The sequence below is a fragment of the Amycolatopsis sp. NPDC026612 genome (genome assembly GCF_040638285.1).
In the GTDB taxonomy this organism is placed as follows: Bacteria; Actinomycetota; Actinomycetes; order Mycobacteriales; family Pseudonocardiaceae; genus Amycolatopsis.
Genome location: NZ_JBEZYB010000004.1, coordinates 112,350 through 307,844 on the forward strand (window position 1 = coordinate 112,350; position 195,495 = coordinate 307,844).

Here is a 195,495-nt window from a genome sequence, read left to right on the forward strand (position 1 = left end):
GCTGCAACGCGCTCCCGCCGCGACGCCGGGTCAGCCCGACGGCCGTGCGCGAGCTGTCGACACCCAGCGCGACGACCCCGCGCCCGGCCAGTGCCGCGGTGAGCCTGCCCGGGCCGCACCCGAGGTCGACGGTCGGACCGGAACAGGCGTCGAGCAGGACGTCGTCGCCCTCGGACGGCTCGGTCCAGCGTTCCACCGGCAGTTCGATCCGCTCGCCGTTCGCCAGTTCGAGCCAGCACCGGTGGCCCAGCAGCCCGCGGTCGAACTCGTGACCGGTGACCACCGGGGCCGTCATCACGCGACCACCCGTCCGCCGACCGCCGCGACGGCGCGGGCGAACCGGCCATCGGGACACGCCGCCGCCACCGAACGTGCGTCCGCCATGGTGTCCACATCGGACAGCCGGCCGGCCGGCCGTGGCCGTAGCCCGCACGCGGTGAGCGCGCGCAGGGTGCGCTCGCCGGTGTCGTCGCGGGACATCGGGACGCCCGCGAGGACCTGCGCGTGCCGCGGCTCGGCGAGCCCCAGCGCCCACCAGCCGCCGTCCACGGCCGGTCCGAGCACCGCGTCGTGGCCGTGCCGGACCGGGGCGGCCGCCGCGGCGAGCAACTCCGGCGTGACCTGCGGGGTGTCCATGCCGATCTGGAGGATCGGCAGGCCGGCGTGCACCTCGGCCGCGTCCGCGTGGGCGTTCGCCAGCCGGGCACCGAAGTCGTAGCCACGCTGCGGGATCGTGGTGACGTGGCGCAGCGCCATGCTGATTTCGACGGGCCGGGCGGCGGCGCCGAGGTCGCCGGTCATGGCGACGACGGGCTCGGCGCCGGGCACCGCGCAGACGGCGTCGAGCGTGTCGAGCAGCGCGGCCGCGGCGATCTCCGCCGCTTCGGCCGGCGTCGCGGGCGGGCAGAGGCGGGTCTTGGCCAGCCCCGGGACGGGCGCCTTGGCCACGACCAGCAGGATGAACGGACGCGTCATCGGGCCAGCACCCGCCCGAAGTCGCGGACCGCGCGCAGCGTGCCCCGCACCGACCCGGACACCTTCGACTTCGTGCCCTTGGCACGCTCGCCGTAGCGGACGTCGAACTCGTGCACCCGCCACCCGGCACGCTGGGCCTTGATCAGCAGCTCCAGGGGGTAGCCGAACGCCCGGTCGGCCACGCCGAGGCGGAGCAGCGCCCGCCGGTCCGCGGCGCGCAGGGGCGCGATGTCCCGCACCGGCAGCCCGCGGCTGCGCAACAGCAGCGCCAGCACGACGTTGCCGGCTCGAGCGTGCCACGGCCACACTCCGGGACCGGTCGGCACCCGGCGGCCGACGGCCAGGTCCGCGCCGCGCTCGACCGCCGTCACCAGCTGCGGCAGGTCGGCGAGGTCCAGGGACCCGTCAGCGTCGGCGAAGCACACGATGTCCGCGGTGGCGGCTTCCAGCCCCGCGTGCACGGCCGCGCCGTAGCCGCGGCGCGGTTCGTGGAGGACCTTCGCGCCGAGCGAGGCCGCCACTTCGGGCGATCCGTCGGTCGAACCGTTGTCGACCACGATCGCGCGGTAGCCCGGAGGCAGGCAGGCCAGCACGCCGGGGAGAGCCCCCGCTTCGTCGAGGCAAGGGAGGACGACGTCCACTTCCAAGTCAGTCACGGAGCTGACCGTAAGGCCGTCCGAAACGTCACAGAACCCTTGCGGGGCTTACCGAATCATGACATCGGGCGAGTTCTTACCGCGTCGTTACGGCTGCCGTTCCGGGCGCGCGGATCACTCTCCCCGGCCCTAGGGTGGGCAGCGATGAGCGAGCCGAACCAGGCAGCCCGGCTCGCCGAGCCGCCTGCCCGCGAACCCGAAGCCCCGGTCTCCGGCCGCCGCGCCGACCTGCTTGCCGTCGCGGCAGCCGTGGTGCTCGTCGCCGCGGCCACGGCTGTCGGCCTGTACTACAACCGGCCGGACTCCGGCGTGGTCATCTTCGTGTCCGCGCCGCCGTTGTTCGCCGACTGGCTGCCGCACGTCGGCCCCGGCTCGGTGTTCGCCGTGCTCGTCGCCGTCGCGGTGGTGCTCCACGGCCCGGTACTGGCCGCCCGCCTGCCGTTGCGTCGCGCGCTCGCCGCAGGCTACTTCGCCTCACTCGCCTGGATCTTTTCGCTGGCGATGGTCGACGGCTGGTCCCGCGGGTTCGCCGGGCACCTCACCATTCCCCAGGAGTACCTCCACGAGGTACCGGGGATCACCGACATCCCGCGGATGCTGCGGGAGTTCTCCTCGCGCATCCTCGACTTCCAACCGCACTCGTGGACGACGCACGTGTCCGGCCACCCGCCGGGCGCAACGCTCGTCTTCGTCTGGCTGGACCGGATCGGTCTGCACGGCGGCGCGTGGGCGGCCACAGCCGTCGTCCTCGTCGGCAGCCTCGTCGCGGTGGCCGTGCCGGCCACGGTCGCCCTGCTCGGCCGGCCCGAGGCGGCCCGCGCGGTGCTGCCGTTCGCCGTCCTCACTCCCGGCGCGGTGTGGATCGGCGTGTCCGCGGACGGCCTGTTCGCCGGCGTGACCGCCACTGGACTGGCTTTGCTCGCGTTGTCCGCGAAGGGGTTCGCCGGCGGTGGCCGGTACGCCGTGCCGGCCGGGCTGGGCGCCGGAGTGCTGCTCGGCTTCGGGATCTTCCTGTCGTACGGCCTGGTGTTGCTCGGGCTGCTCGCGGTGGCCGTCGCCGTCCTCGGCCGGCAGTGGCGGGCGGCGGCACTGGCGATCGTCGCGGCGCTGGCCGTCGTCGGCACCTTCGCCTGGGCGGGTTTCTGGTGGCTCGACGGCTACCACCTGGTCGTCGAGCGCTACTACCAGGGCGTGGCGCTGGTCCGGCCCTACTCGTACTGGGGGTGGGCGGATCTGGCGGCGGTGGCCGTCGCCCTCGGCCCCGCGGTGGTGGCCGCCGTCCGGCGAGGTCTCGCCTCCTCGCGCCGGCCCCGGCTCACCGAGCCGGTGCTCCTGCTGGGCCTCGCCGCCCTGGTCGCCATCCTCTTCGCCGACGTCTCGGGCCTGTCGAAAGCCGAGACCGAACGGATCTGGCTACCGTTCGGGGTGTGGTTGCTGCCGATGACGGCGTTGCTGCCGCGGCCCGGACGCCGGTGGTGGCTGGCCGCGCAGGCGACGACGGCGCTGGTGGTCAACCACCTGCTGCTGACGGGCTGGTGAGGGAGACGTGATGAACGATCAGGCCGGACGTGTCCTCGTGGTCGACGACGACGAGACGGTCCGCGACGTCGTCCGCCGCTACCTGGAGGTGGCCGGGTTCACCGTCGACATGGCCGGCGACGGCGCCGAAGGGTTGGCGAAGTTCGCCGCCCACGAGCCCGACCTGGTCGTCCTCGACGTCATGATGCCGGGGATCAACGGACTCGAGGTGTGCAAGCGGCTGCGCCAGGTCAGCCAGGTGCCGATCGTCATGCTCACCGCCCTCGGCGAAGAGGAGAACCGCATCGCCGGGCTCCAGCTCGGCGCCGACGATTACGTGACGAAACCGTTCAGCCCCAAGGAACTCGCCCTCCGCGTGGTTTCGGTCCTGCGCCGCGCGCGGATGCCCCGCCCCGAGCCGGCGGCCGCCGAACTCGTGGACGGTGACCTGCGCCTGCAGATGAAAGCGCGCACCGCGACCCGCGGCGGCCGTGAACTGCCGCTGACCACCCGGGAGTTCGACCTGCTGGCGTTCTTCCTCGCCCACCCCGGCGTCGCCTATTCGCGGGCGGACCTGCTCGAGAAGGTGTGGAGCTGGGACTTCGGCGACCAATCCACGGTGACCGTCCACGTGCGACGGCTGCGCGAGAAGATCGAGCGCGACCCGGCCAAGCCGACCCGGGTGGCGACCGTGTGGGGCGTCGGCTACCGCTACGACCGGGAGCAGCCGTGATCGGCTCGGGCGAACCCTTGCCGGAGATGCTGACGCACCTTTGGCACATCCTGCCGTTCGCGCTGCTGTTTTCGTTGCCGGTCGCGGCACTGGGCGGCGTGGCGTTGTACGTCCTGCGCCGCGGCTCCCTGGCCACCACCCTCACGGTGCTGGTGCTGATCCCGGTGCTCGCCACGCTGGTCGGCGTCCTGGGCATCAGCGGGTTCATGTTCACCCCGGCGCTGACCACGATGCTGCTGGTCTGCCTGCTCGTCGCGCTGGTCACCGTGCCCGCGGCGATCATCCTCGGCCGGGCCATCGCGCGCCGCAGCGTGTGGGAACGCGAGGCACGCGAGCGGGAACGCGCGGCCGAGGCGTCCCGGCGCGAGCTGGTCGCGTGGATCAGCCACGACCTGCGCAGCCCACTGGCCGGCATCCAGGCGATGGCCGAAGCGCTGGCCGACGGCGTGGTGGCCGAACGCCACGAGGTCGCCGACTACGCCCAGCGGATCAGCGGCGAGACCAGGCGGCTGTCCGCGATGGTCGGCGACCTGTTCGAGCTTTCGCGGATCACCGCGGGCGCTCTGGAGCTCACGATGTCCGCGGTGCCGCTGCGGGACGTCGTGAGTGACGCCGTCGCGGCCCAGGCGCCGGTCGCCCAGCGGAAACGCGTTCAGGTGCTCGCCAACGCGTCGACCTGGCCGGTGGTGACCGGCAGCGACCCGGAACTGGCCCGGATCGTGCGGAACCTGGTGTCCAACGCGATCCGGCACACCCCGCCCGACGGGACGGTGGCGGTGCAGATCGGCGTCGACGGTGACGAGGCCCTGCTCGCCGTCGACGACTCCTGCGGCGGCATCCCGGACGACGAAATCAGCCGGGTCTTCGACGTCGCCTTCCGCGGGACGCAGGCCCGGACGCCCGAGCGCGGCGGGACGACCAGCGGTGGGGGCCTCGGCCTGGCCATCGCCAAGGGGCTGGTCGAGGCACACCGTGGGCGGATCGGCGTCCACAACCACGGGCCGGGGTGCCGGTTCGAGGTACGCCTGCCGCTGGCGGTGTCCTGAGCTACTTTCCGTAGTGGTAGCGACAGGCCGCTATCCGGATCTCGTCGCCGGCGAGCTTGTAGACGAGCCGGTGTTCGTCAGTGATTCGACGCGACCAGTAACCCTGGAAGCCGTGCTTCAACGGTTCTGGCTTGCCGAGACCTTCATTGCCGTTACGCCGGACATTCTTGAGCAGTTCGTTGATGCGCTTGAGAACCTTTCGGTCTTCGGTCTGCCACCAGAGGTAGTCGTCCCGCGCGTACTCGTCCCAGATCAGCTTCATTCAACGAGTTCTTGCTGTGTTCCGCCGCCCGACTCCAGTCGCTCGATGGCGGTGATCAGCCGTCGAGCGTTCTCCGGGCTGCGGAGCAGATAGGCGGTTTCCTTCAGCGACTGGTAGTCGTCGAGGGAAACGATCACGACCGGCTCGTGCCCGGCACGCGTGGTCAACGACCTCTTCGCGGTCGTTGACCACGGAGTCGAGCGTCTCGGCGTACGCGTCTTCTCACTGATCTGTACGGGTGGCGACGGGGGCACGCAGCTCCGCTGTGGCGAAGTCCGCGATGCCCTTCTCGAAGCCGATTTCCGCGGTGAACCCGAGCAGCTCGCGGGCGCGGGCCGGATCGGCGACGACGTGCCGGACGTCGGCCGGGCGGGCGCCCCCGATCACCTCCGGTGCCGGGCCTGCGCAGGCCCGGGCCAGTTCCTCGGCCAGCTCGCCCACCGTGTGCGGGGTGCCGGAGCAGATGTTCAGGGGGGTGATCTCGGCCGCCGGGCCTTCCGTGTGCAGCGCCAGGACGTTGGCCCTCGCCACGTCGTGGACGTGGACGAAATCGCGCTGCTGGCGGCCGTCCTCCAGGACCCGCGGGGCCTCGCCGCGCACCAGAGCCGAGCGGAAGAGCGACGCGACCCCGGCGTACGGCGTGTTCTGGGGCATGCGCGGGCCGTAGACGTTGTGGTAGCGCATCGCCCACACGCTGCCGCCCGTCTGCCGGGCCCAGGCCCCGGCCAGGTGTTCCTGCGCCAGCTTCGTCGCCGCGTACGTGCTGCGGGGGTTCAGCGGCGCGTCTTCGGGCACGAGTTGCCAGGCCAGCTCCGCGTCGCAGGCCGGGCACCGCGGCTCGAACCGGCCGGCGTCCACATCGGACGAGCGCCGCGGCGACGGCGCCACCACGCCGTGGTCCGGGCACGCGTACCGGCCTTCGCCGTAGACGACCATCGACGACGCCAGTACCAGCTTGCGGACGCCGGCCGCGTGCATCCCGGCCAGCAGCACCGCCGTGCCATAGTTGTTGTGCAGGGCGTACGACGGCGCGTCCGACGGGTCGATCCCGTGCCCGACCACCGCCGCCTGGTGGCAGACCGCGTCGACGCTGTCCAGCAGCTCCGCCACCATCTCGGTGTCGGTGACGTCGCCGCGCAGGAACCGGTGCCTGCCGGTGTACGGCGGCGGCGTCCGGGAGCCGTGGGCCGTGGGCAGGAGGTTGTCCAGCACCACGACCTCGGCGCCGCCGTCGGCGAGGAGGTCGGCGATGTGTGACCCGATGAACCCGGCTCCGCCGGTGACCAGTACGCGCACACCGGCCACGCTAGGGGCGTTCGCCCGGCACCGCGGCAGCCCGCGACGTCACGTCACCGAATCGTCAGAACTCACCCGGCACCTCCCGGCGCCGGGCCGCCGGAACCGGCTACGGTGGGCGCCATGGAACGGAGTGCACAACGGCTGGGCCGGGCCCTCGTGGTCATCGTGGACGATCGCGTGGCGCACGGCGAGCACGAGGACACCACTGGCGCACTGGTCACGGAGCTGCTCGAAGAAGCGGGCTTCATCGTCGACGGTGTCGTGGTCGTCGAGGCCGAGACCGCGGGTATCCGCAACGCGCTCAACACCGCCGTGATCGGCGGCGCCGACCTGGTGATCACCGTCGGCGGCACCGGGGTGCTGCCGCGCGACCGCACCCCGGACGCCACCGCCGGTGTGCTCGACCGCCCGATCCCGGGCATCAGCGAGGCCATCCGCGCGTCCGGCCTGGCCGCCGGCGCGGTCGACGCCGGGATCTCCCGGGGACTGGCCGGGGTCTCGGGCAGCACGCTCGTCGTCAACCTCGCCGGCTCGCGCTCCGCGGTCCGCGACGGGATGGCGACGCTGACCTCCCTCGTGCCGCACGTGATCGACGAGCTTTCGGGCCTCGAAGAGGTCTGATCCGGCGTTGCGGATCGCGGGGGTGGCGGAGACTTCGCCACCCCCGGCTTCGCTCTGGAGTTGTCAAAGAACGCGTCGTGGCACACTGGGGGGATGCCGGGCGAACAGCGGAAACCCCCCACCAGCGAGCAGCGCCGCCGGGTCGATGAGATCTTCGGGGACGTCCTGCCCGAGACGACCTCCGATGAGCGCGATCCCGATCGGCGCACCGGCCTCCCGGACGACTGGTACCGGGAGAACCGGCCACCGCACCACGACCGCTGACCGCGTCAGTCGCGGCCGTTGCCGCCCTGCGACTGGGCCCGTAGCAGGTCGCGGATCTCGATCAGCAGTTCCACGTCCGTCGGCTCCGACGGCCCCGGCTCCTGGCCGCGCTTGCGCCGCTCCTGCAGCTTCTTGACCGGCATCACGATCACGAAGTAGACGACCGCCGCGACCAGCACGAAGTTGATCGCCGCGTTGATCACGCCGCCGAAGTCCAGGAACGTGCCCTTGTTGTTGGCGAAGATCTGGTACCCCAGGCCGTTCGCGGCGTCCGTGCCGCCGATGGCGTTGATCAGCGGCTTGATGAGGCCGTTGGTGAACGCCGTGACGATGGTCGTGAACGCCGAGCCGATGACCACCGCGACGGCGAGGTCGACGACGTTGCCGCGCATCAGGAAGTCTTTGAAGCCTTTGAACACTGGTACTCCTCACGAACCGGGACGGGGACGCCTCAGCCCGTCTCGGCGGGCGCGGGCTAGCGGAGAGTAACCGTTACCGGACGCTCCAGTGAAATCGCCGCCAGCCTCGTCGCGATCGCTTCCGGGAGCCGGAGCAGCACCAGCGGTCCCTTGTCGGTCCGGCCGATCGCGGGTGGAGCCGGGTCCTGATGTCCGGCTGTCACGACCGTCGCGCCGCCGGCCAGCACGGACGCGGGCGCTCCCGGCTCCGATGCCGCGACGACGTCCACGCGCTGCCCCGGCCGCAGCAGCTCGGCAACGGCGGCGTCGGCCAGCCTGATCGGCACCGTCGCCGTACCGGGCTCACCCGGGGCGGCGGCCGTGGCCAGCCGGACGTCGGTCAGCGGTTCGCCGGCACGGACGGCGCCCGCCAGCAGACGCCCGTCCACGGCGTCGAGAGAGGTCAGCGCGCCCTCGGGCCGTGCTTCGTCGGGGAGTTCGGCCAGCTGGACGTCGGCGGCGCGCAGGCTCGCGCCGGAAGGAAGGTCGTGCGCCGCCACGACGGCCGGAGCCGTCGGCGCGCCCCGCGCGGAGCCGGGGTGGACGAGCAGCAGGGCACCGGTCAGCACCAGAGCGGCAGCGAGCCAGCGGCGGAGCAGCCGCGCCCGCCGGCTCTGCAGCCGGGTGAGATCGGGTGGGTGGAGCTTCGACAGGATGTCCACAGGGCCCCCTCGGCCGGATCGAGTGCGGCGGTGTGCCGCACGAGATCGACGTTAGGGAAGCCGGACGGGCCGCCGGAAGGGCCACGTCCGGCATCTGTGGACAACCGGGGTGTTGTGGATAACTCGCCGGGTCAGGACGCCGCGGCGGCCGTTTTCGTCGTACCCGTCGAGGACGATGTCGAGCTCGTGTCCGGCTTCGACTCCGTCTTGGTCTCGGTCTTCGCCGGCGTCGCCGTGGTGGCCGCCTTGCTCGCGTCGCGCGAGTCCGTGCGGTAGAAACCGCTGCCCTTGAAGACGACTCCGACCGAGCTGAAGACCTTGCGCAGCACCCCGGAGCACTGCGGGCAGACGGTCAGGCTGGGGTCCGAGAACGACTGCACGGCTTCGAACCGGTGGTCGCATTCTTTGCAGGCGTACTGGTACGTAGGCACTGACGGCTCCTTTGCTGGCACTCATCCGACCAGAGTGCCAACCCAATTGTGCTTGAAAGCATTCCCCGAAAGCAATTCCTCGTTGCTCACATCGCCAGCTCGACCACGCCCCGACCCGGCGTCAAGGCCCCGGTCATGCGCACGTCGTGCGCCTCACCGGGCAGTCGTTCGACCAGCTCTTCGTCGCGGACGACGGCCAGCAGCGGGACGCCGGCCGCGGCGAAGACCAGCGAGCGATCGTAGTGGCCGGCGCCGCGCCCGAGGCGGATGCCCCGGCGGTCCACGGCCAGCGCGGGCACCAGGACCAGCTCCGCCGCCCCCACGGCGTCGGTACCCAGCCGTTTCCCGCCCGGCTCGCGGATGCCGCGGAACCGGCTGGGCACGAGATCGGCCTCGCCCGTGTACTCGGCCCAGTCGAGCGGACCCGGCTCCGGCCGGATGACGGGTAGCAGGACGCGCGCACCACCGGCTGCCAGCGCGTCGACGAGGGTCGTCGTGCCCGGCTCGGTGCCGAACGGCAGGTACGCGCACACCGTGCCCGCTGTGACCTTCGACACCGCACTGACCAGCGCCGAAGCCTCCCGGGCGTGCGATTCGGCTGCCTGCTCCGCTCGTGCGCGCGTCACCCGGTCACGCCACTCCGCCTTGCTCAGGTGCTCATTGCCCAGCGCGTGCATGACCTCACGTTAGGCTCTGCGCCCATGACGGGCGCCGCAACCACCCAGACGTTCAGAACCGCCATCGTGCCTGCCGCCGGCCTCGGGACACGGTTCCTCCCGGCGACGAAGGCCGTGCCCAAGGAACTCCTGCCGGTGGTCGACACCCCGGGGATCGAGCTGGTCGCGGCCGAGGCCGCCGCCGCCGGTGCGCAACGCCTGGTCATCGTGACTTCGCCGGGCAAGGAAGCTGTCGTCAAGTATTTCGAGGCCCAGCCGGAGCTGGAGGAGAACCTCGAGGCCAAGGGCAAGACCGAGCTGCTCGCCAAAGTCCGCCGCGGTCCCGCGCTGCTCGCGGTGGAGACCGCCATCCAGGAGCAGGCGCTCGGTCTCGGCCACGCCGTCGCGCAGGCCGAGTCAAACCTGACACCCGACGACGAGGCCGTCGCCGTGCTGCTCCCGGACGACCTGGTGCTGCCCACCGGCGTGCTCGAGCGGATGAGCGCGGTCCGTGCCCAGTACGGCGGCAGCGTGCTCTGCGCGTTCGACATCCCGAAGGCCGAGATCTCCCCGTACGGCGTTTTCGACGTCACCGACACCGACGACGAAGACGTCAAGCGCGTGCACGGGATGGTCGAGAAGCCGAAGCCGGAAGACGCGCCGTCGACCTACGCCGCGGCCGGGCGGTACCTGCTCGACCGGGCGATCTTCGACGCGCTCAAGCGGATCACCCCGGGCAGCGGTGGGGAGCTGCAGCTGACCGACGCGGTCGCGCTGCTGATCACCGAAGGACACCCCGTGCACGTCGTCGTTCACCGCGGCGGACGCCACGACCTGGGGAATCCGGGTGGTTTCCTGCGCGCCGCGGTCGATTTCGCGCTTGAAACGCCCGAGTACGGTCCATCTTTACGGGCGTGGCTGACGGAACGGATCGGGACAGAGCGCCCATGACGGAATCCCTCGACGCGGCGCGGCCCGAGGTGGCCGGGGACGAGGCCGAGCTGCGCTCGGTCGACGCGCAGATCTCGATGACCTTGGACGCTGCCGTCCGGCCTCAGCCGGTGCGCGTGGCGATCTCCGAGGCCCAGGGGCTGCTCTGCGCCGAGGAGGTGGTCGCCGAGCACGCGCTGCCCGGGTTCGACCAGGCCGCGATCGACGGGTACGCGGTGCGCAGCGTCGACGTCCGCGCCGCCGGGCAGGAGCCGGTGCAGCTGCCGGTCGTCGGCGAGATCGCGGCGGGCTCGCGCCAGCCGCGGCGGCTCCAGCCCGGTCAAGCCGTCCGGGTCGACACCGGCGCGCCGCTGCCGACGCTGGCCGACGCGGTCGTGCCGCTCGCCTACACCGACGGGCACCAGGCCAAGGTCACGGTGCACCGCTCGGTGCCGTCGGCGGGGTACGTGCGGCGCGCGGGCGAGGACGTCCAGATCGGAGACGTCGCGGTGCGCCGCGGCGACACGATCGGCTCGGCGCAGGTGGGCCTGCTGGCCGCGGTCGGCCGGGCGAAGGTCCTCGTCTACCCGCGACCGCGGGTGTCGATCGTGTCCGTTGGCGACGAGCTGGTCGACGTCGACCGGACGCCGTCGGTGGGACAGGTCTACGACGTCAACTCCTACGCGCTGTCCGCGGCCGCCCGGGACGCGGGTGCCGAGGTCAGCCGGGTCGGCATCGTGCCGAGTGAGCCGAAGCGGCTGCGGGAGGTCGTCGAGGGCCGGCTGCTGATGTCGGAGATCGTCGTGGTCGCGGGGGGCGCCGGGGGAGCCACCGGGGACGAGGTCCACGCCGCGCTGTCCGACCTCGGCCGGATCGACATGACGCGGGTCGCGATGCACCCCGGCTCGGTGCAGGGGTTCGGCAGGCTCGGCCCCGACTCGGTGCCGACGTTCCTCATCCCGGGCAACCCGATGAGCGCGCTGGTGGTGTTCGAGGTGCTGGTGCGGCCGCTGATCCGGGCGGCGCGCGGGACCCGCAACCCGCACCGGCGGATCGTCGGCGCGCGGCTGCTGTCGCCGATCACCTCGACCGAGGGCAGGCGCGGCTTCCTCCGCGGCCAGCTGCTACGCGACGAGGCCAACGGCGAGTACCTGGTCCAGCCGCTCGGCCAGTCCGGGGCGCACCTGCTCGCGTCGCTGGCCGAAGCGAACTGCCTGATCAACGTGCCGGAGGAACTGACCGAGGTGCCCGCGGGCGACCAGGTCCAGGTCACCTTCCTGGCGCAACGGGCCTGAGGAACTCCGTGTCGGGCGTGTCCTATCCGGTCGAAAGCCGGCACCCGGGCTGGCCGGCCCGGCTCGGTCCGCTGCGAGTGCCCGCGGGTGAGGTCGCGATCCGGCCGGTCCGGCTGCGCGACGCCGGCGAGTGGAGCCGGATCCGGCTCCGGGACCGCGCGCACCTCGAAATGTGGGAACCCACCGGTGTCGGACCGTGGCCCGAACGCAACGCCTTCTGGTCGTGGCCATCGCAGTGGGCGGCGTTGCGTTCGCTCGCTCGCCGTGGTCAGTGCCTGCCGTTCACCATCACCCTGGACGGTCATCTCGCGGGGCAGATCACTGTGGGTAACGTCATCCGGGCGTCGCTGCGGTCGGCCTGGATCGGCTACTGGGTGTCGTCCGAGGTGGTCCGCGGCGGGGTGGCGACGGCCGCCGTCGCGCTCGTCACCGACCACGCCTTCGGCCCGGCCGGGCTGCACCGGCTGGAGGCCACCGTGCGCCCGGAAAACACCGCCAGCCTGCGAGTTCTCACCAAGGCCGGCTACCGGCAAGAGGGACTGTTCCAGCGCTACCTCGACGTCGCGGGCGCTTGGCGGGACCACTACTGCTACGCCGTCACGCGTGAGGAAACCGGGGCCGGGCTGGTGTCGCGGCTCGTCGCGGCGGGCCGCGCCGAGTACGCCTGAACGTGATTACCCACCCGGGTCAGTAGCTGCGTTACCACATGCTGTGAGTTTCACCTAATCCGGTGAGCCTTTTCCGTGATCGAACCCGGCGAGTCTCCGCCCGATCTGTTACTCCTGTGACTAACGTGATTCGTGGTGGAAGGATCGGGGGAGGTGACGGGAGATGCCCAGCTCCGTGATCATCGTCGCGCTCGCCGCGGCATGGCTCGTCGTACTCGTGCCCATGGTCGCGCGACGGCGGCAGCAGGTCGCGAGAACGACCGACTCGGCGCTCGCGGCCAGGGTCGTGCGCAGTGGACGCAACGAAGACCGGGAGGAATTCGCCATGTCCGACGACACAGGGAAGTCCCGGCCCTCGGTGGAGGACGACCTCGCTGAGCTGGAGGCCGAACTCGACGAGGACCTCGACGAGGACCTCGACGAGCCGGACTCCGAGCCGGAGCCGCTCCCGCAGCCGGAACGCGGCTCGCGGGCCGAACGCGGCTCGCGGGCGGAACGCGACCGAGCGGGCTACCGGCCCGGCCGGGGCGGGTTCGACCCCGAAGCCGCCGAGATGGCGGCTCGCGCGAAGTACGGCTTCCGGCAGCGCATCGTCCTCATCCTGCTCGTGATCGCGGTCGGCACCGCGGCCGTCGCCGGATTCCTCTTCCCGCTGGCCTGGTGGGGCCACGGCGCGATCGATGTCGTGCTCGTCGGGTACCTCGTGTACCTGCGCCGCCAGGTGCGCATCGAGGAGGAGATCCGGCAGCGCCGGCTCGCCCGCTTCAACAGCACCCGCGCGCCCCGCCGCCAGTCTTCTCCCGCGCCGTCGGAGTCGGCTTCCGTGCCGGCTTCGGTGTCGATCGACGAGGACCGCGAGGACGTCGAGGTCGTCGAGCCGGTCCACCGCGAGGTGGTCGAGCGGCGCCCGTCCCCGACATCCCGCGTCCGCCGCAGTGCGGTCGTCGTCGACCTCGACGACGAAGACCCGGCGTTCGAAGAGCTCGACGAGCCCGGGACCGGCCCTTATCGGCGCGCGGTCGGGGAGTGACCCCCCTGCGCGTTGTGCTCGTAGGGCGCTGCTAAGCTCTACGAGCACAACCAAGGGGCTGTAGCGCAGTTGGTAGCGCGTCTCGTTCGCATCGAGAAGGTCAGGGGTTCGATTCCCCTCAGCTCCACAGCATGTCAAAGGCCGTCCACAGTAGAGTGGGCGGCCTTTTTCGTCGCCGTGATAGCAGCGGCAGACCTCGGTCCGGTACGGGCCACGCGCCCAAACTCGGTTGCCCCACCCGTGGGTGCCCGCCATCCTGGCTGGATGGCGCACGGCACCGTGAAGTTCTTCAAAGCCGACAAGGGCTGGGGGGCGATTGCCTCGCCCGAGCTGCCGGAGGGCTTGGACGCGTGGGTTCACTTCAGCGTGATCGACATGGACGGCTTCAAAGCCCTGGAAGCCGGTGACGAGGTCGAGTTCACCTACGAAGAGGTTCGGCAGGACAGCTTCCGCTTCCGTGCCACACGCGTTCGCAAAATCGGACACTCGGTTCAAGATCCAAGGTGACGAGTGCCTTTGGCGGGGCCGATGAGCACGCCGGAATACTTGCCGCCGAGGGCCGAGGACATAGTCTGTGAAGTGCCGCAGGCTCGGCTGGCGGGGGATAGCCGGCCGGCGGCGTGACGAAGCCGGGTGCCCTGCCGACGACGAGCTGCTGTCCGCGTTGTGGCTTGGGGAATCCACTGCGCGTCCGCCCGCCATGGCGTTGGGGAACGAGCAGTGGGCGGGGGCTTCACGGCGGTCTTGGCCGAGTCGTAGTTGCCGTGGAAGGGGTTGCCGAAGACGCAGACTATTACTGACCGGTAACTTATCCTCGGCGTATCGAAAAGCGCATACGTGCCGGCAACGCCGTGCGGCCTTGACTGGGCGGCATGGCGGTGGGGATGACGATCTACGGGTGCGAGCCCGACGAGGCTGTGCTGTTCCGGGATCTGGCGCCTCGCTTCGGCGTGACGCCGATCATCACGGACGCGGCCGTCTCCGAGGCCAACGCCGAACTGGCAGCAGGAAATCGGTGCGTCAGCGTCGGCCACAAGACTCCGGTGCCGAATTCCGCGCTTTTCGCGCTCAGTCGCGTCGGCGTGGCGTATGTCTCCACGCGGAGCGTCGGATACGACCACATCGACATCGAATACGCGCGGGCTACCGGTATTTCCGTCGGGAACGTCGCCTATTCGCCGGACAGCGTGGCCGACTACACGCTGATGCTGATGTTGATGGTGGTACGAGACGCCAAATCCGTCCTCCGCCGGGCTGATGAGCACGACTACCGGCTGAACGAGGTGCGGGGGAAGGAACTGCGCGACCTCACCGTCGGCGTGCTCGGAACGGGACGCATCGGCGCCGCCGTCATCGAGAGGCTGCGCGGCTTCGGCTCCCGCGTGGTGGCTTACGACAGCCGTCCCCGCCTCGATGTCGACTACGTTTCGCTTGACGAACTGCTGCGGCTGAGCGACATCGTCACGCTCCACACGCCACTCGACGCCGACACCCACCATCTCCTGGACCGTCGTCGCATCGAGCGGATGAAGCCCGGAGCGTTCGTCGTCAACACCGGACGCGGCCCCCTGCTCGACACCGATGCGCTCGTCTCGGCGCTGGAAAGCGGTGCGTTGGGCGGGGCCGCGTTGGACGTCCTCGAAGGGGAGGAGGGCGTGTTCTACGCCGATTGCCGGGACAAACCCCTCGAAAACGACCTGTTGCCGCGGCTGCAGAAGCTTCCGAACGTGCTCATCAGCCCGCACACCGCCTACTACACGGACCACGCGCTGAGCGACACCGTCGAAAACTCCATCGTCAACTGCCTGAAATTCGAAAACGGGGAGCGTCATGAATAGGGTCAAGGTCGGAATCGTCTTCGGGGGTTGTTCCGAAGAGCACCCCGTCTCCGTGAAGTCCGCGCAAGAGGTCGCGGCGCACCTCGATGCCGGGAAGTACGAACCGTTCTGGCTCGGGATCACGAAGGACGGCGCCTGGAAGCTCTGTGACGGCCCCGGCGCGGGCTGGGAAGACGATGGCCGTCCGGCCGTGCTGTCGCCGGACAGAGGACTCCCCGGCTTGCTGGTCCTGGACGACGGGAAGTACGAAACGATCGGCCTGGACGTGGTGCTGCCCGTGCTGCACGGCAGGTTCGGCGAAGACGGGGCGCTGCAGGGCTTGCTGGAGCTCTCCGGGATCCCCTACGCGGGCTGCGACATCCCCGGTTCCGCTCTGTGCATGGACAAGTCGCTCGCCTACGTCGTTGCCGGAAGCGCGGGCATCGCCACGCCGGGCTTCCGGACCGTGCTGGTGAACGAGGCCGTCGACCCGGACTCGGTCACCTATCCCGTCTTCGTGAAGCCGGCCCGTTCGGGTTCGTCCTTCGGCGTCAGCAAGGTGTCCGGCCGGGACGAACTGGCGGGTGCGGTCGAAGCCGCGGCGCGGTACGACTCGAAGGTGCTGATCGAAGCGGCCGTCGACGGCCGCGAGGTCGGGTGCGCGATCCTCGGCAACGAGCTGGAGCTGTTCGCCGGCGAGGTGGACCGGATCGCGCTGTCGCACGGCTTCTTCCGGATCCACCAGGAGGACGCCCCCGAAAGCGGTTCCGAGAACTCGACGCCCATCGTCCCCGCCGACCTTTCCGCGGACACCCGCGTGCGCGTCCAGGAGACGGCGAAGGCCATCTACCGCGCTCTGGGGTGCCGGGGACTGGCCAGGGTGGACATGTTCCTCAAGGAGGACGGCACCGTGGTCCTCAACGAGGTCAACACCTTGCCCGGCCTGACCTCCTACAGCCGCTACCCCAGGATGATGGCCGCCGCGGGGGTGCCGCTCACCGAGCTGATCGACCGGGTCGTGTCACTGGCCCTGACCGGAAGCGCCCGATGAACGACGACTTCGCCTTCGTGGACGAGCTGGTGCCGGGGATCCGCTGGGACGCCAAGTACGCCACCTGGGACAACTTCACCGGCAAACCGGTGGACGGCTACCTCGTCAATCGGATCGCCGGCACCAGGACCTTGTGCGCCGCCCTGGCGGAAGTGCAGGAGAAAGCCGCGTCCCGCGGCTTCGGCTTGCTCCTGTGGGACGGCTACCGCCCCCAGCGCGCCGTCGACTGCTTCCTGCGCTGGGTGGACCAGCCGGAGGACGGCCGGACGAAGCTCTGGCACCACCCGAACATGGACCGGGCCGCAATGTTCGCCCGGGGCTACGTGGCGGCCAGGTCCGGCCACAGCCGGGGCAGCACCGTCGACCTGACCCTGTACCACCTGGACACCGGTGAGCTGGCCGCCATGGGAGGTGGCCACGATCTGATGGATCCGATCTCGCACCACGGTGCACGGGGGATTTCGCGAACCGAAACCGAGAACCGCCGGTCTCTCCGGTCCGTCATGGAGGACTGCGGGTTCGAGGCGTACGAACGCGAGTGGTGGCACTACAGCCTGAAGAACGAGCCGTACCCGGACAGCTACTTTGACTTCCCCGTCGCGTAGCCGCGTGGTCGTCGCCGGTGGTCATTCGGCCGGGCACATCGAGCCCGCGATGAACTTCGCCGACGCGGTGCGCCGGCTGGATCCCACCGCCGAAATCACCGCGCTCGGCACCGTCCACGGCCTGGACACCGCGCTCATCCCGGCCCGCGGCTACCCGCTCGAACTCATCCCGCCGGTGCCGCTGCCCCGCAAGCCGGACGGGGCCCTGCTGCGGACGCCGGGGAAGCTCCGCGAGTCGGTGCTGGCGGCCGGGGCCGTGCTCGACCGCGTCCGGGCCGAGATCGTGGTCGGCTTCGGCGGCTACGTGGCCGCGTCCGCCTACCTCGCCGCCCGCAAGCGGGGCCTGCCGATCGTCGTCCACGAGGCCAATGCCCGGCCGGGAGTGGCCAACCGGGTGGCGGCCCGGATGACCACCCACGTGTTCACCGCCGGACCCGGTGTGCGGCTGGCGCACGCCACTGCCATCGGGATCCCGCTGCGGCCGTCGATCACCGGGCTCGACCGGTCCGGGCTGCGCGACGCCGCCCGGCAGCGGTTCGGGCTCCGCTCCGGCGGACCGGTCCTGCTGGTCACCGGTGGTTCCCAGGGCGCCCGGACGATCAACGTCGCCGTGTCCGGTGCCGCCGCCGCGTTGCGGGCGAACGGCGTGCAGGTGCTGCACATCACCGGGCCGCGGCACGTCGTCGCCGTGCCGGACGGCGATCCGCCCTACGTCGTCACGCCGTACGTCCACGAGATGCGGTACGCCTACGCCGCGGCCGACTTCGTGATCTGCCGGTCCGGGGCGATGACGTGCGCCGAACTGGCCGCCGTCGGGCTGCCTGCCGCGTACGTTCCGCTGCCGCTGCGGGGCGGTGAGCAGCGGCTGAACGCCGAACCCGTCGTCGCGGCCGGTGGGGCGCTGCTCGTCGGCGACGCCGACCTCGGCCCGGCCTGGATCGAGACCGCGCTGGTTCCGGTGCTCACCGATCCGGGGCGGCTGGCGGCGATGTCGGCCCGTGCGGCGGCGGCCGGTGCCCCGGATGCCGGCGTCGTCCTGGCCGGGCACGTGCTCACCGTGATCGAGGGGCGGCGGCCAGCCGGACCGTGACGCGGAGGCCGCCGGCCGGGCGGGGCGTGAGGGTGAGGGTGCCGTCGTGGGCGTGGGTGATGCTCTTGACGATGGCCAGGCCCAGACCGACACCCTCGTGGCCGGTGCGGATGCGCTCGGTGCCGCGCTGAAAGGGTTCGGCGAGCGTGGCGACCAGGGCCTCAGCGAGGTGTTCGCCGGTGTTCTCGACGGTGAGCACCACCGTTCCGGCGTGACCGCCGGTCGTGACCCACACCGCGCCCCGCTCCGGCAGGTTGTGGAGGATCGCGTTGTGCACGAGGTTCGTCGTCAGCTGCAGCAGGAGCGCGGCCGAGCCGGTGGTGGGAGCGGCCTCGCCGGACGTCTCGACGGTGACACCCTGTCTTTCGGCGAGGGGCAGGAGCGTTTCGGCGGCTTCTTCCGCGATCAGGGACAAGTCGACCTGGTCCCGGCTGAAGGACCGTTGTTCGGCGCGGCTGAGCAGCAGCAGGGCTTCGGTGAGTTCGATCGCCCGGGCGTTGACGACGCGGAGGCGTTCGTCGAGCTCGCCGGTCGCGCGCTCCGGATCGCTGCGGGCGACGTCGAGGAGGGTCTGCGTGATCGCCAGCGGGGTGCGCAGTTCGTGGGAGGCGTTGGCGGCGAACCGCCGTTGTTCGCCGACGTGCGCCTCCAGCCGCGCGAGCATGGTGTCGAAGGCGTCGGCGAGTTCGCGGAATTCGTCGGTGCGGCCCGGCAGCCGGATGCGGTGCGAGAGCGACCCGTTGGCGGCGATGCGCGTGGCGTCGGTGATGTGCGTCAGCGGGGCGAGCATCCGGCCGGCCAGGAGCCAGCCGCCCAGTAGCCCGAAGGCGGCCAGGAAGACCAGCACGACGGCGATGAACGGAGCGAAGCCGCGGACGAGGACCGATCGGCTGATCATGAAGTTGCCCTCGGTGCGGATCCAGCCGTCGGGCAGGAAGTACAGGTAGAACACCAGCACGGCCGCCAGCAGCAAGGTTCCCGCCAGCACGACGAAGCCGGCGTAGCTGAGGGTGAGTTTCAGGCGGGCGCTCAACCCGGGTTCCCTATCCACGGCCCGCACCCCCGGTGTCGATGCGGTAGCCGACACCGGGAACGGTGGCGATGATCCCGGGTTCGCCGAGGCGCTTGCGCAGCACCGAAACCGTGATCCGCACGGCGTTGGTGAACGGGTCCGCGTTCTCGTCCCACGCCCGCTCCAGCAGTTCTTCGGCGCTGATCACCCCGCCTTCGGCCGCGACGAGGACTTCGAGCACAGCGAACTGCTTCCTCGTCAGCGCCACGTACCGGCCGTCGCGGTAGACCTCGCGGCGGAACGGATCCAGCCGCAGGCCGGCGATCTCGTGCACCGGTGGCCGGTTGTGGGCGCGCCTGCGGTCGAGGGCCCGGAGCCGGAGCACGAGTTCCCGGAGTTCGAACGGCTTCGTGAGGTAGTCGTCGGCGCCGAGCCCGAACCCGGTGGCCTTGTCGTCGAGCCGGTCGGCCGCGGTGAGCATCAGGATCGGCATGCCGCTGCCGGAGGCGACGATGCGCCGGGCGATCTCGTCACCGGACGGGCCGGGGATGTCGCGGTCGAGGACGGCGATGTCGTAGGTGTTGATGCTCAGCAGTTCCAGCGCGGTGTCCCCGTCGCCCGCCGTGTCCGCCGCGATCGCTTCCAGCCGGAGGCCATCGCGGATGGCGTCGGCCAGATAGGGTTCGTCCTCGACGATCAAGACACGCACCATCCCGATGGTACGAGCCGGCGCATATCGGCCGCATATCGGAAACCACGTACGGGACGGCAACACCACGCTGCCTTGACTGCGGACATGACTTCCAGCCAACGCACGTCCTCGCGCGTCCTCGGCAAGGAACACGGCGCTGTCCCGGACGGCCTGCCGGTCTTCGCCGAAGCTCCGGCCGTCGCCAACCTCGATCCCGATCTGCTCGACGCCCTGCGCCGGGCCGCGGCGGACGCCGCGGCCGACGGGGTGACCTTCGTCGTCAACGGTGGCTGGCGCTCCTGGCAGTACCAGGAACAGCTCCGGCGTCAGGGCATCGCGAAGCACGGCTCGGAAGCGGAAGCCGCCCGCTGGGTGACCACCGCGGACCGGTCCGCCCACGTGCGGGGGCAAGCGGTCGACATCGGACCGGCCGAAGCCCGGGCGTGGCTGTCCGAGCACGGTGCCCGGTACGGGTTGTGCCAGATCTACCGCAACGAACCCTGGCACTACGAACTGCGTCCCGAAGCCGTCGAACACGGTTGCCCGCCCATGTACGCCGATCCGTCGCAGGACCCGGGGACGAGGCCGTGAGAACGCGCACGACGGGACCGGTGGTGCTATAGGGTCTTCAGCCAGTCGGTCACGACCCCGAAGTACAGCGGTGCGTTCGGGGCGTAGTTGATCGCGTGGCCGTAGCCGTTGAGGATGTACGTCCGCAGTGCCGTCGTCCCGAAGAAGGGCGCCTCCGATGCGCGCAGTGCTTCCGGGGACGAGCAGTCGCTGCCCAGTGTGCCGCAGAAGTGCGGGTCGTTGCCCACCACCAGCAGGACCGGGGCCGTGATCTGCTGGGATGCCGGGGTGAGCACCGTGGTCAGGGTCAGGCTGTCGACCGCTTCGGTGGCCGCGAAGACGTCCTTTGTGGACTCGTCGTAGGCGATCGCGCCCGCGTCGAGGGGGCCGGGGGTGTGGAAGGCCGTGTAGCGCGTGCCCGGGTTCGTGGTCAGGTAGCCCGCGTCGAGGCCGCGGGGAGCCAGGGCCGGGTCCAGCGGGGCCGGGATCATGTTGGCCAGCACCGGGACCACCGTCACCAGGTTCATCCGGTGCGTCATGCCGGTGACCAGCACGCCGTCGACGTCGCGGTGGTTGCCCGCCTCGATCATCGCCATCGCTGCGCCGATCGAGTGGCCGCCGACGATCACCTTCGCGAAGCGGGGGCGGATCGACTGGATGACCTGGTGCGCCGCCGTCGCCTGGACCGACGCGCTCAGCAGCGTGCTCAGCGGCTTCGAGCTCGCACCCGTGCCGAGGCGGTCGAGGGCCAGCGTCGCGACCCCCGCCTTGTTCATCGCCAGGCGGAACGACCGGATCTCCGGTGTGTAGCCGATGTCCCAGTAGGACGCGTTGTACGTGCCGCCGGGGATAAGGACCACGACCGTCGACGCCCCGGGCGGCGCGCACAGGCGGCCGTGCATCGTCTGCGGGAGCAGGGCCACCGTGACCGGGACGGACAGGTCCTCGCAAGTTGTCGCGGCACCGGCCGGGGCCGGGGTGAGAAACACGGCCAGCAAAAGAAAAACGGCAGCACAAAGACGAACACGGAACACGGGGGAACGACCTCCAGCTAGCGGGGGACTGCCGTCATCGGCAGGCTGTCGGGGTAGGCGGCCGAGGTGAACTGCACGCGCACCGGCCGGCCCGGTACCGGGACCAGCCGCCACCGCGCGGCCACCGTGGCCACCGTGATGACGATTTCGTTCTGGGCGAAGCGGTTCCCGATGCACTGCCGGGTGCCCGCCCCGAACGGGATGAACGCGCCCTTCGGCACCGCCGCGGCCCGCTCCGGCGCCCAGCGGCCGGGATCGAACCGGTCCGGGTCGTCGAACGACGCGGGATCGTGGTGGAGCGCGTGCGGGCTGACGATCACCTCGGCGCCTTCGGGCAGCCGCACCCCGCCGAGGTCGACGTCGGTCAGGGTCCGGCGCATCAGCATCCACAGCGGGTACAGCCGGAGCACCTCGTCGACCACCTGCCGGACATAGGTCAGCCGGGCCAGGTCGTCGACGGTGACCGGACGGCCGCCCAGCACTTCGTCGACCTCGGCGTGCACGCGCGCCTCGATCTCCGGGTGCCTGCCGAGCTCGTGGAACGTCCAGGCCAGCGCCAGCGCCGTCGTCTCGATGCCGGCGGTGAGCAGCGTGAGCACCTCGTCCCGCGCCTGCTCGTCGGTCATGCCGGCCAGCAGCAACGTCGAAAGCAGATCGCCGCGGTCGGTGCCTTCGCGCCGCCAGTCGCGAATGACTTCGATGACGATCCCCTGCATCCGGGCGATGGCCTGGTCGAACCGGCGGTTTCCGGGCACCGGGAGCTTCTCGACGAACTTCGGTGACAACGCGCGAATCATTCCCTGCTGGATGATCAGGTAAATCGACCGGCGGGCTTCGGCGATCGCCTCTTTTCCCAGTTCGGTGGAAAACAGCGCTTCGCCGACGATCGTCACGGCGAGGCCCTGCAGGTCCTCGTCGATCTTCCGCACTTCACCGGCTCGCCACGTGCCGCTCAGGTCCGCCGCCGCGCGCTGCATGATCTCCGCGTAGGCGGTCAGGCGATCGCGGTGGAACGCCGGCTGCATCAGCCGTCGCTGCTGCAGGTGGAAGTCCCCGTTCGAAAGCACCAAGCCATTTCCGACGAACGGCCGGAACTTGTCGAACATGGCGCCCTTGCGGAACTTCGGACCCTCGTTGACCAGCACTTCGTGCACCAATCGCGGGCTGCCGACGAAGTAGACGGGCGCGGGACCGAGATAGATTTTCACGATCTCGCCGTGCTCGGGCAATGCGTCTGTGAATGCGAAGCGGTGCCGCAGCAGTGCCGGGGTGTGCCCGAGAAAAGGCCACCGGCCCGGTGCCACCGGGACGCTCATGCGGACCCCTCGTTGCGCCATTGTGTGGATTTCCCAAGGAGACGGCCTACGGTAGGCCTGTCCGGGGGAGTGGGACAGTGCCCGATCGGGTGGTGTGCGCTCACGCGGATGGCCCAGTAGCCGAACCGCGGGGAATCGCTAAGCTCTTTCCGTCCGACAGACTGAGAAGGTGTTCTTCGTGACCCGATCACCGGAATGGGTTCCCCCGGGTGTCGATATATCCGTGCCGAGCATCGCTCGCACTTACGACTTCATGCTCGGTGGCGGGCACAACTTCGCCGTCGATCGCGCGGTGGGCGACGAGATCGAACGCGTGATGCCCGGCCTGCGAGAGTCCGCGCGCGTCAGCCGCGCGTTCCTCGGGCGCGCGGTGCGGTACCTGGCCGGCCAGGGGATCCGGCAGTTCCTCGACATCGGTTCCGGCATCCCGACGGTGGGGAACGTCCACGAGGTCGCCCAAGCTCAGCACCCGGACTGCCGGGTGGTGTACGTCGACCACGACCCGGTGGCGGTCGCGCACAGCGAATTGATGCTCGCGAGCAACGATCGCGCGGCCGTCGTGCACGCCGACATGCGGGATCCGGAGAAGATCCTCGATTCGCCGGAGCTCCGCGGATTGCTCGACCTCGACGAGCCGGTGGGCCTGCTGATGCTGCTGATGCTGCACTGGATCCCGGACGAGCACGGGCCGTCCGAGCTCGTCGGCCGTTATCGCGACGCGCTGGCGCCGGGCAGTTTCCTGGCGCTCACCCACGTCACCGGCGACCACCAGGGCGAAAACCTCGCAGAAGCGACCGAAGTGATCAAGGAAAGCCGGAGCCCCGATCAAGTGACCCTGCGAACGCACGCCGAGGTTTCCCGGCTTTTCGCCGGATTCGAAATCGTCGACCCCGGATTGGTCGGCTGCGGCGAATGGCGGCCGTCGGGTCCGGCGGACATCGCCGGTGCCGCCGCCATGAACATGCTCGTTTACGCCGGAATCGGCCGCAAGAACTGATGCGGACACCCGGGATGCCGATGATCGACCACCAGCCGGACCAGCCCGCCGTGCCGGACCCGGAGCGCGGGCGGACCGTGCTCGCCCGGAAGTGGGCCTACCTGCTCGGCGGGGTGACCGTCGTGTCGCTGAGCCGGGAGGAGCTCGACGCGGAGCTCCGCGGCTTGCTCGACGAGCTGTGCGAGTCCCTGCGCTGCACGTCGGCGGACCTGGCCCCGGCCGAGCGGATCGGCGCACGGCTGGTCGCGCTCGGCTACGTCGGCGAGCCCGGGCTGCGGTGCACGCTCGACGTCCTCGGGAAGGGCCTGCCCGCGCTGCCCGAACTCCAGGCGGTGGACCGCGTCGCCGACCGGGTCGTGGCGGCGCTGGGCGCGCTGTCCTGCTGTTTCCTGCTCGCGCACGAGCGCAGTGTCCTCGACCAGCAGGAGATCATGCACCTGTCGCTGCTCAAGGCGGTGCGGGACGCCCAGTGGAACCTCAGGCAGAGCGAAGCGCGCTTCGACGAGGTGGTGACGTCGTCGGCGAGCGGCATCGCGGTCGTCGCCCTCGACGGGCGGATCGTGCGGGCCAACGCGGCGCTGGCCGAGATGCTCGGGCGCCCGTCCGGCGCGCTGACCGGTTCGGTGCTGTACGACGTCGTCCACCCCGAGTCCGTCGAAGTCCTCCGCGAAGCGATGCAGGGACTCCTCGACGACGGCAAGGACCGGATCCGGCAGTCGCAGCGGCTGCTGCGCGAGGACGGCGACGTCGTCCGCAGCTCGCTCACCGCGTCGCTGCTGCGCGACGCCGAAGACCGGCCCGCCCACTTCGTCGTCGTGATCGAGGACGGCACCGAGCTGATGCTGCTGCAGGGCGAGCTGAGCCGCCAGGCGCTGCACGACGTCCTCACCGGGCTGCCGAACCGCCAGTACTTCGGCACGTACCTGGAGACGGCGCTGCGGCGCGCCGACCCGGCGTACGGCGTCACGCTGCTCCACGTCGACCTCGACGCGTTCGGCATGGTCTGCAACAGCCTGGGCCGCCGGGTCGGCGAGCAGCTGCTGGTGCACTTCGCGCAGCGGCTCAAGGCGGTGATGGCCCACGAGAACGCCATGATCGCGCGGTTCCACAGCGACGAGTTCGGCATCCTGGTCGAGAACACGGCGTCGACGCCCGACATCGACGCCATCGTGCACGCGATCAACGACGAGCTCGCCGAACCGTTCTTCGTCGAAGGGCACGGGCTCGCGCTGTCGGCCAGCGCCGGGGTGGTGCACCGGCCGGCGAAGGGGATCGACCCGGCGGAGCTGCTGCGCCAAGCGGACCAGACGCTGCGGCGCGCCAAGGCGCGGCGGCGCGGCCAGTGGAAGATGTTCGACCGGGAGGCCGACGCCCACGACCGGCGGACGCAGGCGCTGGCCGTCGGCATGGCCGGGGCCTGGGAACACGGCGAGATCGGCGTGCGGTACCGGCCGATGGCCCGGCTGACGGACGGCGAACCGGCCGGCATCGAAGCGCGCCTGCACTGGAACCGGCCGGACGACACGGCGCTTTCGCACGAGTGCTGCGTGGAGCTCGCCGAGTCGACCGGGCTGGTGCTGCCGCTCGGGGACTGGCTGCTGCGCGCGGCGGGCCGTCAGGGCGAATGGTGGCGGCAGCGCGCGGGCTTCGGCCTCCCGATGATCGCCGGCCTGACCGGGAACCAGGTGTCGGACGACGCGCTCGGCACGCGCGTGACGCGGCTGCTGGGGGACATCGGCCTGCCGCCCGCTCAGCTGATGCTCGGTGTCCCGGCCGGGGCGCTGTCGGTGCCCGGCGTCATCGAGAACGTCACCGCGCTGGCCGACCTCGGCGTCCGCGTCATGCTCGACGAGTTCGGGCTGGGCCCGGACGATCTGCGGGCGATCGAGGACCTGCCGGTGGACATCGTCCGCGTCGACCGGCGGCTCGCCGAGTGGCAGGCGTGGTCGGACTCGACGTTCCTCGGTGCTCTGGTCCCGCTGGTCCGGCAGGTCGGCGCGACCCTCGTCGTCGACGGGATCCACACCGAGGACCAGGCGAACTGGTGGCGGTCGGCCGGCGCCGAGCTGGCGACGGGCGACTACTTCGGGGTCGCCAGGCCGCCGGCCGAGCTCGCCGGGCAGTTCGCCGGCACCTGAGGCTGCCACCGGGTCAGGGCGACCGCGGCCAGCACGACCACCATGCCACCGACGACCCGCGGGGAAAGCGGTTCGCCGAGGAAGAGCGCGCCGAGTGCGACCGAGACCACCGGCAGCAGGTAGCCGACGGTCGCGGCGGCGGTCGGACCTTCGTCCGTGAGCAGCCGGTAGTTGAGGTAGAACGTGATCCCGGTCCCGAAGACGCCCAGGATGGTCACCGCGACGACGGCGGTCAGGGTCAGGTGCGGTGCCGTGGACGCGACCGGCAGTGCCAGGGCGGTCAGTGCGGTGGCGGTCATCAGCTGCGCCGCCGAGAGCGCGAGCGGAGCACCGTCCGGCGGCAGTTTCCGGGCCATGTAAGCGAACGCGATCGCGTAGCTGAGGCCGGCGCCGAGCAGGGCCAGCGCGCCCGCGCTCAGCAGGCCCGACCGCTGCCACGGCGCGAAGATCACCACGATGCCGGCGAAGCCGAGGACCAGCCCGAGCAGCCGGGCGGGGGTGAGCCGCCGTTCCGTGCCGAGTGCGACGCCGATCAGGAGCGACCACAACGGGGTGGTGGCGTTCATGACGCCGGCGATCCCGGAGTCGACGGTGCTTTCCCCGATGCCGAACAGGGCGAACGGCAGCGCGTTGCAGAAGAACGCGGCGACGATCAGCCGGGCCCAGACCGCGCGGCCCCGCGGGAGCCGCTGCCGGGCCGCGAACGCCATGACCAGCAGCGTCAGCGCGCCGAGGGCGCAGCGGACGAGGGTGAGGTGGACGGGGCTCAGCCCGGTCAGGGCCAGCTTGATCCACAGGAAGCCCGACCCCCACAGCAGGGCCAGAACCACTATGCGCGCCGAGGCGCCCCGTCCACCGTTCATGAGATCAACGGTGCCCAAGAAGATCCGTCAGGACAAGTGAAAAGTACTGGATGGATCTTTAAGGGTTGCTACAGCTTGCGCGGGCCAGAGGCGCTCGCCGGCCAGCGCGAGCGCGGCGGGCAGCAGCACGCCCCGGACGATCGTCGCGTCGAGCAGGATCGCGAACGCCATGCCGAGGCCGAGCATCTTGTACTCGATCGCGGCGAGGCTCAGGAAAATGCTGAACACCCCGGTCATGATCAGCGCGGCGCTCGTCACCACGCCGGAACTGCTCGCGACGCCTTCGACGATCGCCTCCCGGGCCGGCACCCCCGGCCGCCGCCGTTCGCGGATCCGGCTGAGGATGAACACGTGGTAGTCGGTGCTCAACCCGAACAGCAGCACGAAGAGGAACATCGGCAGCCAGCCGAGCACCCCGCCGTAGGGCGTGAAACCCAGGACTGGCGCGAGAAAGCCGTTTTGGAACACGAGGGTGAGCACGCCGTAGGCCGCACCGGCCGACAGCAGGTTGAGCAGGATCGACACCACCGGTACCACGACCGAGCGGAACACCACGAGCAGCAGCGCGAACGCGAGCAGCAGGATGAACCCGAAGGTGTAAGGCGCCCGGGCGAGCACCTGCGTCGTGAAGTCGTGTGCCTCGGCGGTCCGGCCCGCCACCGCGTACCCGACGCCGTCGATCCGCCCGACCGTTTGCGGCAACAGGGTTTCGCGCAACGTCGTGAGCGTGCGGCTCGCCGCTTCGTCGTTGCCGGTGCCGCCGAGCGGGATCCGGACGACGAGCGCCCGGTCCACCGGGACGACGACGGCCGGGTGCGGTACTTCCGCGGTGAGTTCGCCGATGGCCCGCCGCAGCGCGGGCGTGTCGACCGCACCACCACGGGTGTTCCACAGGACGACGTGCGCGGGCATCGTGAGACCGGGAAACGCTTCCTGGACGCGCGCGGCCGCGTCGATCACCGGGATGCTGCGCGGCAGGCTCTCGGTCGGCGCCGGGTCCTGCAGCCGGATCCCCAGCGCGGGCAGGGCGAGCAGCACCAGCAGCGCGGTGGCGAGCCCGCTCCAGAGCGCGGGCCGCCGGGTGACGGTGTTCGCCATGGTGGCCCAGAACTCCGACCGCGTCCGGCGCCGGCCCAGCCACGGGATCCGGCCGCGGTCGACGCGGTGGCCGAGCAGGGAGAGCGTCGCGGGCAGCACCGTCACCGCGGCCAGGACGGCCAAGCCGACGACCAGGATCGTGCCCACGGTCAGGCCGCGCAGGTTGTCGAGCCCGGTGAACAGCAGGCCGGTGACGCACAGCACGACGGTCAGTCCCGACACGACGATCACGTGCCCCGACGTCCGCGCGGCGATCCGGATCGACTCGTCGACGCCGTGGGCGCGTTCCTCCCGGGTGCGGCGCAGGAAGAACAGCGAGTAGTCGACGCCGACCGCCATCCCGATCAGGAGCGTGATCGCGGAAGTCGCGCTGTTGACCGGGATCCAGTTGTCCACAACGGACAGGAAGCCGAACGTCGCGACCACCGCGGTGCCCGCCAGCAGGACCGGGACCGCGGCGGCGACCAGTGAGCCGAACACCACCAGCAGGATCAGCACGGTCAGCGGCAGCGAGCGGGCCTCCGAACGTCCGATGTCGTCCTTGATGCTCTTGTCGACCGCGCCGGACACGCTGAGGTCGCCGGCCTGCGCCAGGCGGACGCTCGCGTGCCGGGCGGCGACCGCGTCGACGGCCACGGTCGCCGTCGCGAGCCGGGACCGGACTTCGGCGCCGGTGCCGGTGAGCCGGAAGGTGACCAGGCCCGACCGGCCGTCGGCGGACACCTGGGCCGGATCGTCGAGCGGGGAGCGGATGTCCGCGGCCGCGCCCGACGTCGTCAAGGTCGCCACCAGGTCGGCCGTGGCCGCTCGGGAGAGGGGCTGAACGAGGACGTTCTCCCAGAAGGGTTCGCGGGTGGCTTGGCGGTCGAGGACGGCTTGGCCGGTCCCGGCGTCGCCGGCCGGGCTCGATCGTGCGTCGGTGCCGGGGGCGAACGTGCCGACGGCCCAGGCCAGCGCGACGAGCGCCAGCCAGCCGAGGATCGCGGCGGCGCGGTGCCGCAGCGACCAGTTCGTGACGCGTTCGACCACCGGCCCCCGCCGGTGAGCCGGGGTGCCTGCAGGCAGCATGAACTAAAGTCCTTCCGTGAAGGAGTGATCCGATGAGAACTCGCCTCCGGGCGAGGTGGTTGCTGCTTCCTCCTGGGTCGCCGAGTTGCCGCTCGGCGACCCAGGGCCTCAACTGCGTTTCGGGGGTTTCCGGGTGGCGGAGCCCCGGTTGATACGGCTCAGTCGACCTCCTTGAGCACGCGTTCGATGGACCGCAGGCGGTCCTGGACGTCCCGCAGCCGCTGTTCGGTTTCTTCCTGCGTCCGGACGGCTTTCTCGGCGAGGGAACGGTATTCGTGTTCCCTCGCCAGCGTGGCTTTCGCGCGCCAGGTCGAAGCCAGCTGCACGATCGCGATCGACAGCACGACGGTGATCAGGACGAAGACCCCGGTCACGCCGATGATCTCCTGCCACTGGTGCCAGTTCATGTCCGTCCTTCCTCGCCGTCCGCGTTTCCGTGAACGGAGTCCGGTGTGGTCAACGTCGGCACGGCGGCCGAGATCGTCTTCGGCGTCAGCACGACGGAGAACGGGGTGAGCTCGTAGAACCGCAGCGTTTTGCCGTCCTCGCCGATCTCGAAGCTGGCGGTGACCAGGCCCGCGGCTTCCAGCTTGCGCAGGTGCACCTGCAGCAGCGCGCGGCTGATCCGCAGTTCGCGGGCCAGCTTGCTGACGTAGGTGCGTTCGGCGAGCAGCGCTGCGACGATCCGCAGCCGGTGCGGGTTGCCGAGCGCGCCCAGCTGCCGCAGGAGCTGGTCCCCGGTCGGCTCCGTCACGGCGTGCTCCACATGCAAAAGAAAGTTAGCAGGTGGTCGGCCGCGGGGCTATCGGGGTGATCCCTGAGATCACCTCGGAGGGTTCAGCGCAGGGCCTTCGTCCGGCGGGTCAGTGCGGACGGGTCGAGGTTCGCCCGGGTGCCGGCGTCATGACCGTCGAGGTAGCCGCTGCCGGACAGCCGGCGGGGCGAAGCGGCGCGCAGGTCGCCGTATTCGGAGTCGAACGCGTGCTGCACCATCTGCGAGCGGTCGCGGACCACCAGCTCCGCCGACCGCTCGCCGGGCACCGCCGTGCGGACGGCTTCCTGCTCGGCGCGGGACAGGCGTTCGTGGACCGCGCGGGCGAAGCCGTGCAGCCACGTGCGCCGGTACGCGGCCAGCGACTCGCCGGGGAAGAAACCACCCGGCCGGACGCGGGTCAGCTGCGTGCTCGCCTGCAGCAGCAGGCTGGTGAACAGCAGTTCCACCCGGCCGAGGTCGGACCGGAACCCGAACACCGTGACGCTCTCGACCTTCTGGCCGAGGCGGTGGAGCAAAGTCCGGCAGCGCAGGGGGTACGCGACCGAGGTGAGCAGGCTCGCCTTGTCGCGGCTGTACGGGTCGTTCATCGGGATCTTCAGCGTGCCGATCTCGTCGGCACTCGCCCCGGACGCGGCGAGCATCGCCTGGTCGATGCCGTACCGCGCGACGAGTTCGGCGGCCTTCTCGTTGTACGCCTCGGCTTCCGCCTCGGTGACCGCCGGGTCTTCGGCCTTCGCCAGCAGCTTGCGGATGCGCTCGAGCTGCGGGTCTGACTCGGTCATGCCGGAGAGGGTATTCGACCACGTGTTCGGGCGCCCGTACCGGGTCGGCGTGTCGTGCTCAGCCCAGGTACGCGTCGAGCGTGACGGCCAGCGCCGCCTCCGGGGACGGCACGAAGCTCGCCCCGGCCAGGCCGCCCCACAGCCACAGCTGGGCGAGGCCGTGCAGCGCGGCCCACAGCGACGCGGCGACCAGCCGCGGGTCGGTGCGGTGGCCGCCCACCGCCGCGACCAGCGCCGCGAACTCGTCGAACACCGCGCTGCTGACGGCCGCGAGCGCCGGCTCGTCCGGGTCGATCAGGTCACGGCGGAACATCAGCTCGAACATCGCCGGGTTCCGCAGCGCGAAGTCGACGTAGCTGTGGCACGCCGCGCTGAGCCGTTCCCGCGGGGTGCCGTCCGGCAGCCGGGTGCGGCGATCGAGCAGCTCCGTGAACCCCTGCGTGGCGACGGCCGAGAGGAGCTCGGCACGGCCCGAGAAGTGCCGCAGGGGCGCGCCGTGCGAAACCCCGGCGGCCTTCGCGATCCCGCGCAGCGTGACCGCGCCGACGCCGTCCTCGGCGAGCAGTTCCGACGCCGTCGTGATCAGGCGTTGCCGGGTGCCCACGCCTCGTCCAAGGTGACCGGGAGGAGGTCCGGGCGTTTCGGGACGAAGCCGTCGCCGGGCTGGCGGCCGGTCAGCCGGTTGCGCGTGCGGGTCACCGCGACCGGCAGGACCTCCCGGAGCAGCCAGTGCAGGTCGGCGCGCCGGCTGCCGGGAGCCGCGGTGCCGGGCAGCGGCGCGAGCCAGGCGGGATCGGGGTCGAGGCCGAGCCGCGCGAGGACGTAGGCGGCGAGCCGGCGGTGGCCGTGGGCGGACAGGTGGAGCCGGTCGGCGCCGAAGTAGCGCGGATCGGTGACGGCCTGGTCCGGCCACAGGTCGATGAGCAACGCGCCGTAGCTGACGGCGGCTTCGCGGATGGCCTCGTTGAGGGCGATGATCCGGGGCCGCATCCGGCTGCCGAGCGGCATCCGGTGCGAGATGTCGCTGAGCGTGAAAGTGACGGCCACGGGCGCGATTCCGGTGCAGGCCCGGACGGCGGCGTCGACCCGGCGGGCGACGGTGCGCGCGTCCCAGCCGCGGCTCATGACGTCGTTGCCGCCGCCGAAGAGGGCGACCAGATCGGGTTCGAGGCGGGCCGCGACCGGTACCTGCTCGGGGACGATCTGGTCGAGCCGCCGTCCGCGGACGGCGAGGTTGGCGTAGCGAAAGCCCGGTTCGTCCGCCGCCAGCCGCGCGGCGACGAAGTCGGCCCAGCCGCGGAAGTGGCGCTGATCGGGATAGGGGTCGTCGAGGCCTTCGGCGCAGCTGTCGCCGAGGACGACGAAACGGTGGTAGCTCATCCCGATCTCCGTAACCCGTGGTTCACCTTGAGGACACTGTCTATCAAACTGATGTAGACACTGTCTACTTCGGGTTCACCCGAGCCAGGGAAGCCCTGACGGCCCGGGCGCCGAACCGGAAAAATAGACGAACGGTCGTGCTACCTTCGGCTCATGAACGTCGAGGGTGTCTACGTGGGAGAGCCGAGCGTGCTGGGCTACCGGCGCGAGCGGGCGGTGCTGAGCGCGATCACGAAAGCGCTGGTCGCCGCGCCGGAGCTGAACCTGACCGAGCTGAACCTCGACGGTGACCGGCAGGCCGATCTCACCGTGCACGGCGGCGTCGACAAGGCGATCTACGTCTACCCCGCCGAGCACTACCCGGCCTGGGCGGCCGACGGCGTCGAGGCTCGGCCGGGCGGCTTCGGCGAGAACGTCTCGCTGACCGGCGTCACCGAGGACGACGTCCGGATCGGGGACGTCTGGGCCTGGGGTGACGCCTTGGTGCAGGTTTCCCAGCCCCGGCAGCCGTGCTTCAAGCTGGCCATGAAGACCGGCCGCAAGGACATCACGCCGCTGATGATCGACAGCGGGCGCAGCGGCTGGTACCTGCGTGTGCTGCGGCCCGGCACGGTGCCGACTTCCGGGCCGCTCGAGCTGGCCGAGCGCGCGGACGGCCCGACGATCACCGAGGTGTACCTCGTCTCCTTCGCCAACTACGGGCAGCTGCCGGAGGACAAGGTCGAGGCGGCGCTGGACCTCGCGGACCGCGTGCTGGCCGCGCCCGCGCTTTCGGCGTCCTACCGGGACGGCGTCCAGTCCACTGTGGACCGATGGCGGGCGCGGCGTGCCGGTTGACGGCCGGATCGCCCGCGGCGACGCCACCCGGCGCCTGGTGCTGCGCCGGGCGGTGGACGTCGCTTCGGTCGACGGCCTGGCCGGGTTGTCCCTCGGCAGGCTGGCCACCGAGCTCGAGCTGAGCAAGAGCGGGGTGTTCGCGCTGTTCGGCTCCAAGGAGGAGCTGCAGCTCGCGACGATCGAAGCGGCGTTGGCGATCTTCGGTTCGCACGTCGTGACGCCGTCGCGGGCGGTGGCACCCGGGCTGCCGCGGCTGCGCGCGGCCTGCGAGAGCTGGCTGGACTACTCGGAACGGCGGATCTTCCCGGGCGGCTGCTTCTTCTTCAACGTCGGCGCGGAGTTCGACGCGCGCCCGGGCCGGGTGCACGACGCGGTGGCGGCGGCGAGCGGCGCCTTCGCCGCCTTCCTCCGCGAGACCGCGGAGGAGGCGGTCGCGCTCGGCCACCTCGACGCGGACGCCGAGGTGCTGGCGTTCGAGCTGCACGCGCTGGGCCGGGCGGCCAACGCGGACGCCGTGCTGAACGGCGGAACCCGGGCGTACGCACTGGCCAGGCGGGCGATCCGCGCCCGCCTGGCCGGTTGACGTCACTTCCAGTCGACCTGCGGGGACCGGTAGAAGTCGATGCCCTGCGCGACCCAGCGCGGGGCCTGCTTCGCCAGCCGAGCCCGGTACGCGTCCCAGTTGTGCGACGCCTTGGGCGACCAGCCGATCTCCGCGATCCCCGGCAGCCGCGGGAACGCCATGTACTCGATGTCGTCGCTGGTCCGGATCGTCTCGGTCCACAGCGGTGCCTCGACGCCCGCGACCTGGTGCTCGCCGACGCCCTTGACCAGCGACGCGGGATCCCAGCCGTAACCGTCCTTCACCTCGATCAACGCGGCCCAGTCCTGGCCCAGCGGTGTCTGCGGGGTGTACTTCATGTCGAGGTACGCGTAGTTCGCCGGCGACATCAGGATCTTGCTGCCGCGCGCCGCGGCGGCCGCGACGCTCGGGTTGTCGCCGCCGAAGTCCCAGTACTGCGGCACCGCCGACGCGGGCGGGTCCGACTTGGCGATCTCGTGCCAGCCGGTGACCTTCTTGCCGTACTTCGCGACGATCGGCTGGACCTTCTTCTCGAACGCGACGTAGTCCGCGGGCGGCGTCGAGTGCGCCTCGTCGCCGCCGATGTGCAGGTACGGGCCGGGCGTGAGGGCCGCGAGCTCGCGCACGACGTCTTCGACGAACTTGTAGGTGATCGGCGAGGAGATGCACAGGGAGCTGTACCCGACCTCGGTGTCGGTGCGCACCGGGACGGCCTTCCCGTCGCAGTTCAGCTCCGCGTACGTCGACTGCGCCGCGTTCGTGTGGCCCGGCATGTCGATCTCCGGGATCACCGTGATGTGCCGCGAAGCCGCGTACGCGACGATGTCCTGGTACTCCGCCTGGGTGTAGTAGCCGCCCGGGTCGCCGTCGACCGCGGTCTTGCCGCCGACCGTGGCCAGCTTCGGCCAGCTCTTGATCTCGATCCGCCAGCCCTGGTCGTCGGCCAGGTGCAGGTGCAGCGTGTTGACCTTGTACTGGGCGATCTGGTCGAGGTACAGCTTCACCTGGTCGGTGCGGAAGAAGTGCCGGGCGACGTCGAGCATCGCGCCGCGTTCGGCGAAGCGCGGGTAGTCGAGGATCGTGCCGCCGGCGACGGTCCACGTCCGGTGCTGCACACCCTTCGCCTCGATCGCCGACGGCAGCAGCTGCCGCAGCGACTGCACGCCTTCGAAGAGCCCGTCGGCGGTGTTCGCGCGCAGGGTGACGCCGTCGCGCGCGACCTTCAGTTCGTAACCCTCGGTGCCGACGCGGGCATCGTGGCCCAGCTTCAGCGAGATCGCGGGCCGGGCGGGCGCGTTCGGCACGACGGGCAGCGGGTAGCCGGTGGCCGGGCGGAGCAGGCCGCGCAGGTAGTCGGCGACCTGGCCGGCGCCGCGGTCGGCGCTGATCACGGTGGACGGCGTCAGCTTGAAGTCACCGCGCGGGTCGGCCTTCGCCGAGACCGGCACCGGGACGACGTCGGTCACGCTCCGTTCGGGCGCGGCCGGGGCCGCCGCCGCGGAGGCGGGCAGGCCGGCCGCCGTCAGACTCACGACAGCCGCGGTCAAGACGGCTCTGGACAAGCGCATCGGGCACCTCCGGTCGGGGGACTCCCTCAAAGGTATAGACCAGCCGGCGCATTCGGCACAATACTTAACGAAGGGCCGTCCGGATCGCTTCCAGCACGCTCGGGTCCTCGATCGTGGAGGGCGCCGCCTCGTCGCGGCCGTCGGCGATCGCGCGCATCGTCTTGCGGAGGATCTTGCCGGACCGCGTCTTCGGCAGGGCGTCCACAATGGACACGTGGCGGAACGCGGCGACCGGCCCGATGTCCCGGCGCACGAGCGCCACCAGCTCGTCGCGCAGCTGGTCCACGGCGATGTCCGCGCCCGCCTTCAGGACCACGAACCCGCGTGGCAGCTGGCCCTTGAGCTCGTCGGCGACGCCGATCACGGCGCACTCCGCGACCGCCGGGTGCGAGGCCAGCACGGCCTCCATCGACCCGGTGGACAGCCGGTGCCCGGCGACGTTGATGACGTCGTCGGTCCGGCCCATGACGAACAGGTAGCCGTCTTCGTCGAAGTAACCGGAGTCGCCGGTCAGGTAGTGGCCCTCGTAGCGCGAGAGGTAGGCCTCGCGGTAGCGCTCGTCGTCGCCCCACAGCGTCGGCAGCGATCCGGGCGGCAGGGGCAGTTTCACCGTGATGGCCCCTTCGCGTCCGGCCGGCAGCTCCTCGCCCGCCTGGCCGAGAATCCGGACGTCCCAGCCGGGCACCGGCTTGGTCGCGGACCCGGCCTTGACGTCCATCGGCTCCAGGCCGCGCGGGTTCGCCGCGATCGGCCAGCCGGTTTCGGTCTGCCACCAGTGGTCGACCACCGGCACGCCGAGCTTCTCGTGTGCCCAGCGGTAGGTCTCCGGATCGAGCCGCTCACCCGCCATGAACAGCGTCTTGAACGTCTTCAGGTCGTACTTCTCCAGCTCGCGGGCGTCCGGGTCGACCTTCTTGACGGCTCGCAGCGCGGTCGGCGCGGTGAACAGCGCCTGGACCCCGTGCTCGGCGACGACCCGCCAGAACGCGCCCGCGTCGGGCGTGCCGACGGGCTTGCCTTCGTACACGACCGTCGTCGCGCCGACGAGCAGCGGCGCGTACACGATGTAGGAGTGCCCGACGACCCAGCCGACGTCGGACGCGGTCCACCAGACGTCGCCGGCGTGGATGTCGTAGACGGCGTCCATCGAATAGGCGAGCGCGACGGCGTGGCCGCCGGTGTCGCGGACGACGCCCTTGGGCTTCCCCGTCGTCCCGGACGTGTAGAGGATGTACAGCGGATCGGTGGCCGCCACCGGCACCGGGTCGGCCGGCCCGGCGCCCGCCGCCAGCTCGCGCCAGTCGAGGTCGCGCCCGGTCAGCACGGCCGGCGCCTGCTCGCGCTGCAGCACGACGACGTGGTCCGGCTGGTGCTCGGTCATCCCGAGCGCGGCTTCGATGATCGGCTGGTACTCGACCACCCGCGTCGGCTCGATGCCGCAGGACGCCGCGAGGATCACCTTGGGCTTCGCGTCCTCGATCCGGGCGGCCAGCTCCTTCGGCGCGAACCCGCCGAAGACCACCGAGTGCACGGCGCCGATCCGCGCGCACGCCAGCATCGCGATCGCGGCCTCGGGCACCATCGGCAGGTAGACGATCACCCGGTCACCCTTCGTGACCCCCAGCGAGCGCAGCGCGCCGGCGAACCGCGCGACCGTGTCCCGCAGCTCCGCGTAGGAGTACGTGCGTTTCCGTCCGGTCACGGGAGAGTCCCAGATCAGCGCGGCCTGGCTGCCACGGCCGGCTTCGACGTGCCGGTCGAGGGCGTTGTAGGACGTGTTCAGCTCGGCATCCGGGAACCAGCGGTAGAGCGGTGGGTTCGAGTCGTCGAGGGCTCGTTCCGGCGGCTTCGTCCAGCTGATCGACTCGGCCGCGGCCAGCCAGAACGCGTCCGGCTCGGCCAGGCTGCGCCGGTAGGCTTCGGAGTACGCGCCCATGCCCCCTCCTTCGCGTCGGACGTTCCGCCGATCCCCATCATGGCGCGGGAGCGGCGACCGTGCCGGATTCTCCGGACGGAAAGACCCGGCAACCTCACGGCGTCCGGGAGCGTCCTAAGCTGGACCGCGGGGAAACGCCGCGTGACGGCTACGAAGTGAACACCGACAGTGAGGGAGCCCGGCGGTGAACGGACTCGCGAGCGCGTTGCTCTCGCTAGCCCATTCCTTGTTCGGCCCGGGCTTCTGCCCCGGCGACTGGGTCTGGGCCACGAGTGCGGCCGGCGCACTCGTCGCGCTGCTCCCGCCGATCGGCGCGCTGGCCGTGTCGATCATCCGCAAGGGCACCGGCAACCGCTACGACGCCACGACCTTGTCGGTGTTCGGCGCGATCGGCCTGTTCAGCACGCTGGTGCTGCCGTGGCTGCTGGCCATCGGCGTTTCGGGTGTCTTCCAGGCGGCGTTCGGCAAGCAGAAGACCGGCCTTTCCCTGGCCGAGCTCAACTCGCTGAACAGCTCCGGGGGCTGCTGGGTGGACAACCAGCGGGAGTACCTGGGCGGCGGCCAGACCGTCTACGACGTGCTGGTGTCCCAGAACGGCAGGGACATTCCGTTCTTCGTCTACCTGCTGGCGTTCATCGTCCTGGGCGCGGGCTCGCTGTTCTTCGTGATGCTGCAGGGCCGCACGGCCTTCCGCCGCGGCCCGAAGTGGCCGTCGCGGTTCTTCTGGATCCCGTTCGCCGCGATGCTCGTCTTCAGCGTCGGCATGGAGGCGAACACCGCGCTGCACTTCTGGCTCGGCTTCCTGCCGTTCAGCGTGCTGGGCCTGATCCCGGTCGCGATGGTCGGGCCGCCGCCGTGGTCGGTGATCAACCGGTCGGACCGGTCGGACGAGCCGCCGCCCCGCCGGCCGGAGCCGCAGGGGCCCCCGTCGCAGGTCCAGCCGCGCCCGACCCCGCCGCCCCCGCCACCGCCGCCGGTCAACCGGCCGTACCCGAAGACCGCGCTGGCGTCCGCGCCCCAGCCGCCGTCCCCGCCGGCCGGTGCGCTGGCCGCGGCTCCCGGCCCGATCCCGCCGCCGCCCGGCTCGCGCAGCGCCGGCGGCAGCCGCTACCGCCGGGTCAAGCAGCTCGGCGCGGGTGGGTTCGGCACGGTCTGGCAGGCCGTCGACACCCAGCTGAACCGCACGGTAGCGCTGAAGATCGCGCACGCGCCGGACCGGGACACGGCCGAGCGCATGCAGCGCGAAGCTCGCGCGCTCGCCGTGGTCAGCCACCCGAACTGCGTCAAGGTGTACGACCTCGCCGAGGAGCCGGACGGCCTCGCGCTGGTGATGGAGTACCTCGAAGGCCGTCCGCTGGCCGAGCTCGTCGACGGGCAGGGCCCGCTCGACGACGTCGCCGCGGGCCGGCTCTGGGCGACGATGGCGGGCGCGCTCGCCGCGGCGCACGAGAAAGGCGTCCTGCACCGCGACATCAAGCCGTCGAACATCGTCCTCGACCCGAGCGGCCTGGCCCACCTGATCGACTTCGGCATCGCCCGCAGCCAGGGCGACTCCAAGATGACGGCCACCGGGATGATGATCGGCACGCCCGACTTCGTCGCCCCGGAGCAGGCGATGGGGGCGACGGCCTCGCCGGCGTCGGACGCGTGGCAGCTGGCCGCGACCATCAGCTACGCGCTGTCGGGTCAGCCGCCGCGCGGCACCCGCGAGACGCCGATGGCCGCCCTGATGGCCGCGGCGCGCGCCGAACCGGTGTCCCGGCTGCCCCAGCGCAGCGCGCACGCCCGGCTGCTGGCGGCGTCGCTGGACCCCGAGCCGCGCCGCCGTCCGACGCTGACCGCGGTGCGCCGCGAGGTCGAGGGCTGGCTGTCGCGGGCGGGCAAGTCCGCCGACGGCCCGGTGACCCGGGTGGTGCCCCGCCAGCACCACCGCTAGCCGGCGCGCTGGAGGTGGAGTCCGGGCGGTCGTCCCGGGTTGAGGCGGCGACCGCCCACCAGGGGCCGACCGCTACCGCACTGAAGGCTTGCCGGGATGACCGACCGCAGCTGCCGCCCGCACCACAGCCCGAACCGCACGCCGGCCCCGAAGGTGAGGCAGATCTTGCGGTTGCGGTGGCGCAATCGGCTGGGCCCGATCCGGATCGGCGGCCGGCTCGGCCTGCCGGGATCAACCGTGCACCGGCGAACACCACCGCCGCTCAGCCCAGCCTGGCCGGCTGCACCACCCGGCTGACCGACCTCGCCGCTAGAGGTCGATGACGACCTTGCCGTGCACGTGCCGGCCGGCCTGGAGCTCGGCCGCGCGGCGGATCTCCTCCACCGGGAAGCTCGCCGCGACAGGCATCCGGAGCCGGCCCGCCGCGACCAGGCGGGCGAGCTCGTCCAGTGCGCCGGGAGCGGCGTTCGCGCCGTTGGCCGCCGGCACGCCGTCGACCTGCGTGGCGATGGTGCAGATGCGGGCGTCCGGGACGCCGAGTTCCCGTGCGGTGTGCACCGTCTCCGTCCCGTGCAGGTCGATGGCGGCGGTGACACCGCTGGGAGCGAGGGCCCGGACCCGGCCGGCCAGGCCGTCACCGTAGGCGACCGGCTCGGCGCCGAGATCGCGCAGGAAACCGGCCGATGCCGCCGATCCCGTCCCGAGCACGCGCGCTCCCGCGATCCGGGCCAGCTGGACGGCGAACACCCCCACCCCGCCCGCGGCGCCGCCGATCAGGACGGTGTCGTCCGGGCCGGGGCCCACCACGGCGAGGGCGGCGGATGCCGTGCGGCCGGCGATCGCGAGGGTGGCGGCGGTGCGGTCGTCGACGCCGTCGGGGGTGTGGTGGGCCTCGTTCGCCGCGATCTCCCCGGCCGCGTCGACCACCACGAAGTCGGCGACCGCGCGGGACAGGGCGCTCCCGAACACCCGGTCACCCGGCGCGAAGCCGGTCACCCCGGCACCGACCTGGTCGACCACTCCCGCGTAGTCGGTCCCGAACCCGGCCGGCAGGCTCAAGCCGAACCGGGCGGCGGTGTCCGCGTCGGCGGTCATGATCCAGTCCATCGGGTTGAGCCCGGCCGCGGTGACCCGCACCTGGAGCTGCCCCGCACCGGCCTGCGGAGCGGGAATCTCCCGGATCTCCAGGACTTCGGGACCGCCGAACGAATCGAGCCGGACCGCCCTGCTCCCGGCCGTCGACGAGTGCTCGTGCTGTTCCTGCATGGACGTCTGTCTCCTCGGACGGATCGAAACGGACTATGCTCCGTTTACCTGTTGACCTTAACACAACCGGAGCGTGATCCGTTTTGTCTGAGCCGGAGAGACGCGTGCCGCGGGCGGACGCGGCCCGCAACCGCGACCAGCTGCTCGCGGTGGCGACCCGGGTGTTCGTCTCGGCTGACGCCGAGCCGTCGATGCGGGCGATCGCCCGCGAGGCCGGGGTCGGCATCGCCACGCTCTACCGGCACTTCCCGACCCGCGAATCGCTGGTCGACGCGGTCTACCGGGACCAGGTCGGCCGGCTGACGACCGGCGCCCGCGAGCTGCTCGGCGTGCTGCCCCCGGCGGCGGCGATGCGGCGTTGGATGGACTTGTTCGGGGACTGGATCGCGACCAAGAACGGCATGCTCGACACGCTGCTCGCGATGATCGAGTCGGGCGAGATCGCCCATGCGCAAACCCGGACCGAGCTGCTGACGGCGATCACCACGATCCTCGACGCCGGCCGCGCGGCGGGCGACCTCCGTTCCGACGTCACCGCCGAAGACATCGCCGCCGCCCTCATCGGCATCTTCACCGTGGCCCCCCGGCCCGGCCAGGAAGCCAAGGCCGGCCGCCTGCTGAACCTCCTGATGGACGGCCTCCGGGCCGCCGCGCGGCCGGCCTGAGGGTCACCGCCCTAGCCGGGTTTGACGGCCGAGAAGGTCACCAGCTCCTTCGGCCGGAGCTGCACGTCGACCTGCTCGAACCCCGCCTTCCCGAGGCGGTCCGGCAGGGTGGCCGCGTCGACGACGTTCATCGTGTCGCCGATGTGCAGCAGCCGGAACCGGAAGTTGAGCTGGCCGTCGAATCCGCGGTAGGCGCCGCCGGGCCGCAGTACGCGCGCGGCTTCGGCGAAGATCGCGTCCTGGAGCCGCGCGGTGGGCACGTGGTGCAGCATCGTGAAGCAGACGACGGCGGAGAAGCTCCGGTCTTCGAACGGCATCTCCGCGCCGCTGCCCTCGACGACGTCGGCGCGGTCGCCGAACTTCGCCCGCAAGAGCTCGGTCGACGCGTGGTCGATTTCCAGGACGGTCAGCTTCGGCACGAGGTCGAGCAGCACCTTCGTGGTGGCGCCGAAGCCGGGGCCGATCTCGAGGACGTCGTCGCCGAGGTCGTGCCGGGCCAGCCACGGCTTCAGGCGTTCTTCGACGGTGTCCGCCCACTTCGCGGAGCTGCAGATCCTGCGGTGGATGAGGTTCATCGGCATGGTGTCGACGTTAGGGAGCCGCTGCGGTGACCGGTAGCCGATACGCTGCCAACCGATGTCGCCAACCAGTCAATCCGGTGCCATGCTGCTCGGCGCGTTCGACCTGCCCGCCGGCACCTGGTTCCCGTGGCACGCGCACCCGGCGCACCAGCTGGTCTGGTCGGCCCGCGGGGTCGTCGCGGTCAAGGCGGGGGACGCGGGCTGGGTGCTGCCGCCGACGCGGGCCCTCTGGATGCCGGCCGGGATCCGGCACCGCACCGGCGCGCTCGGGCGGGCGGCCCTGCGCGGCATCTACGCCGACCCGGCGCGGTCCCCGGTGTCGTGGGCGCAGCCGCGGGTGGTCGTCGTCCGGCCGCTGCTGCGGGAGCTGCTCGAGTACCTGACCGGCGACGGTGTCGCACAACCGGCGCGGCTGCGCGCCGAAGCCGTGGCCTTCGACCTGCTCGAACCGCTGGACGTCGTGCCGATCGTGGTGCCGTCGCCGACGGACCCGCGCGCCCTCGACGTGGCGGCGGCGGTGCTCGCGAACCCGGCCGATCCCCGGACGCTCGCCGAGTTCGGCCGTGACGTCGGCGCCGCGGAACGCACGCTGGCCCGGCTCTTCGTCCGCGAGTGCCGGATGCCGTTCGGGACGTGGCGCACGCAGGCGCGGCTGCGGGGGGCACTGCCGTTGCTGGCCCAGGGCACGCCGCTGGAGACCGTGGCCCACCGCGTCGGGTACAGCTCGGCGAGCGCGTTCGTCGCCGCGTTCCGGCGGGCCGTCGGGATCACGCCAGGTGCCTACTTCGCCGGCTGACTAGCGCCAGGAGGGCAGCCAGCGCTCGGCCTCCCACTGGCCGTTCGTGATCGCGATGCCGTTCAGGATCGGCCACAGCCAGGCGAAGTTCGCCACCACCAGCCCGACGTACAGCGACACCACCAGCAGCCCCGTGCCGCGTCTCTCGAAGCCGCGGCGGGCGCTGCCGAGGATCTGGCCCAGGCACAACGTCAGCCCCAGTACCAGGAACGCCGCCAGCGGGGTCGCGTAGAAGAAGTACATCTGGCGGTCGATGTTGGTGAACCAGAAGACGTACCCGCCGAGGTAGCCGACCAGCACGGCCGCGTAGCGCCAGTCCGCGCGGAAGATCGAGCGCCACGCCGCCCAGCCGAGCATCGGGATCGCCAGCCACCACATCGCCGGCGTGCCGATCAGCATCGTCGCGCTGATGCAGCGGGCCTCGCCGCAGCCGGTGACCTCGCCGTTGTAGCTGTAGAGCATCGGGCGCAGCCCCATCGGCCAGGTCCACGGCTTCGACTCCCACGGGTGCGGGTTGTCCTTGGGCGTGACCAGTGTTTCGTGGAAGTGCAGGACGTTGCCCGTGTAGTCGCCGAGCGAGCGCAGCGCCGGCGGCACCCACCCCCAGGCGCCCGGCGCGATGTCCTTGATCTCTGTGTAGTGCCGGTCGGTGGCGGTTTCGCTGGCGAACCAGGCCCAGTACGCGGCGAAGTACATCAGGAACGGGACGAGCAGGATCGCCCACAGCGCGGGCAGCACGTCCCGGCGGATCGTGCCCAGCCAGGGCCGTTCGACGCCGGCCGCGCGCCGCGCCGCGACGTCGAAGCCGACGCAGAGCAGCCCGAACGCGACGATGTAGTACAGCGCCGACCACTTGACGCCGAAGGTCAGCCCGATCATCAGCCCGGTCGCGAACCGCCACCAGCGGAACCCGAGCTTGGGGCCCCAGACGGACTCGTTGACCCAGCCTTCGCGGACCGCCGTCGCGAGCCGTTCGCGCACCTGGTCACGGTCCACGAGCAGGCAGGCGAACGCGGCGAGCACGAACAGCGCGATGAAGATGTCGAGCATGCCCATGCGGGACTGCAGGTGCAGCACGCCGTCGCTGATCACCAGGATGCCGGCGATGCCGCCGAGCAGCGTCGAGCGGGTCAGGCGGCGGGCGATGCGGATGGTCAGCAGCACGATCAGCGTGCCGGCCAGCGCGGGCATGATCCGCCAGCCCCAGCCGTTGTAGCCGAACAGCCATTCGCCGATCGCGATCAGCTGCTTCGCCAGCGGTGGGTGGACGACCAGCTCGTAGCCGTAGTTGTCCTCATAGCCGCCGTTGCGCAGCACCTGCCAGGCCTGCGGCACGTAGTGCTTCTCGTCGAAGACCGGACTGCCCTTGTCGGTCGGCACGCCGAGGTTCTGCAGGCGGACGATGCCGCCGATCACGGTCAGCACGAGGGTGACGACCCAGCCGCGCAATCGGTCCGTGGGCATGCCTCGGCCGAGCAGGGTCAGCTCGCGGTCGGTGGGCGGCCGGAGCGCCTCGACCGGGTCCGGCCGGACGCTTTCGTCGTCGGGACGGGTCAGCACGGCGGTCACGGGGGCGATCCTACGGGCGGGACAGGGCGTGCGTCGTCCGGATCCGCTGATCAGCCTAGGCTGGCCGGGTGAGCTCACCGGTGACAACGGGCCGACTGGTCCTGGCCGCTACTCCGCTCGGCGACGTCCGCGACGCTTCGCCGCGCCTGGCGGAAGCGCTGGCCGAAGCCGATGTCGTCGCGGCCGAGGACACGCGCCGGTTCAGATCGCTGGCGACGGCGCTGGGCGTGACCCCCCGCGGCCGGGTGGTGAGCTTCTACGAAGACGTCGAGTCGGCGCGCCTGCCCAAGCTGCTCGAAGCGTTGCACGCGGGCGAAACGGTGGTCCTGGTGACGGACGCCGGGATGCCGAGCGTGTCCGACCCGGGCTTCCGGCTGGTGGCGGCGTGCGTCGCGGAAGAGGTGCCGGTGACGTGCCTGCCCGGCCCGTCCGCGGTGACGACGGCGCTGGCTTTGTCCGGTTTGCCCTGTGACCGGTTCTGTTTCGAGGGCTTCGCGCCGCGCAAGCCCGGAGAGCGGTCGAAGTGGCTCACGTCGTTGCGCAACGAGCCCCGGACGGTCGTGTTCTTCGAGTCCCCGCACCGGCTGGCCTCCCTGTTGGCCGATGCGGCCGCGGTGCTGGGTCCGGATCGGCCCGCCGCGGTGTGCCGGGAGCTGACCAAGACGTACGAAGAGGTGAAGCGGGGTCCGCTTTCGGAGCTGGCTTCGTGGGCTTCCGACGGGGTGCGCGGGGAGATCACGGTGGTGCTGTCCGGTGCGCCGCCGAGGGCGGTTTCGGTGGCTGACCTGGTCGAAGAGGTCGCGGCCCGGGTGGCCGCCGGCGAGCGCCTGAAGTCCGCGGCGGCCGAGGTCGCCGAGGCGACCGGGGTGTCCAAAAAGGAGCTTTACGACGCCGTGCTGGCGGCGCGGAAGCCGGGAAGCGGTGGGCACACGGGATGAACGTTCCGGTGTTGTCTTTCCAAGCGAAGGTTGACCACGGGTGCCTGATCGTGCGGGACGTCGGCGCCGAGGACGACCTGACGGGCTGGGAGCCGGCCGACGCCAACTGGTACCGGTCGGGGAACAGCATCATCTTCGGGGTCATGCCCGGTGCCGAGGGGTCCGTGGAATGCGCGGTCTTCGACGAACAGCCGGAACCGGCGCTGCCGGTCGTCTTGGCCCGGCAGGAGATTTCGGCACCCTCCCGGCGTCTCGTGGTGCACGATCCGAACGAAACCGTCCGGTTCGAGTTCCGCGTGCGAGCTGAGGTCGTCGCACTGCTGCTGCTGGTGGACGACGGTGACTTCGCTTCCCGGGTGCAGATCGTCAGCACCTCGGCGGGCTGACCGAAGCGGGTATCAGGTCAGCAAGGCGGTCACCGCGGCGTGGGCCTTCGCGGCGTCCGGGGCGTCTCCGGTGATCACGTCCGTGTAGACGAACGACTCGCCGATCCGGACCAGCAGGTAGGCCAGGTCCGGCACCGGCAACGGCGGTACCAGCCGTCCGGCCGCCACCTCCCCGTCCAGCAACGCGACCAGCTTTTCCGTCGTCCGCTGCTGGCAAACGCTTGCGCGGGTGGTCAGCAGGCGCAACGCGCGCTCCGGCTCGCGGCGGAGGAAGTCGCGGAACGGGGGTGCGTCGTTCGCGATGCGGACGTACCCGCTCACGAAGTCCGCGATCCCCGCCGCGCCCCCGCCCGCGCAGACAGGCCACAGCCGGGCGATCGAGACCTCCGAAAGCGACCACAGGATCTCGCCGAGGAGGCGGTCGCGGCTGCCCACCCGGCGGTGCAGCGTCGCCCGGCTGATCGACAGCGCTTGGGCCAGTTCGCCCATGTCGACCCGGCGGCCGGCGAGGAACCACTCACGGGCGAGCTCGAACTCCTGAGACATATGTCAGAATGTCTCACAATCACGACGGAGAGGGAACGCGACATGCGCGCAGTGCAGGTGACCGAGTTCGGCGGACCCGAGGTGCTCACCCCCGTCGAGCTGCCCGACCCGGTGGCGGCGCCCGGTGAGGTCCTCATCGACGTCGAGCGCATCGGCGTCAACTACGCCGACACCCACCAGGCCGAGAACTCCTACCTCGCGCCGTCCCAGTTGCCGCTCGTTCCCGGTGGCGAGGTCGTCGGGCGCACGCCGGACGGCAAGCGGGTCGTCGCGCTGCTCAACGGCGGTGGCGGGTACGCCGAGAAGGCGGTCGCCCCGGCGGCCACGACCTTCGCCGTCCCCGACGGCATCGACGACCTCACCGCGCTGTCCATGCTGGTCCAGGGCGCGACCGCCTGGGTGCTGCTGCGCAAGAACGCCCACCTGGCCGAAGGCGAGTCGGTCGTCGTGCACGCCGCCGCCGGCGGGGTCGGGACGGTCGCCGTGCAGCTCGCCAAGGCATGGGGGGCCGGCCGCGTCATCGCCACCGCGAGCAGCGACGAGAAGCGCGCGCTGGCCCTCGAGCTCGGCGCCGACGTCGCCATCGACTCCCGCGCCGAGGACATGACCGAGGCCCTCCTCGACGCCAACGGCCGCCGCGTCGACATCGTGCTCGACATGGTCGGCGGGACGACGACCGACCAGAGCATCGCCGCGCTGGCCCCGTTCGGGCGGCTGGCGTTCTACGGCATGGCGGGGCGCGAGAACCCGAAGCCGGTCGAGCTGCGCAACATCCTCGGCCACAGCACCACCATCAGCGGCATGTGGCTGCCGCACGTGTTCCGCCTGCCGGGCAACGTCTTCGGGACGGCCCTGACCGAGCTGTTCGACCTGGTGCTGGCGGGCAAGCTCAAGGCGATCCCGGGCGGCGAGTACGCCCTGTCGGACGCGCGGGGCGCGCACGAGGCCCTGCGGTCCCGCAAGACGGTCGGCAAGCTGCTGCTGGACCCCCGCAAGTAACCGTCGTGAGTGGTAATCAGGGTTCTAACCCGACTTACCACTCACGACGGGGTGGCGAGGAGGTGCTCCAGGGGTGCCGCCTTGTGGAGGCATTCCTGCCACTCCGCCTCCGGGTCCGAATCCGCCGTGATCCCGCCTCCGACGCCCAGCGCGATCGACCCGGCGGCGATCTCGAACGTCCGGATCGCGACGTTCAGCTCCAGGCCCGCCACCGGCGACAACAGCCCGATCGCGCCCGTGTACACCCCGCGGCCGCTGCTCTCCAGCGAAGCGATCAGGTCCAGCGCACGGATCTTCGGCGCACCCGTCACCGAGCCGGGTGGGAACGTCGCCGCGAGCAGGTCCGCGTCCGAAACCTCGGGCCGCAGCACCCCGGTCACCGTGGAATCCAGGTGCCAGACGCCCGGCGCCGGCCGCACCTCCAGCAGCGACGGCACCGTCACGGAGCCCACCTCGCAGACGCGGCCGAGGTCGTTGCGCACCAGGTCGGTGATCATCACGTTTTCCGCGACGTCCTTGGCGGACCGCCGCAGGAGCACGGCGTTGCCGTCGTCGGCCGGGCCGCGGCGGGGGAGCGTCCCCTTGATCGGCGTCGACCGCACCGCACGCCCGTGGCGCGCGAGGAAGAGTTCCGGCGAGAACGAAACCACCGACCCCCACGAGCCGGCCAGGAACGCCGCGCGCCGCGGCGCCAGCCGGGACACGCCCGCCGCGAACAGGGCAGCGGGAGACCCCGAGAACGACCCGGTGAACCGGCCGCAGATGTTCGCCTGGAACAGCTCGCCCGCCTCGATCGCGTGCACGCACGCCTTCACCGCGTCCCGGTGTTCCGACGGCAGGGGACGCCGCAGCGGTCCCGCCGTCCACGAAAGCGGTGGCGGCGCGGAAGCCAGCAGCGATTCCATTGTGGACACCGAGGGGCCGCCGCCGTCGAGGGACTCGAGGTGGCAGGTGCCCGTGGCGTCCCAGCGCAGCACGTGATCCGCCCAGCCCCACGCCGTCGCGGGCAGGGAGCCGGTCCGGCGCGAGGGATCGGCCAGGTCGTAGGACAGGTACCCGAACCAGCCGCCGCCGATCACGCCGGGCCCGGCGTCGGCGTCCGGTGGGGGCGAAGGCATCGCGGCCGGGGAGATCGCCGGCGATGGCGCGATCACCGCCCGGGCGCCGAACCAGTCGCCGGACAGCATCGCGGGCGGCGGGAGGCCTCGGGACGCGGCGTGGTGAGCGAGCACCGAAAAAGCGCGCGACGACGTCACTTCCGTCCGGAGTGGCCTGCTCGTCACGCGCATGGCGACATACCACCACACGTCAGAGCAGCAGGTCGCCCAATGTGAACGGGTACACGACGGCGTTCTGCTCCACCGGCCCGGCGATGCCGGGGACGTCCGGGGCGCACGCGTGCTGGTGCACCCCGAGCCGCGAGTGGAACCAGCCCGCCCGCCCCGGGATGCCGTTGTGCCGGATCAGCCACAGCACGACCTCGCTGTCGGCCCAGCGGTCCGGGTGCAGCCGGTGCTGCCAGCAGTCGTAGTCGGCGTAGACCAGCACCCGCTCGATGCGCGCTGCGTGCCGGACGTGCTTGATCCACGCCTTGACGAACCGGTCGTCGACGCTCGGCGCCGCCACCTCCAGCGCGGGCGCCAGCGAGCCGGGCGCGAACGCGCCGAGCCTGCTCGCCGTCCGCACGAAGAACTCCGCCTGGTCGTGCACGGCGCCGGGCCGGGCGTAGTGGCGGCCACCGGCGTGCAGCCCGGCTTCCTGCGCGCCGGCCAGGTTGTGCTCCGCGGCGGAACTGCTCCAGTTGACGTTCTCGCTGATCGTCACCGACACGAACCGGGTCTGTGCGGCGCGCACGGCCTGCCAGTCGGTCACGTGCTCGCGGTGCGACAGCGAAATGCCGAGTTCACTCTCCGGCTCTGTCACAGTCCGCCCCCGGCGCGTCGGTGGAGAGCACACCATACGTCGCCGGGAGCGGACCCGCAGTGACAAACGCGCGTTGATCAGGCGTTTTCCTTCTGGAAGGTCCGTGTTCCCCACCACACGGACACCACCGCCATCACGAGCACCACGACACTCCCCGTGAACAGGGCGTCCATCGTGAAGTCGCCGCGGAAGGTGTTCCGCTCGACGTCGACGACGTGCCGGAACGGGTTGATCTGGGAGATCCGGTACAGCCACTCCGGCGCGGCCCCGGAAGTGATCGGCAGCAGGATCCCGGAGAGCAGCAGCAGCGGGATGAGCACCGCGTTGAGCAGGGCGGGGAACGTCTCCTCGCTCTTCAGCGTCAACGCCAGCGCGTACGAGCACGACGCCAGCGACACCGCCAGCAGGAACACGATCACCAGGCTCAGCAGCACGCCGCCGACCGGCGCGTCCAGGTCGAACGCCAGGTACGCCAGCGCGATGATCAACACGGCCTGGACCACGGCCTGCAGCGCGTTGGCCAGCACCTTGCCCAGCAGCAGCGCCACCCGGCTGACCGGCGTCACCCGGAACCGCTCGACGACGCCGGAGCGGTATTCGGCCAGCAGCCCGAACCCGACGAACGAGCTGCCGAACAGCGCCAGCTGGGCGATCAGCGCCGGGGTGAGCAGCATCCAGCCGTCCACTTCGGACAGGCCCTGGGCCTGCACGGCCCGGACCATCAGCGGGCCGAAGAGGAACAAGTACAGCAGCGGCTGCATGATCCCGATCATGACCCAGGTCGGGTTGCGCAGCGCCGCCTTCATGTCGCGGCGGAAGATCAGCCAGGTGTCACGCAGCACGGGTGCCCTCCTCCGCTTCGCGCAGCGAACGCCCGGTCAGCGTCAGGAAGACGTCGTCGAGCGTCGGCCGGTGCACCTGGACCGAGAGCATCGCGATGCCCTTGGCGTCCAGCGCGCGCAGCAGTTCGGGCAGCGCGACGTCGCCGCGCGGCACCCGGAACCGGACTTCCCCGCCGTCGACGGAGAGTTCCTGCGCGCCCGCGAGCCGTCCCGCGATCTCGGCGGCGTCCGTGGCCTGCCCGGGTTCGACGCCCACCTCGACGCGGTCGCCGTTGACCCGCGCCTTCAACGCGTCCGGCGTGCCCTCGGCGACGATCCGGCCGTCGTCGATGACGATCAGCCGGTCCGACAGCGCGTCGGCTTCGTCGAGGTAGTGGGTCGTGAGGAAGACCGTGACACCCTGTTCGGCGCGCAGCCGGCGGATGTGGTCCCACAGGTTGGCGCGGCTCTGCGGGTCGAGGCCGGTCGACGGCTCGTCGAGGAACACCAACCCCGGCGAGTGGATCAGCCCGAGCGCGATGTCGAGCCGCCGCCGCTGCCCGCCGGAGAGCGTCTTGGTCAGCCGCTGGTCGAGCCCGGTCAGGTCGAGCTGCTCGGCGAGCTCGGCGCCGCGGGCGATCGCGTCGGCCTTGCTCATCCGGTAGAGCCGTCCCTGCAGTTCCAGCTCGTCGGCGACCTTGCTTTCGGGCGCGCTGCCGCCGCCTTGGGCGACGTAGCCGATGCGCTCCCGCACCCCCAGCGGGTCGGTCAGCAGGTCGCGCCCGCCGACGGTCGCGGTGCCCGCGGTCGGCTTCAGCAGGGTGGTCAGCATGCGCAGCGTGGTCGTCTTCCCGGCGCCGTTGGGCCCGAGGAAGCCGACCAGCTCGCCCGCTTCGACGTCGAGGTCGACGCCTTTGACCGCGTGTACTTCGCCCCCCGTGCGGCCCTTGCGGCGGAACCGCCGCTCGAGGCCGCGTGCCGTGATCATGAGATCCCCTCTCGCAGTAGTCAAGCTTGACTAGCCCGGTCGCACACTGTGTCCGAGAAGGATGCACTAGTCAAACTTGATTACCGAACCGGAGGCTCGCCGAACGCGTCGGCGGACTCGCCGGCCATCACGTAGTCGCCGGCTTCGAGCCGCTCGATCAGGCGCTGCAACCAGGCCAGGCTCGCGTCGGTGATCCCGCCCCACAGCCGGTACAGCTCGCCGACGTGCTCGGGCGTGCCCAGCCCCATGTTCACCTTCAGCTCTTCGAGCATCAGTCCCGCCTGCTGCTGCTCGGCTTCCAGGTGCACCAGCCGGTGCCGGAGCAAGTTGATCACGCGCGCCCGGGGCAGCGTGGTCATCAGCGAGATCGCGGCCGAGAGGTCCGGGTGGTTGAGCTGGGGATCGGACAACGCCTTCGAGAGCAAGACCTGGTACTCCTGCTCGCCCTCGCCGGTGAGCCGGTAGGCGACCCGGTCCGGGCCGCCCTCGCCCGGCTCGACGTCGACCTGCTCCAGTAGATCTTCGGCGGTCATCTTCTTCAGGGCGTGGTAGATCGATCCCGGCTGGACGTTGGCCCACTTGTCCGCCGACCAGGTCAGCAGCTCGCGGCGCACCTGGTAGCCGTGCGCGTGGCCGTACATGCGCACCACCCCGAGCACGAGCAACCGTGTCGCCGACAAACCGGGCCTCCCTCTCGACAAAGCGCATGACGCCCTCCGTAGGCTAATAAGGTATGAGCACTTCTGTGTTGACCGCGGTGGCCTGGCCCTACGCCAACGGCCCCCGCCACATCGGCCACGTGTCCGGATTCGGCGTCCCGTCCGACGTCTTCTCCCGCTACCAGCGAATGGCCGGCAACCGCGTGCTCATGGTCTCCGGGACCGACGAACACGGCACCCCGATCACCGTCCAGGCGGACAACGAGAACTCCACCCCGCAGGAGACGGCGGACAAGTACACCCGCCAGATCGGCAACGACCTGCAGGGCCTCGGCCTGTCCTACGACCTGTTCACCCGCACCTCGACCGGCAACCACGCCGAGGTGACGCAGCAGATCTTCCTGGCGCTGCACCGCAACGGCTACGTCGTGCCCAAGACCACGCGCGGCGCGATCAGCCCGTCCACCGGCCGCACGCTGCCCGACCGCTACGTCGAGGGCACCTGCCCGATCTGCGGCTACGACGGCGCGCGCGGCGACCAGTGCGACAACTGCGGCAACCAGCTCGACGCCGCGGAGCTGATCAACCCGAAGTCGCGGATCAACGGCGAGACGCCGAAGTTCGTCGAGACCGAGCACTACTTCCTCGACCTGCCGGCCTTCACCAAGACCCTCGGCGACTGGCTGTCGACCAAGAACGACTGGCGCCCGAACGTCCTCAACTTCACCAAGAACCTGATCGACGACATGCGGCCGCGGCCGATCACCCGCGACCTCGACTGGGGCGTCAAGATCCCGCTCGACGGCTGGAGCGACCAGCCGATGAAGCGGTTCTACGTCTGGTTCGACGCGGTGATCGGGTACTTCTCGGCCAGCGTCGAGTGGGCGCGGCGCTCCGGGAACCCGGACGCGTGGCAGGAGTGGTGGAACAACGCCGACGCGCGCTCCTACTACTTCATGGGCAAGGACAACATCACCTTCCACGCCCAGATCTGGCCCGCCCTGCTGTTCGGCCACAACGGCGAAGGCGACAAGGGTGGCGAGCCCGGCAAGTACGGCAAGCTGCACCTGCCGGACGAGATCGTCTCCAGCGAGTTCCTCACCATGAGCGGCTCGAAGTTCTCGACCTCGCGCGGGCGCGTGATCTACGTCGAGGACTTCCTGCGCGACTTCGGCCCGGACACGCTGCGGTACTTCATCTCGGTGGCCGGCCCGGAGACCCAGGACACGGACTTCACCTGGGACGAGTTCGTCCGCCGGACCAACTTCGAGCTGGCCAACGAGTGGGGCAACCTGGTCAACCGGTCCATCTCGATGGCGCACAAGAACGTCGGCGCCATCCCGCGCCCGGAGGCCCCGACGGCGGCCGACGAAGACCTGAAAGCCCTGTCCCGCAAGGCTTTCGACACCGCGGGCGCGCACCTGGCCCGGTCCCGGTTCAAGCTGGCGGCGGCCGAGGCGATGAAGGTCGTCACCGCGGCGAACAAGTACATCTCCGACCAGGAGCCGTGGAAGCTCAAGGACGACCCCACCCGGCGCGACACCGTGCTGCACACCGCGCTGCAGGTCGTCAGCGACGCCAACACGCTGCTGACGCCGTTCCTGCCGCACTCGGCGCAGAAGGTCCACGAGGCCCTCGGCGGCACCGGCGTCTGGGCCGCCCAGCCGGAGCTCAAGGAGGTCGACGACCTCGACATCGCCGGCCGGGTCAACCCGATCCTCACCGGCGACTACGCGGCCGAGCAGGCGAAGTGGGAGTCGAAGCCGATCGAGGTCGGCACGCCCCTGCAGAAGCCGTCGCCGCTGTTCACCAAGCTCGACCCGGCGCTCGGCGAGACCGGCCCGGAGTGGGCGCCGATCACCAAGGAGTAAGAGGACATGCATGGGTGACGTCAAGCGCGAGCTGCCGCCGGTCCCGGACCGGCTCCCGGTGGCGGTGGTGGACGCGCACACCCATCTCGACGCGTGCGGCGCGGTCACCGCGGCCGATGTCACGGCCATGGTCGACCGCGCCGAGCGCGCCGGCGTCGCCCGGGTGGTCACGGTCGCGGACGACCTCGCCTCGGCCCGCTGGGCCGCCGAGGCCGCGGGCTGGGACCCGCGCGTCTTCGCCGCCGTCGCGATCCACCCGACGCGGACCAAGGAGTTCGGCGAGGCCGAGAAGGCCGAGGTGGCGCGTCTGGCGGCGGGGGACCGCGTGGTCGCCGTCGGCGAGACCGGTCTCGACTACTACTGGGACTACTCGCCGCACGACGCCCAGCAGGAGGCCTTCCGCTGGCACATCGACCTCGCGAAGCGGCTGGACAAGCCGCTGATGATCCACGACCGCGAGGCCCACGACGACGTGCTGCGCATTCTGGCCGAAGAGGGTGCGCCGAATGCCGTAATTTTCCATTGTTTTTCCGGGGACGCGGAAATGGCCCGGAAGTGCGTCGACGCGGGGTATGTCCTTTCCTTCGCGGGCACCGTCACGTTCAAGAACGCGAAAGGCCTCCACGAGGCGGCCCGGCTCTGCCCGGCCGGGCAGTACCTCGTCGAGACCGACGCGCCGTTTCTGACCCCCCACCCGTTCCGTGGGCGGCCGAACGAGCCGTTCGGCGCCGCCTACACCGTGCGTCACCTCGCGGCGCTCAGGGGCGAAGCTGTCCACGAAGTCGCCACCGCGGTCCGGACCACCGCCGAGCGGATCTACCGACTCCCCAGCGTCACACCGGGGTGAACGCATTGCGACATCAGGGTTCGCGGATCATCCACCTGATGGAGTGACCCGGATCACGACACTCCGGGGGGTGTTTGCGCAACCCGGCGGGACCCGTTACTGTCCCGTGATCGTGCCGGTCGGTACTGCGGACTGCAGTTGCCGACTGTTACGCCCACAGTCACGTCAGTGCACGTCGGGGAAGCAGAACCAGGAGCGGTACGGCCTGGAACTGTGACGATGGCGCCGGCTGCGGGCCCAGACGTAAAGACGTCGCCCCGAACGATGTCTTGGGAAAGGGAACGACCCGGTGACAGGTAGCAGACAGGCTGGAGCGCGCTCCGCGGCCGTACTCGAACGCGAATTCGAGGACACTGCGTACGGCCAGCTGGACTTCTCCGACGACCCGAACATCACGCAGCAGGACATCCTCGCCGCGCTCGGCCCCGACGCCGACGTGATGATGGCGGAGATGGACGTCGACGTGGACGAGCTGATCCGGCTCATCAACGCCGAGACGACGTACCTGCCGCCGATCGTCATCCCGGACGGGTTCGACGCGGATCGCACCGCGTCGCCGCAGGAAAAGCGGGCCGCGCTGGACGAGGGGCTGCGTCAGACCACCAAGGTCTGGAAGCGCCGGTTCCTCAAGGGTGCCGTCCTCAGCGTCATGATCAGCGTCGCCGGTGGCGGCGCGGCCGCGCTGGCGATGAACAAGAGCATCACCGTCGACGTCGACGGCCAGCAGCAGACCGTGCACTCCTTCGGCGGCACCGTCGGCGAGGTGCTCGAGGACGCGGGCCTGTCGGTCGGCGAGCACGACTCGCTGTCCCCCTCTCCGCAGGCCGAGGTCGGCGACGGCGGGGTCATCAAGCTCGAGCGCGGCCGCCAGCTGAAGCTGGTCGTGGACGGCGCCGAGCGCACCTCTTGGGTCCGCGCCACCCACCTCGGCGACGCGCTCAGCCAGCTCGGCATGACCGAAGCCGAGAAGGCCGGCACGTGGATGTCGATGCCGAAGACCGGCGAGCTGCCGCTCCAGGGTGCCACCGTCGAGATCAAGACGCTCAAGAACGTCACCCTGTACGACGGCGCCAACGCGCCGAAGCAGGTGAAGACGACGGCCGTCACCACGAAGGAGTTCCTGGGCGAGTACAAGCTCACCCTGGGCCCGGACGACGCCGCCGAGGGCGGCCTGGACGTCAAGCTGACCGACGGCGCCGAGGTGCACATCAGCCGCACCGGCGTCTCGACGGTCGTCCAGAAGGAGAGCATCGACCCGCCCGAGCAGCGCGTCGACGACCCGGACCTGGACAAGGGCAAGACCCAGGTCGAGGACCCCGGCACGCCCGGCGAGAAGATGGTGACCTACAAGGTCACGCAGAAGAACGGCAAGGAGATCGCTCGGGAGAGCGTCTCCGAGCAGGTCATCACCCAGGCGAAGCCGAAGATCATCCACGTCGGCTCCAAGAAGGCCCCGGCCCCGGTCATCGGCGACGGTTCCTCGTGGGACCGCATCGCGCAGTGCGAGTCCGGCGGCAACTGGGCCACCAACACCGGCAACGGCTACTACGGCGGCCTCCAGTTCGACAAGCAGACCTGGAACGCCTACGGCGGCTCGCAGTACGCGGCCCTGCCGAGCCAGGCTTCCCGCGAGCAGCAGATCGCGATCGCGGAGAAGGTCCGCGACGCCCGCGGCGGCTACGGCGCCTGGCCGGTCTGCGGCAAGAAGGCCTGACGCTCCTTTCCGAAACGGCCCCCGCCTCCCGCGGGGGCCGTTTTGCGTGCCCTGTGTCGTCCGCCTGGGCACGCGTGTCGTCCCTCCGGGTACGGGCCCCGAGCCCCTCGGTAGGCTCACCCGGTGGTTGAACTGCTGGGACCTGCCGAGATCCGCGGGCTGGCGGCCGAGCTCGACGTGCGGCCGACCAAGAAGCTCGGGCAGAACTTCGTGCACGATCCCAACACCGTCCGCCGGATCGTCGAGCTCGCCAAGATCGGGCCGGACGACGTCGTGCTCGAGGTCGGGCCCGGCCTCGGGTCGCTGACCCTCGGGCTGCTGGCCACCGGCGCGCGGGTCGTCGCCGTCGAGATCGATCCGAAGCTCGCCGCGCGGCTGCCCGAGACGGTCGCCGAGCGGGGGCCCGAGGCCGCCGAGCGCCTCACCGTCCTCGGTGCCGACGCGCTGCGCGTCACGGCCGACCAGCTGTCCGCTCCGACCGCCCTCGTCGCCAACCTGCCCTACAACGTCGCCGTGCCCGTCGTGCTGCACCTGCTGGCCGAGGTGCCCTCGCTGAAGACCGGTCTGGTCATGGTGCAGACCGAGGTCGCCGAGCGGATGGCCGCCGGCCCCGGCAGCCGGATCTACGGCGTGCCGAGCGTCAAGCTCGCCTGGTACGGCACCGCACGCAAGGTCGCCGCCGTGCCACGCTCGGTGTTCTGGCCCGTGCCGAACGTCGATTCCGCGCTCGTCGCGTTCGAACGCGGGGACGCGACGGCGTCCGAAGACCGGGATTTGCTGTTCGGCCTGGTGGACGCCGCTTTCTCACAACGCAGGAAGACCCTCCGTGCCGCGCTCGCCGGCTGGGCGGGTTCGGCCGAGCGGGCCGGTCAGCTGCTGACGGCCGCCGGGATCGACCCCAGGACCCGCGGCGAGCAGCTCGACGTGCACGACTTCGTCCGGATCGCCGCCGCGCGTTAGCCGCCGCGGCGGCTCCGGCACCGGCTCCACTGTGGAGGCGGTGAAATTCGCCCTCTCCGCCCTCGATCCCGCGATTCGGACACCGCCAGTCGTGTGATCTGGGCTGATGGGCTTGCTTTCGCTCCTCGGGATCGGTTTTACTCAGTACGTCCATCCCGAGCGACTGAGAGACCTGGCTCGCCGAAGTCGCAGCAACCACCCTCCACAGGGCAGGTGCTACCGCCAGGACCGATGGAGGCCGTTCGATGAAGAGGGTTGCTCGCCCCCTGCTCCTGACCAAGCGTCGCGTAGTCGACGAAGGCCGCCGCTCCGTGACCGCATGTCGACGCTCCAACTGAGCTTGTCGTAGCCGGTCCACCTCTTCTTCATGCACCGTCCACAACGGACGGATTTCGCTTGCGGCCGGGTGTCGCGCCTCTGCGCGCACCCCGTTTTCTGGAGCCTTCGTGATCACCGTCGAAAACCTGTCCAAAACCTTTGCCATCAACGGAAATTCGGTCGTCGCCCTGCGGGACGTGAGCGTCGACGTCCAAGCGGGCTCGCTGTTCGGCGTGGTCGGTCCGGCCGGGTCCGGCAAGTCCGTCCTCGCCCGCTGCATCGCGCTGCAGGAGCGCCCCGACCGCGGTGTCGTCCGCCTCGACGGCCTCAACACCGGCACCCTCGACGGCCGCAGGCTCCGCGAGATCCGCCGTCAGCTCGGTGTGGTCTCGACGAAGCCCGAGCTGATCGCCGAACGCACCATCGCCGGCAACATCGCTTCCCCGCTCGAGCAGCTCGGCATCGACGGCCCGCAGCGCCGCAGCCGGGTCGGCTCGCTGCTCGACCTCGTCGGCCTGACCCCGCGCGCCGCACAGCGCCCCGGCGAGCTGTCCGCCGGTCAGCTCCGTCGCGTCGCGGTCGCGAAGGCACTGGCGGCGGCTCCCGCCGTGCTGCTCGCCGACGACCCGACCGCCGGCATCGACCCGGAAGAAGCCGGCGCCGTCCTCGCCGTCCTCGACCGGGCCCGCTCCGAGCTGGGTGTCACCGTCGTCCTCACGACTCCGGACGCCGGTGTGGTCCGCCGGGTCTGCGACGACGTCGCCGTGCTGGAGGACGGCACGGTCGTCGAGCGCGGCACGGTGCTCGACCTGATCTCCGACCCGGCCAGCCGCACCGCGCAGGCGCTGCTGCCCGCCATCGAAACCACCCGCTCGCAGGTGGCGCGCTACGACCGCTCGGCCGACGTCGTGCTGGTCGGCTTCGCGTCGGTGGGCGCGCTGCTGCCCGAGGCCGCCGGCCGCTTCGACGTCGAGTTCGCCACCATCGGCGGCGGCCTGACCCGCATCGGCGACACCCCGGTCGGCCGCTTCCGCCTCGGCGTCCGCGGCGAGCGGGCCGACGCGGCGCTGGCGTGGGTCGCCGAGCGCGGTGGCCACGTCAGCTACCACGCCCGTGGCCCGCAGGGGGTCGCGGCCGCCTGAACCGCGGAGCCCCGGCCCGGGGCGGAGCCCCGGCTGTCGCTCCGGGCTTTGCGGGGGTCCGGGTGGCGGAGCCCCGGCTGTCAACGCCCCGATGCGCACTTCGCATCGGGGCGTTTTCGCGGGCACGTAGGCTGGTCGGGTGCTCGCCGTAGTTCCGCCCCCAGTCACCGTCCGGGTTCCGGCCAAGGTCAACCTGCACCTCTCGGTCGACGACCTGCGCGAAGACGGTTACCACGAGCTGGTGACCGTGTTCCAGGCGCTGTCGCTGACCGACGAGGTGACCGTCGCGGTCACCGAAGAGCCCGGCATCGAGGTCTACGGCGAGGGCGAGGGCCTGGTCCCGACCGGCCCCGAAAACCTGGCCTGGCGGGCCGTCGAAGCGCTGGCCGCCCACGTCGGCCGCACCGGCGAGCCGAAGGTCCGGGTGGTGCTGCGCAAGGGCATCCCGGTCGCCGGCGGCATGGCGGGCGGCAGCGCCGACGCGGCGGCGACGCTGGTCGGGCTCGCGAGCCTGTGGAACCTCGACGTCACCCGCGACGAGCTGGCCGGGATCGCCGCCGGGCTGGGCAGCGACGTCCCGTTCGCGCTCTACGGCGGCACCGCGCTGGGCACCGGGCGGGGTGAGCAGCTCGTCCCGGTGCTGTCGCGGCACACGTTCCACTGGGTACTGGCCTTCGACGCCGAAGGGCTGTCGACGCCGAAGGTGTTCAACGAGCTGGACCGGCTGCGCGCGGCGGGCAACCCGCCGCGGATCGGCTCGCACACCCCGGTCGTCGAGGCACTGGCTTCGGGTGACCCGCGTCAGCTGGCGCTGCTGCTGGGCAACGATCTCCAGGCGGCGGCGGTCTCGCTGCGGCCCGACCTGCGCCGCACGCTCCGGGCGGGCGTCAACGCGGGCGCGCTCGCGGGCACGGTGTCCGGCTCCGGCCCGACGTGCGCGTTCCTCTGCGAAGACGCGCAGTCGGCCGTGGCGGTCGCGGCCGAGCTGTCCGGCGCCGGCGTGTGCCGGACGGTCCGCGTGGCCCACGGCCCGGTCCCCGGCGCCCGGCTGGTCGGCGGGGACGACGCGCCGCGCCCGGCGTCGCCGCGGGTGCACGCGTGAAGCACGCCGAGTTCGCGTTCCCCGGCCCGCTGCGCGACAAGCTGGTCGCGGCGATCCTGCGCGGGGACAAGACTTCGACCACCGGTCTGGTCGCCGAATACGAGAAGTACGGCGAAGAGCTGCCCGTCGTCGGCGAGCGCGAGCTGATGATCGACTCGGCGGGCGAAGGGGTTGCGGTGCCCGAGACCACCGAGGTCCACGTCCTGCCATTGTCCGAAGTGGACTTGCAGCACGCGCTCGACGAGGGCGAGGGCGAGGGCGACACGAGCGTCGCCGAATGGCGCGCCGGTCACACGGAGTACTGGCAGAGCGCCGAAATGCGGGCGGCGCTGGAAGATCCGGAATTCACCGTGGATGACACGACGCTGGTCGTGGCGACGCGGTTCGTCATCGTGGAAGTGTCTCCCAAAGAGAGGATCGGCTGAACGGATGGCCAACCTGGTCAATCTCGAGTCGGTGAGCAAGTCCTACGGGGTGAAGCCACTGCTGGACGGCGTGTCGCTGGGTGTCGCGGCCGGACAGCGCATCGGCGTCGTCGGCCTCAACGGTGGCGGCAAGACCACCCTGCTGGAAGTCCTATCCGGACTCGCCGAGCCGGATTCCGGGCGGGTCAGCCACGTCGGCGGCCTGCGGATGGCCGTGGTCACCCAGCGGACCGTGCTCCCGGACGGCAGCACGGTGGGCGAAGTGGTGCTCGAACGCTACGGCGCCGAGCACGAATGGGCCGCCGACGCGCGCGTGCGGTCTATTGTGGACGGACTGGGCATCACCGCGATCGGGCTCGAAACGCCCACCGCGAACCTCTCCGGCGGTGAGCGGCGCCGGGTGTCACTGGCCGCCGCGCTGACCGGCGAGCTCGACCTCGTCGTCCTCGACGAGCCGACCAACCACCTGGACGTCGAAGGTGTCCAGTGGCTTGCCGACCACCTGCTGACCCGGCGGATCGCGGTCGTGGTCGTCACGCACGACCGGTGGTTCCTCGACACCGTCGCGTCCCTGACGTGGGAGGTCGCGAACGGCCGCGTCGAGCAGTACGAAGGCGGTTACGCCGACTGGATCTTCGCGCGCGCCGAGCGGGCGCGGCTGTCCGCGACGGCCGAGGAGAAGCGGCAGAACCTGGCCCGCAAGGAGCTGGCGTGGCTGCGCCGCGGCCCGCAGGCGCGCTCGTCGAAGCCGCGCTACCGCATCGAGGCGGCCGAAGCGCTGATCGCGGACGTCCCGCCACTGCGCGATTCCGTGGAACTGCAGGCGTTCGCGAAGCGGCGGCTCGGGAAGACCGTGCTGGAGCTGGAAGACACGACGTACACGGTGGGCGAGCGGACGCTGCTCGACCACGTCACCTGGCGGATCGGCCCGGGCGACCGGATCGGCCTGGTCGGGATCAACGGCTCGGGCAAGACGTCGCTGCTCAAGCTGCTCGGCGGTGACGTCGAGGGCTCGACGGGCCGCCGGATCGAGGGCAAGACGGTCGCGCTCGCGCACCTGCGCCAGGAGCTCGACGACCTGCCCGGCGACCTGCGTGTGCTGCAGGCGATCGAGCAGGTGGCCGGCCGCGTGGTGTTCGGCAAGCAGGAAATGACCGCGTCCCAGCTGGGCGAGAAGCTCGGCTTCCCGCAGGCGCGCCAGTGGACGCCGGTCGCCGACCTCTCCGGCGGCGAGCGGCGCCGGCTGCAGCTGTGCCGGCTGCTGATGGCCGAGCCGAACGTGCTGCTGCTCGACGAGCCGACGAACGACCTGGACATCGACACCCTGCAGCAGCTGGAGGACCTCCTCGACGGCTGGCCGGGCACGATGGTCGTCGTCTCGCACGACCGCTACCTGGTGGAACGCGTCTGCGACACGATCGTCGCCCTCTTCGGCGACGGCCGGATCACCCACCTCCCCGGCGGCATCGAGGAGTACCTGAACCGCCGTGTTCTCGCCAAGGAGCCGGCGGCCGCGGCGACCCCGGCGGCGGCGAAGGCCGAGGCGAAGAAGTCGGCGGCGGATCTGCGTGCGGCGCAGAAGGACCTGGGCAGGCTGGAGCGCAAGCTGGACCAGCTGCACGCGAAGGAGGAGAAGCTCCACGCGGCGTTGCTGGAGGCGGCGACCGAACCGGCGAAGCTGATGGAGCTCAACGCCGAGCTGAAGGGCGTCCAGGGCGAGATCGAGGACGTCGAGGGTCGCTGGCTGGAGACGTCCGAACTGCTGGAGTGACACGGCTGCCAGTAATGTCTGCCGCATGAGCAGGTTCGTGGACACGCTCGTCGCCACCGCGACGAAGCGGGGGCAGCAGCGCGGCATGGTCACCGGCGAGCCGAAGGAGCCGGTCCGGCGGACGTGGGCCGAGGTGCACGCCGAAGCCCGGCGGATCGCCGGCGGCCTGGTCGCCGGCGGGTTCGAGCGCGGGGGTGCCGTCGCGGTGCTGGCCGCGGCGCCGGCGCTGATCGCCCCGACCGTGCAGGCCGTGTGGCTGGCCGGCGGCAGCGTCACCATGCTGCACCAGCCGACCCAGCGCACCGATCTCGCCGAATGGGCCGAGGACACCGTGCGGGTGCTCGGGATGATCGGCTCCGACCTGGTGCTGCTGGGCGAGCCGTTCGACCAGCTGGCTCCGGTGCTGTCCGAAAAAGGCATCGGGTTCAAGCTGATCACCGACTTGGCCGCCGCCGAGCCGCTCGCCGACGTCGTCGCGACGGACGAGGGCGACACCGCGCTGCTGCAGCTGACGAGTGGCTCGACGGCCGACCCGAAGGCCGTGCGGATCACCTACGGGAACCTGTACTCCAACGTCAAGGCCATGGTCGAGCGCGCGGAGTTCGACTTCGACGTCGACGTGATGGTCTCCTGGCTGCCGACGTTCCACGACATGGGGATGGTCGGCTTCCTGACCGTGCCGATGACCTTCGGCGTCGAGCTGGTCAAGATCACCCCGGTCGAGTTCCTCTCGGGCCCGTTGATCTGGCCGGAGCTGATCACGAAGTACCACGGCACCACGACGGCGGCGCCGAACTTCGCGTACGCGATCGTCGGGCGCCGGATGGCCCGCGTCGACGACGACACCGCGTACGACCTCTCGAAGCTGCGCATCGCGCTGAACGGCGCCGAGCCCGTCGACGAGACCGCCGTCCAGACCTTTGTGGACGCCGGGGCCCGGTTCAAGATGCCGGCGGAGTGCGTCTTCCCGGCCTACGGCATGGCGGAGGCGACGCTGGCGGTGTCGTTCGCGCCGCTGTTCACCGGCCTCACGCTCGATGTCGTCGAGGCCGACGCGCTGGAGGCGGAAAACCGCGCGGTGCCGGTCCCCGAGGGTGACCCGCGGCGCGGCACCGACGGCGTCCGGGCGTTCGCGCTGCTCGGCCGTCCCCTGGACGGACTGGAAGCGGAGATCGTCAACGAGGCGGGCGAGCGGGCCGGCGACCGCGAGGTCGGCGAGATCCGGCTGCGCGGCGAAGCCGTGACGCCCGGCTACCTGACGATGGACGGGCCGCTCGACACCCAGGATGCCGACGGGTGGCTCAACACCGGCGACCTCGGGTACCTGGTGGACGGCCAGATCGTCATCTGCGGCCGCCGCAAGGACGTCATCATCATGGGCGGCCGCAACCTGTACCCGACGGACATCGAGCGCGCGGCGACGTCGGTCGAAGGGGTGCGTGCGGGCAACGCGGTGGCGGTCCGGCTGGACGCGGGCAGCCGCCGCGAGCGGTTCGCGGTGGTCGTGGAGTCGAAGCTGGCGGGTGACGCCGAGGCCGAGAAGAGCCTGATGAAGCAGGTGGCGGCCCGGGTCCGCGACGCCGTCGACATGCGGCCGTACGCGGTCGTGGTGCTGCCGGCGGGCAGCCTCCCGAAGACGCCGTCGGGCAAGGTCAAGCGGGCGGCGACGGCGCAGCAGTTCGCGGACCGGATCAAGAAGAACGCCGACGCCTGACCGTAGCTTTCACGTGAAAGCTACGACCTGGGACCGTAGCTTTCACGTGAAAGTGCCGGGTCAGCGTTGCTGGACGCGCACCGCCCGGGGCGTCGGCGGGACGGCGCGCTCGGCCGTGGCCTCCTGCGAGGTGCGGGCGCCGGGGAGGTCCGGGGCGTGGCCGGAGCGGGCGGCGAGCTGGTCTTCCACCGCGTCGAGGAACTGGTCGACTTCGCGCTCGTCGTAGCCGCGCTTGCCGATCAGCGGCTTCGAGAACACCACGTGGTGCACTTCGGCGGCGGTCAGGTCGTCCTCCTCGGCGAACGTCTTGGCGATCCGCCGGACGAACTCGTCGACCTCGTGCTTCGCGTAACCGCGGCGGCCGATCGGGGCGTGACCGAAGGTGACCTCGGCGAGGTCTTCGGCGGTGAACGACATGGAACTCTCCGATTCCGGGGTTGGGCGGGTGCGAACTCCCGTACACCGTCCTAACCCGCGGACACGCTCCCCCGAAAGGGGTAGCCCCCAAGCTCACCCCCACGGGCGGCCTCGCGCCGCCTTCGGGTGAGCCGGCGCTACCGAGCGCTGTGTGGCCGGCTTCACACCGTCAGCCGCGGCCGAACCACTTCCGCGGGCCCTGGGGCGGCTTCTCCGCCTCGGCCACCGGCTGCGGGTTCCGCAGCGCCACCAGCGCCGCCTCGGCCTCGTCGAGGAACAGGTCGACCTGGGCCTGGTCGTAGCTGCGCATGCCGACCGGCATGATCGTGAACTCGACGTAGTGGATGTCGTCCGGCGTGAGGATGTTCCGGCCGGCCAGTGCCTCCGCGATGAGGTCGAGGAACGCGTCCACCTCGTCCTCGTTGTACCCGCGACGGCCGAACCGGGGCTTGCCGAAAGCAATCGACCGGGCGTACTCCGGGGTCATGGCTTCACCTCGCCCACCCATGTCAGCCCGCGTGGAAGGCGTTCTGCGCGGCCGCGAGGCCGGTGCTGATCAGCGCTTCGGTCGCGTCCGCGCACCGATCCACCTCCAGCGGGAGTTCCTTGCGTTCGACCGTGGAAAAGTCCTTCAGCACGAAGTCCGCCGGGTCCTGACGGCCGGGCGGCCTGCCGATGCCGAACCGCACCCGGTAGTACTCGCGGGTGCCCAGCGACTTCGTGATCGAGCGGAGCCCGTTGTGGCCGTTGTCGCCGCCGCCGAGCTTCAGCTTCAGCGCGCCGAAATCGACGTCGAGCTCGTCGTGCACCACGACGATGCCGGACGGCTCGACCTTGTAGAACCGCGCCGCGCCGACCACCGGGCCGCCGGAAAGGTTCATGTACGAACGCGGTTTCACCAGCACCACGCGGCGGCCGGCCAGCCGGCCCTCGAGCACTTCGCCGCCGCTCTTGTGCGTCTTGAACTTGCCGCCGACGCGGGCGGCGAGCTCGTCCAGCACCATGAACCCGACATTGTGCCGGTTTCCGGCGTACTGGGGTCCGGGATTGCCAAGGCCGGCGAGCAGGATCAGCTCGCCGGCCCCGGGCAGGTCTTCGGTCACGCCTGAAAATGTAACAGTGGAGCGGAGCTCCTCCGTTGAGGGTCGTGGCGGAGCTATTCGGCGGCTTCGGCCGACTCGGTGCCCGACTCGGCGTCGTCGTCGGCCTCTTCACGCTGCGGCTCGTTGACGGCCACGACCAGCGACTCCGGGTCGGTGACCAGGGTCGCGCCCTCGGGCAGCTGCACCTGGCTGGCGAGGACCTGGGAACCGATCTCGAGGCCCTCGATCGAAACCTCGAACTGCTCCGGGATGTGCAGCGCCTCGACCTCGACCTGCAGGGTGTCCACGTCCTGGTTGACCAGGCCGCCGGGGCCGGGGTTGCCGGTGACGACGACGGGGACGTCGACGATGATCTTCTCGCCGCGCTTCACGACCAGCAGGTCGACGTGCTCGATGTAGTTCTTCAGCGGGTGGACCACGATGGTCTTGGTCAGGGCCAGCTCGATCGAGCCCTCCAGGTCCAGCGTGATGACGGCGTTCGAGCCGTTCTCGCGGACGACGCGGGCGAACTCGATCGCGGGCAGCGCGAAGTGCCGCGGGTCCGACCCGTGGCCGTAGAGGACGGCGGGGATCTTGCCGGCGCGACGCGTGCGGCGCGCGGCGCCCTTGCCGAACTCGGTGCGCGGCTCGACGGACAGACGTACCTCGGACACGGTGTGGCACTCCTTCAAATCACGACAGCATGCTGCGGCGGGGGAAACCGGTGTTTTCAGGAAGTTTCGGCGGCGAGTTTCCGGGCGTGCACGACGACGGGGGCTACTCGAGCCGCCGCGTCGATCACGCCGGGCACCCTAGATGGGCCCCGCCTCGCCGAGACAACCTCAAGAGTGTAAACCAACCTCATCACGGTGGGTTGCGGCGGGTGCCCGGCCCAGGCTAGAACCCTCCTGGAACCCGGTGCGTGACGACACAAATCCGGTGGCGGGACCACGCCGGCCGAGGTGTGCTCGGTAGCGGGAGAAGCAGGGGGCGAAAATGCGGGGTCGACGGAGCAGGGTGGCAGCGGTGCTGCTGCTGGGCGGGTTGCTGGCCGGCTGCCAGGTGGCGGTCGCCGGCACCGCCGGCGTCTCCGCGGCCGACAAGGCGACGGCGGACCGGCGCGCCGAGCAGCGCGCCGCGGTCGACGCGGCCCTCACCGGGCTGGGCCAGGCCCCCGCGGTGGCGCTGAAGTCCACGGTCAAGGGCGCCGAGCAGCAGTTCCGGGTCACCCGCGGCGGCAACGCCGTCGGCGGGCTGCCGCTCGACGGCCGCGTCGTCCAGGTGACGGCCGCCGCCGGTCAGTTCTACCTGCAGGCCGACGCCGACTACTGGAAGGCGCACGCCATCGACGAGGGCACGCAGTTCGGCACGAGCTGGGTGCGCTCGCTCGGCTCCGAACTGCCCTTCGACCCGGCGGCCCGGTTCGCGCCGCAGACGCTCGCCGAAGGGCTGCGCAAGGCGCTGACCGGTCTCGACCGGCTGACCGAGCCGATCAAGGCGAAGCTGCCGGACGGCACCGAGGTCTACCAGCTCGGCACCGCCCCGAGCGTCCTGCGGGTCACGACGGCCAAGCCGAACCGCGTCGTCAGCTTCGCTCCGGCGCTGCTCGACCCGCAGGCCGGGCCGAAGTACGGCGCCGAGTTCCTGCTCGCCCCGATCACCGGGGACGCGCTGAAGACGTTCCACACCGACCTCGACAACACCGTCGGCGGCCTGGGTCAGCCGTTCGAGGGGCTGGTGCAGGCCAGCGCCGTCGTGACCAACGACAACCTCGACTGCAAGGACTTCGTCGGCTCGTGCACGACGACGGTCGACGTCTCCAACAGCGTGGTCGGCACGGCGGCGTCGGGGGAGAAGAGCGTCGTGCACATCACCCTTTCGGTCGAGGTCAGCGCCGACTCGCTCGGCGCGCAGACCTGCACGGCGGCCGGGGACGCGGAGCCGTACGCGACGATCAAGCTGTCCTGCTCGGTGAAGTTCAAGCTGCCCAACCGCACGGCCAGCTACCAGGTGCTGTCCAAGCCGAACGCGACGGCGGAGGTCCGCGCGGGCCTCGACGTCAACGCCGTCAAGCAGACGGTCGCGGCGGAGTTCGCGCGCCTCGGCGGCTGACCTGGGCACCTACCCCCAGGTGTGTTGCTTCCGTTGAAGTAGGTGCTCCTCCGTTCCTAGCATCGGCCGTGAAGGCCGACGACGAACGAGGAGATCCCATGGCCAAACTGGTGGTTTTCGGAGCGACGGGGTACGCCGGGGGCAAGATCGGCGCCGAGGCGCTGCGCCGCGGGCACGAGGTGACCGGGGTCGCGCGCAACGCGGGTGCGGTCCCCGAGGGCGTCGAGGAGCGGCAGGGTTCGCTGCACGACGAGGAGTTCGTCGCCCAGGTCGCGAAGGACGCGGACGTCATCGTGGTCGCCACCCCGGCCCGCGCGATCGACGGCAAGAAGCTGATCGACGCCGTACCCGTGCTGGTCCGCGTCGCGCGCGAGAACGGCGTCCGGCTGTCGTTCGTCGGCGGCGCGGCGAGCCTGCACGTGGCCGAGGGCGGCCCGCGCCTGTTCGACACCCCCGAGTTCCCGGCCGAGTACAAGGAAGAGGCCGGCAGCCACGCCGAGGTGCTGGGCCTGCTGCGTGAGCAGCCCGAGGACCTCGACTGGTTCTACGTCAGCCCCGCCGCCGAGTTCGGCGCGTGGGTGCCAGGTGAGCGCACGGAGAAGTTCCGCATCGGCGGCGACGTCCTGCTGACCGACGAAAACGGCAGGTCGTTCATCGGCGGCGACGACTACGCGATCGCCTACGTCGACGAGATCGAGCAGCCGAAGCACTCCCGCGCGCGCTTCACCGTCGCCTACTGAAGTCTGCCGGGGCCGGTCGTGAGTGGTAAGTCGGGTGCTAACCCGACTTACCACTCACGACGGGTCAGGCGTTGCCGTCGAACAGCGACGTCACCGAGCCGTCTTCGAAGACCTGCTGGATGGCCTCGGCCAGCATCGGCGCGATCGACAGGACCGTCAGGCCCGGGAACCGCTTCTCCTCCGGGATCGGCAGCGAGTTCGTCACGATGACTTCGCGCGCCTTGCACTCCGAGAGCCGCTGGGTGGCCGGGTCGGACAGGATCCCGTGCGTGGTCGCGATGACGACGTCGGCCGCGCCCTCGTCGATCAGCGCCTCCGTCGCCTTCACGATCGTGCCGCCGGTGTCGATCATGTCGTCGATCAGCACGCAGAGCTTGCCCTCGACCTTGCCGACCACGCGGTTGGCCACGGCCTGGTTGGGCTTGTCCGGGTCACGCGTCTTGTGGATGAACGCGATCGGCCGGTCGCCCAGCGTCTGCGCCCACTTCTCGGCCAGCCGCACCCGGCCCGAGTCCGGCGAGACGACCGTGATGTCGGCGTCGCCGTAGGTCTTCTTGATGTGCTCGGCCAGCACGGTCTGCGCCATCAGGTGGTCGACCGGGCCGTCGAAGAAACCCTGGATCTGTGCGGTGTGCAGGTCGACGGTCATGATCCGGTCGGCGCCCGCGGTCTTGAACAGGTCCGCGATCAGCCGCGCCGAGATCGGCTCGCGGCCCTTGTGCTTCTTGTCCTGGCGCGCGTACGGGTAGAACGGCATCACCACGGTGATCCGCTTCGCGCTCGCCCGCTTGAGCGCGTCCACCATGATCAGCTGCTCCATCACGTACTCGTTGATGGGCGTGGTGTGCGCCTGGATGACGAAGGCGTCGGTACCGCGGACGGACTCCTCGAACCGGACGAACAGCTCGCCGTTGGCGAACGTGTGGGCCGTCTGCGGGGTGATCGTCACGTTGAGGTGCTCGGCCACCTCTTCGGCGAGTTCCCGGTGGGCTCGTCCGGAGAAGAGCATCAGGTTCTTCTTCGGCGTGCCTTGCTTCGGACTCATGCTGGCGACTCCCCGTCGGTTCCTGCTGCTGACTCGGCGTCGAGGGCGGCCTGGGCCGCCTCCGCCGCGGGTGTACCCGGCCGGCGCCGGATCGCCCAGCCTTCGATGTTGCGCTGCGGCGGGGCCGACACCGCGAGTGTGCCCGGCGGGACGTCTTCGCGGATCACGGCACCCGCACCACTGTAAGCGCCGTCACCGATGCGCACCGGGGCGACGAAGGTGTTGTCCGCACCCAACCGGACATACGACCCGATAACGGTCCGGTGCTTGTTCACCCCGTCGTAGTTCACGAACACACTGGAGCAGCCGATGTTGCTGTGCTCGCCGATCGTGGCGTCGCCCACGTAGGTCAGGTGCGGCACCTTCGTGCCCGCGCCGATGTCGGCGGCCTTCGTCTCGACGAACGCACCCAGCTTCGCCTTGACCCCCAGCTTCGTGCCCGGCCGCAGGTAGGTGAACGGGCCGACGTTGACGCCGTCGCCGAGTTCCGAGTCCGAGCCGTGCACGCGGACCACCGAAGCGCCCGCGCCGATCGTGACGTTCGTCAGCGTGCTGTCCGGCCCGACCGTGCTGCCCTCGCCGACCGAAGTCGTGCCCTTGAGCTGCACGCCGGGCTGGACGACGACGTCACGGGCGAGGGTCACGCCGGCGTCGATCCACGTCGTGGCCGGGTCGACGACGGTGACGCCGTCGCGCTGCCAGCGCTGCACGATCCGGCGGTTGAGCTCGGCGCCGAGCACCGAAAGCTGGACGCGGTCGTTGACGCCCTCGGTCAGCCACGGGTCGGCGACGACCAGGGCACCGACGTGGAGACCGTCGCCGTTCGCGATGCCCAGCACGTCGGTGAGGTACAGCTCGCCCTGCGCGTTGTCGGTCGAGAGGCGCGAAAGGCCGTCACGCAGCACGGCGGCGTCGAAGGCGTAGACGCCCGAGTTGATCTCGGCGATCTCCGCCTGCTCCGGGGTGGCGTCCTTGTGCTCGACGATCCCGGTGACCTTGCCCGCCGCGTCGCGCACGATCCGGCCGTAGCCCGCCGGGTCGGCGACCACCGAGGTGAGCACGGTGACCGCGTTCTTCGCCTCGGTGTGCTCGTCGAGCAGCGCGCCCAGGGTCGCGGTGTCGAGCAGCGGGACGTCGCCGTAGCTGACGAGCACGGTGCCGGTGAGGTCGGCGGGCAGGGTCGCGAGCGCGCAGGACACGGCGTGGCCGGTGCCCTTCTGCTGGTCCTGCACCGCGGTGCCGACGGTGCGCCCGAGTGCCTCCCCGACCGCGGCCAGGTGTTCGCCGACCGCCTCGCGGCCGTGCCCGACGACCACCACGAGGTGTTCGGGGCTCAAGCCGGCGGCGGCCCGGACGGCGTGCTCGACCAGGGGCCGCCCGGCGATCGGGTGCAGCACCTTCGGCGTCGAGGAACGCATGCGGGTGCCTTCACCCGCGGCCAGGATCAACGTGCTCAGCGGGCCGGTCAACGGCGCTCCCAACGGTTACCGATAAGTGGCTTCTGTCGGGCACCGATCCTAACTGTGCCGCTGACTGCGCTCTTCGGTGTCCCACGCGGGGTCGGTGGGAGGGGCCTCGCCCGCCCACGCGGCGGCCGGGTCGGCGGCCATCGAGTTCGCCGACGCCACCTGGTTGCCGCCCCCGCGTTTCGCCTGGTACATGGCCGCGTCCGCCCGCGCGAGCACCTGCTCGCCGCGTTCCTGCGGCCGCAGCGAGACGAGCCCGATCGACAGCGTGACGCCGTGCGAGAGGTGGTGCGGCAGGTTCGCGACGGACTTCACCGCGCGGCCGAGCGCCATCTTCGCCGCGGACGCCGGCGTGCCCGGGAGCAGGACGATGAACTCGTCGCCGCCGTAGCGGGCCACCAGGTCGTCGCCGCGCAGGGCGTCACGAAGGGTGCTCGCGACGACACGCAGCACGTTGTCGCCCTCGGCGTGCGACTGCTTGTCGTTGACGCCCTTGAAGCCGTCGAGGTCGACCAGCGCGACGGCGAGGGGCTGCGCGTCGGCCGACGACGCGAGCTGGCGCAGCTTTTCGTCCAGTGCGCGCCGGTTCGGCAGGCCGGTTAGTGGGTCCTGCAGTGCCTGCTGGGTGATGGCGCCGTGCTCGGCGGAGAGCCGTTCGTGCTCGCGGCGGGCGTTCAGCGTGGCGATCTGCGACTCGCGCAGGCTCCACATCTCCGACTCCAGGCGCCGCGCGTAGTCGATCAGCGATTCGCTGGCGCCGGAGGCGTAGTCCGGGCTCGTGTCGAGCCGGGCCAGCTCGCGGGCGATGTTCAGCCGCATCGACGGCTGCGAGGTGTCGTCCGAGATGGACTGGCGGGTCTCGCGCAGGACCGAAAGGGCGTCTTCGCGGCGGCCTTCCTTGTCCAGGCAGCGCGCCAGCGCGATCGCGACGATCTCCCGGTCGTGCCCGAACGCGCGCTCGGTGTAGAGCCGCTGCAGCCGCTCGATGTGTTCGGCGCCCGGCTGGTTCAGCGCCGGCGCCGCCGCCAGGACGCCGACCTGGTCGATCGCCGAGACGTTCGCCTTCCGCGGGAACAGCGACTCGGCGAACGGGCCTTCGGCGGCGGTCCCCATCGACGCCGCGGTGCGGAACTTCTCGGCGCTCTCGTCGTACTCGTCGATGCGTTCCAGCCGCAGGCCCCAGCCGAGCAGCATCTTGATGCGGTTGATCAGCTGCAGGGCGATGTCGTGCGGGCTCGCGCTCTCCCGGATCGCCACGGCGGCCCGGCCGATCACCTCCTCGGCCGCTTCGTAGACGCCGAGCTGGTTGAGCACCAGCCAGCAGTCGATCAGCGTCGCGCACAGCAGGCGGTTCCAGACGCGCAGGCCGACCTGCCGGTCGGGGATGGTCGAATCGTCCAGGATGGCCAGGGCCCTGGCGATCTCGGTGAGCGCGGCGTCTTCCTGCGCGGCGATCACGAGCCGGCGCCCGCGCAGCGCGTGCGCGTCGGCCCGCAGCAGGGCGATGCCGTGCCGCCGGGTGTGCGCGAGCATCTCGTCGAGCCGGGGTTCGGCCTCCGCGGCCAGGCCCTTGGTGGCCAGCCTGGCGAGGGCGGACGAGCGCAGCAGCTGGGCCACGAGCAGGGGCTCACCGCGCCGCTGGGTCTCGTCGAGCAGTTCGTCCATCATCGCGACGATCTCGAGCTGCTGGGGGTAGTCGTGCCGCTGCACCGCGGCGTTCAGCTCGCGCGCGCGCCCGACGAGCCACGCGTCGGACATCTCGGCCAGCGCGGGCCGTCTGGTCACCGGGTCGGTCGCCTCGTCGGTCAGCGCCAACCTCCCGGTGTCGTGGGTTTCCGGTTACTTCGCAGCTCCGCCGCCAGGATTCGAACCTGAACTGTCAGAACCAAAATCTGAAGTGCTGCCGATTACACTACGGCGGATCGATCCTGGTCAGGATAGCGACGATCGGGTGTCGTCCGCGCGGGGGATGCGTTAGGTGCCCGGTGGCGGGGTACTCCGCCACCGGAGACAGATGTGTGGGTTCAGGACTCCCCAGCCGCCCGAACCTCCTGTACCGTAACCTACGGCATCGTAGGTTAGGTCACCCTTTGTACAAAGGGCGTCCGCGTAGGGAGAAGTGAAGCGTATGACGGCCACGCTCGACCGCACTCAGCCAGCCGGGGAGCCGCCGGCTTCCAAGGGGCCCAAACCTGTCACCGAAGGCACGCGCGGCATCGGCGTGCAGCTGTCGGTCTACTTCGGCGTGATCGCGCCACTGGTGGCCTTGCTGGTCGCCGTGCCGTTCGCCTGGGGCTGGGGACTGAGCTGGGTCGACGTCGGCATCTTCGTGCTGTTCTACGCGATCAGCGGGCTCGGCATCACGGTGTCCTACCACCGCTACTTCACCCACGGCTCGTTCAAGGCCAAGCAGTGGCTGCGCGTGGTCATGGCCATCGCGGGCAGCATCGCCCTGCAGGGCCCGGTGATCACCTGGGTCGCCGACCACCGCCGCCACCACGCGTTCTCCGACCGCGACGGCGACCCGCACTCGCCGTGGGCGTTCGGCACCTCGCCGTGGGCCATCGCCAAGGGCTTCTGGCACGCGCACATGGGCTGGCTGTTCGAGCGCGACCAGACCAACGCCGAGCGCTTCGCGCCGGACCTGGTGAAGGACCCGGCGATCAAGAAGGTCGACGACCTGTTCTGGCTGTGGGCGCTGGTCAGCCTGCTGCTGCCGGCGCTCATCGGCGGCCTCGCGTCCTGGTCGCTCTGGGGTGCCGTCACGGCGTTCTTCTGGGCCGGGCTGGTGCGCATCTGCGTGCTGCACCACGTGACGTGGTCGGTCAACTCGATCTGCCACATGATCGGCGAGCGGCCGTTCGCCGCCCGCGACAAGTCGGCGAACTTCTGGCCGCTGGCGATCTTCTCCTTCGGCGAGTCGTGGCACAACCTGCACCACGCCGACCCGACGTCCGCGCGCCACGGCGTCAAGCGCGGGCAGATCGACATCTCCGCGCGGCTGATCTGGATCTTCGAGAAGTTCGGCTGGGTGCACGACGTGCGCTGGCCGACGCCGCAGCGATTGGCCCGAATCGCCACCGAAAAGGGCTAGTCAACTAGGCTGCCCCGATGGCGGGGAGACGACGTTCGAAGCGTGAGCAGCTCACCGGGGCGCGTCCGGCCGCCCCGGTGAGCCGCGTCCGGATGACCGGAACCGAGCGGCGCCAGCAGCTGCTGAACGTGGCGCGAGCGCTGTTCGCCGAAAAGGGTTTCGACGGCACGTCGGTCGAGGAGATCGCGCACCGCGCCAACGTGTCGAAACCCGTGGTGTACGAGCACTTCGGCGGCAAAGAGGGCATTTACGCGGTGGTCGTCGACCGCGAAACGCAGCTGCTGCTCGACCGGATGGTTTCGACGCTGCACGGCGGCCACCCGCGGGTGATGCTGGAGCAGGCGGCGACGGCGCTGCTGTCGTACGTCGAGGACTCCCACGACGGCTTCCGGATCCTCGTCCGCGATTCGCCGGTGGCCAGCTCGACGGGGACGTTTTCCACCGTGCTGAACGACATCGCGAGCCAGGTCGAGCACATCCTGGCCCAGCAGTTCGGCGCACTCGGCTACGACGAGAAGCTGGCGGCGCTCTACGCACAGGCGCTGGTGGGCATGGTGGCGCTGACCGGCCAGTGGTGGCTGGACGCGCGCAAGCCGAAGCGCGACGAGGTGGTGGCGCACCTGGTCAACCTGGCGTGGAACGGGCTGTCCCACCTGGAGCACAAGCCGAAGCTGCGGTTGGGTTAGTGGTCACCGTCGGAAACGACTCGACGGAGTGGCCTCGTGCTGCCACAGTCGGTGTCATGGCCGAGCTTCTGACCGCCGCGGACGTGTGCGGCTCATGCAGCGCCTGGCCCAGCGCGTCACCGCCGTCCGCCCGGAGCTGGTGAACAGCGACGCGTCGTTCGGCGAGCCGGCCTGGAACTGGGGCAAGGGCCATGCCGCCGACGGGGCCGGCCGGCGGCACCGGTTGTGGTTCTCCGGCGGAGATCTCGTGGCCTGGGGCTGGGCCCAGCTCCCGCACCGGGTGCGGCGGAGCGACGGGTCGGTCAAGGACGTCACCGGCGCCTACCTGGCCCGGGGAGACGGGCGCCACGCACGCGACGGTCGCCTGCACGGGGACGCCGACGCAGGCGCGGGACTTGTACTACAGCGTCGGGTTCCGCGCGTTGTCGCGGGACGCGCCGCTGATCAAGACAGCGTGAGCTGCCCGGTTTCGCGGAGGTGGTCGAAGATGATCCGGTCCACCGCGGAAACCCGGCCGCGGTCGGCGTAGCCGAGCCACTCGACCTCTTCGATCTCGCTGCTCGCCTTCGGCGTGCCGCGGTATTCGGCGGTGTAGCAGGTCATCCGCACCAGCGTGCCCGCGGCGTGGCCGTGCGCCTGTGCTTCGAACGTCCCGGCCGGGGTGACCGACTCCGGCGTGATCGCCACGTCGAGTTCCTCGCGGATCTCGCGGATCAGCGTCTCGGTGTCCGTTTCCCCGGGCTCGCGTTTGCCGCCGGGGAGGTAGTAGACGTCCTTGCCGCGCGAGCGGGTGCTGAGGATCCGGCCGTCCACCACGTGGATCCAGGCGATCTTGTCGATCACGCGGGCGGCAGGCTCGAGCTTGCTCATCCCCCGATCCTAGGCACTAGGGTCGGGACGCATGCCGAACAACAAGGAAATCGTGGTGACGGGCGGCGGTACCGGCATCGGGTACGCCGTGGCGGCGGCGTTCGCCCGGGCCGGCGAGCGCGTCACGATCACCGGGCGCCGGGAGCAGGTGCTCGCCGAAGCCGCGACGCTCGCCGGGGCGCGGCCCGTCGTGTTCGACGCCGCCGATCCCGCGGCCGTCGAAGCCGCACTGGTGGAGCTGCCGGACCGGGTCGACGTGCTCGTCAACAACGCCGGTGGCAACACGGATTTCCTCGACGGCGGCGACGGCGAAGAGGGGCTGGCCGGCTTCGCGGCCGCGTTCGAGCGGAACCTGCGGTCCAATGTGGTCAGTGCCGCGCTGGTGACCCACGCGCTGCGCGACCGGCTCGCCGACGGGGCGCGGATCATCACCGTCGGCTCGATCGCCGCGCACACCGGCGCCGGGTCCTACGGTGCCGCGAAGGCCGCGGTCGAAGCGTGGAACCGGAGCGTGGCCCGGGACTTCGGGCCGCGCGGGATCACCGCGAACGTCGTCGCGCCCGGGCTGATCGAGGACACCGAGTTCTTCCACGGGCAGCTGAGCGACCGCCGCCGCGAATGGCTGATCGGTACCACGATGACCAAGCGTGCGGGCACACCGGACGACGTCGTCGCCGTCGTGACGTTCCTGGCGAGCCCCGCCGCCGGGCACGTCACCGGGCAGGTGGTGCACGTCAACGGTGGAGCTCACCTGGGGAAATAGGCCCTCTTACTCGCCAGTTCTCCACCGGATGGCCAAAACAGACCGGCTGATCGGCCGATACCCGCAGCCCTCCTCCGCCCTAGCTTCGGATCGATCACCGATCCGGCGGAGGTGGACTGTTGATCGAGCAGCTGAACAACATGAAGGTACGCGTGGCCATCGCGGTGGCCATCGTGCTCGGAGGCCTCCTCGTGGCGATCGTCCTCAACAGTGACTCCGGCAGCGACCGCTGGCGTGCCGAGTGCGGCTCGACGCCCGCCGATCCCGCGGACAAGCAGGCCGGCAGCGTCGCCGAAGCCCGAAGGGCGCTGCTCAGCACCGGGAAAGACCCGCGCCTCGGCATCGAGATCGTCGACCTCGGCACCTGCGCTGTCGAACGGAGCTGGAAAGCCGACCAGCCGCAACCCACCGCGTCCGTGGTCAAACTGCTCATCGCGCTCGACCTGATCGACCGCTCCGGAGTGCCCTCCGACAGCGAAGCGACGGCCGTCCACGCCATGCTCTCGGCCAGCGACGATCGTGTCGCCAGCCGTCTGTGGCAGCAGAACGGCGGACCGGAGATCGTCCGGCGGCAGGTCGCGAAGCTGGGGCTCAGGCACACCACGCCGCCCGCCGACCCCGGGCAGTGGGGTTCCACCCGGATGTCACCCGTCGACGTCGTCGCGGTCTACCGGTACCTCACGGCAAGCTCGTCCGAGGAAGAACGCGAGTTCCTCACCGGAGCGCTGGCGAGCGCCCCGCGCACCGCAGCCGACGGTTTCGACCAGCACTTCGGGATCCCGCGCGCGTTCCCGGGCGCGGAGTGGGCGGTGAAGCAGGGCTGGGGCAGCTCCGAGGCCCGGCGGGTGCTCAACACCACCGGCCTGGTCCGGACCGCGTCCCGCACCTACGCCGTCGCGGTGCTGGCGTCCTGGAGCGAAACCATCGACTGGCCCACCGCGACCACGGCGCTGACCGCCGCCATGACCGCGCTGAAGGGTTCGCTCGAGGGCGGCAAGGTCTGAACCGTCCGGTTGGATGCCGGTCCCCGGGTCGCCAGGTCGGCGATGGCGCCCGGGGACCGGCGCGGTGCTGCCGCGGGAACGCACTCTTCTGACCGCGTCCAACACACGTCGGGGGCGGGCGAAACTCTTGGTACACATCATGTTCCGCGATCCGCCACCCCGGCGGAAGTGCCCCACGGCACGCACCGGCCGTGCTTTTCGCATGATCAGGCGGGCGTGACCTTGAGCAGCTTGTCGTTCGTCCCGTCCGACGTCGTCACGTACAGGGCGCCGTCCGGGCCGCTGCGGACCGCGCGCAGGCGGCCGAACTTGTCGTCGAACTCCGGCGGCAGCGTGACGTCGAGGACCTTGCCCGCCGCGTCCAAGTGGTACAGCAGCAGCTTCTGGCCCTTGAGCGCCACCACGACGAGTGCGCCGTCGTTCCGCCCCCACTGGGCGCCGGTCAGGAAGGCGTCGCCGCTGATCGCCTCGGTGATCTTCCCGGACGTCCACAGTGGACTGACGGCGTCCGGGAACCGCTTGAGGTCGGTCATCGGCACGCTCTCGTCGTAGCTCGTGCCGGTGCCGCCCTTCGACGGGTCCCAGCCGTAGTTCGCGCCGGGCTTCAGCAGGTTGACCTCGTCGTCGAACGTCGGTCCGTGCTCGGCGGTGATCACCTGGCCGCTGCCCGGCCGGATCGCCACGCCCTGGACGTTGCGGTGGCCGTAGGTGTAGATCAGCCGTTCGTGCGGGTCCGCCGACGTGCTGAACGGGTTGTCCGGCAACGGGTTCCCGGTCTTGGCGTCCAACCGCAGCACCTTGCCGCCGAGGGAGTGGCGGTCCTGGGAGATCGACGCGCGGGCCGTGTCGCCGGTGCCGACGAGCAGGGCGCCGTCCGGGGCGAACGTCGGGCGGCAGCCGGAGTGCCGTCCGCTGGGGTTCACCGGCAGCCCGGTGAGCAGATTCTTGACGCGCGTCGCGCTGGCCCCGTCTTCGGCCAGCCGCCACGTGACCAGCCGGATGTCGACGGCCTTGCCGCCCTCCTGGTGGTCCTGGCAGGTGATGAACTCGCGGCTGGTCGAGAAGTCCGGGCTGACGACCATACCCAGCAGCCCGCCTTCGCCCTGCACGAGGACGTCGGAGAAGTCGGCGCGGACCTGGTGCATCGAGTCGTCGCGGACCAGCGCGAGCTTGCCGGGCCGCTGCGGCACGAGGATGCCGCCGTCGGGCAGGAAGCCGACGTCCCAGCCGTGTTCCAGCCCGGCCGTCACCGTCTCGACCTTGAACTTCCCGGTCGCGGCGGCCGGGGTGGCCGCGGGCGGGACGCTCTGCACGGGCTCGCTCGCCGCCCCCGAACAGCCCGCGACCAGCAGGGAGACCACACCGATGAGACCCAGCGCACGCCGCATGGGGCACATCCTGCCATCAAGCGGTGAAATCGCCGTTCGCCGCTGTGCGCGTGAGGAACGCCAGGTCCGCCTCGCCGGGGATGTAGTGGCCGGTGCCGGGAACCAGGTCCACCACGGCGCCCGCCGCTTCGAGACGCCGTTTCGTCGTCGCGGAGTCGACCATGGCGTCCTCCGCCCCGGCGACGGCGTACACCGGCATGGTCAGCCGGCCCAGGGCCGATTCGTCGAAGAGGGGGAACGGCCCGGTCCGGTAGCGGTAGTTCGCGGACACCAGTAGCTGGTGGTCCACGATCGGCGACGTCTCCGGCTCGCCCAGCACGCCGGCCACGGACTTCCGCCGTCCCTTCTCGCCGAACAGCGCCAGCAGGACGGCTTTGACGACGAACCCCTTCTTCATCGGGCCGAGGCCGATCGGGCACCGCAGCGCCAGCGCGGTGACGCGCCCGGGCCGCCGGGTCGCGAAGTCGAGCGCGAGCCAGCCGCCGAAGGACGACGTCAGGAAGGCGGCCCTGGCGACGCCGAAGTGGTCCAGCACCGCGTCCAGCCACCGCGCGTACCGGTCGCCGGTGAGCGGCGGCCGCGTCTCGGCGCTCATCCCCGGCTCGCCGATGACGTCGACGGCGTACACCCGGAACCGCCCGGCCAGCGACGGAAGCCGGGCCGTCCACTCGCCGGAGTTGCTGCCGGAGCCGTGCAGCAGCACCAGCGGCGGGGCTTCGGCAGGCCCCGAGACCAGGACGAACGTCTCCCCTTCGGGCGTGGGCACGCGTACTTCCTCGTGCGGTACGGGCCAGGCCCGCAGGGTTTCGAGGTACCGCTCGCGCAGGAGCTGAGCTCCGGCTTCGGACTTGTATATCGTCATGCAAACTACTCTATCGCTCCCCATCAAGTGGATTGATAGGGAGTGATCAGGAGCCGGGGCGCACCAGGCCGGATTCGTAGGCGAAGACGACCGCGTGCACCCGGTCACGCAGCCGCAGCTTGCCGAGGACCCGCCCGACGTGCGTCTTCACCGTCGTCTCGCCGATGTACAGCTTCGCGGCGATCTCGCTGTTCGACAGCCCGCGCGCGATGAGGCCCAGCACGTCCTTCTCACGGTCCGTCAGCACGCCGAGCTTCGCGACGTCCACGGCATCGCGGTCGTGGGCGAGGTACCGGTCGAGCAGCCGCCGCGTGACCGACGGCGAAACCATCGAGTCGCCCCGCAGCACGCCGCGGATCGCGACGAGCATCTCCTCCGACGGCGCGTCCTTCACCAGGAACCCGCTGGCCCCGCCGCGCAACGCGGCATACGCGTACTCGTCGAGGTCGAAGGTGGTGATGATCAGGACCCGCACGTCGGGCAGCTCGGCGCAGATCCGCGCGGTCGCGGTGACGCCGTCGAGCACCGGCATCCGGACGTCCATCAGCACCAGGTCGGGCCGCAGCTCCCGGGCCACGGCGACGGCTTCCTCGCCGTTGGCGGCCTCGCCCACGACGACGAGGTCGTCCTGGCTTTCGACGATCATCCGCAGGCCGACACGCACGAGCTGCTGGTCGTCGCAGAGCAGGATCCGGGTGGTCACGGCCGGACCACCAGGGTCGCGCAGACGCGGTACCCGCCGTCGGGGAGCGGCCCGGTGCTCAGCTCGCCGTGGTACATCTCGACGCGCTGGCGCATCCCGGTCAGCCCGCGCCCGGACGACGGCAGCGCCGGGGCCGGCGGCGCGTGGCCGCCGGTGTTCGTCACCTCGATCCGGACCTCCGGTGGTTCGAAGGCGACGCCGACGCGGCCGGTCGCGTCGGCGGGAGCGTGCTTGATCATGTTGGTCAGCGCCTCCTGGACGATCCGGTACGCCTGCAGCGCGGCGCTCGCGGGCAGGGGACCCGGGTCGCCGCTGACGTCGAGCGTGACGTCGCGCCCGGACTGGTCGACGAGCTCGCGCAGTTCGGCGAGCGTCGGCTGGGGACTGCGCGCCGCCTGGCCGGCGTGCAGGACTTCGAGGAGCCGCCGCAGCTCGGCCAGCGCGTCCCGGCCGGTGCGGACGATCGTGTCGAGCGTGCGGTCGACCGCTTCGGGTTCGCGGTGCCGGGCGAGCTTCGCCCCCTCGGCGTTCAGCACGATCACGCTGATGCTGTGCGCCAGGACGTCGTGCAGCTCGCGGGCGATCCGGGTGCGCTCTTCCGCGACCGCCGCGCGGGTCTGGGCGTCGTCGCGCTTCTCCTCTTCCGCGGTGAGCTGTTCCCTCGCGCGGAAGAACTCCGCGAGGGCCCACGCCGCGATGTGCAGCGGCAGGATGCCGAGCATCGTGAACGTCGGGTTCTCCGCCTCCGGCGCGTAGAGGGAAACCCACTGGACGTCGAGGACGACGATCGCCGCGGCGATCGTCGCGGCGAACCACCGGTGCCGCAGCTTCACGAGGTTGAACAGCACGACCGCCATGGCCAGGTCGGTGCGGCCGCGGTCGTACGCCCAGATGTCGTTGAAGTACACCGCCGCCGCTCCGGCGATGATCACCACTGCCACCGTGCGCGGGAACCGGCGGCGCAGCAGCAGCGGGAGCAGGAGCAGCATCGGGATCGCGCGGGTGGGCCACGGCTCGTCGCCGAACCAGTTGGGCGCGAGGAAGAGGAATACGGCGTACAGCGGCAGGTCCACCGTCCACCGGTGCCGGAGCACCCACTTCACGAGTCGTTCCACGCAGCGAACGTAACGTGCGGGCCGCGCTGGTGGCGTCATCCCGCCGGTCGGTCCTCGTCCTCCCGCGGGAGGACGAGACCGGTCGAGCCGGCGGATTCGCGGCCACCTCCGCCGTTCCTAGCGTCGGGACCATGTCGATCACCAGGGAATTCCTCCGCCACCCGATGCTGACGGGCGCGATCGCCCCGAGTTCGCCGCGGCTGGCCGAAGAGATGACGGCGGGCCTCGGCCTGGAACGCGCGTCGTGCGTCGCCGAGCTCGGTCCGGGCACCGGCGTGTTCACCGAAGCGGTCCTCGCGCTGCTTCGCCCCGAAGCGCGGTTGACGGCGGTGGAGATCAACCCGCACTTCGCGTCCGCGCTGCGCACCCGCTTTCCCCAGGTCGACGTCGTCACCGGCTCGGCGGAGCACCTGGCGCTCGACGGCGTCGACGTCGTCGTCTCCGGTCTGCCGTGGACGGCCATGACGGCGGCCCGGCAGCACCGCATCCTCGACGCGGTCACCGCGACGCTGGCTCCGAACGGCCGGTTCACCACGTTCGCCTACGCCCACGCGGCCTGGACACCTCCCGCACGCCGCTTCGCCGCGTCGCTGCGAAGCCGCTTCGCCGTCGTGGAGCGGACTCCGGTCGTCTGGGGCAACCTGCCGCCCGCGTTCGTCTACCGCGCGGCGCTGCCGGTGGCGGTGGGGAGGATCCGGCGTGGACAGCCTGCTGCAGCCTCTGCTTGACGCGCCCCCGGTGGTCGTCTACCTGGTCTGCGCGCTGGTGATCACGGCGGAAACCGCGCTGCTGCCGGGCATCGTGCTGCCGACGTTGTCGACGCTGCTGCTCATGGGGTTCCTCGCCGAGCGGGGCACCCTCGACCTCCGGCTCGCCTGGGTGGTGGCCGTCGCCGCGGCCGTCCTCGGCGACCAGCTCGCCTACCTCGAGGGGCGCCACTGGGGACCGCGCCTGGCGCGTCGCGTCGGCCGCGGCCGCTGGGAGCGCGCGGAAACGGCGGTCGCGCGCTACGGCGTCCCGGCGGTGATCGCGGGCCGTTGCCTGGCCGGCGTCCGGACCGTGGTGCCGCGCGTCGCGGGCTCGGCGGCGATGCCGTACCGCCGGTTCGCCGCGGGCAGCCTGGCGGCGGCGGTGCTGTGGGCGAGCGCGGAACTGCTGGTGGGTCACACGACGGGGCTGGTGGTGTGAAGGCGTTCCGCGGTCTCGGCGTCGGCGGGCAGGAACGTCTCCAGCTTCAGTTCCGACACCGTGACGTCCGCAGCCGTCGCGAACGTCGTGATCGCGGTGATCAGCCGCAGTTCGCCGATCGAGCTGGCCAGCCGGACCGGTACCGCGAAGCCGAGGTGCTCCGGGCCGGGCGCGGACGCGGGCGGCAGGTACCCCTCGAGCTCGGCGAGCTGCCTGGCCAGCCGTTCGTCCGGGGTGCGGGCCAGGTCGTTGCGGAGGCGTTCGAGGATGTGGCGCGCCCAGTCGTCGAGGTTGCGCACGCGCGGCGCCATCCCCTCCGGGTGCAACGCCAGCCGCAGCGTGTCGACCGGTTCGCGCAGCAGCTCCGGCGCGACCCCCTCGGTGAGCAACCGGAACCCGTCGTTCGCCGCGACCAGCACGCCGTAGCGGTCGACGACGATCGCGGGGTAGGGCCGGTGGCCGTCGAGCAGCCGCCGCAGCCCGTCGAGCACCGGCCGGATCGCCGGGTCGTCGAGCCGCGTTTCGGGGTACGACGGGGCGAAACCGGCGGCGAAGAGCAGGCCGTTCCGTTCGCGCAGGGGGAGTTCGAGGGACTCGGCGACGCGCAGCACCATGCCGCGGCCGGGGAGCGAGCGCCCACTCTCCATGAAGCTCACGTGCCGCTGCGTCGTCCCGGCCCGCAACGCCAGGTCGAGCTGGCTGAGGTGCCGCCGCGTGCGCCAGTCCTTCAGCGCGGTTCCGAAGTTCACGGTCCCATCCTGCTCGCCCGGCCCATTCCCCGCGGGGAATTGAGCGCATTCCCCGCGGTGGCGAAGCTCCTCCCATGACGAACTACGGCCTGGTCATCCCGACCTACCAGCCCATCCTCGACGCCGGGCGGACCGCGCCCGAGCTGGTCGACACCGCCGTCTTCGCGGAGGAGCTCGGCCTCGACTCGGTCTGGGTCGGCGACACCCTCGCGCGGGCGCCGCTGGACGCGCTCACCGTTCTGGCCGCCTTCGCCGCCCGGACTTCGCGGGTGACGCTGGGGACGTCGGCGCTGCTCCCGGCGTTGCGAAACCCGCTGCTGACGGCGAACCAGCTGCTTTCGCTCGATCTGCTGAGTGCCGGCCGCCTCACGGTCGCGGTCGGCGCCGGGTTCGCCGGGCGCAGCGAGCCGGAATTCGCGTTCGCCGGCGTGCCGTGGGCGCGCCGGCGGGCCCGCCTGGACGACATCGTGGGCTTGTGGCGAGCGGCTTGGCGCGGTGAGCCGTCCTTCCACGGCGAGGTGCTGCACCACGACTCGCTGCCGTCCTTTCCCGCACCCGCGCGGCCCGGCGGCCCGCCGGTGTGGCTGGCCGCGTACACCCCGGGCGCGCTGGAGCGCGTCGGACGGCTGTACGACGGCTGGCTGCCCTACCCGCCGGACCCGGCGGACTACGGGTCGGGCCTGGCCCGGATTCGTGCTACGGCGTCCCGTCCGGTGACACCGGCGCTGTTCGCGACGGTCCTGGTGGAGGACGACCCGGTGCGGGGCGGCGAGCTGCTGGAGGAGTACTGCGAGCGCAACTACGGCCGGCCGGCGGCGTTCGTGCACGGGATCCAGATGCAGGTGACCGGCAGCGCCGCGGAGGTGGCTTCGCGGCTGCGGAAGTACGAAGGGGTGAAGCACTTCCTGCTGCGCATCGCGAGCACGGACCCGAAGGTGTTCGACGAGCAGCTGCCCCGCGTGGCGGAGGTGGTGGACCTGCTGCGCCCGTGACGGCCGGGACCAGCGGTGACCGGAAACCTGTCGGGGGTGGCACGTAGGCTGGGACCGTGACCGACGCTCCACTGTCCGGACTCCTCGCCGCCATCCTCCCCGACCCGGCCCTGCGCGGCGTGGTCGAGCGCGCCGGCGCGCCGCTGCTCGAGCTCCAGGGCCCGATCGCCGTCCGGCAGCTCGTCGCCGCCGTGCTCGCGGCCGATGACGGCGCCGGCAAGCCCGTGCTCGCCGTCACCGCCACCGGCCGCGAGGCCGACGAGCTGACCGCGTCGCTGGGTGCCCTGCTCGGCACCGGCAAAGTGGCCGACTTCCCGTCCTGGGAGACCCTCCCGCACGAGCGCCTCTCCCCGCGCGCGGACACCGTCGGCCGCCGCCTCGAGGTGCTGCACCGGCTGAAGACCGGCGACGACGGCCTCCGTGTCGTCGTCGCCACCGTCCGCAGCCTGATCCAGCCCATGGCGCCCGGCCTCGGCTCGCTCGAGCCGATCGACCTCGTCGTCGGCGAGGAGCAGCCGTTCGAGGAACTGCTCGAGCGGCTGGTCGAGCTGGCCTACACCCGCGTCGACATGGTCGAGAAGCGTGGCGAGTTCGCCGTCCGCGGCGGCATCCTCGACCTGTTCGGCCCCACCGCGCAGCACCCCGTCCGGGTGGAGTTCTGGGGCGACGAGGTCAGCGAGATCCGCGCGTTCGCCGTCTCCGACCAGCGGTCGCTGCCCGGCGAGATCCCGCGCGTCACCGCGCCACCGTGCCGCGAACTGCTGCTCACGCAGCCGGTCAAGGAAAAGGCGGCGGAGCTGGCGAAGACGTACGAAGCCGACGCGCACCTGGCCGAGATGCTCACCAAGCTCGCCGACGGCATCCCCGTCGAGGGCATGGAGGCGCTCATCCCGGTGCTCTGCGAAGACGAGCTGGAACTGCTCACCGACGCGATGCCGGTGGGCACCCACGTCCTGCTCACCGACCCGGAGAAGATCCGCGCCCGCGCCGCCGACCTCGTCCGCACCGGCCAGGAGTTCCTCGAAGCGTCCTGGACGACGGCCGCCGCGGGCGGTCAGGCCCCCATCGACCTCGGTGCATCGGCCTACCGCGGGCTCGACGAGATCGCGTCCCACGCGCAGGACACCAAGCGCGCCTGGTGGACGCTGACCCAGCTGACCAGCGAAGACCCCGACGTCTACCGCGTCTCGATCGAGGCCGCGCCCGCCTACCGCGGCGAGCTCGAGCGCGCCATGACGGACCTTCGCGCGCACACCGCGGCAGGCGGTACGGCGGTGCTCGTCGTCGCCGGCCAGGGCACCGCGGCGCGCGCGGTCGAGCAGCTCTCGGGCGCCGACGTCGCGGCGACCCAGGCCGGTGACGGCCTCACCGGAGTGCCGGCCCCGGGCATGGTCACGGTCACCTGCGGTGGCCTCACCGATGGTTTCGTCTCGCCGGAGCGCGCCCTCGTCGTGCTGTCGGAGGCGGACCTCACCGGCCGCGGCGCCGGCGCCGGAACGTCCACAAAGGACCTGACCACGAAGATGCCGTCCCGGCGGCGCAACGCGGTCGACCCGCTGGCGCTGAAGGCCGGCGACTACGTCGTGCACGAGCAGCACGGCATCGGCCGGTTCGTCGAGATGGTGCAGCGCACCGTCGCCGGCGCGACCCGCGAGTACCTGCTGCTCGAGTACGGCTCGTCCAAGCGCGGGCACCCGGGTGACCGCCTGTTCGTGCCGACCGACCAGCTCGACGAGGTGTCCAAGTACGTCGGCGGCGAGCTGCCCACGCTGAACAAGCTCGGCGGCTCCGACTGGAAGAACACCAAGGCCAGGGCCAAGAAGGCGGTCAAGGAGATCGCCGCCGAGCTGGTGCAGCTCTACGCCGCGCGCCAGTCCGCGCCCGGGCACGCGTTCGGGCCGGACACGCCGTGGCAGGGTGAGCTGGAAGACGCCTTCCCGTTCACGGAGACGAACGACCAGCTCGCCGCCATCGACGAGGTCAAGGCCGACATGGAACGCGGCGTCCCGATGGACCGCGTCATCTGCGGCGACGTCGGCTACGGCAAGACCGAAATCGCCGTCCGCGCCGCGTTCAAGGCGGTGCAGGACGGCAAGCAGGTCGCCGTCCTCGTGCCGACGACGCTGCTGGCCCAGCAGCACTTGAACACCTTCACCGAACGCATGCACTCGTTCCCGGTGAAGATCCGGGGCCTGTCGCGGTTCTCCGCCAAGAGCGAGACCGACGAGACCCTGGAGCAGCTGGCCAGTGGCGAGATCGACATCGTGATCGGCACGCACCGCCTGCTGCAGACCGGCGTCCGCTGGAAGGACCTGGGTCTCGTGATCGTCGACGAGGAGCAGCGCTTCGGCGTCGAGCACAAGGAGCACATCAAGGCGCTGCGCACCCACGTCGACGTGCTCACGATGTCCGCGACGCCGATCCCGCGCACGCTGGAGATGTCGCTGGCGGGCATCCGCGAGATGTCGACGATCCTGACGCCGCCGGAGGACCGCCACCCGATCCTGACCTACGTCGGCTCGTACGACGACAAGCAGGTCGGCGCGGCGATCCGCCGCGAACTGCTGCGCGACGGCCAGGTGTTCTACGTCCACAACCGCGTCTCGTCGATCGAGAAGGCGGCGCGGCACATCCGGGAGCTGGTGCCGGAGGCGCGCGTCGTCACCGCGCACGGGCAGATGAACGAGGACAAGCTCGAGAAGATCATCCAGGGCTTCTGGGAGAACGAGTACGACGTCCTGGTGTGCACCACGATCGTCGAGACCGGGCTGGACATCTCGAACGCCAACACGCTGCTCGTCGAGCGCGGCGACTTGCTGGGCCTGGCCCAGCTGCACCAGCTGCGCGGCCGCGTCGGGCGGGGGCGCGAGCGCGGGTACGCGTACTTCCTGTACCCGCCGGAGGCACCGCTGACGGAGACGGCGCACGACCGGCTCGCGACGATCGCCCAGAACACCGAGCTGGGCGCGGGCATGGCGGTCGCGATGAAGGACCTGGAGATCCGCGGCGCGGGGAACATCCTGGGTGCGGAGCAGTCCGGCCACATCGCGGGCGTCGGCTTCGACCTGTACGTGCGGCTCGTGGGCGAGGCGGTCGACGCCTTCCGCCGCCACGCCGGCGCGGACACGGCGGAGGAAGAGGAACTGGCGGACGTCCGCGTCGACCTCCCGATCGACGCCCACATCCCGCACGACTACGTGCCCGGCGAGCGGTTGCGCCTGGAGGCGTACCGCAAGATCGCGGCGGCGCCGGACGCCGAGGGCCTCGACGCGGTCCGCGAAGAGCTGATCGACCGCTACGGCCAGCCGCCGGCGCCGGTCAACCGGCTGCTGTCGGTGGCGAGGTTCCGGCACACGTGCCGCGAGGCGGGCGTGACGGAGGTGGCGGTCCAGGGCAACACGGTCCGGTTCGCACCGCTGCCGCTCCTGGACTCGCAGATGGTCCGGTTGAAGCGGCTGTACCCGAAGGCGGTGTACAAGGCGGTGACGGACACGGTGTCGGTCCCGAAGCCCACGGAGGGCCCGGCGGGTGGCCGGATGGGTGCCCCCACGCTGCGGGACGAACAGCTGCTGGAGTGGTGCACGAAGTTCCTGCACCAGCTGACGAAGAAGCCGGCGGCTGTTTAGGGACCACTCGGCGAAGGGGCACGGGCGCATCGGGGCTCGACTCAACCGACTCGAACCACGTCGAAGAGCGCGGCCGCCTGTACGCCAGCCGACCCGCCAGCCGACCCGCTAACCGACGTCGCTGAACATCGGCGGCAAAGCCTCGGCCAGCCCCATCCGCACCGACTCGACCGGCACCGGAACCGCGCCGGCCCCCGTCATCGGCATCGGCCGGGGTGTCCGCGGCATCCGGGATCCCGCGCCCCCGCCCCGTCCCGGGTACACCAGCAGCCCCCGCGCCGGATCCGGCACCGCGTCCAGCGCCGCCGTCACGACCGGCAACGTCCGGAACGCGTCCCGCCGCTCCTCGGTCGAAAACTCGATCTCCAGCACCACACCCCACCGGTGCTCGTGCCAAACCCACTGCTCAGCGCCGTTCGTCAGGGCCGCTTCGGTGAGCGCGTCACCGCGGGACAGCCGCCACAGCGAAGCCGAATGCTCCCCGTCGAACACCTCGATGGTCAGCCAATGGTCCATAAGTCGACATTACCGCCGCCACGAGCCCATGGGTGTTGCGTTTGGGAGGCGATGGTGTGAGAGGGTATGGCCTGTGATGCGGATCATGGGGCGCCCTCGCGCGCTGGTGGCAGTCGTTGCCGGTGCTCTTCTGCTCGCCGGGTGCGGTTCGGGCCCCAGCCAGGTCGGTGCGGCCGCGGTCATCGGCGACCGCACCGTCTCCATCGATCAGGTGCAGGAGCTGATCGACAAGGCCGTCCGCGAGCAGCCGTACGCGCAGAAGCTGGCCAAAGAGCACAAGCTCGAAGTGATCGGCCGGGCCGTCGTCGGCCAGCTCGTCGTGCACGAACTGCTCCTCAAGGCCGCCGAAAAGCACGGCATCACGCCCAACTACGCGCAGATCGACGCCCAGCTGGCGAAGGATCCCCTCAACGGCCCGGTCCCCGCGGACGTGACCAACGAGGCTCAGGCGGTCAACCAGGTCGTCGCCCGCACGCGCGACCACCGCGAGGAGCTGATCGACACGCTCCTCGCGCAGGCGCTGGCCGACAAGGCCGTTCCCAACCTGTCGGTCACCTTCGACTTCACCACGATCGGCTCGATGCCGGACCAAACCACCGGCACCGCGCTCCAGGGCCCCGAAGCGAGGAAGGCGGCGCTCGACCTCGCCCGGCAGTTCGCCGCCGACCCGGCGGCCGCTACCCAGCGCATCGGCGCCGACACCCAGTACGAGGCCCAGCTGCGGCAGCAGGCGAAGCAAGCGGGCAAGAACGTCGACAGCATCCCGCCGCTCACCGGCCTCGGTGAAGCGGTGCCCGCCGCGCAGGCCGGCGGCCTCGCCGCCACCCCGGTCTTCGGGTCGCCCGCCGGTACCGTCACGGCCGTCCCCTACCCGAGCCAGGACCTGGCGGGCACCTGGCTCGTCGCGGTGGTCCGGCAGCGCACGGACGACAAGACCGTCGCCACGGAGCAGGCGCCGGAACTCGACGCCACCACGAAGACCGCGATCGGCATGCGGCAGCTGCAGCCGCTGTTCGACGAACTCGGCGTGCGGGTCAACAAGCGGTACGGCGTGTGGGATGTGGTGGCCATGAACGTCGTGCCGACCGCGGACGGCGCCCAGGGCATCGTGCTGCCGCCGGGCGGTTCCGGTCGTACCCAGCAGTGAGCACGGGCGTCGTCGTGGTCGTCCGCGGGACGACGCTGCCCGGCGCGGCACTCAAGATCCTGCGTGAAGCTCCGGCGGTCTACGCGGCCACGGACGTCGATCCCGCCGCGTTCGGGGTGCCGGCTGTCGCCGACGCGCCTTCGCTGAAGGACGTCGTGCTGCTGGCCGGGTCCCGGGACGAGCCCGCGGCGTCGCTGCTCATCGCCACCGGCGCGGACGTCATCGAGACGCCGGTGCCGCCCCTGGTCGAAGCCGCCGACGTGATGGACCGGCTCCGCTCGCCGGGCGGCTGCCCGTGGGACGCGGTGCAGACCCACGATTCGCTGCGGCAGTACCTGGTGGAAGAAACCTACGAGCTGCTGGACGCCATCGAAGAGGGCGACCGTGAAGCGCTGCGCGAAGAGCTCGGCGACGTCCTGCTGCAGGTGCTCTTCCACGCGCGCGTCGCGGCCGAGGACCCCGAGGACCCGTTCGGCATCGACGACGTCGCCGCGGCGCTCGTCGCGAAGCTGGTCGGCCGGCACCCGCACGTCTTCGCCGACGCCGACGAGGTGCACACGGTCGAGCACCAGAACGTCAAGTGGGAAGAGCTGAAGCAGCGCGAGAAGCAGCGTCAATCCATTGTGGACGGTGTGGCGCTCGGTCAGCCCGCGGTCGCGCTGGCCGGCAAGCTGGGGCAGCGCTCCGGGCGCGCGGGCATTCCGCTCGACCTCTTCCCCGAAGGTTCCGGGGTGGCTGCCCAGCTGTTCCGGATCGCCGCCACGGCGCGCCGCGCGGGGGTGGACGCCGAGGGCGAGCTGAGGGCGTTGGCGAAGCAGTTCGCGAAGGACATCCAGGCCGCCGAGCAGGCCGGCCGCGACGCCGGGCTGGAGCCGACGACCCTGGAGGCCGACGGCTGGCGGAAGTTCTGGCCCTCGCGCCCGGTGTGACGCAGCCATCGCGGCGGCCCTGCTCGGCCTGACCGGCCTGACCGGCCTGGCGGCCACGACGGCGGGCGCTCAGTACGGCTGGACAAGCCGGATCCCGCCGCTGCCGTGCTGGGCGCTGCCGCTCCGCCGGACCGCCCCCCGGCTCCGCCGCTCCCACTCCGTCACACGTTGCGGATGTTCGGCGCCAGTTCGAGCGGCTCGTGGTCCCAGTCCTCGACTCCGAAGGCGAGGATCCGCTCCGGGTGGATCCGGATCACAGCGCCGTCGAGGTGGCCGTCCGGGCGGTTGACTCCGGTGAGGGCCTCCGCGTGGCCGCGGATCTCCAGGCACCGCACCCGCCACGGGTTCGTCGACGGCAGGTCGTCGACGACGAAGGCGACCCGGCCGTTCGCCTGTACGTTGCGGAACTTCTTGCTGCCGGTCAGGTTGTACCCGGTGACGTCGATCGTCTTCTCGTCCGGGTTGTACCTGAATCCGACCGGGTTGACCTGGAGGGTTCCGTCCGGCTGCTGGGTGGCCAGCCGGCCCAGCGGCTGGGCCTCGAGGTACTCGAGCTCTGCTTCGGTGAACATGCCCTCAGCCTTCAACTTCAACCGAGGTTGAAGTCAAGCGAACGGGCCGCCGAACGCGAGTTCCGCGAACCGGGCGCCGATGTGGCGGTGGGCCGCCGGGTCCGGGTGCAGGTCGTCCGGCAGTGGGAACTCCGCGTACTCGGCGGGCCCGTACAGCGCGAGCCCGTCCAGGTGGTGCAGATCCGGATCTTGCCGCTGCGCGACGATGCGTGCCAGTTCCTCGCGGATCACCTCGAGGGTGAGTTTCCCGGGGCCCGGCTCGCCGGTGGCCCGGAACCGCACCACCCCCGCCGCCAGCGCCGAGTGGTCGAAGTCGCCGGGGCCGGGCGTTCGCTCGTGGATCGGGCAGTACAGCGGCGAGACGACCAGGAGCGGCGCCGAAGGGTGACCTTCGCGGATCGTGTCGAGGAACCCGTGCACCGCCGGGCCGAACGCGCGCAGGCGCATCAGATCGGCGTTGACGACGTTGATGCCGAGCTTCACGCTGATCAGGTCGGCCGGGGTGTCCCGCAGCGCGCGGGCGGTGAACGGGTCCAGCAGCGCGTTGCCGCTGAAGCCCAGGTTGATCAGCTCGACCCCGGCGGACGCGGCGGCGAGCGCGGGCCACGTCGTCGAGGGGCTCGCCGCGTTGGAGCCGTGGCTGATCGAGCTGCCGTGGTGCAGCCACACCCGGTCCGGCGCGGGCGCCGGCGAGACCGGAGCGTCCGTCCGCAGCGCGACCAACGACGTGATTTCGTTGTGCGGCAACCAGAGCTCGACGTCCTTCAGGTGCTCCGGGAGGCCGTCGAACCGCACGACGCCGGTCGGGCCCGAAGTGTGCGTACCCGCGCCGGTCGCCAGGTCGACCGTCACCGTGTCGCCGCCGGACGTGCTCGCCTGTGCGGCGAGCTTGCCGTCCACCAGCAGGTCGTAGACGCCGTCCGGACGCGGCGGGGCGCCCGGGTACACCACCTTCGTCGGCAGCGTCTCCAGTTCGATGACGCCGGCCGTGGTGCGGAACCGCAGGCGGACCCCGGCCGGCTGCGCCTCGGCCATCGCGAGCCGCGGGTCGGTGTTCTGCGCGCGGGCGCGGGCGGTCAGCCGGTGCGGCACCAGCCCACGCTCCGTGGGTTCGAGTTCGAGGGCGCCGCGCACGAGTTCGGTGGTCAGCGGAGTGGTGATCAAGGTCGTGGCCAATCACGGAGGAGGGAATCGAGGACGTCGAGGAGGCGGGCCCAGCTCTCCGCGGGCGCCGGCGAGCTGTGGTCGAAGCCGCCGTCCGCCTCGAGGGCGACGAACCCCCGGAAGAAGCTGCCGAGCAGCCGGACGGCGTGCGTCTGGTCCGGCCCGGTCAGGTCGTAGGCCCGCAGGATCGCGCGCATCAGCTGCGCGTGCCGCACACCCGCGCTCGCCGCCGCGGTCTCCGGGTCGAGCCTCAGCTGCGCCGCGGCGTAGCGGCCCGGGTGCTCCCTGGCGTAGTCGCGGTAGACGTCGGCGAAGGCGACCAGCGCCTCCCGCCCGGCCCGGCCGGCCAACGCGGCGGCGGCCCGGTCGGCCAGTTCGTCCAGCGCCAGCAGCGCGATCCGCGTTCGCAGGTCGTGCGAGTTCTTGACGTGCGAATACAGGCTGGCGACCTTGACGTCGAACCGCCGCGCCAGCTCCGAAACCGTCACCTGCGCGAACCCGGCTTCGTCGGCCAGTTCGGCGCCCGCGCGGACCAGCCGCTCGGTCGTCACTCCGGCGCGTGCCATCACCACCACCTCCTTTACCTAAAGCTAGGATAGAACTTCCTAAAGGCTTTAGGCAAGGAGGTGGTGCGTTACTGAGCGAAGAGGCCCTCGCCCCAGTAGCCGGTCTGCGAGACGCCCGGCGGGACCGCGAAGTGCGCCGAACCCGTGTGCTGGACGTACTCCATCATCGCGTCCTTGGCCGACAGCGCCTGCTGCATCGGCACGTACTGCTTCCGGGTGTCGCGGTTGAACGCCAGGAAGAACAACCCCGCTTCGAGGTGCCCGACGCCGTCGGAACCGTCGACGAAGTTGTAGCCGCGCCGCAGGATCCGGACGCCGTTGAGCGCTTGGTGGGAGGCCAGCCGGACGTGCGCGTCCTCCGGGATCACCTTTTCGCCGCCCGCGCCGCCGACGTCCAGGTCCAGCTCGTCGAACTCCGCGGTCTGGCCCAGCGGGGCGCCGGTGCCCTTCGTGCGGCCGATGATCTTCTCCTGGCCGTCGAGGGTCTCGCGGTCCCACGTCTCGATGTGCATCCGGATCCGGCGCGCCACCAGGTACGAGCCGCCGGCCATCCACGCCGGCCCGTCGCCCTGCTCGGCCCAGACCTGGTCGCGCAGCACGTCGGGTTCCTCGGCCTTGATGTTGTTCGTGCCGTCCTTGAAGCCGAACAGGTTCCGCGGGGTCTGCTGCTCGCGCGACGTCGACGAGCTGCGGCCGAAGCCGAGCTGCGACCAGCGGACCTCGGTGACGCCGAAGCCGAGCCGCACCAGGTTGCGGACCGCGTGCACCGCCACCTGCGGGTCGTCCGCACAGGCCTGGATGCACAGGTCGCCGCCGCTGCGGGCCGGGTCGAGCTTGTCCTTCGGGAACAGCGGCAGGTCGATCAGCTGCGGCGGGCGCCGGGCCGCCAGGCCGAACCGGCCGTCGAACAGCGACGGCCCGAAACCGATGGTCAGCGTCAGGTTCGACGGCGGCAGGTCGAGCGCCTCGCCGGTGTCGCCGGGCGGGGCGTACGCGCCGTTGCCCACCGCGCCACCGGCCACGACCTCTTGGCCCGCCGTCATCCGGCGGGCCGCGTCGGTCCACGTCTTGAGCAGCTGCCGCAGCTTTTCGCGATCTTTCGTCGTGACATCCAAGGCCGCGAAGTGCAGGTTGGCCTGTGCCGGCGTGACGATCCCGGCCTGGTGCTCGCCGTGGAAGCCGACGGTGTTCGTCGACGCTTCGGCGTTGCCGCTCGTCGCCTTGTCGATCCCGATGCCGGCGGCCGCCCCGGCCCCGGCGAGCGCCACACCCGCGCCCGCCAGGCCGAAGAGCTTCCGTCGCGAGACGCGCGTGCCCTCTGTCTGCGTGCCCTCTGTCGACGTCACTTGGAGACGACCTCCGCAACCTTGCTCAGCGGTTCGCCCAGCGCGTCGACGGCCGAAGCGAACTCCTTGACCTGGTCCTGGGAAAGGTCGGTGTACAGCTTGAAGCCGTCACCGGCACGCTGCTTGTCGAGCAGGCCCTGCACGTTCGCGAACTCCTTGTCCAAAGTGGACACGAGTGCGGGGTCCTTCGCCTGCAGGACCGGCCGCAGCGAGGTGATCGCGCCCTTCGAGCCGTCCACGTTGGCCTGGAAGTCCCAGAGGTCGGTGTGCGAGAAGGCTTCTTCCTCGCCGGTGATCTTGCCGGTCGCGACCTCGTCCAGCAGGCCCTTCGCGCCGTTCGCAAGGTCCAAAGCGGACAGTTCGAGCGTCTTGGACTTGGTGACCAGGTCCTTGACGTCGGTCACCAGCTTGTCGGCGATCTGGCCGCTGTCGGGCTGCAGGCCCGTCTTGAACAGGTCCTTCTCCAGCCGGTGGAACCCGGTGAACTGCTGGTTCGGCTCGAGGTCGGCCTCGCGGACGTCGATCGCCGGGTCGAGGTCGCCGAACTTCTCGGCCACCGGCTCGATCCGCTCGTAGTAGACGCGGGTGCGCGCGTACGCGGCCTTCGCCTCGTCGACCTTGCCCGCCTTGACGAGGTCGGCGAACTTCGCCGTCTCGTCCTGCAGCGCGGCGGTGTTGTTCGCGATGTAGTCGGCGTAGCTCTTGGTGGCCTGCGCCATCTGGGCGTTCTTGTCGTTCTGCTTCGCGACGCCGCCGGTGACGGTGAAGTCGCCGCGGATGCCGTCGCCCGCCATGCCCGGCTTGCACGCGGTCTGGTACTTCCCGGCGTCGGCGACCTCGACGATCAGCCGCCGGTTCAGGCCGGGGGCGATGTTCTCGACCTCGCCCATGATCCGGTCGCCCTCGGCGTACAGGTAGAACTCGGTGACCTTGGTGCCCTTGTTGGTGATCTCGAAGGTGAGGTTGCCCGCACCCGCCGTGGTGGCGGAGACCTCGCACCCGGTGTCGGACGCCGAGACCTTGATCGGGCCGCCCGCGGTGGCGCCCGCACCGGTGTCGCTCTTGCTGTCGCACGCGGCGAGCGCCACCAAGGCGGTGGCGCCGGCCAGCACGGCCAGCGGGGTTCGACGGGTCTTGCGCACGGTCACTCCTTCGAGGCGGCCGCGGCGACGGGTGCCGGCGCGGTCTTCTTGCTGGGCTTGAGGAAGAGGGGCAGCACGACGGCGACGTAGGCGACCCAGGCGACGGCCTGCAGCACGGTCGTCTGCTGCGAGTAGTTGAAGATGCCCTTGAGCAGGGCGCCGTACCAGGACGTCTCGGGCAGCGTGGCCGAAGCGTCGAAGGCGAGGGTGTGGATGCCGGGCAGGAACGCGGCCTCCTGCAGGTCGTGCAGGCCGTAGCCGAGCACGCCCGCGGCGACGAACACCAGCAGCACGCCGGTGACCGTGAAGAACTTGGTGAGGTTGAAGCGCACCGCGCCCTTGTAGAGCAGCCAGGCCAGCACGATCGCGGCCGCGATGCCGATGGCGAAGCCGATCAGCGGCTGCACGGTGTCCGACTGCGCGGCTTGGACGGTCGAGTAGAAGAACACCGCGGTCTCCAGCCCCTCGCGCCCGACCGCGAGGAACGACAGCAGCAGCACGGCCGCGGGGCCGACGTCCAGCGCCTCGTCCATCTTCCCGCGCAGTTCGGCGGCGATGCTCTTGGCCGCCCTGCGCATCCAGAAGATCATCGCGGTGACGAACACGACGGCGACGATCGACAGGCTGCCGCCGAGCAGCTCCTGGTGCTCGAAGGTCAGCTGGGCGGTCGTGAAGGTGAGGACCGCGCCGACGGCGATCGACAGCAGCACCGCGGCGCCGACACCCGGCCACACCCAGCGCAGCGCGTGACGCCGGTCGGTCTTGACCAGGAACGCCACCAGGATGCTCACGACCAGCGCGGCTTCCAGACCTTCGCGCAGCCCGATCAGCGCGCTCGAGAACAACACCGGTCCGCCTCCCTGAGATCTGCTTCCTTGATGTTTTTAGGTAAGGCTCACCTGTAAGTCCAGTGCGCGCACACCCAGGGGAGACGGGTAAAGCGGACAAACGGGACCGTGAGCCAAAGTTAGGTTAGGGTAACCGCAGGTCAGGGCACTGCGCGTCGACTCGATAACGAAATTTGTGATCTCGCTGGCAGGGGGAAGGTTTTTACCCTCCGTTTGCCTGTTCAGACGGTCGGGGGACCCCCTTGAGTGCGTCCGTAACCTGATCGGGTGGCCGATACCGCTCAGCCGACCGTCACGCCTCCGGGAACGCCGCCTTCGGGTGGCCCGCCGCGGCGCTATCTCGGCCGGGCGGCCCTCGCGGTGGGGCTCGTGCTCACCGGCGTGGTCCTGGTCGTCACCATCGGTCTTCGCGACCCGAACGCGCCCGCCGCGCCGCCGCCGGTCCAGCCGGCGCTCGCCATCCCGGAGCAGCGTCCGCAGCCCGGCGCCGAAGCACCGCGAGCCGGGCTCGCCGCGCCGGTCGACCGGCCGCAGGTGTCCGACCGGGCCGAGCTGGACGCGTGGGCGACCCGGGTCGCGGGGAAGACGCACGTCGCCGTGCGCGTGCTGGCGGCGTACGGCCGGGCGGAGATGTGGATGCAGCGCGAGAAGCCGACGTGCCACCTCTCGTGGGCGACGCTCGCGGGTATCGGCCGGGTCGAGACCGAGCGCGGGGAGTTCGACCTCGCGGCGATCGGGGCGGACGGCCGGGTGGCGAAGCCGGTGGTCGGCCCGCCGCTGGACGGCTCCCCGGGCGTCCCGGCGGTGCACGACAGCGACGGCGGCAAACTCGACGGCGACAAGTCGTGGGACCACGCGATCGGCCCGATGCAGTTCCTGCCGTCGACGTGGAAGAAGTACCAGGAGCGCGCGAACGGCGACGGCGGCACCCCGGACCCGCAGAACATCGACGACGCAGCCTTCACGGCCGCCCGCTTCCTGTGTTCCGGCGGCGACGACCTCGGCACCCCGGCCGGCTGGTGGCGGGCGATCCTGTTCTACAACCAGGCGCTGGCGTACGGCCAAAACGTCTTCAGCGCGGCGGACGCCTACGCGGAGGCGAGCGTCGCGCCCTGATCAGAGCTCGCGGTCGGCGACGAACGGCGTGACGGCCATCAGCACCAGCAGCAGCAGTCCGGCGTAGGCGCCCAGCGTGATGAAGATCGACATCGTGGTTCCTCCCTGTTCGGTCTGGAACCAGCTTCGCCGGAAAGGGGGGTGCCGGACATCGGTCGAGGGGCCTGCCTTGGTCGGCCGAACGGCTGAGGTGACCCGGGCCGTTCGGCCCTGGCCGGCTCAGGAATCGCGCAGGGCGATGTGGGCCTTGACCTCGCTGATCGCCTCGAGGTACTCGGGCACCGGGTGCATCGCCGAGGCGATCTTCATCTGGGCCAGCGCCTCGACGAACCGGCCGAGGCGCTGCAGGGTCCGGCCCAGGACGAACCGCGCGTAGTGGTCCGTCGGATCCAGCTCCAGCACCCGGGTGAACGCCTGCTCGGCGCGCCGCAGCTGCGCGGAGTGGAAGTACGCGCGCCCGGCCAGCAGGTGCACCGACGGTTTGTCCGCTTCGGATTCCAGCAGGGGCTGCAACGCTTTCAGCGCGTCGAGCGGGCGACGGCGGCCGACCAGCTCTTCGGCCTGGCGGAAGGCATGGAACCGCGACTCCTCGGGAGGCTGCGAAGCAGCTGCGGCGTCCGTCATGGTCACTCCCACGTTACCCGTGGAGAGGGGGTTGCACACGCCTGCGAACGGGACGTGATGGACTGTGCCGCCATGAGCAGCGGGTACCGGGGCCTGGCGCCCTACCTCTACTACGCCGACGCCACGGCGGCGCTCGCCTGGCTGAGCAGGGTCTTCGGGTTCGCCGAGGAGGTCCGGTTCTGCGACGCGGCCGGCGAAGTCTTCCAGGCGACCCTGCGGGCGGGCGACGTGCGGATCCAGCTCGCCGGCGTCGGGCCGGACTACTGGCAGGCCAAGGGCGTCGACGGCCCGGTCGGCCAGCTCAACATCCTCTACGTCGACGACGTCGACGAGGTCTACCGGCGGGTCGAGGCGGCTCTCGGCGACGAGTGCGAGCTGGAGCCGCCGCAGGACCAGCCCTACGGCGCCCGGGTGTTCACCGTCGCCGACCTCGGCGGCAACAGCTGGACGTTCTGGCAGCAGACGTCGGAGACCGTCGAGCTGCCGCCCGGCTGGCAGGCGATCCGCGCGGAGGACTGAGGCACACCCGCTACCGGCCGTGCCTCCAACGGGTGAACCGCGGTGACGGCTAGGCTGGGCGCGTTACCGCAGGCACGACGCACCGAGGAGCATGGCGTGGCTCTCATCGAGCAGGTAGGCGCGCGCGAGATTCTGGACTCGCGCGGCAACCCGACGGTCGAGGTGGAGGTGGCTCTCGACGACGGCACCCTGGCGCGGGCCGCGGTCCCGTCGGGGGCGTCGACCGGTGAGCACGAGGCGGTCGAGCTGCGGGACGGCGACACCGGCCGCTACAACGGCAAGGGCGTCGAGCGCGCGGTCGCCGCGGTGCTCGACGAGATCGGCCCGGAGATGGTCGGTATCGAGGCCGTCGACCAGCGGATCGTCGACCAGAAGCTGGTCGACCTCGACGGCACGCCGGCGAAGTCCCGCCTCGGCGCGAACGCCATCCTCGGCGTCTCGCTGGCCGTCGCGAAGGCCGCCGCCGAGTCGGCCGACCTGGAGCTGTTCCGCTACCTGGGCGGGCCGAACGCGCACGTGCTGCCCGTGCCGATGCTGAACATCCTCAACGGCGGTTCGCACGCCGACAGCAACGTCGACGTCCAGGAGTTCATGATCGCGCCGATCGGCGCCGAGACCTTCCGCGAGGCCCTGCGCTGGGGCACCGAGGTCTACCACTCGCTGAAGTCGGTGCTGAAGGGCCGCGGTCTCTCGACCGGCCTCGGCGACGAAGGCGGCTTCGCGCCGAACCTCGGCAACAACCGCGAGGCCCTCGACCTGATCCTCCAGGCCATCGAGAAGGCCGGCTACACCCCGGGCCGCGACGTCGCGCTCGCGCTCGACGTCGCCGCGACCGAGTTCTTCGCCGACGGCGCGTACACCTTCGAGGGCACCAAGCGCAGCGCCGAGCAGATGTCCGCCTACTACGGCGAGCTGCTGGCGAACTACCCGCTGGTGTCCATCGAGGACCCGCTGAGCGAGGACGACTGGGACGGCTGGGTCACCATGACCGCCGAGGTCGGCGAGAAGGTCCAGATCGTCGGCGACGACCTGTTCGTCACCAACCCGGACCGCCTGGAAGAGGGCATCACCCGCCGCGCCGCCAACGCGCTGCTGGTGAAGGTCAACCAGATCGGCACCCTGTCCGAGACGCTCGACGCGATCTCGCTGGCCACGTCGTTCGGCTACAAGTCGATGATGAGCCACCGCTCCGGCGAGACCGAGGACACGTTCATCGCGGACCTGGCGGTCGCCACCGGCGTCGGCCAGATCAAGACCGGTGCCCCGGCCCGCGGCGAGCGGATCGCCAAGTACAACCAGCTGCTGCGCATCGAGGAGACCCTCGGTGACGCCGCCCGGTACGCCGGCGAGCTGGCCTTCCCGCGGTTCAGCGCCGAGGCCTGACGCCGATGGCGGACCGGGGGAGGACACGCGGCCGCCGCGGCGGTGGCGGCGGGGCTTCGCGGGCCAACCGGCCCGCGCCGGCCCGCCGTCCCGAAGCCGCGCGGCGCCGCACCGGCGACGCGGAAACCACCAGGGCCCGGCTGCGCCGCGGCCTGGCGGCCAAGCGGGCGTCGGGCGCGGCGAAGGTGCTCGGCATGTCCACCACCCGCCGTGCGGCGGTGGTGGCGATCGTGGTGTGCGCGCTGGCGTTCACCATCGCCGTGCCCCTGCGCACGTACCTCTCCCAGCGGACCGAGGTCCGCGAACAGCAGGCGCAGCAGGCTCAGCTGCAGCAGGAGGTCGCTCAGCTCCAGGGCCGCAAGGCGGAGCTGAGCGACCCCGCGCAGATCGAGGCCGAAGCCCGGCGGCGGCTGCGGTACGTCAAGCCGGGCGAGACGCCGTACATCGTCCAGCTGCCGGAGGACAAGGCACCCGACGCCGCACCGCAGCAAGGCCAGCAGCCGGCCACCGGCAGCTCCTGGTACGAGAACCTCTGGAACCAGGTCTCGAGCGGCTGACCCCGAGCGCCCCAATGTGGCCTTGGTTGCGTTGAACGCACCGAAGGCCACATTGGGTGCGTTGAACGCACCGAAGGCCGCCTTGGGTGCGTTGAACGCACCGAAGGCCGCCTTGGGTGCGTTGAACGCACCGAAGGCCACATTGGGGCGCTCATCCCTTCAGCCCCGACGTCGCCACGCCCTCGACCAGGTACCGCTGGAAGGCGAAGAAGAACAGCCCGATCGGCAGCAGGGCGAGCACCGACATGGCGAACATCGGGCCGAACGCCGACTGGCTCGTCTGGTCGACGAAGATCTGCAGCGCCAGCGGCAGGGTGAACCGGCCGGGGTCGTTGAGGTAGATCAGCTGGGAGAAGAAGTCGTTCCAGGTCCAGATGAACGTGAAGATGGCGGTGGTGATCAGCGCCGGACGCAGCAGCGGCGCGATCACGTACCGGAACGTCCGCACGGGCCCGCAGCCGTCGATCGTCGCGGCCTCGTCGAGTTCCCCGGGGAGGGCGCGGATGAACTGCACCATCAGGAAGACGAAGAAGGCGTCGGTGGCCAGGAACTTCGGCAGGACGAGCGGCCAGAACGTGTCGACCATCCCGAGCTTCTGGAAGATGACGTACTGCGGGATGAGCACGACGTGCTGCGGCAGCATGATGGTGGAGAGCATGAACCCGAACATCGGCCCGCGGCCGCGGAAGTGCAGCCGCGCGAACGCGTAGGCGGCCAGCGAGCAGGAAATGACGTTGCCGACCACCGCGCCGACGGAGATCACCACCGAGTTGGCGAAGTAGTGCCACACGCTGTAGCCGGCCACTCCGCCGAACACCTGCGTGTAGTTGTCCCCGGTCGGGTGCGACGGCAGCAGCGAGAGCCCGGTCAGCACCTCCTCCGCGGGCTTGAACGAGGCCGAAACGAGCCAGCCGACCGGGTACAGCAGCACCACCAGGATGACCACCATCAGCAGGTGCCACGCCCAGGACCGGCGGGTCATCGGCCCTCCCCCGCGTAGAAGACCCACCGGCGCGAGCCGCGGAACAACAGCGCGGTGAGCACGCCGATCACCACCAGCAGGACCCAGGCCATCGCCGAGGCGAAGCCCATCCGGAAGTCGGTGAAACCACGCTGGTACAGGTAGAGGGTGTAGAGCAGGGTCGAGTCGCTGGGGCCGCCGCGGCCGCTGCTGACGACGAACGCGCCGGTGAACGACTGGAACGCGTGGATCGTCTCCAGCACCAGGTTGAACAGCAGCACCGGGGACAGCATCGGCAGCGTCACCGACCGGAACCGGCGGACGGGACCGGCCCCGTCGAGTTCCGCCGCCTCGTACAGCTCCTTCGGGATCTGCTTGAGCCCGGCGAGGAAGATCACCATCGGCGCCCCGAACTGCCAGACGGCCAGTGCGACCACGGTCAGCAGCGCGAACTGCGGCCGGTCGACCCAGCCGCCGGTGCCGAGGCCGAACGCGGCCAGCACCCGGTCCGCGGTGCCGCCGGTCGAGAACATCGCGCGCCACACCAGGGCGAGACTCACGCTCGCGCCGAGCAGCGAAGGCGCGTAGAACGCCGAGCGGTACAGCCCGGCGCCGCGGTGGGCGCGGTTCAGCAGCATCGCGACCGCCAGCGCCAGGCCGAGCTTGAGCGGCACCGACAGGCCGACGTACCGCGCGGTCACGCCGGTGGCGTGCCAGAACCGGTCGTCGCGGGTGAACATCGTGACGTAGTTGTCGAAGCCGACCCAGTGCGGCGCGTCGAACAGGTCGTAGTCGGTGAACGACAGGTACAGCGACGCGATCATCGGGCCGATGGTCAGCACCAGCACGCCGATCAGCCACGGCGACAGGAACAGGTACCCGGTGCCCTGGCCGGCCCGGCGGCGGCGGGGCACGGGCCGGGCGGGTTTCACGGACCCACCCGGCCGGTCCAGCACAGCTTGCGTCATCGTCGGCGGCCTCCCTCAGGACCCGAGTGACTGCTGCGCGGTCTGCACCACGCGCGCGGCCCCGTCGGCGACACTCGTCCGGCCGAAGATCACGTCGTCGTAGACGCGCTGGAAGTCCCGCTTGACCGCGGCGGATCCGGTGGGCCACAGGCCGGTCGCCGGGCCGATCCGGTCGGCGACCGACTTTTCGTAGTCGCAGACCGCCTTCGTGGCGGCCTGGGCGGCGCCGCAGACCTGCTCGCGGATCGCGGTGTTCGGCGGCAGCCCGCGCGCGACTCCCAGCAGCTTGCCGGCTTCGGGGTTGTTGACCAGGAAGCTCAGCAGCTTGGCGGCGGCGTCCTTGTGCGCCGAGCGCTGTGCGACGGCGAAGGTGACCGGCGGCATCGCGGCCATGCCGGACGTCGTGCCGTCGGTGGGCAGCGGCGCCGCCTTGATGCCCGGGCCGTAACTGGACAGGTAGGCGGTGAGGCTGGAGTCGTAGTTGACCTCCGACCCGGCGTGTTTGGTGACCAGGCCCGAGTTCGGCATGGAGCCGTCCATCTTCGTGGTGACCTCGGGGGCGGTGACGGCCTTGGCCGCCCGCAGGTCTCCGGTCAGCGTCCAGAACCGCGTCAGGTCGGCGGCGGTGAACCCGAGCTTGCCGTCGTCGCCGTAGAGCTGCTTGCCCTGCTGGTGCAGCCAGACCTCGAACCAGTCGATGGCCCAGCCGAAGTCGGTCGTCCCGGCCACCCCGGTCGCCGCCACCTTGCGGAGGGCCTCGCCGAACTGCGCCCAGGTCCAGCTCTTCCCCGGCCCGGACGGCGGTTCGACGCCCGCCTTGGTGAAGACGGCGGGGTCGTAGGCGAGCATCTGCGTGGTCTGGCCGCCGGGCACGGCGTACTGCTTGCCCTCGACCTGTCCGCCGGCCAGCAGCGTGGGGGCGATCCCGGTGACGTCGATCGTCTTGCCCACGGACGAGGTCAGGTCCTCGAGCACGTGGCGGTGCTGGTACTCGCCGAGCGTCGCGCGGTCCAGCTGGATCAGGTCCGGCGACGCGCCCCCGGCCACCTGGGTGGAGAGCTTCTGGAAGTACGCGTCGTAAGCGGCGTACTCCGTCTGGACGGTGATGCCCGGATTGTCCTTCATGAACAGATCGACCGCGGCCTTCGTGACCTTGGCGCGGTCTTCGTTGCCCCACCACACGAAGCGGATCGTCGTGCTCCCCGACGCGGCGTCTCCGCCTCCGCATCCCGTGACCAGCCCCGCCAGCGTGACGGCCACCATCGCCACCAGGCCGGCGCGCAGCCCGCCGAACCGTCCGTTCATCGGATTTCCCTTCTCCGATCGCACCCCAGGCGATCTCACCGGAATTCGGCCTTGAATCGGTTCAAGCACGGTAAGTCCGCTCGCTCGCGGCGTCAACCAGCAATGGTGGTCCAGAAAGCGCTGTCTGCTTCGAACGCATCGAATGATTCCGCCGGACGCAGCAGCGTTTGGTCACCCTCCGAGAAAGCGCTTACTCAAGGACTGGACTGATCGGGTCGCCCAGGTTGACAACCACTGAACCGTCTGGTTTGAATCGGTTCATCTCGGCGGTGACGAGCTGATCCGGAGGCCGACGATGTCCCCGCAGTCCCCCCAGTTCCCCCTGTCCAGAAGAGTCTTCCTCGGCGGCGTGTCCGCCCTGGCCGCGACGGCCGCCACGGCCGCCGCGCCACCGGGGGCCGCGGCGGCCCCCGCGCCGGCGGCCACGCCCGCGGCGGCCGGCGGCGAAGTGCGCCTGCACTGGCTGGACGGCAGGCCCGCCGCCTCGGTGGGCTGCGCCTTCGGGGTCCCGTGGGCACGGGGAACGCTGTCCAGGAACGTCCCGCTGGCTCTGCACGCCGCCGACGGCGCACCGGTTCCGGTGCAGTCGTGGCCGCTGGCCTACTGGCCGGACGGCTCGGTCAAGTGGACCGGGCACGCCGTGTCCTCGGCCGCCACCGCGGAGACCTTCGCGCTGGCGGCCGGCACCCCCGCGGCGCCACCGGCACCGGTCACCGTGCGCCGATCGCCCCGCGAAATCGTCGTGGCGAACGGAACGGTCGAGCTGAAGATCGCCACGACCGGTGCCTTCGCCGTGCCGTCGATCGCCAGGGCCGGGCGGGTCGTCGCCCGCGACGGCGAACTCGTGCTGCGGCTGCAGGACCAGCCGGACGACGTCGACGACACCCGGGCGCCCCGCCGCGAGGACTGGACGGGGATCGTCGAACGCGCCGAGGTCGAGCAATCGGGCCCGGTGCGCGCGGTGGTCAAGCTGACCGGCCGCTACCGGCGGGACCGCGGCCGCGGCACCCGCGCGATCCTCCCCTGGACGCTGCGGATCTACCTCGGCGCGGGCGACGACTCCCTGCGCGTGGTGCACAGCTTCCGCTGGGACGCCGACGAAAACCACGACTTCGTCCGCGGGCTCGGCCTGCGGTTCTCGGTTCCGCTGACCGACGAGCCGCACAACCGGCACGTCCGCTTCGGCACGGCGTCCGGCGGGGTGTGGGGCGAGCCCGTCCGGGTGCTCACCGGCCTGCGCCGCGACCCCGGCTCGGCGGTCCGAAAAGCCCAGACGGACGGCACGGCCACGCCACCGGTCGCGCAGTGGGGCCAGCAGGTCCGGGACGGCTACCAGAGTCTCGCGCTGTGGAACGACTTCACGCTGTTCCAGGAGTCCGCCCGCCACTTCGCCGTGTGGAAGCGCACCAGCGCCGCGGGCAGCTGGCTGAAGCACGCGGGCCGCGGCGACCGGGCGTCCGGCTTCGGTTACGTCGGCGGGGTCGGCGGCGGCCTGGGCTTCGGGCTGCGCGACTTCTGGCAGCGCGCCCCGCGCTCGCTGGAGATCCGCGGCGCGGCCACGGACACGGCTTCGGTGACGCTCTGGTCGTACTCCCCGCTGGCGCCCGCGATGGACCTGCGCACGTACGACACCGTCGCCCACGGGCTCGACCTGTCCTACGAAGACGTCCAGGAAGGCTTCGCGACCCCGCAAGGCATGGTGCGGTCCACCGAGCTGCAGCTGTGGGCGCTGGCGGCGACGCCGTCCCGGGACACGATCGCCGCGCTCTCGGCCACGCTGACCGCGCCGCCGCAGCTCGTCGCCGACCCGGCCACCTACCACGCGGCCGGGGTGTTCGGCCGCTGGAGCCTGCCCGACCGCAGCACGCCCGCCCGCGCGGCCCTCGAAGACGGGATCGCCCGGGAAATCGGGTTCTACGCCGACCAGGTCGACGAGCGCGAGTGGTACGGGTTCTGGCACTACGGCGACGTCATGCACACCTACGACGCGGACCGCCACGAATGGCGCTACGACGTCGGCGGGTACGCCTGGGACAACGCCGAACTCGGCACGGATGCCCTGCTCTGGTACGCCTTCCTGCGCTCGGGCGATCCCCGGACGTTCCGGCTGGCGCGCGCCATGACCCAGCACGTGTCCGAAGTGGACACCCACCACAGCGGCCGGTTCGCCGGCCTCGGGTCGCGCCACGGCGTCGTGCACTGGGGCGACGGCGCCAAGGAGGCGCGCGTCGGCGAGTCGTTCACGAAACGGTTCTCCTACTACCTCACCGCCGACGAGCTGCTGGGCGAACTGATCCGGTCGTCGCTGCAGGTGGACGAGACGCTGCGCACGGTGGACCCGCTGCGCGAAGTCCTGCCGCCGCAGACCAAGGCGCCGGCGCGCGTCCGGATCGGCCCCGACTGGTACGCCCTGGTCAGCAACTGGCTGACGGAGTGGGAACGCACCGGCGACGTCCGCTGGCGCGACCGGATCGTCACCGGCATGAAGGACATCGCCACGTTCCCCGCCGGGCTCTTCACCGGGGAGGCGGGCGGTGCGGTCGGCTTCGACCCGGCGACCGGCCACCTGGTCAACCTGGAAAAGGGCGACTTCGAGGGCGGTTACAACCTCTCGATGGCCTTCCTCGGCGAGCAGATCCTCTGGGAAGCTCTCGATCTGGTCGACGTCCCGGAGTTCCGCCGGACCTACCTCGACTTCGCCCGCTACGCGCAGGCGCCGTCGGCGGAGAAGATCGCCCGGTACGGCCGCGACTTCAACCCGGGGCTGTTCAAGACGATCTACTCCCGCGTCACGGCCTGGGCGGGCGAGCAGCTCGGGGACGCGAACCTGCGCAAACGCGGGTGGGACCAGTTCACCGGCGACCCGGCGGGCAAGCCGTGGCCGCCCGCGGAGCGCGTCACCGGTTCCGCCGTCGCCAGTCCGGTGACGGAGATCCCCACGCGGACCATGACGAACCCCGCGGGCGACTTCGCGACGTTCGCGACGAACGACTTCGCCCAGCGGAACCTGGCCACCATTTCCCTGCTCGCCATCGCCCCGGAGGAAGCACCGTGAAGATCCTCGGACCGGCGTTGACCGCCGTGCTCGCGCTCGGCGCGGTTCCGGCCGTCGCGGACGCGGCCCCGCACTGGACCGTGTGCGCCGCCACGTGCTCGTTCGACGTGCCGGCGGGTGACTACCAGGTCGACGTGGTCCTGGGCGGCCGGGACGCCGGGTCGACCGGCCTCGACGTCGAGGCCCGGCGGATCGCGCTCGCGCCCGTGGCCACCCGGGCGGGGCAGTACGTCCACCGGTCGGTGACCGTCGAGGTGCGCACCCCGGAAGGCATGCCGAGCGGTGAGGACGGCCCGGGCACCCCCGGGCTGCAGGTGCGGCTCACCGGGACGGCCCCGCAGCCGGTCCGGATCCACGTGACGCCCAAGCCGCGGGCGCCGCGGATCTTCGTCATCAGCGATTCCACCGCCGCCGACTGGACCAACCTGCCCAAGAACGGCTGGGCCCAGGCCCTGCCGGAGTTCTTCCGCGCCGGGCCGAGCGTGCGGAACTACGCCCAGTCCGGCGCGAGCACGGTCAGCTACCTCGACGACCCGCGCTACTTCGCCCGCGTGCGCCCGATGATCCGGCCCGGGGACACGGCCCTGATCCAGCTGGCGCACAACGACAAGCAGACGACCGAAGCCGTCTACCGCGCCAACCTCGCCACCCTGATCGCCGGGGTGCGCGCGCAGGGCGGGGCGCCCGTGCTGGTCACACCCCCGGTGCGGCACCGGTTCGGCGCGGACGGGAAGCTCACGCCGCTCGGTCTCGTGGTCAACAACCTCGGCGTGGACCTGCCCGCGGTGCTGCGGGACGTCGCCCGGCAGCAGGAGATCCCGCTGCTCGACCTGACCGCCCGCAGCCAGGCGCTGCTGGAAAGCCTGGGGGAAGCCGCGTCCTGGCCGCTGTACCTGACGCTCGCGCACGACGGCGTCGACGACGCGACCCACCTCAGCCGGTACGGCGCCGAGCAGTTCGCCGCGCTCGTCGCGCGCGCCATGGTCCAGGCCCGGCTGCCGCTCGCGCACTTCCTGCGTCCCGAAAGGCTCTGACGATGCGACGCCGTCTTCTCGCCTTCGTGCTCGCCCTCGCCACGGCGGCCGGGGTGAGCAGCGCACCCGTGGCCGAAGCGGCACCGCCCGCCAAGCACCGGATCACGTTCGACAAGTACTCGCTCATGCTGGACGGGCACCGCCAGTTCCTCTGGTCGGGCGAGTTCCACCCGTTCCGGTTGCCGAGCCCGGACCTGTGGCGGGACGTGCTGCAGAAGATGAAGGCCACCGGCTACACGGCGGTCTCGATCTACTTCGACTGGAACTACCACTCGCCCGCGCCCGGGGTGTACGACTTCACCGGCGTCCGCGACATGGACAAGGTGCTCGACCTCGCCGCCGAAGCGGGGCTGTACGTCATCGCCCGGCCCGGACCGTACATCAACGCCGAGGTCACCGGCGGCGGCTTCCCCGGCTGGCTGGCCACGCAGCAGGGCACGGCCCGCAGCGACGCGCCCGACTACCTGGCCGCGGCCGACGAGTGGCTGACCGCGATCGACCGCGTCATCGGGCGCCACCAGTACGTCGACGGGCGCGGGTCCGTGGTCCTCTACCAGATCGAGAACGAGCTGGCCGCCACCGGCGTGGCGCAGCAGAACTACGTCACCCACCTCCACGACAAGGTGCGGGCGGACGGCATCGGCGTCCCGATCTTCCACAACGACCGCGGCCGCAACGGGATCTGGGTGCCGCCGGACTCCGGCGTGCCGGGGACCGTGCCGGGCAAGGTCGACCTCTACGCGTGGGACACCTACCCGGGCGGCAGCTGCCGGCCCGACGCCACGCCGGGCACGCCCGGCAACGCACCCGACTGGGGCCTCTACGGGCCGGGCGGGGCGAAGGGCGGCGCGAGCGCGTCCCCGAACACCCCGGGGTTCACCGCGGAGTTCGGCGGCGGCTGGTTCGACTACTGGGGCAGCAACGGCACCTACCCGTGCACCGCCGTCCGCCAGGGACCCGGGTACGAGCGCGTGTTCTACGGCACCAACATCGCGAACGGGCTGACCATCCAGAACTTCTACATGACCTTCGGCGGCACGTCGTGGGGCTGGCTGCCGGCGCCGGTGGTCTACAGCTCCTACGACTACGGTGCGGCGATCGACGAAGGGCGTCAGCTGCGGCCGAAGGCCTTGACGATGAAGGAACTGGGCTACTTCCTGCAGGCGGTGCCGCCGATCACCAAGCAGGACAAGGCTGAGCCCGTCACGCCGTCCTCGACGGCCGTGAAGGTGTACCACAACGTCAACCCGGACACCCGGACCCACTTCTACCTGCCGGTGCACACCCCGTCGAAGGCCACGACGAACGACGTCTTCACCTTCCCGGTGTCCACTCCGGACGGTGCGTACACGGTCCCGCAGGCGGGCACCCTGCGCCTGAACGGCCAGGACGCCAAGCACCTGGTGGCGAACTTCGACCTCGCGGGTCAGCACCTGGTGTACTCGACGTCGGAAATCATGACCTCGGCCGCCGGCACCGTGCTGCTGCACGGGCGTCCCGGCGAAGACGGGGAGACGACCCTGCGCTACCCCCGGGAGCCGAAGGTCGAGGTGCTGGCCGGGAACGTCACGTCCACCTGGGACGCCTCGCGCGGCGACCTGCGGCTGAACTACGTCCACAACGGACTTGCCCGGGTGCGGGTCTCCGGTGGCGGCCGGCCACCGGTCACCGTTTTGCTCGCCGACAGCCCCACCGCCGACACGTTCTGGCGGCTGGACACCGCCGCCGGGCCCGTCCTCGTCCGCGGCCCCGCGCTGCTGCGCACCGCCCGGCTCCACGGCGGCCTGCTCGCGCTGACCGGCGACACGTCCCGGGACAGCGACCTGGAGGTGTGGGGTCCAGGCGCGTGGATTTCGTGGAACGGGCGGCCGGTCGGGGCCCGGCGGACCTCGTCGGGGAGCCTGCTGACGCAGCTCCGCGGTCCGGCAGCGGTCGAACTCCCCGCGCTGACCGGCTGGAAGCAGGCCGCCGGTTCGCCCGAGTCGGCGGTCGCCTACGACGACTCGTCCTGGCCGGCCGCGACCAGGACGAGCACCGCGAGCACCACCAAGCCGCCGGCCGGGCAGCCGGTGCTCACGGCCGACGACTACGGCTTCCACACCGGCGACGTCTGGTACCGCGGGCACTCCGGCGGGCCGGTCCCGGCCGAGCTGAGCCTGACCTACGGCGCGGGCGGTGCGGGGATGCTGCAGGCGTGGCTCGACGGGCACTACCTCGGCCAGCACGTGCTGCCGAGTGCCCTGCCCGCCCCGCCGACGACCGGCACGGCGACCTTCACCGTGCCAGAGGAACTGCGCGGGAGCGGAGACCACGTCCTGTCGGTGATGGTGCGCGACAACGGGCACAACGAGGACGGCGACGTCACCGACACCCACAAGGAGGGCCGCGGGCTCATCTCGACGTCGCTCACCGGAGCCGCCTGGAAGATCCGCGGCGGTGTCGCGGATCCGGTGCGGGGCCCGCTGAACAACGGCGGCCTCGACGGCGAGCGCGCCGGCTGGTCCCTGCCCGGCTACCCGGACGGCCGGTGGGCGGCGGCCCAGGTGCCCGCCGCGACGGCGGCCCCCGGGACCACCTGGTACCGCACGAACTTCACCCTGGACGTGCCGAAGGGGCACGACGCTTCGCTCGGCTTGACCATCGGCGATCCGGCGAAGCCGCGGTCGGGCGGCCGGTACCGGACGCTGATCTTCGTCAACGGGTGGAACCTCGGGCAGTACGTCGGCGACGTGGGACCGCAGCACACGTTCGTGCTGCCGACCGGGATCCTGAACCCCGACGGCCGCAACACCCTCGCCCTGGCGGTGACCAGTGACGGCGGTCCGGGCAACGGCCTCGAACCGGTGGCGCTGACCGACCTCGGCACCGTCCGGGGTGGCGTCCCCGTCCGGCTCGTGGACTCCCCCGGGTACCGGCGCTGAGGTAGCCCTCCCCCAACGGGTGATCCCGCGGCAGGCCGGTTTCCGCACGGCCTGCCGCTGGGTATTTCCGTGGCGCCGGCAGCAACGACTGACCATGCGTGACCAGCGCGAGGTGAGGTCATGGTGACGACGACGGACGACGGCGAGCCCCTTCCGATCGACATCGAACCCACCGACGTCGCCGAGCTGGAAGCGGCCGTCGGTGTCCTGCGGGCGCTGGACTACCGGCAGGGCGGCGGGTTCTGCCGCGACGCCGTCCGGGTGGTCAAGACGGCGAGCCTCCTGCTGCGCTGGGGCCGGGTCCCGGACGCGTTGCGGGCCCGGCTGTACGCCGTCCTGGCCGACGTGCACAACCTGCTGGGCTGGACGGAGTTCGACATCGGCCACGGAGAGCCGGCGCGGCGCCGCTTCGGGCGCGCGCTAGACCTCGCGGCCGAGGCGGGCAACGACAACCTGGTGGCGAACATCCGTTACCGGCTCGGCCGCCTTTACCTGCACCGCCACGACGTCCCCGGCGCCTTGGCGGAGTTCGCCCGCGGCCGGACCGCGGCCCGCCGATCCGATTCCCGCCGCGCCACGGCGATCCTCGTGGCCAACGAGGCGTGGGCGTTCGCGATGGGCCGGGACGAGCGGACGGCGCTGACCCGGCTGGCGGCGGCCGAGGCGGCGTTCGCCGAGGCGGGTTCGTGGCCGCGGCCACGTCCGTGGGAGGCGTTCTTCCGCGAAGCGGACATGGCGGCGATGCGGGGCACGGTGCTCACGGAGCTGGCCGGCGCGGTCGCCATCCACCACAGCGGCCCGGCGATCACCCAGCTGACCGACGCGGCGGCCCGCTACGGCGCCGACATGGCCCGCAGCCGCTCGCTGACCTTGATCATGCTGGCGCAGAACCACGCACTCGGCGGTGACTTCGACGAGGCCACCCGCGTCGGGGTGGCGGCGATCGACCTGGCCGCCACCGTGGGATCGGTCCGGCCGAAGGACCGGCTGGCCCCGCTCGAGCGGCTGCTCCTCGAGCACCCGGCCGACCCGGCGGTGGGTACCCTGCTCGACCGGATCGCGCGCTACCGGTCCCAGCCCTTGACCTGACTCCGCCGAGCCCACGTGCGGCTCGGTTCCTCCCGGACTGTGCGGCCGCGCCCGCTGCACCACCCGCGCCCGGCGGCACCACCGCGGCCCGCCGGTCCACGTAACCCGTCCGGGTGGTCACCGGATGTTTCGTCGTCGGAAAACGGGGTACTACCGATCCGGAGCAGGCCGGCCACCCGGCGCCGGAGCCCGCCTGCCGGATGACGGAGAAGGGAATCCACCATTGACCGCCGACGGCCACCGGATCCGGCCCCAGGACCTGCTGCACGTGACCGCCCACCCCGCCGACGGCGCCGTCGTGCTGGCGGTGGCGGGTGAGATCGATCTGCTGAGCGCCTCCGTGCTCGGCGACGAGGTCACCGCGGCCCTCGCCGATGCGCCGGAACTGCTGGTGATCGACCTGTCCGACGTCTCTTTCCTCGCGTCGATCGGTATCACGGTGCTGCTCGAGGCACGCCGTGAAGCCGGGGCCGGCACCCAGGTCCGGGTCGTCGCCCCCGAAAACGGCGTCGTCAACCGGACGCTCCAGCTGACCGGCCTGCACGAGGCGCTGGCCGTCGCGACCACCCTGGCCGACGCGCTCGTCAGGTGACCGAGGGCGGCGCGAACCGGGCCGCGATGGCGTGGAAGACCTCCTTCGGCTCCCACGCCAGGCCGGGGTACGCCGTGCCCTCCGGCCCCTTGAGGACCTTGACCGCGCCGTAGCCGGCCAGATCGAGGTCGCGCCGCGGGTCGGGATCGGCCGGGCACTCGTAGGCGGCGAAGGTGAACCAGAATGCGCCGTGCACGCCTTCGGCCTCGAAGACGTCCATCAGCTCGGTGAAGTACGCCGCTTGGCCGGCCTCGTCGCGGACGTGGTCGCCCTTCAGCGCACGCGGGTCGGCCTCGAAGTCGACGATCGTCCAGCCCATGCCGCCCGCGTCGGCCGCGCCGCGGTGCGTGCAGCAGCCGAATTCCGTGATCACCAGCGGCTTGCCGTGGCCGAGGTGGCTCCGCACGCACTGGGCGTAGTCACCCGCGTTGGCGGCCGAGCGGTACAGGTCGACGGCAGCGAAGTCGAACTCCGCCCAGTCGATTTCCTCCCAGTCCGCGGCCGCGTAGGTGAGCCGGCCGCCGAAGTGCCGCCGCGCGACGCCGGCGAGGTCCCGCAGCACCTCGCCGAAGTCCCACTCCCGGGAGAAGACGGCCCACGCGGCCGGATCCGTCGCGTTGCGGAGGCGTTCGATGAAGAAGGCGCCGGGCAGGAACCCGGTGCAGAACAGCGACATCTCACAGCCGAGCACGAGCACGGTTTCCGGGTCGCGCGCCCGGATCTCCTCCGCCCGCCGGGCGCAGTCCGCGAAGTAGGGCTCCAGCTCCGGTGGGGTGAGGTCCATCGGGAAGGGCGAAAACCACACCCCCAGCCCGGCGTCGACGGCTGCGTGCGCGGCCAGGGTGAGGCGGTCCGGATCGTCCCCGCTGATCCGGACCGTGGTGCAGTGCAGGTCCGTCGCGATGATCTCCAGCTCGCGCCGCACCACCGCGGGCTCGAACGCGACACGCGACCGAGTGCCGACCGCGCCACCGAAACCCGTGTCGTAGTTGATCCCCCTGAGCTGCATCCGCCCTCCGGATGTACGTCGTACACCAGCCGCCGGGCCGGAACAACCCCCTCACCCGCGCGACGGTGGTGCGCCCGACCGTCGCAAGCGCCGACACCGGCGGGACCGAGGCGCGGACTGCCTGCTCGACGGGTCGGCCCCGGCGCCGGGGCCGAAAACCCCCGCTCGCTCCACGTTCCCGCCGGCTCGGTGGCAGGATGTCCCGGTGACCGTGCGCAGCAGGAACAACGTGACCGTCACCGGCCGGGAAGACGGGCCCACGGTCCTGCTCGCCCACGGCTTCGGCTGCGACCAGAACCTGTGGCGCCTCGTCGTCCCTGAACTCGCGCGGCGGTACCGGGTGGTGCTGTTCGACCACACCGGCGCCGGGCGCTCGGACCTGTCCGCCTGGACCCCCGAGCGCTACGGCAGCCTCGACGGCTACGCCGGCGACGTCCTGGAGATCTGCCGCGAGCTGGACCTGCGTGACGTCGTGCTGGTGGGGCACTCGGTCAGCGCGATGATCGCCGTGCTGGCGGCCAACGCCGAGCCGGACCGGTTCGCGAAGCTGGTGCTGCTCACGCCGTCGCCGTGCTACCTCGACGACGGGGACTACCGCGGCGGGTTCAGCCGCGCCGACATCGACGAGTTGCTCGACTCGCTCGAATCGAACTACCTGGGCTGGTCGGCGACGATGGCGCCGGTGATCATGGGCAACCCGGACCGCCCCGAGCTGGGCGAGGAGCTGACGAACAGCTTCTGCCGCACCGATCCCGCGATCGCGCGGGTCTTCGCCCGGGTCACGTTCCTCTCCGACAACCGGGCCGACCTGGCCAAGGTCACCGTGCCGACACTGATCCTCGAGTGCGCGAACGACGCCATCGCGCCGCCGGAGGTGGGGCGGTTCACCCAGGAGCAGATCCCCGGCAGCACGCTGGTGACGCTGGCCGCGACCGGGCACTGCCCGCAGCTCAGCGCGCCGGAGGCCACGGGCGCCGCGATCACGGCGTTCGTGAGCGGTCCATGATGTGCGAGGCCGGGGACCACCCCGGCCCCGACGGTCAGGAGAGCGCCGCCCCGGCGTTCTCGGCATTGCTGGAGGACAGCGCGGAAGACCTCTACGAGCACGCACCCTGCGGGTACCTGTCGACCTTGCTGGACGGCACGATCGCGAAGATCAACGCGACGCTGCTCGGCTGGCTCGGCTACGAACGCGACGAGGTGGTCGGCCGGCGCCGGTTCGCCGAGCTGCTGACCGTCGGCGGCCGGATCTACCACGAGACGCACTTCGCGCCCCTCCTGCGCATGCAGGGGGAGCTCGGCGGAGTCGCCTTCGAACTGAAGGCCGCGGACGGCACCCGGCTGCCGGTGCTGGTGACCTCGACGGTGAAGACCGGCAGCGACGGGCAGGCGCAGCTGATCCGCACCACGATCTTCGACGCCCGCGACCGGCGCGCCTACGAGCAGGAACTGCTGCGGGCCCGCGAAGAAGCGGAACGCGAGCGCGACCGGGTGCAGCGGCTGGTGCGGACGCTGCAGCAGACCCTGCTGCCGCCCGCGCTGGCCGAGGTGCCCGGCATGCAGGTCGCGGCGTACTACCACCCCGCGTCGGCCGACGAGGTCGGCGGCGACTTCTACGACCTGTTCCCGCTGACCGGCGACACGTGGGGGTTCTTCCTCGGCGACGTGTCCGGCAAGGGCGCCGCCGCGGCCGTGGTGACGTCGCTGACGCGCTACACGCTGCGCGCCGCCGCGGTGCACGACCCCGATCCGGCCACCGTGCTGCACCGCCTCAACACCGTGCTCCACCGCGAGTACCGCGGCGCCGATCCGCGCTACTGCACCGTCATCCACGGACACATCCGGCCGGACGGCGACGGTGCGGCGGTCACCCTGGCCACCGGCGGGCACCCGCCGGCGCTGCTGATCCGCGCCGACGGCACGTCCGCGTTCCTGGACCTCCCGGGCGGCCAGCTGGTCGGCGCGCTGCCCAACGCGCGCTTCGCCGCCATGGACGTCCTCCTGACGCCGGGCGACACGTTGCTGCTCTACACCGACGGGCTGACCGAAGCCCGCACGCAGGGCCGCGTCCGGTACAGCGAGGAGCAGTTGCAGCAGCACCTGACCGGCCTGGCCCCGACCACGGCGCCCGCGGTGATCACGGCAGTGACCGGCCTGCTCGCCGGCTTCGGCGACGGCGTCGAGGACGACACCGCCCTGCTGGCGCTGAGCATCCCGCTGCCCGGCGGTGATCGACCGTGACCGGTCCCCCGTTCTCCGTCGCCACCCGCCCCAGCGGGACAGGTCCGGTCATCACCGTCGAGGGCGAACTCGACGTGGCCACCGCACCCCGGCTCCGCGCCGGGATCGCCGCCCTCGTCCTGGAGCGCGGACAGCTGCTGGTGGTGGACCTGGCCGGGGTGACCTTCTGCGACTCCAGCGGCATCTCGGCGCTCATCGCCGCCCGCAACGTCGCCGAAGCGGCCGGAGCCGGCGTCGCGCTGGTCGCCGTCCCCGCCCGGCTGAGCCGGACGTTCGGGCTGATCGGCCTCGCGGGCTTCTTCCCCACCTACGCGAGCGCCGAAGACGCGTTCAGGGGCTGAGCAGCGCGACGACGCCGAAGGCCACCAGGGCGGCCACCTTCAGCACCTCGAGTCCGATGTAGCCGAAGTGCGCGTGGCTGCGCGGCCCGGCTTCCCCGGCCAGCACCCGATCCGAACGGCGGGTCAGTGCCGGGCGGACGGCCACCAGCTGGACGAGCAGCACCAGCACCACCGCGGCGCCGAGGACCACCGCCGCGACGGTCCGCGTCCCCACCACGAGGCACGCGATGAGCGCCACCGCGAACAGGGCCTCGACCCGGTTGAGCGCGGCGAACACCACCCGGCCGATGCCGAGCCCGAGCGGCAGGGTCACCCCGGGGGCCCGGAACTTCAGCGGTGCCTCCAGGAACGAAATCGCCAGCACCATGCCCAGCCAGGTGAACGCGATCGCGGCGGCGACCGGCACAACGCCTCCTCGTGACCGACTCCGTTACCCCGTCGACTACCCGTCGACCCTAGCGCCGCCCGGTGCCGCACCCCGGTCCGCGCCCAGCTCCGCCAGCACCGCCCGGATCGCCGGGCTGGCCTCGGCACTGCGCCGCCACACCGCGTGGACCTCCCGTTTCGGCGGCCGCCGCAGGGGGCGGGCGATCAGCTCCACCCCCAACGGCGGCCGGGCGAGGCGCGGGATGAGCGCGACGACCTGCCCGGAGGCGACCAGCGACAGCTGGGTCGCGAAGTCGTCGACCAGGTGCCGCACGTCCGGTTCCGTCCCCGCCTCCGCGAACAACCGTCGGAACCACTGGTGGCACGCGGTTCCCGGCGGACTGGTCACCCACGGGTGACCGGCCAGCGCGGCCTCGCCGAGCGACGCGTCGAGGCGGGCGAGCGGGTGCGTGCGGCTCATGACCACGTCGCCGACGTCGGTGTGCACCCACCGTCGGGCCAGCGACGACGGCAACGGAGCGGGGAACAACCCGTCGGCGTCGTGGACGAGGGCGAGGCCGGCCGTTCCCGCGCCGACGCTGTGGAGTGCCTCGTCCGGGTCCTGCTCGGTGAGGTGCACGCGCAGGTCCGGGCACCGCGCCGCCAGCCGGGGCACGACGGGCGCGAGCAGACCGCGGATGGCGGTCGAGAAGGCCACCACCCGGAGCGTGCCCCGCGGCGCGCCTGCCGACACCGACCGGGCGGCTTCGGCGCAGCGCTCCAGCGCCTGGAACACCTCGGGTGCCGAGTCGGCGATGGCCTGGCCGGCCGGCGTCAGCACGACCCCGCGGCCCGCCGTCGCGAGCACCGGCACCCCGACCTGGCGTTCCAGCCGTTTGATCTGCTGCGACACCGCGGATGCGGTGAACCCGAGTTCCTCGGCCGCCCGCGCCAGCGTCCCGAGGGCGGCCACCGAGCGCAGCGCCCGCAGCGCACCCACCTCGATCATGAAGCCAGGCTACCCAATACCGGCAAAAAAGCATCGCTGGACCGCACCAGTCGTTCCCGGGCAAGGTCGGCGCATGACCGACTTCGGCACGAACCTCGTCGCGATGGTGACCCCCATGGAGCCCGGCGGCGCGCTCAGCGAACCCGGCCTCACCCGGCTCGTCGAGCACCTGCTGGCCACCGGGTGCGACGGCATCGTCGTCGGCGGGACCACCGGCGAATCCCCGACGCTGACCGACGCCGAATCCGCCGGCCTCGTCGGGGCCGTGGCAGCGCAGGCGGGGAACCGCGCGCGGGTGATCGCCGGCGTCGGCACCCACGACACGGCCACGAGCATCCGCCGGGCCCGTGAAGCCGAGGCGGCCGGCGCGGACGCGCTGCTGCTCGTCTGCCCCTACTACTCCCGGCCGACGCAGGACGGCGTGCTCGCTCACTGCCTGGCCGTGGCGGACGCCACCGAGCTGCCGGTGATGCTCTACGACGTCCCCGCCCGGACCGGCGTCGCGATGGCGCCCTCGACCTTGATCGAGCTGGCCGGCCACCCTCGGATCCGGGCGGTGAAGGACGCCAAGGGTGACCTGTTCGAAGCGATGACGGTGCTGTCCCGGACGTCGCTGGCGTACTACTGCGGCATCGACGGGCTCAACCTGCCGTACCTCGCGTGCGGCGCCGCGGGCCTGGTCAGCGTCGTGGCCAACGTGGCGGCCGACCGCACCGCGGAGCTCATCCGGGCCGTCCGCCGCGGCGATCTCGGCTCCGCGAGGGCGATCAACGACAGCCTGCTCCCGTTGACGGACACCCTCATGCGCTCCGGGACGGGCGCGGCGAACGCCAAGGCCGCGCTGGTGGAACTGGGGATCATCCCGTCCGCGAGCGTGCGGCTCCCGCTGGTCGAGGCGAAGACCGCCGTGCCCGCCTGATCACCGGTCCGGCAGCCGGTAGACCGAAACGTGCGATCTCGACTCCGTCGTGAATTCCGCGCCGGCCCAGTCCGCGTGCCGGGACTCCAGCTCGAACCCGGCCAGCCGGCCCATGAGGTCCAGCTCGGCCGGCCAGATGTAGCGCTGCGGACAACGGCTCAGCCGCGCCTCGCGTCCCTCGGCGAAGGTGACGTGGTTCGAGACGAGGTGCTGGCGCACGGTGTCGTAGGTGTCCACCCCGAAGTAACCGGGCTCGGCGCGGAAGACCAGCGCGTCCTGCCCCGGCGGGAGCCGCCGCAGCTCGGGGACGCCCAGCTCGATCACGAACCGGCCGCCCGGGTCCAGGTGGCGTGCGGCGTTGCGGAAGCACTCCACCTGTTCGTCCTGGGCCAGCAGGTTCGAGATCGTGTTGTACACCAGGTAGACCAGCGAAAACCGGCCCGGCGCGGTGGCGGTCGCCATGTCGCCGGCGACGACCGGGATCGCCGCCTTCTTGCGGAGCTGGTCCAGCATCGGCCGGGACAGCTCGATGCCGGTGACCGGCACCCCACGCTCGGCGAGCGGGACGGCGATGCGGCCGGTGCCGATCGCGAACTCCAGCGCCCGGCCGCCCTCGGCCAGCGCGGCGAGCCGGTCGACCGCGGGCCCCACGACCTCGGGGGCGAACACGCCGCGGCCCGGCGTGTCGTACCGCTCGGCCGTTTCGACGTCCCAAATTTCTTCTTGGCGCACGCCATCCACCCTCTTCCAGCACCGCGGAAACTGTCCAGCTAATTAAGACTTGCCCGATTTCGGGCAAGAATTTGGGCTTCGCCATCGCCGCAGGGCATGATGGCCCGCGTGGAGGACACCGACATCGTCGAGCGGGTGGCCGCGTCCACCGGCCTGCCGCCGGGGGTCGCCGCCCGGGTCGTCGACGACGTCCTGGCCTTCTACCGGACTCCCACCGAGGACTACGTCCGCCGTCGGCACGCCGAGCTGCAGGCCCGCGGCCGGAAGAACCCCGAGATCTTCCGGCTGGTCGCCGCCGAGCTCCGCGGCCGCCTGGTGGCCGCGCCCGTCCTCTCCGAGCGGCAGCTGCGCCGCATCGTCTACGGCTAGAAAGGTTCGCCATGTGCGGAATCGTCGGCTACATCGGCGGCCAGAACGCCGCCCCCATCCTGCTCGAAGGCCTGACCCGGCTGGAGTACCGCGGCTACGACTCCGCCGGGATCGCCGTGCTCGGCACCAAGGGCGGGGTCCAGGTCCACCGCGTCGTCGGCCGGGTCCGGAACCTCACCGCGGCCCTGCCCAAGCGGCTCGCCGGCAAGGTCGGCATCGGGCACACGCGCTGGGCCACGCACGGGCCCGCGTCGGAGGCCAACGCCCACCCGCACACGTCCGAGGACGGCCGCGTCTGCGTCGTCCACAACGGCATCATCGACAACGCCGACGCCCTGCGCGCCCAGCTCGCCGAGGCCGGGGTCGAGCTCAAGTCCGAAACCGACACCGAGGTCCTCGCCCACCTGATCGCGCGCTCGGGCGCCGAAACCCTCGAAGACGCCGTCGTGGCAGCGGTCTCGCGGATCACCGGCACGTACGCGATCGCCGTCACCGACAGCGCGCACCCGGACCGCCTGGTGATCGCGCGCAACGGCTCGCCGCTGATCATCGGCGTCGGCGAGCGGGAGATGTTCGTCGCCAGTGACCTCGCCGCGCTGGTCCGGCACACCTCGCAGGTCGCCCACCTGGACGACGGCGAGTTCGCGACGGTCTTCGCCACCGGCTACCGCACGTTCACCGTCGACGAGAGCGACACCACCAAGCCGGCCACCGAGATCGACATCGACGCCGAAGACCTGGACCTGGGCGGTTACCCGCACTACATGGCCAAGGAGATCCAGGAGCAGCCCGAATCCGTCGAGCGGATCATCCGCGGCCGCCTGGACGACCGGTTCGGCGTCGCCCGCCTGGACGGGCTCAACCTGACGCCGCGCGAGCTGCGCGGGTTCGCCCGCGTGAAGATCCTCGGGTGCGGCTCGGCCTACTACGTCGGCCAGATCGGCGCGACGATGATCGAGGAGCTGGCGAGGATCCCGGCCGACGCCGAGGCCGCGTCCGAGTTCCGCTACCGCAACCCGATCATCGAAGCCGACACCCTCTACATCGCGGTCAGCCAGTCCGGCGAGACGATCGACACCGCCTTCGCCGTCGAGGAGATCAAGCGCAAGGGCGGCCGGGTCGTCGGCCTGGTGAACGTCGTCGGCTCGACGATCGCCCGCGCCTGCGAAGGCGGCGTCTACCTGCACGCCGGCCCGGAGATCGCGGTCGCCTCGACCAAGGCGCTGACCAACATGGCCGTCGGGTTCGCCCTGATGGCGCTCGCGCTCGGCCGGGTGCGCGATCTGTCCAATGCGGACGGTCAGCGGATCATCGACGCGATCCGCGCGCTGCCCGGCCAGATCAAGGCCATCCTGGACTTCGAGCCGGAGATCGCCGAGCACGCGAAGACCGTCGCCGCCGCGAAGAGCCTGTTCTTCGTCGGCCGCGTCCGCGGCTTCCCGGTGGCCAGGGAGGGCGCGCAGAAGTTCAAGGAGATCTCCTACCGCCACGCCGAGGCCTACCAGACCTCGGAGCTCAAGCACGGCCCGCTCGCGCTGATCGACGAGGCGCTCCCGACCGTCGCCGTCGTGCCGTCGGACGAGCTGACCGAGCGCAACCTGGCCGCGGTCCAGCAGATCAAGGCCCGCGGTGGCGCAGTTCTGGCCGTGACCCACGGCAACGTCGACTTCGGCGAACTCGACGTCCCGCGGATCGTGGTGCCCAAGACCGAGCCGGAACTCGACCCGATCCTCCTGACCATCCCGCTGCAGCTGCTCGCCTACCACGCCGCGCTGACGCTGGGTTACGACATCGACAAGCCGCGCAACCTGGCCAAGTCCGTCACGGTCGAGTGAGCGTCAGCCGAGGCGGAAGTCGGCCACCCGGATCGGCGAGGGCGTCGTCCCGCTCGAGACCTGCTGGTACAGCACGGAAATCACCCCGTCGGTGGCCAGCCGCGAGTCGTCGACGTCGACCTCGCCGAAGGCGCGGAGGTCCGGGCTGTACACCGTCTTCCAGTCGGTCCAGCCGCTCGCCTTGGTCGCCGCGACGATCCGCCCGTACGGCATCACCAGGTAAGCGTTGTCGCCGCGATCGAAGACCAGCTTCGTGCGCTGGGTGGATTCGGGTGCGACGGGCACTTCGCGCTTGGTCCAGCTGCCGTCGACCGCCCGGCTCAGGAAGAAGGTCCGGCCGTACTGCTTGCGCTGCGCGGAGTAGTTCGTGACGCACTGGGTGAACCGCCCGGGCACGTAGCTGACCACGACGTGCGGCTGCCCGGCGGAGTCGACGGCCTGGCTCTCCTGGTTCATCAGCGCGTGGTCGACGCCGAGCGGGTCGACGACCGTGCCGGGCGAGGACACGGCCACCGGCGTGCCGCCCGTCGTGGCGACGACCGCGCCGGCGTTGTTCCGCCACGTCCGGCCGCGGTCGTCGCTGTAGACGTAACCGGTGTCGTGGTTGGCCAGGCCACCGGAGTTGCACAGCACCCCGGAGTTGCCTTCCCGCCAGGTGAATGCGGCGTGCAGCCGGCCACCGGGCCCGTAGGTGATGCCGTGCAGGTACATGTTGCGCGTTGTGCTGGTGACGCCGTTCGACGTCCACGAGCCGGTCGCCGACGACCACTTCCCGAGCTTGCGCCAGCTGCCGCCGCTGTACTCCGCGAGCTCGTTGGTGCCGTTGCCGGAGGCCCCGGTCCGGTAGCTGAGCTGCAGCTTGCGCTCCGGCGTGACCACGAACTGCGGGTACGTGATCGCCCCGAGGTCGACGCCGTTCAGCGTGCGCTGCACCGCGCCGAACGCCGAAGACGTCCAGGCGTGCGAAGCGGGCGCGGACAGCAGCCCCGCCACCGATTCGGTGTAGTAGACCTGGTTGCCGTGGGTGTCCATGGCCACGTGCAGCCGGCCGTCCTCGGGTGAAACCCCCATCGAGATGACGTTGTGCGAGTCGTCCACGGTCAGCTTGTGCGGCAGCGTGACGGTCTGCCAAGCGCCCGCGGACCCGGCCCGCCGGGCCACCACGGCACTGCGGTCCGCGGTGTACCAGGCCGCGTACTGGTAACCCGCGTAGCCGAAGATGCCGCTCTGCTGGAAGGAGTCGTTGTTCACCAGCCCGTCGTAGGACACGAAGTACAACGCTGTCGCGTCGAGCTGGGTGTCGGCGACCTTGACGACGGACACGGCCGCCTCGGCGGGCGTGGCGGGCAGCAGCGGCAGCGCCGCGGCCACCAGCACGCCGAGGATCCGGGAAAGCGCTCTCTTCGCGGCCATGGCCCACCCTTCCCCGCGCGTGAGTGTTAACGCGAACAAGGATCGGCCCACGCCGGACCGCCGTCAACCGGCGGATGGGTGGGGTTCCGCTCAGGCCCTCCCGGCGAGGACCGCCCCGGCGATGTCCTGGCGCCGCTGCCGGGCCTGCTTGGGCATGTTCCAGCCGAGCACGCCGGTGACGGCACCCCCGCGGCGGTACTGGGCGACGAACCGCCCGTCCGGGACCGAACCTTCCACAATGGACACTTCGGCGTCCGCGGTGAGGGTGCCGTGCACGTGGATCCGGACGTCGAACTGGTGGGTCCAGAAGTAGGGCACCGGCGTGTACGGGCGGTCTTCGCCGAGGACGTTCCCCGCGACGGCGACCGCCTGCTCGGTGGCGTTGGTCCGGTTTTCCAGCCGCAGCAGCGCGTCGAGCCCTTCGTGGTGCCAGCGGGCGACGTCGCCCGCCGCGTAGATCCCGTCCGCCGCCCGGCACCGGGAGTCGCACACGACCCCGTTGTCGCACCGCACTCCGCTGCCCGCCAGCCATTCCGTCACGGGCGCGGCACCGAAAGCGACCACGACGACGTCGGCGGGCAGCACCTCGCCCGTCGCCAGCCGCACCCCGGCGACCCGGCCGTCCTCCGCGGCGAGCCCGGTGACCGCGGAGCCGAGCCGCAGGTGGACGCCCCGGCTCGCGTGCACCTCGGCGAGCAGCCCGGCCACCAGGGGGCCGAACTGGTAAGCCAGCGGCGCGGGCTGGGGACCGGCCAGGGTGACCGGCACACCCGTCCCGCACACCGTGGCGGCGATCTCCGCACCCAGCACGCCGTCCCCGACGACCACCACCTGCTTGCCCGGCGCGAGGTCCGCGCGCAGGGCGAGCGTGTCGTCGAGCGTGCGCAGCACGTGGACACCCGCGAGGCCGTCCTGCCCGGGCAGCGTGCGCGGCCGCAACCCGGTGGCGAGCACGACCGCGTCCGCGGTCAGGGCCCGGCCGGCCGCCGTGTGCACCGTGCGCGCACGGGCGTCCAGCCGCACCGCCGGGTCGCCGAGCACGAATTCGGCGGCCAATGCGGACAGCGCGGCCGGCGTCCGCAGCTGTCCCTGCTCCGGCGTCCAGCTCCCGCCGAGGATCTGCTTGGACAGCGGCGGCCGGTCGTAGGGCAGGTGCGCCTCGGCGCCCAGCACGGTCACCCGCCCCGCGTACCCCTTGCGACGCAAGGCTTCCACGGTCGCGAGCCCGGCGGCCGAGGCACCGACGACCAGAACGCCGTCGATCATTGCCCCTCGCTCACGGAGATCGCGACGCCCGGGCACACGCTCGCCGCCTCGCGGACGGTCGCGTGCAGTTCCGCACCGGGGTGTTCGTCGAGCAGGATGACGATGCCGTCGTCGTCGCGCTGGTCGAACACGTCCGGAGCGAGCATCACGCAGGTGCCGGCGCCGCAGCACTTGGCTTCGTCCACGGTGACCTTCATGGCTGTTCCCTTCATCGGTGGTACGTCGTGACCGGCGCGAGCCAGAGCCCGGCCAGTGCGTCGGTGAGGCCGGCCGCGGCCTCGCGCCAGGTGGAGCCCGGGGTGCCCACGCCTTCGGCGAGGGCGCGTTCCCGCTCGGCCATCGTGTGCATCAGCACCAGCCGGGTGCTGTCGTTGCGTTCGGCGCGGACTTCGGCGGGCAGGCCCGGCAGGCACCGGGCGAGCCCCTCGACGGTCCGCGCCAGCGAGGGGGACGTCAGCGTCTCCTCGACGATGACCGCGCGCAGCGACGGCTCGGTCATCACCTGGGCGGCGAACCGGGCGAACCAGCAGGGCGTGCCCAGCTCGGCCAGGTGCTCGGTCGTGGGGTACACCAGGCACCCGAGCCAGTCCCGCAGGTCCGCGTGGTCGCCGAGCCCGGCCAGCCGGCGATCGCGCAGCCGGTCGGTCGGCCCGGCGTGCTTGCGGACGATGGCCCGCACCAGCGCGATCCGGGTGCCGAAGTGGTAGCCCACCGCGGTGTTGTTGCCCTGTCCGGCGGCCTCGCTGATCTGCCGGTTCGACACGGCGAGCACGCCGTGCTCGGCGTACAGCCGTTCCGCCGTCGCCAGGATCAGCTCCCGCGTCGCCTGCGCCCGGCCCGTCACCAGCGGACGGGCAGTTCCCGCAGCCCGCCGACGGCGAGTCCTTCGACCCGGCGCAGTTCGTCCGCCGGGACAGCGAGCTCGAGCGACGGCAGCTTGCGCAGCAGCACTTCCAAGACGACCTGCAGTTCGGTGCGGGCCAGCGGCTGGCCGAGGCACGCGTGCGCGCCGGCCCCGAAGGCCAGGTGCGGGTTCGGGCTGCGGCCCAGGTCCAGCTCGGCGGCGTTCTCGAACGCGCCTTCGTCGCGGTTGGCCGCGGCCATGCTGCACATCGCGGTGGTCCCGGCCGGCAGCACGGTGCCGCCGACCTCGAAGTCCTCGGAGAGGTAGCGCAGCATGCCGACGCCCGCGTTGGCGTCCGCCCGCAGCGCTTCCTCGACCGCCGTGCGCACCAGCGACGGGTCGGCGAGCAGCCGCTCCCACCGGCTCCGGTCGGCCAGCAGCATCGCCGTCATCTTGGCGATCATGTTGGCGGTGGTCTCGTGCCCGGCGATGAGCAGGCCGATGCCGGTGGCGGCCAGCTTCGCGTCGGACCAGCCGGCGCCGTCGGCGATCAGCGCGCTGAGGATGTCGCCGCCCGGTTCGGCCCGCTTGGCGGCGATGTGCCCGCCCATGTACCGGCCGAACTCCGCCTGCGCCGCGTCGAACTCCTCCTGGGTGTAGCGGGTCATGCTGAGCATGACGTCGGACCAGTGGGCGAACCGCTCCCGGTCGGTGTCCGGCACGCCGAGCATGTCGCAGATGACCCAGACCGGGAGCGGGAAGGCGACGCCCGCCTTGAGGTCGCCCGGCGCGCCCTTCGCGACCATCTCGTCGATGAGCTGCTCGGCCATCGCCGCCATGCCGGGCCGCAGCGCGTTCATCCGCTTGGCGGTGAACCACTTGCCGATCATGCGGCGCCACACCAGGTGGTCCTCGCCGTGCTGCGGGAGCACGGACGCCATCTCGCTGTTGAAGACGCCGCCCGATTCGGTGTCCGCGACGCGGGCCGCGTTGTCCGCGGCGGTCGGCCGGGTGAACCGCGGATCGGACAGGACGCTCTTGACGTCGTCGTAGCGGGTGATCAGGGCGGCTTCGTCCCCGCTGGCCAGCGCGACGCGGGCGACCGGGCACTTGTCCCGGAATTCGGCCCACTCGGCCGGCGGTTCCAGCGCAGCGCCGGCCTCGAACGGGAAGCGCGGCAGCGGGTCGGTGTGGCTTGACGTCATCGCGGACCTCTCGTCGGTGAATGTCCCGAGCATGGCGGCGAACAGCTGTTAAGTCAAGCAGTTGACTTAATCATCGGGGAGACCCGGGTGCGAGCCCGGCCCGGCGAGAGCTACTCGCGCTCCACCTTGCGCAGCCCGCCTTCGGGCGTCCACCACTCGACGACCAGCAGCGTCGCGGCCTCGTTCAGGTGGGTGTGCACGACCTCGGCGACGTCGGCCTCGAACCGCTCGCCGTCCTCGGTGCGCACCCGCCCGGAAATCTTCGCCTCACCCGGCCACTGCGCCTCGGCGCCCGCCACCGGGTCGACCGTCGCGCTGTGCAGCGCGAACCGCGGGTCCCGACACAGGTCCGCCCCCTTGCGCGCGTTCGGCATCGAACCGAAGACCAGCTCACCGTCCTCGAAGGCCGTCTCGATCCCCGAGATCCGCGGCGAGCCGTCCGCCCGCAGGGTCGCGATCGTCTTGTGCTTGTGCGCGTCGAACAACGCCCGCACCCGCCGCGCGAACTCCGGCTCCGCCGCCTCGCACTCCCGCCACGTCGTCATGCGTCCATGGTCTCGCACCGCAGCCCCGCGATGAGGATCCGGACCAACCGGCGCGCGTCGTACCGGGGATCGGAGTCCGCGCCGATGCAGAGGTTGCCGACGCCCCGCATGAGTTCCAGCGGCCGCACCTCGGCCCGGATCTCGCCGGCCGCGATCGCCGCGTCGAGCAGTTCGGTGCACACCGGCACCAGCTGCTCGAGGAAGTACGCGTGCAGCGACTCGAACCCGGCGTTGTCGGACTGGAGCACGCCGGCGAGCCCGTGCTTGGTCACCAGGAAGTCGACGAACAGGTCGATCCACCGGGCCAGCGCCGTGTGCGGCGATTCGTTCGCCGCCAGCAGGGCCGGCCCCGCCTCGGCGCAGGCGCACACCTGGTGCCGGTAGACGGCGATGATGAGGTCCGCCCGGGTCGGGAAGTGGCGGTAGATCGTGCCCATGCCGACGCCGGCCTTCGCCGCGATGTCGCGTACCGGCGCGTCCACGCCGGAGGCGACGAAGACCGCGGCCGCCGCGTCCAGCAACGTCTTTTCGTTGCGCCGGGCATCCGCCCGCTTGGGCTTGTGTTCGCCCACCGATCCTCCCGGGGTTGCTAAACGGAACACGGCTCCGTATCGTTAGCGGAGCAACGTTCCGTTTGCTCATGATGCCACGGAGGCACTCCCCATGCAGTACCGCACCTTGGGCCGCACCGGTGTCCAGGTCAGCACCCTCGCGCTCGGCGCGATGAACTTCGGCGCGATCGGCAACACCACCCAGGACGAGGCCACCGCCATCGTCGACGGCGCCCTCGAAGCCGGGATCAACCTGATCGACACCGCCGACATGTACGGCCAGGGCGAGTCGGAAGTGATGGTCGGCAAGGCGATCGCCGGCCGGCGCGACGACCTCGTCCTGGCCACGAAGGCCACCATGCCGATGGGTGAAGAGCGCAACCACCGCGGCAACTCGCGCCGCTGGCTGGTCCGCGCGCTCGACGACAGCCTGCGCCGCCTCGACGTCGACCACGTCGACCTCTACCAGATCCACCGCTGGGACCCCACCACGAGCGACGAGGAAGCGCTTTCCGCGCTGACCGACCTGCAGCGCGCGGGCAAGATCCGCTACTTCGGCTCGTCGACCTTCCCCGCGTACCGCATCGTCCAAGCGCAGTGGGCCGCCCGCGAGCACCACCTCGGCCGGTACGTCACCGAACAGCCCAGCTACTCGATCCTGCAGCGGGGCATCGAAACCCACGTGCTGCCGGTGACCGAGGAGTACGGGCTCGGCGTGCTGGCGTGGAGCCCGCTGGCTTCGGGCTGGCTGTCGGGCGCGATCCGCGCCGGCCGGGAGATCACCACCAGCCGGGTGAAGGTCGTGCCGCAGCGCTTCGACCTCGACGTCCCCGCCAACCGGGCCCGGCTCGACGCCGTCGAGAAGCTGGCCAAGGTCGCCGACCAGGCCGGGCTGACCCTGATCCAGCTCGCGCTCGGCTTCGTCACCGCGCACCCGGCGGTGACGAGCGCGCTCATCGGCCCGCGGACGCTGGAGCACCTGCACTCGCAGCTCGCGGCCGCCGAAACCGTGCTGCCCGCCGACGTGCTCGACGAGCTCGACACCGTCGTCGCCCCCGGCACCGACCTGGCCCCGGACGAGAAGTTCGACACCCCGCCCGCGCTGCTCGACCCGTCCCTGCGGAGGCGACGATGACCCCCAGTTTCGGTATCATGACCCCGCCGCAGCAGGTGGGCTACGACGAGATCCTGCGCGTCTGGCAGGAAGCCGACACCGTGCCGGAGATCGAGCACGCCTGGCTGTTCGACCACCTCATGCCGATCGGCGGCGACCCGGACGGCCCGATCTTCGAGGGCTGGACGCTGCTTTCCGCGCTCGCGGCCCGGACGTCGAGGATGCGCGTCGGCCTGCTGGTCACCAGCAACCGCTTCCGGCCACCCGCGGTGCTGGCGAAGATCGCCACGACCGTCGACATCGTCTCCGGCGGACGGCTCGACTTCGGCATCGGCGCGGGCTCCCGCCCCAGCCACCCGGCGGCCCGGCGCGAATACGACGCGCACGGCCTGCCGTACCACGGCCAGGCCGACGCGGTCGCGGCTCTGGCGGAGGCGTGCACGGTCATCCGTCGCTCGTGGACATCGACGGAGCCGTTCGACTTCGACGGCGAGCACGTCCGGCTGAGCGGAGCGTTCGGGAACCCGAAGCCGGTGCAGCGTCCGCACCCGCCGATCATGATCGGCGGCCGGGCGAGCGCGACACTGCGCGTGGTGGCCGAGCACGCGGATCTGTGGAACATCCCGGGCGGCGGCGACATCGCGGACCTGGCCGGCCGGAGCCGGTTGCTGGACAAGTACTGCGCGGAGATCGGCCGCGACCCGGCGGAGATCACCCGGTCGATCTTCCTGCCGGTCGACTACGAGCGGCCGGGGAACACCCGGGGCAAGATCGCCGAGGCGGTGGACGCCGGGTTCGGGCACGTCGTGCTCGGGTTGGGGAACCCGTATCCCGAGGGGGTGGCGCAGTGGGTGGCCGATGAGCTGATCCGCCGCTCGTGACGGCCGCCGCTCCCGACCGCCGCGATGCACCCGATGTGGCGTTCGGTGCATCTGACGCACCCAACGCCACATTGGGGCGCATGCCCGGCGGCCGCCGGGGTCAGTCCGAGTTGGCCAGGTGGGCCAGGGCCGGCCGCAGCAGCCGCCGGGCTTCCGGGGGGAGACCGGCCAGCTTCCGGTCCTCCACCTCGCGGATCGCGGCCCGGACCGCCGCGTACCGCCGGGTCCCCTCCGGCGTCAGCCGCACCACTCGCGCGCGGCGGTCGGCCGGGTCGGGCTCGCGGCCGACCAAGCCCGCCGCTTCGAGGCCGTCCAACAGGGCGATCAGGCGGGTCTTGTCGTAGCGGATCTGCCCGGCCAGCACCAGCTGGCTGGGCGCCGCCCCGTGAGCCAGCGCCGACAGCACCACGTACTGCCACATCGAGAGTCCGTGCCGCTCCAGTACCGGGCGCTCGGCTTCGGCCAGGCTGCGGCCCGCCCCGGCGCAGAGGGCCCCGAGATCGTCGTCCTCGTTCACCGGCGGGATTTTACGCGTGGACAGATCATAAGCACCTGCGTATCGTTTTGGCCATGACACCCTTCACCCCCGGGCGCGCCGAGACGCGCACCATTTCCCTGGCCGCTCCGCCGGAGCGGGTCGTCGGTTACCTGGCCGATCCGCGGCACCTGCCCGAGTGGGCGCCGGCGTTCGCCACCGCCGTCGACCACGACCACGACGACATCTGGCGCGTCCACACCGAAGCCGGGCCGCAGCGGATGGCGGTGCGGGTCGCGGCCGCCCACGGCGTCGTCGACTTCGTCAGCGCCGACGCGCCGAACCTGGGCCTGTTCACGCGCGCGGTGCCGAACCTGACCGGTGCCGAGCTGATCTTCACCCTGTTCTTCCCCCACGACACCGAACCGGCGGCGATCGACGCGCAGATGGCAGTGGCCGGAGAGGAACTGCGGGCCGTGCGCGAACGCGTCGAGAACGGCCGGTGACGCCGGGTGGGTGGCAGCGCCTGCCACCCACCTCGGCTGCTCAGCCCGCCGCGCAGAGAACCCCGTTGAGGGTGAACGCGGTGGGCAGGATGTTCGGCCCGCCGTAGTCGGCGGTGAACCCGACGTCCGCGCCCGACGCCGTCGGCGCCGACGACGAAACCGTCACCGTCGTCCCGTTCTGGGCCCAGGTGCCACTCCAGCCACCGGTCAGGTGCTGCCGCGCGGTGGGCCAGGCGAACGTCAACGTCCAGTCCCCCACCACGCCGGTGGCGGTGACGTGGATCCCGCCGACGAAGCCGCTCGCCCAGTCGGTGACGTCGGTCATCCGGACCGTGCAGCTGCTCGTCGCCGGCGCGCCGGTGGTGAACGTCAGCGGCGGTGACGCCGCGGACACGTTCCCGGCCGTGTCCCTCGCCAGCACGTTGACGGTGTACCGGCTGCCGGGGACGAGGTTCCCGACGTCGAGCGACGTGCCGGTGGTCTCGCCCCACTGTTCACTGGTCGTGCCGGCCTGGCGGTAGACCTCGTACTTCGCGATCGGCCGGCCGCCGGGTGCGGCCGCGGGCCAGCTGATGGCCGCGGTGCGGTCGGTCGCCGTGGCGGACGGCTGCCCGGGCGCCCCGGGTCCGGTGGACACGGTGGCCGCGGGGTGCAGCACCAGGGTGGTGAGCGAATACGGCGGCAACGTCCGGGACGTGCTCGTGCCGGACGTGGCGCTCGAGATCGCCGTCGCGCCGTTGGTGAAGGTGAACACCTGGGGCGCGGCCGCGGCCGGGGTGTAGCCCGCGTAGTCCAGGGTCACCGCCCTGGCCTGGTCGGGGTCCTTGTTGAGCAGCAGCACCGCGAGGTCGCCGTTCGCCCGGCGGACGGCGTGCGCACCGACGAGCGGGTCGTCCGCACCGGCGCGGACGAACTGGTCGCCGGGCCGCGCGAACGTGCTCAGCAGCTTCAAGCCGTAGTAGGGCGCGAAGGGCGTGTTGAGCGGGGGCTCGCAGGAGCCGTCCTCGAGGCAGGTCGCGCTGGAGAGCAGGCCGGAGTCGCCGTAGTCGGGGTATCCGGCCACAGTGGACAGTTTCGCGCCGCCGTTGTGCGTGTCCCACCAGTCGACGGTGAACACGCCGTTCTCCAGCAGCGAGCTGTAGGTGTCGGCGGCGAACAGGGCGCCGGGCTGGGTGTCCATGCCGACCGGTGTGTTGGTTTCGGTCATCGCGATGCCGATCCGGCCGGCGTTCGCGCCCGCGTAGCGCGTGATCTGCTCGCGCGCCGCGAACACCATGTCGTTGATCTGCTCCGGCTTGGCGAGCGCTTCCGCCGCCGTCGAGCCGGTGGGGTACCAGTGCAGGATGACGAAGTCGACGTGCGGACCCGCGATCGACAGCACCGTCTGGTTCCAGGTGGCCGTGTCACCGGAGCCGACGATGCCGTCCGGCCAGTTGCCCGGGGTCGTCAGCACCGCGCCGATCTTGACCGACGGGTCGACGGCCTTCATCGCGTCGGCGTAGGCCACGACGCCGTTGGCGTAGGCGGTCGGGCTCTTGTCCGCGTGGTTGTCGGCTTCCCAGTTCGCCCCGTAGTGGCCGTTGCCGTAGAGCTCGTTGCCGATCTCCCAGTACTTGACGCCGTAGCCCTTGGTGACGTTGGCGTACCGGACCCAGTCCGCGGCTTCCTGCGCGGTGCCGGTGCCGTAGTTGGCGATGATGATCGGCTGGGCCCCGGCCCGCCGGACGCCGCCCATGAAGGTGTCGAAATCGGTGTTCGGCGCCACGTAACCACCCGGCGCGGTGTTGTCCTTCCAGTGGTAGATGTCGCCGTAGGAACCACCGGGGTACCGCATCGTGCGGACACCGGCCGCCCCGTACAGGTCGGCCACGGTGTCGGTCCCCAGCTGGCTGTCCCACACCGCGTGGTTGACACCGATCCCGGTGTCCGGCATGGACGCCAGACCCGCACGGGCGTTGACGGTGACCGTCGCCGTGGGGGTGGTCGCCGCTCCGGCGGTGCCGGCCACCGGCACCGCCGCGACGAGCACGGCGATCACCGGCCACGCTGCCCAGCGCAGACGTCGAGCTGTCATGAAGGTCCATCCTCACTCGTTCGTACGAACAGGGTGCAGGCTGGCTGAGAGCGCTCTCAGAGAGAGAACCACCGGGCGTCCCGGAAGTCAACGAAAGTCCCGGGACGGGCCCGTGGCCATGGTCAGGTCGAGGCGTTCGAGCCGGTCGGCGACGAGCGTGACGACGCCCTCGGCCGCCTGGACCCGGCCGCGGACGAGCAGGGCGGCGCTGGTGCGGGCGACGAGCCGCTGCCGGTGCCAGAGCCCGGGCGAGACGAGGACGTTGGCCATGCCGGTCTCGTCTTCGAGGTTGAGGAAGGTGATCCCGCCGGCGGTCGCGGGGCGCTGCCGGTGGGTGACCGCGCCACCGACCCACACCCGCGTCCCGTCCTCGGCCCGCGCGAGAGCGGCGGTGGTGATCGCGCCGCGTTCGTCGAGGAGTTCGCGCAGGTACTGCACCGGATGGCTGTCCGGGGAGACGCTCGTGGCCCACAGGTCCGCGGCCGTCACCTCCAGCCGCGTCATCCCGGGCAGCGCCGGGGCGTCGAGGCCCGGGGCGAGGCCGGGCAGGTGCCCGGGCCGGGTGGCCGCGGCCGCGCCGGCGGCCCACAGGTCCTGCCGCCGGTCGCCGCCGAACCCGCTGAACGCCCCGGCCGTGGCCAGCGCTTCGGCGGCGTTCTTCTTCAGCCGCACCCGGCGGGTCAGATCGCCGATGCTCGGGTACGGGCCGTGGGCGTCGCGTTCGGCGACGATCTCCGCGGCGGTGTCCTCGCCGAGGTGCCGGACCCCGGCGAGGCCGAGGCGGAGCGCGACGCCGCCGGTGCTGCCGGGATCGGGTTCGAGGGTGGCGCCGGCGAGGCTCGCGTTGATGTCGGGTTCGCGGATGAGGACGCCGTGGCGGCGGGCGTCGGCGACCAGGGACTGCGGGCTGTAGAAGCCCATCGGCTGCGCGCGCAGCAGCCCGGCGCAGAACGCGGCCGGGTAGTAGCGCTTGAACCACGCGCTCGCGTAGACCAGCAGCGCGAACGACATCGAGTGCGCTTCGGGGAAGCCGTAGCCGGAAAAGGCGTGGATCTGCTCGAAGATCCGGGTGGCGAGCTCGCGGTCGAGGCCGTTGGCTTCGCAGCCTTGGAAGAACCGCGCCATCAAGGCCTTCATCTTCGCGCTGGACCGCTTGGCGCCCATGGCGCGGCGCAGCTGGTCGGCCTCGGCGGGGGTGAAGCCCGCGACGTCGACCGCCATCTGCATCACCTGTTCCTGGAACAGCGGCACCCCGAGGGTGCGGTCCAGGGACGCGGCCAGCAGCGGGTGCGCGTGCTCCCATTCTTCGTCGCCGCGGCGACGCCGGATGTAGGGGTGCACCGAACCGCCCTGGATCGGGCCGGGCCGGATCAACGCGACTTCCACGACGAGGTCGTAGAACTCCCGCGGCCGCAGCCGGGGCAGCGTCGCCAGCTGGGCGCGGCTTTCGACCTGGAAGACCCCGACGGCGTCGGCTTCGCAGAGCATGTCGTAGACCGCCGGGTCGGCGAGGTCGAGTTTCCCGATGTCCACTGTGGTCCGGTGGTGGCCGGCGACGAGGTCGATCATGGAGTGCAGCGCGGAAAGCATGCCCAGGCCGAGCAGGTCGAACTTGACCAGGCCGACGGTGGCGCAGTCGTCCTTGTCCCACTGCAGGATGCTGCGGTCTTTCATCGTGGCCCATTCGACCGGGACCACTTCGGACACCGGCTGCTTCGAGATCACCATGCCGCCGGAGTGGATGCCGAGGTGGCGCGGGAAGTCCTCGATCCGGGCCGCGAGGTCGAGGACGTCGTCCGGGATCGCCCCGGCCGCCTGTTGTTTCGTGGCGGCGACCCCGCCCCAGCGATCGACGAGCTTGCCGTAGGCGTCCTGCTGTCCCGGACTGTGCCCGAGTGCCTTCGCGGCGTCACGGATCGCCGAGGGCGCCCGGTAGGTGATGACGTTGGCGACCTGCGCGGCGTGGAACCGGCCGTGCTTTTCGTAGACGTACTGGATCGCTTCCTCGCGCCGGCCGGACTCGATGTCGACGTCGATGTCCGGCGGCCCGTCCCGCTCCGGTGCGAGGAACCGCTCGAACAGCAGGTTCCACCGCACCGGGTCGGCGTGGCAGATCCCGAGCGCGTAGCAGACGGCGGAGTTCGCGGCGGAACCCCGGCCCTGGCACAGGATGTCCGCCTCCCGGCAGAACCGGACGATGTCCCAGACGACGAGGAAGTAGCCGGGGAAGCCGAGTTTTTCGATGACACCGAGTTCGTGGTCGAGCTGGGCGTAGGCTTTCGGGTTCTCCTCCCGGGGCCCGTAGCGCTTCGCCGCGCCCCGCCGCGTCAGCTCGATCAGGAACGACATCTCGTCGTGCCCGGCCGGAACCGGGAACGGCGGCAGGTCCGGGGCGACGAGGTTCAGGTCGAACGCCACCTCGACCCCGAGGACGGCGGCCCGGCCGACCGCGCCCGGGTAGCGGCGCTCGAACCGGCGCCGCTGCTCCATCCCGGACCGCAGGAACGCCTGCCCGGACGGCGGCCGCCACCCTTCGAGGTCCTCGGCCGACCGGCGGGCCCGGACGGCGGCGACCGCGGCCGCCACGACGGCGTCGTCCGGGCGGGCGTAGTGCACGTTGTTGGACACGACCGTCGGCAGCCGCAGCTCCTTCGCCATCGCGGCGAGGAGGTCGTTGGCCGCGTCGTCCCGTGGCTGCCGGTGGTCGATCAGCTCCACGGCGACGTGCGACCGCCCGAACCGGTCCACGAGCCGCGCCAGCTCGGCGTGCGCGGCGGCCGGGCCCCGCTGGGCGAGCGCCTGGCGGACGGCGCCCTTCCGGCAGCCGGTGAGCACGACGACGTGCCCGGCCAGTTCGCCGGCCAGCTCGTCGAAGTCGTACACCGGCCGCCCCTTCTCGCCGCCGGCGAGCTGGGCGCGGGAGATGACTTTGCAGAGCCGGTGGTACCCGGTCTGCTGCCGGGCGAGCACCAGCAGGTGCGAGCCGGCCGGATCGGGTGCCCCGGCCTGCGGAGCGGGCAGCCCGAGGGACAGTTCGGCCCCGAACCCCACGCGCACACCGAGTTCCCGGGCGGCGTCGTTGAACCGCACGGCGCCGTACATGCCGTCGTGGTCGGTGAGCACCAGCGCGTCGAGTTCGAGCCGGGCGGCCTCCTCGACGAGGGCCTCGGGGTGGGAGGCGCCGTCGAGGAAGCTGAAGTTGGAGTGGACGTGCAGCTCGGCGTAGGGAGCCCGGATCCGGTCCCCGCCGTCGTCCCGCCCACGCCGGTTCCGCAGGTCTTCGGGTGCCCCGGCATACCCTTCGCGTTTGCGCGACCACGCCGGGGCGTCGTTGCCGTCCCCGGGAACGGGTGCGCGCCCGGAAGCGATCCGCTCCACTTCGGACCACGGCACGCCGGGGTTGTTGAAGGCCACCACAAGCTCCCACACACAACGGGTTCGCTGTGGGGAAGCCAGCGACTACGGTTCGAACACACGGACGAATACTGTGGTCCGATCCTGCGGCGGGCGTACCGCCGGTGTCAACTGTGGACGGACCGGAGTCGTGTCGGTCACAGCGACGCGCTCGACCGTGAACGCCCGGGTCAGCCGGACCACCTGCTGCCGCCGGCGGAGGTCGGAGCCGGTCACCGCGACGGATGTCCACCGGAGGGCGGTGACGAGCTCGTATCCCCCGGCCGGGGGATACGAGCTCGTCAGCGCGATGGCAGACGGCGCGGCCGGCACCACCGCCGCGGCGCTCAGCAGCAGCGTGGCGGCGAGCACGGCCACGGTTCGGCGCCGGGCCCCCATGCCTCGTTGCACACCGGACTCACGGCCGGCTGCGGCACACGGATTCGCTCTTCCAGCAGTCGTCGGAGGCCCGCGCGCCCCCGTTGGGGTCGTGGGTCACGTCGGTCAGGTCGATGATCACGTGCTGGATCCCGCCCGGCACGTCCGTCGGCAGGGTCAGGTCCGGCAGCGGCGTGCTGCCCGGCCGGCAGGTCTCGAAGCCGGGGATGCCGGTGACCCGGGTGTTGCTCTGGTATCCGGCGTAGGCACCGCGCACGCACTCGCCGTCCCGGACGTACAGCTGCTGGTTGGTGAAGATGACCGTCCGGCCGGAGGTCGACCAGCTCAGGTTCCCCTGTACCCGGCCCACCAACGTGCCGGAAGCGTGGTGCACCGACACGTCGAAGCCGGACGGCGCGGCGACGGTCGCGGGTGCCGCGCCGGCCGCCGGCGCGCCGGCCAGGACGGCCGCCGCGGCCGCTGCGGCGACCGCCGTCACCTTCATGCTGATTCCCATCGTGGATCCCCTCTCGTCAACACGTGCCCGGTTGGCGACGGGAGCCTCGCAGCGATCACTGCACTCGCACTGCAGTCTTACGGAACGTGGCCGGTCGGAGGTACTCTCGGCCACGGGAGGGGGTGTTGGCATGCCTGGTATCCGGTTCGGCGTGCTGGGTCCGGTCGCGGCCTGGCGCGGCACGGCTCCGGCCGAATTGGGGTCCGGCAAGTGCCTCCGGGTGCTCGGGGTCCTGCTGCTGCACGCGAACCAGCGGGTCGACCGCGAACAGATCATCGAGGGGGCCTGGGGCGGGAAGCCGCCGAGGAGCGCGGTCAACCTCGTCCAGAAGTACGTCGGCGAGGTGCGCAGATCGCTGGACCTCGACGACGGCTCGCTGCAGACGGTGGGCGCCGGGTACCTGCTGCGGGTGGCCCCCGACCAGCTCGACAGCGCTCAATTCGCGGGCCGGCTCGCCCGGGCACGGGAAACCCGGAGCGACGGAGACCTGACGGCGGCCCGGCAGCACCTCGCCGAGGCGATGACGCTGTGGCGCGGGCCGGCCTTCAGCGGCATCGACACCCCCGCGGCCACCACCGAACGCGCCCGGCTGGACGAGTACCGCTTCGGCGCGCTGGAAGACCTCGCCGAGCTCGATCTGCTGCGCGGGGAGCACGCGCTGGCCATCCCCGAGCTGAGCCGGCTCACCGACGAGCACCCGTACCGCGAACGCGCGCGGGAGCTGCTGATGATCGCGCTCTACCGCAGCGGCCGCCAGGGCGACGCGCTCGCCGTGTTCCACGACATCCAGCGGCTGCTGGCCGAGGAGCTCGGCGCCAACCCCGGGCCCGGCCTGCAGCGCGTGCACGGGCAGATCCTGCACGCGGATCCCGCGCTCGACCTGCTCACCGCGCCCGGGGAGCAGCGGCCGATCGCCCAGCTGCCCGCGGACATCCCGGACTTCACCGGCCGGGCCGGGCCGCTGGGCGAGCTCCTGGACCTGCTGGCCGACCGCCGGGTGGTGGTCGTCGCCGGCGCGCCCGGGACCGGGAAGTCGGCGCTCGCCGTGCGCGCACTGCACCAGGCCCGGGACGCGTTCCCCGACGGCCAGCTCTACCTCGACCTCGCCGGGACCTGCACCGTGCCCCGCGACCCGGCGATGATGCTGGCCGAACTGCTGCGCGCGCTCGGCGTCACGGACGCGGTGATGCCGCCCGGCCTGCACGAACGAGCCGCCCTCTACCGGTCCCGGCTGGCCGGTCGCCGCATGCTGGTGCTGCTCGACGACGCCGCCGGCGCCCAGCAGGTGCGGCCGCTGCTGCCGCCGTCCGGCGGTTGCGCGGTGGTGGTCACGAGCAGGCAGCGGCTGGCGGACCTGGCCGGTGCCGAGCACGTCGAGCTGGACGTGCTGTCCACGGAAGACGCGCGGAGCCTGCTGGCCCGCATCGCCGGGGCGGAGCGCGTCGAGCGGGAACCGGAGGCGGCCGACGCGATCGTCCGGCTGTGCGGGCGCCTCCCGCTGGCCATCCGGATCACCGGGGCCAAGCTCGCGGGCCGGCGCGCGTGGACCCTGCAGGTGCTGCGCGACCGCCTGGAGGACGAATCCCGGCGGCTGTGCGAGCTGCGGGTCGGCGACCTCGACGTGCGGGCCAACTTCGACCTGAGCCTGCGCCTGCTCCCCGAAGAAGCGGTCCGGGCGTTCCGGCTGCTGGGGCTGCTGGGCGCGGAAACGCTCCCCGCGTGGGTGATCGGCCCGCTCCTCGGCCACCCGGCCACGGACGACGTGCTGGACGCCCTGGTGGACGCCTACCTCGTGCGCCTGGTGACGACCGACCGCGCCGGCCAGCCGCGGTACCGGCTGCACGACCTCCTGCGCGCCTACGCGTCGGAAGGCGCGCAGGACTGCTACCCGGTCGAGGAACGCCGGGCGGCGGTGGAGCGGGTCCTCTCCGCCTGGCTCGCCCTCGCCGAGCAAGCCCGTGCCCTGTTCTACCCCAGCCTCTTCCGGCCGACGCCGGGCCGCTCACCACGCTGGACCCCGGACTACACGGTCGTCGATCCCATCGCCTGGTTCGACGCCGAACGCGGGACGCTGCTGCGGGCGATGGAACTCGCGGCCGCATGGGGTCTGGACGAGGTGGCCTGGGAGCTGGCGATCGCCGCGGTGCCGTACTACGACCACCGCAGCCTCTACCAGGACTGGAACCGCAGCCACCAGATCGCGTTGGACGCCGCCGTCGTGGCCGGCAACACCCACGGTGAAGCGGCGTTGCTGCAAGGACTCGGCCAGGTGCACATCTACCTCGACGAAATGGCCGAGGCCCGGCACGACCTGCACCGTTGTGCGCAGCTGTACCAGGCCATCGGCGATCGGCGCGGTGAAGGGCTCGCGCTGGCGAGCCTGGGCACCGTGCACCGCGTCCGCGGCGAACTCGACGCGGCGCTGGCCGTCGACAAGGAGGCGCTGGCCCACCTGGCGGCCGCCGGGCACCGGCAGGCGGAGGCGCAGATCCGGACGGCGATCGGCATCATCGGCTTCGAACAGGGCGTCGCCGACGCAGGGCGGTGGATCGAGGACGGCCTGCGCATCGCGCGGCACCTCGGCGACCGGCACCGGCAGGCGGTGATCCTCCGCACGCTCAGCCGGTACCACCTGGGGATCGGCGATACGCCGGCCGCGCTGCGCGACCTCACCGAAGCGCTGACGATCTTCAACGAAATCAGCGACAAGCGTTGCGGCGCCTACACCGACCAGCGGCTCGGGGTGATCTACGCGGAGCTCGGTGACCGGTCCCGCGCGGATTCGGCCCTCCAGCGCGCGGCGCACGTCTTCCGCGCCAACGGCGACCGCAGCAACGAGGCCGCGTGCTGGCAGCAGCTCGGCGAGCTCGAAAGCGAACTCGGCGACCCGGCTGCGGCCCGGCGTCACCTGGGCTTGGCGGTCGAACTGTGGCGAGCCGTCGGTCTGCCCGAGCGTGCCGACTGCGCGCAGGCCGCGCTGGACGCGGCGGACGGTGACGTCCGTCGAGTTCCCGCCGCTCCGGTCCACCCGGCTGTTCGACGACGATGAGCCGGCTTCGGCTCCGCTGGTCCTTGCGCAGGTACCGCACCAAGACCGCCGTGGGACCAGCCCGCCCCCAGCGCCCGCTCGTCGTGGATGAGGTCCGAGGCGATCGGGGAAGGGCTGTTCGTGGGCATGCGGTTACTGTGCGCCGCTAGTCGTAGCAGCCCTCGACCATCCATTGTGGATTGTCGCCGACGGCCGCGCCGAGCAGGAGCGCGATGTTGCCGTCTTCCGTGGTGTCGCCGTCCAGGACCACCTGGATCCGCACGAGGGGCCACTCGCCGCGGCGGGCGGGGAGCGGCGGGTGCACGATCCACGGGCCGGCCGAGCCGAGGACCCGGCGTGGCGGCCCGCCGTCGACGGCGACCGTCGACGGCGGGTAGCCGAGTTCGCCACGCGCGGTGCAGCGGACGACGTCGCCGACCGCGTCGAGCACCTCGGCGGGCACCGGCCGCGGCGGCACGACCGTCGGCGAGGGCGCGGGCAGCCGGCCCGGCCACGGCCGGTCCGCGGCGAGGGGACGGCGCGGTTCGCCCCACGGGATGAGCCGGACGCGTTCGGCCGGGCCGCGGCCGCCGTCCAGCAGCGGCGTGACGACCGCGTCCGGGCCCAGCAGGCCCTGGATCCGCACCAGGGCCCGGCCGGCGCGGTCGGCGGCGTCGGCGTCCCGGCCCATCGACCCGAGCTGCAGTTGCAGCGCTCGGCCGCCGACGACCTCTTCGGGGTCGAGGCGCAGCCGGACGATGCCGGCGGTGGGCCGGTCCCGGGTGGTGAGCCAGCCTTCGCACTGCCACCGCACGCGGTCGGCCGTCGAACGGGCGGTGAGGGGTTCGGCGCAGCGCCAGACGCGTACGCGTTCTTCGCCGGCTTCGGTGACGGCGATGATGGCCAGGCGGGTGCAGGCGAGGCCGTGGCCGGCGAGTCCCGCGAAGAAGCGTTCGCCGAGGGTCTTCGCGACGAAGGCGGCTTCGTCGATTCTTTTCAGAGGTTCTTCGAAGGTCTCGGTGACGGCCAGGTCCGGCGGGAGGGCGCGGCGCAGCGGCGGGCGTTCGGAAAGGCCGCGGGCGAGCCGGTGCGCGGTGATGGCGTCTTTCGGGAAGCGCCCGGCAACGTCGCGGTCGGCCAGCGCGGCGAACGCGCCGAGGGTGCGCAGGCCGAGCCGCTTGAGCAGGTCGACGAGCTCACCACGGTCGTCCCCCGGCTGGTTCAGTTCGGCGATCGAGAGCGGGGCGAGGAAACTTCCGGTCCGGCCGCGCGGAACGATGACGGCGCGCCGGGCGGCGAGGATCGCGGCGAACAGCCCGTCGGCGATCCCGACCTGGCATTCGACCCCGGCCCGGGCGGCGACTTCGTCGATGAGCAGCTCGGCGAGGGCCCCTTCCCCGCCGAAGTACCCGGCGGCACCGTCGACGGGCACGGCGACGAGCCCGGGCCGCACGACCTCGACACCGACGGCCTGCGCTTCGACGGCGGCGGCGACGGGTTCGAACAGCCGGGCATCGCGATCGGGATCGTGCTGGTGCACAACGAGTTCCGGACAGCGCGACTGGGCATCCCGCCGGCGCATCCCCCGCCCCACCCCGCTGCGCCGCGCGGAAGCGGAGCAGGCCACCACCCGATTGGCGGAGAAAACAGCAGCGGCCGAGGTGGGCGGAGTACCCGCAGCGGCCCCGGCGGCAACGACCGGCCAGTCCGGACACCACAGCACGAGCAACCGTGGCGCATCGGTCATCCGGCGACCAGCGCCAACCGCCGGACGGAAAAGGGGAGCTCCGCGGGAAAAACCCGATCCGGGGTGCGCTCCGCCGGCTTCGAGGCTGCGTTCACCCTGCACCTCGGACGGCCCGAAGCCCCGGGGTCAGCCGCGGACGTACGAAGCTCAGCCGGCCGCGCCGACCAGCGGCCGTTCCGGCAAGCCGCTCCGGTCCCGGCAGCCCCGACCGCCCCGGCCCCCGGCAGCAAACCACCCACCTCACCCGGCCACCCCGACCAGCCGCCGCCCCGGCAGGCCGCCGCCGCCCTCGGCGAGGGCTCCTTCCAGGCCCGGCAGCAACAACCCCACCGATGAGGGCCGGGCCGCCGCACCACGGCCTCGGCTCGTCGCCACCACGTCGCGGGCGGTCAAGTGGCCGTGGCCGTCCTGGGTGATGCCGTGCCAGCGGCGGCGGGACACCTTCAACTCCAGGTCCGCTCCCGGCCACGGCCCCGCCGTCAGCAGGACCGTCCCCCGGTTGCGGACCCGGCCCGCCAGCCGGCGGGCCGTCTGGGGCTGGACCGCAGCCGAGCCGAGGACCACCAGGTCGAACCCGTCCACCAACGCCGAGAGCACCGCGACCAGCTCCGCTCCCGGGTGCGGCACCAGCGCGAGGCGCTCGAGGTCCACGCCGAGTTCCGCCGCCGCGGCCAGGCCCAGCTCCGGCAGGGCCGTCACCGCCGCCCAGGAACCGTTGCGGGTCGCCGCCGCCAGGAGGGCCAGCACCAGCGACGTCGCTCCGCGCACCGCGATCGTGCTGCCGCGCCGGAGCCCGCCGTCGGGGAGCAGCTGGGCCAGCTCCGGCAGCACCGTCAGCAGTTCACCCTGGCCCGGCTCCCGCAGCTGCGCGGCCGTGCGCACCCCGGGGATGGCCGTGAGCGCCTCCGGTACCGCCACCGCCGCTCACCTCCAGCACCACGTACTCGTACCGGAGACACCCGCGTGAGGAAGCCACAGGCGAACCCAGAACAATCATCGAACACTTGTTCGCATACTGCGAGACGCGCGGCCCCGCTGTCAAGCCGGGCGCGACATCCGGGGGAGGACGCCGCTGACGTACCGCACGTCACCCGTGCGCAGGTCGTCGTCCTCCAGGGGCGCGAGGCCGTGGGCGGCGAGCAGCTCCGGGACGGTGCTCCCGGTCAGCTCCCAGCCGCGGGCGGCCAGGTAGTGCGCCGCTTCGTTGCGTTCACCGTAATAGCGCAGCCTCGCCAGGTCCGTGTCAAAGCTCTGCTCGCGCCAGCGTCCGGAGATCCGGTCCAGGCCTGTCTTCGTCCGGTCCTCGTCACCCGGCCGCGGGGTGGGCCGGTTTTCGGTGGCCACCCGGCTGCCCGGCGCACTGAGCCCGGTGATGGTGTTCAGGAGGCGGTCCTGCGCTCCGGGCGGCAGGTAGCCCAGCAGGCCTTCGGCGCTCCACGCGGTCGGCCGCGCCGGGTCGAAGCCGGCGGTGCGCAGCGCGGCGGGCCAGTCCTCGCGCAGGTCGGCCGCCACCACCCGCCGGTCGGCGGCGGGCTCGGCGCCCAGCCCGGCCAGGGTGCGGGTCTTGAATTCGAGCACCTCCGGCCGGTCGATCTCGCGGTGTGGCTGACGCAGGCACTGTTCGGCCGCGACATCCTCAGCCTGGCTTCGGTGCAGCACCCACGAGAAGCAGCGCCATCCGAGGCTTCGCCTCGGACCGGGGGCTCCGCCACCCGGACCCCCGAAAAGCCGGCCTTCGTCGGGGCGGGCCTCACCGTCGCCGGCGAGGCCCGCCCCGGGCAAGATCAGCCCGCGAACGGGCTGGCGTCGATCGTGCAGGTCTGGCTCGCGGCCGGGAAGGTCCCCGAGATCAGGTAGTCCCGCTTGACCTTCTCGGTGCACGTGCTCGGCACGTACATCGACGAGTGCCCGTAGCCCTCGGTCACGAACACCCGCGCCCGCGCCAGTTCCGCCGCACCGTCACGCGCGCCGGGCAGCGGCGTGGACGGGTCGTAGTGGTTGTTCAGCACGAGGATCTCCGCCGACGTCGGACGGTTCCACGGGCCCGTGTAGCGGTCGGTGTCCTTGGCCTTCCAGTACGCGCAGCTCATCATGTCCAGCACCGCGATCCGCCCGAAGTACGGGACACGCTGGTCCTCCGACTCGGCGTAACGGCTGTAGACCGCCGGGTCGGTGGGCACGTCGCTGTCGGAGCACTGGATGGCGTTGAACGACTCGGTCCGGTTCGAGGTGTACTGCTCACCGGCGACAGCGGCCGCGGTACGCAGGCCCGCGGCGGGCGGAGCGTCGTAGAGACGCTGCAGCAGCGCGGCGATGTCCGGCCAGCCCCGCGAGTCGGACAGGTCGGCCGCCGCGTTGATGATGCCGGAGTAGGTCCACGTCTCGCCGTCGCTGACGATCGGGGCCTGCTTGGCGCGTGCCGTGAGCGCCGCCCACTTCGCCTTCGGGTCACCCGAAGAGAACGCGCACTTGGGGCCCGCTTCCGTGCACAGCCGCAGGAACTGCTCGAAGGTCTGCGCGATGCCGGTCGCGACGTCCTGCCGGGTGTCCAGCGGCACGCTCTTCCCGTTGCCGTTCTGGCCGGTGGAGTTGCCGGCGAAGTCCATCGTGCCGTCGAACACCATCGCGCGGATCCGGTTCGGGAACAGGTTGGCGTAGGTCGCCCCGAGCTGGGTGCCGTAGGAAATGCCGTGGTAGTTCAGCTTCGGGTCGCCGACCGCGCGGCGCAGCATCTCCAGGTCGCGGGCCGTGTTGGCCGTGGAGACGTGCTCCAGGATCGGGCCTGCCTTCGCCGAGCAGCGGTCGGCGAGCTCCTTCGACTTGGCGTAGAAGGCCGCGTTGCCGCTCGCGTCGCCCGGCATCTCCGGGAACGACCCGAAGAAGTCCTGCTGCTCGGCCAGGGAGTCGAAGCACCGGACCGCCGTGCTGTTGGCGATCCCGCGCGGATCCCACGAGACCAGGTCGAACCGCGCGCGCAGCTCGGCGGAGAACAGCCACGGCCACTTTCCACGTTCCCGCAGCCGCTGCAGGCCGGACGCGCCGGGGCCGCCGAAGTTGACGAACAGGGTGCCGATCCGGTGCGTGGGATCGGTGGCGGGCAGCTTGATCAGCGCGAGGTCGATCTTCGCGCCGGACGGCCGGTCGTAGTCGAGCGGTACGGAAGCCTTGGAGCACTGGAACCCGTCGGCGCAGTCGGTCCAGCTCAGCTGCGGCGTCGGCACCTTGTCAATGGAGGCCGGTGCCGCGGACGCGACCGCGGGACCAGCCGCGACGGCCATCGAGACACCGAGCGCGACGACCACGCCGCGAACGATGCCTCCCCCAGAAAATCGACGCACGAAAAGTCCCTTCGGAGAGAAACGATCACTTTGCCTCCACAGACGCCGCACCCGCGGCGAGGTTGGCTCCGGCGCCCGAAAAAGATCACTGGCCCCCTCCGCCCTACTTAGCTATAGTGCTAGGTAACTAGATAAATGGAGTTGCCCATGATCGAGTTCCACCTGGACGCGAGGTCCGGCCTGTCGCCGTACCAGCAGCTGGTCCAGCAGGTGCGGCACGCGCTGCGCCTCGGCCTGCTGAACAAGGGAGACCAGCTCCCGAAGGTCAAGGACGTGGTCGCGAGCCTCGCGATCAACCCGAACACCGTGCTGAAGGCCTACCGCGAACTGGAGCACGACGGCCTGGTCTCGGCCCGGCCCGGCGTCGGCACGTTCGTGACGGCGACGTTGAACGGCGGCGCGTCGTTCGCCGCGCTCGGACCGCTGCGGCGCGACCTGCGCCGCTGGCTTTCCCAGGCCCGCAAGGCCGGGCTGGACGAGGAGAGCATCGAAGCCTTGTTGATGTCCACGTTTCGCGACTCCACCAGAGAGGACATAGCGTGACTGTCCTGAAAGCCCAGGGACTGGGCAAGAAGTACGGGCGCAAGCAGGCGTTGACCGGCTGCACGCTGGAGATCGAGGCCGGTCACGTCACCGGGCTCGTCGGGCCCAACGGCGCCGGCAAGTCGACGCTGCTGAACATCGCGGCCGGCATGCTGGAGCCGACGGCGGGCACGATCGAGGTGTGCGGCGGCCGTCCGGGCAGCGGCCCGGAGCAGCTGGCCAAGGTCGGGTACGTCGCCCAGAACACACCGGTCTACAGTGGACTGTCCATCGAAGAGCACCTGCGGCTCGGCGCCCACCTCAACCCGGGCTGGGACGCCTCGCTTGCGGAAAAGCGCATCGAACGGCTCGGCCTGGACCCGAAGCAGCACGCCGGCAAGCTCTCCGGCGGCCAGCGCGCCCAGCTGGCGCTCACGATCGGCATCGCCAAACGCCCCGAACTGCTGCTGCTCGACGAGCCGGTGGCGGCGCTGGACCCGCTGGCCCGCCGCGAGTTCCTGCAGGACCTCATGGAAGCCGTCGCCGAGCACGGGCTGTCCGTCGTGATGTCCTCGCACCTGGTCAACGACCTGGAGCGGGTCTGCGACCACCTCGTCGTGCTGGTGGCGTCGCAGGTCCGCGTGATCGGCGAGGTGGAGACGCTGCTCGCCACGCACCACCGGCTGTCCGGGCCGCGCCGCGACGTCGAGACGCTGCCGGCGGACCAGCACGTCGTCTCGGCGAAGCACACCGACCGCCAGACCACCGTCCTCGTCCGCACCGAGGCGCCGATCCTCGATCCCGTGTGGACGGTCGCGCAGCTCGGCCTGGAGGACCTGGTCCTCGAGTACATGAGCAACCCCACCGCCGCCCGCCCCGCCCTGGAGGTCCTCCGATGACCTGGCTGACCTGGCGCCAGTTCCGCATACCCGCGTTGTCCGTGTTCGCCGGGCTGATCGCGATCGCCGTGGTGCTGGCGATCACCGGGCCGGGTCTGATCGGCCGCACGAACTTCTCCGACCAGGACACCCTCTTCACCGGCACGATCCTGGTGCTTTACCTGCTGCCCGCGGTGATCGGCGTCTTCTGGGGCGTGCCGATGATCACCCGTGAGCTGGAAAGCGGCACGCACAGCCTGGTGTGGAACCAGACCGTCACGCGCAAGCAGTGGCTCACCACCAAGCTCGGGTTCGGCCTGCTGGCCGCCATGGTCGCGGCCGGGCTGCTCGGCTGGGCGGTGTCGTGGTGGGCGAGCCCGATCGACGCGCTCGCGGCGACGCAGACCGATCGCGGGATGCTTTCGCGCATCATGCCGGTGGTGTTCGGCGCCCGCGGCATCGTCCCGATCGGCTACGCGGCCTTCGCCCTCGCTCTCGGTGTCGCGGTCGGGATGCTGCTGAAGCGCACAGTGGCCGCCATGGCCGTCACCCTCGCCACGCTCGCCGCCGTGCTGATCCTGGTCCCGGCGTTCGTGCGCCCGTACCTGCTGCCGCCGCAGACCGAAACGGTCGCGATCGTCGGCAAGGACATCACGAACATCACCGGCAACGACGACCAGGGGATCACCGAGATCGGGATGCGGCAGCCGGCCGGTGCGTGGGTGCTGGCGAACGAAACCGTGGACTCGGCCGGGAACGTGGCCGCCCCGCTGCCGGACTTCGTGCAGACCTGCGCCCCGAGGCCGGGCGCGGGGCCGCCGGAGCACGGCTCCATGGAAGCGTGCATGGCCCAGCTGGGTGCCCACGGCTACCAGCAGCGGCTGACCTTCCAGCCGGGTTCGCGGTTCTGGCCGCTGCAGTGGCTCGAGCTGGCGCTCTACCTCGCCATGACCGCCCTGCTCACCTGGTTCTGCTTCCGTCGTCTCCGCCACCTGTCCTGATGATTCCGACTGGGGGAATCATGCGCACTCTCGCGGTAGCCACCGCACTCACACTCACGTTGTCCGCGTCGCCGGCCTCGGCGGCCACGACGCCCTACCTGCCCGCCCCGACCGGTCACCAGCCCGTCGGCGTCACCACACTGTCCCTTAAGGACACTTCGCGGCCCGACCCCTGGGTGCCCACGGTGCCCTACCGGGAGCTGATGGTCTCGGTCTTCTACCCGGCGACCTCGGCGAACGGGCCGAAGAAGCAGTACATGACCCCGCTCGAGTCGGAACGCAACCTCGAGCGGCAGAACATCCCGGGCCTGCCGCTGGACGTCTTCAGCACGGTCCGGACGAACGCCGTCGTCGACGCGAAGCCGGCCGGGCGGTGGCACAGCCTGCCGCTGGTCGTGCTGTCCCCGGGCTGGACCCAGCCGCGGGCCACGCTCACCGCGCTGGCCGAGGAGCTGGCCAGCCGCGGGTACGCCGTGGCGGCGATCGACCACACCTACGAGAACCGCGCCACGACCTTCCCCGACGGCCACGTCACCGGCTGCGCTGCCTGCGAAGTCGACGAACAGGCCGGGTTCTGGGAGAAGTTCGCGCAGGTCCGCACGAAGGACACGTCGTTCGTGCTGGACGAGCTGCTGCGCTCGCGGTGGGGCGCGCTGATCGACCCGCGGCGCATCGGCATGACCGGCCACTCCGCGGGCGGCGCGGTCACCACCCAGGCGATGTTGGCCGATCCCCGGATCCGCGCCGGGGCCGACCTCGACGGCAGTGTCCACGTCCCGATCCCGGCGTCCGGGCTGTCCCGGCCGTTCATGTTCGTGGGCAGCATGGACGACTACACCCCGGGCGCGGAGGGTCCCTACGACGACTGGGAAACCGACTGGACCCACCTGACCGGCTGGAAGCGCTGGCTCATGGTCTCCGGGACGGTGCACTCGTCGTTCACCGACCTCGGCGTGCTCGCCGGCCAGCTGGGTGTCGACATCGGCGACTCGATCGACCCGTACCGCGCGCTCGCCATCACGCGGACCTACGTAAGCGCTTTCTTCGACCTGAACCTGCGCTGCCGCCCGCAGCCGCTGCTGAGCACACCCTCGCCCGCTTACCCGGAAGTGACCTTCATCGGATGAGAATCAAGAGCACCATGGTCATCGCCGCCCTCACCCTCGCGCTGGCGTCGCCGTCCGCGTCCGCGGCTCCGGCGCTCACGCTGGCGAAACCGACCGGCGACCGGCCCGTCGGCACCACCGCCCTGTACCTCAAGGACACTTCCCGGCCCGATCCGTGGGTGCCGTCGGTGCCCTACCGCGAACTGATGGTTTCCCTCTTCTACCCGGCGGTTCCGGCCGACGGGCCGAAGAAGCAGTTCATGTCCGAAGCCGAGGCGAAGGCCGTCTTCGACGAAGCCGGCATCACCGGTATCCCGCCATCGGTGCTGACCACGGTCCGCACCGACGCCGTCGTCGACGCGCGGCCCGCCGGACGCGGCCTGCCCGCCGTCGTCCTGTCCCCCGGCTTCAAGCGGCCCCGCGCCGAGCTGACCTCGCTGTCCGAGGACCTGGCGAGCCACGGCTACCTGGTCGTCCTGGTCGACCACACCTACGAAAACGTGGCCACCACCTTCCCGGACGGCCGGGTCACCGGCTGCGCGGCCTGCGGAAACTACAACGTCGAGTTCTGGCAGAAGCTGCAGCGCGGCCGGGCGAAGGACGTGTCGTTCGTGCTGGACTCGCTGACGCACTCGAAGTGGGCGCCGCTGCTCGACAGTTCCCGGATCGGCATGGCCGGGCACTCCGTCGGCGGCACGAGCACGGTGAACGCGATGGTGACCGACCCCCGGATCAAGGCCGGGATCGACGTGGACGGCACGCAGAGCGATCCCCTGCTCGCCCCGGGCCTCGACCGGCCGTTCCTGTTCTTGGGCCGGCAGAGCCTGTACGCCCCGGGCACCGGGGTCGAGTCCGCCACCTGGGACGCCGACTGGAAGCAGCTGACGGGCTGGAAGCGCTGGCTCACCGTGGCCGGCATGCAGCACCCGTCGTTCACCGACCTCGGCCTGGTGGGCGAGCAGCTGGGCCTCGACTTCGGGGCGACCACCCCGGCGGTGCGCGGCCAGGCGATCACCGCGGCGTACGTCCGGGCGTTCTTCGACCAGCACCTGCGCGGCCGGCCGCAGCCGCTGCTGGACCAGCCGTCGGCGCGGTACCCGGAGGTCGCCTTCGCCCGGACGTCGACGCCCTACCTGCCCGCCCCGACCGGCGACCGGCCGGTGGGCAGCACGGCGGTGTACCTGAAGGACACTTCGCGCCCCGACCCGTGGGTGCCTTCGGTGCCCTACCGCGAACTGATGGTTTCCCTCTTCTATCCCACTGCTTCGGCGAAGGGCCCGAAGACGCAGTACCTGACCCCGGCGGAGTCCGCGGCGTTGCTGAAGGACAGCGGCCTGAACGTGGCACCGGACCTGCTCACGGGGATGGTGACCAACTCCGTCGCCGACGCCCGGCCGGAGGGCCGCGGGCTGCCGCTGATCGTGCTGTCGCCCGGCTACACCAAGCCCCGCGCCACGCTGAGCGCGCTGGCCGAGGACCTGGCGAGCCACGGGAACGTCGTCGCGGTGGTCGGCCACACCTACGAGAACGCCGGGCAGAGCTTCCCGGACGGCCGCTTCGCCGGGTGCGCGTCCTGCGACGTCCCGCACGATGACGCGTTCTGGGAGAAGCTGGAACTCGGCCGGGCCGCCGACGTGTCGTTCGTGCTGAACTCGCTGACGCACTCGAAGTGGGCGCCGCTGCTCGACGCCTCCCGGATCGGCATGGCCGGGCACTCCATCGGCGGTGCGAGCACCCTGCCGGCGATGGTCGCGGATCCGCGGATCAAGGCCGGGATGGACATCGACGGCACGACCCACGTCGCGCTGACCCCGCCCGGGCTGTCGCGGCCGGTCATGTTCCTGGGCCACCAGCTCGGGGAAACCGCCTGCGTGCCGGGCGACCCGACGTGGGAACGGGACTGGGCGCAGCTCGCCGGCTGGAAGCGCTGGGCCGAGGTGCGGGGCGCGCAACACGCGTCCTTCACCGACGTAGGCCTGGTCGGCGACGAATTGGGCGTTGACTACGGCGCGAAGACAACCGCGCTGCGGACCCAGGAAATCGCGCGGAAATACGTCAACGCTTTCTTCGACCAGCACCTGCGGGGCGAAGCGCGGCCGGTGCTCGATCGGCCGGGCTACCCGGAAGTCACGTTCTGCCACTGAAAAAGACGGCGGAAGCGGCGCACTGGGGGTGCGCCGCTTCCGCCGTTTCTCAGTGATCGAGCCCGAGGAACGAAATCGCGTACGCCAGCTGGCCGGTCAACGGCAGCTGGTGCCCGACGCCGGCGACGCTGACACCCTCCACAGTGGCCTGGGTGCCGGTGTTGCCGTACCGGGTCCGCGTCCACGACGACTGCGGGTGGTCGGTGAACGCCGGTGTCTGGCTCAACCCGTTCAGGTTGGTCCACTGCTTGATCTCTTCACCGAAGTTCGGGTACGACAGCGTCGTGTCGGTGGTGCCGTGCCACAGCTGCATCCGCGGGTAGCGGCCGGTGTAGCCCGGGTACATCGCCCGGGCCAGATCGCCCCACTGCTGCGCGGTCTTGATCGACTTCCCGCCCGAGCAGGTGCTGTTCCACAGCGAGCCGTTCGTGGTGGCGAAGCACCCGGCGGGCACGCCGGAGAACGCCGAAGCCGCCGAGAACACGTCGGGGTACTGGGCGGCCAGCACGTTCGTCATCATCGCCCCGGAGGAAAACCCGCTGACCACGACCCGCGCCGGATCGACGTGATAGCGGGACTTGGCGTAGGCGACCATCGACATGATCCCGGTCGAGTCGCCGCCGCCGTTGCGCCGCAGGGCGTTCGGCGTCGAGACGTCGAAGCACTTCTCGCTGCGGGTCGCTTCCGGCAGCACGATGACGTACCCGTACCGGTCGGCCGCGGTGACGTAGTCCTTGCCGTTCCAGCCGAAGATCGAGCTCGCCGAGCCGCCGCAGTAGTGCACGAGCACCAGCATGGCCGGCTTGGCCGCGACCCGGTCGGGCACGTAGACGTACATGTTCAGGTTCGTCGGGTTGGTGCCGAAGCCGGTCACCTTGGTCAGCGCGGCCGCCTGGGCGGGCGCGGCCAGGCCGATGGCCATGAGCACCAGCGCCACGAGGGCGCACAGCACGCGTTTCATCGTCTCTCCCTCAAAGCTGCATGAAAGCCTGGAACGTGGCGGTGTAGGCCGCCTTCTTGGCGTAGTTGCCGTCGAACAGCAGCGGCGTGCTGCCGCTGCGCCAGGAGTACTTGTCGGTGACGCCCCACGTGGTGAGGCTCGTGCAGCGCGAAACCGCGAGGCAGGCCCGGACGACCTGGGCGTAGGTGGTGGCCTGGGCGCCGCCGGAACCGCCGACGTCGAGCTCGGTGATGTTCACGTCGACGCCGAGGGCGGCGAACCGCTGGAGGTTGGCCGCCAGCGTCGACAGGTTCTGCCCGGCCGACAGGTGCGCCTGGAACCCGACGCAGTCGATGGGCACGCCGCGGGCCTTGAAGTCGCGCACCATCGCGTAGACGCCGTTGCTCTTGGCGTTCTGGTTGTCGGTGTTGTAGTCGTTGTAGCAGAGCTTCGCGGAGCCGTCGGCCGCGCGGGCGGCGCGGAACGCCTCCTCGAGGTAACCGGTGCCGATGCGCTGCTGGAACACCGACGCGCGCCGGGTGCCGTCCTCGTTGAACGCCTCGTTGACGACGTCCCAGTAGGCGATCTTCCCGCGGTAGTGCCCGGCCACGCCGGCGATGTGGCTGCGCATCGCCGCGAGCAGGTCGGCGCCGGAGCCGAGGCCGCTCACCCAGGCCGGCAGCTGGCTGTGCCACACCAGCGTGTGGCCGCGGACCTTCTGGCCGTGGCTCTGGGCGTGGCTGACGATGGCGTCGCCGCCGGTGAAGCGGAACGCTCCCCGCGACGGCTCGGTCGCGTCCCACTTCATCTCGTTCTCGGGGGTGACGCCGGTGAACTCACGGTCCAGCGTGGTGGTGTACGCGGCCTCCCCGAGGTGGCCGTTGGCGACGGCGGCGCCGAACGTCCGGCCCGTCGCCCCGGCCGCCGCACCCAGGGTCGCCGGGGCGAGCGCCTCGGTGGCGCCCGTCTCCGAGGCCACGGCGGTACGCGGGTTGCCGATGCTCCCCGGGACCGACCGCAGGGCGTTGTACCAGACGGCCGCCATCTTGTCGTACCCGCCGGCGTTCGGGTGGACGCCGTCGGGGAGTTCGGCGGCGGTCACTGCGCTGTGCATGTCCACCAGGTGCACGTGCTTGCCCGCGGTCACCTTGTTCCGGACGATCCCGGGCAGCGCGTTGTTGAACGTCCGCACGGCGGCGTCCCCGCTCGCCCACCCGATCGGGATGAGCTGGGCGACGAAGACGTCGGCGCCGGGTGCCGCCGCGGTGATGTGGTCGATCAGCGTGGACAGCCGCCCCGGTGCGCCCGCGACGTTGTAGTTCTGCAGCACGTCGTTGGTGCCGATGTGCAGCAGCACCGAACGGGGGTTGTAGGTGCGCAGCCAGCCGGTGACGTTCGCGTCGATCTGGTCGATGCGCCAGCCGGGGTGCCCTTCGTGGTCGTGGTCCCAGAGACTGCCGGGCCCGTTGAACTGCGAGCCGACGAAGTCGTTGGTGTAGCGGCCCGCCGCCAGGCGTTGCCACAGGCCGATCCGGTACCCGCCAGGCACGCCCGTGCCGTAGGTGATCGAGTCGCCCAGCGGCATGATCCGCACACCGCCGTTCGATTCCGCGTTCGCGACACCGGCCAGGCCGGTGAACGCGATCGCCAGGGCCGCTGCGGCGGCCAGGAACCTCTTCATCGCCGTCCTCTCCTCAGCAGGTCGAGTTCGTCTGGGTGAGCAGGCCGAGCCGCCAGGGCAGGCTGTTGTAGTCGCCGCCCGCGTTCGGGTCCTTCCCCTGGTAGAGGTACTGCAGCCGGCACGGGTTGACCGGCAGCGTCTGGTCGTTGCCCGACCGGATCATCTCGCCGTGGCTGATGTCCTTCGACCACTGCCCACCGGGGAACGTCACGTTGTTCGCGCGGGCGAAGGGGTTGCTTTCGCTGGCCGCCAGCGGGCTCCAGGTGCCGGCGATGCTCGACGACGTCCAGGAGCGGAAGTAGCGGCGCCCGTCCGAGCCGATCGCCTCGACCAGCAGCAGGTACTGGTTCTGGCCGGCGATCTTGTAGACGTTGCTGGCTTCGAACAGGTTGTTCTTGTTCGAGTCCCGCATCGCGATCACCGTGTTGCCGAAGCCGTTGGGGAAGTTCGCCACCGTGGTCTGCGACCGGTACAGGTGCCCGTTGTCGTCGGAGGAGAACAGGTAGCAGTTGGCGGAGTCGCAGATGACCCACATGTCGACCCAGTACCCCGACCCGATGTTCTGCTTGATGATGTCCGGCATCGCGCCGTAGAAGTTCTTCGGCGCGCTCCAGCCGTTCGGGTTCGAGATGTCGCTGTTGGTGGAATAGGCGGCGTTGCCGTTCTGGTAGACGAGGTACCACTTTCCCTGTGGCGCGAAGTAGAAGACCTGCGGCGCCGCCCGGTAGCCCGAGCCGATAGCGGTTTTGTCCAGGTAGTGCTGGGTGGCCGAACCGGCTTGGGACCAGTCGGAGAAATTGAGGTAGACGAGGTTGTAGCCCGCCGCGTTCGCGGTGCTGGCGAACACGTGGTACTTGCCGCCCGAGTAGACGACCGTCGGGTCCTTGATCCCGGCGATGCTGTGACTGGCGTCGGACTTCGGGCTGATCAACACCCCGCTGGAGCTCCACCGGAAGCTGCCCGGCAGCGCGGCGGCGTTCGCCGCGGGAACGTTCAGCAGGGTGGTCAGCAGCACCGCGGCGATGGCCATCAGGTACCGGATCCGGGGTTTCACAAGACCTCCTGGGGACAGGCGGAAGTACGCCGGTGGCGACCGAAACTTTCGCCATCGGTTCCGAAATTCGACGAGTTTCCGAAACTTTCGCTGGTCCTGTTAGCGATAACATTCATTTGTTGGCGACAGCTTAAACCTCGCGCTGTCCGATGACAACGGTCAATGACGGACCCGTCACGGGCGGCAATGATGGATCGTCCGATGTGGACGGTCACCTCGCCATCGATGACACGGCTCGCACCTTGGAAGCGCTTCCAGCCTGCTCAGGCCGCCGGCCGCAAGCCACGATTTCCGGAGAAGCGGGCGCCCCGCGAGGGCCGTGGCCGCCGGATTCACCGGGTTCTCCCAGAACTACCAGGAACCGGCCAGGCCGGCGGGCCACGCTCGCCGCATGACGACCATCGAGATACAGGGCCTCACCAAGCGGTACGGGCCCGACACCGTGGTGGACGACCTGTCGTTCACCGTCGAACCCGGGCAGGTGACCGGGTTCCTCGGCCCGAACGGCGCCGGCAAGTCCACGACCATGAAGATGATCGTGGGCCTGGCCGCGCCGGCCCGGGGTTCGGTCACCGTCGGCGGCCGCCGCTACCGCGAGCTCCCCGTCGGCGGCGGCACGGTGGCGGGCCGCGCGGTGCTCGAGGTGGCGGACGAGGGCCCGGGCTTGACCGCCGAGCAGGCAGGCCGCGTGTTCGACCGCTTCTACCGCGCGGACCGCTCCCGGGCGCGTTCGCCGGGCGCCGACGCGGGCTTGGGGCTCTCGATCGCGCGTTCGCTGGCCCGGGCGCACGGCGGCGACGTCGAGCTCGAGACGGCCGTCGGCGAGGGAGCCTGTTTCCGGCCGGCCTTGCCGCTGCTGGACGATCAGTCGTCGTCGGAGTCGTAGACCGGCTTCTCGTAGCCGCCGCGTTCGAGCGCCTCCCAGTCCTTCGGCGTCGGGTCGCGGTAGGCGCGCTGGTGGATCTCCGCGAGCTCTTCCTCGTACGTCCGGTGGTCCGGGAACTTCCCCGTGCGCGCGGCTTCGCGGGCCGCGTGGAGCTCCCGTGCGTCGTGCGTGCTCAACGGCGGAGTGGTGTCGTTGACGCCCTTGCCCGTCGCGTACGTGACGCCCTTGCCCACCGATTTGTCGACCATGTTGTGGTAGGAGTTGTCGGCGACGTTCCCCTCGAGCTTGCCGGTCACGCTGTGGAACGCCGGCTGGTGGGCGTAGCCGAGCTGGTTGAGCTGGAGGGCCGTGTTCGGGTCGCCCGCCTCCAGCGCGGTGCGCTGGGAGTTGCGGTAGGAGTGGGCGGTGAACCCGGACTCCGCGATCCGGGAACTGGTGCCGGTACCGATGTGCTCCCGGTGCGACCGCAGGTCCTCCTGGTACGCCGGGGCGTGGTTTTCCAGCAGTTTCTGCTGCTCCCCGGCCCCACGCTTGGCGTCACTGCCGCGGCCGAGCACCTCGTAGCCGATCGGGTGTTCCGACTGGTGGGTGTCGCCGCTGATCTTCTTCTTCGCCGGACCGCCCGGGGCTTTCAGCTCGTTGTCGAACAGCTCCGTGAGCCGCTTCTGCTCCCGGCCCTTCGCGCCGTGCGTGCCGTCGTCGTAGCTGGTCTTGGCCCGCTTCGCCGGCTGGGGCCCCGACGAACCGGGCGGCAGCCCGGGGTTGCTCTGCGGTGGCCGCTTGCCGCCGCCGCTCCCGCTCGCCTGGCACGGCGTGACGCCGGTGAGCCCGAGCGGGTCGATCTGGCGCGTCGGGTTGGGCACGTACGCCAGCGAGTCCGGCGCCGGGCCGAGGCCGAGCGGGTCGTGCGTCAGGTAGCGGCCGGTTTCCGGGTCGTAGTAGCGGTGGAAGTTGTAGTGCAGCCCGGTTTCCCGGTCGTGGTACTGGCCGGGGAAGCGCAGCGGGGTCCAGGCGCGCCCCGGCTCGTCGGCGACCTTGCCCCACAGCGTGCTGCGCGGGTGCCAGGCGACCTCGCCCGCCTCGTCGACGAGTTCGGCCGGAGTGCCGACCAGGTCGGTGACGATCGTGTGGAACCGCTCGCCGGTTCCCCACCGCTCGGTCTGCGCGATCGGCCGCCCGGCCCCCGGCTCCCGGTCCCACCCGACGGTCATCCCGGCGTGGGTTTCTTCGGCCAGTTCGGTGCCGTCCCAGGTGAAGCCGATCCGCTCGGCGACGCGGCCGCCGCCGTCGAGCCGCAGCTTCGCGACCCGGCGCCCGAGCGCGTCGTAGCGGTACACCCACTGGGTCCCGTCCGGGGTGCCGACCGCGGTGAGCCGGTCGTCGGAGTTCCAGTGGTAGCGCCAGATCCGGCCGTGCCGCTGCCGCTCGACCGTGCGGCCGAGTGCGTCGTGCCGGTAGGCGGTGTCCCCGGCGGCGGTCAGCAACGTGCCCTCGTACCGGCGCGGCCCGACCGCGGCGTCCGGCCCCGCGGGCCAGCCCGCGTGCGTGGTGGTGCCGGCGGCGCTGTAGGCGTAGTCCTCCCGCCACCCGGGGCCGGCCACCGAGCGGACCCGCCCGGCGACGTCGACCTCGAGCGCGCGCGGCCCGGACAGCGCGTCGGTGACCGCCGCGAGGTGGCCGTCGGGCAGGTAGGTGTACTCGCGCCGCTGAGTCGTCCGCTCGCCGGCGCGCACCGCCTGTCCGAGCAGCCGGTCCTGGGCGTCCCACCACTGCCGCAGCTCCGCCTCCCCCAGCCGCCGGGACAGCTCGCGGCCGCCCCGGTCGTGCGTGAACCGCAGGACCCGGGTGCCGGTGCGCAGCGCGACCGGGCGGCCCGCCGCGTCGTAGGTGCAGGTGGAGTGCCCGCCCGCGGGCGTCCGCCGGCCGGTCCGGCGGCCGAGGGCGTCGTACTCCGAGTGCACCACGCGGCCGTCGACGGACTCCGCCACCACCCGGCCGAGCGGGTCGTACGTGAAGACGACCTCGGCGGCGTCGTTGCGCGCCGAGATCAGCCGGTCCGCGGCGTCGTAGGCGAAGACGGCCACGTCGGATCCCGCGCGGCGGGTGACGACCCGGCCCAGGACGTCGCGGTCGAGCAGGACGGTCCCGCCGTCGGCCCGGTCGATCCGGACGAGCTGCCCCGCGGCGTCGTAGCCGTAGCGCGTGGTGCGGCCGTTGAAGTCGGTTTCCGCGATCGGCTGCCCGGCGGCGTCGTAGGTGTAGCGCCACGCCAGCCCGTGGGCGTCGGTCACCGCCACGAGCCGCAGTTCGGTGTCGTAGGTGTACTCGAGCCGGTGCCCGCCCGGCCCCTCCTCGGCGACCGGCAGGTCGAAGGGGCCGAACTCGGTCCGGCTGACCAGGCCCCGCGCGTCGACGGCCTCTTCGGCGGTGCCCGGATCGATGTCGGACCAGCGCCAGGCGGCGCCGTCCGGATCGACCCGTTCCCGCAGGTCGCCGCCGGGCGTCCAGCGCATCCTGGTCACCGCGCCGAGCGGGCCGGCGACCGTGGTGACCCGGCCGAAGCCGTCGTATTCGTAGCGGGTGACGGCGCCGAGCGGGTCGGTCACCGCGACCGGCAGCCCCGCCGCGTTGTTCTCGAACCGGGTGACGCCGCCGAGCGCGTCGGTGACGGCGGCGATGCCGCCCGCTTCGTCGTAGCCGTACTCCGTGACCGCACCCAGCGGATCGGTGGTGCGCACCAGCTTGCCGCGCGGGTCGTACTCCCGCCGCCAGACCGCCCCGTCGGGACCCGTGCGCAGCACCGGACGGCCGTGCTCGTCGTACTCGGAGACGCCGGCACCGCCGTCCGGTCTGGTCACGCGCACGACGTTGCCCGCGTCGTCGAGCTCGTAGGTCGTGGTGCGGCCCAGCCCGTCCGTCCGGCCGAGCACCCGGCCGTACCCGTCGAGGTCCACTGTGGACGTCCGGCCCAGCGGGTCGGTCTCGGCGACCACGCGCAGCCGGGCGTCGAGCCGGTAGGTCGTGGTCGCGCCGAGCGAGTTCGTGAGCCGCGTGACGCGGTCTTCCCGGTCGTACTCCAGCGTGCAGTCCAGGTGGCCGCCGTCCCCTTCGGCGCGGACGCACCGGCCGAGGGCGTCGAAGCCGTAGCGGTACCACCGGCCGGCGCAGTCCTCCCAGCGGACGATCCGGCCGTCGGCGTCGTAGGTGAACTTCGTCGGGACGCCGCGGGCGTCGGTCACCGCGGTCAGCCGCCGCTGCGCGTCGTAGGTGTAGCGGGCCAGCGGGGCCTCCGCGTCCGGCAGGCGCAGGGCGGTGACCAGGCCGTTTTCAGTCTCGATGAGCAGCCGGTAACCGCCGGAGTGCCGCAGCTCGGCGGGCAGACCGGCGTCGTCGAAGCCGAGCACGACGCGGTTGCCGTCCCCGTCGCCGAGCGCGCGCAACGGCATCGTGCGCCCGTCGCCCCCGCCGAAGAACAGCAGCCGTTCGGTGGCCGGATCGCCGACGACGTACCCGTCGGCGTCCCGCCACAGCCGCAGCCGCGGGCCGCTGTCCGGGACCACCGGGGTGTCGCCTGCCGGCACCGGGAAGGTCAGCAGGGTGCCGTCGGCCAGCGCCAGGTGCAGGCCGCCGGGCCCGGCTTCCAGGCGCTGGTCGAGCGTCGACGCCCAGGACGGCCCGAAGAGGCGGCCGTACCGGTACGCCGAGAGGTGGGTGCGCGACACCACGAGCGGCAGGGCGCCGGCGAACTCGGCGTCGTCCTGGCTCAGGACGACCCAGCCGGTGGCGACGTCGATCGGGTCGGCGCAGAGGGTGCGGTCGGCGACCGGGACGCCGTGTTCGGCGGGGTGGCCGCGGTCGCTCAGTGAGCGGGTGGCCGACGTGGGTCTGGTCGCCGGTGTGCTTGCGGCCGGGGTGGTGGCGGGGGTGGACGGGGTGTCCGAAGTGGACGGAGTGGACGGTTTCGGCGGAGTGGCGGAGCCGGGGCTCACCGGCTGGGGCTCACCCGCGTGGGCCGGGGTGGTCGAACCACCGCCCGGGGCCGCCGTCAGGTCCCCGCTCGCGTGGGCAGGGGTGACCGCACCGCCGTCGCCGGGCAGCTGCTCGACGGCGCCGGGCCTCGTCGGCAGGTCGCCCACCGCACGCGACGGCGTGATCGATCCGCCGTCGACGCGCCGCAGCGCCGTGGACGCGTCGCCGAAGACGTCGCCCGCCCGCTTCAGCAGCGGCATCAGCCTGTGCAGTGCGTCGATCACCCGGCCGGTGAGGCTCGCGATCTTCGTGGCGGTCGACGCGACGGCGCGGGTGACCTGCGGCACCACCCAGGTCAGGCCGAAGCCCAGGGTGCCGAGGACCTGCAGCGCCCAGCTGATCATGCGGCCGACCAGCTCGGCGATGGTGTCGCGGACCAGCGAGCGGACCGCCGCCACCAGTTCCCCGGCGGCGCGCACCCCGCCCGCGGCCCCCTCGGCGGCGTTCTGTGACGCGAGGAGCAGCTTCACCGTGTCGGCGGTCCGCTCGCGGTAGGCGTCGGCGGCCGGACCGGTCCAGCTCGGGGTGTCGGCGGCGGCCATCGCGGTCAGGTCGGTACCGATCTCCGCCAGCTGGGTCCCGACCGACTGCCACGTCTCGGCGTGCGCGGAGATCTGGCCGGGGTCCCCGGCGAGCGCGTCCAGTGCCTCCTTCAGCGGGCCCACGTGTTCCATCAGCCAGCCGACGCCCTGGGCGAGGATCGTGCCGAACGGGTCCATCACCGCGCCCAGCGCGTCGAGCCCGGCACTGGTGGCGGCGAGGGCGCCGGCGGCCCAGTCGCCGCTGTCGATCGCGGCTTTGAGGTCGCCGGCGGATTCCAGCAGCGATGCGCCGCTGAACGCGGGGTTGGTCACGTCCGGGTCCGTCTCACGCGAAGGGGCAGGGGGTTACCACGGCTCGTCGTCCGAGGTGGCTTCTTCGTCGTCACCGCTGTCCGGCGGCGGCGGCGGTTCGTCGTCCGGATCGGGGAACCGGTCGCGTAGTTCGGCGAGCATCAGCTCCCGGGTCTGCGGGTCCGCGTCGCCGAGTTCGGTGGTCAGCACCTCGCCGACCCGTCCGGCGATCCCGGCTTGGGCCCGGCGCATGGTGCCGAGGATCAGCTCGGCCAGCTCGGGCATCGGGACGCTGCGGGCCTTGGGCCCGAATTCGAGGTCGGTGACGCTGCCGTCGGCCCGGACGGTCACCCGCACGAAGTTCGACACGCTGCTGGCGCTCAGGCGCAGCTCACCGGTCTGCCGCGCCACCGACTCGTACTTCTCGGCCTTGGCGGTCAGGCCGGCGGCCCACTGGTCGAGCCGCGCGCGGGCCTCGTCGGGGCTCCCGTTCATCGCCATGACGCCGGGTCCGGTCATCTTCGGTCCTTTCAGACGAGGTAGCCGCGGAAGGGCTGGGCGGAGGTGTCCTCGCGCTGCTGGTAGCTCGCGGCGGCGGTGCGGACGTTCGCGGCGGTGGTCCGCACGGCTTCGACGGTGGCGGCCAGCGCCTCTTTTCCCTTGTCTTCCACGGGATTGACGAAGGGCGGCAGGAACGAGCAGAGCAGGCCGTAGGCGTTGCCGGGCATCGACGCGGCACCGGCCGCGGCGGTCACGTCCGCCAGCCGGGAGCCGAGCGCGTCGAGGTGGCCGGCGTGCACGGTGAGTTCCTCCGAGGCGACTCCGAATCCCGTCACGGCTTCTTCCTCCAGTCCTTGTTCTTCTTCCAGTCCCCGAGCGTGGGCGGGACGACGGGCTGTTCGGCGGCGAAGAGATCGGGATCCGCTTCGAGGTAGTCGGCGACGCGGTGTTCCAGGTCATCGGGCGGCTTGCCCCCGGCCCGCGGGACACCGGTCGGCGACGCCTGCGCGCCTTGCGGACCGGCCGGGGTGCCCGCCGGCCCGGGCACCGCGGGGATGCCGGCGGGGGCGCTGTCCGGGACCGCCCCGGACAGCTCCGGTGCCCGCGGGCCGCCGGACCGCAGAGCGTCGTCCCGGCGGCCGGCCCCTCGCCCGCCGGAAGCCGCGCCGCCCGGGAGGAGCGGAGGTACCCGGCCGGGTCCGGCGCCGCTGATCGTGGGCCCCACCGGCGGAATCGGCGGCACCCGGCCCGGGCCGCCGGTTCCGCTCACCGCGGTCGGCTCCGGCGGAACCGCGGCCGCGAGGGCCGGATCCGGTGGCGGGATGGGCGGCACCCACCGGGCTCCGCTCGCGGCCGTCGAGTCGGAGTGCGGGAACGGCGGAATCCGGCCCCCGATCCCCCCATCCGGCTGCCGGAGCGGCGAAGGTCCTTCAGGCAGCGGCGAATCCGGCAGAGTCGAATCCGGCAGCGGCGGAACCCCGCGGTCCATCCCCGAACCCTGCTGCGGCAACGGCGGAATCCCACCCGCCCCCGAATCCGACCGCGAGAACGGCCGAGCCCGCTCCGCCACCGTCGAATCCGGCTGAAGCACCGGCGGAACCCCCGTCGCCACCGGATCCGGCCGCGAGAACGGCCCAGCCCCGCCCGCCACCGTCGAATCCGGCAGCGGCGGAACCCCGCGGTCCACCGCCGGACCCGCCTGCGGGAGCGGCGGAATCCCACCCGTCCCGGTATCCGACCGCGTGAACAACCCAACCCCTTCCGCCACCGTCGAATCCGGCACCGGCGGAACCCCACCCACCCTCGAATCCGACCGCGAGACCGGTACCACCCCGCCGACCGCACCGACGGCCGCCGCATCCGGCAGCGGCACCCCGCCGGCCCCGCTCGCCACCAGCAACTCCGGCCGCGAGACCGGCGACACGGGACCGGAACCGCCCGCAGCCGCCGGCACCAAACCCGGCGTCACCGCGGCCACCTTCTGTCCACTCCGGACAGCCGACCCCGGCAATTCCGGTGGCGCGGCGAAGAACGGCGTCACCACCGACTGGGCCAGCGCCCGGTCGAACTCCGTCATGATCCGCACCGCCTCGGCGTGCGCTGCCTCCTGGGCCTGCCGGGTCCGCGTGTCCTCGGCCAGCCGGCGTGCGTACTCGACCGGGTCGGTGGTGCCCTGCAGCCGCGCGTTCGCCGCCTCCGGTGAGAACTCGACCGGCGGGTCGGCCGCCATGCGCCGGCGTGCTTCCTCCAGTGCCTGCGCGTGGAGCTGCTGCTGCCGTCCGGTCTGGAGCGCGCCGCGTGCCGTGGTGGCGAGCCAGTGCGCGACCGCCGTCAGGTGGCGGCGGACCGCGTCGCCGCCCGCGCCTTGCCAGTCACTCCGGCTGTCCTCGATCGCGCGGGTGAGCGCCCGCTCGTGCAACTGGAGCTCGTCGCCGATGCGAAGCCATTCCCGCGCCGACTCCGCGACCGCCGCCGGGTTCGCGTTCGTCGAGATCTCGGTCGTCATCTGCTCGTGGGAAACGTTCTCCCACACCGTCGCCGGCACCCCCGTCGACGGCCGCAGCTCCAGGCCATCCGCGCCGGCCGGTGCGGGGTCCGGGGCCCGCAGCAGCGTGCGCCGGAACTCCCCGTGCCACGTGCCCGCGCCGTCCGGCTCCCGCGATTTCCCCGACACCGTGTGCCTCGCCGCTCAGGACTCGGGGCCGAGGCGGCCGAGAGCGTCGCGCGTCGCCGCTTCGCGCCCGGCGTAGTTCTTCGCGGCCGTCTCGATCGCCTCGACGTACCCGGGGAACGCCGTCCGGGCCCGCTCGAGCGCGGTGAGCAGGCCACGCTCGTCCGTCGCGGTGGCGGCCATCCGGGCGGCGGTGAACCGGCCGGCCGGGGTCGCGCCGAGCGGCGGCGCCCCGCCGATCACCGCCCACCGGCCCGCTTCCGCCGCCAGCGTCGCGGCGACGGCGTCGAGCGCCTCGGCCAGCTGGGCACCGACCTGGCCGCCGACCGCGAACCCACCGTCAGTAGACATGCGCCACCGCCCGTCCGATCGCGTCGGCCACGGCGTGGCGGCCGGCGGGTTCGTAGTGCGCCGACACGGCCCCGTCCGGGCCGGCCTGCGCGTGCACCAGGTACCGGCCCACCGCCGTGTCGACCCAGCCGAGCGTGGGCGCGGCCGCCCGGCGCCCGGTGCGGTCCCGGCCGGTCACCACGATCTGCCCGCCGCCGAACCGGGTGCCCGCGAGCAGCCCGGCCAGCTCGTCCGCCTCGGGTTCCGGCGGCTCGCCGGGGCCGAGCCGCGGGCCGACGTCGAGGGTGTCGAAGGCGCCGGTCTCCTCGCGGTCGTGCTCGGCTTCGGCCAGGCGCCGCCGCCGCATCGCCGAGACCCGGGGGCTCGCCCGCCGCTCGACGGAGACGTCCGGGCCGCAGGCCCCGTCCACCGACGGCAGGACGCCGGCCAGCACGTCGACGAACTCCTCGTCCGAGAACAGTGAGAATTCGAGCCGGTCGTCCGCGGCGAGCTGCGTGATGCCGAGTGCCTGGGCCCCGTCGGTCAGCGCGACCACCGCGATGGTTGCGCCGAGCCCGTCGATCCCGGCGATGGCGACCAGCACCCGATGCCCGGCGAACAGGGAAAACGCCGTGCGCAGACGGCTGTTGAGCCGGCCGCGCACGGACAGCCGCCGCCCGGCGAGCGCGGCCTCGACGTCGTCCGCCAGCGCGGCCAGCCGCTCGCGATCCCCCGGCGTGGCCCCGAACCGGAGGGGAAAGAGCCGCGCGGGCACGCCGAGCGCCTGGCCGAGGACGTCGGCTTCGACCGGGTCGAGGGTGAAGTCGAACCGCTCCGCCATCGCTGCCACCTTCCGCGGCCCCGTCGCCGGCGAGAACCTCACCATTACGCCCATTGGCGGCACGGCGCTAGCCCAGGTGGACCAGAAGCGGCCGACCGACGGCAAATGGTTGCACGCCCGCAACCCGACCGAGGCCGACGTCCGGCCGGACCACCCGATTTCGCCGCAGGATCGCGCGAACAGGTGAAACGGTCGACGGCGGCGCCCCGCGGGCAGCTGCCGAGGCGAGCACCACCCGGGCCGATCGCCACCCGGGCAGGCAGCCGGTCAGGCGGTCCTTCCCGCCGTCACAGCCTCCCGCCCGCGATCGGCGGCATGGCCGGGGCGTCCCCGGCCCCCGCGGCCCCTTCGCGGAACAGGTGGTTCTCGACCTCGAACAGGTTGCCGCCGGCCCGCTCGACCACGGTGAGCAGCGTGGCCATCTGCGCCACCTCTTCCACCTGTTCCTTGAGGAACCAGTGCACGAACTGCTCGCCGAGGTAGTCCTCCTCGGCCCGCGCGACGTTCGCCATCGCCTCGATGTCCGCGGTGACCTCGCGTTCCTGGGTCAGGGCCAGCTCGATCGCTTCGTGCACACTCGAAAAGTCGTTGCACACGTCGCCGGTGCCGGGGATCGCCACCGGCTCGCCGCGGTCGAGCAGGTAGCGCACCATCGCCAGCGCGTGGTTCCGCTCCTCGATCGCCTGCCGGTAGAAGCGCTTGGCCAGCCGCGGCAGATCGCGGGCGTCGAACCAGACGGCCAGGGCGATGTACTGCTGGGCGGCAGTGAACTCGTGGCGGATCTGCGTCTGCAGCAGCTCGGCGAACTTCCGGGTTTTGGCCATGCCCACAAGGTACGACGGACCGGCGGCGCACGACGAAGAACGTGACCACCTCCTGCTAGACTGAAACGTGTTCTAGTTCCGGGCCCGGGGAGCGCGATGTCCGAAAATCCGTTTCCGGTCGTCGACGGCGTGCCGCCGGGGCGGGCGCTGCTCGGCTCCCGGATCCGCGAACTGATCGAAGCTTCCGTGTGCGTGCGCGACGGCGAAGCCGATCTCGTCGCCGCGGCTCAGCGGGTCGAAGCGGTCACCGAGGCGCTGCGCGCGGCCGGCGGTGCGTCGCCGTTGCTGCTGGCCGCCCTCGACGGCGGAGGCCACCTGAGCATCAACAACCCCGTGGAAGGGCCGGGGAATCCCCTGGCACCGCCGCTGTCGTGGGCGCGCGTGGGACCGGAGTCGGTGTGCGCCGACGTCCTGCTCGGCGCCGCGCACGAAGGCCCGCCCGGCCGCGTGCACGGCGGCTGGGTGGCGGCGGTCCTGGACCACGTGCTGGGCCGCGCGACCGCGGCGGCCGGCTTCCCGGGGATGACGGCGTCCCTGACGGTCGACTACCACCAGGGGACGCCGTACGCGGTGCCGCTCACCGTGGAGGGCCGTCTCGTCCGCCGCGACGGCCGCAAGCTCCACGCGACCGGTGAGCTCAGGGCGGGTGACGTCGTCTGCGCGACGGCGACGGCGATCCTGGTCCACTTCAGCGCCGACCGCTTCCCGGTGTCCATCCCCGTGCGTCGCGAATGAGTCGCCGGCCGCAGCGGTCACGGGACCAGCGTCGTGTGCCGGGGCGCCTCCGAACTCGACGTGGCCATCAGGACCGCGCAGATCGGGACCGCCATCGCCAGCGCCGCCAGTACGAACACCGGGAACAGGAACGAGAACACCTCCGTGCCCGCCGGGTCGGGCGCCGCCGGGTCCAGGTGCACGCGCACCGCCGCCATGCCCGTGTAGTGCATGCCCGTGACCGCCGCGCCCATCACCAGGCCCGCCGCCAGCCGGGGCAGGAGCTTGTCCAGCCCGACCGTGAACCACAGCGCCGCCGTCGCCGCGACGACCGCGATCACCATCGAAAGCGCCACCAGCGTCGGGTCGTAGCCGATGGTGCCCTTGATCTGCACCGCCCACATGCCCGTGTAGTGCATGACGTTCACCGCGAGGCCGGTCAGCAGGCCGCCGAGCAGCAGCCGCTTCCAGGCGAACCGGTTGCGGACGCCGAACACCAGCAGCCCGCAGAACACCGCCACCACCGACAGGACCGCCGACAGCGCCGTGCGCAGGATGTCGTACCGCACCGGCAGGCCGGGCGTCGAAAAGCCGAGCATCGCGATGAAGTGCATGACCCAGATCCCGACGCCGCCGATGGACACCGCCGCGAGCACGAGCCAGGTCAGCCGGGCCCGCGGGCTGTCGGTGGACCTCGCCTGCAGCGTGCAGGCGAGGCCGAGGGCGCAGCCCACCACCGAAGTGAGGTAGGCGAGCACGACGAGCCAGTTGCCCATCGCGAAATCTTCGTGGTCCATGGGCATTTCGGACTCCTTCAAGCTTTCCGTGATCTGGGGGCGTGGTGTTCGGCCAGCGCGTGCTCGGCCGCGGCGATGAGGGTCCGCTTCGTCGACTCCGGCGAGCGCGCGTCGCAGGCGACGACCTCGACCGCCGGCGGGATCTTGAGGGCCTCGCGCACCTGCTCGGGCCCGTGCTGGCGGGTGTCCTGGAACTGGTTGATGGCCACCAGGAAAGGCAGGCCGCGGGACTCGAAGAAGTCGATCGAGGCGAAGCAGTCCGCCAGCCGGCGCGTGTCCACCAGGACGATCGCCGCCACCGCACCGCAGACGAGGTCGTCCCACATGAACCAGAACCGGTGCTGGCCGGGCGTGCCGAACACGTAGAGCACCAGGTCGTCGGCGAGGGTGAGCCTGCCGAAGTCCATCGCGACCGTGGTGGCGAACTTCCCCGGCACCGCTTCGGTCCGGTCGACGCCGACCCCCGCGGACGTCATGATGGCTTCGGTCCGCAGCGGGGCGATTTCCGAGACGGCACCGACGAACGTCGTCTTGCCGGCCCCGAACCCCCCGGCCACGACGATCTTCGCCGAGGTGATCCGGCTGCTGGGGGAAGCACCGCTTTGAGAAACTCTTTCAGAGCGCACGTAGTCCACTGAGGACCCTTTCGAGCAGGTCGTTCCGGTCGTCCCAGGAGGCGTCCGCGGTGAGCGTGTCGCGGATCGACACCTGGCCGGCGCTGAGCAGGTCGCCGATGAGCACCCTGGCCACGCCGAGCGGCACGCCCAGGTGGGCGGCGACCTCCGCCACCGACCGCTGGTGCAGGCACAGCTGCGTCACCACCGCCAGGGGGTTGGTCGGGCTGAAGGGCGCCGTGCGGCCCTCCGCCGTCGTCTCCACGAGGGCTTCCACCGCCAGGTCGACCGTCGGCCGGGTGCGACCGGCGGTCCACGCGTAGGGGCGGGCCAGCGACGCCGCGTGCCGCCCGCCTTCGCGTCGCCGGCCTTCGGTCACCGGGCCGCTCCCGGGGAGGCCGCCGGCCGCGCCGGGGTCTCGACCACCTTCCCGACCCGGTCCACCAGCAACGTCATCTCGTAGCCCACCAGACCGATGTCGCAGCCCGGGTTCGCCAGCACCACCAGGTTCGAGCCGTCGCCGACGTTCATCAGGAGCAGGAAGCCCTGCTCCATCTCGATCACCGACTGCACCACTCGCCCCGCGGTGAACAGGTCGGCGGTGCCGAGCGCGAGGCTGGAGAGGCCGGACGCGATCGCCGAGAGCTGGTCGGCGCGGTCGCGGGGCAGGGCTTCGTCGGACGCCACGAGCAGCCCGTCCGCCGAGACGAGCGCGGCGTGCGCGACGCCGGGCACCTCCTGGGTGAACGCCGACACCAGCCAGTTCCGGGACCCCTCGGCCACTTTCGCTCCTTCCTGCCGGGTGCTCATCGCTGCTCCGCGTCCGGCTCGCCCGAGACCCGGTGGCGGGCCGCGCGCATGCCGCTGTAGTGCCGGGAAAGGTTGTTCCGCACCGCGGCCGGGTCGCGGAAGGACGAGTCCGGTGGCTGCTGCGGGCGCGGGGCGACCGAGCCGGGCGCGAGCTGCGCGCCGGGCTGCCGGGCCGGCAGCCCGGAGTCGGTGAACTCGGCGTCGTCGAGGGTGCCGACCGCGGCTTCGGCGGCCTGGCGGACCTGGTCGGCCGGCGTCGCCCAGGTGCCGGCCGGGGCCGCTTTCGCCGGGGTGTCGGCGAACCAGTGCGACACCATCTGGTCGAAGATCGGGGTCGGCGGGTCCACCACGGCCACCGACGGCGGTTCTTCGGCGGGCCACCGGGGTTCGAGCTCGTGCCGGGCGGTGCCGTTCATCGCCGGGGACCGCCCGGGCGGCAGCTGCCGGGGCGGCAGGTCGACCAGGATCAGCACCCCGGGGACGTGCACGCTGGCGGTGATGCCGGCGCTCGCGGTCCGCGTGGTCGTGGGCCGCAGCCGGACGGTGATCCCGTGGGACGCGGCGAGCCTGCTCACCACGAACAGGCCCATCCGGCGAGTGGTCTCGGGGCTCACCGCGGCCCCGGCGCCGAGCCGGGCGTTCGCCGCTTCGAGGTCTTCGCGGGTCATGCCGAGCCCGACGTCGACGACCTCGATCAGCAGGCCGCCGTCGAAGCCGCGGTCGGCGGTCAGCACGACCTGCTCCTCCGGCGGGGACGACCGGATGGCGTTCTCCAGCAGCTCGGCGAGGATGTGCACGACGTCCGCCGCGGCTTCGGACTGCACCGACCCGCGCGGCGCGTTGCCGAGCGAGACACGCTGGTAGTCCTTCACCTCCGACGTCGCGGCCCGCAGCAGCTCGACCGTCGCGACCGGCCCGACGTCCCGCCGCACCGGCTTGCCGCCGGCGAGGACCTGGAGGTTCTCGCCGTTGCGCCGCAGCCGGGTGGCGATGTGGTCGATCTGGAACAGCTCGGCCAGCCGCTGCGGGTCCTGTTCGTCGGCTTCGAGGTCCTCGATCACCGACAGTTGCAGCTCCACCAGCGACTGGCTGCGCCGGGACAGCGTCATGAACATTTCGCTGACCTGGATCCGCATCTCGGCCTGCTCGCCGACGGCCAGGCGGACCGCCTGCCGGTGCATGTCGTCGAAGGCCCGGGCGAGCTGGCCGATCTCCTCTTCGGAGTCGACCGGGATCGACGCGGTCGTCCGCCAGTCGACCTCGTCGCCCTCGCGGATGCGTTCGATCGTGGCGGGCAGGCGGCGGCGCGCGGTGTCGAGCGCGGCCGCGTGCAGCCGCCGGATCGGCGCGACCACCGACCGGGCCACGGCGAGGGCGACGGCGAGGGCGCCGAGCAGGGAGGCGAGCACGAGGGCGGCGTCGCGCAGCGCGTCGGACCGGGCGGTGTTGGTCTGCGCGCCGACCGCGTCCGAAAGCGTTTTCACCTGCTCGGCGAGGATGGTGCCGAGCATCGCGCGCTTCGCCTCGACGTCCCCGGCGCCCGTGCTGGTCGCCGCGGCGAACCGGGCGGCCGCAGCGCCAGTGGGCAGCACGCGCCGGATCTGCCCGGTGAGCACGGTTTCTTCGGCCGCGGCGCGCTGGCCCGCCGCCGCCGAAGCGCCGTCGGAGCGGGCGGCCGACGCCTGTTGACCGGCGAGACTGGTCCTCAGCTGCACCAGTGATTCGGCGATGGTGGCCAAAGCACCGAGATCACCATTTCCGGCCTGCCCGACGACACCGGAGATCACTTCGCTCAGCGCGACGGTGAAGTCGTGGTAAGCCGCGGTTTTCGCGGCCGGTGAACCGGTCTGCTGGCGCAGGTCGGCCAATTTACCCAGCTGATCTTCCAATGACCGCGACAGCGCCGGGTTGAGCTGGGAAAATGCGGCGTCATGACGGACGATCGCGGCTTTCTCGTCGACCGCGGCGGTCTGCGCGGCGCCGCCGTCGTGGATCATCTCGTCGTCGACCAGCCCGGCGAGTTCGGAAATCCCTTGCACGACCGGCATTTGGTCGCGGACGGCACTGAGCGCGCCGGCCTGGCCGAGTTCGGCCTGCACCCGTCCGCCCGCCAGCAACAGGGCGACCATGACGGGCAGCAACAGCACAACGGAGATCTTGGTTCGCAACCGCCAGCTTCCAGGATTCCAGGAAGCGACGGAACGGCGGGACGAGGGTTCGTCTTCTTTCATCGGTGGCGTGGCTCGATTCGTACCGGTGGCCCGAGAACGATTTCTGGTTCATTTTCCGCGGAATTCAGCCCGAGACGTAACCCTGGTGACCGAGGTGTTGTCAAGGAACACCGGCCGTTTCCCCCGTACGCATCAGCTACACAGCGTGAACTGCCACGGCCCGGCTTTTTACCCTTGCAGAGGGTGAAGGCAGCCGTCCGAAGCACGCGGAAACCCGGGCCGGGTCCGTGATTTTCCGGCGGGGACCGCACTGACGTGAGCCCGGGCCGGGCCGGTTACCCTCGGCCCGGAAGGGGGTGCGCGGGCGATGTTGAAAGTTCACTTCACGGAAGCGGACCTGGCGAAGGTGACCATCGCCGAGGACGCCGAGCCGATGTGGGAGCTGCTGATGAGCAGCTACCGGATCCGGCGGCCGGAGGGGGAGCCGTACTTCGGCCGCTGGCGGCGCGGGTCACGCTCCGCGGTCCCCCAGTCCGGACGGCTGCTGATGTCCGCCGTCCCGCCGTACGGCTACTGCCCGGACTTCCTCACCCCGGCCGGCGCCCGCACGATCGGCGAGGGGATCTCGGCGGTGCTCGAGACGCCGCAGCACACGCTGGCCACCGACGTCGCCGAGCTCACGGCGCAGGGCACCCACGTCCCGGCGTGGCTGCGCCGCGTCGGCGACGGCGAACCGCGGGAACTGCGGCGGCTCGGCACGGCGCTGCACGACTACTACCGCCAGTGCGTCGCCCCGGACTGGGCGACGGTCCGTCGCGCGGTCGCCCGCGATCGCCAGCGGCTGCAGGCCAACCTGGACCGGGGCGGGCCGCAGCTGCTGCTCTCGACGCTGCACCCCGAGGTCACGTGGTCCCCGCCGGTGCTGCGGGTGCGGTTCCCGATCGAGCAGGAGCTGCACCTGAACGGCCGCGGGCTCCGGCTGATCCCGGCGTTCTTCGCGCACGGCATGCCGACCACCTACAAGGACCCCGCCCTCCCGCCGGCGCTGGTCTATTCGATCAGCCATCCGCGCTTCGACAGCGACGCCGAGCCCGGCCCGTCGCTCGCCGCGCTGCTCGGCCAGACGCGGGCCCGGGTGCTCGTGACGATCGCGACGACCCGGTGCAACACGAGCGAGCTGGCGGAACTGACCGGCATCTCCCCGGCGACGGCGAGCCAGCACGCATCGGTCCTGCGGGCGAGCGGGCTGATCAGCAGCGCCCGGTCGGGCAAGTCGCAGATCCACGAGATCACCCCGCTCGGCCTCGGGATCATCCGGGCGAGCTGACCGGCCGCGATGTCGGTCAGCTCGGCCGCGCTGCCTGCCCGGCCGTGCAGGTCGCCCGTGGTGCATGCTCGGCCGTGCCGCCCGCGCCGCCGGGGGTCGTGTTAGCCTGTCGCCGTGCAGCGCCTGATGTCGTCCTCGCGACTCGTAACCCGGCGCGCCGGCTGAACCCAGGTCGCCGGCGCGCAGCGTCGTCGATCGCCCGTTTTCCGGGACCTGGCCCCGATCTCATTCCTTCTTTCTCCGGGAGATCCGCCATGTCCACCTCTTTCGCCGTTTCCGCGCCCCGCTCGGCCATGCTGCTGCGACGCCGCATCGCCACCTACTTCGTCGGCGGTGCCGACGAGATCCCGGCCCTGGTCCGCGCGCTGGACGGCCACCTCGTCCACGAGCTGTCGGTCGACATCAAGGACGGCGTCCGCGAAAGCAGCATGGTCTGCGCCGTCCTGCTGGCCACCGACGAGACCGCACCCCTGCTCGACCGGCTGCGCGACCTGCCGTCGGTCGTTTCGGCCGAACTCGCCTGACCCGGGTTCCGCACCGCGGGTCGGTTATCCTCCCGGACCCCGGGTAGCCCGCCGGCATGACCGAAGTGGAAGTTCGGCGGAGCACGGCCCGGGCCGCCGCCATGGTGTTCGGGGTCGCGTTCCTGCTCGTGGGCGTCCTGGGGTTCGTGCCGGGGATCACCGTGGACTACGGGGCCCTGCGGTTCGCCGGCCACGAGTCGGGGGCGCAGCTGTTCGGCGTGTTCACCGTGTCCGTGCTGCACAACCTGGTCCACCTGCTGTTCGGGGTGCTGGGTGTGCTGGCCGCCCGCGGCAACGGCGGTTCGCGGGCGTTCCTGATGCTCGGCGGCGGCGTGTACGTCCTGCTGTGGGTGTTCGGCCTGGCGATGGACCGCGACAGCGCGGCCAACTTCCTCCCGCTCGACAACGCCGACGACTGGCTGCACCTGGCCCTCGGCCTGGCGATGATCGCCGCGGGCATCGCGACGACGGCGGCCGACCGGGCCCGCGGCCAGTACCCGGAGCCGGAGAAGCAGGGCCACTGAGGTCCGGGCGGGGCCCGGCCCGCGTCACGGACGGCGGCCGACCCCCGTGGAGATCTCGTGCAGCCGGTGGCGGTCCGCGGCCAGCGGTGCCGTGTCCGCGCCGGCACCGGCACGCAGGCCGGCGAGGAACTCCCGCACCGTCGACGCGGCGTCGTGCCGCGGCTGCCAGTCCAGTTCGGCCTCCGCGCGGGCCGTGTCCAGCAGCGGCAGGTGCATGACCGCGTCGAAGAGCCCCGGTGACGCGGGCACGGCGTGCACCCGCCAGGCCGCGGCGACCGCGGCCCGGACCGCGGCGGCCGGCACCGGCACCGTGCGCGCCCCCAGCAGGCCGGCGACGAACCGCGGGTCCACGACGGGGCTGGTCGCGATGTTGAACGCCCCGCGCACCGGGCGCGTCACCACCCGGCGGACGGCGTCGGCAAGGTCCTCCGTGTGCACCACCTGGGCCCGCAGCCCGGGGACGTCGGGCACGACCGGGATCAGTCCCGGCCGCACCAGCGACCCCGGCAGGAATGGCCCGGCGAACAGCCGGCGCTGTTCGGTCGCGGCACTGCGCTGGAAGACGAACCCCGGCCGCAGCCGGACGACGTCGAGCTTCGGGTGGCGGTGCTCGAACGCATCGAGATACCGCTCCAGGTAGGACTTCTCCCGCGTGTACGCCGCGCCGGGCCAGCCGTGCGTCGGCCAGTCCTCGGTCACCGGCTCGTCGTCCACCCGCGGCGAATACGCGCCGACGGACGAGGCGTGGACGAGCTTGGGCACGCCGGCCGCGGCCACCGCGTCGAACACCCGCAGCGACCCGAGCACGTTCGCGCGCCAGGTCCGTTCCGGGCGGTGCGTGGGCTGGAACAGCCAGGCCAGGTGCACGACCGCGTCGGCGCCGCGGAAGTGCGCCACGAGATCGTCCGCTTCGACGTCGGCCCGGACGTACTCCGCCTTCTCCGGCGGACGGCCCGCCGTCCGCCGGGCGAGCCCGACGATGGCTTCGACCTGCGGGTCGGCGCTCAACGCGCGGACGACCCCGGTCCCGATGTTCCCCGTCGCTCCGGTCACCACGATGCGCATCGGAGCCGGTTACCCGCGCCCCGCCCCGGCAACCCTGCCTCTTCGAAGTGCCGAGCGGTACTCGTCCCCGAAGCCGCCCGGCACCGTGCCGGGCGGGCTTCGGGGACGTTGGTCAGTGCTGAGCCGAGCCGCCCTCGGCCGAACTCATCCTTCTCGTGAAGCGCGCCGCGACGTCGCGGAGCTTGATGTTCGTGTGCTGGGACTCGACGATCAGCCGGTGCATCGCCGCGTCCTCGGTCACCCGGTGGATCAGCATCAACATGCCCTTGGCCTGCTCGATCACCGCGCGCGTCTCCATCGCGTTGCGGAGCTCGTCGGCGAGCCTGCGGGCCTCGCGGTAGCGGCGGGTCAGCCGCAGCACGGTCTCCACGCACAACGTGAACAGCCGCAACACCTTCGTGTCGAACTCGTGGTAGCCGTGGCTCTCGAACCCGAACAGCGTGATCGCGCCGACGAGGGTGTCGTCCACCCGCAGCGGCACGGCCAGGTAGCTGCCCACGCCGAGTTCGTTGGCCGCGGCGACGAACTCGGGCCACTGATCGCCCGTTTCGCCGACCGCCACCCGCACGACCTCGCCGGTCAGCGCCGCGAGCAGGCCGGGACCGTCGCCCGCGGCGTACTGGACGTCGTCGACGCGCCGGGCGCGCTCGTCGGTGAAGGCCGCGGTCTGCGTCACGCCGTCGCGGACCACCATGATGCTGGCCAGATCGGCGTCCGGGACCACCCGGACCGCTTCGCCGCAGACCGCGTCCAGCAGACCCGGGGTGTCCGACATCGATTCGAGGACCCCGACGAGATCGGCCAGCACGGCGTTCAGCTCGTCGACCCGCTCCGCCATGCCGTCGCCAGTGGTCGGCACAGCCCCACCCCTCCCATGCGTCAAGCGGCGAGCACGGGCAGAGCTCGCCAGCAGCGTCAACAGAGACCACCGCTGGCGTTTCAACGGGTCCGGGTGAACTCTACCGGCCGCACGCTCCGGTTTGCCGTCGGCCGCGCCGGGTAGCCGACGACGATGGACGATCCGGCTGTTGACGACGAACTGTGGACCGAGTTCCACCGCGTGGTGAACATGACGTCCCGGGAGCTGGCGGAGTGGCTGCGCACGCGCGACGCGGGCCCGGAGTCCGAGCCGCTCCCCGACGAGGCGGGCCCGCCGACGGGTCACCAGGTGCTGGCGATCCTGCGCAAGCGCAGATCCGACGTGGACTCCCGCGACGCGGACGTGATGCGCAAGGTCGTCGACCGGGTGCACGCCCAGCGCCGCGACGACCTCGAGCCGACCGCCGGCGAGGTCCACTGGCGGCACCGGCTGATGTCGATGGGCCACGACCCGCTCAAACCCGCCTGAACGCCGTGAAGGCCACCTCGAGGAACTTGACCTTCCTCGAGGTGGCCTTCACGAAGCGACGAGATCAGCCGGCGATGGCCTGCCAGCGCTGGTTCGGCCCGTTCGTCGGCTTGTAGAGGCCGATCCGCGCGCCGTCGTCCCGGGACTCGCCGACGACGTCGAGCAGCTGGCCGCTCGCCGCGTTCACGAACGTCCAGGTGCCGTCACCGGTGGTGGACAACGTCCACTGGGCCGCCGGGTCGCACGGGTTCGCCGTGGCCGTTGTCACCGCCCCGCCGGACGTGCTGAGCACCTGGCCCGTGCCGACGTTGGTGATGGTGAACCGGTCGCGGCTGCCGTTGCGGCCCGTGCGGTCGGTGAGCGTCCAGCGCTGCGCCGGTGCCGAAGCGTCCGTCGTGCGCTGGACCAGCGAGCCGTTTTCGGCCGAGAGCGACTTGCCGCTCTGCACGCCGGCGAACGTGAACGGCTTGCCGGAGCCGAGGCCCGTGCCCGCCGCCGTCGAGGAGACGCCGTTGACCAGGAAGCTCGTCACCGAGCGCGCCGGCACCCGCAGCGTCGCCTTGCCCGCGGTCACCCGCACCGCCTTGCCCCGCTTCAGCGCCCCGGTGACGTCGGTGACGACCGGGGTCACCGACGCGCCGGGCCGGACGTTCCGGAAGCCGGACAGGTCCAGCGTGACGTCCTGCTCGTCCGTGCCGGCGTTGGTGTGCACGACCGTCGCCAGGTCCTCGCCGCGCATCGCGGCCGTCGACGCGGTGTCGTTCACGCCCACCAGCCGGTCACCCGGCTGGATGTAGTGGGTGAAGTTGCGCATCGTGTTGAACTTGGTGTTCGTCTTGATCTGGCAGGTCGCCAGGGTGGCGTTCTTCGGGCAGTCGAACGGAACCTGGATCTCGCCCCAGTTCATCCCGGCCGCGCTCTCGCCGCCGGGCTTCATGTTGTTGTAGTCCTCGATCGGCTGCCAGCTGACCCACGCGCTCGGCTCGAGCAGGCGCAGGTCGTCGGTGATCTGCTTGGCCATCCCGAGGCCGGGGTCCATGTCGGTGAAGTCCTGCCGGTCCAGCCAGCTCCCGCCGACCTCGCTCATCCACAACGGCTTTTCCGCGCCCTTGGCCAGGTCCCGCGGGATCGGCCGGTTGCCGGTGCCGTAGGTGTGCACGTTGAGCCGCCCCGCCGCCGCGCGGGCGTCGGCCGACCAACCGGCCACGTCCGTGGCGAAGATGTCCGGGTTGGTCTCGTCGGGCGCGGAGACGATCGCCCGCGACCCGTTCCCCTTCAGCGCGGCGGCCATCGCGGGGATCAGCTGCGACTGGACCGACGGCCCGATGTGGGCGCCTTCCTGCCGTCCGCCGGTCGGGTTGCCGTCGGCGCCGAGCGTGGTCTTCCAGTAGTTCGTGTTGGGCTCGTTCATCGGGTTCACGGACGAGAACTTGATGCCGTGCGCGCGTTCGAGGGTGCGCACCACCTGCGCGAGGTACGCCGTGAAATCGCCGATCTTGCCGGACGGCAGCTGTTCGTCGGTGGCGTTGAAGCCGCCCGAGACGTAGCCGGACGCGGTCTGGAAGTACGGCGGCGAGTTGCTGAACGCCTCCCACTTCGTGACGCGGTTCTTGATCTTGTCCAGCCACCAGCGCTGGTTCGGGTCGGCCTTCGGGTCGAACTCGGCCGGGTTGCCCGGTGTCCACCAGTCCTTGTCGGCGCGGGTGGTGCCGGCCGGCGCCTTCCACCAGCCCGGCACCGCGGCGCCGGGGCGCAGGTACGCCGGGACGTCGGGGGCGTTGCCGCCGCCGATGTTGAACCGGGCGATGTTCAGGTTCAGCCCGTCGGGGCCGAAGACCAGGTCGGCCAGCCGGTTGCGGACGGCGTCGGGGTAGCCGCCGGTCGCCTCGGCCATCCACGCGAGGCTGGCGCCCCAGCCGTCGAACGGCTGCTGCCGGTAGGTCGGATCGGGCTTCACGGTCACCGCCGTGGCCGCTTCCGCCGGTGCGGCAACGACCGCGCCGCCTATCAGGGGTACACAAAGGACGGTGAGCAAACGCCGCAGGTTCATCGTCGAATCTGCCCTTCGGTGCGGTGGGGACTGGATCAGGCCTCGGTGTGGCCGAGCAGCGGCCGCGGCACGAACCGGGCCGCGGGGTCGAGCATCGTGCCGAGTTCGAGCACGACGAGTTCGTTGCCGCCCGCCCGGACCACCGGGCGGGGCACGTACAACGTCCGTTGCGGGCCGCGCCGCCAGTACCGGCCGAGCGCGAACCCGTTGAGCCAGGCCACGCCCTTGCCCCACTCCCCGGTGTCGAGGAAGAGGTCGGCGGGTTCGTCGACGACGACTTCGGCGCGCAGCACCACGGGCCCGGCCACCGGGCCGGACACGGCGGCCGGCGTGTCCGGGCGCAGCGAGGGCACCGCGGTCAGGTCGAGCGGCAGGACGTCCCAGCCGGTCAGCGGCTCGCCGTGCAGCGACGCCCCGCCGATGATGCCCTTCGCCTCGCCGATGCGCGGGCCGTAGTCGACGCGGCCCTGGTCCTCGACCAGCACCAGCAGCTCGCCGCGGGCACGCGGCAGCGGGATGGCGCGGTCGTGGTGCTCCCGGGAGAGCGTGCCGACGGGGTCGCCGTCGAAGAACACCGTCGCGCGGTCACGGACTTCGCCGAAGGTCAGCACGCCGGGCCGATCGCCCTCGACGGCACACCGCAGCAGCGCGAGCTGCGGCATCGGCGTGAGGTCGTCGAACGCCGGGAGCTCTTCGTGGAACTCCCAGGTTCCCCAGCGCTCCGGCGCGTCGAGCAACCGGACCGGATCGCGCAGCACCGAAGCCGGGGCGGGCGCGGGGCGCGCCGGCGGCGGGACGGTGTCGGGCACCTTGTGGTAGCGCGCGATCACGTCACGGAAGGCGTGGTACTTCGGTGTCGGGTCGCCGGCTTCGTCCAGCGGCGCGTCGTAGTCGTAGGACGTGACCAGCGGCTGGTAGACGCCCTTGTCGTTGGCGCCGTTGGTGAGCCCGAAGTTGGTGCCGCCATGGAACATGTACAGGTTGACCGACGCGCCCGCGGCGAGCAGCGCGTCGAGTTCGGCCGCCGAGTCCGCGGCCGAGGTGGTGTGGTGGTGCGCGCCCCAGTGGTCGAACCAGCCGTTCCAGAACTCGCTGCACATCAGCGGCCCGGTCGGCTGGTGGGCGCGCAGGATCGCGAGCCGCGCTTCGGCGCCGGAACCGAACGACGCGGTGCGGTGCAGCCCGTCCAGGCTGCCGGCCGCCAGCATCTCCGGCGTCGGCTGGTCCACTGTGGTCAGCGGCACGGTGACGCCCGACTCGCGCGTGTGCTCGGCAAGCGCTTTCAGGTACCGCTTGTCGTCGCCGAACGCGCCGTATTCGTTCTCCACCTGGACCAGCAGCACCGGGCCGCCACGGTCGATCTGGTGCGGGACGACGACCTCGTACACCTTCGTCAGGTACTCGCGCACCGCCTCCAGGTACTTCGGCTCGTACCGGCGGACCCCCACCGAAGGATCGCGGAACAGCCACGCCGGCAGGCCGCCGTTGTCCCACTCGGCGCAGATGTACGGGCCCGGCCGCACGATCGCGTACATCCCGGCGTCGGCGACGAGCCGCAGGAAGCGGTCGAGGTCGAGCCCGCCGGAAAGGTCGAACGCGCCGGGCTCGGGGGCGTGCGCGTTCCACGCCACGTACGTCTCGATGGTGTTGAGCCCCATCCGGCGGGCCTTGTCGATCCGGTCGGCCCACAGGTCCGGGTGCACCCGGAAGTAGTGCAGGGCACCGGACAGGATGCGGAACGGGCGGCCGTCGAGCAGGAAGTCGGTTTCCCCGATGGCGAACTCAGGCATGCGGGCCCGCTTCCGGGCTCAGCTGGAGCACGCTCCAGGACAACGGTGGCAGTGTCACGGTGATGGTGGTCCCCCCGGGATCGGACGTCACGGCGGTGCCGGGTAGCGGCACCGGCCGGACCGGTTGTGCGTCGGCGGTGTTGACGGCGTGGCGCGTCTCGCCGTCCGGTGTGGTCAGGGTTTCGGCGGCGTACACGCCGAACCGCGCGCCGCGGAGCCGGATGCGCACCTCGGTCGGCGACGCCGTGGCGCGGTTGGTCAGGAACACCGCCCCGCGCCCGGAGTCCTCGACCGTCGCGGCGGCGTCGACGAGGTCGACTTCGCCGTGCTGCGCGGTGCGCAGGGTCTCCCCTTCGACGGCCAAGCGCAGGCTCGACCCGCCGGCCAGCGTGGCCACCCGCTGGAACGGGTGGAACGTCGTCTGCCGCCACGCCGGGCCGCCCGGCTCGGAGCGGATCGGGGCGATGACGTTCACCAGCTGCGCCTGGTTCGCCATGGTGACGCGGTCCACGTTGCGCAGCAGGGAACTCAGCAGCGAACCGACGACGACCGCGTCGGTGACGGTGTAGGTGTCCTCGATGATCCGCGGGTGGTGCCGCCAGCCGCCTTCGGCGAGCCGTGCCTGGTCGACCTCGTTCCAGCGGCGCAGGTCCCAGACGTTCCACTCGTCGACGCTGATCCCGATCTTCTTGTCGAGGCCCAGCTCGGCGAGGGTTTCGTCGATGACCCCCGCCGTCGTGCGGATGTAGCGGTCCAGCGCGGCCCCGCTGGCGAGGTAGCTGTCGGTGTCGCCGTGCAGTTCCTGGTAGTAGGCGTGCAGCGAGATGTGGTCGACCAGCTCGGCGGTGTGGCGCAGCACCGTGCGCTCCCACGAGCCGAACGTGGGCATGTCGGCGTGCGAGCTGCCCGCGACGACCAGCTCGAGATCGGGGTCGATCATCCGCATGAGGCGGGCGGTCTCGGCGGCCAGGCGGCCGTACTCGTCGGCGGTCTTGTGGCCGATCTGCCACGGGCCGTCCATCTCGTTGCCGAGGCACCACAGCTTGAAGCCGAACGGGCGGTCGGCGCCGTTGGCGCGCCGCCGCTCGCTCAGTTCCGTCCCGCCGGCGTGGTTGCAGTACTCGAGGACGTCGGCGGCCTCCTGGATGCCGCGGGTGCCGAGGTTGACGGCGTACATCACCTCGGCACCCGCGGCTTCGGCCCACGCGACGAATTCGTGCAGGCCGAAGCGGTTGGACTCGACGCTGTGCCAGGCCGGGTCGAGCCGGGCCGGCCGGGTTTCGGCCGGTCCGACGCCGTCTTCCCAGCGGTAGCCGGAGACGAAGTTGCCACCGGGGTACCGGAGCACGGTCGGGCCGAGTTCCCGGACCAGCTCCAGCACGTCGCCGCGGAAGCCGCGATCGTCCGATGTGGAGTGGTCCGGCTCGTACAGTCCGGTGTAGACGGACCGGCCCATGTGCTCGACGAACGAGCCGAAGAGGCGACGCGGGACCGGGCCGATGACCTGGCCCGCGTCGCCTTCGATGTGGACGATCACCCGGTCATCCCGCGCTGACGGTGAAGCCCTGCTGGTTGCCGTAGTCCACAATGGCCTGCTGCCAGGCCGCCAGCCCGGCGTCGAGCGGGGTGGCGTTCAGGTAGGCCTTGCCGGCGGTGTCGCTGAAGATGCTGTTGGCGTAGGTCTGGTACGGCAGGTAGGTCCAGCCCGGGGCGACGTCCTTCGACGCCTGGGTCAGCACCTGGTTGATCTTCTGGCCGCCGAAGTACGGCACGGCCTCGTCGACGAACGCCGGCGAGGTCAGGTCGGCGGTGGTGGACGGGAAGCCGCCGCTCTTGATGAACGGCTGGACGCCGCCGGCGTGGTTGAGCCAGCGCACGAACCCCGCGGCCAGCGCCGGGTTCTTGCTCTGCTTGACCACGGACTGGGCGCTGCCGCCGTTCTCCGCGGTGACCGCCTTCTGCCCGTCGTAGGTCGGCGCCGGCGCCACAGCCCACTTCCCGGCGCCACCGGGCACCGAGGAGATGAAGTTGCCGGGCATCCAGGCGCCGGTAACCAGGCTGGAGATGGTGCCGTCACCGAGGGCGCGGAACCAGTCGTCGGACCATTCCTTGACCGGGGCGAGCAGCTTGCCCTGGATCATCTGGTCCCACATCGCGGTCCACTTCTTGGTGCCCGCGTCGCCGAAGTTGACCTTCACGTTCCGGCCGTCGACGGTGAACGGGTGCCCACCGGCCTGCCAGATCATGCTCAGCACGGCACCTGGGTCACCGGTGTCCGAAGTCATGTACTTGGTGGGGTCGGCGGCGTGCAGCTTCTTCGCCGCGGCGAGGTACTCGTCCCACGTCTTCGGGACGGTGATGCCGTTCTTGTCGAAGACTTCCTTGTTGTAGAACAGCGCCATCGGGCCGGAGTCCTGCGGCAGGCCGTAGACCCCGTTGCCGTTCTTGACCTGCGCCCACGTCGAGGCGCTGTAGTCCTTCTCGAACGAACCGAATCCGAACTGGTTGAGGTCGGCCAGTGAATCGGTGAGCGCGAACTGCGGGAGGGCGTAGTACTCGATCTGGGCGACGTCGGGGGCACCCGAGCCGGCCTTGATCGCGTTCTGCAGCTTGGTGTACTCGTCCTTGTTGGTGCCCGCGTTGACGTAGTTGACCTTGACGTTCGGGTATTCCTTCTGGAACGCGGCCACCTGGTCCTTGGCCGACGGCGTCCAGCTCCAGTACGTGATCTCCCCGCCGGCCTTCAGCGCGGCGTCGACGGAGTCCTGGTTGCCGGTGGCGGCGGCGGGCGCGGTGGACGAGCCGCCCCCGGACGAACAGCCCACCGCCAGTGCGGCGGCCAGCGCGATGGCCGCGGCCACCTTGGCGCGGGTGCGGAATCTTGACATCGAATGTCCCTTCACGGCGGTGTGACGGCGGATTTCTTTACTGCTTGACGCTGCCGGCGCTCAGCCCGGACTGCCAGAACCGTTGCATGAGCAGGAAAGCGACGACTAGGGGGATGATCGTGAGCAACGACCCGGTGAGCACCAGGTTGAAGATCGGCTGGGCGCCGGCGCCGTTCGCCTGGGCGCTCCACTGGTTGAGCCCGACGGTCAGCGGGTACCACTTGGGCTCGCTGAGCATGATCAGCGGTAGGAAGTAGTTGTTCCACGTCTGCACCATCGTGAACAGCGCGACCGTGATGATCCCGGGGACCAGCTGGCGCAGTGTCACGGTGAGGAAGATCCGGATCTCCCCCGCACCGTCGATCCGCGCCGCTTCCAGCAGTTCGTCGGGGATGGCGTCGGCGGCGTAGACCCAGATCAGGTACAGGCCGAACGGGCTGATCAGCGACGGGATGAGGACCGCCCACGGCGTGTTGGTCAGCCCGAGCTTGCTGAACATCAGGAACGTCGGCACGGCCAGTGCCGTCGGGGGCACGGCCACGGCCCCGAGGACGACGGCGAACACCGCGCGGCGGCCGGGGAAGCGGTACTTGGCCAGCCCGTACCCCGCCGCGGTGGCGAGGAGCGTCGCGCCACCGGCCCCGACCACGACGTACAGCAGGGTGTTCCCGAGCCAGCGGAAGAAGATCCCGCCGTTGTACGTGAACGTCTGGCCGATGTTGTCGAACAGCGCGAACGTGCCGCCGAAGGACAGTCCCGACGTCGAGAACAGGGCCGGCTGGGTCTTGCTCGCGTTGATCACCAGCCACACCAGGGGAACCAGGGTGTAGAGCAGGTACAGCGCCATGAAGCCGGTGAGGACCCGCGACTTGCGGGGGTTGGTCACCGAGAACCGTGTCGTCGAAGACGTGGCCACGTCACACCTCCTTCCGGGAGCCGCGCAGCTGCACGACGTAGGCGATGACCGCGGTGATCACGCCCATCACGATCGCGACGGTGGCGGAGTAGTTGTACTGCTGCCCGTTGAAGGAGAGGTTGTAGGCGTACATGTTCGGCGTGTAGAACGTGCCGATCGTGTTCGGGACCAGGTTGCGCATGATGTTCGGCTCGTTGAACAGCTGGAAGCTGCCGATGATCGAGAAGATCGTCGCGACCACGATGGCGCCTCGGATCGCGGGGAGCTTGACCGACACGATCGTGCGGAACGTGCCGGCGCCGTCGATCGCGGCCGCCTCGAACAGTTCCGTGGGGATCACCTTCAACGCGGAGTAGAAGATGAGCATGTTGTAACCCACGAACTCCCACGTGACGATGTTGCCGATCGACGTGAGCAACCAGCTCGGCGACAACGGCGCTACCGCGGTGCCGAGCAGGTGGTTCAGGTCGGCCGCGAGTCCGAAGTGGTCGCCGTAGATGAAGCCCCACATCAGCGCGGCGACGACGGCGGGGACCGCGTACGGCAGGAAGATCACGATCCGGAAGAACCCGGCGGCGTGCAGCCGGGCGCTGTCGATCGCCAGCGCGGCGATCAGCGCGAGCACCAGCATGATCGGCACCTGCACGGCGAGGAACACCAGCACGCGCCGGAACGCTTCCCAGAACTTCGGGTCGCCGAACACCTGCGCGTAGTTGTCGGCGCCGACGAACACCGTGCCGCCGAAGAAGGCCTGGTCGCGAAAGAGGCTCAGCACGAACGCATACACGACCGGCGCGATGAAGGTCAGTGCGAAAACCAGCATGAACGGGGCGACGAAGAGCCAGCCTCGCCATTTCCGCCGCGGCCGGCGGGCCGCGGGCGCCCGGCGAGCCGGCACCGGGGCGGGCGGAGCCGCTGTGGACGTCATCGTCTCTCCGAGTGGTCATGCGGCCGGGCACTGGACCCGGCGAGATGTTTACGTCAACATGGGACGGCCGCAGAGTAACTTGTTGACGTAAACATGTCCAGGACACCAAGGAGTGATCGTGCCGCGCCAGACAGCGACGTCGTCCGCATCCGGCCGCACCCGGCGGCGGGGGCCGTCGATGGCGGACGTGGCCCGCGAGGCGGGCGTGTCGGGCCAGACCGTGTCCCGGGTCGCCAACGGCAAGACGAACGTCGACGACGCCACGCGCGAACGGGTCCTCGCCGCGATGCGCCGGGTCGGCTACCGCCCCAACAGCGCCGCCCGCGCCCTGCGCAACGGCCGGTTCCGCAGCATCGGCGTGATCATCTCGGCGCTGCCGACGTTCGGCAACAGCCGCACGCTCGACGCCATCGCGGCGGCGGTCGTCCCCGAAGGGTTTTCGATCGTCCTGATGCCGGTGGCGCGACCGACGCAGGGTGAGGTGACGGGGGCGTTCAGCACGCTGAACGAGCAGGCCGTCGACGGCGTCATCATCCTCATCGAGCAACACCAGCTTGACCAAAGCGAAATCGAACTGCCGCACGGGCTGCCGGTGGTGGTGATCGACTCCAGTGCCCGCTACGACTACCCGGTCGTCGACAACGACCAGGCCGACGGCGCGGCCCGGGCCACCGGGCACCTGCTCGACCTCGGGCACGAAACGGTCTGGCACATCGCGGGCCCGCCGCAGTCCTACTCCGCCGAGCGGCGCCGGAAGTCGTGGCAGGCCACTTTGGAGCGGGCGGGCCGCGTGGTGCCCCCCGTTTTCCCCGGCGACTGGTCCCCGGAGTCCGGCTACCAGGCGGGCCTGCGGCTGGCGGCGGACCCGGCGGTGACGGCGGTGTTCGTGGCGAACGACCAGATGGCGCTGGGCCTGCTGCGCGCGCTGCACGAGACGGGCCGCGCCGTGCCGGCCGAGGTGAGCGTGGTCGGCTTCGACGACATGGAGGAGTCGGCCCACTTCTGGCCCCCGCTCACCACGATCCGCCAGTCCTTCGAGGCGGTCGGCCGCCACGCGGTCGAGGCCCTCCTGGCCGAAATCGAGACCGGCGCCGAAGCCGGCGAACCGGTGACCCTCCCGACCGAACTGGTGATCCGCTCCAGCACCGCCCCACCCCCCTGACCAACCCGATTGAGCCGGCATCACGCGAGATACGCCTCCAATCACGCGAAATGCGCCTCCAGTCACGCGAGATACGCCTCCAGTCACGGGCGTTGCCTCGGCGGGGACGGGAAGTCCGTTTCAGCAAGCGGGACCGGGGGCATTACCGGCCACCAAGCCGGGACGCCCGGCACCGCGAACGTCGTAGTGGTGTGGACCATTCGGCCCCACCCACGGAAACGAGGCCGTCATGCTCGCCATTCTCGCCGCCGTGCTCTTCGGGCTCGCCCTCCTGATGGAGCTGGCCGGGTTCGGGCTCGGCCCGGTGATCACGACCGGGACGCTCACCACCGCCGGGCTGCTCTGCGTCGCCCTGCACCTGGCCGGGGTCGCCACCGACCGGTCGCGGTTCACCCGGCGGCGCCGTCGCTGACCTCCGCCGCGCGCCGCAGCACCTGCGTGAACACCTCGGGCGACTGGGCTCCCGCCACGCCGAACCGCTGGTCGATCACGAAGAACGGCACGCCGGTCGCGCCGAGCGCGCGAGCCTGTTCGCCGTCCGCCGCCACTTCGGCTTCATAGGCGTCGGACTCGAGCACGGCTCGCGCCTCGGCGGCGTCGAGGCCGGCTTCGGCGGCCAGCTCCACCAGCGAGCCGCGGTCGAACAGCGAGCGCCGCTCGGTGAAGTGCGCGCGGTAGAACCGGTCGACGACGGCGTCGGCCAGCCCGCGGCCGGCGGCGAGGTGCACGAGGCGGTGACCGTCGACGGTGTTGCCCATCCGGACGCCGTCGAGGTGGTACTCGAGGCCGTCGGCGGCGGCGCGCTCTTCCATCTGCGCTTCCATCGCGTCGGCTTCGGCCAGTGTCCGGCCGTACTTCTCGGCCAGGATCTCGCGCGTCGGCCGCGAAGTCCCGCGCGGGAACGACGGGTCGAGCTGGAACGAATGGTGGACCACCTCGACGTCGACGCCGAGTTCGGTCACCGCCCGCTCGAAGCGGCGTTTGCCGAGATAGCACCAGGGACAGACCAGATCGGACCAGATGTCTACGCGCACGCGAACCACGCTAACCGAGGGCACCGCGCGCACTTCAAGGTAACCGGCGGCCACCTGCGGTGCTGCGAAGCTGTGACATCCGGCTCCGCCCCGAGCCGGGGCTCCGCCACCCGAACCCCCCGAAGTTAGGGTGGGCCGGTGACCGTCTCGACCGACGACATCGTCCGGCACGCGGCGCGGCTGCTGATGGCCGGCACCCGCCTCGACCTCGGCCGGATGGCGGCCGAGCTGGGGATCTCGCGCACCACGTTCTTCCGCCGCGTCGGCAACCGCGAGGACCTGATGGGCGCCGGGCTGCGGCTGCTGTCCGACCGGACCTGGCAGCGGGCGCTCGACGGGTGGCGCGCCGAGCACGGCGACGCGGTCCGCGCGCCCGGCGGCCGGCTGCGCTGCCTGTGGGTCATGGAGGACTACCGCCGCGAAGTCGCCGGGAGCGACGGCATGCGCAAGCTGATCGAGGCGGAGCCGGGGGTCGCCCTGCGCGTGCTGACCGATCCGCGCGGTGCGGTCCAGCCCGTGCTGGTCGACGCGCACGTCGACCTCTTCCGCGCCGACGCCGACGCGGCCGGGCTGACCCCGCTGGTCGGCCTGCCGGATCTGGCGTTCGCGGTGGTCCGGCTCGGCGAATCGTTCCTCTACTCCGACGTCCTGGCTGCGCGCTCGGTGGACCTGACCGTCGCGACGACCCTGGTGGACACCCTGGTGCGCGGGGCGCTGGACCCGGCCGTCGTTCACTGAGCGACCGCCCAGTCTGTCACCTACTCACCCGTACGGAGGATGTGGAACATTTCGCCGAGGTGTTTCATAGGCCTCGGGAAAGCGGTTACCCCGCATCCCGCACGCGGCACGCTTCCGTTGCCGTGCACCGTTCCATCGGTCCGCCCGCCCGTTTCCGGGCCCGCTTTCGCCTGCCCGGGGAAAGAGAGCGATCCATGTCCGCACTCACCAGCCCGCCGACGTCGTCCGGCTCGAGTGAGCAGGTTTCCCGCCACCGTGGGTGGCGCGCCAAGGCTGCCGGCGTGGTGCTGGCCGCACTGGCGCTGACCACCGGTGTCGCCGCGCCGGCGCCTGCCGCCGCGAACCCCTACGAGCGGGGCCCCGACCCCACCACCGCCAGCATCGAAGCCACCCGCGGCTCCTTCGCGACGAGCACCGTCACGGTCTCCCGGGCGGCCGTCTCCGGCTTCGGCGGCGGCACCATCTACTACCCGACGACCACGACCGCCGGCACGTTCGGCGCTCTCTCGATCGCGCCCGGCTTCACCGCCACCCAGTCGAGCATCGCCTGGCTGGGCCCGCGGCTGGCGTCGCAGGGCTTCGTCGTGTTCACCATCGACACGCTGACCACCAGCGACCAGCCCGACAGCCGGGGCAGGCAGCTGCTGGCCTCGCTGGACTACCTGACGCAGCAGAGCTCGGTACGGTCGCGCATCGACAGCAGCAGGCTCGGCGTCGTGGGGCACTCGATGGGCGGCGGCGGCACCCTCGAAGCGGCGCGCTCACGGCCGTCACTGCAGGCCGCGGTGCCGCTGACCGGCTGGGACCTGACCAAGAACTGGTCGACGCTGCGGGTGCCGACGCTCGTCGTCGGGGCGCAGTCGGACACCGTCGCGCCGGTGGCGTCGCACTCGATCCCGTTCTACACGAGCCTTCCGTCCACCTTGGACCGCGCGTACCTCGAACTGCGCGGGGCCAGTCACTTCGCGCCGAACTCACCGAACACGACGATCGCGAAGTACACGCTGTCCTGGCTCAAGCGGTTCATCGACGACGACACGCGGTACGAGCAGTTCCTCTGCCCGATCCCCGCCACCAGCGTGTCCATCTCGGACTACCGCGGCAACTGCCCGCACAACGGCTAGGAAGGTCCGCCGGGGGTTGACGGCGACGTCGCCCCCGGCGGGCGATCGCCCAGCAGGTGGAACTCCCGCGGTCCCCGGCTCTCCCGGGGGCAGAATCGGCCCTGTGTCGCGATCACTGCGCAAGCTCGGCTTCCTGACCATCGGCCTGTTCGACGCGGCGGACCCGCGCCGGGGCCACGAGTCGACGCTGGAGATCATCGAACTGGGCGAGCGGCTCGGGTTCGACAGCGCCTGGGTGCGCCACCGGCACCTCCAGTACGGCATCTCGTCGCCGGTCGCCGTGCTGGCCGCCGCGTCGCAGCGGACCAGCCGGATCGAGCTCGGCACCGCCGTCATCCCGCTCGGCTGGGAGAACCCGCTGCGGCTGGCCGAGGACCTCGCCACCGTCGACCTGCTCTCCGGCGGACGGCTCAACCCGGGCCTCAGCGTCGGGCCGCCGATGCGCTACGACGAGGTCAAGGGCGCCCTCTACCCGGACACCTCGGACGTCGAAGACTTCTCCTACGACCGCATGCGACGGCTGCTGGACTTCGTGCGCGGCGAGCCGGCGACGGAGTTCAGCGGCACCGCCGGGTTCGAGGTGTTCTCCGACCGGGTCCAGCCGCAGTCGCCCGGGCTCGGCGACCGCCTGTGGTACGGCGGCGCGAGCCTGCGCTCGGCCGAGTGGGCGGGACGGCACCGGATGAACTTCCTGACCAGCAGCGTGGTCAAGGCCGAAAGCGAGAGCACGGACTTCGCCGAGATCCAGCTTTCGCACATCCGGACCTTCCGCGAGCACCACCCGGCCGGACGCATCTCACAGGGCCTGGTCGTCATCCCGACCGACAGCGCGACGCCGGAACAGCGGGCGAAGTACGAGGCCTACGCCGAAAAACGGCTGCCACGCACCGCGGCGCCACAGGGCCCCGCGCGCATGCTGTTCTCCCCCGACTTCGTCGGCACGTCCGCGGAAATCGCCGGGCGCCTGCACGAACACGCCGCGTTCCGCGAGATCGACGAGGTGGCTTTCGCCCTGCCGTTCACCTTCGATCACGAAGACTACGTGCAGATCCTCACCGACATCGCGGAACGGCTCGGCCCGGCACTGGGCCGGCGCCCCTGACTACTTGTTGGTGCCCGGCGTCAGCACCTTGTCGATCACGAAGACCGTGGCGTTCTTGGTGGGGATGTTGCCACAGAGGATCTTCGCGCCGTTGATCGTCATGTTGTCGCCGGTGCCCTCGATCTTCACGGGACCGCCGGCGGTGTTCAGGGTGTCGACCGAACCCGCGGTGGCGAGGCCCTTGGCGTCGTAGCGCTTGCCGACCACGTGGTACTGCAGGATCGGCGCCAGCTCGGCGGGCTTGCCGGCCAGCTCGTTGAACTTGGCGTCACCCAGCGCGGCGAACGCGGGGTCGGCCGGCGCGAAGACCGTGATGGCCTCCTGGCTGTTGAGCGTGTCGACCAGGTTGGTGGCCTTGACGGCCGCCACCAGCTTGGTCAGCAGCGGGTTCGTCGACGCGGCCGAGGCGACCGGCTGCGGGCCCATCGAGTCCAGCGAACCGGGCGCGGACCCCTGCGGCAGCTGCGAACAGGCCGGGCCGAACACGTCGGCGTTGGTGGTCATGCCGTCCGCGGCAACGGGGCTGGGAGCCGCCATCGACGACGACGGTGCCATCGAGCTCGCGGAACTGCCCGACGAAGCGGTGTCGCTGCTGCTGCACGCGGTCAGCGAGAGGGCGGCGACGGCGGTGAGGCCGATTCCGGCGACACGGAGCTTGGTCACAAAAATCACTCCAATTAGCGGCTGAGAACTGCTTCTTGCTGTTGATTCGAACCTGCGGGGAAATCGGCTTGCCCCCATTCGGGTGATTGAGGTCACCGCGTCGTGAAGGCGATGCTGTGCCACCCGGTCGCCCCGTCGGGGACGGTCCCGGCGCGCGTTTCGGTCTGCGTGTACCCGCTTTTGTCGGTCGCCCGGCAGACGACCTGGTGACCACCGGGCGCGAGGTCGAACTCGAGCCACCACATGCGCCAGGTGCTCACGTTGACTTCCTGCGTCAGCACGGCTTCGCGCCACGGGCCGTCGTCCATGCGCAGCTCGACCTTCTCGATCCCGGTGTGCTGCGCCCAGGCGATCCCGGCGACCCGCACCTTCCCGGAAGAAACGGTTTCAAACCCCTTCGGCGTATCGATGCGTGATTGTGTCTTGATCGGCGCTTCCTGGCTCCACCCCCGTTTGAGCCAATACGCTTGCCGCGCCCGCCAGGTCGTGACCTCCAGATCGGTCACCCATTTCGTCGCCGACACGTAGCCGTACAAGCCGGGAATGACCAGCCGGGCCGGGAAACCGTGCTCGAGCGGCAGCGGCTCGCCGTTCATGCCGATGGCCAGCATGGCCCCGCGCGACCGGTCCAGCGCCGCGGCGACCGGGCTGCCGGACGTCCACCCGTCCACACTGGACGAATAGAGCTGCTCGGCGCCGGGACGCACCCCGGCCTCGTCGAGCAGGTCGGCCAGGTCGACGCCGATGAAGTTCGCGGTGGACACGTAGGTGCCGCCGACCTCGTTGGAGACGCAGGTCATGGTGATGGTGCGTTCCACCAGCGGCCGGTTGCGGAGGTCGCCGTAGCGGTAGCGCACCTCGCGGTCGACCATGCCGTGCAGCCGCAGGCTCCAGTCCTCGGTCCGCACCTGGGGCACGGTCAACGCCGTGTCCACGCGGTAGAAGCCCGTGTTGCGCGTCACGAACTCCGGCGTGCCCAGCTTCGCGAAGTCGGCGTCGGCCGGGATCATCGGCGCGGTCCGGGCGGGGACGAGCCGGCCGACCGCTTCGCGCGACGCCGTCGCGTCCCGGGTGCCGGCCAGCAGCTGCCCACCGAGGCCGGCGACCCCGGCTCCGGCGACGACTCCGGCCCCGGCCAGCAGCACCGTCCGGCGCGAGGAACCGGCCTTGGCGTCCGGGGCGGTGTCACGCCGGGCCAGCCGGTGCAGGAAGGCGAACGTCGCCACCCCGGCGACCAGGCTCGCCAGCGGGGCGAGCAACGCCGTCGCGCCGAGGTCGGGGCGGGCGTACACCGCGACGAGCCCGACGAGCCCGAACCCGGTGATCACCACCAGCCCCGGCACCGGCGTGCGGCGGGACAGGAGTCCCGCCACCGCCGAGACGAGCACCATGACCAGTGCCATCCCGGACAGCAGCACGAGCTTGTCGTACGTGCCGAAGGTGCGGACCGCGAAGTCCTTGAGCTGCACGGGCGTGAGGTCGATGGCGCCGTTGCCGACCGCGAGGTACGGCGAGGCGTTGACGCCGACGAACCCGGCGACGAGGTGGCCCGCGGCCAGGGCCGTCGCCAGGGCCAGGACGCCCAGCAGGGCGGCGGGCAGGCGGCGCAAGCGGGGTTCGGGTGTCGGCATCGGTGCTCCCGTTCGGGTGCTACGCAAGGGAAATCCTGGTGACGGCGGGGGTCGTCGGGCCGGCCGAGCCGCCGGCGGGTTCGACGGTGATGCCGATCCGGTCGACGTCCGGTGGGAGATCGGCCACGAGCATCCGCTGCGACCGCTCGGACGTCATCAGCCCGGCCGATCGCGCGCCCCCGGTGCCGATGAGCCACACCTGGTAGGCGTGGCCGGCGTCGAGCGCGGGCAGGTCCGACGCGAGCAGCACGGCCTGGTTCCGGCTGCGCGAGACGACGAGCGTGGCGTGTCCCTCGCCGACGCCCTGGATCGCGGCGGCGTCCGGCGCACTCAGCACCGAGTCGACCGGAGCCGGTGTGACGGGCGCCGGTGTCGTGGCGACGCCGAGGACGACCGCCACCACGGCCGCCGCGGCGGCGCCGAAGAGCGCGGACCGCACTTGCCACGTCTTCGCGTGGCTGAGCTTGCGGACCACCGGCACCCGGGGCGGCAGCTGGCGGGTGCGGGCCACGGCGGCGAGCACCGCCGGCTTCAGCTCCGGCGGCGGGTCCACCGCCACGGCCACGGCGAGCCGCGCGCCGGTCGCCCGCAGCTCCGCCACCTCCTGGCGGCAGGCGGCGCACTCCCCGAGGTGGCGTTCGAACTCCGCGCGGTCCACATCGGACACCGCGTCGAGGGCGTACGGCCCGGTCAACGTGTGCAGCTCGGCGGTCATCGGTCCACTCCCAGGCAGTCGCGCAGCCGGATCAGGCCGTCGCGGATGCGGGTCTTCACCGTGCCCGGCGCAACCTTCAGCACCTCGGCGACCTCGGGGTAGGTGTAGCCGTTGTAGTAGGCCAGCACGATCGACTCGCGTTGCAGGTCGGTCAGCGCGGACAGGCACTGCCGCACCCGCTGCTGCTCCAAACCGGCCAGAGTGGACTCGGTGACCTCGTCGAAGGGCCGCCGCACGTCCATCAGGCCGGCCCGCTCCTCCCGGTCGACGCCGGCCTGGTGCGAGCGCACGCGGTCCACGGCCCGGCGGTGGGCGATGGTCAGCACCCACGACAGCGCGCTCCCGCGCTCCGGCTCGTACCTCGTGGCCTTGCGCCACACCTCCACCAGCACCTCCTGCGCCACCTCTTCGGCCTGCGCGTGACTGCGCAGCACGCGCGTCGCCAGGCCGAGCACCGGACCGGCGACGAGGTCGTACAGCGACGCGAACGCCGGTTCGTCCCCCGCCGCCACCCGTTGGAGCAGCTCTTCGGCGCTCGGCAGGAGCGCCGGCGCCTCGTCCGGTTGCAGCCGCAACCGCCCACGCTCACCCATGCCCGGCACCCTCCGTGTCTTCGGCTTCCCGAGCAGGGTTCGCGGCCGGACGGCGACCCGGACTGGTGTCCGGAGTTCTTTCCCACCCGGACGGCGCAACTCCGGCGCCGGAACCCATCCGGCGGCGGCACGGCTCCGAACTCCTGTCACCGTCGATCACGCTGAGTGCGGAAGTTGCCCGTTAGGCCACGCCAGTGGTGACCTCGGACACTTCTTGATCACCCCAGAGTGTGAAAGTTTTTCGGATCGCTGGGCGTTGAACTCACCATGGGTTATCTCTGGAACAGGATCGACCCGACCGACGAGTAGCAAAGGGGCCACCATGGCCGACCCGCACACCGTGACCAGCGCCGGCATCGACTTCGCCCTCCGCACCTTCGGGGCTGAACCGCGGCCGGTGCCGGCCGAGCTGGAGTACGACACCCGCGACCCGTACGCGGTCGCCGTGGTGCTGCACGCGGGCCCGAGCGCGGTCCGCTGGCTCTTCGGCCGGGACCTGCTCGCCGACGGCCTGCTCGCCCGCTGCGGCGACGGCGACGTGCGGATCGGGCCCGCCGGCGACCCCGCACTGGTCGTCGTGGAGCTGAGCTCCCCCGACGGCGCCGCCGTGCTCGAAGCGCCCGCGAAGGAGATCGCGGCCTTCCTCGACCGGACCTACGACGTGATCCCGGCCGGCGGCGAGACCGGCTGGTTCGACTTCGACGAGGAACTGGCGAAGCTTTCGTACCAGGACTGAGTACCGTCCGGGAGCGTGAGCTTCTTCCTGACGAAGGTCCTCGCCGCCCTCGACGACGGCGGTGACCGCGTCCTGTTCCACGCCGGCGGCGTCATGACCTACCGCCAGGCACGGGACCGGCTGCGCCGCCTGCACGGCGGGCTGGGCACCGTCGAAACGCTCGCCGTCGACCTGCGCAACCGGCCCGAGACGGTCCTCGTCCAGCTCGCCGCGCTCCTGCGCGGCGCGACCGTGCTCATGGTCCCGGCCTCGGCGCCGGCCCGGGACCGGCTCGCCGCGGCGAGCGGCGCCACCGTCGTCACCGACCGCCCGGCCGACTGGCCCGGAACCGACGTCCGCACCCTCGACGACCTCGACGGCGAACCCGCGCCGCTGGACCCGCCGGACACCGTCCGCCTGCTGTTCCCCACCGGCGGCACCACCGGCACCCCGAAGCTGATCCGCCACAGCGGCATCTACGACGGCATGGCGTACATCTTCACGCCGTCACCGGACGGCCCGGGGCGCACCCTGCTGGTCGCCCCGATGACGCACATGACCGGCAACGCCACCGTGCTCGGCGCGCTGCTGCGGCACGACACCGTGGTGGTCCACGACGGCTTCGACGCGGAAGCGGTCCTCGAAGCGATTCAGGCGCACCGGATCGACACGCTCTCGCTCACCCCGCCGCGGCTGGCCGCGCTCCTCGACCACCCGGCGCGAACGAGCACCGACCTCGGCAGCGTCCGTTCGCTCTCCCTCGGCGCCGCGCCGCTGCCGCCGCACCGGCTCGCCCAGGCCCTCGACGTCTTCGGCCCGGTCGTCGGCCAGGGCTACGGCCTCACCGAGGCCCCGATGATCGCGAGCATCTCCGCCGCCGAGCTGCTCGGACGGCCGGACCGGCTCGGCTCGGTCGGCCGGATCGTGCCGGGCATGGAGGCGCGGATCACCGGAGACGGCGAAGTCGAGGTCCGCGGGCTCTCCATGATGGACGGTTACCTCGGCGGGCCGGAGATCGGCGCGGGCTGGCTGCGCACCGGCGACCTCGGCCGCTTCGACGACGAGGGCTACCTCTTCCTGCTCGACCGCGCGGACGACGTCGTCGTGGTCGGCGAGCACGGCACGAAGGTCCCGTCGACCGTCGTCGAACACGCCCTCGCGACGCACCCCGCCGTGCGGAGCGCGGCCGTCATCGGCGTCCCGGGGCTCGACGGGCAGCTGCTGCACGCCGTCGTGGTCGCCGACGGCGAAGTGAGCCCCGAAGAACTCCGGCAGCACGCGCGGGAAGCCTTCGGCCAGGAGCACTACGTTCCGGCGGGCGTGGACTTCGTGGACGCGCTGCCGCTCACCGACGTGGGCAAGGTGGACAAGCGCGCCCTCGTTCAGCTCGTGACGGCTCCGTAGGACGACGACCCGACCAGCTTCGCGTACTTGCCGAGGACACCGCCGGTGAACTTGTTCGGCAGCGGCTCCCAGCCCTCCCGGCGGCGGGCCAGCTCGGCGGCGTCGACCAGCAGGTCGATGCTGCGCGCCTTGATGTCGACGGCGATCCGGTCGCCGGTGCGGACGAAGGCGATCGGGCCGCCGTCGACCGCTTCCGGCGCGACGTGGCCGATGCACAGGCCGGTGGTGCCGCCGGAGAACCGCCCGTCGGTCAGCAGCAGGACGTCCTTGCCGAGCCCGGCGCCCTTGATCGCCGCGGTGATCGCGAGCATCTCGCGCATGCCCGGGCCACCCTTGGGGCCTTCGTAGCGGATGATGACGACGTCGCCGGCCTCGATCCGGCCGTCGTTCAGCGCCGCCATCGCCTCCTGCTCGCGCTCGAACACGCGCGCCGGGCCCTCGAAGTTGGCGGTGTCGAAGCCCGCGGACTTCACGACCGCGCCCTCGGGGGCGAGCGAGCCGCGCAGGATGGTGATGCCGCCGGTGGGGTGCAGCGGGTTGGCCGGGGTGCGCAGGACCTCGCCGTCGATCGGTTCGGGGTCGAGCTCGGCGAGGTTCTCGGCCACCGTGCGGCCGGTGACGGTCAGCGCGTCGCCGTGGATCAGCCCCTCGTCGAGCAGCGCCTTCATCAGCACCGGGATGCCGCCGTGGCGGTCGATGTCGTTCATGACGTACTTGCCGAACGGCTTGAGGTCGCCCAGGTGCGGGACGCGGTCGCCGACGGTGTTGAAGTCGTCGAGGGTCAGCTCGACCTTCGCCTCGTGCGCGATGGCCAGCAGGTGCAGCACGGCGTTGGTCGAACCACCGAGGGCCATGACCACGGTGATGGCGTTCTCGAACGCCTCGCGCGTCAGGATGTCCCGCGCGGTGATGCCCTTTTCCAGCAGGCCGACGACGGCTTCCCCGGACAGGTGGGCGTAGTGGTCGCGGCGGCGGTCCGCGGACGGCGGCGCGGCCGACCCCGGCATGCTCATCCCCATCGCTTCGGCCGCCGACGCCATCGTGTTCGCGGTGTACATCCCGCCGCAGGCGCCTTCACCGGGGCAGATGGCCCGTTCGATCCGGTCCAGATCGCCGGTCCCGAGCCGGCCCGCCCGGCACGCGCCGACCGCCTCGAAGGCGTCGATCAGCGTGACGTCCTTCTCGGTGCCGTCGGTCAGCTTCACCCAGCCGGGGGCGATCGTGCCCGCGTAGAGGAACACCGACGCCAGGTCGAGGCGCGCGGCGGCCATCAGCATGCCCGGCAGCGACTTGTCGCAGCCGGCCAGGAGGATCGAGCCGTCGAGCCGCTCGGCCTGCATCACCGTCTCGACCGAGTCGGCGATGACCTCGCGGGAGACCAGCGAGAAGTGCATGCCGTCGTGGCCCATGGAGATGCCGTCGGACACCGAGATCGTGCCGAACTGCAGCGGGTAGCCGCCGCCGGCGTGCACGCCTTCCTTGGCCGCCTGGGCGAGCCGGTCCAGGGACAGGTTGCACGGCGTGATCTCGTTCCAGGAGCTGGCGACGCCGATGATCGGTTTCCGCCAGTCGCCGTCGCCCATCCCGACGGCGCGGAGCATGCCGCGCGCGGGCGCGGCCTCGATCCCGTCGGTCACCGTGCGGCTGCGGGGCTTCGGGTCGATCGTCATCGCGGGCCTCCGATTACGACGTTCGGGCGCTGGTCATGTTACCAACGCGCGTGCGGTCCGCTGACCGGAACGATTTCCTATCGGCGCTCACGAGGACCGGCGAAAGCTCAGGCCATGATCGCCACAGTGGTGTGGGGCACGGGCAACGTCGGCCGTGCGGCAATCCGGGCCGTCGACGCCCATCCGGCGCTGAAGCTCACCGCCGTACTCGTCCACGATCCGGCGAAGGTCGGCAAGGACGCCGGGGAGCTGGCCGGAATCGAGGCGCTCGGTGTCGCCGCGACGGACGACATCGACGCCGTATTGGCCACGGGCCCGCGCGCGATCGTGTACGCCGCCTCGGGTGACGTCCGGTTCGACGACGCGCTCGCCGACATCGTGCGGGCCGTCCAGGCGGGCGCGATCGTCGTGACACCCGCCCTGTACCCCCTCTACGACCAGCGGAACGCGCCCCCGGAGCTGCGCGACCCGGTGCTCGCGGCGATCAAGGAGGGCGGCGGCTCGCTGTTCGTCTCCGGCGTCGACCCCGGCTGGGGCAACGACGTGCTGCCGCTGCTGATCAGCGGGCTCGGCACCGACGTCGACGTGGTCCGCTGCCAGGAGATCTTCGACTACTCGACGTACGAGCAGCCCGACTCGGTCCGGTACCTGGTCGGGATGGGCCAGCCGATGGACTACGCCCCGCCGATGCTGATGACCGGCGTGCCGTCGATGGTCTGGGGCGGCCAGGTCCGGCTGATCGCGCGCGGCCTCGGCGTGGAGGTGACCGAGCTGCGCGAGACGCTCGACCGGCGGCCGCTCGAGGAAACCGTCACCACGCGGACCATGGGCGAGTTCGAGAAGGGCACGCAGGGCGCCGTGCGGTTCGAGGTGCAGGGCATCGTCGACGGCGAGCCGCGGATCGTCATCGAGCACGTCACCCGCATCCACCCGTCGTGCGCACCGGACTGGCCCACGCCACCCAGCGGTGACGGCGCCCACCGCGTGATCATCGAAGGCCGGCCGCGCATCGAAGTCACCGTCGAGGCGACCGACGAAGGCGAAAACCGGTCGGCGGGCGGCAACGCCACCGCCGTCGGCCGCCTGGTCGGCGCCATCGACTGGCTGGCCGCGGCGGAACCCGGTCTCTACGACGCACTCGACGTCCCGCTGCGCCCGGCAGCCGGCAAGCTCGGAAGGAGGCGTCCGTGAACATCGACATCCCCGCGGGCAAGGACCCGATCGGGTACGTCTGGGGCGAGATGGTGCCCGGCATCGGCATCGCCGCGTCGAAGTTCTCGCTGGCGGTGTACGAGCACACGACGCTCGGACTGCGGGAGTTCGAAGCCGCCCGGCTGCGGATCGCGCAGCTCAACGGCTGCGTCTTCTGCCTCGACTGGCGCACCGAGCGCGACGGGCAGAAGGTCGAGGCGGAGTTCGCCGACGCCGTCCTCGAGTGGCGCACGACGGACCGCTTCGACGACCGGACGCGGCTGGCGGCGGAGTACGCCGAGCGGTACGCGCTGGACCACCACAACCTCGACGACGACTTCTGGAAGCGGATGTCCGCGGAGTACACCCAGCAGGAGATCGTCGAGCTGAGCATGAGCCTCGGCGCGTGGCTGGCCTTCGGCCGGCTCAACCACGTCCTCGGCCTCGACACCGCCTGCGTGCTGCCGCGGCCCTCGTGAGTGGGAGCGCGGGCGGCCGCGCTTCAACGACGGCGTCGTGATCCAGCACGTCCTGGCCGCGCCG

General features: G+C 71.6%; 189 protein-coding genes, 2 tRNA genes, 4 pseudogenes and 1 riboswitch (1 of these 196 cut by a window edge). Of the genes and pseudogenes, 89 read left to right on the top strand and 106 right to left on the bottom strand.

Going from position 1 to position 195,495, the window contains the following annotated elements:
- The 3 genes in view from AB0F15_RS06030 to AB0F15_RS06040 are tightly spaced (each overlapping or abutting the next) and all read right to left on the bottom strand, a layout consistent with a single transcriptional unit that may run on beyond the window.
- Positions 1-295: the 5' end (the start) of a class I SAM-dependent methyltransferase gene (locus tag AB0F15_RS06030; RefSeq protein ID WP_360265900.1), read on the bottom strand. 338 nt of this gene lie to the left of the window's left edge; 295 of the gene's 633 nt are visible here — the first part of the coding sequence; the start codon lies at positions 293-295; the stop codon falls past the left edge of the window.
- Entirely contained in the window at positions 295-975 is a 681-nt protein-coding gene (locus tag AB0F15_RS06035) for a DUF2064 domain-containing protein (RefSeq protein WP_360265903.1), read from the bottom strand. The genes AB0F15_RS06030 and AB0F15_RS06035 overlap by 1 nt, the downstream gene beginning before the upstream one ends.
- On the bottom strand, positions 972-1,616 hold the full coding sequence (locus AB0F15_RS06040) for a glycosyltransferase family 2 protein (protein ID WP_360266376.1): 645 nt from the start codon (positions 1,614-1,616) through the stop codon (positions 972-974). Before AB0F15_RS06040 ends, AB0F15_RS06035 begins: the two co-directional genes overlap by 4 nt.
- Positions 1,617-1,775: 159 nt before the next feature.
- Here AB0F15_RS06040 and AB0F15_RS06045 point away from each other — a divergent pair, with 159 nt between their 5' ends.
- From AB0F15_RS06045 to AB0F15_RS06055, 3 genes are read left to right on the top strand one after another with little or no spacing between them, the layout of a single operon-like run.
- Positions 1,776-3,170, top strand: a complete 1,395-nt coding sequence (locus AB0F15_RS06045) for a hypothetical protein (protein WP_360265906.1) — start codon at positions 1,776-1,778, stop codon at positions 3,168-3,170.
- A gap of 10 nt (positions 3,171-3,180) precedes the next feature.
- Positions 3,181-3,882, top strand: a complete 702-nt coding sequence (locus AB0F15_RS06050) for a response regulator transcription factor (RefSeq protein WP_360265909.1) — start codon at positions 3,181-3,183, stop codon at positions 3,880-3,882.
- Positions 3,879-4,928: a HAMP domain-containing sensor histidine kinase gene (locus tag AB0F15_RS06055; RefSeq protein WP_360265912.1), complete on the top strand. Its 1,050-nt coding sequence runs from the start codon at positions 3,879-3,881 to the stop codon at positions 4,926-4,928. Before AB0F15_RS06050 ends, AB0F15_RS06055 begins: the two co-directional genes overlap by 4 nt.
- 1 nt (position 4,929) lies before the next feature.
- On the opposite strand, the gene AB0F15_RS06060 is transcribed toward AB0F15_RS06055, so the two are convergent.
- Genes AB0F15_RS06060 through AB0F15_RS06070 form a run of 3 tightly spaced genes read right to left on the bottom strand, consistent with a single transcriptional unit; the run spans position 4,930 to position 6,486 of the window.
- The gene (locus AB0F15_RS06060; protein WP_360265914.1) at positions 4,930-5,190 is read right to left on the bottom strand and encodes a Txe/YoeB family addiction module toxin; all 261 of its coding nucleotides are present in this window, start codon (positions 5,188-5,190) and stop codon (positions 4,930-4,932) included.
- Positions 5,187-5,357, bottom strand: a complete 171-nt coding sequence (locus AB0F15_RS06065; RefSeq protein WP_360265917.1) for a type II toxin-antitoxin system Phd/YefM family antitoxin — start codon at positions 5,355-5,357, stop codon at positions 5,187-5,189. Before AB0F15_RS06065 ends, AB0F15_RS06060 begins: the two co-directional genes overlap by 4 nt.
- A gap of 55 nt (positions 5,358-5,412) precedes the next feature.
- Positions 5,413-6,486, bottom strand: coding sequence for an NAD-dependent epimerase/dehydratase family protein (locus AB0F15_RS06070; RefSeq protein ID WP_360265920.1), 1,074 nt, complete (start codon positions 6,484-6,486; stop codon positions 5,413-5,415).
- A 123-nt stretch (positions 6,487-6,609) separates the two neighbouring features.
- Here AB0F15_RS06070 and AB0F15_RS06075 point away from each other — a divergent pair, with 123 nt between their 5' ends.
- Together AB0F15_RS06075 and AB0F15_RS06080 are read left to right on the top strand one after the other, a co-directional pair.
- Positions 6,610-7,110, top strand: coding sequence for a molybdenum cofactor biosynthesis protein B (locus AB0F15_RS06075; RefSeq protein WP_360265923.1), 501 nt, complete (start codon positions 6,610-6,612; stop codon positions 7,108-7,110).
- A 93-nt stretch (positions 7,111-7,203) separates the two neighbouring features.
- Positions 7,204-7,374, top strand: a complete 171-nt coding sequence (locus AB0F15_RS06080) for a hypothetical protein (protein ID WP_360265926.1) — start codon at positions 7,204-7,206, stop codon at positions 7,372-7,374.
- A gap of 5 nt (positions 7,375-7,379) precedes the next feature.
- Here AB0F15_RS06080 and mscL read toward each other — a convergent pair whose 3' ends face one another.
- From mscL to AB0F15_RS06100, 4 genes are all read right to left on the bottom strand, one after another.
- The gene (gene mscL, locus AB0F15_RS06085) at positions 7,380-7,793 is read right to left on the bottom strand and encodes a large-conductance mechanosensitive channel protein MscL (protein ID WP_360265929.1); all 414 of its coding nucleotides are present in this window, start codon (positions 7,791-7,793) and stop codon (positions 7,380-7,382) included.
- 56 nt (positions 7,794-7,849) lie between these two features.
- The gene (locus AB0F15_RS06090) at positions 7,850-8,494 is read right to left on the bottom strand and encodes an SAF domain-containing protein (protein ID WP_360265932.1); all 645 of its coding nucleotides are present in this window, start codon (positions 8,492-8,494) and stop codon (positions 7,850-7,852) included.
- 131 nt (positions 8,495-8,625) lie between these two features.
- On the bottom strand, positions 8,626-8,925 hold the full coding sequence (locus AB0F15_RS06095; protein WP_360265935.1) for an FmdB family zinc ribbon protein: 300 nt from the start codon (positions 8,923-8,925) through the stop codon (positions 8,626-8,628).
- 86 nt (positions 8,926-9,011) lie between these two features.
- Complete coding sequence (locus tag AB0F15_RS06100) at positions 9,012-9,602, bottom strand: 5-formyltetrahydrofolate cyclo-ligase (RefSeq protein WP_360265937.1); 591 nt, start codon at positions 9,600-9,602, stop codon at positions 9,012-9,014.
- Between the two features lie 24 nt (positions 9,603-9,626).
- Here AB0F15_RS06100 and AB0F15_RS06105 point away from each other — a divergent pair, with 24 nt between their 5' ends.
- The 10 genes from AB0F15_RS06105 to AB0F15_RS06150 all read left to right on the top strand — a co-directional run bounded on the left by AB0F15_RS06105 (position 9,627) and on the right by AB0F15_RS06150 (position 18,067).
- A complete protein-coding gene (locus tag AB0F15_RS06105) occupies positions 9,627-10,532 on the top strand; it encodes a UTP--glucose-1-phosphate uridylyltransferase (RefSeq protein ID WP_360265940.1) in 906 nt (301 codons plus the stop codon).
- On the top strand, positions 10,529-11,806 hold the full coding sequence (gene glp / locus AB0F15_RS06110; protein WP_360265943.1) for a gephyrin-like molybdotransferase Glp: 1,278 nt from the start codon (positions 10,529-10,531) through the stop codon (positions 11,804-11,806). The genes AB0F15_RS06105 and glp overlap by 4 nt, the downstream gene beginning before the upstream one ends.
- Positions 11,803-12,474, top strand: a complete 672-nt coding sequence (locus AB0F15_RS06115) for a GNAT family protein (protein ID WP_360266379.1) — start codon at positions 11,803-11,805, stop codon at positions 12,472-12,474. Before glp ends, AB0F15_RS06115 begins: the two co-directional genes overlap by 4 nt.
- A 163-nt stretch (positions 12,475-12,637) precedes the next feature.
- Positions 12,638-13,504 carry a gephyrin-like molybdotransferase receptor GlpR gene (glpR, locus tag AB0F15_RS06120; RefSeq protein WP_360265946.1) on the top strand — a complete coding sequence of 289 codons (867 nt, stop codon included), beginning with the start codon at positions 12,638-12,640 and terminating at the stop codon, positions 13,502-13,504.
- Between the two features lie 54 nt (positions 13,505-13,558).
- Positions 13,559-13,631: transfer RNA gene (locus AB0F15_RS06125), tRNA-Ala, on the top strand.
- Between the two features lie 137 nt (positions 13,632-13,768).
- Positions 13,769-14,011, top strand: a complete 243-nt coding sequence (locus AB0F15_RS06130) for a cold shock domain-containing protein (RefSeq protein ID WP_360265949.1) — start codon at positions 13,769-13,771, stop codon at positions 14,009-14,011.
- 365 nt (positions 14,012-14,376) lie between these two features.
- On the top strand, positions 14,377-15,342 hold the full coding sequence (vanH, locus tag AB0F15_RS06135) for a D-lactate dehydrogenase VanH (RefSeq protein WP_360265951.1): 966 nt from the start codon (positions 14,377-14,379) through the stop codon (positions 15,340-15,342).
- Positions 15,335-16,372, top strand: a complete 1,038-nt coding sequence (gene vanA / locus AB0F15_RS06140) for a D-alanine--(R)-lactate ligase (RefSeq protein ID WP_360265954.1) — start codon at positions 15,335-15,337, stop codon at positions 16,370-16,372. Before vanH ends, vanA begins: the two co-directional genes overlap by 8 nt.
- Entirely contained in the window at positions 16,369-16,977 is a 609-nt protein-coding gene (gene vanX / locus AB0F15_RS06145; RefSeq protein ID WP_360265956.1) for a D-Ala-D-Ala dipeptidase VanX, read from the top strand. Before vanA ends, vanX begins: the two co-directional genes overlap by 4 nt.
- A 4-nt stretch (positions 16,978-16,981) precedes the next feature.
- Positions 16,982-18,067: a UDP-N-acetylglucosamine--N-acetylmuramyl-(pentapeptide) pyrophosphoryl-undecaprenol N-acetylglucosamine transferase gene (locus AB0F15_RS06150; RefSeq protein WP_360265959.1), complete on the top strand. Its 1,086-nt coding sequence runs from the start codon at positions 16,982-16,984 to the stop codon at positions 18,065-18,067.
- Here AB0F15_RS06150 and AB0F15_RS06155 read toward each other — a convergent pair.
- Both AB0F15_RS06155 and vanR-Sc read right to left on the bottom strand, forming a co-directional pair.
- Positions 18,030-19,100, bottom strand: a complete 1,071-nt coding sequence (locus AB0F15_RS06155; RefSeq protein ID WP_360265962.1) for a HAMP domain-containing sensor histidine kinase — start codon at positions 19,098-19,100, stop codon at positions 18,030-18,032. The two genes, AB0F15_RS06150 and AB0F15_RS06155, sit on opposite strands and share 38 nt — an antisense overlap.
- Positions 19,101-19,110: 10 nt before the next feature.
- Positions 19,111-19,788 carry a VanSc-type vancomycin resistance response regulator transcription factor VanR gene (gene vanR-Sc, locus AB0F15_RS06160; RefSeq protein WP_360265965.1) on the bottom strand — a complete coding sequence of 226 codons (678 nt, stop codon included), beginning with the start codon at positions 19,786-19,788 and terminating at the stop codon, positions 19,111-19,113.
- 87 nt (positions 19,789-19,875) lie between these two features.
- Between vanR-Sc and AB0F15_RS06165 the strand changes: the two genes are divergently transcribed.
- Positions 19,876-20,361, top strand: coding sequence for a D-alanyl-D-alanine carboxypeptidase family protein (locus AB0F15_RS06165; RefSeq protein ID WP_360265968.1), 486 nt, complete (start codon positions 19,876-19,878; stop codon positions 20,359-20,361).
- 26 nt (positions 20,362-20,387) lie between these two features.
- On the opposite strand, the gene AB0F15_RS06170 is transcribed toward AB0F15_RS06165, so the two are convergent.
- Both AB0F15_RS06170 and AB0F15_RS06175 read right to left on the bottom strand, forming a co-directional pair.
- Positions 20,388-21,329: an alpha/beta hydrolase gene (locus AB0F15_RS06170; protein ID WP_360265970.1), complete on the bottom strand. Its 942-nt coding sequence runs from the start codon at positions 21,327-21,329 to the stop codon at positions 20,388-20,390.
- A 62-nt stretch (positions 21,330-21,391) separates the two neighbouring features.
- Positions 21,392-22,690, bottom strand: a complete 1,299-nt coding sequence (locus AB0F15_RS06175; RefSeq protein ID WP_360265972.1) for a cytochrome P450 — start codon at positions 22,688-22,690, stop codon at positions 21,392-21,394.
- A gap of 253 nt (positions 22,691-22,943) precedes the next feature.
- On the opposite strand from AB0F15_RS06175, the gene AB0F15_RS06180 reads away from it, so the two are divergent.
- Together AB0F15_RS06180 and AB0F15_RS06185 are read left to right on the top strand one after the other, a co-directional pair.
- Positions 22,944-23,687 (top strand): SAM-dependent methyltransferase, encoded by a 744-nt coding sequence (locus AB0F15_RS06180; RefSeq protein ID WP_360266382.1) that lies wholly within the window; start codon positions 22,944-22,946, stop codon positions 23,685-23,687.
- Positions 23,687-25,825 (top strand): EAL domain-containing protein, encoded by a 2,139-nt coding sequence (locus AB0F15_RS06185; protein ID WP_360265975.1) that lies wholly within the window; start codon positions 23,687-23,689, stop codon positions 25,823-25,825. The genes AB0F15_RS06180 and AB0F15_RS06185 overlap by 1 nt, the downstream gene beginning before the upstream one ends.
- On the opposite strand, the gene AB0F15_RS06190 is transcribed toward AB0F15_RS06185, so the two are convergent.
- From AB0F15_RS06190 to AB0F15_RS06220, 7 genes are all read right to left on the bottom strand, one after another.
- Positions 25,768-26,688, bottom strand: coding sequence for a DMT family transporter (locus tag AB0F15_RS06190; RefSeq protein WP_360265978.1), 921 nt, complete (start codon positions 26,686-26,688; stop codon positions 25,768-25,770). The genes AB0F15_RS06185 and AB0F15_RS06190 overlap by 58 nt on opposite strands.
- A gap of 27 nt (positions 26,689-26,715) precedes the next feature.
- Positions 26,716-28,854 (bottom strand): MMPL family transporter, encoded by a 2,139-nt coding sequence (locus tag AB0F15_RS06195; protein ID WP_360265980.1) that lies wholly within the window; start codon positions 28,852-28,854, stop codon positions 26,716-26,718.
- A 158-nt stretch (positions 28,855-29,012) separates the two neighbouring features.
- Positions 29,013-29,261: a hypothetical protein gene (locus AB0F15_RS06200; protein WP_360265983.1), complete on the bottom strand. Its 249-nt coding sequence runs from the start codon at positions 29,259-29,261 to the stop codon at positions 29,013-29,015.
- The gene (locus AB0F15_RS06205; protein ID WP_360265986.1) at positions 29,258-29,608 is read right to left on the bottom strand and encodes a winged helix-turn-helix domain-containing protein; all 351 of its coding nucleotides are present in this window, start codon (positions 29,606-29,608) and stop codon (positions 29,258-29,260) included. Before AB0F15_RS06205 ends, AB0F15_RS06200 begins: the two co-directional genes overlap by 4 nt.
- Positions 29,609-29,691: 83 nt before the next feature.
- Complete coding sequence (locus AB0F15_RS06210) at positions 29,692-30,411, bottom strand: DUF2786 domain-containing protein (RefSeq protein WP_360265989.1); 720 nt, start codon at positions 30,409-30,411, stop codon at positions 29,692-29,694.
- Between the two features lie 58 nt (positions 30,412-30,469).
- Positions 30,470-31,015, bottom strand: coding sequence for a TetR/AcrR family transcriptional regulator (locus AB0F15_RS06215; protein ID WP_360265992.1), 546 nt, complete (start codon positions 31,013-31,015; stop codon positions 30,470-30,472).
- Positions 30,994-31,791: an SGNH/GDSL hydrolase family protein gene (locus AB0F15_RS06220; protein WP_360265995.1), complete on the bottom strand. Its 798-nt coding sequence runs from the start codon at positions 31,789-31,791 to the stop codon at positions 30,994-30,996. Before AB0F15_RS06220 ends, AB0F15_RS06215 begins: the two co-directional genes overlap by 22 nt.
- A gap of 153 nt (positions 31,792-31,944) precedes the next feature.
- On the opposite strand from AB0F15_RS06220, the gene AB0F15_RS06225 reads away from it, so the two are divergent.
- Both AB0F15_RS06225 and AB0F15_RS06230 read left to right on the top strand, forming a co-directional pair.
- The gene (locus AB0F15_RS06225) at positions 31,945-32,628 is read left to right on the top strand and encodes an MOSC domain-containing protein (protein WP_360265998.1); all 684 of its coding nucleotides are present in this window, start codon (positions 31,945-31,947) and stop codon (positions 32,626-32,628) included.
- Positions 32,618-33,211 carry a TetR/AcrR family transcriptional regulator gene (locus tag AB0F15_RS06230; RefSeq protein WP_360266000.1) on the top strand — a complete coding sequence of 198 codons (594 nt, stop codon included), beginning with the start codon at positions 32,618-32,620 and terminating at the stop codon, positions 33,209-33,211. The genes AB0F15_RS06225 and AB0F15_RS06230 overlap by 11 nt, the downstream gene beginning before the upstream one ends.
- Positions 33,212-33,213: 2 nt before the next feature.
- Here AB0F15_RS06230 and AB0F15_RS06235 read toward each other — a convergent pair whose 3' ends face one another.
- Positions 33,214-34,779, bottom strand: coding sequence for a beta-N-acetylhexosaminidase (locus AB0F15_RS06235; protein ID WP_360266003.1), 1,566 nt, complete (start codon positions 34,777-34,779; stop codon positions 33,214-33,216).
- Between the two features lie 64 nt (positions 34,780-34,843).
- Entirely contained in the window at positions 34,844-36,715 is a 1,872-nt protein-coding gene (locus tag AB0F15_RS06240) for a propionyl-CoA synthetase (protein WP_360266005.1), read from the bottom strand.
- A gap of 184 nt (positions 36,716-36,899) precedes the next feature.
- Between AB0F15_RS06240 and AB0F15_RS06245 the strand changes: the two genes are divergently transcribed.
- Complete coding sequence (locus tag AB0F15_RS06245; RefSeq protein ID WP_360266008.1) at positions 36,900-38,651, top strand: serine/threonine-protein kinase; 1,752 nt, start codon at positions 36,900-36,902, stop codon at positions 38,649-38,651.
- Between the two features lie 90 nt (positions 38,652-38,741).
- Positions 38,742-38,897, top strand: a pseudogene (locus AB0F15_RS06250) (IS481 family transposase); the annotation flags it as partial.
- A gap of 63 nt (positions 38,898-38,960) precedes the next feature.
- Here AB0F15_RS06250 and AB0F15_RS06255 read toward each other — a convergent pair.
- Positions 38,961-39,917, bottom strand: coding sequence for an NADP-dependent oxidoreductase (locus AB0F15_RS06255; protein WP_360266011.1), 957 nt, complete (start codon positions 39,915-39,917; stop codon positions 38,961-38,963).
- An 83-nt stretch (positions 39,918-40,000) separates the two neighbouring features.
- Between AB0F15_RS06255 and AB0F15_RS06260 the strand changes: the two genes are divergently transcribed.
- Positions 40,001-40,582: a helix-turn-helix domain-containing protein gene (locus AB0F15_RS06260; protein ID WP_360266013.1), complete on the top strand. Its 582-nt coding sequence runs from the start codon at positions 40,001-40,003 to the stop codon at positions 40,580-40,582.
- 11 nt (positions 40,583-40,593) lie between these two features.
- On the opposite strand, the gene AB0F15_RS06265 is transcribed toward AB0F15_RS06260, so the two are convergent.
- The gene (locus tag AB0F15_RS06265) at positions 40,594-41,163 is read right to left on the bottom strand and encodes a class I SAM-dependent methyltransferase (RefSeq protein ID WP_360266016.1); all 570 of its coding nucleotides are present in this window, start codon (positions 41,161-41,163) and stop codon (positions 40,594-40,596) included.
- Positions 41,164-41,245: 82 nt separating this feature from the next.
- Here AB0F15_RS06265 and AB0F15_RS06270 point away from each other — a divergent pair, with 82 nt between their 5' ends.
- Entirely contained in the window at positions 41,246-41,959 is a 714-nt protein-coding gene (locus tag AB0F15_RS06270; RefSeq protein WP_360266384.1) for a helix-turn-helix transcriptional regulator, read from the top strand.
- On the opposite strand, the gene AB0F15_RS06275 is transcribed toward AB0F15_RS06270, so the two are convergent.
- On the bottom strand, positions 41,960-43,528 hold the full coding sequence (locus AB0F15_RS06275) for a phospholipid carrier-dependent glycosyltransferase (RefSeq protein WP_360266018.1): 1,569 nt from the start codon (positions 43,526-43,528) through the stop codon (positions 41,960-41,962).
- An 80-nt stretch (positions 43,529-43,608) separates the two neighbouring features.
- Here AB0F15_RS06275 and rsmI point away from each other — a divergent pair, with 80 nt between their 5' ends.
- Both rsmI and AB0F15_RS06285 read left to right on the top strand, forming a co-directional pair.
- The gene (gene rsmI / locus AB0F15_RS06280) at positions 43,609-44,466 is read left to right on the top strand and encodes a 16S rRNA (cytidine(1402)-2'-O)-methyltransferase (protein WP_360266387.1); all 858 of its coding nucleotides are present in this window, start codon (positions 43,609-43,611) and stop codon (positions 44,464-44,466) included.
- Between the two features lie 50 nt (positions 44,467-44,516).
- Complete coding sequence (locus AB0F15_RS06285) at positions 44,517-44,852, top strand: hypothetical protein (RefSeq protein ID WP_360266021.1); 336 nt, start codon at positions 44,517-44,519, stop codon at positions 44,850-44,852.
- A gap of 12 nt (positions 44,853-44,864) precedes the next feature.
- On the opposite strand, the gene AB0F15_RS06290 is transcribed toward AB0F15_RS06285, so the two are convergent.
- Positions 44,865-45,398: a QsdR family transcriptional regulator gene (locus tag AB0F15_RS06290; protein WP_360266024.1), complete on the bottom strand. Its 534-nt coding sequence runs from the start codon at positions 45,396-45,398 to the stop codon at positions 44,865-44,867.
- A gap of 42 nt (positions 45,399-45,440) precedes the next feature.
- Between AB0F15_RS06290 and AB0F15_RS06295 the strand changes: the two genes are divergently transcribed.
- A complete protein-coding gene (locus AB0F15_RS06295) occupies positions 45,441-46,397 on the top strand; it encodes an NADPH:quinone oxidoreductase family protein (protein ID WP_360266027.1) in 957 nt (318 codons plus the stop codon).
- A 41-nt stretch (positions 46,398-46,438) separates the two neighbouring features.
- Here AB0F15_RS06295 and AB0F15_RS06300 read toward each other — a convergent pair whose 3' ends face one another.
- The 5 genes from AB0F15_RS06300 to AB0F15_RS06320 form a co-directional block, all read right to left on the bottom strand.
- Positions 46,439-47,686 (bottom strand): aminodeoxychorismate synthase component I, encoded by a 1,248-nt coding sequence (locus AB0F15_RS06300; protein WP_360266030.1) that lies wholly within the window; start codon positions 47,684-47,686, stop codon positions 46,439-46,441.
- Between the two features lie 19 nt (positions 47,687-47,705).
- Positions 47,706-48,320, bottom strand: coding sequence for a GH25 family lysozyme (locus AB0F15_RS06305; protein ID WP_360266033.1), 615 nt, complete (start codon positions 48,318-48,320; stop codon positions 47,706-47,708).
- 77 nt (positions 48,321-48,397) lie between these two features.
- Complete coding sequence (locus AB0F15_RS06310) at positions 48,398-49,162, bottom strand: ABC transporter permease (RefSeq protein WP_360266036.1); 765 nt, start codon at positions 49,160-49,162, stop codon at positions 48,398-48,400.
- Positions 49,152-50,129, bottom strand: coding sequence for an ATP-binding cassette domain-containing protein (locus tag AB0F15_RS06315; protein WP_360266039.1), 978 nt, complete (start codon positions 50,127-50,129; stop codon positions 49,152-49,154). The genes AB0F15_RS06310 and AB0F15_RS06315 overlap by 11 nt, the downstream gene beginning before the upstream one ends.
- Before the next feature lie 80 nt (positions 50,130-50,209).
- Positions 50,210-50,809: a PadR family transcriptional regulator gene (locus AB0F15_RS06320; protein WP_360266042.1), complete on the bottom strand. Its 600-nt coding sequence runs from the start codon at positions 50,807-50,809 to the stop codon at positions 50,210-50,212.
- A 53-nt stretch (positions 50,810-50,862) separates the two neighbouring features.
- Between AB0F15_RS06320 and metG the strand changes: the two genes are divergently transcribed.
- The 9 genes from metG (at position 50,863) to AB0F15_RS06365 (ending at position 62,652) form a co-directional block, all read left to right on the top strand.
- A complete protein-coding gene (gene metG, locus AB0F15_RS06325) occupies positions 50,863-52,659 on the top strand; it encodes a methionine--tRNA ligase (protein WP_360266045.1) in 1,797 nt (598 codons plus the stop codon).
- Positions 52,660-52,669: 10 nt separating this feature from the next.
- The gene (locus AB0F15_RS06330) at positions 52,670-53,506 is read left to right on the top strand and encodes a TatD family hydrolase (RefSeq protein ID WP_360266047.1); all 837 of its coding nucleotides are present in this window, start codon (positions 52,670-52,672) and stop codon (positions 53,504-53,506) included.
- A 289-nt stretch (positions 53,507-53,795) separates the two neighbouring features.
- On the top strand, positions 53,796-55,220 hold the full coding sequence (locus AB0F15_RS06335; protein WP_360266050.1) for a transglycosylase family protein: 1,425 nt from the start codon (positions 53,796-53,798) through the stop codon (positions 55,218-55,220).
- Between the two features lie 123 nt (positions 55,221-55,343).
- A complete protein-coding gene (rsmA, locus tag AB0F15_RS06340) occupies positions 55,344-56,180 on the top strand; it encodes a 16S rRNA (adenine(1518)-N(6)/adenine(1519)-N(6))-dimethyltransferase RsmA (RefSeq protein WP_360266053.1) in 837 nt (278 codons plus the stop codon).
- Between the two features lie 147 nt (positions 56,181-56,327).
- A riboswitch (SAM riboswitch) is annotated at positions 56,328-56,418 on the top strand.
- Positions 56,419-56,626: 208 nt separating this feature from the next.
- Positions 56,627-57,640 (top strand): ATP-binding cassette domain-containing protein, encoded by a 1,014-nt coding sequence (locus tag AB0F15_RS06345; RefSeq protein ID WP_360266056.1) that lies wholly within the window; start codon positions 56,627-56,629, stop codon positions 57,638-57,640.
- A 139-nt stretch (positions 57,641-57,779) separates the two neighbouring features.
- A complete protein-coding gene (locus AB0F15_RS06350) occupies positions 57,780-58,742 on the top strand; it encodes a 4-(cytidine 5'-diphospho)-2-C-methyl-D-erythritol kinase (RefSeq protein ID WP_360266059.1) in 963 nt (320 codons plus the stop codon).
- The gene (locus AB0F15_RS06355) at positions 58,739-59,167 is read left to right on the top strand and encodes an ASCH domain-containing protein (protein ID WP_360266062.1); all 429 of its coding nucleotides are present in this window, start codon (positions 58,739-58,741) and stop codon (positions 59,165-59,167) included. Before AB0F15_RS06350 ends, AB0F15_RS06355 begins: the two co-directional genes overlap by 4 nt.
- Before the next feature lie 4 nt (positions 59,168-59,171).
- A complete protein-coding gene (locus tag AB0F15_RS06360; RefSeq protein WP_360266065.1) occupies positions 59,172-60,938 on the top strand; it encodes an ABC-F family ATP-binding cassette domain-containing protein in 1,767 nt (588 codons plus the stop codon).
- A 25-nt stretch (positions 60,939-60,963) separates the two neighbouring features.
- On the top strand, positions 60,964-62,652 hold the full coding sequence (locus AB0F15_RS06365; RefSeq protein ID WP_360266068.1) for a fatty acyl-AMP ligase: 1,689 nt from the start codon (positions 60,964-60,966) through the stop codon (positions 62,650-62,652).
- 60 nt (positions 62,653-62,712) lie between these two features.
- Here AB0F15_RS06365 and AB0F15_RS06370 read toward each other — a convergent pair whose 3' ends face one another.
- From AB0F15_RS06370 to AB0F15_RS06385, 4 genes are all read right to left on the bottom strand, one after another.
- Complete coding sequence (locus tag AB0F15_RS06370; protein ID WP_360266071.1) at positions 62,713-63,069, bottom strand: DivIVA domain-containing protein; 357 nt, start codon at positions 63,067-63,069, stop codon at positions 62,713-62,715.
- Positions 63,070-63,238: 169 nt separating this feature from the next.
- On the bottom strand, positions 63,239-63,556 hold the full coding sequence (locus AB0F15_RS06375; RefSeq protein ID WP_360266073.1) for a DivIVA domain-containing protein: 318 nt from the start codon (positions 63,554-63,556) through the stop codon (positions 63,239-63,241).
- Between the two features lie 22 nt (positions 63,557-63,578).
- The gene (gene pth, locus AB0F15_RS06380; RefSeq protein ID WP_360266076.1) at positions 63,579-64,172 is read right to left on the bottom strand and encodes an aminoacyl-tRNA hydrolase; all 594 of its coding nucleotides are present in this window, start codon (positions 64,170-64,172) and stop codon (positions 63,579-63,581) included.
- A 53-nt stretch (positions 64,173-64,225) separates the two neighbouring features.
- Positions 64,226-64,825, bottom strand: a complete 600-nt coding sequence (locus AB0F15_RS06385; protein WP_360266079.1) for a 50S ribosomal protein L25/general stress protein Ctc — start codon at positions 64,823-64,825, stop codon at positions 64,226-64,228.
- 343 nt (positions 64,826-65,168) lie between these two features.
- Between AB0F15_RS06385 and AB0F15_RS06390 the strand changes: the two genes are divergently transcribed.
- Complete coding sequence (locus AB0F15_RS06390) at positions 65,169-66,263, top strand: hypothetical protein (protein ID WP_360266082.1); 1,095 nt, start codon at positions 65,169-65,171, stop codon at positions 66,261-66,263.
- A gap of 98 nt (positions 66,264-66,361) precedes the next feature.
- Positions 66,362-67,003, top strand: coding sequence for an NAD(P)H-binding protein (locus AB0F15_RS06395; RefSeq protein WP_360266085.1), 642 nt, complete (start codon positions 66,362-66,364; stop codon positions 67,001-67,003).
- A gap of 64 nt (positions 67,004-67,067) precedes the next feature.
- Here AB0F15_RS06395 and AB0F15_RS06400 read toward each other — a convergent pair whose 3' ends face one another.
- The 4 genes from AB0F15_RS06400 to AB0F15_RS06415 all read right to left on the bottom strand — a co-directional run bounded on the left by AB0F15_RS06400 (position 67,068) and on the right by AB0F15_RS06415 (position 71,436).
- A complete protein-coding gene (locus AB0F15_RS06400) occupies positions 67,068-68,048 on the bottom strand; it encodes a ribose-phosphate diphosphokinase (RefSeq protein ID WP_360266087.1) in 981 nt (326 codons plus the stop codon).
- On the bottom strand, positions 68,045-69,517 hold the full coding sequence (gene glmU, locus AB0F15_RS06405) for a bifunctional UDP-N-acetylglucosamine diphosphorylase/glucosamine-1-phosphate N-acetyltransferase GlmU (RefSeq protein WP_360266090.1): 1,473 nt from the start codon (positions 69,515-69,517) through the stop codon (positions 68,045-68,047). The genes AB0F15_RS06400 and glmU overlap by 4 nt, the downstream gene beginning before the upstream one ends.
- Before the next feature lie 48 nt (positions 69,518-69,565).
- The gene (locus AB0F15_RS06410) at positions 69,566-71,329 is read right to left on the bottom strand and encodes a GGDEF domain-containing protein (protein WP_360266093.1); all 1,764 of its coding nucleotides are present in this window, start codon (positions 71,327-71,329) and stop codon (positions 69,566-69,568) included.
- Between the two features lie 35 nt (positions 71,330-71,364).
- Positions 71,365-71,436: transfer RNA gene (locus tag AB0F15_RS06415), tRNA-Gln, on the bottom strand.
- 206 nt (positions 71,437-71,642) lie between these two features.
- Here AB0F15_RS06415 and AB0F15_RS06420 point away from each other — a divergent pair.
- Both AB0F15_RS06420 and AB0F15_RS06425 read left to right on the top strand, forming a co-directional pair.
- Positions 71,643-72,608, top strand: coding sequence for an acyl-CoA desaturase (locus AB0F15_RS06420; protein WP_360266389.1), 966 nt, complete (start codon positions 71,643-71,645; stop codon positions 72,606-72,608).
- A 92-nt stretch (positions 72,609-72,700) separates the two neighbouring features.
- Positions 72,701-73,294, top strand: coding sequence for a TetR/AcrR family transcriptional regulator (locus tag AB0F15_RS06425; protein ID WP_360266392.1), 594 nt, complete (start codon positions 72,701-72,703; stop codon positions 73,292-73,294).
- Between the two features lie 444 nt (positions 73,295-73,738).
- Here the strand turns inward: AB0F15_RS06425 and AB0F15_RS06430 are convergent, their stop codons facing one another.
- Positions 73,739-74,137 (bottom strand): NUDIX domain-containing protein, encoded by a 399-nt coding sequence (locus AB0F15_RS06430; protein ID WP_360266395.1) that lies wholly within the window; start codon positions 74,135-74,137, stop codon positions 73,739-73,741.
- A 58-nt stretch (positions 74,138-74,195) separates the two neighbouring features.
- On the opposite strand from AB0F15_RS06430, the gene AB0F15_RS06435 reads away from it, so the two are divergent.
- Both AB0F15_RS06435 and AB0F15_RS06440 read left to right on the top strand, forming a co-directional pair.
- Positions 74,196-74,927 (top strand): SDR family oxidoreductase, encoded by a 732-nt coding sequence (locus AB0F15_RS06435; protein WP_360266096.1) that lies wholly within the window; start codon positions 74,196-74,198, stop codon positions 74,925-74,927.
- 119 nt (positions 74,928-75,046) lie between these two features.
- Positions 75,047-75,931 (top strand): serine hydrolase, encoded by an 885-nt coding sequence (locus AB0F15_RS06440; protein ID WP_360266099.1) that lies wholly within the window; start codon positions 75,047-75,049, stop codon positions 75,929-75,931.
- A 206-nt stretch (positions 75,932-76,137) separates the two neighbouring features.
- Here the strand turns inward: AB0F15_RS06440 and AB0F15_RS06445 are convergent, their stop codons facing one another.
- Genes AB0F15_RS06445 through AB0F15_RS06460 form a run of 4 tightly spaced genes read right to left on the bottom strand, consistent with a single transcriptional unit; the run spans position 76,138 to position 79,999 of the window.
- Positions 76,138-77,319, bottom strand: coding sequence for a PQQ-dependent sugar dehydrogenase (locus tag AB0F15_RS06445; protein WP_360266101.1), 1,182 nt, complete (start codon positions 77,317-77,319; stop codon positions 76,138-76,140).
- Between the two features lie 16 nt (positions 77,320-77,335).
- Positions 77,336-78,181 carry an alpha/beta fold hydrolase gene (locus tag AB0F15_RS06450; RefSeq protein WP_360266104.1) on the bottom strand — a complete coding sequence of 282 codons (846 nt, stop codon included), beginning with the start codon at positions 78,179-78,181 and terminating at the stop codon, positions 77,336-77,338.
- A gap of 46 nt (positions 78,182-78,227) precedes the next feature.
- Positions 78,228-78,884, bottom strand: a complete 657-nt coding sequence (locus AB0F15_RS06455; protein WP_360266107.1) for a response regulator transcription factor — start codon at positions 78,882-78,884, stop codon at positions 78,228-78,230.
- Complete coding sequence (locus AB0F15_RS06460) at positions 78,881-79,999, bottom strand: histidine kinase (protein WP_360266110.1); 1,119 nt, start codon at positions 79,997-79,999, stop codon at positions 78,881-78,883. Before AB0F15_RS06460 ends, AB0F15_RS06455 begins: the two co-directional genes overlap by 4 nt.
- 131 nt (positions 80,000-80,130) lie before the next feature.
- Between AB0F15_RS06460 and AB0F15_RS06465 the strand changes: the two genes are divergently transcribed.
- Together AB0F15_RS06465 and AB0F15_RS06470 are read left to right on the top strand one after the other, a co-directional pair.
- On the top strand, positions 80,131-80,727 hold the full coding sequence (locus AB0F15_RS06465) for a methyltransferase domain-containing protein (RefSeq protein ID WP_360266113.1): 597 nt from the start codon (positions 80,131-80,133) through the stop codon (positions 80,725-80,727).
- The gene (locus AB0F15_RS06470) at positions 80,699-81,187 is read left to right on the top strand and encodes a DedA family protein (RefSeq protein WP_360266116.1); all 489 of its coding nucleotides are present in this window, start codon (positions 80,699-80,701) and stop codon (positions 81,185-81,187) included. Before AB0F15_RS06465 ends, AB0F15_RS06470 begins: the two co-directional genes overlap by 29 nt.
- Here the strand turns inward: AB0F15_RS06470 and AB0F15_RS06475 are convergent.
- Positions 81,163-81,936, bottom strand: coding sequence for a helix-turn-helix transcriptional regulator (locus tag AB0F15_RS06475; RefSeq protein WP_360266119.1), 774 nt, complete (start codon positions 81,934-81,936; stop codon positions 81,163-81,165). The genes AB0F15_RS06470 and AB0F15_RS06475 overlap by 25 nt on opposite strands.
- A 74-nt stretch (positions 81,937-82,010) precedes the next feature.
- Here AB0F15_RS06475 and AB0F15_RS06480 point away from each other — a divergent pair, with 74 nt between their 5' ends.
- Entirely contained in the window at positions 82,011-82,928 is a 918-nt protein-coding gene (locus AB0F15_RS06480; protein WP_360266122.1) for an LLM class flavin-dependent oxidoreductase, read from the top strand.
- A 71-nt stretch (positions 82,929-82,999) separates the two neighbouring features.
- The gene (gene mfd / locus AB0F15_RS06485; protein ID WP_360266397.1) at positions 83,000-86,554 is read left to right on the top strand and encodes a transcription-repair coupling factor; all 3,555 of its coding nucleotides are present in this window, start codon (positions 83,000-83,002) and stop codon (positions 86,552-86,554) included.
- A 108-nt stretch (positions 86,555-86,662) separates the two neighbouring features.
- Here mfd and AB0F15_RS06490 read toward each other — a convergent pair whose 3' ends face one another.
- Complete coding sequence (locus AB0F15_RS06490; protein WP_360266125.1) at positions 86,663-87,070, bottom strand: hypothetical protein; 408 nt, start codon at positions 87,068-87,070, stop codon at positions 86,663-86,665.
- 85 nt (positions 87,071-87,155) lie between these two features.
- Between AB0F15_RS06490 and AB0F15_RS06495 the strand changes: the two genes are divergently transcribed.
- Together AB0F15_RS06495 and AB0F15_RS06500 are read left to right on the top strand one after the other, a co-directional pair.
- A complete protein-coding gene (locus AB0F15_RS06495; RefSeq protein ID WP_360266128.1) occupies positions 87,156-88,217 on the top strand; it encodes a SurA N-terminal domain-containing protein in 1,062 nt (353 codons plus the stop codon).
- On the top strand, positions 88,214-89,146 hold the full coding sequence (locus AB0F15_RS06500) for a MazG family protein (protein WP_360266130.1): 933 nt from the start codon (positions 88,214-88,216) through the stop codon (positions 89,144-89,146). Before AB0F15_RS06495 ends, AB0F15_RS06500 begins: the two co-directional genes overlap by 4 nt.
- 161 nt (positions 89,147-89,307) lie before the next feature.
- Here AB0F15_RS06500 and AB0F15_RS06505 read toward each other — a convergent pair whose 3' ends face one another.
- The 6 genes from AB0F15_RS06505 to efeU form a co-directional block, all read right to left on the bottom strand.
- On the bottom strand, positions 89,308-89,718 hold the full coding sequence (locus AB0F15_RS06505) for a PPOX class F420-dependent oxidoreductase (protein ID WP_360266132.1): 411 nt from the start codon (positions 89,716-89,718) through the stop codon (positions 89,308-89,310).
- Between the two features lie 33 nt (positions 89,719-89,751).
- A complete protein-coding gene (locus AB0F15_RS06510; RefSeq protein WP_360266400.1) occupies positions 89,752-90,882 on the bottom strand; it encodes a GDSL-type esterase/lipase family protein in 1,131 nt (376 codons plus the stop codon).
- Positions 90,879-91,448: a TetR-like C-terminal domain-containing protein gene (locus AB0F15_RS06515; RefSeq protein ID WP_360266135.1), complete on the bottom strand. Its 570-nt coding sequence runs from the start codon at positions 91,446-91,448 to the stop codon at positions 90,879-90,881. Before AB0F15_RS06515 ends, AB0F15_RS06510 begins: the two co-directional genes overlap by 4 nt.
- 68 nt (positions 91,449-91,516) lie before the next feature.
- Positions 91,517-92,794 (bottom strand): iron uptake transporter deferrochelatase/peroxidase subunit, encoded by a 1,278-nt coding sequence (efeB, locus tag AB0F15_RS06520; protein WP_360266137.1) that lies wholly within the window; start codon positions 92,792-92,794, stop codon positions 91,517-91,519.
- Entirely contained in the window at positions 92,791-93,942 is a 1,152-nt protein-coding gene (gene efeO, locus AB0F15_RS06525) for an iron uptake system protein EfeO (protein WP_360266140.1), read from the bottom strand. The genes efeB and efeO overlap by 4 nt, the downstream gene beginning before the upstream one ends.
- On the bottom strand, positions 93,939-94,784 hold the full coding sequence (efeU, locus tag AB0F15_RS06530; RefSeq protein WP_360266143.1) for an iron uptake transporter permease EfeU: 846 nt from the start codon (positions 94,782-94,784) through the stop codon (positions 93,939-93,941). The genes efeO and efeU overlap by 4 nt, the downstream gene beginning before the upstream one ends.
- 369 nt (positions 94,785-95,153) lie before the next feature.
- Here efeU and AB0F15_RS06535 point away from each other — a divergent pair, with 369 nt between their 5' ends.
- Positions 95,154-95,900, top strand: coding sequence for a murein transglycosylase (locus tag AB0F15_RS06535; protein WP_360266403.1), 747 nt, complete (start codon positions 95,154-95,156; stop codon positions 95,898-95,900).
- Between the two features lie 219 nt (positions 95,901-96,119).
- Here the strand turns inward: AB0F15_RS06535 and AB0F15_RS06540 are convergent, their stop codons facing one another.
- Entirely contained in the window at positions 96,120-96,524 is a 405-nt protein-coding gene (locus AB0F15_RS06540; RefSeq protein WP_360266145.1) for a tetratricopeptide repeat protein, read from the bottom strand.
- 72 nt (positions 96,525-96,596) lie between these two features.
- Between AB0F15_RS06540 and AB0F15_RS06545 the strand changes: the two genes are divergently transcribed.
- The 3 genes from AB0F15_RS06545 to AB0F15_RS06555 all read left to right on the top strand — a co-directional run bounded on the left by AB0F15_RS06545 (position 96,597) and on the right by AB0F15_RS06555 (position 98,983).
- Positions 96,597-97,043, top strand: coding sequence for a VOC family protein (locus AB0F15_RS06545; RefSeq protein ID WP_360266147.1), 447 nt, complete (start codon positions 96,597-96,599; stop codon positions 97,041-97,043).
- 96 nt (positions 97,044-97,139) lie between these two features.
- Positions 97,140-98,426 carry a phosphopyruvate hydratase gene (eno, locus tag AB0F15_RS06550; protein WP_360266150.1) on the top strand — a complete coding sequence of 429 codons (1,287 nt, stop codon included), beginning with the start codon at positions 97,140-97,142 and terminating at the stop codon, positions 98,424-98,426.
- 194 nt (positions 98,427-98,620) lie between these two features.
- Complete coding sequence (locus AB0F15_RS06555; RefSeq protein ID WP_360266406.1) at positions 98,621-98,983, top strand: septum formation initiator family protein; 363 nt, start codon at positions 98,621-98,623, stop codon at positions 98,981-98,983.
- 151 nt (positions 98,984-99,134) lie between these two features.
- Here the strand turns inward: AB0F15_RS06555 and AB0F15_RS06560 are convergent, their stop codons facing one another.
- Genes AB0F15_RS06560 through AB0F15_RS06570 form a run of 3 tightly spaced genes read right to left on the bottom strand, consistent with a single transcriptional unit; the run spans position 99,135 to position 102,217 of the window.
- Positions 99,135-99,965, bottom strand: coding sequence for a carbohydrate ABC transporter permease (locus AB0F15_RS06560; RefSeq protein WP_360266153.1), 831 nt, complete (start codon positions 99,963-99,965; stop codon positions 99,135-99,137).
- Positions 99,962-100,912: a sugar ABC transporter permease gene (locus AB0F15_RS06565; RefSeq protein ID WP_360266156.1), complete on the bottom strand. Its 951-nt coding sequence runs from the start codon at positions 100,910-100,912 to the stop codon at positions 99,962-99,964. Before AB0F15_RS06565 ends, AB0F15_RS06560 begins: the two co-directional genes overlap by 4 nt.
- A 15-nt stretch (positions 100,913-100,927) precedes the next feature.
- Complete coding sequence (locus tag AB0F15_RS06570) at positions 100,928-102,217, bottom strand: extracellular solute-binding protein (protein WP_360266158.1); 1,290 nt, start codon at positions 102,215-102,217, stop codon at positions 100,928-100,930.
- Between the two features lie 295 nt (positions 102,218-102,512).
- Here AB0F15_RS06570 and AB0F15_RS06575 point away from each other — a divergent pair, with 295 nt between their 5' ends.
- The 5 genes from AB0F15_RS06575 to AB0F15_RS06595 all read left to right on the top strand — a co-directional run bounded on the left by AB0F15_RS06575 (position 102,513) and on the right by AB0F15_RS06595 (position 110,908).
- On the top strand, positions 102,513-105,272 hold the full coding sequence (locus AB0F15_RS06575) for a hypothetical protein (protein ID WP_360266161.1): 2,760 nt from the start codon (positions 102,513-102,515) through the stop codon (positions 105,270-105,272).
- Complete coding sequence (locus AB0F15_RS06580; protein WP_360266164.1) at positions 105,269-106,306, top strand: rhamnogalacturonan acetylesterase; 1,038 nt, start codon at positions 105,269-105,271, stop codon at positions 106,304-106,306. The genes AB0F15_RS06575 and AB0F15_RS06580 overlap by 4 nt, the downstream gene beginning before the upstream one ends.
- A gap of 2 nt (positions 106,307-106,308) precedes the next feature.
- A complete protein-coding gene (locus AB0F15_RS06585; RefSeq protein WP_360266167.1) occupies positions 106,309-109,227 on the top strand; it encodes a beta-galactosidase in 2,919 nt (972 codons plus the stop codon).
- A 120-nt stretch (positions 109,228-109,347) separates the two neighbouring features.
- Complete coding sequence (locus tag AB0F15_RS06590) at positions 109,348-110,316, top strand: hypothetical protein (RefSeq protein ID WP_360266169.1); 969 nt, start codon at positions 109,348-109,350, stop codon at positions 110,314-110,316.
- A 223-nt stretch (positions 110,317-110,539) separates the two neighbouring features.
- Entirely contained in the window at positions 110,540-110,908 is a 369-nt protein-coding gene (locus AB0F15_RS06595; RefSeq protein ID WP_360266171.1) for an STAS domain-containing protein, read from the top strand.
- Here AB0F15_RS06595 and AB0F15_RS06600 read toward each other — a convergent pair.
- A complete protein-coding gene (locus AB0F15_RS06600) occupies positions 110,901-111,917 on the bottom strand; it encodes a hypothetical protein (protein ID WP_360266174.1) in 1,017 nt (338 codons plus the stop codon). The two genes, AB0F15_RS06595 and AB0F15_RS06600, sit on opposite strands and share 8 nt — an antisense overlap.
- A 205-nt stretch (positions 111,918-112,122) precedes the next feature.
- Between AB0F15_RS06600 and AB0F15_RS06605 the strand changes: the two genes are divergently transcribed.
- From AB0F15_RS06605 to AB0F15_RS06615, 3 genes are read left to right on the top strand one after another with little or no spacing between them, the layout of a single operon-like run.
- Complete coding sequence (locus tag AB0F15_RS06605; RefSeq protein ID WP_360266177.1) at positions 112,123-112,923, top strand: alpha/beta hydrolase; 801 nt, start codon at positions 112,123-112,125, stop codon at positions 112,921-112,923.
- The gene (locus AB0F15_RS06610; RefSeq protein WP_360266180.1) at positions 112,920-114,158 is read left to right on the top strand and encodes a SpoIIE family protein phosphatase; all 1,239 of its coding nucleotides are present in this window, start codon (positions 112,920-112,922) and stop codon (positions 114,156-114,158) included. The genes AB0F15_RS06605 and AB0F15_RS06610 overlap by 4 nt, the downstream gene beginning before the upstream one ends.
- Entirely contained in the window at positions 114,155-114,499 is a 345-nt protein-coding gene (locus AB0F15_RS06615; protein WP_360266182.1) for an STAS domain-containing protein, read from the top strand. Before AB0F15_RS06610 ends, AB0F15_RS06615 begins: the two co-directional genes overlap by 4 nt.
- Here the strand turns inward: AB0F15_RS06615 and AB0F15_RS06620 are convergent.
- Complete coding sequence (locus tag AB0F15_RS06620; RefSeq protein ID WP_360266408.1) at positions 114,489-114,866, bottom strand: hypothetical protein; 378 nt, start codon at positions 114,864-114,866, stop codon at positions 114,489-114,491. The two genes, AB0F15_RS06615 and AB0F15_RS06620, sit on opposite strands and share 11 nt — an antisense overlap.
- A 75-nt stretch (positions 114,867-114,941) precedes the next feature.
- Positions 114,942-115,874, bottom strand: a complete 933-nt coding sequence (locus tag AB0F15_RS06625; RefSeq protein ID WP_360266185.1) for a LysR substrate-binding domain-containing protein — start codon at positions 115,872-115,874, stop codon at positions 114,942-114,944.
- A gap of 73 nt (positions 115,875-115,947) precedes the next feature.
- Between AB0F15_RS06625 and dapA the strand changes: the two genes are divergently transcribed.
- Entirely contained in the window at positions 115,948-116,793 is an 846-nt protein-coding gene (gene dapA, locus AB0F15_RS06630) for a 4-hydroxy-tetrahydrodipicolinate synthase (RefSeq protein WP_360266188.1), read from the top strand.
- Here the strand turns inward: dapA and AB0F15_RS06635 are convergent, their stop codons facing one another.
- Positions 116,794-117,525 carry a class I SAM-dependent methyltransferase gene (locus AB0F15_RS06635; protein ID WP_360266191.1) on the bottom strand — a complete coding sequence of 244 codons (732 nt, stop codon included), beginning with the start codon at positions 117,523-117,525 and terminating at the stop codon, positions 116,794-116,796. It lies immediately after the preceding gene.
- A gap of 96 nt (positions 117,526-117,621) precedes the next feature.
- Between AB0F15_RS06635 and AB0F15_RS06640 the strand changes: the two genes are divergently transcribed.
- Positions 117,622-117,894: a hypothetical protein gene (locus AB0F15_RS06640; RefSeq protein WP_360266194.1), complete on the top strand. Its 273-nt coding sequence runs from the start codon at positions 117,622-117,624 to the stop codon at positions 117,892-117,894.
- A gap of 11 nt (positions 117,895-117,905) precedes the next feature.
- Positions 117,906-119,729 carry a glutamine--fructose-6-phosphate transaminase (isomerizing) gene (glmS, locus tag AB0F15_RS06645; RefSeq protein WP_360266197.1) on the top strand — a complete coding sequence of 608 codons (1,824 nt, stop codon included), beginning with the start codon at positions 117,906-117,908 and terminating at the stop codon, positions 119,727-119,729.
- Positions 119,730-119,732: 3 nt separating this feature from the next.
- On the opposite strand, the gene AB0F15_RS06650 is transcribed toward glmS, so the two are convergent.
- The 7 genes from AB0F15_RS06650 to AB0F15_RS06680 form a co-directional block, all read right to left on the bottom strand.
- Positions 119,733-121,142 (bottom strand): BNR repeat-containing protein, encoded by a 1,410-nt coding sequence (locus AB0F15_RS06650; RefSeq protein WP_360266200.1) that lies wholly within the window; start codon positions 121,140-121,142, stop codon positions 119,733-119,735.
- Positions 121,143-121,232: 90 nt separating this feature from the next.
- Positions 121,233-122,408: an FAD-dependent oxidoreductase gene (locus tag AB0F15_RS06655; protein ID WP_360266203.1), complete on the bottom strand. Its 1,176-nt coding sequence runs from the start codon at positions 122,406-122,408 to the stop codon at positions 121,233-121,235.
- The gene (locus AB0F15_RS06660) at positions 122,405-122,605 is read right to left on the bottom strand and encodes a ferredoxin (RefSeq protein ID WP_360266206.1); all 201 of its coding nucleotides are present in this window, start codon (positions 122,603-122,605) and stop codon (positions 122,405-122,407) included. The genes AB0F15_RS06655 and AB0F15_RS06660 overlap by 4 nt, the downstream gene beginning before the upstream one ends.
- Positions 122,606-122,616: 11 nt before the next feature.
- The gene (locus tag AB0F15_RS06665) at positions 122,617-123,252 is read right to left on the bottom strand and encodes a TetR family transcriptional regulator (RefSeq protein WP_360266209.1); all 636 of its coding nucleotides are present in this window, start codon (positions 123,250-123,252) and stop codon (positions 122,617-122,619) included.
- The gene (locus AB0F15_RS06670) at positions 123,249-124,457 is read right to left on the bottom strand and encodes a cytochrome P450 (protein ID WP_360266213.1); all 1,209 of its coding nucleotides are present in this window, start codon (positions 124,455-124,457) and stop codon (positions 123,249-123,251) included. The genes AB0F15_RS06665 and AB0F15_RS06670 overlap by 4 nt, the downstream gene beginning before the upstream one ends.
- Positions 124,458-124,567: 110 nt before the next feature.
- Positions 124,568-125,002, bottom strand: a complete 435-nt coding sequence (locus AB0F15_RS06675; protein ID WP_360266216.1) for a pyridoxamine 5'-phosphate oxidase family protein — start codon at positions 125,000-125,002, stop codon at positions 124,568-124,570.
- Positions 124,999-125,574, bottom strand: a complete 576-nt coding sequence (locus AB0F15_RS06680; protein ID WP_360266218.1) for a helix-turn-helix domain-containing protein — start codon at positions 125,572-125,574, stop codon at positions 124,999-125,001. Before AB0F15_RS06680 ends, AB0F15_RS06675 begins: the two co-directional genes overlap by 4 nt.
- Before the next feature lie 91 nt (positions 125,575-125,665).
- Here AB0F15_RS06680 and AB0F15_RS06685 point away from each other — a divergent pair, with 91 nt between their 5' ends.
- Both AB0F15_RS06685 and AB0F15_RS06690 read left to right on the top strand, forming a co-directional pair.
- Positions 125,666-126,688 carry an aldo/keto reductase gene (locus AB0F15_RS06685; protein WP_360266221.1) on the top strand — a complete coding sequence of 341 codons (1,023 nt, stop codon included), beginning with the start codon at positions 125,666-125,668 and terminating at the stop codon, positions 126,686-126,688.
- On the top strand, positions 126,685-127,548 hold the full coding sequence (locus AB0F15_RS06690) for an LLM class flavin-dependent oxidoreductase (RefSeq protein WP_360266224.1): 864 nt from the start codon (positions 126,685-126,687) through the stop codon (positions 127,546-127,548). The genes AB0F15_RS06685 and AB0F15_RS06690 overlap by 4 nt, the downstream gene beginning before the upstream one ends.
- Positions 127,549-127,648: 100 nt before the next feature.
- Here the strand turns inward: AB0F15_RS06690 and AB0F15_RS06695 are convergent, their stop codons facing one another.
- A complete protein-coding gene (locus tag AB0F15_RS06695; RefSeq protein ID WP_360266226.1) occupies positions 127,649-128,065 on the bottom strand; it encodes a MarR family winged helix-turn-helix transcriptional regulator in 417 nt (138 codons plus the stop codon).
- Positions 128,066-128,118: 53 nt separating this feature from the next.
- On the opposite strand from AB0F15_RS06695, the gene AB0F15_RS06700 reads away from it, so the two are divergent.
- Complete coding sequence (locus AB0F15_RS06700) at positions 128,119-128,529, top strand: hypothetical protein (RefSeq protein ID WP_360266229.1); 411 nt, start codon at positions 128,119-128,121, stop codon at positions 128,527-128,529.
- A gap of 40 nt (positions 128,530-128,569) precedes the next feature.
- Here AB0F15_RS06700 and AB0F15_RS06705 read toward each other — a convergent pair whose 3' ends face one another.
- From AB0F15_RS06705 to AB0F15_RS06720, 4 genes are all read right to left on the bottom strand, one after another.
- Positions 128,570-130,603, bottom strand: a complete 2,034-nt coding sequence (locus AB0F15_RS06705) for a fibronectin type III domain-containing protein (RefSeq protein ID WP_360266232.1) — start codon at positions 130,601-130,603, stop codon at positions 128,570-128,572.
- Positions 130,604-130,690: 87 nt separating this feature from the next.
- Positions 130,691-134,017, bottom strand: coding sequence for an error-prone DNA polymerase (locus AB0F15_RS06710; RefSeq protein ID WP_360266234.1), 3,327 nt, complete (start codon positions 134,015-134,017; stop codon positions 130,691-130,693).
- Between the two features lie 45 nt (positions 134,018-134,062).
- Positions 134,063-134,374, bottom strand: coding sequence for a hypothetical protein (locus AB0F15_RS06715; RefSeq protein WP_360266236.1), 312 nt, complete (start codon positions 134,372-134,374; stop codon positions 134,063-134,065).
- Between the two features lie 40 nt (positions 134,375-134,414).
- Positions 134,415-134,891, bottom strand: coding sequence for a hypothetical protein (locus AB0F15_RS06720; RefSeq protein WP_360266239.1), 477 nt, complete (start codon positions 134,889-134,891; stop codon positions 134,415-134,417).
- A 130-nt stretch (positions 134,892-135,021) separates the two neighbouring features.
- Here AB0F15_RS06720 and AB0F15_RS06725 point away from each other — a divergent pair, with 130 nt between their 5' ends.
- The gene (locus AB0F15_RS06725) at positions 135,022-137,940 is read left to right on the top strand and encodes a BTAD domain-containing putative transcriptional regulator (protein WP_360266241.1); all 2,919 of its coding nucleotides are present in this window, start codon (positions 135,022-135,024) and stop codon (positions 137,938-137,940) included.
- Positions 137,941-138,085: 145 nt separating this feature from the next.
- Here AB0F15_RS06725 and AB0F15_RS06730 read toward each other — a convergent pair whose 3' ends face one another.
- The 4 genes and pseudogenes from AB0F15_RS06730 to AB0F15_RS06745 all read right to left on the bottom strand — a co-directional run bounded on the left by AB0F15_RS06730 (position 138,086) and on the right by AB0F15_RS06745 (position 142,944).
- The gene (locus AB0F15_RS06730) at positions 138,086-139,666 is read right to left on the bottom strand and encodes a DNA polymerase Y family protein (RefSeq protein ID WP_360266244.1); all 1,581 of its coding nucleotides are present in this window, start codon (positions 139,664-139,666) and stop codon (positions 138,086-138,088) included.
- Between the two features lie 240 nt (positions 139,667-139,906).
- The gene (locus tag AB0F15_RS06735) at positions 139,907-140,584 is read right to left on the bottom strand and encodes a hypothetical protein (protein ID WP_360266246.1); all 678 of its coding nucleotides are present in this window, start codon (positions 140,582-140,584) and stop codon (positions 139,907-139,909) included.
- A gap of 120 nt (positions 140,585-140,704) precedes the next feature.
- Positions 140,705-141,262: pseudogene (locus AB0F15_RS06740) on the bottom strand (SAM-dependent methyltransferase); the annotation flags it as partial.
- Positions 141,263-141,450: 188 nt separating this feature from the next.
- A complete protein-coding gene (locus tag AB0F15_RS06745) occupies positions 141,451-142,944 on the bottom strand; it encodes an alpha/beta fold hydrolase (RefSeq protein WP_360266411.1) in 1,494 nt (497 codons plus the stop codon).
- Between the two features lie 207 nt (positions 142,945-143,151).
- Between AB0F15_RS06745 and AB0F15_RS06750 the strand changes: the two genes are divergently transcribed.
- From AB0F15_RS06750 to AB0F15_RS06770, 5 genes are read left to right on the top strand one after another with little or no spacing between them, the layout of a single operon-like run.
- On the top strand, positions 143,152-143,547 hold the full coding sequence (locus AB0F15_RS06750; RefSeq protein WP_360266249.1) for a GntR family transcriptional regulator: 396 nt from the start codon (positions 143,152-143,154) through the stop codon (positions 143,545-143,547).
- Complete coding sequence (locus AB0F15_RS06755; RefSeq protein ID WP_360266251.1) at positions 143,544-144,425, top strand: ABC transporter ATP-binding protein; 882 nt, start codon at positions 143,544-143,546, stop codon at positions 144,423-144,425. Before AB0F15_RS06750 ends, AB0F15_RS06755 begins: the two co-directional genes overlap by 4 nt.
- The gene (locus AB0F15_RS06760; protein ID WP_360266254.1) at positions 144,422-145,405 is read left to right on the top strand and encodes a transporter; all 984 of its coding nucleotides are present in this window, start codon (positions 144,422-144,424) and stop codon (positions 145,403-145,405) included. Before AB0F15_RS06755 ends, AB0F15_RS06760 begins: the two co-directional genes overlap by 4 nt.
- Positions 145,406-145,425: 20 nt before the next feature.
- Entirely contained in the window at positions 145,426-146,532 is a 1,107-nt protein-coding gene (locus AB0F15_RS06765; protein WP_360266256.1) for an alpha/beta hydrolase, read from the top strand.
- Positions 146,529-148,655 (top strand): esterase, encoded by a 2,127-nt coding sequence (locus tag AB0F15_RS06770; protein ID WP_360266259.1) that lies wholly within the window; start codon positions 146,529-146,531, stop codon positions 148,653-148,655. Before AB0F15_RS06765 ends, AB0F15_RS06770 begins: the two co-directional genes overlap by 4 nt.
- A gap of 49 nt (positions 148,656-148,704) precedes the next feature.
- On the opposite strand, the gene AB0F15_RS06775 is transcribed toward AB0F15_RS06770, so the two are convergent.
- From AB0F15_RS06775 to AB0F15_RS06785, 3 genes are read right to left on the bottom strand one after another with little or no spacing between them, the layout of a single operon-like run.
- A complete protein-coding gene (locus tag AB0F15_RS06775; RefSeq protein ID WP_360266262.1) occupies positions 148,705-149,616 on the bottom strand; it encodes a PHB depolymerase family esterase in 912 nt (303 codons plus the stop codon).
- 10 nt (positions 149,617-149,626) lie between these two features.
- Entirely contained in the window at positions 149,627-151,276 is a 1,650-nt protein-coding gene (locus AB0F15_RS06780; RefSeq protein ID WP_360266265.1) for an endo-1,4-beta-xylanase, read from the bottom strand.
- Positions 151,277-151,289: 13 nt separating this feature from the next.
- On the bottom strand, positions 151,290-152,330 hold the full coding sequence (locus AB0F15_RS06785; protein WP_360266268.1) for a non-reducing end alpha-L-arabinofuranosidase family hydrolase: 1,041 nt from the start codon (positions 152,328-152,330) through the stop codon (positions 151,290-151,292).
- A gap of 391 nt (positions 152,331-152,721) precedes the next feature.
- Between AB0F15_RS06785 and AB0F15_RS06790 the strand changes: the two are divergent.
- Both AB0F15_RS06790 and AB0F15_RS06795 read left to right on the top strand, forming a co-directional pair.
- Positions 152,722-152,931: pseudogene (locus AB0F15_RS06790) on the top strand (ATP-binding cassette domain-containing protein); the annotation flags it as partial.
- Positions 152,932-152,964: 33 nt separating this feature from the next.
- Positions 152,965-153,216: pseudogene (locus AB0F15_RS06795) on the top strand (sensor histidine kinase); the annotation flags it as partial.
- On the opposite strand, the gene AB0F15_RS06800 reads toward AB0F15_RS06795, so the two are convergent.
- Genes AB0F15_RS06800 through AB0F15_RS06825 form a run of 6 tightly spaced genes read right to left on the bottom strand, consistent with a single transcriptional unit; the run spans position 153,195 to position 161,920 of the window.
- Entirely contained in the window at positions 153,195-158,099 is a 4,905-nt protein-coding gene (locus tag AB0F15_RS06800; protein WP_360266270.1) for an RHS repeat-associated core domain-containing protein, read from the bottom strand. The pseudogene AB0F15_RS06795 and the gene AB0F15_RS06800 sit on opposite strands and share 22 nt — an antisense overlap.
- 33 nt (positions 158,100-158,132) lie before the next feature.
- A complete protein-coding gene (locus tag AB0F15_RS06805; RefSeq protein ID WP_360266273.1) occupies positions 158,133-158,597 on the bottom strand; it encodes a YbaB/EbfC family nucleoid-associated protein in 465 nt (154 codons plus the stop codon).
- A gap of 11 nt (positions 158,598-158,608) precedes the next feature.
- Complete coding sequence (locus AB0F15_RS06810; RefSeq protein WP_360266276.1) at positions 158,609-158,914, bottom strand: type VII secretion target; 306 nt, start codon at positions 158,912-158,914, stop codon at positions 158,609-158,611.
- Positions 158,911-160,752, bottom strand: a complete 1,842-nt coding sequence (locus AB0F15_RS06815) for a PPE domain-containing protein (RefSeq protein ID WP_360266279.1) — start codon at positions 160,750-160,752, stop codon at positions 158,911-158,913. Before AB0F15_RS06815 ends, AB0F15_RS06810 begins: the two co-directional genes overlap by 4 nt.
- Positions 160,753-160,767: 15 nt before the next feature.
- Positions 160,768-161,100 carry a hypothetical protein gene (locus tag AB0F15_RS06820; RefSeq protein WP_360266282.1) on the bottom strand — a complete coding sequence of 111 codons (333 nt, stop codon included), beginning with the start codon at positions 161,098-161,100 and terminating at the stop codon, positions 160,768-160,770.
- Positions 161,090-161,920, bottom strand: coding sequence for an ESX secretion-associated protein EspG (locus AB0F15_RS06825; protein ID WP_360266285.1), 831 nt, complete (start codon positions 161,918-161,920; stop codon positions 161,090-161,092). Before AB0F15_RS06825 ends, AB0F15_RS06820 begins: the two co-directional genes overlap by 11 nt.
- On the opposite strand from AB0F15_RS06825, the gene AB0F15_RS06830 reads away from it, so the two are divergent.
- A complete protein-coding gene (locus AB0F15_RS06830; protein WP_360266288.1) occupies positions 161,898-162,107 on the top strand; it encodes a hypothetical protein in 210 nt (69 codons plus the stop codon). The two genes, AB0F15_RS06825 and AB0F15_RS06830, sit on opposite strands and share 23 nt — an antisense overlap.
- Before the next feature lie 100 nt (positions 162,108-162,207).
- Here the strand turns inward: AB0F15_RS06830 and AB0F15_RS06835 are convergent, their stop codons facing one another.
- A complete protein-coding gene (locus AB0F15_RS06835; protein ID WP_360266290.1) occupies positions 162,208-162,744 on the bottom strand; it encodes a ferritin in 537 nt (178 codons plus the stop codon).
- Positions 162,745-162,840: 96 nt separating this feature from the next.
- On the opposite strand from AB0F15_RS06835, the gene AB0F15_RS06840 reads away from it, so the two are divergent.
- Positions 162,841-163,479, top strand: coding sequence for a PaaI family thioesterase (locus AB0F15_RS06840; RefSeq protein WP_360266292.1), 639 nt, complete (start codon positions 162,841-162,843; stop codon positions 163,477-163,479).
- Positions 163,480-163,496: 17 nt separating this feature from the next.
- On the opposite strand, the gene AB0F15_RS06845 is transcribed toward AB0F15_RS06840, so the two are convergent.
- The 5 genes from AB0F15_RS06845 to AB0F15_RS06865 are packed head-to-tail and all read right to left on the bottom strand — an operon-like array spanning position 163,497 to position 167,826.
- The gene (locus AB0F15_RS06845) at positions 163,497-164,255 is read right to left on the bottom strand and encodes an MHYT domain-containing protein (RefSeq protein ID WP_360266414.1); all 759 of its coding nucleotides are present in this window, start codon (positions 164,253-164,255) and stop codon (positions 163,497-163,499) included.
- A gap of 17 nt (positions 164,256-164,272) precedes the next feature.
- Positions 164,273-164,812, bottom strand: coding sequence for an ATP/GTP-binding protein (locus AB0F15_RS06850; RefSeq protein WP_360266295.1), 540 nt, complete (start codon positions 164,810-164,812; stop codon positions 164,273-164,275).
- A 58-nt stretch (positions 164,813-164,870) separates the two neighbouring features.
- Complete coding sequence (locus tag AB0F15_RS06855) at positions 164,871-165,248, bottom strand: DUF742 domain-containing protein (protein WP_360266298.1); 378 nt, start codon at positions 165,246-165,248, stop codon at positions 164,871-164,873.
- Positions 165,245-165,679, bottom strand: coding sequence for a roadblock/LC7 domain-containing protein (locus tag AB0F15_RS06860; RefSeq protein ID WP_360266300.1), 435 nt, complete (start codon positions 165,677-165,679; stop codon positions 165,245-165,247). Before AB0F15_RS06860 ends, AB0F15_RS06855 begins: the two co-directional genes overlap by 4 nt.
- On the bottom strand, positions 165,676-167,826 hold the full coding sequence (locus AB0F15_RS06865; protein ID WP_360266302.1) for an ATP-binding protein: 2,151 nt from the start codon (positions 167,824-167,826) through the stop codon (positions 165,676-165,678). Before AB0F15_RS06865 ends, AB0F15_RS06860 begins: the two co-directional genes overlap by 4 nt.
- A 391-nt stretch (positions 167,827-168,217) precedes the next feature.
- Between AB0F15_RS06865 and AB0F15_RS06870 the strand changes: the two genes are divergently transcribed.
- The 3 genes from AB0F15_RS06870 (at position 168,218) to AB0F15_RS06880 (ending at position 170,225) form a co-directional block, all read left to right on the top strand.
- Complete coding sequence (locus tag AB0F15_RS06870) at positions 168,218-169,177, top strand: winged helix-turn-helix domain-containing protein (RefSeq protein WP_360266305.1); 960 nt, start codon at positions 168,218-168,220, stop codon at positions 169,175-169,177.
- A gap of 254 nt (positions 169,178-169,431) precedes the next feature.
- The gene (locus tag AB0F15_RS06875) at positions 169,432-169,701 is read left to right on the top strand and encodes a hypothetical protein (RefSeq protein ID WP_360266308.1); all 270 of its coding nucleotides are present in this window, start codon (positions 169,432-169,434) and stop codon (positions 169,699-169,701) included.
- A 56-nt stretch (positions 169,702-169,757) separates the two neighbouring features.
- Positions 169,758-170,225 (top strand): DUF4383 domain-containing protein, encoded by a 468-nt coding sequence (locus tag AB0F15_RS06880; protein WP_360266310.1) that lies wholly within the window; start codon positions 169,758-169,760, stop codon positions 170,223-170,225.
- A gap of 24 nt (positions 170,226-170,249) precedes the next feature.
- On the opposite strand, the gene AB0F15_RS06885 is transcribed toward AB0F15_RS06880, so the two are convergent.
- Both AB0F15_RS06885 and AB0F15_RS06890 read right to left on the bottom strand, forming a co-directional pair.
- Positions 170,250-171,290, bottom strand: coding sequence for an NAD-dependent epimerase/dehydratase family protein (locus tag AB0F15_RS06885; RefSeq protein ID WP_360266312.1), 1,041 nt, complete (start codon positions 171,288-171,290; stop codon positions 170,250-170,252).
- Between the two features lie 112 nt (positions 171,291-171,402).
- Positions 171,403-172,128, bottom strand: coding sequence for a GAF and ANTAR domain-containing protein (locus tag AB0F15_RS06890; RefSeq protein ID WP_360266416.1), 726 nt, complete (start codon positions 172,126-172,128; stop codon positions 171,403-171,405).
- Between the two features lie 174 nt (positions 172,129-172,302).
- Between AB0F15_RS06890 and AB0F15_RS06895 the strand changes: the two genes are divergently transcribed.
- Positions 172,303-172,638 (top strand): DUF3140 domain-containing protein, encoded by a 336-nt coding sequence (locus tag AB0F15_RS06895; RefSeq protein WP_360266315.1) that lies wholly within the window; start codon positions 172,303-172,305, stop codon positions 172,636-172,638.
- 64 nt (positions 172,639-172,702) lie between these two features.
- On the opposite strand, the gene AB0F15_RS06900 is transcribed toward AB0F15_RS06895, so the two are convergent.
- The 6 genes from AB0F15_RS06900 to AB0F15_RS06925 all read right to left on the bottom strand — a co-directional run bounded on the left by AB0F15_RS06900 (position 172,703) and on the right by AB0F15_RS06925 (position 181,210).
- Positions 172,703-174,595, bottom strand: coding sequence for an RICIN domain-containing protein (locus tag AB0F15_RS06900; RefSeq protein WP_360266317.1), 1,893 nt, complete (start codon positions 174,593-174,595; stop codon positions 172,703-172,705).
- Between the two features lie 128 nt (positions 174,596-174,723).
- Entirely contained in the window at positions 174,724-176,478 is a 1,755-nt protein-coding gene (locus tag AB0F15_RS06905; RefSeq protein ID WP_360266320.1) for a beta-galactosidase family protein, read from the bottom strand.
- Positions 176,471-178,015: an alpha-L-arabinofuranosidase C-terminal domain-containing protein gene (locus tag AB0F15_RS06910; RefSeq protein ID WP_360266323.1), complete on the bottom strand. Its 1,545-nt coding sequence runs from the start codon at positions 178,013-178,015 to the stop codon at positions 176,471-176,473. The genes AB0F15_RS06905 and AB0F15_RS06910 overlap by 8 nt, the downstream gene beginning before the upstream one ends.
- 4 nt (positions 178,016-178,019) lie before the next feature.
- A complete protein-coding gene (locus AB0F15_RS06915) occupies positions 178,020-179,366 on the bottom strand; it encodes an extracellular solute-binding protein (protein WP_360266326.1) in 1,347 nt (448 codons plus the stop codon).
- A gap of 37 nt (positions 179,367-179,403) precedes the next feature.
- Positions 179,404-180,213 (bottom strand): carbohydrate ABC transporter permease, encoded by an 810-nt coding sequence (locus AB0F15_RS06920; protein ID WP_360266419.1) that lies wholly within the window; start codon positions 180,211-180,213, stop codon positions 179,404-179,406.
- Positions 180,214-180,283: 70 nt separating this feature from the next.
- The gene (locus AB0F15_RS06925; RefSeq protein ID WP_360266328.1) at positions 180,284-181,210 is read right to left on the bottom strand and encodes a sugar ABC transporter permease; all 927 of its coding nucleotides are present in this window, start codon (positions 181,208-181,210) and stop codon (positions 180,284-180,286) included.
- A 112-nt stretch (positions 181,211-181,322) separates the two neighbouring features.
- Here AB0F15_RS06925 and AB0F15_RS06930 point away from each other — a divergent pair, with 112 nt between their 5' ends.
- Together AB0F15_RS06930 and AB0F15_RS06935 are read left to right on the top strand one after the other, a co-directional pair.
- Positions 181,323-182,372, top strand: a complete 1,050-nt coding sequence (locus AB0F15_RS06930) for a LacI family DNA-binding transcriptional regulator (RefSeq protein ID WP_360266331.1) — start codon at positions 181,323-181,325, stop codon at positions 182,370-182,372.
- 229 nt (positions 182,373-182,601) lie between these two features.
- A complete protein-coding gene (locus tag AB0F15_RS06935; protein ID WP_308676161.1) occupies positions 182,602-182,784 on the top strand; it encodes a hypothetical protein in 183 nt (60 codons plus the stop codon).
- On the opposite strand, the gene AB0F15_RS06940 is transcribed toward AB0F15_RS06935, so the two are convergent.
- Positions 182,762-183,394, bottom strand: a complete 633-nt coding sequence (locus tag AB0F15_RS06940; protein ID WP_360266422.1) for a DsbA family oxidoreductase — start codon at positions 183,392-183,394, stop codon at positions 182,762-182,764. The two genes, AB0F15_RS06935 and AB0F15_RS06940, sit on opposite strands and share 23 nt — an antisense overlap.
- Before the next feature lie 150 nt (positions 183,395-183,544).
- Between AB0F15_RS06940 and AB0F15_RS06945 the strand changes: the two genes are divergently transcribed.
- The 3 genes from AB0F15_RS06945 to AB0F15_RS06955 all read left to right on the top strand — a co-directional run bounded on the left by AB0F15_RS06945 (position 183,545) and on the right by AB0F15_RS06955 (position 186,370).
- Entirely contained in the window at positions 183,545-184,144 is a 600-nt protein-coding gene (locus AB0F15_RS06945) for a QsdR family transcriptional regulator (RefSeq protein WP_360266335.1), read from the top strand.
- Positions 184,145-184,338: 194 nt separating this feature from the next.
- Complete coding sequence (locus AB0F15_RS06950) at positions 184,339-185,268, top strand: alpha/beta hydrolase (protein ID WP_360266338.1); 930 nt, start codon at positions 184,339-184,341, stop codon at positions 185,266-185,268.
- 103 nt (positions 185,269-185,371) lie between these two features.
- Positions 185,372-186,370, top strand: coding sequence for an LLM class flavin-dependent oxidoreductase (locus AB0F15_RS06955; RefSeq protein ID WP_360266340.1), 999 nt, complete (start codon positions 185,372-185,374; stop codon positions 186,368-186,370).
- Here the strand turns inward: AB0F15_RS06955 and AB0F15_RS06960 are convergent, their stop codons facing one another.
- The 4 genes from AB0F15_RS06960 to sigK all read right to left on the bottom strand — a co-directional run bounded on the left by AB0F15_RS06960 (position 186,371) and on the right by sigK (position 189,972).
- A complete protein-coding gene (locus AB0F15_RS06960; RefSeq protein ID WP_360266342.1) occupies positions 186,371-187,033 on the bottom strand; it encodes a fasciclin domain-containing protein in 663 nt (220 codons plus the stop codon).
- Positions 187,034-187,125: 92 nt separating this feature from the next.
- Positions 187,126-188,664, bottom strand: coding sequence for a molybdopterin-dependent oxidoreductase (locus tag AB0F15_RS06965; RefSeq protein ID WP_360266344.1), 1,539 nt, complete (start codon positions 188,662-188,664; stop codon positions 187,126-187,128).
- A gap of 19 nt (positions 188,665-188,683) precedes the next feature.
- Positions 188,684-189,379, bottom strand: a complete 696-nt coding sequence (locus AB0F15_RS06970) for an anti-sigma factor (RefSeq protein ID WP_360266347.1) — start codon at positions 189,377-189,379, stop codon at positions 188,684-188,686.
- Positions 189,376-189,972 (bottom strand): ECF RNA polymerase sigma factor SigK, encoded by a 597-nt coding sequence (sigK, locus tag AB0F15_RS06975; RefSeq protein WP_360266350.1) that lies wholly within the window; start codon positions 189,970-189,972, stop codon positions 189,376-189,378. The genes AB0F15_RS06970 and sigK overlap by 4 nt, the downstream gene beginning before the upstream one ends.
- 322 nt (positions 189,973-190,294) lie before the next feature.
- Here sigK and AB0F15_RS06980 point away from each other — a divergent pair, with 322 nt between their 5' ends.
- Positions 190,295-190,708 carry an SsgA family sporulation/cell division regulator gene (locus AB0F15_RS06980; RefSeq protein WP_360266352.1) on the top strand — a complete coding sequence of 138 codons (414 nt, stop codon included), beginning with the start codon at positions 190,295-190,297 and terminating at the stop codon, positions 190,706-190,708.
- Between the two features lie 15 nt (positions 190,709-190,723).
- Positions 190,724-192,091 carry a fatty acid--CoA ligase family protein gene (locus AB0F15_RS06985; RefSeq protein WP_360266354.1) on the top strand — a complete coding sequence of 456 codons (1,368 nt, stop codon included), beginning with the start codon at positions 190,724-190,726 and terminating at the stop codon, positions 192,089-192,091.
- Here the strand turns inward: AB0F15_RS06985 and ilvD are convergent.
- Complete coding sequence (gene ilvD, locus AB0F15_RS06990) at positions 192,070-193,761, bottom strand: dihydroxy-acid dehydratase (protein WP_360266356.1); 1,692 nt, start codon at positions 193,759-193,761, stop codon at positions 192,070-192,072. The genes AB0F15_RS06985 and ilvD overlap by 22 nt on opposite strands.
- A gap of 114 nt (positions 193,762-193,875) precedes the next feature.
- Here ilvD and AB0F15_RS06995 point away from each other — a divergent pair, with 114 nt between their 5' ends.
- Together AB0F15_RS06995 and AB0F15_RS07000 are read left to right on the top strand one after the other, a co-directional pair.
- Positions 193,876-194,952, top strand: a complete 1,077-nt coding sequence (locus tag AB0F15_RS06995; RefSeq protein ID WP_360266359.1) for a dihydrodipicolinate reductase — start codon at positions 193,876-193,878, stop codon at positions 194,950-194,952.
- Positions 194,949-195,431: a carboxymuconolactone decarboxylase family protein gene (locus AB0F15_RS07000; protein ID WP_360266362.1), complete on the top strand. Its 483-nt coding sequence runs from the start codon at positions 194,949-194,951 to the stop codon at positions 195,429-195,431. Before AB0F15_RS06995 ends, AB0F15_RS07000 begins: the two co-directional genes overlap by 4 nt.
- The last annotated feature ends 64 nt before the right edge of the window (positions 195,432-195,495 follow it).

What these genes read in the sequence shown, in the direction of transcription:
- AB0F15_RS06555 (WP_360266406.1), top strand. Translation starts at nt 98,621, where the DNA reads ATGTCCACCACCCGCCGTGCGGCGGTGGTGGCGATCGTGGTGTGCGCG.
- AB0F15_RS06420 (WP_360266389.1), top strand. Translation starts at nt 71,643, where the DNA reads ATGACGGCCACGCTCGACCGCACTCAGCCAGCCGGGGAGCCGCCGGCT.
- AB0F15_RS06965 (WP_360266344.1), bottom strand. Translation starts at nt 188,664, where the DNA reads ATGCCGACACCCGAACCCCGCTTGCGCCGCCTGCCCGCCGCCCTGCTG.
- vanX (WP_360265956.1), top strand. Translation starts at nt 16,369, where the DNA reads ATGAACGACGACTTCGCCTTCGTGGACGAGCTGGTGCCGGGGATCCGC.
- AB0F15_RS06675 (WP_360266216.1), bottom strand. Translation starts at nt 125,002, where the DNA reads ATGACGACGTGGCGGGAGTGCGAGGCGGCGGAGCCGGAGTTCGCGCGG.
- AB0F15_RS06970 (WP_360266347.1), bottom strand. Translation starts at nt 189,379, where the DNA reads ATGACCGCCGAGCTGCACACGTTGACCGGGCCGTACGCCCTCGACGCG.
- AB0F15_RS06845 (WP_360266414.1), bottom strand. Translation starts at nt 164,255, where the DNA reads ATGGACCACGAAGATTTCGCGATGGGCAACTGGCTCGTCGTGCTCGCC.
- vanH (WP_360265951.1), top strand. Translation starts at nt 14,377, where the DNA reads ATGGCGGTGGGGATGACGATCTACGGGTGCGAGCCCGACGAGGCTGTG.
- AB0F15_RS06180 (WP_360266382.1), top strand. Translation starts at nt 22,944, where the DNA reads ATGCTCGGTGGCGGGCACAACTTCGCCGTCGATCGCGCGGTGGGCGAC.
- AB0F15_RS06075 (WP_360265923.1), top strand. Translation starts at nt 6,610, where the DNA reads ATGGAACGGAGTGCACAACGGCTGGGCCGGGCCCTCGTGGTCATCGTG.
- sigK (WP_360266350.1), bottom strand. Translation starts at nt 189,972, where the DNA reads ATGGGTGAGCGTGGGCGGTTGCGGCTGCAACCGGACGAGGCGCCGGCG.
- AB0F15_RS06540 (WP_360266145.1), bottom strand. Translation starts at nt 96,524, where the DNA reads ATGACGGACGCCGCAGCTGCTTCGCAGCCTCCCGAGGAGTCGCGGTTC.
- AB0F15_RS06775 (WP_360266262.1), bottom strand. Translation starts at nt 149,616, where the DNA reads ATGAAACGCGTGCTGTGCGCCCTCGTGGCGCTGGTGCTCATGGCCATC.
- AB0F15_RS06670 (WP_360266213.1), bottom strand. Translation starts at nt 124,457, where the DNA reads ATGACGTCAAGCCACACCGACCCGCTGCCGCGCTTCCCGTTCGAGGCC.
- AB0F15_RS06515 (WP_360266135.1), bottom strand. Translation starts at nt 91,448, where the DNA reads ATGGCACGCGCCGGAGTGACGACCGAGCGGCTGGTCCGCGCGGGCGCC.
- AB0F15_RS06925 (WP_360266328.1), bottom strand. Translation starts at nt 181,210, where the DNA reads ATGACGTCCACAGCGGCTCCGCCCGCCCCGGTGCCGGCTCGCCGGGCG.
- AB0F15_RS06720 (WP_360266239.1), bottom strand. Translation starts at nt 134,891, where the DNA reads ATGGGAATCAGCATGAAGGTGACGGCGGTCGCCGCAGCGGCCGCGGCG.
- ilvD (WP_360266356.1), bottom strand. Translation starts at nt 193,761, where the DNA reads ATGACGATCGACCCGAAGCCCCGCAGCCGCACGGTGACCGACGGGATC.
- AB0F15_RS06450 (WP_360266104.1), bottom strand. Translation starts at nt 78,181, where the DNA reads ATGACGATATACAAGTCCGAAGCCGGAGCTCAGCTCCTGCGCGAGCGG.
- AB0F15_RS06560 (WP_360266153.1), bottom strand. Translation starts at nt 99,965, where the DNA reads ATGACCCGCCGGTCCTGGGCGTGGCACCTGCTGATGGTGGTCATCCTG.
- AB0F15_RS06435 (WP_360266096.1), top strand. Translation starts at nt 74,196, where the DNA reads ATGCCGAACAACAAGGAAATCGTGGTGACGGGCGGCGGTACCGGCATC.
- AB0F15_RS06490 (WP_360266125.1), bottom strand. Translation starts at nt 87,070, where the DNA reads ATGGACCATTGGCTGACCATCGAGGTGTTCGACGGGGAGCATTCGGCT.
- AB0F15_RS06265 (WP_360266016.1), bottom strand. Translation starts at nt 41,163, where the DNA reads ATGCCGATGAACCTCATCCACCGCAGGATCTGCAGCTCCGCGAAGTGG.
- AB0F15_RS06935 (WP_308676161.1), top strand. Translation starts at nt 182,602, where the DNA reads ATGCTCGCCATTCTCGCCGCCGTGCTCTTCGGGCTCGCCCTCCTGATG.
- AB0F15_RS06100 (WP_360265937.1), bottom strand. Translation starts at nt 9,602, where the DNA reads ATGCACGCGCTGGGCAATGAGCACCTGAGCAAGGCGGAGTGGCGTGAC.
- AB0F15_RS06565 (WP_360266156.1), bottom strand. Translation starts at nt 100,912, where the DNA reads ATGACGCAAGCTGTGCTGGACCGGCCGGGTGGGTCCGTGAAACCCGCC.
- AB0F15_RS06370 (WP_360266071.1), bottom strand. Translation starts at nt 63,069, where the DNA reads ATGTCGTTCACCGCCGAAGACCTCGCCGAGGTCACCTTCGGTCACGCC.
- AB0F15_RS06225 (WP_360265998.1), top strand. Translation starts at nt 31,945, where the DNA reads ATGAACGTCGAGGGTGTCTACGTGGGAGAGCCGAGCGTGCTGGGCTAC.
- AB0F15_RS06705 (WP_360266232.1), bottom strand. Translation starts at nt 130,603, where the DNA reads ATGACAGCTCGACGTCTGCGCTGGGCAGCGTGGCCGGTGATCGCCGTG.
- glpR (WP_360265946.1), top strand. Translation starts at nt 12,638, where the DNA reads ATGCCCAGCTCCGTGATCATCGTCGCGCTCGCCGCGGCATGGCTCGTC.
- AB0F15_RS06130 (WP_360265949.1), top strand. Translation starts at nt 13,769, where the DNA reads ATGGCGCACGGCACCGTGAAGTTCTTCAAAGCCGACAAGGGCTGGGGG.
- AB0F15_RS06295 (WP_360266027.1), top strand. Translation starts at nt 45,441, where the DNA reads ATGCGCGCAGTGCAGGTGACCGAGTTCGGCGGACCCGAGGTGCTCACC.
- AB0F15_RS06195 (WP_360265980.1), bottom strand. Translation starts at nt 28,854, where the DNA reads ATGCTGCCTGCAGGCACCCCGGCTCACCGGCGGGGGCCGGTGGTCGAA.
- AB0F15_RS06290 (WP_360266024.1), bottom strand. Translation starts at nt 45,398, where the DNA reads ATGTCTCAGGAGTTCGAGCTCGCCCGTGAGTGGTTCCTCGCCGGCCGC.
- AB0F15_RS06915 (WP_360266326.1), bottom strand. Translation starts at nt 179,366, where the DNA reads ATGTCAAGATTCCGCACCCGCGCCAAGGTGGCCGCGGCCATCGCGCTG.
- AB0F15_RS06360 (WP_360266065.1), top strand. Translation starts at nt 59,172, where the DNA reads ATGGCCAACCTGGTCAATCTCGAGTCGGTGAGCAAGTCCTACGGGGTG.
- AB0F15_RS06575 (WP_360266161.1), top strand. Translation starts at nt 102,513, where the DNA reads ATGTCCCCGCAGTCCCCCCAGTTCCCCCTGTCCAGAAGAGTCTTCCTC.
- glmS (WP_360266197.1), top strand. Translation starts at nt 117,906, where the DNA reads ATGTGCGGAATCGTCGGCTACATCGGCGGCCAGAACGCCGCCCCCATC.
- AB0F15_RS06060 (WP_360265914.1), bottom strand. Translation starts at nt 5,190, where the DNA reads ATGAAGCTGATCTGGGACGAGTACGCGCGGGACGACTACCTCTGGTGG.
- AB0F15_RS06655 (WP_360266203.1), bottom strand. Translation starts at nt 122,408, where the DNA reads ATGATCGACGGCGTTCTGGTCGTCGGTGCCTCGGCCGCCGGGCTCGCG.
- AB0F15_RS06890 (WP_360266416.1), bottom strand. Translation starts at nt 172,128, where the DNA reads ATGGCGGAGCGGGTCGACGAGCTGAACGCCGTGCTGGCCGATCTCGTC.
- AB0F15_RS06400 (WP_360266087.1), bottom strand. Translation starts at nt 68,048, where the DNA reads ATGAGTCCGAAGCAAGGCACGCCGAAGAAGAACCTGATGCTCTTCTCC.
- AB0F15_RS06620 (WP_360266408.1), bottom strand. Translation starts at nt 114,866, where the DNA reads ATGGTGCTGGCGATTTCGTTCCTGGAGGCACCGCTGAAGTTCCGGGCC.
- AB0F15_RS06375 (WP_360266073.1), bottom strand. Translation starts at nt 63,556, where the DNA reads ATGACCCCGGAGTACGCCCGGTCGATTGCTTTCGGCAAGCCCCGGTTC.
- AB0F15_RS06725 (WP_360266241.1), top strand. Translation starts at nt 135,022, where the DNA reads ATGCCTGGTATCCGGTTCGGCGTGCTGGGTCCGGTCGCGGCCTGGCGC.
- AB0F15_RS06545 (WP_360266147.1), top strand. Translation starts at nt 96,597, where the DNA reads ATGAGCAGCGGGTACCGGGGCCTGGCGCCCTACCTCTACTACGCCGAC.
- AB0F15_RS06805 (WP_360266273.1), bottom strand. Translation starts at nt 158,597, where the DNA reads ATGACCGGACCCGGCGTCATGGCGATGAACGGGAGCCCCGACGAGGCC.
- AB0F15_RS06835 (WP_360266290.1), bottom strand. Translation starts at nt 162,744, where the DNA reads ATGGCCAAAACCCGGAAGTTCGCCGAGCTGCTGCAGACGCAGATCCGC.
- AB0F15_RS06600 (WP_360266174.1), bottom strand. Translation starts at nt 111,917, where the DNA reads ATGCAGCTCAGGGGGATCAACTACGACACGGGTTTCGGTGGCGCGGTC.
- AB0F15_RS06590 (WP_360266169.1), top strand. Translation starts at nt 109,348, where the DNA reads ATGGTGACGACGACGGACGACGGCGAGCCCCTTCCGATCGACATCGAA.
- AB0F15_RS06770 (WP_360266259.1), top strand. Translation starts at nt 146,529, where the DNA reads ATGAGAATCAAGAGCACCATGGTCATCGCCGCCCTCACCCTCGCGCTG.
- AB0F15_RS06950 (WP_360266338.1), top strand. Translation starts at nt 184,339, where the DNA reads ATGTCCGCACTCACCAGCCCGCCGACGTCGTCCGGCTCGAGTGAGCAG.
- AB0F15_RS06875 (WP_360266308.1), top strand. Translation starts at nt 169,432, where the DNA reads ATGTCCACCTCTTTCGCCGTTTCCGCGCCCCGCTCGGCCATGCTGCTG.
- AB0F15_RS06505 (WP_360266132.1), bottom strand. Translation starts at nt 89,718, where the DNA reads ATGTTCACCGAAGCAGAGCTCGAGTACCTCGAGGCCCAGCCGCTGGGC.
- AB0F15_RS06920 (WP_360266419.1), bottom strand. Translation starts at nt 180,213, where the DNA reads ATGGCGCTGTACCTGCTCTACACCCTGGTTCCCCTGGTGTGGCTGGTG.
- AB0F15_RS06185 (WP_360265975.1), top strand. Translation starts at nt 23,687, where the DNA reads ATGCGGACACCCGGGATGCCGATGATCGACCACCAGCCGGACCAGCCC.
- AB0F15_RS06255 (WP_360266011.1), bottom strand. Translation starts at nt 39,917, where the DNA reads ATGCAGGAACAGCACGAGCACTCGTCGACGGCCGGGAGCAGGGCGGTC.
- dapA (WP_360266188.1), top strand. Translation starts at nt 115,948, where the DNA reads ATGACCGACTTCGGCACGAACCTCGTCGCGATGGTGACCCCCATGGAG.
- AB0F15_RS06465 (WP_360266113.1), top strand. Translation starts at nt 80,131, where the DNA reads ATGTCGATCACCAGGGAATTCCTCCGCCACCCGATGCTGACGGGCGCG.
- AB0F15_RS06050 (WP_360265909.1), top strand. Translation starts at nt 3,181, where the DNA reads ATGAACGATCAGGCCGGACGTGTCCTCGTGGTCGACGACGACGAGACG.
- AB0F15_RS06820 (WP_360266282.1), bottom strand. Translation starts at nt 161,100, where the DNA reads ATGTCTACTGACGGTGGGTTCGCGGTCGGCGGCCAGGTCGGTGCCCAG.
- AB0F15_RS06045 (WP_360265906.1), top strand. Translation starts at nt 1,776, where the DNA reads ATGAGCGAGCCGAACCAGGCAGCCCGGCTCGCCGAGCCGCCTGCCCGC.
- AB0F15_RS06585 (WP_360266167.1), top strand. Translation starts at nt 106,309, where the DNA reads ATGCGACGCCGTCTTCTCGCCTTCGTGCTCGCCCTCGCCACGGCGGCC.
- AB0F15_RS06700 (WP_360266229.1), top strand. Translation starts at nt 128,119, where the DNA reads ATGACACCCTTCACCCCCGGGCGCGCCGAGACGCGCACCATTTCCCTG.
- AB0F15_RS06660 (WP_360266206.1), bottom strand. Translation starts at nt 122,605, where the DNA reads ATGAAGGTCACCGTGGACGAAGCCAAGTGCTGCGGCGCCGGCACCTGC.
- AB0F15_RS06200 (WP_360265983.1), bottom strand. Translation starts at nt 29,261, where the DNA reads ATGAACTGGCACCAGTGGCAGGAGATCATCGGCGTGACCGGGGTCTTC.
- AB0F15_RS06760 (WP_360266254.1), top strand. Translation starts at nt 144,422, where the DNA reads ATGACCTGGCTGACCTGGCGCCAGTTCCGCATACCCGCGTTGTCCGTG.
- AB0F15_RS06685 (WP_360266221.1), top strand. Translation starts at nt 125,666, where the DNA reads ATGCAGTACCGCACCTTGGGCCGCACCGGTGTCCAGGTCAGCACCCTC.
- AB0F15_RS06270 (WP_360266384.1), top strand. Translation starts at nt 41,246, where the DNA reads ATGCTGCTCGGCGCGTTCGACCTGCCCGCCGGCACCTGGTTCCCGTGG.
- AB0F15_RS06870 (WP_360266305.1), top strand. Translation starts at nt 168,218, where the DNA reads ATGTTGAAAGTTCACTTCACGGAAGCGGACCTGGCGAAGGTGACCATC.
- AB0F15_RS06905 (WP_360266320.1), bottom strand. Translation starts at nt 176,478, where the DNA reads ATGCCTGAGTTCGCCATCGGGGAAACCGACTTCCTGCTCGACGGCCGC.
- AB0F15_RS06980 (WP_360266352.1), top strand. Translation starts at nt 190,295, where the DNA reads ATGGCCGACCCGCACACCGTGACCAGCGCCGGCATCGACTTCGCCCTC.
- AB0F15_RS06240 (WP_360266005.1), bottom strand. Translation starts at nt 36,715, where the DNA reads ATGGGCGCGTACTCCGAAGCCTACCGGCGCAGCCTGGCCGAGCCGGAC.
- AB0F15_RS06640 (WP_360266194.1), top strand. Translation starts at nt 117,622, where the DNA reads ATGATGGCCCGCGTGGAGGACACCGACATCGTCGAGCGGGTGGCCGCG.
- AB0F15_RS06730 (WP_360266244.1), bottom strand. Translation starts at nt 139,666, where the DNA reads ATGACCGATGCGCCACGGTTGCTCGTGCTGTGGTGTCCGGACTGGCCG.
- AB0F15_RS06035 (WP_360265903.1), bottom strand. Translation starts at nt 975, where the DNA reads ATGACGCGTCCGTTCATCCTGCTGGTCGTGGCCAAGGCGCCCGTCCCG.
- AB0F15_RS06495 (WP_360266128.1), top strand. Translation starts at nt 87,156, where the DNA reads ATGGGGCGCCCTCGCGCGCTGGTGGCAGTCGTTGCCGGTGCTCTTCTG.
- AB0F15_RS06860 (WP_360266300.1), bottom strand. Translation starts at nt 165,679, where the DNA reads ATGAGCACCCGGCAGGAAGGAGCGAAAGTGGCCGAGGGGTCCCGGAAC.
- AB0F15_RS06165 (WP_360265968.1), top strand. Translation starts at nt 19,876, where the DNA reads ATGACTTCCAGCCAACGCACGTCCTCGCGCGTCCTCGGCAAGGAACAC.
- AB0F15_RS06235 (WP_360266003.1), bottom strand. Translation starts at nt 34,779, where the DNA reads ATGCGCTTGTCCAGAGCCGTCTTGACCGCGGCTGTCGTGAGTCTGACG.
- AB0F15_RS06330 (WP_360266047.1), top strand. Translation starts at nt 52,670, where the DNA reads ATGGGTGACGTCAAGCGCGAGCTGCCGCCGGTCCCGGACCGGCTCCCG.
- AB0F15_RS06570 (WP_360266158.1), bottom strand. Translation starts at nt 102,217, where the DNA reads ATGAACGGACGGTTCGGCGGGCTGCGCGCCGGCCTGGTGGCGATGGTG.
- AB0F15_RS06765 (WP_360266256.1), top strand. Translation starts at nt 145,426, where the DNA reads ATGCGCACTCTCGCGGTAGCCACCGCACTCACACTCACGTTGTCCGCG.
- AB0F15_RS06425 (WP_360266392.1), top strand. Translation starts at nt 72,701, where the DNA reads ATGACCGGAACCGAGCGGCGCCAGCAGCTGCTGAACGTGGCGCGAGCG.
- AB0F15_RS06395 (WP_360266085.1), top strand. Translation starts at nt 66,362, where the DNA reads ATGGCCAAACTGGTGGTTTTCGGAGCGACGGGGTACGCCGGGGGCAAG.
- AB0F15_RS06750 (WP_360266249.1), top strand. Translation starts at nt 143,152, where the DNA reads ATGATCGAGTTCCACCTGGACGCGAGGTCCGGCCTGTCGCCGTACCAG.
- AB0F15_RS06445 (WP_360266101.1), bottom strand. Translation starts at nt 77,319, where the DNA reads ATGCGGCGTGCGCTGGGTCTCATCGGTGTGGTCTCCCTGCTGGTCGCG.
- AB0F15_RS06995 (WP_360266359.1), top strand. Translation starts at nt 193,876, where the DNA reads ATGATCGCCACAGTGGTGTGGGGCACGGGCAACGTCGGCCGTGCGGCA.
- metG (WP_360266045.1), top strand. Translation starts at nt 50,863, where the DNA reads ATGAGCACTTCTGTGTTGACCGCGGTGGCCTGGCCCTACGCCAACGGC.
- AB0F15_RS06315 (WP_360266039.1), bottom strand. Translation starts at nt 50,129, where the DNA reads ATGATCACGGCACGCGGCCTCGAGCGGCGGTTCCGCCGCAAGGGCCGC.
- AB0F15_RS06745 (WP_360266411.1), bottom strand. Translation starts at nt 142,944, where the DNA reads ATGGCCGTCGCGGCTGGTCCCGCGGTCGCGTCCGCGGCACCGGCCTCC.
- AB0F15_RS06650 (WP_360266200.1), bottom strand. Translation starts at nt 121,142, where the DNA reads ATGGCCGCGAAGAGAGCGCTTTCCCGGATCCTCGGCGTGCTGGTGGCC.
- AB0F15_RS06885 (WP_360266312.1), bottom strand. Translation starts at nt 171,290, where the DNA reads ATGCGCATCGTGGTGACCGGAGCGACGGGGAACATCGGGACCGGGGTC.
- AB0F15_RS06480 (WP_360266122.1), top strand. Translation starts at nt 82,011, where the DNA reads ATGACGAACTACGGCCTGGTCATCCCGACCTACCAGCCCATCCTCGAC.
- AB0F15_RS06220 (WP_360265995.1), bottom strand. Translation starts at nt 31,791, where the DNA reads ATGAGCTACCACCGTTTCGTCGTCCTCGGCGACAGCTGCGCCGAAGGC.
- AB0F15_RS06895 (WP_360266315.1), top strand. Translation starts at nt 172,303, where the DNA reads ATGGACGATCCGGCTGTTGACGACGAACTGTGGACCGAGTTCCACCGC.
- glp (WP_360265943.1), top strand. Translation starts at nt 10,529, where the DNA reads ATGACGGAATCCCTCGACGCGGCGCGGCCCGAGGTGGCCGGGGACGAG.
- AB0F15_RS06840 (WP_360266292.1), top strand. Translation starts at nt 162,841, where the DNA reads ATGTCCGAAAATCCGTTTCCGGTCGTCGACGGCGTGCCGCCGGGGCGG.
- AB0F15_RS06080 (WP_360265926.1), top strand. Translation starts at nt 7,204, where the DNA reads ATGCCGGGCGAACAGCGGAAACCCCCCACCAGCGAGCAGCGCCGCCGG.
- AB0F15_RS06365 (WP_360266068.1), top strand. Translation starts at nt 60,964, where the DNA reads ATGAGCAGGTTCGTGGACACGCTCGTCGCCACCGCGACGAAGCGGGGG.
- AB0F15_RS06300 (WP_360266030.1), bottom strand. Translation starts at nt 47,686, where the DNA reads ATGCGCGTGACGAGCAGGCCACTCCGGACGGAAGTGACGTCGTCGCGC.
- AB0F15_RS06610 (WP_360266180.1), top strand. Translation starts at nt 112,920, where the DNA reads ATGATGTGCGAGGCCGGGGACCACCCCGGCCCCGACGGTCAGGAGAGC.
- AB0F15_RS06625 (WP_360266185.1), bottom strand. Translation starts at nt 115,874, where the DNA reads ATGATCGAGGTGGGTGCGCTGCGGGCGCTGCGCTCGGTGGCCGCCCTC.
- AB0F15_RS06175 (WP_360265972.1), bottom strand. Translation starts at nt 22,690, where the DNA reads ATGAGCGTCCCGGTGGCACCGGGCCGGTGGCCTTTTCTCGGGCACACC.
- AB0F15_RS06780 (WP_360266265.1), bottom strand. Translation starts at nt 151,276, where the DNA reads ATGAAGAGGTTCCTGGCCGCCGCAGCGGCCCTGGCGATCGCGTTCACC.
- AB0F15_RS06190 (WP_360265978.1), bottom strand. Translation starts at nt 26,688, where the DNA reads ATGAACGGTGGACGGGGCGCCTCGGCGCGCATAGTGGTTCTGGCCCTG.
- AB0F15_RS06690 (WP_360266224.1), top strand. Translation starts at nt 126,685, where the DNA reads ATGACCCCCAGTTTCGGTATCATGACCCCGCCGCAGCAGGTGGGCTAC.
- AB0F15_RS06880 (WP_360266310.1), top strand. Translation starts at nt 169,758, where the DNA reads ATGACCGAAGTGGAAGTTCGGCGGAGCACGGCCCGGGCCGCCGCCATG.
- AB0F15_RS06825 (WP_360266285.1), bottom strand. Translation starts at nt 161,920, where the DNA reads ATGGCGGAGCGGTTCGACTTCACCCTCGACCCGGTCGAAGCCGACGTC.
- AB0F15_RS06210 (WP_360265989.1), bottom strand. Translation starts at nt 30,411, where the DNA reads ATGACCGAGTCAGACCCGCAGCTCGAGCGCATCCGCAAGCTGCTGGCG.
- AB0F15_RS06105 (WP_360265940.1), top strand. Translation starts at nt 9,627, where the DNA reads ATGACGGGCGCCGCAACCACCCAGACGTTCAGAACCGCCATCGTGCCT.
- vanA (WP_360265954.1), top strand. Translation starts at nt 15,335, where the DNA reads ATGAATAGGGTCAAGGTCGGAATCGTCTTCGGGGGTTGTTCCGAAGAG.